Here is a 224,234-nt window from a genome sequence, read left to right as displayed (position 1 = left end):
GCCATCGGCCCCGGCGCGAATGCCTTTCACCACGCGGGCCATGTAGGCCAGCGAAAACTCCTGGTAGATGCCATCGGCCAGCGCCCCGCCCCAGGTATCGAACACCTGCACAGCTTGGGCACCGGCATCAATCTGCGCGTTCAGATAGTCGATCACGGCCTGCGCATTGATCTCCAGGATGCGGTGCATCAGGTCTGGGCGCGCGTAGAGCATCGACTTGACGGTGCGGAAGTCGTCCGAGCCACCGCCTTCGACCATGTAGCAGGCGAGCGTCCACGGGCTGCCCGAGAAGCCGATGAGCGGCACACGCTGGCGGCCGTCCTGCACGAGCGCGCGGCGGATTTCCGCCACGGCATCGAACACATATTGCAGCGACGACATGTCCGGCACCGACAGCGCCGCCACATCGGCTTCCGTGCGCACCGGCTTGGCAAAGCGCGGGCCCTCGCCCTGCGCGAACGACAGGCCCAAGCCCATGGCATCGGGCACGGTCAGGATGTCGGAGAACAGAATCGCCGCGTCCAGCGGATAGCGATCCAGCGGCTGCAGCGTCACTTCCGTCGCATACGCCGGCGACTTGGCCAGGCCGAGGAAGCTGCCGGCCCGCGCGCGCGTGGCGTTGTACTCCGGCAGATAGCGGCCCGCCTGGCGCATCAGCCACAGCGGCGTGTAGTCGGTGGGCTGGCGGCGCAGGGCGCGCAGGAAGGTGTCGTTGGCGAGCGGTGCGGACATGGCGATGGACTCTTTAGGAGGGCGCCATTGTAAGGGATGGTGTTTTCATCCCGCCCTGACCCAGGCCAACATGCCGCAGATCACGGCGCAGATGTCACGGCACCTTGTGCGTATCGCCCGCACGCTGCGGCGGCAGCTTGATCGCCATCGATTTGAAATCCGTGCTGGTGGTCAGCGTTCCGTGCACCACGCCGCGCGGAATCACGATCAGATCGCCCGCCCGGACCTCACGCGGCGCGTTGTCGAGCCAGACGGTGGCCGTGCCCGACATCACGTACTGGATCTCATCCGAGTACGTATGCGTGTGCTTGGCCACAGTGCCCACCTGGATGCCGACCGTGCCGTTGGCGGCCGTCACCAGCGTTTTCGTGCGCAGCGTACCCATCTCGGCGATGACGGGACCGATCTCGTCCGGGGTCATGCCGCCCATGTTGATGATCTGTGCCGAGATCTGTGGCGCTAAGACTGGAGCAGCCGCCGGTTCCGACGCTTGCGCAAACGCGCTGGCGCTGCCGGCAAAGATGGCGGCGGCAGAAACCGCCCGGATCACAGCAACAGGACGATGGCGATGCATGATGGCTCCTCATGACGCGGTCGCCGTCAAGGCGCGGCGATCCGTGGGGCGTTCGTGTGGTCGACTCGCGGCGATTGTCGCACCGCTGCATGGAGGCAGAGACCTAGGGCGATTCCCGAGAAAGCGGGCATCGTGCGCGGACCGGCTCGCCTATAGTGGACGGCGCCACATCCATCACAAACACGCCACAAGGAGACCGGCATGACACACAAGGGAAGCTGCCACTGCGGAAACGTCGCGTTCGAAGTTGAAGGTCATCCGGAAAGCGCGATGGCGTGCAACTGCTCGATCTGCCAGCGCAAAGGCTCGCTGCTGTGGTTTGTGGCGCCCGACAAGGTGCGGCTGCTCACGCCGGAAGACAACGCCAGCACCTATCTCTTCCGCAAGCATGTGATCAAGCACCGCTTCTGCCCGACTTGCGGCATCCATCCGTATGCCGAAGGCGTCATGCCCGACGGCACACCGATGATTGCCGTCAACGTCCGCTGCCTGGAAGACATCGATCTGGCCAGCGTGCCGGTCACCCACTTCGACGGACGGTCAATGTAACGGCGTGGTGCGCTACAGCCACATTTGCATCACCCGCTCGCCCGGCTCCACAGGCTTGCCGCTGGGCATCCACACGGCGTCCAGCATGGGCCGCACAAGATCGAGTTCGGTGGAAATGCCGTCCTGGCGGTTAAAGCGCGCGCTGTTGGCAGCCTGCGCCTCAACCACGCGGCGGTCTTGCTCAGCCACGCGATACAGGAACGGCCAGACGAACCAGCGCACGGCCCAGGCAGGCGCCCAGCGGTTTTCCACATGCAGCGTGGCGAACAGGCGCGTGCGCATGTCGTCTTCGGGCGTGAAGTGCAGCGTGAAATACAGCGCGCTGCCGTTGGCGTAGCGGTATTCGAGCTGGGCGGTCGCCGGGGCGGCAAGACCAAAATGCGCGCGCTCCATGGTGCGGGGTGATTCGAACAGGCGGTACAGCAAGCCGCTTTGCTGCGCCTGACCGGCGTAGTCCACCTGCAAGCCATCTGCCGACTGGGTGACGGTCACCGTCATCGGCTGGCGCGCGCCATGGCTGCGCACCAGGCCCGGGTGGACGAGATGCGTATGCAGCGGGTCGAGAAAATTCTCCAACGCGTCGGCCGGGCGGGCCTGCCACAACGTGCTCCACAGAAAGCGGCGGCTGCCGGCCGGCAAGCGATTCAGGAACGCCGGCAATGCGGCAGGGGCGGCCTCACCTGGTGCCCGTGCGCTCATCCAGATCAGCCCGTCGTGCTCGAACGCCTGCCACGCGTTCACTTGCACGGCGGGCACAGCGGCGCCCGGGCACATGCCCGGCATGGCAGTGCAGCGGCCGTCGGCACCGAACGTCCAGCCGTGGTACTTGCATTGCAGTGTCTCGCCGACGAGCTGTCCATCGGACAACGGCACATGCCGATGCGGGCAGCGGTCATCAAGCGCAAGCAGGCTTCCCGAAGGCAAACGCGCGAGCACCACCGCGCGGTTGAACAGGGTCACGCGCATCGGCTTGTCGCGCAGGCGGTGCGCTTCGGCGACGGGATACCAACCGCGCAGCAGCGTGGCGTTCCAGGCAGTCATAACTGAAAGCGTTGCATGATCGGCACGCCGATCCGGGTTGTGAGGGTGCGCAGCACAGCGATGGCGTGGCGTGTGGCGGGCGGCAGATGCCGGCAGTACACGGCGCTCATCTCAATGGCGGGCATGCCGCCGCGCAGGCGCTTGAAGTGGGCGGCACCGGCGCTCAGGTTCAGTTCGGCATCGCGCGTGATGGTCAGGCGCAGCACGTGCGCCATCAGCAGGCGATACAGCGCCGCCTGCTGCGGCCACGTCGTGTCGTATCCGACGATGGGCGCCGTCAGCAACGGCCCCTGCCCAAACACGCCGACAACGGCTCGCAACACGCCCTGCGCATCGCGAAATCCCGCACATTCGAGCAGCCCCGCCGCATGCCACGCTCGAAGGAACGCTGCGGTATAGCGCGGGTTCAAGGCGGAATATTTGTCGAGATAGAGCTGCGCATACAGCCGCTCGGCCTGCGCGAAATCGGCATTGGTAAAGGCATCGTGCGGCACGAACGTCAGCGGTGTCGAGCTGAGCAGCTTGAGATCCCGCCGCAGGTCGCGACGCACCTCCGATGCGCGCGAGGCACGCTGCAGGTGCTGGAACAGATAGACCTGCCGCGTGGGGATCAAATCGAAGCCGGCGACCGTGGCAGCGCGCAGCCAGTCGGCATGCTGGATCGTGTTGAGCGAACGCAGCCAGATCGCGCGGTCGGGCCACCGGTCGCGGCACGTACGCGCCAGCGCGCCCAGATCGAACGCCGCTGCCGATGGATACAGGTTCGTGCTGACGAGCCAGTTGTTGACGGCCACCGCCCGGTCCAGCTGCGCACGCCGCATCCACGCATCGGCCAGGCCGATCGCACCGCGCAGCAGCGGCCGCAGCACGCGCGGCATCAGACGCTCGGACTCTTCCGCCGCATAGCGGCCATACGTGGTGATGGGCGAGCAGACCCAGGCATTCTCGGCATGATTGGCGCGATCGTCACTGCCGTTGATCGTCACCGGCAGCGGCAAACCGCCGGCCTCCACCACGTCGACCTGCGTCACCAGATTGGCGACGAACGGCAGCGACGCCTGCCCGCGATGCACATGCAGGAACGCGCCCGCCTTGTCGGCAAAGCATGCATGCGGCACGGCGCCGGGCGCCGTCATACCTCGGGCAGCTCCTGGCCATCCCACTCGATGTCTTGCGTGGCCGCTTCGCGCATATTGCAACGCTGCGCGATCGCCATGCGCGCATAGGCGGCGAGATCGCACACGCCGCCCCACAGCGGGCCGCGGTCGCCCGGCGTGGCGATGACGTCGGTGGCGGCGCGCCAGTCCTGGCGCCATTGGCGCAGCCTGCCGTGGCGCACGGCATCGAACAGCCCCGCTGATGCCATCACCGCAGCCGCCATGCGCGGCACACCCGGCGACGGTTCGATGCAGCCGTCGAGCGTGCCGGCCAGCGCGGCGGGCAGTGGATCGTCAAGGCCGAACAAGTGGCAACCGCTGGTGGCGCGCGGGTTGCATTCGAGCGGGCTCACGCGGCCATCGGCCTGCTCGATCCAGTCGAACGAGAGCTGCCCCGTGAAGTCGAGCTTGCGCGCAAAGTTGGCGACGAAATTGCGGACCGCGTCGATGCGTGCGGGCGCGAAGTAGAAGCTCGCACTGGTCGACATGCGCCAGTCGGGCCGATACAGCGCGTGCGCCACCAGCCGACCGCGATCGGCCACGCTGTACGAGCAGAATTCCTGCCCCGCCACCAGGCGCTGCACCACCCACGCGCCCAGATCGGCCAGCGGCGGTGCATCGTCGGGAATGCCGGTGCGATACAGGCGCACATGCACGCCAAAGCGCGAGAACTCCGGCTTGAGCACGACGGGGCGCCCGCCTGCCCAGGCGCGCGCTTCATCCAGCGTGCGCACCCGCGCGGAGACCGGCACATCCGCGCCGCAATCCTGCGCGAGTTCCAGGAACTGCCATTTGCTGTGCACCGCGCGCAGCGTGTCGAAATCCTCGGCCAGGACCCGCACGTGGTTCGGCAAGTGATGCCGATAGCGCGATACAAAAAAGACTTCCTCGCACGTCGGCACCACCAGATCGATGGCGCGCTCCCGGACGATGCGTGCAAGGTCCGCCGCGAACTGCGCCGGCGCATGACGCGGCGATGCAATGCGAAAGGTGGCCGCGACCGCCCTGGAGGCCCCGCTGATCTGGCACGGAATACTGTCGGCAATGCAGACCGTCCACCCCTGGTGGGCAAAGCGGCGGGCGTGGTCGAGCGCCACCGGCGCGCGGCCACCGAGGATCAGCACATTGGGCATGCAGGCGGAGCGTTGAGGTCAGGCAACGTCCGCCGAAGGCAAGAGGCGCGGGGAAAGTTGCCGGGGCTCCATTCTAGGCAAAGGAGCACCCGGCCCGGGCGCGGTGAAGAGGGGTGCAGCGCTTCAGGCGCTGCGCAGCTTGAACAGCCCGACCGTGCGAGCCAGACCCTGGGCCTGCTCGTTGAGCATCGACGATGCGGCCGTCGACTGCTCGACCAGCGCAGCGTTCTGCTGCGTGGCCTGGTCCATCTCGGCGACGCTGCGATCGATCTGGCTGATACCGGTGCTCTGTTCGTGCATCGCACCATCAATCTCGCCGATGATGCGCGCGACACGCTCGATGCCCTGCACGATCTCCTGCATCGTTGCGCCGGCGGCCTGCACGCGTTGCGCACCGGTCTTCACGCTGGCTTCCGATGCCTGGATCAGATCTTTGATCTCGCGGGCGGCCGTGGCGCTGCGTTGCGCCAGCGTGCGCACCTCGCCGGCCACCACGGCAAAGCCGCGGCCGTTCTCGCCGGCACGGGCGGCTTCCACCGCGGCGTTCAGCGCGAGGATGTTGGTCTGGAACGCAATGCTGTCGATCACGCCGATGATCTCGGTAATGCGCGCCGACGATTTGGCAATCTCGTCCATCGTGCTGACCGCGCTCGAGACCACGTCGCCGCCGCGCGTGGCGGCATCGCTGGCGTCGCTGGCCAGGCGCGTGGCCTGCACGGCGGCATCGGCGGAGTTCTTCACGCTGGTCGTCAGTTCGGTCAGCGCGGCAGAGGTTTCCTGCAGGTTGCTGGCCGACACTTCGGTCCGATTGGACAGGTCACGGTTGCCCGCTTCGATCTCGCCGGTGGCGGACTTCATGCTGTCGACGCTGGCGCGCACTTCCAGCAGCACTTCGCCAATCTTGTCGATGAACGTGTTGAACGAGGCGCTGATCTGCGCGACTTCATCGTTGCCGACCACGGGCAGGCGGTGCGTGAGGTCACCGCCGCCGGAGCCGATGGTGTCCATCGCATCACGCACCTGCGACAGGCGGCGGAACGACTGCGAGGTGAAGAACGCGGCGATGCCCACGGCAGCCAGCGTCAGCAGCACCATGGCCACTGCCAGCGCACGCACGACGTTGCGCAAACCGGCGGTGGCTTCCGCCTTGTCCAGCGCGATCACCAGGTACCAATCGGTGCCTTGCACGGCCTGCGCCTTGAGCAGCTTAGGCGCGCCGGCCAGCTCGACCTCCAGCGGCGCGGTGGCCTTCGCCAGGTTGGTGAGCGTATCGACGGTGAGCGATGCCGCCACGTCGGTGGCCGGCTTGAGCATCAATTTTGCGTCAGGGTGGGCAATCACCTGGCCATCCTTGGCGACCACGAAGGCGAGGCTCGACGGTGTCGGGTGTACCGCTGCCACCACCTCGCGCACGCCGTCCAGCGGGACGGCGCCGGACAGCGCACCGGTGGTTTCGCCGTTCTTGATGAGCGGCGCAGCAAATGACACGTAGGGCACGCCGGTCGACACGTCGCCGTAAGGCTTCGTCACCAGCAGTTGGCCTGCGGCAATGGCCTGCTTGTACCAGGGGCGGATGGTCGGGTCGTAGTCCTTGGGCGTGGTGGCGCTGGTGGAGATGAAGCTCTTGTCGGTCCAGCCGATCGTGATGATCGGAAAGCCGTTGGCGTCACCCATGTGCTTGCCGAAGCCTTGAGGGTCTCCGTGCTCGATCACGCCGGCGGTGGCCTTGACGGCCTGCGCCTTCGCCGCGACCCATTTGTCGATGGCGAGCGTGTTGCCGCTGGCAATGGCAGCGAGGTTCTGATCGATCGATTCCATCGTGTTGGAGCGCACGATGGAATAGGTGGCGGCGCCGGACAGCGCCAGGGCACCGACCACGGTGGCCGATGAAATGAGGAGAATTCGGGTGCGGAGAGAGGAGATCATGATTCTTCTAGGCCAAACGTTTTCCATGAATCTGACTGCGTACGGTATTTGCCGTAGCGCCCTCCAGATCCGACTGCCGGCTGTCGGGGGCCACTCCAAGCTGCTACGGCACCGCGCAGGCGAACTTGAGGCGGCGAAACCCGCCCCCACGAAAGGATGGCTGCTATAAAAGGAAACGCCCCGCATGATTGCCCAGGCAGCTCATTCCCTTGAAACCCAAGCCCATGCACGACGCTCTCCACATCGACCCCGCCACGGGTGACCTCCGGTTCGCTGACATCCGCATCACGCCGCAGACAAAAGCCGATGCCCTGCCGGCACGCTTTACGGTCGGGCCTGTGCGGCCTGTAAGCGTCGAAGGGATGGACGTCCCCTGCCAATTCGCGACGGTGGCTGCACTGGACGACACAACGCCCATTACCGTCAGCCTGCGGTTTGAAGCCGAGGCGCTCGTCAGCGTATTCGTCGAGCTGGCACAGCCGGTTTCGTACGACGACATCGACGTCGTAGAACAACGCCACCGCCGCTGGATCGCCAGCAAACTCGGCAAGGACCCGGGCGGCCTGACGCGCTATCCCTGGGGCAGCGCCGGCGTGGCGCAAGACAAGAGCGGCGGCGTGCACATCTTTCTGCACAACCGCAACAACACCTTGGGGGCGCTGAATACGTTGTAAGACGCCCCGGCGTCGGCCCCAATTGCCGCCCCGGCATCGTTTGCAGTACCGTCGCTGGCATTCCTACGGAGCCGGGAGCCCCGCGCCATGGCCGTGCTGTTCACCATCCTGAAGATTGCCGTCGTGCTCGTGCTGGTGTCGTCACTGGCCGAGGCGATCGTGCTGTCATTGAGAAACGGCTGGGCCAACTACGACTGGAAGGCCGCCGGCGTGTCGGTGGTGGATTTCCTGGTACGCGAGTACCCACTGCGCTGGCTGCTGCCGCTGGCGTTCTGGATGCAAGGCCTGGAATGGGTCTACCAGCATCGTCTCTGGACGCTGCCGATGGACCACTGGACGGGCTGGGTTGCGTGCTTTCTCGGCCAGGAGTTCTGCTACTACTGGTACCACCGCGCCGCGCACCGCGTGCGCTGGTTCTGGTGTACGCACGCCATCCACCACTCACCAAATGATCTGAACCTGTCGGCGGCCTACCGCTTCGGCTGGACGGGCCGATTGACGGGCACGCTCGCCTTCTTTGCGCTGGCGCCGCTGCTGGGCATGCCGCCGCGCATCGTGCTGATGCTGCTGTCGCTCAATCTGCTGTACCAGTTCTGGATTCACGCCACGTGGATTCCCCGCCTCGGGCCCCTGGAATGGGTACTGAATACGCCCTCGGCACACCGCGTGCATCACGCGTCCAACCTCGAATACCTCGACGGCAACTACGGCGGCGTGCTGATCGTGTTCGACCGGCTGTTCGGCACGTACATCCCTGAGCGAAAGGACGTGCCCTGCCGCTACGGCCTCGTGCACCCGATGCGCACGTACAACCTGCTGGTGATCGAATTCGCGCACTGGCGCGCGCTGTGGCAAGACCTGAAGACGGCCCGCTCGGCGAGGGAAGTGCTTGGCTACCTGTTCCGCCCGCCAGGCTGGCGAGCCGACGGCAATGGCGACACGACCGAGGAGTTGCGCCGCCGCGCCGCGCTCATTCCCGAAGAGCAGCCGATCGCCCGGGCCGTTGCGGCCAACTGAACTACGGCAACCGCAACGTCTGCGCCAAGTGCCCATACACCACGGCAATCCGCCGCAAGTGCCGCGATTGTGGATGCGTCAGCAGCCATAGTTCCGATTGATTGGCATCTTCCAGATCCCGCAGCACCACCAGATCGCGACGGTCCTGTGCCATCACCACGGGCAGGATCCCAACGCCCATGCCCATCCCCACCATCTCGGCCGCGATCTGCAGGCTGTTGACGAAGTACGTGGGCATGACCTTGGGGAAATGCCGCTTGCGCCAACTCACCGATGGGTGATCCGGAATCGCGTCGTCAATCGCGAGCCACGGCGTGCGGCCGGCTTCGACATCGGCGTAGGTGGTGCCGCTCGTGCGCCCCGCGTACAACCCCACCCGAATCGAGCCGATGTGCTTGCCCACCAGATGCTGCGGCGGGCGCCGCGTGGCCCGCACGGCGATGTCGGCATCGCGCCGGGTCAGGCTGGCCAGTTCGTTGCTCACACGGAGGTCGTAGGTGAGGTTCGGATGCTCGGCTTGCAGCACCTTCAACGCAGGCGCGACCAAGCCGACGAGGATCGTGTCCGTGGTGGTGATGCGTACCGTGCCTGACACCTGATCGGGCACCGCATGCACCGCCGATCGCGCCGCCTCGAGCGCCGACTCCACCTGCTCGGCCTGCTCCGCCAGCGCGTGCGCCAAGTCCCCCGCGAGATAGCCGGTACGTGAGCGAGCAAACAACGTGGCGCCCAGCCCGCGCTCGATGCGCTGCAATGACCGGAACACGGTGGACGCATCCACGCCAAGCCGCTCGCCGGCCGCCGCGAGCGTGCCCGTGCGCGCCATCGCCAGTACGATCTCAAGGTCGGCCGCGCTCAGCCGGTATTGCGTCTGCGCAAGCATGATTTGCTTCCCCGCCTATTTCATTGGCAACGACGCAATCCTACAGTGTCGTCACCGCCGCCGTTGGCGGCATCCCCAACCCATCTGCGAGATGACAACCATGAAGCTCTACTACTCCGCCGGCGCCTGCTCGCTGGCCGTGCACATCGCCCTGCGCGAAGTGGGTGCGCAGTTTGACCTGACCGCCGTCGACCTTGCCAAGCACCTCACCGCCGACGGCACGGATTTCTACACGATCTCGCCGCGCGGTTACGTGCCGCTGCTGGAGCTCGCGGATGGTTCGCGCCACACCGAAGCCGCAGCGCTGCTGCAATACGTGGCCGACCTCGACCCGACGCAGGCACTCATCGGCAAGCCCGGCAGTGCGCATCGCCTCGCCGTGATCGAATGGCTCACCTTTGTCAGCACCGAGCTGCATAAAGGCTTCGGCCCGCTCTGGTACAAGGACACGCCGGAAGCCACACGCCAGGGCGCAAAGGACAAGCTCGCCAAGCGCTTTGCCGAACTCGATGCCCGCCTTGCCAAACAGCCGTACTTGGCCGACACCTACAGCGTGGCCGACGCCTATGCCTTTACGGTGCTGAACTGGACGAACTTCCTGGCGCTGCCGATGGGCGCATATCCGAACGTGCAGGCGTATATGGCGCGGGTGGGTGCGCGGCCGCAGGTGGTTGAAGCGTTGAAGACTGAGGGCTTGATCAAGGCCGACGCGGCCAGCACTGTCGCCTGACCGGTAGTCCGGGATCGGCGAGCCCTAAACAAAACCGCCGATCCCACCCCCTACTCCGCCCAACGTTTGCGGAACGTCTTACAACACATCTCCATGTTGTAGATGGGCTCTATCAGGGCTGCACACCGTGCTGTCACAGGCGCGTCGCTACAATCGCACGCTTCGCGTCTTCTGCAGTCCGCAGCTCTCCCCATGTTCAAGCACGTTGTTCTCGCCCTGGCCGTTGCGGCTGCGGGCTTGCCGGTTGTCGCGCGCGCCGATGTGCGCGGCGCAGGTTCGACCGCCGCTGCGCCGGTCTATCGCGTCTGGTCAGCGGGGTATGCCGCGTCGTCGGGCGTTGCGCTCAGCTATGACGCGGTAGGTTCAGGAGAGGGCCTGAAGCGCATTCGCGCGGGCGCCGTGGATTTTGGTGCGTCTGACGTGCCGCTCTCCAGCGCAGAGGCTGCCAAGGCGGGCCTCGTCTGCGTGCCGTCGGTGGTGACAGGTGCGGTGCCGTTTGTGAACGTGCCGGGCGTGCCGCGCGGTCAGCTCAAGCTGACGGGCGAACTGCTGGCGCAGATCTTCCTCGGCAAGGTCGAGAGCTGGGATGCGCCTGAGCTGCGCGCGCTGAACCCGGGCGTGACGCTGCCCAAGCTGAAGATCCATCCCGTCGTGCGCTCCGATGGCTCAGGCACGACGTACCACTTCACCGACTATCTGAGCGCCGTCAGCCCCGACTGGAAAAGCGCTTACGGCACCAAGTCGACCATCAACTGGCCGGCGGGCTTTACAGCCGCAAAGGGCAGTGGCGATGTGGTCAAAGCGGTGCAGGGCACGTCCGGCGCCATCGGCTATGTCGACTACAACTACATCCTCGACAACGACTTGAGCGGTGTGCAGCTACGCAACGTGGCGGGCCGCTTTGTCAGCGCGCAGGTGAGCGGCTTTCGCGAAGCGGTGATGCAGAGCGCGTGGAACCGCAAAGGCGATTTCACGGCGCCGCTAGTCAACCTGCCGGGTGCGGAGACGTGGCCGATCACCATGGGCACCTTCATCGTCGTGCCGGCAGTCAGCGCATCGGGCCCGCGCACGCTGGCCGCGCTGAAGTTCCTGACGTGGGGTTACTTCCACGGCGACGAGCTGGCCGCGCGTGCGAAGTTCGTGCCGCTGCCCGAGCGCGTGCAGGCCATTGCGTATCGTGAACTGGCACGCGTGACGGATGCGTCGGGCGCCGCCATCGGCCTGCAGAGCATGCCCGCAAACTGGGGCAAATGATCATTGCCGGCGCAGTGTCTGCACCGGCAACAGCACCGTTTTGATGCCGCGCAGGTGACCCGTTGAAAGCTTTGCAACAAGGCTGGATTGTTCCGACGCGTTTCCTATAGTGGTCACTCGCCGCGCAAGTCAGCCAGCGCGTCACCGCCAGAGCAACGACCGGAAAGCAAACATGGGTACCGCCATCGCAGACCAGGACGAGCAGATCCACCAGATCGCACAGGACACCGGCGCACCGGCTGATCTCGTCCGCGAGCAGTACATGCAGACAATGCGCACATTGGCGGCCGACGCCAGCGTGCACGACTATCTCTCGCTGTTTGTCACACGCCGGGTGCTCGCCGCGTTCCGCCCGCGCCGCACGCCCACGCGTTAGTCCCGCCCTGCTTATTCCTCGCTGATCATCCCGACGAATGCATGCGCTGCGCGGCGCATCCATTCGCGTGCGCGCTCGGCCTCGAACTGGATGCGCGCAAAGGCGTGCGTCATGCCGGAGGCTTCGATGGTGATGACCTGCGCGCCGTGCTGCACGAGGTAGTCGGCGTATTGCAGGCCGTCGTCGCGCAGCACGTCGTGCGCTGCCACGATGACGACGGTGTCTGGCGGCGTATATGCCGGCGCGCGCGCCATCAGGAAGATGCGCGCGTCGTGCTCGGCGAGTGGCTTGGCGAGGGCTTCTGCACCGATGTATTTCTCCCAGTACCAGCGCATTTCGTCACGCGTGAGGCCGGGGCCTTGTGCAAACGCGTTGTAGCTTTCGCTACCGAAAGCCGGCGTGGTAACGGGGTATAACAGGAACTGCGCGTTGACGAGGCCAGGACGCATGCCCTGCGCGGCCTGCACCGCAAGATGGCCGCCCGCGCTATCGCCACCCACGGCCAGAAACTCTGGATCGAAGTCGAGGTACGCGCGCTGCTCGGCTAGGTACGCGAGCGCGTCGCGTGCATCGTCCGCCGGCGTGGGAAACGCATGCTCGGGCGCGAGGCGGTAATCGACACTCACAACGGCGCAGCCCGTGTCTTGCGCGACCAATGCGGCCAGCATGCGATGCGTTGTGCGCGGCGCGCCGACCACCCAGCCACCACCGTGGAACCACACCAGCAAGCGCGGCGTGATCACGCCTTTTGGACGAAAGACGATGGCGTCGAGCGTGCGCCCCACGAGCGGCAGGCTGAGGTCTGAAACGTCAACGCCTTCGGGATCGGGCCGCTCGGATACCGCAGCAATCGCCTCAAAGCGCGCGCGCTGCGCGGGTGCGTCTTCAGGCGGGGGCAAGGCGCCGAACTGTTCGGCAAGGCGTTGGTAGAACTGCAGGATTTGCGGATCGACGGCCATGATGTAAGCAGGATGCAATGACCGCCAGAGTGTAGCGCGCCAGGTTGGCTGAACTCCCTTGATACGTCAGGAAGCGATCGTCAGCGAAACGTCTGCCCCCCCTGCGCCGTCGTGTTTGTCACAAGGCGTTGGGGCGGCATTCATTTTTGCTCGCCGACACCGAGTCGCCAGTGTTCGATCTTCGTGCAGCGGTCTTGCACGGCCGGAATGCCGGCGTTGCGCGCCACGGCCATCGCCTCGTCATTCACGATGCCGAGCTGCACCCAGATCCCACCCACGCCGAGCGTCACGGCTTCCTGTACGACGGGCAGAACCTGTTCTGAGCGCCGGAAGATATCGACCAGATCGATGCGCTGGCCGGCGGCGGCAAGCGTCGTCGCCGCTTCGGTGAGCGTGGCGTAGCAAGGCTCGCCGAGCACGTCTTCGCCTGCGTGCTGCGGGTTGACGGGCACGATGCGATAGCCGGCCTGCTGCAGATAGCGCGCCACGTCATAGCTGGGCCGCGTGAGACGCGGCGACAGCCCGACCACGGCGATGGTCTTGCCGGACAGCAGCCGGCGCATGGTGTCTTGCTCGTCGACGTAGGAAGGATTGGCGGACATGGTTGGCGATGCAGGTGCAATCAGGTTGTGGGCCGCTTGCATGCGGAGCCCAGGTCATCGAAGCGCACGGCGGCACGGAAGGCGCCCGACGAATACGGACCGACCTCATACGGCCCGTAGTGCACGACGATGCGGTCACCTTGCAGCGTAAACGGAAACGCGGCGTTACGCAGATCGCGCTCCTTGAGGGCGCCGCGCGGCGCATCGGGTGCGCCTTCGCGCTTGAGCGCATCGACAATCTGCGTATTGAAGCTCTGCAGGCAGGCGGATGTGGGGTTCAGCACATCGGCCAAGGCGATGGGCTGAAAGCCCTGCGCGCCGCGTCGCCAGTTGCCGGCTGTGAAGCTGTAGTTGCCGTGCGCGCCGCCGCTGTAGGCCCACACCATGCGCAGGAGGCTCACGGTGTCGCCCAGGCCGACGGCGCTGATGCGGATGACGCATTCGGTGTCGTATTGGTCGCACTTGCGCACGCGCAGCGATTGGATCAGCGCGTCGATGGCGGCATCGCCCGTCACCGGGTAGCGCTCGGTCAGCTTGGCTTGGCCGGAGGCGCCCGTGGCCTCCTGATAGCGCGCCACGCGCTTCAACGTGAAGGGCTGGCTGCGGCCACCGTCGCTCCAGGTGCCGGCGGCGGTGGTACCGTCGGCCGACAGCGCACCGGAGAGCGTGCCGCCCTCGCGCACGACAGACTGGCCGGCCGCATCAAGCGCTTCTGTGCGCTCGCGCCACACGAAGCGGCGCTCGGGCACATTGCGCCCTTCGATGGTCCAGAAGGCGCGGCCCTGGGGTCGGTCATCATAGGCTTCGCCGGTCAGCGTGTCGGCCACGGGGTCCTTGTCTTTGTCCTGCTCTTTGGGTGGCGGGTCGTACACGTTCAACCAGACGTTCCAGCCAGGGCTGTCGGCGCCCTTTCCTACTGCGCCCTGCCAGAAACTGCCCGCCGGGCGCTCGGGCTGCTCTTTCGTTTTTGCAAGAGGGACGGTTGGCACAGAAGCAACAGGTGCGGAGGCGGCTGGCGCACTCGCGGACGCACTAGGGGGAGCAGAAGCCCCTTCGATGCCGGCCTGTGCGGCGCCCGCCGCGCTGAGTGCCCCCATCAAGGTAACAAAAACGCCCACTGCTCTCGACTTCTGCAACACATGGTGCATCGCATGCCTGTGCATGCCTCCCTCCTATGAACCCGACACCCCAGACTAGGACACCCCCCGCTGGTTCGCCTTTTCCCAAGCCCCGTCTGCCTAAGCGGCAAAGCGATGGGACTGTGCAGGTGCAGCAGGCGTTCCCTGAGCAGCCCCTCCAGGCGCTTTTGAGCTCACACGAAGCGGCTTTTACCGCGCTTGCATTCGATTGCAATCCGACACACTTTGTTACGCCTCGGGGCCACCCCGTCACCCACAATGCCTTCGCACCCCAGCGTTTGTGTCCAATTGTTGTGCGCTATATCAGGCCCGCGACGGCGGCGACACAGTCCCCGGGTGCAAGGTTACCCCCTCCTTTCGAATTGACCCCTCGAAGGGATTTCCCGTCCGCGCGGTGCTCCCCGGCCCGCGCGCTTTTTTTTGTGCGCGCAATTCGCGCGCCTGCCCGCCTGCTTCCCGCCTTTCCCCAGCGCTCTGGGTGCGGCCGATCCGTCTATCGGCTTCCCGCGTTACGAAACACGCTCTTACAAAGGCAAGTCGACCCCTCGACGCCTGCCGCGTTAAATGGAGACATCCACGCGGCACAGGCCGCCATAAAAACGAGGGCTCATCATGTCCAATCTTTCCCGTCGTTCTCCGCTCTCCGGTGTACGGCTGCCGCATGTGTTGCGCGCGGTAGGTGTTGCCGCCGTGCTGCTCGTCTGCGGTGCGCAGGCTGCGATGGCCGCTGATCCGGCTTCGCGGGTGGCGCGGCTGTCGGATTTTTCCGGCACGGTGAGCTTCGCGCCCGCCGGCTCCGATGATTGGGCCGGCGCCTCGCTCAACCGCCCGCTCACCACTGGCGACCGCCTGTGGTCGGACCAGGGCAGCCACAGCGAGCTGCACGTCGGGTCCACGGCGTTGCGCCTGGGCCAGAACACCGGCGCCACACTCGTCGACCTGGACGACCGCAACACCCAGGTGAAACTCACCCAAGGCGCCCTGTCGGTTCGCGTGCGTTCGCTGCCCGCCGACCAAACCATCGAGATCGACACGCCCAACCTAGCCTTCACACCGCAGGCACCGGGCGAATACCGTCTCGACGTCGCACCCGATGGCTCCAGCACGACCGTCACCGTGTGGCATGGCCAGGGCACAGCCTACGGCGATGACCGCTCCGCACCGCTGGGCGCCGGTCAGCAAATCCGCTTTGGCGGCACCGACCTCGCCGAGGCCGGCGGCACCGACAACCCGGGCCGCGACGCCTTCGACCGCTGGGCGGAATCGCGCGATGCCCGCGAAGACGCTTCCATGTCCGCCCGCTACGTCGGCCGCGAAATGACCGGTTACGAAGCCCTCGACGACAACGGCACATGGCGTGAAGAAGACGGCTATGGCGCCGTGTGGGTACCGCGTGCCGTGCCCGCCGGCTGGGCCCCGTATCGCACAGGCCATTGGGCGTGGGTAGCGCCCTGGGGCTGGACGTGGGTCGATGACGCGCCGTGGGGTTTCGCGCCTTTCCACTACGGCCGTTGGGCGTATGTCGGCTCCACCTGGTGCTGGGTGCCCGGGCCGGTGGTGCCGCGTCCGGTCTATGCGCCGGCACTCGTCGGTTTCGTGGGCGGCGGAGGTGGCGGCGGCGTGAGCTGGGGGATCAACATCTCGATCGGCTCGCCGGGTGTGGCGTGGTTCCCGCTTGCGCCGGGCGAGGCATATCGCCCCGTGTACGCGGCCAGCCCGACGTACGTGACGAACATCAACCGCACGGTGGTGGTGAACAACGTTACGGTCAACAAGACCATCATCAACAACACCAACGTGACCAACGTTCGAAACGTGAACCGGGTCACGTACGTCAACGCGAACAACCCGGCCGCCCTGACTGCCGTGCCCGCCAAGACGTTCGTGAACGGCCAGCCGGTCGGCCCCGCCATGACGCATCTGCGGCCGGAACAACTGCGCGCGCAGATGGCGCACGCGCAGTTTGTGTCGACGCCGGCGTTGGCACCAGTGCGTGCCAGCCTGGTGGGCGCAGCGGCCAATGGCGGGCCGCATCAGTTGCCGCCGCCGCAGGCGTTTGCACGTCAGGCGATTGCGGTGCGCGCACCCGCCGTGCCGGCAGGCGGGCACGATGCGTTGGCAGAACGGTTCCGCTCCCAAGGTGGTGCGGTCCCGGGCGCTGGCCCGGCGTGGACGGGCGGCAACGTGGGAGCCCGCGTTGCGCCGGTGCGGGGTCACGCCAATATGGGAATTCCGACCCCACCCGCGGCTGCACAGGCCGCGGGTCTACGGCTGACTCGCGCCGCACCGAGTGGGTCGAACGGGCCGAATATGCCCGCACGCGCCGGTAACGAGCCAGGCCGACCGGCGGAACAACACGGCCCGAATGGTCCGCAAGGATTGATGGGCTCCCCGAACCCGCAGGGCACACCGGCGCAGCATGGCGGCCAGCCTGGACAGGCTCCGCGGGCCCTCATGGCCCCCGACGCGATCAACCGTCCACGCCCGTTGCCGGGTGCCGCCGCACCGCAGGAGCGGCCGGGGCAACCGCAGACTGCACCTGCTCCACAAGGCCCGGCCGGCATGACGACACGTCCCCCGCAGCGCGAAGGCGCACCCGGCACACCGCGTGACGAGCGCCGCGCCTTCGAGCCGCGTCCACAACCGCCGCAGACCGGACCACAAGCGCAGCGTCCTCAACCGCAACCGCAACGCGGTGGCCAGGAGCCGAATCGCTTCAACGGCAACCCGGCACCGGCCATGCAGGAGCGTCCGCACAACGAGCCGCCGCAGATGCGCGTACGCCCGGAGCCTGAACAGCGTCGGCCGGAACCGCACATGGAAGCCCCGCGTCCCGCACCGCAACCGCACGTTGAGATGCGCCCGCCGCAACCGCAGGCCCAGCCGCGTCCGCCTGAGGCCCGTCCGCCGCAACCTCAACCGCAGACCCAACCGCCTCGGCAGGAACACCACGAAGCCCAACCGCATCCGCAAGGCAATCGCGGTGAAGAAAAGCGCGAAAGGTGAGCACCGCTGACCAAGTGCCGCGCCAGTTCGCAGGCAAAAAAAAGCAGCCCTTCGGGGCTGCTTTTTCGTCTGCGCCGGCCGATGACACCGGCCAGCACACACTTGCCTTAGCGCTTGCGACGCAGGCGCGCGATCGCTGCAAGCTGCGCAGCGGCCACGGCCAGTTCACCTTGCGCACGGGCCAGATCCAGATCGCTGCTTTGATTCTGGAGCGCCTCTTCGGCCGCACGCTTGGCTTCGTTCGCCTTGGCTTCGTCCAGGTCGTGACCGCGGATTGCGGTATCGGCCAGCACGGTCACCTTCTTCGGCTGCACTTCGAGAATGCCACCGGCAACGAACACGAACTCTTCGCCGCCATCTTCCTTCTCGATGCGCACGGCGCCCGGCTTGATGCGCGTGATCAGCGGCGTGTGACCGGGCAGAATGCCCAGCTCGCCTGCTTCGCCGGGCAGCGCCACAAACTTGGCATTGCCGGAGAAGATCTCGTGCTCAGCGCTGACGACGTCTACATGAATGGTTGCCATCTCGATTCCTTTGCTCAGAAAAGCGGCTTCCTGAATGGGCCTCAGGAAGCCAGTACTGGCCCCGGCTTACGCGCGGCGCCAGACGTTGCTCTTACTGGAGCTTCTTGGCCTTCTCGAAGGCTTCGTCGATCGAGCCGACCATGTAGAACGCCTGTTCCGGCAGGTGATCGCACTCGCCGTCCACCAGCATCTTGAAGCCGCGGATGGTTTCCTTCAGCGGCACGTACTTGCCCGGCGAGCCCGTGAACACTTCGGCCACGTGGAACGGCTGCGACAGGAAACGCTGGATCTTACGAGCACGGCCCACGGCCAGCTTGTCTTCCGGCGACAGTTCGTCCATGCCCAGAATCGCGATGATGTCGCGCAGTTCCTTATAGCGCTGCAGCGTCTTCTTCACGCGGTCGGCGACTTCGTAGTGCTCCTGGCCAACCACTTGCGGGTCGAGCTGGCGCGAGGTCGAGTCCAGCGGATCCACTGCGGGGTAGATACCCAGTGCAGCGATGTCACGCGACAGCACGACGGTCGAGTCCAGGTGCAGGAAGGTCGTTGCCGGCGACGGGTCGGTCAAGTCATCGGCAGGCACGTACACGGCCTGGATCGACGTGATCGAGCCAGTCTTGGTCGACGTAATACGCTCCTGCAGCTTGCCCATTTCTTCAGCCAGCGTCGGCTGATAGCCCACGGCGGAAGGCATACGGCCCAGCAGTGCCGACACTTCAGTACCGGCCAGCGTGTAGCGGTAGATGTTGTCGACAAAGAACAGGATGTCACGGCCTTCGTCGCGGAAGCGCTCGGCCATCGTCAGGCCGGTCAGCGCCACGCGCAGACGGTTGCCCGGCGGCTCGTTCATCTGGCCGAACACCATGGCCACCTTGTCGAGCACGTTGGAGTCCTTCATTTCGTGGTAGAAGTCGTTGCCCTCACGGGTACGCTCGCCCACGCCAGCAAACACCGACAAGCCCGAGTGCTGCTTGGCGATGTTGTTGATCAGCTCCATCATGTTCACGGTCTTGCCGACGCCGGCGCCACCGAACAGACCCACCTTACCGCCCTTGGCGAACGGGCAGACCAGATCGATCACCTTGATGCCGGTTTCCAGCAGGTCCACCGACGGCGACAGCTCGTCGAACTTCGGGGCCTTCTGGTGAATCGCGCGCTTTTCGTCGCAGGCGATCGGGCCGGCTTCGTCAATCGGACGACCCAGCACATCCATGATGCGGCCCAGCGTGCCGTGACCGACCGGCACCGAGATCGGCGCACCAGTGGTCGCCACACGCATGCCGCGACGCAGACCGTCGGACGAACCCAGCGCAATGGTACGCACCACGCCGTCGCCCAGCTGTTGTTGCACTTCGAAGGTCAGGCCCTTCTCGGCGAACGAAGCGTCGTTGCTGTCATCCAGCACCAGCGCCTCGTAGACCTTCGGCATCGCGTCGCGCGGGAACTGAATGTCCACCACGGCGCCGATGCACTGCACGATATTTCCGTTTGCGATACTCATTTGTATCTCCAATAACTTGATTCTTTGCCGTGGCTATCAGACTGCCGCTGCGCCGCTGACGATTTCGGACAGTTCCTTCGTGATCGCTGCCTGACGGGTCTTGTTGTAGACCAGTTGCAGTTCGCCGATCACGTTCTTCGCATTGTCCGAAGCCGCCTTCATCGCAACCATCCGGGCCGATTGCTCGGACGCCATGTTCTCGGCCACCGCCTGGTACACCAGCGCCTCGACGTAGCGGATCAGCAGCTCGTCGACCACCGTTTGTGCGTCCGGCTCGTAGATGTAATCCCACGAGTAGGCCTGCTTCTCGGCATCGCTCTGTGCGAGCTTGTCGGCGGTCAGGGGCAGCAGCTGCTCGACCACCGGTTCCTGCTTCATCGTGTTGATGAAGCGGGTGTACGCGAGGTACACGGCATCGATCTGGCCTGCGTTGAACGCGTCCAGTTGCACCTTGATCGCGCCGATCAGCTTTTCCAGATGCGGCGTGTCGCCCAGATGCACGACGTTCGAGACCACCTTCGCACCGACGCGGCCCAGGAACTGCATACCCTTGGTACCGATGGCGGTGGTTTGCGTCTCAACGCCCTTGTTCTGCAGATCGCGCAGTTGGGTGGTGACGGCACGCAGCACGTTGGTGTTCAAGCCACCGCACAGGCCCTTGTCCGTCGTCACCACGATCAGGCCGGCACGCTTGACGTCGCGCGCAACCATGAACGGGTGCTTGTACTCCGGATTGGCCAGTGCCATGTGCGCAGCCACGTTGCGGATCTTCTCAGCGTACGGGCGGGCAGCGCGCATCCGTTCCTGCGCCTTGCGCATCTTGGATGCGGCGACCATTTCCATCGCCTTGGTGATCTTGCGCGTGTTTTGCACGCTCTTGATCTTGGTGCGGATTTCTTTTGTTCCGGCCATTTCTTCCTCTCCGTTCAAACCTGGTCACGCAGGCTACGCGCGACCAGTTTCGGGAATGACGCGGTTAGAACGCGGCGGACTTCTTGAAATCCTCGATCGCGGCACGCAGGGCAGCTTCATCTTCCTTCGAAAGATCTTTCGTATCTTCGATGCGGTTGATGAGGTCGGCGTACTTCGTCTTCAGCGTGTCGTGCAGGCCCTTTTCGAAAGCCAGGATGTCCTTCACGTCCACGTTGTCGAGGAAGCCGTTGTTGGCTGCGTACAGCGACGCGGCCAGCTGCCACACTTGCAGCGGCTGGTATTGCGGCTGCTTGAGCAGTTCGGTCACGCGGCGGCCGCGCTCGAGCTGCTTGCGGGTCGCTTCGTCCAAGTCCGAAGCAAACTGCGCGAACGCAGCCAGTTCACGGTACTGGGCCAAGTCGGTACGGATACCGCCGGACAGCTTCTTGATGACCTTGGTCTGAGCGGCACCACCCACACGCGACACCGAAATACCGGCGTTGATTGCGGGGCGCACACCTGCGTTGAACAGGTCGGTTTCCAGGAAGATCTGACCGTCGGTAATCGAGATCACGTTGGTCGGAACGAATGCCGACACGTCGCCTGCCTGCGTTTCGATCACGGGCAGTGCGGTCAGCGAACCGGTCTTGCCCTTGACTTCACCGTTGGTGATCTTCTCGATGTGCTCGGCGTTCACACGTGCAGCACGCTCCAGCAGACGCGAGTGCAGATAGAACACGTCGCCCGGGTAAGCTTCACGGCCAGGCGGACGGCGCAGCAGCAGCGAAACCTGGCGGTACGCCCAAGCTTGCTTGGTCAGATCGTCATACACGATCAGGGCGTCTTCGCCGCGGTCGCGGAAGTATTCGCCCATCGTGCAGCCGGCGTATGCCGACAGGTACTGCATGGCAGCCGAGTCGGAAGCGGCAGCAGCCACCACGATCGTGTAGTCCAGCGCGCCGTGCTCTTCGAGCTTGCGCACCACGTTGGCGATCGTCGAAGCCTTCTGGCCGATTGCCACGTACACGCAGAAGATGCCCTTGCCCTTCTGGTTGATGATGGCGTCGACTGCCACAGCGGTCTTGCCGGTCTGGCGGTCGCCAATGATCAGCTCACGCTGACCACGGCCGATCGGCACCATTGCGTCGATCGACTTCAGACCGGTCTGCACCGGCTGGCTCACCGATTGACGTGCGATCACGCCCGGAGCGACCTTTTCGATCACGTCCGTCTTCTTGGCGTTGATCGGGCCCTTGCCGTCGATCGGCTGACCCAGTGCGTTGACCACGCGGCCCAGCAGTTCCGGGCCAACCGGCACTTCCAGAATGCGGCCCGTGCACTTGACTTCGTCGCCTTCGGAAATGTGCTCGTATTCACCCAGCACCACAGCGCCGACAGAGTCGCGCTCGAGGTTCAGCGCGAGGCCGAACGTGTTGCCCGGAAATTCCAGCATTTCGCCTTGCATCACGCCCGACAGGCCATGAATGCGGCAGATACCGTCCGTCACGGAAATGACCGTGCCGGTGTTCTTTGCGTCAGCGCCAGCCTTCAAGCCCTCGATACGGGTCTTGATCAGGTCGCTGATCTCGGAGGGGTTCAGTTGCATCGAATGCTCCTAATTCTTCAATCTGTCTGCGGGCGCGATATCGTCGATTGCATCGGCGCCTCGCGAAACAGCATTACGCGGCGGTCAGCGCAGACTGCATCTGCGTCAGGCGCGCGCGCACCGAGGTGTCGAGCACTTCGTCGCCAATCTGCACACGCACGCCGCCGATCAACGAAGGATCGACGCTCACGTGAGCCTGCAGCTTCTTGCCGAACTTGCGTTCGAGCGTGGCGACCAGTTCGGTCAGGGGCGCGCCCTCAAGCGGGAACGCACTGGTGATCTCGACGTCGGCGGCGCCTTCGCTGGCATTCCGCAGCACATGGAATTGCGCGGCAATTTCCGGCAGCAGCGACAGACGCTTGTTGGCCACCAGCAGGCCAACCAGTTCCTTCGCCTCATGCGAAACCGGAGATTTCAGCGCCGACAGGAAGATCCCCGCCACATCGGCTTTGGAGAGCTTCGGATCATCGGCGACTGCCTTCATGTCGGGCACGGCGGCAATTTGCCCCATTTCCGACACGAGCTCAGACCATGCACCCAGATTGCCGGCCTTCGCCACGCGGAACAGCGCCTCTGCGTACGGACGGGCAACGGTTGCGAGTTCTGCCATGATTACAGCTCAGCCTTGAGTTGATTGAGCAGATCGGTGTGGACCTGCGCATTGACTTCACGCTTGAGGATCTGCTCGGCACCCTTGACGGCCAGCACAGCAACCTGGTCACGCAGCGATTCACGCGCGCGCACGGTTTGCTGCTCGGCTTCTGCCTTGGCTTGCGCGATGATGCGCGCGGCTTCGGCCTGGGCGTTTTGCTTGATCTCGTCGGCGCTCATCTGGGCGCGCTTTTCAGCGTCCGCGATGCGTTGCGCGCCTTCATTGCGCGCTTCGGTCAGTGCCTGGTCGACCCGCTTGTTGGCCAGCTCCAGCTCAGCCTTGCCCTTATCGGCAGCGGCCAGGCCATCGGCGATTTTCTTCGCGCGTTCGTCGAGCGCCTTCACCAGGGGCGGCCAAATGAATTTGGCAACAACCCACCACAGGATGAAGAACACGACCATCTGCGCGACGAGTGTGGCGTTCAGGTTCATGGTGTGTTCCTTTCGGTATTGAGACTACGGATCAATGCACGAAGCGGCGAGGGTCACGCGTAGCGTTCACCTAGGCCGCCTCCGGCATCATGCAGACCGAAAAGAATTACTTGATGACCGACAGCAGCGGGTTGGCGAACGCGAACAGCATGGCCACACCAACACCGATCAGGAATGCCGCGTCGATCAGGCCAGCCAGCAGGAACATCTTGGTTTGCAGCGGGTTCATCAGTTCAGGCTGACGTGCGCAGGCTTCGATGTACTTGCCGCCCATCAGTGCGATGCCGAGGCAGGCGCCGATAGCACCCAGGCCAATGATGATGCCGATACCGATGGCGGTCAGACCTTGGATGTTGGCGAGAAATGCTTGCATGATGACTCCCTTTTACGTGAAAGACTAAGAACTTGAGAACTTGGAAAAATCAAACGGAACCGGAGAACCTGAACCGCAACTACTTAGTGGTGTTCATGTGCCTGGCCGATATACACCAGCGTCAGCATCATGAAGATGAAGGCTTGCAGCAGCACGATCAGGATGTGGAAGATCGCCCACACTGCACCCGCCACCACGTGACCCACGAAACCCAGTGCCGACGTGTCAGCACCGAACGTCCAGATCGAGCCAAGCAGCGCGATCAGCAGGAACACCAGTTCGCCCGCGTACATGTTGCCGAACAACCGCATGCCCAGCGACACAGCCTTGGCGAGGAATTCAATGATGTTGAGGATCAGGTTGAACGGCGCGAGGTACCACTTGGCGCCGAACGGGGCTGACAGCAGCTCGTGCGCAAAGCCGCCAGCGCCCTTGATCTTGAAGCTGTAGTAGATCATCAGAATCAGCACGGCGAACGACATGCCGAACGTACCGTTCAGGTCAGCCGTGGCCACCGCGCGGTGGTGCGGCACGTGCACACCGAAGGTACCGAGGAGGTGGTTGACGCCCGTGACCCAGTCCACGGGGATCAAGTCGACTGCGTTCATCAGCGTGACCCACACGAAGACCATCAGCGCCAACGGAGCAATCCAGGAACGATCGCCGTGGATGATGCCCTTGGCCTGGTCATCGACCATCTCGACGACGAGTTCAACGAAAGCCTGGAAGCGGCCAGGGACGCCGGAGGTGACGCGGCGTGCGGCGATGCCCAGGAAGATGATGCCGATCAGGCCCATCAACACGGACCAGAACATCGTGTCCCAGTTGATGACAGAGAAGTCGACGACGGAGGCCTGCTTGCCACCGATGCTATTGAAATTCTGCAAATGCTCCGCGATATACGCGGAAGGCGTAAGAGCGTGCTCGGCGGCGTGGCCGGCGGCTTCTGCGACTTCAGTTGCCATGATGATTCAGTCCAATATTGCGAAACATTCTTCGTGACCCGTTCCGACTCGCGCCCGATTCAACCAGGTTCCTCCTGGAGATCGCGGACTGCACGCGGCCAGAACGCGCCACCTTATTCTTGCGGAGTGTCAGCGCAATGAACCTGGGCTTCTCCTGCCTCAGGTTCCCGCTACATGCCAACACGTCCAGTGTGCCCGCCGTGTCGTGGTGGGCTGGAGCCGACTCAACGCGCTATCGCAGCGCGAGACCGACCCAATACATCTTGAGTGCCAGGATCAGGGTGATCAGCAAGGGCGGCCAATGCAGGCCCTTGAAGACAACCACCACGATCACCAGCAGCGCGACCGTGCCAAGCACCTTGATCGCTTCGCCCACCACAAGACGGGCGATGGATTCGAACCCCTTGGCCGTCGACAGCCGCATCGCGAACCATGCCGAAGGCACCACGCACACGCCGCCACCCAGTAGAGCAGAAAGCGCAGCCTGGCCCGCTGACGCAGCGCCCATGCCCGTGAACCAACTGCCGACATACCAAGCGAGCGCACACAACAGTGTGATGGCCACCTGGCCGAGCACGATGGAAAAGGGCGTGATACGCGAGGCCTGCAGCGCCTGCTCACCGAACAGGGCGACCGCCTCGTCATGGGACAGCACATGCACCGGCGGCTCCGCCTTCTCCTCATCGTCCCAACTATCGAGCTTCGGATCCTGCACCGACGCAGGCCGGGCGGCGTTCAACGAAGCGTAAGAATTGGGCCGTTGCCGGTCGGCTGGCTGCATGGAAGAATGTGCTTTCATCATGCCGCACCGCTTTGGGTCAGGCGGATTTAAAACCGCACGATTTTACGGGACATGGCGTTCGCCAGTCAACGCGCAAGCGAACGCTCGTGCGGGCGCCTTCGACAGCACTCCGCGCTGGCGCGTTCCATGCGGTGCGCGCAATGCGGTGCTGTTGCCGGGGCACCGAATCCGCCTGATGGAGCGGCACCCCGTTGATTCCATGATGGTGCTGGCGACACTCAGCGTCGATGACGCGCGAGGTAATCGCACCAATTCCGTGCCAAATGGCTGCCCACAAATGGCGCAACGACGCCAGCTCCACGTACATGCGTCAAACTGCCGCAGGCGAAATTTAGGCAGCCTCTTCGTCGCCATCGGGACGCAGGCGCGCCAGCAACCCGTCGAACTCGTCGAGACTGCTGAACTGCACGGTCAACTGACCACGGCCCTTCGCTGCCAGCTTGATCTGTACACCCAGGCCCAGTTGATCAGCCAATTCCTCTTCCAGGCGCGCGACGTCACGGCCGCCTTGGTGGCCGCCCTTCTGCTTCAGTGACTTCAGCTCAAACGGCTTGAGCGTCAACGCCACCAGTTTTTCCGTCTCTCGGACCGACAGGCGCTTGTTGACGATCTGGTTGGCCAATGTGATTTGCGTAGCACCATCAACGGCGAGCAACGCACGGGCGTGGCCCATATCCAGGTCGCCGGCCATCAGCATGGTCTGTACGGGCTGGGCGAGATTCAGTAGGCGTAGCAGGTTCGACACCGCACTGCGCGAACGCCCCACCGATTCCGCCGCTTGCTCATGTGTGAACTGGAATTCACGCACCAGGCGCGCGATGCCTTGCGCCTCTTCCAGCGGGTTCAGATCTTCGCGCTGGATGTTTTCGATCAGCGCCATGGCGGCGGCCGATTCATCCGGCACGTCCTTCACGAGCACGGGCACTTCGGTCAGGCCCGCAAGGCGCGATGCGCGGAAGCGGCGTTCACCCGCGATGATTTCGTACTTGGGCTTGGTGCCGTCGGACTCCACCTTGCGCACCAGAATCGGCTGCATCAGGCCCTGCGCGCGGATGCTCGCGGCGAGTTCCTGCAGCGCGCCTTCATCCATGCGCGTGCGCGGCTGATATTTGCCGGGCTGCATCTGCTCCAGCTTCAGCACAGTGGGCGCGCCCTCTTGCTTGGCAGCTTCGACAATCTCGGCGGGACTGCCGAGCAGCGCTTCGAGGCCTCGGCCCAGTCCCTTTTTCTTCATCGTGCTCATGTTGTTCCTCTTACCGCTCAGGCCGGCATCTCGGCCGCCATCTGCCGCACGCGCGCGATCATCTCGGCGCCGAAATCCAGATAGGCCCTGGCACCTTTCGATGCCACGTCAAACGCCACGCCCGGCATGCCGTACGACGGCGCTTCGGCCAGACGCACGTTGCGCGGAATGACCGTCTTGAACACCTTGTCGCCGAAATGCGATTCGAGCTGCGCCGATACCTGCTGCTGCAACGTCACGCGCGGGTCGAACATCACACGCAACAGACCGATCACCTTGAGGTCGCGGTTCAGGTTGGCGTGCACCTGCTTGATGGTGTTCACCAGATCCGACAGGCCTTCGAGCGCAAAGTACTCGCACTGCATCGGCACGACGACGCCGTGCGCGGCACACAGGCCGTTGAGCGTGAGCAGCGATAGCGACGGCGGGCAATCGATAAGGACGAAGTCGTAGTCGGCTTCTACCTCGGTGAGCGCAAGCTTGAGGCGGTTTTCGCGATGCTCTAGATCGACCAGCTCGACTTCGGCGCCGGCCAGGTCGCGGTTTGCGGGCAACACGTCATAGCGCCCGGCCTCGGAGCGCTGGCGCGCCTGCGGAATCGTCGCCAGCCCAACAAGCACTTGGTAGACGCTGAATTCGAGCGTGTGCTTGTCAATGCCCGAGCCCATCGAGGCGTTGCCCTGCGGGTCGAGGTCGACCAGCAGCACGCGCTGCCCTTGCGCGGCTAACCCGGCCGCAAGATTCACCGTGGTGGTGGTCTTGCCGACCCCACCCTTCTGGTTGGCGATCACGAAAATATTCGACATGACTCCTCTGCGGTGAATGGCTCGCTACAACGTTCGCTCACGCCGACGGCGCAAGGATGACCAAGTGACGCTCGGCCGGCAGCCCCGGCACGGTCAGGCGTTCGATGGCTTCGACGGTCCAGCCGGCGGGCAGGCGCTCGATTTCGGCATCCGGGCGCACACCCTTCATGGCGACCATGCGGCCGCCCGGGGCCAGCAGATGGCCAGCCAGATTCACGAAATCCACCAGCTCGGCGAAGGCGCGCGAGGTGATGACGCCGTAGCCGGTGGCATCAGCCAGTTTTTCCACGTGGCCCCAATGCGACTGGGCATTGGCCAGCCCAAGCTCGGCACGGCACTGCGTCAGGAAGGCGGTCTTCTTTTGCACGATGTCGACCATCGTGACGCTCACGTCTGGAAAAGCGATGGCCAACGGAATACCGGGCAGGCCGCCACCCGAACCGACGTCCAGCACGCGCGGTGCGTCAGGTTGAGCACGGCGAGCCAGCTCAGCAATGCGCGACACGGCCGAGAGCGAATCCAGCAAGTGATGCGTCAGCATGTCGCCGGCGTCGCGAATGGCGGTCAGGTTATAGACGCGATTCCATTTGGCCAGCAGCCCTTGGTACGCCAGCAGGCGATCGACTTGCGCGCTGTCCAGCGACAAGCCAAGCGCGCGGGCGCCGGCTTCCAGCTCTGCCCGGGCGTCAGTCAGTGCATCCGGCATCAAGCTGCCTCGCCTTGGGAATCGGTGCGAGGGCCCACTTGGCCACGCAACACGCCCTTCTTCAAGTGTACGAGCAGCAGCGACACGGCGGCCGGCGTGACGCCGGAGATACGCGAAGCCTGCCCGATGGTCTCGGGCTTGTGTTTGGCCAGCTTCTGCTGCACCTCGATCGACAGACCGCGCACTTGTGAATAGTCGAAATCCGCAGGCAGACGAGTGTTCTCGTTCGCGCCCAGACGCTCGACTTCATCGGCTTGCCGGGCGATGTAGCCGTGGTATTTGATGCCGATTTCGACCTGCTCGCGAATCTGCTCGGCCAGCAACGGATCTTCAGCCAACGGGGCTTCAAGCGCGTACTTGCCGCCCTGCATTCCCATGAGCGTTTCGTACGTCACGTTCGGGCGGCGCAGCAAGTCGGCCAGCGCGTACTCACGCTCGATCCCCTTCCCAAGGACCGGCTCAGCGTCTTCCAACGGAAGCGTAGCCGGGTTCACCCAAGTCGACTTGAGTCGCTCTGTTTCACGTGAAACAGCGTCGCGCTTGCGGTTGAAGGCATCCCAGCGCACGTCGTCGACCACACCCAAGGTGCGGCCGACTTCGGTCAGGCGCATGTCGGCGTTGTCTTCGCGCAAGCTCAGGCGAAACTCAGCGCGGCTGGTGAACATGCGGTACGGCTCGGTCACGCCCCGGGTGATGAGGTCGTCGACGAGCACGCCCAGATAAGCCTGGTCGCGGCGCGGCGTCCAGGCGTCCTTGCCCTGCACCTGCAGGCCGGCGTTGATACCCGCCAGCAGACCTTGCGCTGCTGCCTCTTCGTAACCGGTCGTGCCGTTGATCTGGCCGGCGAAAAACAGGCCGGAAATCGCCTTGGATTCCAGCGAAGCCTTCAGCCCGCGCGGGTCAAAGTAGTCGTACTCGATGGCGTAACCGGGGCGCAGGATGTGGGCGTTCTCCAGCCCGCGCATAGAGTGGATCAAGTCGAGCTGAACATCAAACGGCAGGCTCGTCGACACGCCGTTCGGGTAAAACTCGTTGGTCGCCAGGCCCTCCGGCTCCAGAAAAATCTGATGGCTATCCTTGCTGGCGAAGCGGTGGATCTTGTCTTCGATGCTCGGGCAATAGCGCGGCCCCACCCCTTCGATCACGCCCGTGTACATCGGGGAGCGGTCCAGCCCGGCACGGATGATGTCGTGCGTGCGCTCGTTGGTATGCGTCACCCAGCACGGCACTTGGCGCGGATGCATGTCCGCGCGGCCCATGAACGAGAACACCGGCACCGGGTCAAGATCGCCCGGTTGCTCTTCCAGCACAGAAAAATTGATGGAGCGACCGTCAATACGCGGCGGCGTGCCGGTCTTGAGGCGCCCTTGCGGCAGCTTCAATTCCTTCAGACGCGCGGACAGTGACACCGCGGCGGGGTCCCCCGCGCGGCCGCCGGTGTAGTTGTTCAGCCCGACATGGATCTTGCCATCGAGGAACGTCCCCGCCGTCAGCACCACGGCACGTGCACGGAACTGCACGCCAACCTGCGTCACCGCCCCGACTACACGGTCGCCTTCCACCAGCAGATCTTCCACAGCCTGCTGGAACAGCATCAGGTTCGGCTGGTTTTCCAGCCGATGGCGGATGGCTGCCTTGTATAGCACGCGGTCCGCCTGGGCACGGGTCGCACGCACGGCCGGCCCCTTGCTGGAATTGAGGATACGGAATTGGATACCGCCCTCATCCGTTGCGATGGCCATGGCCCCGCCCAGCGCATCCACTTCCTTGACCAGATGGCCCTTGCCAATGCCTCCGATGGACGGATTGCAGCTCATCTGGCCCAGTGTCTCGATGTTGTGCGTCAGCAGCAGGGTCTGGCAACCCATGCGCGCCGCCGCCAAGGCGGCCTCGGTGCCGGCGTGTCCGCCGCCCACCACGATCACATCGAATTCAGTTGGATACAGCATGGCTTCCTCCTCGCATGGAGGCATCGGAAATTTGGAGAAGCGGAATTATAAGTCGCGCAGCTACACCGCAGTTCGACCATGCGGCAATCGAGACAAAATTCGCCCGCTTTTCGTGTTTCACGTGAAACATGCACCGCTTGTTGGCCACGTTTGTGTTTCACGTGAAACACATCAATCGGTTGACGTTCCGCCCTCGCTGCTCGAATGAGCACGAAGAAAATCGATGAAGACCCGAAGCCTGCCCGGCAAGCTGGGGCGGTGCGGGGGAAATAGAGATGAAGGCGATACATCGCCGGCGCGGCCGGTCTGAAGCTGACTGACGCGGGCCTCGCCGAAATCCGGGCTGCGTTGCCTAGACCACGGCATCGCCCGGTACCCCTCGCTAACGCTTGAGCCGCAAAAAACAAAACGCACGGCGCGAACCGTGCGTTTTGCGTGGAGCGATGACGTTGGCTACGCCGTCAGTTCTGCAGTTTCCACTTCCCGTCCTTGATCTCCACCATCACCCGCGCCCGCTGATCCAGCCCGAGGTGATCCTTCGCATTCATGTTCATCACGCCGTGCGAGATCGCCAGATTGGTCGTCGTCTCCATCGCATCGCGCAGCCCCTTGCGGAACGCCGGCGTGCCAGGTTGTCCCTTCTTCAGCGCCTCGGGCATCGCATGCGTGAACAACAACCCGGCATCCCACATGTGTCCGCCGAAGGTGGAGACCTGTCCGCCGTACGCCTTTTCATATGCCGTCTTGTACGCCAGCGCCGGCTTCTTCACCGGGTTGCTGTCGGGCAGTTGCTCGGCAACCAGGATCGGACCTGCCGGCAGGAACGTGCCGTCGCAGTCCTTCCCGCACACTCGCAGGAAGTCGGCGTTCGCCACGCCGTGCGTCTGATACAGCTTGCCCTTGTAGCCCCGCTCCTTGAGCGCCCGCTCCGGCAGCGCGGCCGGCGTACCAGAGCCTGCGATCAGCACTGCGTCTGGATTGGCCGACATGATCTTCAGCACCTGCCCCGTCACAGACGTATCGGTACGAGCAAAGCGCTCATTGGCGACGACCTTCAGCTTGCGCAGCCCCGCCACCTTGTCGAACTCCTGCGCCCACGAATCGCCATAGGCATCGGCAAAGCCGATCAGCGCGACAGTCTTCACGCCATGGTTGACCATGTGTTCGGCAATGGCGGTCGCCATGTGCGAATCGTTTTGCGGCGTCTTGAACACCCACGCCCGCTTGGCGTCCATCGGCTCGATGATTCGCGCCGAGGCGGCCAGGGTGATCATCGGCGTTTCGCTCTCGGCCACCACATCCACCATCGCCAGCGAGTTCGGCGTGACGGTCGAGCCGATCACCAGGTCGACCTTGTCTTCGGTGATCAGCTTGCGCGTGTTCTTGACGGCAGTCGTCGTGTCAGACGCATCGTCGAGCACGATGTACTCGATCTTCTTCCCTGCGATTTCCTTGGGCAGCAGCGCCACGGTGTTCTTTTCCGGAATGCCGAGCGAGGCGGCCGGCCCCGTGGCGGACACCGTGATGCCGACCTTCACCTGGGCGAATGCCGTGCCTGCCAACAGCGCCGTTGCGGCGAGTGCAATGCGGGATGCGCGCGAAACCTTCATGCCGTCTCCTGAGATGTGCCGAGCGGGTCTGCGCCCGCCCTGAATCTGCGATTGGCCGACCGCTGGGTCGGGGATGAACGAGTCTAGAAGGAGTCACGCCACGCGGGCAAGGGGGAGATACCCCGAACCTTAACGTGTTCACGACCTAGGCAGATTCAGCCTACGCGGTACACCCGCCCGCTCTGCACACCTTCCACGCTGCGCCGGTACGCCAGCGCCGCACGCGCTGCCGGCACGGGTTCGAAGCCGGGAAAGAACGGGCCGTATGCGCCCATCGATTCGGTCAGCACCGTCGGGCTCACTGCGTTGATGCGGATACTGCGCGGCAGCTCGCACGCGGCGGCGCGCACAAAGCCTTCCACACCCGCGTTCACGGCGGTCGCGTTGGCGCCCTGCGCAATCGGCTCCTGCCCGACGATGCCGGTGGTGAGCGTGATCGATCCACCATCGTTCAGATAATGCTGGCCGACCAGCGCCAGGCGCACCTGCCCGAGCAGCTTGTCCTGCAGGCCGACGTTGAAATCCGCTGCGGTCATCTTGGTGAGCGGCCCGAAGAACAGGTTGCCGGCGGTGGAGACGATCGCGTCCACACGGCCAAGCCTGTCGAACAGCGCGGCCACGCTGTCAGCGTTGGTGATGTCGACCTGGTGCTCGCCCTGCGTGCGCCCGACACGGATGATCTCGTGCGCACCGCCCTGCTCCAGTTCCGCAACCACGGCGCGGCCAAGCGTGCCGCTGGCACCAATCACGACGATTTTCATACTCTGCTCCTTTGCAGATCCGGTTGGAATGGCGCCCATTCTTGGCCGAACCTCCCATCCGATAAAGCCGTGATACCTTCGATCATTCCAAATCAATGGTTCGGAATATGGACAAGCTGCGCAGCATGGAAACCTTCGTCGCCGTGGTGGAAGGCGGCAACTTCACCGAGGCGGCGGCGCGGTTGGAAATGTCCGCGGTCATGGTCGGCAAATATGTGAGCGCGTTGGAAACGCAGTTGGGTGCGCGCCTGCTCCAGCGCAGCACACGACGCCAGAGCCTGACCGACGCCGGCCGCGTGTTCTATGAAGACGCCAAACGCGTGCTGGAACAGGTGCGCTGGGCGGAAACGTCCGTCGAACGGCTGCGCGCGTCGCCATCGGGCACGCTGCGCGTGAGCGCGCCCACCACGTTTGGCGCGTGCGTGATCGCGCCGTTGGCGGCGACGTTCCAGCAGGTGCATCCGCAGGTGCGCGTGGAGCTGAACCTGAGCAACAGCATGGTCGATCTCGTCGACGAGGGGTTCGACCTTGCCATCCGCATCGGGCCGTTGGGCGACGCCGACCTGGTCGCCAAACCGCTGTGCATGTATCGCATGGTCATCTGCGCGTCGCCGGATTACCTTGCGCGATACGGGCGGCCAGAAACACCGGCGGACCTATCGCAGCATCGCTGCCTCTCACACATGGTGTGGAACAACCGCAATGCGTGGCAGTTGCGTGACTGGAAAGGCGACACGCCGTGGCGCGACGACCCAGCCTTCACCTGCAACGACGGCCACGGCCTGCGCGCAGCAGCGGTTGCCGGCGCAGGCTTGCTGCTGCAGCCGGAAGTGCTCGTCGCTGAAGACTTGGCCAATGGCCGCCTCGTGCGCGTGCTGCAAGCGTACGCGCCCGAGCCGCGGCCGATTCATGTCGTGTATCGGCAGGATCGGCGGCCCTTGCCGAAGCTCTCTGGTTTTGTTGCGCATTTGCTGGAGCAGGTGCCCACGCTCGTCCCCACATCGACGGCACAATAGCGCCCATGCAACCCGAAGACCTCCAACGCCTCGTCACCACGCAAATGCCCTTTGGCAAATACAAGGGCCGCCTGATTGCCGACCTGCCGGGCCATTACCTCAACTGGTTCGCGCGCGAGGGCTTTCCGCCGGGGCAGATCGGCCGGTTGCTCGCGCTGATGCAGGAGTTGGATCACAACGGGTTGAAGAGTCTGCTCGACCCATTGCGCCAGAAGCGATAACAACGCGATCGATCAATCGCCGTTGATGTACCGCAGCAGTCCGTTCGCCAGCGCATCAAACACGACACGGCAGCGCGGGCTGTCACGCAGGTCTTCGTGCATCGCGAGCCAGGTGTCGAGCGTGATGGTGATCTGATCGCTGAACAGCCGAACCAGATCCGCGTTGTGCCGTACCAAGCCGACCTGGCAGAAGCCAACACCAAAGCCTGCACGCAGCGCGGCAATCGCGGCCAGGTCACTGTCGGTACGCAGCGCGAAGCGATTGCGTTGGATCCACGGGAACTGCGCTCGCACGCTGCGCAGGAATGCGTTTTCCTTGTCGTAGCCGATCAGGGTGTGGCCAGCGAGTTCTTCCACCGTGGTTGGCGTGCCGCGCTTTGCCAGATAGCGCCGGTGCGCAAACAGCCCCAATTCGATCTCGCCCAGACGCCGCGCGACGAGCACGCCCTGGCTCGGTGGCTGCATGCGCACGGCGATGTCGGCCTCGCGGCGTAGCAGGTCCTCCATGCGGTTGGACGGCACAAGTTCGAGCGTCAGTTCTGGATAGGCGGCATGCAGGTCGGCGAGGATGGGCGGCAACACCTCCACCGCCACGACCTCGCTGGCGGTGATGCGCACGGTGCCGCGTACGCCCTCGCCCTGGCTGGAGGCGGCGCGCAGCAAGGCAGCGCTGGTGGCTTCGAGCGATTCGGCAAACGGCCGCAGCAATAGCGCCGCTTCTGTGGGGCTCAATCCCTGCTGCGTGCGGATGAACAGCGACATGCCCAGCGCCCGTTCCAGAGCATCGACATGCCGCCCCGCCGTCGGCTGCGTCAGCCCAAGCGCGCGCGCAGCGCCCGACAGCGATCCTTCCCGCACGACAGCAATAAAGGTCCGATACAGCTCCCAACCCGGTTCAGATCCGATCATACAAATTCGTATAACTGCACGCTCATCATCAACAATTCCATTGAAGCACAGCTGCGCCCAGAATGCCTCCATCGCAACGCTCTCACACACAGCAGGAGCACGGTCATGGAACAGGCACAACGCATCGCATTGGTATTGGGCGCCACCGGCGGCATCGGCGGCGAAGTGGCACGTCGGCTGGTGGCACGCGGCTGGCATGTGCGGGCGCTGCAGCGCAATCCGGATGCGCTGCCGAACCGCAGCACCGTATTCGAATGGATTCGCGGCGACGCGATGGTGCGCGAAGACGTGGTTGGCGCGGCGCAAGGCGCGGAGTTGATCATCCACGCCGTCAACCCGCCGGGCTACAAGAACTGGGCTGGCCAGGTGCTGCCGATGATCGACAACACCATCGCCGCTGCCCGCGCTTCGGGTGCGCGCATCGTGCTGCCGGGCACGGTGTACAACTTCGGGCCGGACACGTTCCCTGTGCTGCGCGAAACGACAAAGCAGGCGCCGCTCACGCGCAAGGGCAAGATCCGCGCAGAACTGGAGCGCCGCATGCAGGCCGCCAGCGCCGAAGGCGTGCGCAGCCTGATCGTGCGCGCGGGCGACTTCTTCGGGCCGCAAACAAGCAATACGTGGTTCGCCGGCGCGCTGGTCAAGCCGGGCAAGCCTGTGCGCACCGTCACGTATCCGGGCGCGGCGGGCATCGGCCACCAATGGGCTTATTTGCCGGACGTGGCCGAAACCATGCTGCGCCTTGTCGAGCAAGGCGACCGTCTGCCGGACTTCGCCGTCTATCACATGCGCGGCCACTGGGATGCCGACGGCACGCAGATGCCCGCATCGATCGGTCGTGCGGTGGGTCACCCAGTCAAGACACGCGCGTTCCCGTGGTGGCTGATGCCCGTGCTGGCGCCGTTCTCGGAGATGCTGCGCGAGATGCGCGAGATGCGTTATCTGTGGCAGCAGCCGGTGCGCATGGACAACGCCAAGCTCGTGCAGGCGCTCGGCGCCGAACCGCACACACCGTGGGACGAAGCCGTGGGCACGACACTGCGCAGCCTAGGCTGCCACTGAAACCCGCGCGGCCGTCGCCAAGAAGTGGGCAAGATCAGGCGTGCGCTGCCCGGCTACCTTGGCGAGGTCATCCCAGCGGCGCAGTTGCAGTGCATCGGCAGCGTACGGACGCTGCATGAATGCCTCGGCCTCGTGCGCCGAAAACACACCGCCCTGCAATGCCAGGCTCCGTATGGAATCCGCCGACAGACGCGCGTAGTAATGCGCATCCATCGCACACAGGCAGCGCTTGGCATCCACATGCAGGCGGATCGGCTCCAGCACGGCATCGGGAAACGTCGCACGCAGAAACGGCAGCGCAAAGTACTGGTGCTGATCGTCGATGCCGTGGGCGGTGGGCGTTTCACCCTGCAGGTTCAGCAAATGGCCAAGGTCGTGCAGCAGCGCCGCGGTAACCAACGCATCCGACGCGCCGGCCGCCTCCGCCAGCGCCGCCGTCTGCAAGGCATGTTCGAGTTGGGTGACGGGCTCGCCGCTGTAGGCAATGTTGCCGTGGCGATCGAATAGCGTGCGGATGTCGTCGAGGCTCAGGGCCATGATGCTGCGCTGGAGAAAGCGGAACCTTGCAGCCTAGCCGGCCCATGCGGCAGCATAGTGACAACGCACGGTGCATTAGCCCGCGTGATCGGCGCGATTAGAAAGTTTGGTTGGGAATGCCCGGCGCCCGCCCTTATCTTCAGAGCCTTCCCACACACCGGAGCGCAACATGCTCGCAGGACACGCCGTACAGGTCACGCACGCGCTGGAACAGGTCACGGACTATTGGTCGCCGCGCATTGTCGGCCAGGTCAACGACCAATACATCAAGGTCGCCAAGCTCAAGGGCGAATTCGTCTGGCACGATCACCCGAATGAAGATGAGTTGTTCTTTGTGGTCTACGGCCACCTGAAAATCGCTTTCGAAGACCGCGCCGACGTGCACCTCGGCCCGGGTGAATTCTGTGTCGTGCCGCGCGGTGTGCGTCACTTTCCCGTCGCCGACGAGGAATGCGGAATCATGCTGATTGAGACCGTCACCACGCAGCACACGGGTGACGTCATCACCGAGCGCAGCGTGGCGCTTGAGAAGCAACTCAACGGATGAACGCGTCGTAAGCCGTCTTCAAAATCAGCGCCAACACCACCACGATGAACACCTTGCGCACGAAGCGGCTGCCGTGCCGCAGCGCGAGGTGACTGCCGACCTGATTGCCGGCGACGTTGGCGACAGCCATCACCACGCCGAGCTGCCACCAAACGTGGCCCTTGGCGGCCAACAGCAACAGCGCGGCCACGTTGGTCGCCAAGTTGACGATCTTGGTGGACGCCGACGCGTGCAGAAAGTCGTAACCGAACACGCGCACGAACACGATCATCAGAAAGCTGCCGGTGCCCGGGCCGAACACGCCGTCGTAGAAGCCGATGGCGGCGCCGGCCAGCAGGGCTGCCGCACGCTCGCGCCCGCCCTTTAGGCTCGGGGCATGATCGGCGCCGAGGTTCTTCTTGGCAACCGTGTAGACGAGCAGCACGGCCAGCACGAACGGCAGCGCGCGGCGCAGCGGCTCGGCCGGGATATGCATGAGCGCCCACGCGCCCAGCAGCGAAAAGGCAAACGCCGTGACCACGGCGGGCGCCGTCGCGCCCCAATAGATGCGCACTGTGCGGCCGTAACGCACCGCCGCCGTAGCGGTGCCCGACATCGACGCGACCTTGTTCGTGCCGATCAGCGTAGCGGGCGCGATGTTGGGATACGCCGAGAACAGCGCGGGAATCTGCACCAGGCCGCCGCCACCGGCCACGGCATCGATGAGGCCGGCCAGAAAGCCAGCCACGGCGAGCAAAGCGAATTCCATCAGGAGAAACGAAACGGGAAGGATTAGCCCAACGACTTTTGTGACGGGCGGGCGCTGCGCCGCCAGCAGCCGGATGTATCGGGCGCAAAGCCGAGCGCTGCGGCGGCGTCAGCAGAAAGCGCTGCGGGCGGCAGCAGGACGTGGAGTATGCCATGTGCTCTGGCGTACTCATTCACGGCGGCCAAGGCGGTATCGCGCGTGGCCATGTCACCGGAAAACACCATCACGCCCGCCGGCAACCACGCCACCAAACCGCCCAGCACCAGATGCGGCACGAGCGTGATCGGCGCCACGCCGGTCAACACCTCCCCCATTTCAACGAGGAAACAGGGATGCACGCTTGGATGGGCGAGCAGCGTATCAACGGCATGCGCCAACTGCAGCGGCGAGGCAGTCGATGCAATGGCGCCCAGCAGGCGCGGCCGGTCTTCGGGCGTGGCAAGGCGAGTGGAGAGGGTCATGGGCGGCTCTGGCGAAGGCGCCATTGTCATGCAGCGCGCGCATAGGCGTCGACACCGAATGCATTTCTCTTGTGAATGCGCGCGAACCAAAATGGATCGGTCGCCCCACGCGGAGCCGCCATGGCCGATCCGACCCATGCCCTCACCCTGCAATTGCTGCAGTCGCTGGCCGAGCGGCCCCGGCCTTATGCCGAAGTGCTGGAAACGTGGCGGACGTCGTGTCCGCGTTTGTCGATCTGGGAAGACGCGTGCATCGACGGGCTGGTGGACTGCGCGCCCGGATCTCCACCTGAGTTGCATCTCGTGACGGTCAGCGCCCGGGGCCGGGCGCTATTGGCGGCAAGCGCCACCGGTTGAACGCACAAACTAAAAGGCCCTGCCGGGGATCGCCTGGCAGGGCCTTCATTTATTTTGCATCTCCACCGTACATGCGGTGTGTGCTGTCGTCTCCTCGCTCCCGCCTCATTTATCTCGTGCGAAAACCGTAACGCGACTGTAAAAGATGCACCGCAATGCAGCAACTAGAGCAAACCCTTACGGTGCATGAGGCACCAAGTTCAGTCGCTTGGGTGAAATTCGCCGGCATCTTCGCGCATTGTGGCGTCAACGTCGCAACCAGGGCACGCGAGCCGCGATTTCGCCCATGATGCCCCGGCGGAAGGTCAGCACGCAAATCACGAAGATCGCGCCCGTGACCGTGGTGACCGATTCCCCGAGGATATTGAAGCCGTCGATGCCGGTGGCGCCCGCCAGGAAGCTGCCGATGTCGCCAAGCTTGTTTTCCAGCGCAATCACCAGCGCCGCGCCCAGCAGCGGGCCCGACAGGATACCCAGGCCGCCCACCAGCGTCATCAGGATGACCGAGCCGGACATCGACCAGTGCACGTCGGTGAGCGTCTCGAAGCCCAGCACCAACGTCTTGAGCGAGCCGGCCAGGCCCGTGAGCGCCGCCGACAGCACGAAGGCCAGCAGCTTGAAACGATCGGTGTCGTAGCCGAGGGACGTGGCGCGCGGCTCGTTCTCCTTGATGGCCTTGAGGATCTGCCCGAACGGCGAGTGGATCGTGCGCACGATCAGCAGAAACGCCAACGCCACGATGACGAGCACAACGTAATACAGCGTCAGATCGGACGACAGATCCAACACGCCGAACAGCTTGCCGCGCGGCACGCCTTGCAGGCCATCTTCACCGCCGGTGAACGGCACCTGCAGACAGAAGAAGTACAGCATCTGCGCCAGCGCCAGCGTGATCATCGCGAAATAGATGCCCTGGCGACGGATGGCCAGCAAGCCGACGATCAAACCAATGAACGCACCCGCCGCGGTGCCGGCCAGCAGCCCCACTTCAGGCGTGACATGCAGGTCGCGCATCATGTAGCCGGCCACGTAGCCGGCGCCGCCAAAGAACGCCGCATGCCCGAACGACAGCAGCCCCGTGTAGCCCAGCAACAGGTTGAATGCGGAGGCAAACAGCGCGAAGCACAGCAGCTTGGCGACGAACACCGGATACGCGCCCACCAGCGGTGCGGCAATCAGCGCAACCAGCAGCAGGCCGTACAGGACGTATTTGAGGGAAGAAGAGTTGGTCATGTTGGCCGCGCCGCTCATTTCTCTTTACCGAACAGGCCCGCCGGACGCACCAGCAGCACCAGCACCATGATCACGAACACCACGGTCGCCGACGCCTGTGGATAAAACACCTTGGTCAGGCCCTCGATCACGCCCAGGCCCAGGCCGGTGATGATCGAACCGAGAATCGACCCCATGCCGCCAATCACCACCACCGCAAACACGGTGATGATCATGCTCTGCCCCATCAGCGGCGAGATCTGGATGACGGGCGCAGCCAGCACGCCAGCAAACGCCGCCAGCGCCACGCCAAAACCGTAGGTGAGCGTGACCATCAGCGGCACGTTCACGCCAAAGGCTTCGACCAGCTTCGGGTTCTCCGTGCCGGCGCGCAGGTAGGCGCCCAGCTTGGTCTTTTCGATCATGAACCACGTGGCGAAGCACACCGCCAGCGACGCCACCACCACCCACGCGCGATAGTTGGGCAGCATCATGAAGCCGAGGTCGGTGGCACCCTGCAGCAATTCGGGGGTGTCGTACGGCAGGCCCGACACGCCGTAAATGGCGCGAAACACGCCCTCGATGACGAGCGTCACACCCAGCGTGAGCAGCAGGCCATAGAGATGGTCCAGCTTGTAGATGAAACGCAGCAGCGTACGTTCGATCACCATGCCCAGCAGACCGATCACCAGCGGCGAGAGCACCAGCATGGCCCAGTACGGCACGCCCAGGTACGAGAAGCCCATCCACGTGAGCACCGCGCCAAGCATGAACAACGCGCCGTGCGCAAAATTGATGACGTTGAGCAGCCCGAAGATGACCGCAAGGCCGAGGCTCAACATCGCATAGAAGGAACCGTTGACCAGACCCAGCAGCAATTGGCTGAGCATGGCCGGTAGCGGAACGCCGAAGATTTCCATCGCGGTCAGGAAGAGAACACCACACCAACAACGTTGATGACGCCGCCATCCACACGGACAGCGGCGCCGGATTGCCTACGCTTTTACTTCTTCATCAGCGAACACTTCGATTCGGCCGGGGTGGTGAAGGCCTGTTCGCCCGGGATCGTGGCCACGACCTTCAGGTAGTCCCACGGCTTCTTCGATTCGGCCGGCGTCTTCACCTGCAGCAGGTACATATCGTGGATGCCACGGCCGTCCTGGCGGATGTAGCCCTTCGTGTAGAAGTCGTCGATCTTGGTCTTCTTGAGCTGCGCGATGACCTTGTCCGGATCATCCGTGCCGGCAGCCGCCACGGCCTTGATGTAGTTCGACACCGCCGAATAGTCTGCGGCCTGCAAGCTGCTCGGCATCTTCTTCATCTTCATGAAGTAGCGGTTGGCGAACTTGCGCGTGGCGTCGTTCATGTCCCAGTACCAGCTGTCGGTCATCAGCAGGCCTTCGGCCGTCTGCAGGCCCAGGCTGTGCACGTCGTTGATGAACATCAGCAGGCCGGCGATCTTCATCGTCTTGGTGATGCCGAATTCCTTGGCCGCCTTGATCGAGTTGATCGTGTCGCCGCCAGCGTTGGCCAGGCCCAGGATCTGCGCCTTGGATGCCTGTGCCTGCAGCAGGTACGACGAGAAGTCCGACGCCGACAGCGGGTGCTTGACCGAACCCACCACCGTGCCGCCGTTGGCCTTGACCACGGCCGTCGTGTCGTTTTCCAGCGAGTGGCCGAAGGCGTAATCGGCGGTCAGGAAGAACCACGACTTGCCGCCCTGCTTGACCACCGCGCTGCCCGTGCCCTTGGCCAGGGCCACCGTGTCATACGCATAGTGGATCGTGTACGGCGTGCACTCTTCGTTGGTCAAGCGCGCCGTGCCGGCACCGATGTCGATGAACACGCGCTTCTTCTCGGAAGCCACCTTGTTCATGGCCAGGCCCGTGGCGGAGTTCGTGCCGCCCAGCAGCATGTCCAGGCCTTGCTGATCCATCCATTCGCGCGCCTTCGAAGCGGCAATGTCGGCCTTGTTCTGATGGTCCGCCGTCACCAGTTCGATCGGCTTGCCGAGCACCTTGCCGCCCGCATCCTCGATCGCCATCTTGACCGCCTCGACACCACCCTGCCCGTCGATGTCGGCATACAGACCCGAGAGATCGGTGATGTAGCCAATCTTCACCTTGTCGCCGCTCACCTGTGCGTGCGCGCCGAATGCCGCCGCGCCCAGCCCCACCGCCATCAATGCACCAGCCAGCTTCTTGAGTGTCATGGTCTTGTCTCCTGTGTCGTACGCGCCGCGGATCACGCTGGCGCAAGGGTCTTGCAAATCGATCGGGAAAACGCCTTAAACGCCGAGCAGCTCGTGCAGCACCGGCATCTTGTCCTGCAACTGCGCCGCTTCGAAGCGCTCGACGATGCGGCCGTGTTCCATCACATAGAAGCGGTCTGCCAGCGGCGCGGCAAAGCGGAAGTTCTGCTCCACCATCACCACCGTGTAGCCACGCTTCTTGAGCATCAGGATCATGCGGGCCAGCGCCTGCACGATCACCGGGGCCAGTCCTTCGGAAATCTCATCGAGCAGCAGCAGGTTCGCGCCGGTGCGCAAGATGCGCCCCACCGCCAGCATCTGCTGCTCGCCCCCCGACAGGCGCGTGCCCTGGCTCTGGCGGCGCTCGGCCAGGTTCGGGAACATCTCGTAGATCTCGTCGATGCTCATGCCGGCATTGCCGGTCTTGGCCACCTGGCCCTTCAATACCGGCGGCAGCATCAGGTTCTCTTCGCACGAGAGGCTCGAGAAAATGCCGCGCTCTTCGGGGCAGTAGCCGATGCCGCAATGGGCGATCTTGTGCGTGGGCAGGTCGATCGTTTCTACCCCCTGGCCGCTCGCGTCATGCACGACGATGGAGCCCTTGCGCGTGCCCACCAGGCCCATGATGGCGCGCAGCGTGGTGGTGCGGCCCGCGCCATTGCGGCCGAGCAGCGTGACGACCTCGCCGCGGTTCACGGTCAGGTCGACACCATGCAGGATGTGCGATTCGCCGTACCAGGCGTGCAGGTCCTTGATCTGGAGCGCGGGCGTGCTCATGCAGTGTTCTCGTGTGTTCGGGTCTAGCGTTCGCTTACGTTTGATACGCGGCATGCAGCCGCGTCGCGTGATCGATCAGCGTCGATCAGTGGCCTCAATGGGCTCAATGGCCTTCCAGCGCCGCATCGGCGGTGCCCATATAGGCTTCCATCACCTGCGGGTTCTTCGAGACGTCTTCGTACGGGCCTTCGGCCAGGATCTGGCCGCGCTGCAGCACCGTGATCTTGTCGGCGATGGACGAAACTACGTTCATGTTGTGTTCGACCATCAGGATCGTGCGGCCCCGCGCGACGCGCTTGATCAGCTCCGTTACACGGTCCACGTCTTCGTGGCCCATGCCCTGCGTGGGCTCGTCGAGCAGCATCAGCTCGGGCTCCATCGCCAGCGTGGTGGCAATTTCCAGCGCGCGCTTGCGACCGTAGGGCAGCTCCACCGTCACGGTGTGCGCGAACTGCGTCAGGCCCACCTGTTCGAGCAGCTCCATCGCCCGCGTATTCAACGTGTTGAGCGACTGCTCGCTGCGCCAGAATGCGTACGCCGTACCGAGCTGCCGCTGCAAACCAACGCGAACGTTTTCCATCACCGTCAGATGCGGAAACACGGCGGAGATCTGGAACGAGCGGATCACGCCGCGGCGTGCGATCTGCGCCGGCTTTTCCGAGGTGATATCGACGCCGTTGAACAGAATCGTGCCGCGCGTGGGCACCAGGAATTTGGTCAGCAGGTTGAAACAGGTCGTCTTGCCGGCACCGTTCGGGCCGATGAGCGCATGGATGGACCCACGCTGCACGCGCAGGTTGACGTCGGACACGGCGGTAAAGCCTTTGAAGCCCTTGGTCAGTCCACGCGTTTCGAGAATGATGTCCTGCGCCATGATTCCCTCTTGTCTCCCGCCCTTTTTATGGTGCGGATGATTGTCAACGGCTGTTGCGTTGCAAAACATCGGGGTTTTTACCGAGACGATTACACCCCGCTTACGCCCCGGAAACCCGCACCGGTATTGGCTTTCCGCCTCACAGGAGGGAGTTACGTAGAGTTACCTATCGGGGCAATGCGGATTGCGTATTCATATGACACGGGCGGTGTGTCACGCCCGTGTCATCGGTATCGGAACCGGCGTCAGGCTGGCAGGGCCTCGCCGCGGGCACGGGCCTTGCGCGCGGCACGGATCATCTCGCTCGCCTTCTCCGCAATCATGATCGTCGGTGAGTTGGTATTGCCCGACGTAATCGTCGGCATGACGGACGCGTCGACGACCCGCAGCCCTTCGATGCCGCGCACCCGCAGTTGGGCGTCGACCACCGCGTTTGCATCATCGGCGCGCCCCATGCGGCACGTGCCGACCGGGTGGAAGATGGTCGTGCCGATCTCGCCGGCGGCGCGGGCGAGATCCTCGTCGGTTTGAAACCTCGCGCCGGGCAGGTACTCCTCGGGCTTGTATTGCGCCAAGGCCGGCTGTGCAACGATGCGGCGCGTGAGGCGCAGCGAATCGGCCGCGACCTTGCGGTCTTCCTCTGTGGACAAGTAGTTCGGGGCGATGCTCGGCGCAGCAAACGGGTCGGCAGACGTGACATGCACCGTGCCGCGCGAGGTCGGCCGCAGGTTGCACACGCTCGCGGTAAACGCATTGAACGCGTGCAGCGGATCGCCAAACTTGTCGAGCGAAAGCGGCTGCACGTGATACTCCACGTCGGGCCGCGACACGTGCGGATTCGAGCGCGCGAACACGCCCAGCTGCGACGGCGCCATGCTCATCGGCCCGCTCTGGTTGAACGCGTATTGCATGCCGATAAGCGCCTTGCCCCACCATTTGGAAGCGCGCGTGTTGAGGGTGGGCACGCCGTTCACCTTGACCACGCTGCGCAATTGCAGATGGTCCTGCAGGTTTTCTCCCACACCCGGCAATGCCTGGCGCACCGGAATGCCAAGCGCTTGCAGACGCTCCGGCTGGCCGATGCCCGCCAGCTCCAGCAACTGCGGCGAGTTGATCGCGCCGGCCGAAAGGATCACCTCTTCGCGCGCGGCCACCGTGTAGTCCTGCCCGGCCCCGCGATACGTCACGCCGGTGCAGCGCTTGCCGTCAAACGTCAGCGCCCGCACTTGCGCACCCGTGACGATCGTCAGGTTCGGCCGCTGCGATGCCGGGCGCAGAAAACCCTTGGCGGTGTTCCAACGAATGCCGCGCTTCTGGTTGACCTCGAAGTAGCCGACGCCGAAGTTGTCGCCGCGGTTGAAGTCACTCGTGCGCGGAATGCCCGCCTGCACGGCCGCCTCGATGAAAGTCTCCAGCACCTGCCAGTGCAGGCGTTGCGGCTCGACCCGCCATTCGCCGTTCGCGCCGTGCCATGCGTTCGCGCCGCCGTGATGGTTCTCGCTGGCCTTGAACAGTGGCAGCACGGCATCCCACTTCCATGAATCGTCGCCGGTGATGGCGGCCCAGCCGTCGTAATCCTCGCGCTGGCCGCGCATGTAGATCATCCCGTTGATCGACGAGCACCCACCCAGCACACGGCCACGCGGGTAGCCGAGCGATCGGCCGTTCAGGCCGGGTTCTTCGCGCGTGCGATAGAGCCAATCAGTGCGCGGGTTGCCGATGCAATACAGATAGCCCACGGGGATGTGGATCCAGTGGTAATCGTCCTTGCCGCCCGCTTCCAGCAGCAGCACGGAGACGTCGGGGTCGCGGGTCAAACGGTTGGCGAGGACGCAGCCTGCGGACCCTGCGCCGATGATGATGTAGTCGTAGGTTTCCATGTCTCCGTGCTTCTTTTCCTTGGTGTTATTGGTTTTTATTGTTGTGGTGCAACCAACTCACTTCAAATCAAATCCGCGAAGCCAACCACTCCGTCATCTTCCCAAACACCTCACTACGCAGCGGTTCTGCTTCGTTGAAGATCTCGTGATAGCCCCTGTCGAACCACGCCAAGGTCCGCAGATCCTCAGGCGCATTCGCATAGAAATCCCGGCTGCCTGACGGATCGACAATCGAATCCGCGCCACCGGCCATCAGCAGCATCGGCGCTTCCAGGCGCGGCGCATCCTGCTGCGCCTGCGTGATCGCATTGAGCATGAACTCCAGCAATGATGCGCTGATTGTGCCCTGCACCAGCGGGTCCGCTCGATAGGCCGGCGCGACGCTCGGGTCATGCGAGAGCTTGGCCGGGTCCACGGGATTGGGCACCGCCAGCTTGGGCGCCAGCGCAGAAAGAACGCCACGCACGATGCCCGCCCCGGGCGGCAGTTTCACGCGCAGCGCGGGCGATGACAGCAGCACGCCACGCACGGGCCGGATGCGCGCAGTGGTGAAGCGCGCGACGATCAATCCGCCCATGCTGTGCCCGAGCACAAACGGCATCTCGTGCCATTCGGCGACGGCCGCGTCGATGATTTCTGCGAGATCGGTGAGGTAGTTGTCTTGCGCGTCGAGCGCCATGCGCGGGCCGCCGCTCTTGCCGTGGCCGCGCAGGTCGAAAGCCCGTACGCGCAGGCCCAGGTCGGTGAGCACCTTGGCCACATGCGGATAGCGGCCGCTGTGTTCCGCCATGCCGTGGACGAGGATGACGGTGCCACGCGGTGTGCCCATGTCGGGCTCGGGCAACCAGGTGCGGACCAGCAGTTCAGTGCCGTCCTTCATGCGCTGGCGCGTTTCTAGTGCTTGATGGGCGATGGCCTGAGCGGGGGCTTGCGTCATCGGCGTCTCCTCCTTGGGTTGCCAGATTGTGGCATAGACGCCGCCTGTCGCAATCCGCGTCAGTAGAGCGGCCCGTCAGTGACAGCAGGCGTTGGTGTCGCCGCCTTCGCCACCTTCGCCGGCCACGCCCTGGAGGATCGGGCAATCGGGGCGATCATCACCGTGGCACGCATTGGCGAGCGTCATGAGCGTATCGCGCATGCTCTGCAGCTCGCTGATGCGCGCGTCGAGATCCGCCACGTGGCGCAGGGTGACGGCCTTCACATCGGCGCTGGCGCGCTCGCGGTCGTTCCATAGCGAAAGCAGCGTGCGAATCTCTTCCAGCGAGAAGCCCAGCGAGCGCGACCTGTGGATAAAGCGCAGCACGTGCACCGCCCGCGCGTCGTACATGCGGTAGTTGCCTTCGGTGCGCGGGCTGGGCGGCAGCAGGCCAATGCTTTCGTAGTAGCGGATCATCTTGGCCGACACGCCACTGGCCTTTGCGGCCTCGCCAATGTTGACGGGGCCTTGGGTCTCGTTGAGGTCCGTGCGAGTCATGCGTTGTCTCCGGTGGCGCGCCAGCGGCGCAGCATCAGCGCATTGGTGACCACGCTCACGCTGGAGAACGCCATGGCTGCGCCGGCAAAGGTGGGGTTCAGCAAGCCGAATGCCGCCAGCGGAATGCCCACCACGTTATAGACGAAGGCCCAGAACAGGTTCTGCCGAATCTTGGCGACGGTGCGGCGCGACAGGTCCAGCGCGTCGCTCACCAGACGCGGCTCACCACGCATGAGGGTGATACCGGCGGCTTGCATCGCCACATCTGTGCCCGTGGCCATGGCGATGCCGACATCGGCCGCCGCCAGCGCAGGCGCATCGTTGATGCCATCGCCCACCATCGCAACCACATGGCCGCTCTGCTGCCACGCCGTCACGCGCGCGGCCTTGTCTTGCGGCAGCACTTGCGCGGCCACTTCGTCGATCCCCAATGCCTGGGCCACGCTGCGCGCGGCGCCTGCATTGTCGCCCGTCACGAGCGCGGTATGCACACCACGCGCCTGCAAGGCGGCCACGGCATCCCGGGCACCGGGCTTGAGTGCATCGCCAAACGCGATCAGGCCACGCAGTTGCACGCCGCCTTCATCACGCTGAGCGAGCCACGAGACGGTATTGCCTTGTGCTTCCAGCGCATCGGCACGCGCTTGCAATGCACTGCGATCCAGCCCCAGTTCATCCATCCACCGCGCATTGCCGAGTTGCAGCGATGCGCCATTCACGATGCCGCGCGTGCCGCGTCCGGCCAACACTTCCGGCGATTGCGCGGGCGTGATTGTGCGGCCCTGCTCCTCGGCATAGTCGCGCGTGGCCTGCGCAAGCGGATGCGTGTTCTCAGCCTGCAGCGCGGCAAGCTGATCGAGCAGCGTGTCGGCGCCGATGCCGGATGCCGCTTCGACCGCCGTCACGCGCGGCTTACCGACGGTGAGCGTGCCCGTCTTGTCGAAGACGACGAAATCCACCTGCTGTGCGCGCTCCAGCGCCTGCGCATCGGCAATCAGGATGCCGCGCCGCGCACCAGCACCGGTGCCCGCCATGATGGCGGACGGCGTGGCAAGACCCAGCGCACATGGGCAGGCAATCACCAGTACGGCCACGGCGTTGACGATGGCCGTCTCCCACCCTGCACCGGCGATGGTCCAACCGGCCAGCGTGAGCAACGCCGCCACCAGCACCGCCGGCACAAAGATCGCGCTTACGCGGTCGACCAGTTGCTGGATCGGCGGCTTGGCGGCCTGCGCGTCTTCCACGAGGCGGATGATGCGCGAGAGCATGGTGTCTGCGCCGATCGCCGTGGTGCGCACGAGCAGCACGCCATCCGTGGCGATGGCGCCGGCAGTCACGCGGTCGCCTTCGCGCTTGGGCACGGGCAGGCTTTCGCCGGTGAGCATGGATTCATCGACGTGGCTTGCGCCTTCCAGCACCACGGCATCCACGGGGATGCGTTCCCCGGCACGCACAGACACCACGTCGCCCACGCGCACCTGGGCCACGGGGATATCGCGCAGCGTGCCATCGGCGCCACGCACGCGAGCGGTGTCGGGGCGCAGTGCCTGCAGCGCCCGGATAGCCTGCGCGGTCTGGCGCTTGGCACGCACTTCCAGCCACTTGCCAAGCCGTACCAGCGTAATGACCACGGCTGCGCTTTCGAAGTACAAGTGCGGCTCATGGTGCATCCCGTCCGCACCGGCGCGCCACCACAGCCACAGCGACAACCCATACGCCGCCGACGTGCCGAGCGCGACCAGCAGATCCATATTGCCGGCACCCGCGCGCACCGCCTTCCAGCCCGCTTTATAGAAGCGCGCGCCAATCACGAACTGCACCGGCGTCGCCAAGAGCCATTGCGCCCAGGCGGGCAACATCCAGTCACCGCCGAACCACCCCGCGATCATCGGCAATACGAGCGGCACGGAGAGTGCGGCGGCAATCCACACGGGGCCGGCACCTTCCCAAAAGTCGGGTTGCGCAGCAGAGGGAGCGGCGGTTTCATCGGAAGCGACGCGCGCCTCATAGCCGGCGCCCATCACAGCGGCAATCAGTGCATCGCTGGCGGCACCGCCCTGCACGCGAGCGCGCTCGGTCGCGAGATTCACGCTGGCGTCGCTCACGCCAGGCACGGCGCGCAAGGCACGTTCGACACGGCCTGCACAGGCGGCACACGTCATCCCGCTGATATCGAGATCGGTGGAGGTCACGTCGGCAAGGCTGGCGGCGGTCATGGAAGCGTCCGTTCTAAAGAAGATGGCATCAGCCTAGACCTTCCCATCTTGGTAAGGTCAAGCCCGCATTTTACGCTTGCGTTTCCAACGATGGGAAGGTTCATACTCCTCTCGTGATTCTCTCTTCCCTCTTTCAGGAGCAAACCATGACGACGTCTTCCACGACCTTTTCCGTGAGTGGCATGAGCTGCGGCCATTGCGTGTCGGCCGTCACGCGTGCGGTGCAGCAGGTCGATGCCGGTGCCAATGTGAAGGTGGACCTGGATAAGCAGACCGTTGCCGTCACCAGCGGGGCCAGCACCGACGCGGTCAAGGCCGCCATCGAGCAAGCCGGCTATCCGGTCAAAGCCTCCGCCTGAAGCCTGTGCGGGCAACAAAAAAGGCGTGCCGCTGTGGCACGCCTTTTTGTTTGCGCGGAAACCGCTCAGAAGCGGTAGCCGACGTTCAGGAAGGTCACGACCGGATTGATCTTGATCTTCGCTTCGCTCACAACGTGGACACCAGTGGCCGTCGTGCTGTCGATCGTTGCCGTCGTCTTCAGCGGCAGATACGACACCGACAGGCCAACGAACCAGTCCTTGGTGATGGCGTAAGTAGCACCCACGTTCAGCACCGGGTTCAACGAACCGTCGGTCGACACGTTGCTCTTGCTGCCCGGGCCCGCCAGCTTCGTCTGGAAGGCGCTGTTCGTGATCTTCTCGTCGGAGAACCACGTGTAGTTCAGGCCCAGGCCGACATACGGGCGGAACTTGGTGTCGGCGTTGAAGAAGTACCACTTCGCCAGCACGGCCGGGCTCCATTGCTTGGCCGAGCCGATTTCGCCGTAACCCGACAGCGCGCCGGTGCCTTCGATCTTGTGGCGGGGCGGAATGCCGCCGACCAGTTCAACGGCAATGTTGTCGGTAAAGAAGTGCGTGAAGGCGAGACCAACGGTATCGGCTTCCTGGATCTTGGCGCCGGTGCCGGACTGCGATTGATTCACCGGCATCCCGCCGATGCTCTTCACCAATAGCGGGTCGCTCGAGCTGTTCGGCATCACGCGGAACCAGCCGAGGCTGACGATGTTGCTGCCGGCAGCCTGTGCGTGCGCGGCGGTGGCGAGGATCATCCCGGCGGCGGCCGCCAGTGCTTTTTTATAGGCCATCTCTGTATGTGCTCCTGTGTCAGACGCATCCGATGCAGACGGTTGAACCGTTTGCGGTGCGTTCTAAGTCTCCTCCCAGGCGGAAGGGATGGCCATTATCCCGTCTGATTGCCTTGGCTAGAACCCTTTTTCTAGAGGTTTCCTGTTACAGGCAACGCGCCAAATCAGCCTGCAGCGGGCGTCTTCAGCACATGCTCAGTTTTTAAACAGACTTGGACTTGGACAGGGCGAGCACGCACGCGGCCAGATCCCACAGGGCATTGCCAACGCTTTTGAAGACCACTGGCGACACCGGCGCGGGCTGCGCCAGCGTGTCCGGCGGCGTATCCACGCACTGTTGTAACGGCCGCACACGCGACCACGGTACGCCCGCCTGCAGCAGGTCGCCGGCTTCGGCTTCCAGGTCGACCAGGGTATCGGCGTACAGCCGGTCGACCGCAGCGGCATGCACACACAAGCGCGGCGGAAGCTCAGCCATGTCGGGCCGGAACGCGCCAACGGCGGCGATGAAGTGGTGGGCGCCCCACGCATAGCCGGCAGGGTGGCTCGGGTCGCCCAAATCCGGCAGCACCGGTTGCGATGACGGCGTGGCGGTAATGACCAGAGGCGTCTGCGGCAACACCACACGGGCAGCATCTGCCACGCCGGCCGCATCGCCACCCGCCAGCGCGGTGGCATCCATGCCGAGCGCGCGGGCGTACCCCGCCAGCCCATCCGCGCTGGCAGCCGTGCGCGCGATGATCGTGACGCGCCGTGTGCCCAGCCCGAAGCGGAAGGCTTCCAGATGCGCGCGTGCCTGGGCCCCGGCGCCGATCAGCAACAAATCCCCGGCCGGCTCAGGCGCCAGCAAGCGCGCCGCCAGCAATGACACAGCGGCTGTGCGGTGTGCGGTGACAGTCGGGCCATCCAGCATGAGCCGGCGCTCGCCGGTGCGGGCGTCCATCACCACCACCTCGCCGTGAATGGCAGCCAAGCCCCGGGCGGGGTTGTGCGGGTGCACGGTGATCATCTTGGTGACGGCGATGTCGGCATTGGACGCCGGCATCAGCAGCAAACTGCCACCATCAGCCACCGGCATCACAAGCCGTGCGGGCGCCTGGGCACGGCCCGCGCGCGCATCGCGCAACACTTGGGCGATGGCATCGGCCAACGCGGCATACGGCAAGCGGGCCGCCGTGGTGGCAGCGTCGAGGGTCTGCAGCATGGAGCTCCCGCAGCGGAGGAAACGTCGGACGGACCTTATGCCACGGCGCGGCGCGCGGGGGGCGTGCGGCGCGTAAGCAAGCCGGCGCTGATAAGGAGCTGAGCGGCAGCGTAGCTCCACCAGATCGCCAGCTCGTGATCAGTAAACGGGAAGACGAACACGCTGATGCCGATCATGGCGTCGGAAGCCGCAAAGGCGAGTGCGCCCCAAGCCGTCAGCGGCCCAGGCAGGCGCGCCAGCAATGCCGCGCACACCATCGCCGAGAGCACCAGCATGTAGACGATCACGGGCCCCTTCAACTCGCCCAGGCCCGGCCAGTACCACAGCAACATGCCGATGGCCACGCCGATCATCACGCCGACGCCAATCATGCGGATGGCCGACGACGCCCCACGCAACCCCACCAGCACCCGCAGGTAACACAAGTGCGCCAGCAGGAAACAGCCCAGCCCCGCCATGAACGAGAACGCCAGCCACGGTAGCGCAAGCCATAGATCGCCGAGTGCGGAGAACACCATCGCGCCGATCAGCCAGCGCCGCTCGCGCGGAATCTCGTGCTGCGAGGCGGCGCGCGCCAGCAGCAGCGCCATCAGCATTTTCCAAAGCGGCTGCGCAACGATGCGGCCCACCAGTGGCGTGCCGGGTGGCACTTCGACGGCCACCATGGTCAGCATGCCGCCATAGGTGACGCCTGCCACTGCAGCAGCCACCCACCACGCGCGAACCCGTGCCGGCATGCCGTAGCCGCCTGACAGATGCGCCGGCGCGTGCACCGGATGCGTGGTGTGTCCCTCAACCATCATGGTCTCCCGCCCAAGACAGGCGTTTCATATCAGCAAAGTGATGTCGGCTTGCAGCGTGACACGCCGTGCACCCTGGCGCAAGGCGCGAGTCTACCCACCAAGGTGGGATAGCGGCAACGCGCCATCCCGCTTCAAGGCCGTCAGAACGATATTGGAACGCACGTTGTCCACACCCGGCACGCGCATCAGCTTGCGCATGACGAATTCCGACAGCGCGGGCAGATCGGGCACCACCACACGCAGCATGTAGTCGGCGTCGCCGGCCACGGAATAGCACTCCTGCACTGCGTCGAGCAGGCTGATCTCTTCGTGAAAGCGTTCGACGATGGCGTCGCCGTGGTGCGCGAGCTTGACGCTGGCAAACACCGTCACGCCCAATCCCAGCCCCGTCGGCGAAAGCACCACCCGGTAGCCCTCGATCACGCCTTCCGATTCAAGCCGCGCGAGGCGCCGCCCGACCTGGCTGGCCGACAGGTGAACCTGCTCCGAGAGCTGCTGATGCGTCGCACGCCCATCGCGCTGAAGGGCCGCCAGCAGGGCCAGATCGAAGGTATCGAGCGAAATCATGCACATCTCCTGCATTGATAGACTGAATTCTGCACGATTTCCGCAAACAATGCGCAATGGGTGGTGGTTTTGCGGCCAACCCGCGTGGGCGCGCCCATACACTGGCCGGACTCTGATTGCACAAGATCGACATTACAAATGGCCATGGCAACCACCGCCCCCGACGCAGCCCAAAACGCCGCCCCGGCCGGCTTCAACGGCACCCTGACCGACAAGCTGCGCGAGCAATTCGCAGAAGGCCTCGATGGCCAGACGCTACGCGCCGACTTCACCATGCAACAACCGGTGCACCGCTACACCGCCGCCGATCATGCAACGTGGCGCACGCTGTACGATCGCCAGGAAGCGCTGCTGCCGGGCCGTGTGTGCGATGAATTCCTGCAAGGCCTGTCGACGCTGGGCATGAGCCGCGATGCCGTGCCGTCATTCGACCAGCTCAACGAGACGCTGATGCGCGCCACCGGCTGGCAGATCGTTGCTGTGCCGGGCCTGGTGCCCGACGAAGTGTTTTTCGATCACCTGGCCAACCGCCGTTTCCCCGCAAGCTGGTGGATGCGCCGCCCCGATCAGCTCGATTACCTGCAAGAGCCGGATTGCTTTCACGATATCTTCGGCCACGTGCCGCTGCTGATTAACCCGGTCTTTGCCGACTACATGGAAGCCTACGGCAAGGGTGGCCTGAAGGCCGCTCGCCTGGGCCAGCTCGACATGCTCGCGCGCCTGTACTGGTACACGGTGGAGTTCGGCCTGATCCGCACACCGGCTGGTCTGCGCATCTACGGTGCGGGCATCGTGTCGAGCAAGAGTGAATCGGTGTACGCACTGGATTCGGCCAGCCCGAACCGCATCGGCTTTGACGTGCGCCGCATCATGCGCACGCGCTACCGGATCGACACGTTCCAGAAGACCTACTTCACCATCGACAGCTTCGAACAGTTGTTCGATGCCACGCGCCCGGACTTCACGCCGCTGTATGAAGAACTCGCTGCGCTGCCGACCATTGGCGCGGGTGATGTGGTGGATGGCGATGTGGTGCTGAACGTCGGCAACCGCGAAGGTTGGGCAGACACTGCGGACATCTGATGGCAGATAGTCGAGCGCTGACTATACTGCGCGCATTCAAGACCGAACTCCGCACCCCATCATGATGCCGACCCTGAACGAAGACCAACGCAAGGCCCTCTTTGCCGAACTGCCCGGCTGGACGCTACAGAGCGAGCGCGACGCCATCCAGAAGACCTTCACCTTTGTCGACTTCAACGCCGCGTTCGGCTTCATGACGCGCGTGGCGATCAAGGCCGAGCAGATGAATCACCATCCGGAGTGGTTCAACGTGTGGAATCGGGTGGACATCACCTTGTCCACACATGACGCGAACGGGCTCACGCACCGTGATGCAGATCTCGCGCGCTTTATCGAGCAGGCCGCGAAAGGCACGAGCGCCACCGGCGCAAAGTAACGACCAGCAATGCTGGCGTTCAGCCCTGTGTGGCTGCGCGCCACGCCTCATAAGCTGCCCGCGCCTTGTCGCCCAATTGCTCAGGGGCGATGCGGGTGGCGCCTTGTACAATCATCAGCGCATACGGCTTGGCCAGCGCCGACGCCTCGGCACACAGCCGCAGTTCCTCGCCTTCGGCGGGCGAACGGGCACGCCAGAAATTGATGGCGGCCTCCAGATCGGTGATGGTGAGCAGGGCGGTCATCCGCGCATTGTAGCGCTGCCAAATCACGCCGATCGCCCCTTTTTGCCTTTTCCGCCCCGCACTCTGGATCGAGTCAATGCGCATCCTGCTGATTGAAGATGACCGTGCCATCGCCAGCGGCATCCATGCCGGACTCACACAAGCCGGGCATCGCGTACATGTCGTGCACGACGGCGTCTTTGCCACTGAACAACTCGCCAGGCAGACACACGATCTGGTGATCCTCGATCTTGGGCTGCCCGGTATCGATGGCATGACGTTGCTGTCGCAGTTTCGGGCACGCGATCGCGTGACGCCCGTGCTGATCCTGACGGCACGCGACGGTCTGCTCGACAAGGTGAACGGCCTGAACGCCGGTGCCGACGATTACCTGCTCAAGCCGTTCGAGATGCTCGAACTGGTGGCCCGCGTGGGCGCATTGCTGCGCCGTCGCAACGATTCAACCGAACCCGCCGCACGCCCTGACGTCCTTGTCGGACGGCTTCGCATGAGCGGCGTGGAACGGCGCATCTTTGTCGATGCCGCGCCGCTGGAACTGTCGCCGCGCGAATTTGCCGTGCTGGAGTTGCTGATGCTGCGCCAGGGGCGGGTCGTCAGCAAGGTGCAGTTGCAGGACCACCTTGCCAGCTTCGGGCACGCCATCGGCGAGGCCAGTCATGATGTGGTGGGCGATACGGCCATCGAAGTCTATGTGCACCGCGTACGCCGCAAGATCGAGCATTCCGAGGCGGAGATCGTCACGGTGCGCGGCTTCGGTTACCTGTTGCAGGCACGCGCCCCGGCGTAGTCCTGGCCCATGTTCAAGCGCCACCGCCCTGCCTCGTCGTCGGCTTCATCAGCTCCGGCCAAGGGTGCTGGCAACGGTGCCATCAGCCTGCGCCTGCATCTGTTGCGTGCGCTGGCAACACCGCTGTTTGGTTTGATCGTCGGTACCGGCGCGCTGTCGTATTGGCTGGCGGCTCACTACACCGCCCAGGTGTTCGATCGCGCATTGGTGGGCGTGGCCAACACGCTGGCCGAACAGTTGCGCATCGCTGGCCCGAACGTGCCGGCGGCCAAACTCTACGACATCGCCCTCACAGCACAGACGCTCGTACAGAACAGCGGCGAAGACCGCATCTACTGGCGCATTTCCGGTCCCACAGGCACGCTGGTCGGGCGCGACACGCCGCTGGGCTATGGTTCGGGCCAGGTCCGCATTGGCGAAGCACGCGTGTTCTATAGCTGGATCGACGGCAAACAGGTGCGCGCCGTGCATCTGCTCGTTCCGGGCGTGAGTGCTGAGGTGCCCAGACCTCGCTCGCCGCGCCAGCCTGTGCCGCCCGAACCTGAAGACGACGTCACGCGCCCAGCGCTTGCGCCAACGCAGGCGCAGACGGCACCGGCACTCAACCCATCGAATCCGCCCGACACCATGAAGGCCGAAGACGGCATCGTCGTGGAAGTCGCGGAGCTGCTGGACCATCGCGATACGGCCGCCAAGGAAGTGCTGCTGTCGGTATCGATTCCGTTGATCTTGCTGTTGGCAATCGGGGGGCTGATCCTCTCCCTCGTGCTCAAGGAAGAACTGCAGCCGTTGCAGACGCTGGCCGACACGCTCAACAAGCAGAGCGCACGATCGGTGACGCCGCTGCCCGCAGAATCGGCGGAACGCGTGCCCGCCGAACTGCAACCGCTCATCAATGCGATGAACGCGCTGCTGGCCCGGCTGCGCGACGCACTGGAAGCGCAGCGTACCTTTATCGCAGACGCTGCACATCAACTTCGCACGCCGCTTACCGCGTTGAAGCTGCATGCCGATCGCGCAGTCGATGCAAAGACGTTGGACGATGCCCGCCCTGCACTGCTGGAGCTGCAATCAGGTGCCAACCGCGCCGTGCGCCTGTCCAACCAGTTGTTGACGCTGGCGCGTGCCGAGCCAGGCATGACGCTCGATCAGCTGGGCCCGCCGATGCGGGTCGATCTCGTCGCGCTGGCGTTCGATACCGGCGCCGAGTGGGTGCCGCGCGCCCTCGCGCGGGGGCTGGATCTGGGCTTTGAGGCCTGGCCGCAAGAAGCCACGTCGCCGGGTTCCTTGCAGGCGCCGGTGCTGGCCAACGCGGTGCTGCTGCGCGAGGCCATCAACAACCTGCTCGACAACGCGATCAAATACGTGCCGGCCGGCGGACGCGTGACCTTGCGCGCAGGTATGGAGGCAGACGCTGCATCCCAGTGGTGGGGTGTGGTGAGTGTGGAAGACAATGGCCCGGGCATTCCACCCGAGCGGCGCGGTGAAGTTTTCCAGCGCTTCTTCCGTGGGGATGCGGACCACCGCCCCGGACAACCGCAAGGTAGCGGCCTGGGCCTGGCCATCGTGCACGACATCGTGCGTCTGCACGGCGGCACCGTCGCCATTGATGATGCGACTGCACGTGATGGCAGCCGGGTGATGCGCTTCGTGTTGCGCCTGCCGCTGGCAAGCGAATCCGTCTGAACGACCGACCTTCGGCTTACTTCTTCTTGCGCTTCTCGGGCGGTGCCAGCATCGTGCCGCGGCACTTCTTCGCGCCGCAGCGGCACGCAAACTGTTCCTTCAGTGCCTTGGTCTGGCGGCCTTCGATGACGAGGCCGTAGTCGTAGAACAGTTCTTCGCCGGGTTCGATGTCGCGCAGCGCGTGAATGAACACGTGGCCATCCTTTTCTCGCGCCTCGCAGTTCGGCTTGCAGGCGTGGTTGATCCAGCGCGCGCGGTTGCCACCAAACTTGGCGTCGATCACGCTGCCGTCTTCCAGGCTGAAGTAGAACGTGTGATTCGGGTCGGACGGGTCATGCGGATGGCGGCGCAGTGCCTCCTTCCACGTGATGTGCTCACCCTTGTATTCGATGATCTTCTTGCCGCGTGCAATGGCCACCACGGCATACACACCGCGCCCGTGCACGCCGGATTCGCGCACCTCGATGCGATCGCGGCGGCGCAGTTTGGCCGGAGCTTCCGGCGTGGGCGAGGACTCAGCCAGAGCCGGCGTGGCATCAGGAGACGTGCGTGTCATGAGGAAATGGCGCAGTAAAGCGAAACAAGAACGTCGATCAACGAAGCCGTGAGCCTACACCAAAAGCATGGCTTCTCGACACGTGCCGCAACCTCATGTCGTCCTGCCAATGTGGATAACCCGGCCTGCAACTGTGGATAACTACCGGCAAAGCCTGTTGGCTGTCTGTGGCTGCCCTGTCGACGGTGTGGGCACAACTGATGGGGTTCCCAGCCGGGGGGTCGGAAAAATCAGCAAGCTATCCACGCGAGGACACACACCCTACCCTCGGTTTTACTTGCAACAAGTGCTTGAACATAAAGCGCTTTTTCCACTTATCCACAGAAACTATCCACCGTTATCTACTACTACTATTTGTATACATAAGAAAAAAGGTAAACCAACCAATCGACTTGCGTCGAACCTATCAGCGAGCAGACAGCCAACCGCAAATCAGAACATCGCGCGTTAGCATTCATGTGACTGGATCGCCTCGCAACGTAGAGCCCATGCGGTTTTGCGGAACCCACATGCCATGCGCCGTTACAAAGCTCAAGTGCCGACGCTGTTCGCATGCCGGTATCATGTCGCCCTTGGAGCCATCCCCCGGACGCTCTGTTGTGTGTTTTATCTACTCTTGAAGGGAGTCAAGCAATGACGAAAACCGAACTGATCGACGCCATCGCCAGCGGCGTAGACGGTCTGACCAAGGCCAAGGCCGAGCAGGCACTGAACGTGACGCTGCAAGCCATCATGGAATCCGTTGGCAAGGGCGATGCGGTCAGCCTCATCGGCTTTGGTACCTTCAGCCAAGGCGAGCGTGCCGAGCGTATGGCCCGCAACCCGCGCACCGGCGAAGAAATCAAGGTCGAAGCGGCCAAGACGGTCAAGTTCAAGGCCGGCCAGAAGTTCAAGGACGCTGTCAACGCCTAAGGCAATGACAACCCTCGGCGTGACCAGCCGGTCTGGTTAGCGCCAACGGCGTGGCATGCCATTGCATGCGTGAATCGACCGCAGCATTGGCGTACCACGTCGGAAGGCCTGTCTCCCCGTCAGGCCATCCCTTCCCCCTCTTCCATGTCCCGCCCTTTCCTGCGCAATTCGCTCACTCTGCGCATTGCCCTACCAATCGTTCTGATCGCACCGGTCCTCTGGTTTGCCGGTTGCGCGACACCGCCTGCGCGTCCGCAAGCCGAACCGCTGCCTGACAACGAAGTCGTGCAGACCCGGCCAGGTGCCACGCCACGCGAAAAGATGATCGAGATTGCCCTGACCGAATGGGATCGGTGGGGGCGCCAGGTGGTGCGCGTGGGGCGTGACGATACGTATTGCGTGGCAGGCGGTGGGTTTCCCGACCAGCCGCAGGGCCGCTGGCTGACGGCCGACGACCCCACCCCTGCCCCGTCCGATGAAGAAAGCGGCACCGACATGCCGTTGCCCAACGCAGCTGCCACGTCTGCGGTACCGCCCCCTGCGCCTTGCCTGCGCTATCCGGACGGCACGGGCGGTGAAGCCACCGCACGGGGTTGCATGCTGGCCAAGCGCTATTGGGGCATCGTCGGCAAGACACCGACTTGTCAGCAGTTGACCACCGGCGGCTGGGCGTGGTCTGCGGTGTTCCTCTCTTGGATCATGCGCAAGGCTGGCTTGCAGAACGATCAATTCCTGACCGGCGCCACGCATGCGGAATATGTGACCGACGCGCGCGATCATCTGCTCAAGCATCCCGCCTTTGTTCTTGAACGCACACCCGCCGTGCCGCGTCCGGGCGACCTCATCTGCACCGCGCGCGGCGCCGATCGCTTCATGACGGATCCGGCAGAGATCCAAGCCGGCAGAACCCCCATGCACTGCGATCTCGTCGTCGAGGTGGACCCGGTGCGCCATGAGGTGAAATCGATTGGCGGCAACGTGCAGCAATCCGCGTCGATGAGCATCACCGAGTTGAACGACGCCAACCAGCTCGATCCGTACACCAATTCGGTCATGCAGTGGTTGGTGATCCTGCGCAACCAATTGCCCTAGCAGGCAGCGGATGTAACGTAGTTTGACGTCCGGCACAAATTCATTAACATGTGAATAAATTTGGCGCCGGCAACCCGACCGGCGCATGGCCCCTGCGATCAGGAGACAGGTCATGACGGTGCTTTCGCTTTCACCCGATTCCGGTTCGGACATCCAGGCCCATCGTCCGGCCTGGTGCGGCCCACGCGAATGGGCCGCGCGCGTGAAGCTGGCGGCGTGCTACCGCATCTTTGCGCAGCTCGGCTGGACCGAACTCATCTATAACCACATCACGCTGCGCCTGCAGCCGGAAGACGGTGTGAACGACGATGAAGGTCCGCACTTTCTCATCAATCCGTTTGGCCTGACCTATGCCGAGGTTTGCGCGTCAAACCTCGTGAAGATCGACCTGCAGGGCAACGTGCGGCGCGCGGCGGGTCAGCCGGACTGGCCGGTCAACCCGGCGGGCTTTACCGTGCATGCCGCTATTCATGCCGGCATCCCGGGGGCGCACTGTGTGATGCACACCCACACCACTGCCGGCATGGCCGTGGCATGCGCGCGCGATGGTCTGTCGATCAGCAACTTCTACGCGGCGCAACTGCACGGCAAGGTGGCGTATCACGACTTCGAAGGCATCACCGTGCATGCCGATGAAGGGCCGCGCCTGGTGAGGAACATCGGCGACAAGCCTGCGGTGATCTTGCGCAACCACGGGCTGCTGGCCTGGGGCGATTCGATTGCGCGGGCGTTTGCGGTGCTGTGGCTGCTCAACCGCGCATGCGAGATCCAGCTCGCTTCCACATCGATGGGCCCGGTGCTGGAGATTCCCGAAGCGGTGGCGCGCAACTGCACGCGCGATTCGCTGCAGTTCAACCCGAACTTTGGCGCAGGTGAAGACGTGTTCGCGGCACTGACCCGTACCATCGACCGCATCGATCCTTCCTACCGAACCTGATCACATGACACGTATTTGCATCGTGGGCGCCGGCGCTGTCGGCGGCTATCTTGGCGCGAAGCTCGCGCTGGCAGATCAACCGATCAATGTACTGACACGGGGGGCGACGCTTCAGGCATTGCATGCTGAAGGACTGCGCCTGACCGAAGACGGCAACACGCGATCTGCGTCCGTGCACGCGAGTGACGACGCGCACGCGTTCGGTGTGCAGGACGTCGTGATCGTTGCCGTGAAAGCCCCTGCCATGGAAAGCGTGGCACAAGGCATTGCCCCGCTCATCGGCCCCGAGACCTGTGTGGTGGTAGCGATGAACGGCGTGCCATGGTGGTTCTTTGATCGACACGGGCCGCTGGAAGGTCTGCGACTTCAATCGGTGGATCCACACGGTCGCATCGCGCAGGCGATTCCAACGAAGAACGTGCTGGGTTGCGTGGTGCATCTGACGTGTTCAATGTCGGCACCAGGACACGTGCGTCATGGTTTCGGCAAGCGATTGATTCTCGGCGAACCCGCAGGTGGTGCCACACCGCGTTTGGACACGGTCAGCAAGTTGTTCGAGTGCGCGGGCTTGCAGATCGAACGCAGCGAAGCCATCCAACGCGACATCTGGTTCAAGCTGTGGGGCAACATGACGATGAACCCGGTGTCGGTGCTCACGGGCGCGACGTGCGACCGCATTCTTGATGATCCGCTGGTCAGTGCGTTTTGCCTGGGCGTCATGGAAGAGGCCAAAGCAATCGGCGCACGCATCGGTTGTCCGATTGAGCAGAGCGGCGAAGAACGCAGCGCGGTGACGCGTCAACTCGGCGCGTTCAAGACGTCGATGCTGCAGGATGCCGAAGCCGGACGCGGCCCGCTGGAGATCGATGCGCTGGTGGCATCGGTGCGGGAGATCGGCCAGCACGTGGGTGTGCCGACGCCGCAGATTGACGCCCTGCTGGGTCTGGTGCGCCTGCACGCTCAGACCCGCGGGCTTTACTAAAGGAACTGCTGAATTACGGCGCGAGCGCTGGATGCTTCAGCGCATGTGCCGTTTCGATCCACTGCTGGTGATACGCCGCATCGTCGCGCTTGAGACCCAGTTCGCCGTTCTGATACGCCATCGCCAAGGCTTGCACGGCCTCGGGCAATTCGTGCTCGGCGGCGTCCTGGTACAACGCTAGCGCGCGGGCTTCATCGCGCGGCACGCCATCGCCTTCACGGTAGGCGTTGGCCAACATGAACATTGCTGCCGGAATCTCGTGGCGGGCAGCGCGATCAAACCAGTGCGCAGCCTGTGCGGTGTCGATGGCCGTGCCGTAGCCGCTGCGATACATCACGCCCAAGTAGTACGCGGCTGCCGCGTCGCCCTTGTCAGCGGATTGACGCAGCAGGCGCAGCGCGCGCGGATAGTCTCGTTCAACGCCGCTCGTGCCGAGCAGCAGCGCCTTACCCAGTGACAACTGCGCACGCGCATCGCTCGGTGCAGCGGTTTCGAGCCAGCGCATCCCTTCGTTACGCAAGGCACTGTCGTGCGCGCTGAGCAACGCTTGGCCCAATGCCGACTGCGCCGGCACCGAGCCGCTGCGTGCGAGCTGACGCAACTGCTGCAGCGCCTCGGGCTCCATCGCTTGCACGACCATCGCGCGCCACGATTCCAGCTGCGTGGCATCCACGGTAGGCGTCTGGCGTGCGTGCGACAGCCAGCCGCCAGCCATCACGATGATCGCCAGGGCCGCAGCCACCGTGAGCATCGGCACCGACTGGCGCGGAGATTCCATCGCCGGTGCACCCGCCCATGCGGAACGAAGAGATGGCATGGCTTGGCCCTCTTACTGCGTCAGGTCGATCTGGTACACCGCGAGGCCCTTGCCCGAGCCGTCATCCGCGGCCACCTGCGTGACGTTGGTGATGCCGGCGGCCGTAGCGCTGGCCAGCTTGTTGGGCGCAGACGTGAACTGCACCTGCGCCACCGAGCTGGCCAGCTTCGTAAAGCGCCAGCTACGCTGCGAACCGTTCGTCGCACGCTTCACGCTGCCGATCTTCTTGATGTAGCTGATCAGCACGTCGCGGTTGGCATCCGGCGAGGCATAGATCGTCTTGCTGCCGTCCAGGCCCGGGAAGTTGCCGCCACCGCTTGCACGGTAGTTGTTGGTCGCCACGATGAACTGCGCCGCCGGGTCGAGTGCCACGCCCTTGTACATGAGGTTCTTGATGCGGCTGCCCACGGGCTGCGTGACATCAATCTCATACGTCAGGTCCGGCGTGGTGAACATGTCGAAGTTGTAGCCAGGGAACGTGCTCACCAGCTTCTGCACCGTCGCTTGCGTCGGGTCGATGGTGTTGAAGCGCTTGGCGGCCGTCTCCAGCCAGTTCTTGATGTCGGAGCCGGCCACCTTCACTGCGTACACCGTGTTCGGATACAGGTACAGGTCAGCCGCGTTGTTGATCGCCAGCGGGCCAGCCGCCACGTCAGTGAAATCGGTACCGCCACCGAAACCGCTCTTGAACGGTGCGCTTACCGACAGCACCGGCAGCGACGCGTATTGCGGCAGGTTCGCCTGAACGTACGCCGACACGTAATCGGCCTGCGCCTGGTTGACGATCTCGATCGCGCCCGGGTCACCCACATCGGCAAAGTACGTGCTCATGTTGAAGTCGGTGCTGCCCACCGGCGTCTTCACGTAGTTGATCGTCGCCTGGTGTTCGGTGGCAATGGCTGCCGAGACCGTCGGGTCGGCAGCTACGTAGGTCTTGTCGGCGTTCTGGATCGAGCGCGCCTCCACCGTGGTCTGCGTCTTGTCGACGGCCCAGTTCGTGCCGTTGAACGTCAGCCCAAGCTTGATTACACCCAGGTGCTTGCCCCAGTAGTTCGCCATCACGGTCGGCACACCGTTCACAGTGCCGGCCACCTTGTCGACACCCGGCAGGTTGAACTGGCTGACCGTGCTCTTGGCATCGGGGAACAGCTGGTGCGAATGGCCGATCAGCATGGCATCAATGCCCGGCACGGTCGACAGCCACCAGCTGCCGTTCTCCATCGTCGGCGAATACGTCGAGTTGTCGAGCCCGCCGTGCGAAATCGCGACCACCAGGTCAGCACCCTTCGCGCGCATCTCGGGGATGTACTTGGCAGCAGTTTCCTTGATGCCGACCGTATAGACCTTGCCGTCGAGCCAGCGCTTGTCCCAGCTCGTGATCGTGGGCGGCGTAAAGCTGATGATGCCGACCTTGACCGGCGCGCTGACGGTGCTGCCGTCGGGCGCCGTGGCAGTCACCGTCTTGGTGATGATCGTGTACGGCTGGAACAGCGGCGCATTCGTCTTCGCACTCACGACGTTGGCCAGCACTTGCGGGAAGGTCGGGCCCGCGCATTTCTTCTGCGTGGCCGGATCGGGCAGGCCATCGACGTTGAACGTGTTGCCAGTCACCTGCGACAGATACGGCAGGCCGTAGTTGAACTCGTGGTTACCGATACCGCCGCCGTCGTACTTGGCCGCGTTCATCACCTTGTAGATCGCCAGCGTCTGGTCGCACGTGACCGGGCTCACCATGGCCTGGTAGTCCGACAGCGCGGTGCCCTGGATAGTGTCACCGTTGTCCAGCAGCAGCGTGTTCGGGAATTGCGTGCGCGCTTGGTTGATGAGCGTTGCCACGCGCTCGAAGCCGAGCGAGTTGTCGGCCGCGAGCTTGAAATAGTCGTACGACAGCACGTTGGTGTGCAGGTCGGTGGTTTCCAACACGGCCAGCGTGGCTTTGGTACCTGCGGGGGCAGTGCTGGCGGCAGGCGTGGCGTTGCCGTTGGAAGGCGTATCGCCGCCGCCGCCACAGGCAGCCAACGATATCGACAAGAAAACAGCAAGCGGCAACGCCGCAGAACACAACGGTCGGACTCGCATGAACTTCTCCCTGAAGTTTATTTTTTGGTATGCGAACTACGGACTGCGAACTGCTGATGAAGCGAATGACGCGGGCGCGCACGCAGAATCGGAGGGAACCGTTTGCGCAACGCGATAGGACAACGGACTGGACCGGGGGGCTCAGAAGCGGAGAAGTATCGAAAGCGTGCATGACGATGCTGACCATCGCATGACATTTGCGCGTGGCGCCGGCAGTGTTGAGAACGGCGCCGGCTGCGGGTCTCAACCGGATGGCGGAGCGGCGGGGCCAAAAAATCCAAGGCGTTTCGTCAACAACGTTAGAATGAGCCCATTTTTCCGCGTAGCCGTTCTATGTCCCAGAAGAAAGCGCCGCTGTTCGAGATCCGCAGCGGCACCGTCGATGCCCTGCTGCTGTCGCCGCGCACCGCCGACATGGACGCCTTGGCCGCCGAACTCACGCGACGCTTTGCCGACACGCCCGAGTTTTTCTCAAACGACGTGATCGCCATCGACGTGCGCCGTCTGGCTGAAGACGAGCGCCTGCCCATCGACCGTTTGGTGGAGACCCTGACCGCGCTGCGTGCCCGCGCGATCGGCGTGGTTGCCAGTCCCGAGCAGGCCGAGTGGGCGCAGGCCTTTGGCCTGCCGCTGCTCGACAGCCATGGCCGCCGTCCGCGCGGCGAGAAAGACGCCAAGGACAACGGCGAAGGCCAGGACGCCCCCGAGCACGCCCAGGCTGCCGAAGCGCCGGCCCCCGCCCCTGCTGTTCCCCCCGTCGATGCCGTGGCCATGCAGCCCGGCACGATGATCGTCGATCGCCCCTTGCGCTCCGGCCAGCGCATTTATGCGCGCGGCGACCTCGTCGTGCTCGACTTGGTGAGCGACGGCGCCGAGGTGATCGCCGAAGGCAACATCTATGTCTATGCCTCGCTGCGCGGTCGCGCGCTGGCGGGCGTGAAGGGCAACCTGGATGCGCGCATCTTCTGCACGTGTCTGGAGCCGCAACTGATTTCCATCGCCGGCATCTACCGCACCGGCGAAACCCCGTGGCCCGACGCCTACGCCAGCAAGCCTGCGCAGGTCCGGCTCGCGGACAACACGCTGGTTTTCGAACCGTTGCGGATGAAGTGACGCACCCCGTGCGCCGAGCGATTTAACTTTTCGATATACGAGCCATGACCAAGATCATCGTAGTCACCTCCGGCAAGGGCGGCGTCGGCAAGACGACCACCAGTGCGGCGTTCTCTGCCGGCCTTGCGCTGCGCGGTCACAAGACCGCCGTCATCGACTTCGACGTCGGCCTGCGCAACCTCGACCTCATCATGGGCTGCGAGCGCCGCGTTGTGTATGACCTGATCAACGTGATCCACGGTGAGGCCAACCTGAACCAGGCCCTCATCAAGGACAAGAAGTGCGAGAACCTGTTCATCCTCCCCGCCTCGCAAACGCGCGACAAGGATGCACTCACGCGTGAAGGCGTCGAGAAGGTGATCGAAGGCCTGAAGGAAATGGGCTTCGAATACATCGTCTGCGATTCGCCCGCCGGTATCGAATCGGGCGCCCTGATGGCGATGTACTTTGCCGATGAGGCCATCGTCGTGACGAACCCGGAAGTGTCTTCGGTGCGCGATTCGGATCGCATCCTGGGCATCTTGTCGTCCAAGTCGCGCCGCGCGGTGGAAGGCAAGGAACCGATCAAGGAGCACCTGCTGCTCACGCGCTACAACCCGAAGCGCGTGTCCGAAGGTGAAATGCTGTCGCTCACCGACATTCAGGAAATCCTGCGCATCAAGCTGATCGGCGTGATTCCGGAATCGGAAGCGGTGCTGCAGGCGTCCAACCAGGGCACACCCGCCATCCACATCGAAGGCTCCGACGTAGCGAACGCCTATCATGACGTGATCGACCGCTTCCTGGGCAAAGAGAAAGAACTGCGCTACGTCGAATACAACAAGCCGGGCTTCCTGCAGCGCCTGTTCGGCGGCAGCGGTAAATAAGGAGACGCACATTCATGTCGATTCTGTCTTTCCTGCTGGGCGAGAAGAAGAAGACTGCGACCGTCGCCAAGGAACGTCTGCAGATCATCCTCGCCCATGAACGTACCGCCAGCGGTGCGCCTGCCGACTACCTGCCCGCGCTGCAACGCGAGCTGGTGGCCGTGATTTCGAAGTACGTGAAGATCGGCAACGACGACATCAAGGTCAATCTCGAGCGCCAGGACAACCTGGAAGTGCTTGAGGTGAAGATCGAGATTCCGCAAGCCTGATCGCGCGTCAGCGCACACGAATGATGCGGCCCGCCGGTGCACCCGGCGCGGCCGGCATCGGCCCCACATAGGCGGCTCTCGGGCGGATCAACTGCCCCGCCGCGCGCTGCTCCAGCGCGTGCGCAATCCAGCCTGCCGTACGCCCCGCTGCAAACAGGCCAAAGCCTGAACCTTCTGGCAGCCCGAGCACACGCCGGGTGGCCACCAGCGCAAAATCCACCGATGGCCCATCGCCGGTCAGCCCGGCCACGGCATCAATCACCGATTGCAGCCGCTTGCGCGCTCTGCCGGCCTTCGGCAACTGCGCCAGGATTGCGTCGGCGCGCGGGTCGGCCTTGCGATACAGCGGGTGGCCAAAGCCGGGCAGCGCATCGCCGCGATCAAGCCGACGGCGCAATGCCGTTGCCACGGAGCGCTCCCCTTCCAGCTCGCTCAGCAATGCCTCCACGCGCGCCGTGGTGCCGCCATGCCTGCCACCGGTGAGCGCAGCCAGGCCCGCGCTGACCACGGCGCCCAGGCTGGCGCCGGTCGATGCAACAACGCGCGCCGCAAAGCTTGAGGCATTGAGTTCGTGATCTGCGCAGAGCACCAATGCGACGCGGATGGCCTCAGCAGCGTGCGCGTCAACGTTCCATGCCTGCTGACATTGCAGATGCACGGGCGCGGTGTCGGGCTTGCGGCCGAGCATGGCGGCAAACACCACGCGCAAGAGTGCGCCGGCATCGCGCGCCGTGCGTGCGGAATCCTGTCGCCACGCGGCCTCGTCCAGCGCCGGCAAGGCAAGCGCGCACAGCGCCATGCAGCGTTGGCGGATGTCCGCGTCTGCCAACGACGTGAGCGCTGCGTACCAGCGCTTCGGCAACACCGGCGCGGGCGTGTTGAAGGCCACCGCCTCTTCGCATTGCCACAGCCGCGCTGCAACGGTCTCCAGCGTGGCGCGTTCGGCCAATTCCAAAGCGGGCGTACCGCGATAGAACAACTGCCCGTGATCGATCAGCGTGATGGCCGATTCCATCACCGGCAGGCCCCAGTCCAGCGCGTGGCGGACCACCTGGCGCGGGCGCCGTCCGCCGGAACGCTGATCGGCCAGGCGGGTGACATCGGCTTCGCGGTAGCGGCTGCCGCGTCCATCGGGCGACGGGTATGCCGCCAGCAGCCCGCGGCTCACATAGGCGTACAGCGTGGGGCGCGAGATATGCAGGCGCGCGGCGGCTTCGGCGGCATTCAGGTAGGTCGTCATCGGGCCGGATGAAGTGGACGGCAATCGAGGTTGATCAGTCTAGTCAATGTTGACGCTATCGGCGGTGCGGGACTGTAATGGGCGCACCTTCCCTGCGGAGCCCCGCCATGCCGTCACCCGTTGCTGATGTGGTTGATCCTTCCATGCAGACTGTCAGCCCCGCCGGCGCACTCAGCCAGTTGTGGACGGTGCTCGGCCAGCCGGCGGATGCGCTGTCGCGTGCAACGCTCACGGGCGCGGAGCCGGCGCTGCCGTCGTCGTTTGCCGTGGGCACGCTCGCGCAGAGCACCATCGCTGCGGCTGCGCTCGCGGCGGCGCAGGTCGACACGTTGCGCAGCGGGCGGCAGCAGACCGTGTCGGTCGACATGCATCACGCCGCGCTGGAATTTCGCTCCGAGCGCTACTTCCGTCTCGATGGCCAGTTGCCGCCCGAACCGTGGGACAAGATCGCCGGGCTCTACCGCTGCGGCGATGGCCGCTGGGTGCGCCTGCACACCAACTTTGCGCATCACCGTGACGGCGTGCTGAAGTTGCTCGGCTGCGCGTATGACCGGGCGGCCGTGGCCGCTGCGCTGAACCAATGGAAGGCCGAAGCGTTTGAAGAAGCGGCAGCGCAGGCGGGCATGGTCGTGACCGCCGCGCGCACGTTTGAAGAATGGGACGCACACCCGCAAGGCATTGCCGTGGCGCGCCAACCGCTGATGACGATCGAACGCATTGGCGATGCGCCACCGCAGCCCCTGCCCGCGCATGCCGACGGCCGTCCGCTCTCGGGCGTGCGCGTGCTCGATCTCACGCGCGTGATTGCCGGACCTGTCTGTGGCCGCACGCTGGCCGCGCACGGGGCCGATGTGCTGCTTGTCACGGCGCCGCATCTGCCCGCCGTTCCGCCGCTGGTGATCGACACCGGGCGCGGCAAGCGCTCCGCGCAGCTCGACTTGCGCGAAGCGGCGAGTGCCGAGCAACTCCGCACGCTGCTGCGCGACGCCGATATCTTCGTCCAGGGCTATCGGCCCGGTGGCTTGGCGGCGTTGCAGTTTGGCCCCGAGCAGGTGGCAGCACTGCGCCCGGGCATCGTCTACGTGAGCCTGTGCGCATACGGCTATGACGGCCCCTGGGCCAATCGCCGAGGCTTCGATTCGCTTGTGCAGAGCGCCAGCGGCTTCAACTGGGCGGAAGCGCAGGCAGCCGGTGATGCCAAGCCGCGCCCGCTACCCGCACAGGCGCTGGACCACGGCGCGGGTTACCTGATGGCCGCCGGCGCCATGACCGCTCTTTCGCGCCGCATGATCGAGGGCGGAAGCTGGCACGTGCGTGTGTCGCTCGCGCAGACGGCGCAATGGCTGCGCAGCTTCGGCCGTATGGCCAACGGCTTTGATGCGGCCGACCCGCGCTATGAAGACATCGGCGCTTACCTGGAAACGTCGCCCTCCGGCTTCGGCACGCTCACCGCGCTGCGCCACGCGGGGCAGCTATCCGAGACGCCGCCGCACTGGACGCTCCCCAGCGTGCCGCTGGGGACGCATCCCGCGCGGTGGTAGCATTCGCGCCTACCGTTTTCTCCGCCCGCGCCTGATACTCCGGGCGCACATGGTCCGCCGATGCTCAGTTACCGTCACGCCTTCCACGCCGGCAATCACGCCGATGTCCTCAAGCACGCCGTGCTTGTGCAGATGCTCGATTACCTCACGCAGAAGGACAAGCCGTTCTGGTACATCGACACGCACGCCGGCGCCGGCCTCTACGCGCTGGACCACGAATGGGCGCAGAAGAAGGCCGAGTTCGACACCGGTATTGGCCCGCTGTGGCGCGCGGCCCAAGCCGGCGAAACACTGCCGCCGCTGCTCGACGCCTACCTCGACCAGGTGCGCGAACGGAATCCCAACGGTGAACTGAGGCACTACCCGGGCTCGCCGTGGCTGGCGTGGCAAATGCTGCGCGACGCCGATCGCCTGCGCCTGTTCGAGCTGCACAGCTCCGAGATCAAGGTGCTGTCGAACAACTTTCGCGGCGCGGGGCGCAAGGTCATGCTGTACGACGGCGATGGCTTTGCCGGCATCAAGGCGATCCTGCCTCCGCCGCCGCGCCGCGCGCTGGTGCTGATCGATCCGTCGTTCGAAGACAAGCATGATTACGCCCGCACCGTGCAATCGCTGCAGGACAGCCTGCAGCGTTTTGCGACCGGCATGTATGCGGTCTGGTATCCGTTGGTGCAGCGGCGCGAAGCCGCGCAATTTCCCTCGCGCCTGAAGCAGTTGCGACCGGCGGATTGGCTGCACGTCACGCTCACCGTCAGGCATCCGGTCGAGGGTGGCCTGGGCTTGCACGGCAGCGGCATGTTCATCGTCAACCCGCCGTGGACGCTGAAGGCGCAATTGCAGGAAGCCATGCCCACGCTGGTGCGCCTGCTCGGCCAGGACGACGGCGCCAAGTTCATGCTGGAAGGCGAATCGAGCTGAGGCCGCGGCCTCATCTAAGCCATACCCCTAAACATCGTTGGGAGCGGTCTGGGCCGGGTGCGATGCCAATGGGTAGCGCTGCAAATCGACCGCAACATGGGCGATACGTGCAGCTGCCTTCGAGACTTCTTTCACGCCGCTGGCACCCAAAGTCCGAGCGATTTGGGTTGCGTGAACCTCCTGACGCAACGGCGCCATCCGGCGTTCACCGATGTCTACCCGTTCGGCGGCCTGCTGGACTTGGTCTTCGTGTTCCGGCGCCAGCTTGGCCGGGTCGGGTTCTTGAATCATCTTGTCGACCACGCGCTCGGCAAACTCTTTCGAGATGACCGGGGTGGCCGACCAGACCGAGGATTCATCCGATGGATATCGGAAATCCGGCCCAAGCTTCGCCATCTCTTCGTGAACGTCGGCTTGTATTTGACTGTGCTCCTTGCGCTGGAGCTTTTGCATCTTGGCGTGCGCTTTCGCCCCGCTTCTGCGGTCATAGTGATGCTCGGTTTCTACCGCGTGCTTGTCTTTCGACAAGGCACCGTCAATGGCGAAGATGGCGGGGCCTTTAGCCCACGGGTCCATGACGACGTCATGCGCGCGGTCCGATGTCTTACCCCGCAACTCGGCCCAACCGTGGTCTTTCTTTGTGCTGCCCACGCAATAGACCCTCTCGCCTTTCTGCAATTTGCCGGCATGTAGAAAGGTGGCCACATAGGCGTGCTCACCGCAGTTGCCAGCCTGGGCCGCCAGGGTGCTGGCTGTTACCCTGAGTTTCTGTCCGTAGTGGCGCGGAATCTTCGGCCTTGCGTTACGGCCAGCCTCTGTTCTGATCGTGCTGAGACCGTTGCTGTCATTGATGTCGGCAGTTACATTGCCGCGACCATGCGCCAGCGCTTGGCGGGTCTCCATGACGGTTTCATTTCCACGCTTGAGCCGCTCGAGCGCCGTGCCTTCCACTGGGCGGCCGTCGACCTGGCGGGCGTGTACATAACCGCCCAGTTGGCACTCGCCGTCGGACAACGCCTTGCGCGTATCCGGCACCAGCGCCTGGATCTCGACCTGCCGTTGGCGAATGCGTTGGGCGTCAAAGTTGGCCAAGCCCTGCAACGTCACCGGTGCGCGGCGTGGCGGGTGCGGCGCTGAATCCACCGGCTGGCCGGTTGAAGTGGAAGCGCGCTCCTCTGCTGGGGGCGTCGGGCGGAAGCAGCTTAGGATCGATTGCAACGGACGCGGCATGGGCGGCTCCTGTGACCCGCCAGATACGCAGCGGCGCAGGCAGATTACGGCCGCTGTGGCGCGCGACGGCGCAGCCGGGCGAAAACCTGGCGCAATGGGCGAAGCAATGCCATGTCACTCCCCTGCCACATGCCCGTGCTACCTAGACGGGCTTAGACTTGCACTGCGCTGCCCATGCGCAGCGCCCCCTCTCGGCAATATCCGCAAGATCGGCAGGAGCAACACACCATGAGCGAACGCGACGCAGCCCGCCAGGCGCGCCTGCAGGAAGACCTTCTCGACACGCTTGACGAAGAGCTGGAGATGGAAATCGACGACCACCTGCTCGGCGGCGGCGAAGGCATCGACGACGAAGCCCGCGAAACGCGGCGCATGTACTTTCGCGAGCTATTCCGTCTGCAGGGCGAGCTCGTCAAGCTGCAGGACTGGGTGATCGAGACCGGCCACCGGCTGGTGGTGATCTTCGAAGGGCGTGATGCCGCCGGCAAGGGTGGCGCCATCAAGCGCATCACGCAGCGGCTGAACCCGCGGGTGTGCCGCGTGGCCGCGCTGCCCGCTCCTACCAACCGCGAACGTACGCAGTGGTACTTCCAGCGCTATGTGGCGCACCTGCCCGCCGCCGGCGAGATCGTCCTGTTCGACCGCAGCTGGTACAACCGCGCCGGCGTCGAACGCGTGATGGGTTTCTGCACCGACGAGGAATACGACGAATTCTTCCGTTCCGTGCCCGAGTTCGAAAAGATGCTCGCGCGCTCGGGCATCCAGATCGTCAAGTACTGGTTCTCGGTGACGGACGAAGAGCAGGAAGTGCGATTCCAGAGCCGTATCAACGATCCGCTCAAGCAGTGGAAGCTGAGCCCGATGGACCTGGAAAGCCGCCGCCGCTGGGAAGCCTATACGCGCGCCAAGGAAGCGATGCTCGAGCGCTCGCACATTCCCGAATCGCCCTGGTGGGTGGTGCTGGCGGACGACAAGAAGCGCGCGCGCCTGAATTGCATCCACCACTTGCTTGGCCAGGTGCCTTACCACCCGGTGCCGCATTCGCCGGTGTTGCTGCCGGAGCGGGTGCACCACGAGGAGTACATCCGCCACCCGGTGCCGGAAGACATGATCGTACCGAACGTGTATTGATCGGCCGACAACGCCATCCGCAAAAGACAGGGCGGCCTGCGCGGTCGCCCTTTTTGTTTTAATGCGCGCGTTCAGTTGCTTGGAAGACCGCTGCGCTGCGCATAGCGGTTTCGTGTCGAATCCGTGTCCGCTGATCGCCGAGAATTACACCGTCGGGCGGATCTCAAAGCCGGGGACGGGCGCCTCATGCTCGCCCGCGACCACGTCCAGCTGTGTGACTTGGGCGCTGTCGGGCCCCTCCCACATCCATTCGCGCATGCTCAGCACATTGGCCTCGGGACCGGCCAGGAACGCCTCGACCGCCCCATCCCGGCGATTGCGTACCCAGCCACGCAGACCGAGCAGGCGGGCACGGTCGGCACAGGCCGCGCGGTAGCCGACGCCCTGCACGCGGCCCTGTACGGTAACGATCACTTGCGCAATGGCGGACATGGCGACCTCCGAAGCGAACCCGCAGGTGATGTGTTGGATAAAACATGACAAACCGGCGCTGTCGTATCTCTGTCACATTTCTGGAATGTGACGTCGTCAGACTGACAACCGTGCAGCGGGCTCTGACGTTACGCAAGGTAAACTAGGCGGCTTGCCGCCGGGTGCCAAGCAACGCTTGCGCAAAGCACTGCGCTGCGCCCCGCACGCCATGTATCGCGCCTCGGCCCCAGGCCTTGAGGCGCCCGAATTTCGTCCGCGGTTTCCGTCCCGGTTATCCAAGATGCAGCAGAACGACAACGAAACCACCATCCGGGGCCGCTTGGGTACCACCTTCGGTACCAACTTTGGCGTCAACTTCGGCCACCTGCTGACTGCGCCGCCCAACCGGTTTGACCTGGCCCTGCTGCCGATCATCCTGGCCGCCATCCTGCTCTTGGCCTATGCAGCCAAGCAGATGAACGTGCCCTACACGCCTGGCGAACAGCTGGACGTGAGTCTGGACGTCATTGAGCTGCCGTATTACCTGCTGCGCACCAGCATCCGCATGCTGCTGGCGCTGGGCGCGTCGCTGGCGTTCTCGTTTGCGTTTGCCGCTATCGCTTCCAAGAACCGCACGGCCGAGAAGGTGATGGTGCCGGCGCTGGACATCCTGCAATCGATTCCGGTGCTGGGTTTCCTGTCGATCACGGTCACGGGTTTCATTGCGCTGTTTCCGGGCAACCTGGTGGGCGTGGAATGCGCGGCCATCTTCGCCATCTTCACGTCGCAGGCGTGGAACATGGCGTTCTCGTTGTACCAATCGTTTCGCACCATCCCGACCGATCTGGAAGAGGCCGCCACGGTGTTCCGGCTGTCCAAGTGGCAGCGCTTCTGGCGCCTGGAAGTGCCGTTCGCCATGCCGGGCCTGCTGTGGAACATGATGATGTCGATGTCGGGCGGCTGGTTCTTCGTGGTGGCATCGGAGGCCATCTCGGTGTCGGGCCACGACATCAAGCTGCCGGGCATCGGTTCGTACATCTCGCTGGCGATCCAGCAGCAGAACCTGCCGGCCATCGGCTGGGCCATCCTGGCCATGCTGATCGGCATCATTTTGTACGACCAGTTGCTGTTCCGCCCGCTGATTGCCTGGGCAGACCGCTTCCGCTTCGACACGATGTCGTCGGAACGCGAACCGCAATCGTGGCTGCTTGACCTGCTGCGCCGCTCCGAGTGGGTCAAGGCGCTGCTTGAGCGCACCGCAGCGATGGCCGAGCGCACGCTGTCCTGGGGTGCCGAGCGCACGCGGCCCACCGCTGCCGGCGGCAGCGGGTTTCTGCCGCGCTTCCCGTGGTCGCACCGCATCGCTGATGTCGTCATCATCCTGGCCGCGCTTGTGGCGGTGGCGCACGTGCTGCAATTCGTGCGCTCCGAGGTGGGCTGGGCCGAGGTCGGCCACGTCTTCTGGCTCGGCTTCCTGACCATGGTGCGCGTGATCCTGCTGATTGCCCTGGCCGCGCTGGTGTGGGTGCCGATCGGCATTCGCATCGGCCTGAACCCGAACGTGGCACGCATCGCCCAGCCGGTGGCGCAGTTCCTGGCGGCGTTCCCGGCCAACCTGATGTTCCCGCTGGCGGTCATGCTCATTGCGCGCTTCGCGCTCAACCCCGAAATCTGGTTGAGTCCGCTGATGATTTTCGGCACGCAGTGGTACATCCTCTTCAACGTGATTGCCGGCGCGTCGGCAATCCCGACCGAGCTGAAACTGGCCGCCCGCAACTTCGGCCTGCGCGGCTGGCTGCTGTGGAAGCGCTTCCTCATTCCCGCCGTGTTCCCCAACCTGCTGACGGGCCTGGTGACGGCCGCCGGCGGCTCGTGGAACGCCAGCATCGTCTCCGAATACGTGTCCTGGGGCGACCGCACGCTGGTGGCAACGGGCCTGGGCAGCTACATCGCCGAGATGACATCCAAGGGCGACTTCCCGCGCATTGCACTCGGGATTGCCGTGATGAGCCTGTTCGTGGTCGGCTTCAACCGGCTGCTGTGGAACCGCCTGTACGACATCGCGCAAGAGCGCACCCGCCTGTAAGAACATGCTCGTGATCCTGCTGCGCACCCCGATCTTGACCCTGCGATGCTCGCCGTACTCATGTACGGCTGCGCGTCTCGGGCCAACCTCTGGGCGCTCGCTACGGATCTTGAGCACGTTCTAAGACGACCTTATTTAGCAGAGAACACACATGGTTACCACCAGCACCCATAGCCAGAGCGCTGAAAGCGTCATGGAGCTGCGCGGCGTCTCGAAGATCTTCCGCACCGCAGACCACACCGACCGCGCCGTGCTCGAAGGCGTGGACCTCAACCTGCGCCAGGGCGAGATTGTCGCCATGCTGGGCAAATCGGGCTCGGGCAAGTCGACGTTGCTGCGCATCATGGCGGGCCTGGTGCGCGCCGATCGTGGCCAGGTGCTGTTCCGTGGGCGCGAGTACGCCGGCCCAGTACAGGGCATCGCGATGGTGTTCCAGTCGTTTGCGCTGTTTCCGTGGCTGACAGTGCAGCAGAACGTGGAGCTGGGCCTGGAAGCGCAAGGCGTGGCCAAGGCCGAGCGTGAAGAGCGCGCTGAACAGGCCATCGACCTGATCGGCCTGTCGGGTTTCAACAGCGCTCTGCCGCGCGAACTGTCCGGCGGCATGCGCCAGCGTGTAGGCATTGCGCGCGCACTGGTGACCGAGCCCGACCTGCTGCTGATGGACGAAGCGTTCTCCGCGCTCGACGTGCTGACCGGCGAGAACCTGCGCGACGAAATGCTCGACCTGTGGGAAGGCCGCCGCACCAACATCAAGAGCATCCTCATCGTCTCGCACAACATTGAAGAGGCAGTGATGATGGCCGACCGCATCGTCATCCTGTCGAGCGATCCGGGGCGCATCCGTGCCGAGGTGCGCGTGCCGTTCCCGCGCCCGCGCAATCGTGATTCCGCCGCCGTGCGCAACCTCATCGACGAGGTGTACGGCCTGATGACCTCGCCCGAGCGTGTGGGCGTGCATGTGGGCGTGGAGCCCGCGGCCGAGCAGCTTGCCTACCGCCTGCCCGATGCCGAAATCGGCCAGATGGAGGCCATTCTCGACCTGCTGGTCGAAGCGCCGTTCAACGGCCGTGCCGACCTGCCGCATCTGGCAGAAGAAGCCGGCGTGACCGACGACGACCTGCTGCCCGCGTGCGAAGCGCTAGCCCTGCTGCAACTGGCCACCATCGAGCGCGGCGACATCATCGTCACGCCGTTCGGCAAGACCTACATGGAAACCGAACCGCCCGAGCGCAAGGTGCTGTTCGGCCAGAAGCTGCTGGAGCGCGTGGCCCTGGCCGCGCACATCCGCGCCGAGCTGGACGCCAACGAAGACGGCGAGATCCGAGAAGAACATGTGCTGCGCGAACTGGAGGCGTACCTCAAGCCCGAAGAAGCCGAACGCGTGCTCAAGATCGGCATCGAATGGGGCCGCTACGGCGAGGTGTATGAGTACGTCTACAACACCGGCATGCTGACCCTGCCCCGTGAAGAGCGCGAGGAACGCGAAGAGCGTGAGGCGCAGGAAGGTGGGGATAACGCGGCGTAAGAGCGCGTTGCTGCTGACGTAAGAAGAGCCGCTTGATGCGGCTCTTTTTCATAGTCGCTACCGTTTGTAACCCCCCGTCAACGTTGCGGAACACCTCGGCGTTTTGCACGAGCGGACGCCGCGTTCATGTGAGCTACTCCGCATCCTCCCGGGGGTTCCAATGCGCCGTGCGTCCGTTCAAACGCTGTTCGCCATTTCGCTGGTCATTGGCACCGGCTTCGGTCTGGTGCATGCAGCCCGCGCGTGCGAGATCCCCGCACCGGTCAAGACGATCGATCCACCAGGCTTCTACGACGACGCGGCAGGCTATGCGCGCGACGTGAAACCGATGCGCAATTTCATCGCGCACCTCAACGCGTCGGCCGACAAGGGCGATTGGACCTGCGTACTGAGCCAGCTTCGAACGTGGGCCGAGGCAGATGCACTGATGGGCAAGATTTCCGGCTACCAGGGGTACTACGAGCGGTCATGGGCGGGAACGGATTTCGCCATGGTGCTTCTGCGCATGCCGAACGACATCCGCAAGCAAAACCAGCCGCAGTTGGATGCCATCGCACCTTGGCTCGAACGCATTGCCATCGCCACCCGCAACGCCGAAGCGATCAACCATCTGCATAACAACTTGGTGTATTGGGCCGGCCTCAATCTGATTGCCATCGGCACCGCGACGGACAACAGCGACCTGATCAACTCAGGGCTGCTGCGCGTTCGCGAGGGCATCCGCGATATCGGCCCGGACGGCGCGCTCGCACGGGAGGTCAAGCGAGGTAATCGTGCGTTGCACTACCACACGTTCGCGCTGATTCCGCTGGTGTTTGCCGCAGAACTGGCGCAGCGACGCAATATCGATCTGTACCGGGAGAACGGCCATGCAATTGGCCGCTTGGCGAACCTCGTGATCGAGGCGGTGATGGATCCGGCGAGCTTCGAAAAAATCACGCCCATCAAGCAAGAACTGTTTCCGTGGACCTTCCAGGATGAGCTGTGCTGGATGGAGCCTTACTACGCCCACGTGCGCGACCCACGCCTGCCTGTCCTGATTGCACCGCGCCGCCCGTTTGCCGAATGGCGGCTCGGCGGCAACGTCACGGCGGCATGGGGCGCGATGCTGCCCGGCCACTGAATGGGCCGAGCAGCGTCGCGCCGTATGGGCGCGCCTGGTTACGTGCGTTGCCTTACCACCCCCAGCGCACCCCTGCCTTGCCGTTCACCCCATGCAAGCGACGGTCCGCGCTGACCTGGTAGCCGAGGCTGGCATAGAACACGCCGTTCTTCGCCACCTGCGCCGTAAGGCCGCCCGTCAGCTCCAGCGTCGTGCTCGGCAGTTGCGACGTGAACGGCACGAAGCCACCATCCGGCGACGACATCTGCGTTCCCGTCTCACCGCGGAACTCGTGCCACACATTCGCACGCACCCACGCGGTGTGCTGACGTTCCGGCGATTCACCCCAGCGCTTGCTCACGCGCACGCCCAGGCGACCGAGCATCGAGTTCACCGAGTTGAAGCGCACGTCAGCGGCACCGTCGTTGGCATCGGCAAACGCGGCACGCTGAACCACGAGCTGCGCTTGCGGCTCGACACGCCATTGCGGTGACAGCGCGATCGGGTAGCCCGTCTCGAGCGATGCGGCGTAACCGAGCGCGTGCGTCTTCAGGCCGTTCACGCCGTGCGGCGAGGCATCGGCGTCGTAACGGGTGCCCTGCACCACGCCATCCAGATACCAGCCGGACGGGCCGAAGTGCGTCCAATACAGACCGACCGTGTTGGCGTTGACGGTGTCGCGGCCGGCGTCTGCGCCATCGGCGTGCGTCACGTCTGCCGCGATGCGGCCGGTGGCGAAGTAACCACCGGCATGGTCGTGGCTGCCGTCCTCGCGCTGGCGCTGGTAGACATCGGCACCGACCTGCACGCCGCCGAAGTCGTAGCTGAACGCGGGGCCCTGGTTACCGTAGATACCGTTGCCATCCGACATGCGGCTGCCCTTCTGGGCGATCACGCGTGCCCAGCCGGTGCGCAGCACGGGAGACGTGCCTGCCGGTGCGGTGGCCTGGTTGCTCTCTTCGCCCACGCGTTCGTGCAGCGTATCGAGCAGCGCGCGGCCGTATAGCAAGGTCAGCGACGGAATGGCGGTGTAGAGCGAGACTTCCGGACGCAGCGCAGGCTGCGTGGCGCTCGTGCCCGCGCCGATGCCCGTGCCTTGGGTCGCGGTCTGCAGGGTGCGCAAATACCAACTGTCTGCGCTGGCCGAGCCACCGCGCTGCAGCGTGTACTCATACGGGCCGGCGACGACTCGGTTGGCGAGTGCGAAGGCATTGGTCTGCGTGGTCGCGCCATTGATCGCACTGACGACTTCGATGCCATCACCCGTGGTTCGCGCACCGGCGCCGCCAGCATTGGTGACGCGCACCGCCGTATTGCCGCTCGCCGTGCCGCCCGAGATGACGAGCTTGTCGGTCGGCGAATTGTCGGTGCCCAGCTTGGTGTTGATGGCCAGCACGCCGCCATTGCCGACGTAGTTGCCGTTGACCGCCAGCTTGTTACCGACGCCTGCGCCACCAACCTGCACCGTGCCGGCGTTATTCAGCGACCCATTGATCGTCAGGCTGCCGCCGCCAGCATTGGCAAACGCCGCCAGCGCATCGGCCACGGCCACCGTACCGTTGTTGGTGACGGCGCCGTTCACGGTGCCGTAGCCGCCCAGCGTGGCGTTGGCTGCAATCTGAACATTGTTGCCGCTGCCGCCCGCCATCGGCCGCAAGCTCTGCGGCGCATTGGTGGCCGACACGCCGAGCGCGGCACTGGCGTGCGTCGCGTCGCCGATGGCCAGCGCCCCGCTGGCGACCAACGTGTCGCCCTGGATCGCGTTGTTGGCGGTGAGCACGGTCGTGCCCGTGCCGGCCTGCGTGATGCCGCCCGTGCCGGAGACGGCGCCGCCGAAGGTGAACACGTCCGATCGGTTGAACGTCAGCGTGCCGTTGTCCACCACATTGCCCAGGATCGAGCCCGACGTACCACCGTTACCGAGTTGCAACGTCCCCGCCGCGACAGTGGTGCCGCCCTGGTACGCGTTGTCGCCCGCGAGCACCAGCGTGCCGCTGCCGGTCTTGGTGAGCGCCCCGACGCCCGAAATGCCCTGGCTCACGGTCGACGTAAAGCCCTGCGTATCGATCGTGCCGTTGGCATTGGTGATGCCGATGGCGCGTGTGGCCGCCACATCCACATTGCCCGTCAGTTGCAGCGTGCCGCCGTTGAATGTCAGGCCGCCCGTGGTGCCGCCTAATGCGCTGTCCGCACCAATGGCAAGCGTGCCCTGCGTAATGGTCGTGCCGCCGCTGTACGTATTGCCTGCACCCAGCGTGAGCGTGCCCGTGCCGGTTTTCTCCAGCGCACCTGCGCCGACGATCTGACCGGCATAGCTGCCATCCACGTCCTGTTGGAAGCGCACCAGGCCGTTGTTCGTCACGGCCTTCGTCACGCTCAGCGCATCGCCTTGCAGCGTGCCGCCGGCGTCCACCTGCATCGTGCCGGTGTAGGTGCCGTTGTTGCCTTGCAGGATCAGCGTGCCTTGCTGCACCTCCGCATTGGTCACGCCCATGCTGGCGAGCGTCTTGGACAGCGTCCACGTGCCGCTGTCCTGCTTCTGTAGGGTCTGGAAGTTGGTGATGGTGCCCAGCGTCGCGCTGTCGGTGCCGTTGAGTGTGATGACGTTGGCACCGCCGCCGCCGCTGATGCTGCCGCTCACCGACGAGCCGGTATAGACGTGCAAGGCATCATTGCCGCCCGCAAAGATCAGGTTGCCGATCACCTTGCCGCGATTGGTGAAGTCGACCGACCCGTTGCCCGACGCGCCCATCACGTTGCCGTTGGCGACGTCCGTCTGGATCGTCCCCGTGGCGTTGTTGATGACCGTGTTGCCGCCCGAGGTGTTCTGGAACCAGATCGCCGCGCCGTGCGCCGATTTGATCAGGCCGTCATTGACGATGGTATTGCCCGTGCCTTCCGGGTTGACGGCCTCTCCGCTCAGCTGTGTGCCGTTGGCCAGCACCTGCGCGCCTTGCTGCACCGTCAGCGTGCTGTTGTTGCGGAAGTCGATCGCGTTGCCGCCCGTACCGTAAAAGCCGGAGTTCGACACCGCGTTTGCGCTGACCGAGCCGCCGGTTTGCACCGTGATGTTGGCGTTGTCTCGCACGGCAATGGCGCTGGTGTCACCCACCGCCAGCGTGCTGCCGTTCTGCACCGTCACCGTGCGATTGTCTTCTGCCGCCACGTTGCCGGTGCCGACGGTGGATGTGGTTGGGTTGGTTGCCGCCGCATCGCAGACGGTGGTCTGCCCGGTGGTGGTGCAGTCTGCATGCGCAAGCGCCCCAAACAAGGCGAATGGCGAAGCAACAAGCGCGATGGAGACAAACTGAAGCCGCCCGCGGCGGCGCTGGAACAATGGCGTAGACATACGTTTGCGTCCGCGCGCACGCGAAAAGAAGCCACTACGTCTGTCCCCCCGGACAGACGTAGCGCGATTTGCGCAGACTTCCCCTTCTTATCTTTTGATGGTTTGATGAAGTCCAACTTCCCCGGTGGGCCAATCATCTCGCTGAGGTTGTCTCCGACCCGGCCCCGTCTTTTGCCGTGGACATGCCAGAACAACGCATCGCTGCGAGCATCAGCCCTGTCCGCGCAACTTGATCCACTGCATTTATTTTTAAAGTGGTGCGGACGGCGTGATTCTAGGAATGCCGATCAATAGCGATGTACAAAGAATGTAAAAATCAACGGTATTTGAGAATGTGTTTCTTCCCAACATCGAATGAGCCGCGTTTTATTTCCATTCAATAAAGAAAGAAGCGAAGAACCGCTACCAACCTAGAATTCCAGCGATGACCCTTTCTCTACTATTGAAAGAACAAATGAGAAGCTGCACTGATTTGCGCGATGAAAAAGACGCCTGGTGCATATACGCGTGGCGGTGGAATGCAATCGGCGCGTTGATGTTCAGCATCCTCGTCATCGCGCTGATCTCCGTGCCTGCTTCAGCCCAGGAAATCGTCAGCGATCTCTCTGCAAAACCAACGGGCCGGATCCACTTCAACAGCGTCACCTCCAAAAGCAAATGGGAGCTGGTGCATCGCAAGTTCGACAAGACGCCCACGCCCATCTGGGGCACGTTGTATCTGCCCGAGACCCTGCAGGGTCGGGTGCCCGCGATGGTGATCTCTCACGGCTCGGCGGGACCGCAGCAGAAAGACGTCGACCGGTGGGTACGGCTGTTCAACCGGATGGGCATGGCCGCCTTTGTGGTGGACTCGTTTGGCCCACGCGGCATCACCAATACGATGGACAACCAGTCGCAGCTGAACCCGGCGGCCAACGACGCCGATGCGCTGTTCGCGCTCAAGCTGCTGAGCACCGACCCGCGCATCGACCCGAAGCGCATCGGGCAGATCGGTTTTTCACGCGGCGGCGGTGTGGCACTGGACATGACGCTCGAAGCGTTCCGCAAAGGTGTCATCGATGACGACACGCGGTTTGCGGCGCTCATCGGCTTCTACCCGGGGTGCTCCGCATTCTGGTGGGAAGTGCCGCCGCCACCGCTGGCAGGCGCCCCGCTGATGCTCGCGCTGGGCGAGAAAGATGACTACACGCCCGCGCAGCTCTGCCGCAATGCGGCGGAGATCATGCAGCGTGACGGGCAGACCGTCGAGGTGCATGTGTACCCCGGCGCGTATCACGACTTCGACAACACGCGGGCGTACTTCAAGTACTTCCCGGGTGCGACCACGGCGCGCGAGTGCCCGCAGACCATGATCGACGTGCAGCACGATGCGTACTACCACCTGCAGACCGGTGAGAAGTACGCCAGCCTCCAAGCGATGGAGGCTGACTACAAGCGCTGCACTGTCCGCGGTGTATCCACGGGCGCCAACCTGGAGCAAGCCCAGCGCGCAGAGGCCGACGTCAAGGCGTTTCTGACCAGAGCGATGGGTCTGTCTGTGCCGTGATGCGTGGGGCGGCAGGCACTTCTGTGTAGGCATCTCTACAACATTGCAGCGGTTATGACGCACGCCTATGCTGCCGTCATGACTGCCTCCCCCGATTCGTGGCTGCTGCTCATCGTCAGCCTGCCCACTGCCAGAGCAACCGCGCGCATGCGTATCTGGCGCGCCATCAAAGCCATCGGCTGTGCGGCCTTGCGCGATGGCGTTTACCTGCTGCCTGCGCGTGCCGAACACGCAGCGCAACTCAATGACCTGGCAGACGAGACCTTGCAGGAAGACGGCCAGGCGTGGGTACTGCGCGTGCAGGCCAGCGATGCGGCGGAAGACGCGGCCTACCGCGCCCTGTTCGACCGCACGCCCGACTACGCCGAGTGGCTGGCCGAGCTGTCTGAAGCGCGCAAGACACTCCCCGACCTGCCCAGCGCCGAGCGCAACCGGCTTCTGCGCCGCCATGCCCGCGCCTACGAGGCCATCCGCAAGATCGATTTCTTCTCCAACGAAGCGACCGTGCGCGCCGATGCGCAATGGCGCGACTTTGCTGCGGCGGCCGAAGCCACGCAATCGGCGGGCGAACCCCGCGCCGCTTCCGGCAGCATTCCGCGCCGTGATCCCACCCAATATCAGGGCCGCCTGTGGGCAACACGCCGGCACTTATGGGTGGACCGCGTTGCCAGCGCCTGGCTCATCCACCGCTTCATCGATCCGCACGCGCGGTTCCTGTGGCTCGACAGCCCGTCCGATTGCCCTGCCGACGCACTCGGCTTCGACTTTGATGGCGCAGCGTTCACGCATGTTGGCGAGCGCGTCTCGTTTGAGGTGCTCATCGCCAGCTTTGGGCTCGATGACGACGCCGGGCTCGCGCGCCTGGGCGCCATGGTGCATGCGCTCGACGTGGGCGGCGCGGCCACGCCGGAAGCCGGCGGGTTCGAGGCGATCCTGGCGGGCGCCCGCAAGCGGCTGACGGACGACGACGCGTTGCTCGCAGAGATCGGCACCGTGCTCGATTCGTTGTATGTGCATTTTTCCGGCAGCCGGAAAACATGACCGCAGTCACCCATCGCAGGTAGCCCATGAACATTGCCCCCGAACACCCCACCTACACGCTGCGGCAACTGGTCCTGTATTTCCTCCGGCTTGGCGCATTGGGCTTTGGTGGCCCCGTTGCGCTGGCTGGCTACATGCGCCGCGACCTGGTGGAAACACGCCACTGGATCACCGACGCCGACTACAAGGAGGGCCTCGCGCTCGCCCAGCTCGCGCCGGGGCCGCTGGCCGCGCAACTGGCCATCTACCTCGGCTACGTTCACTACCGCATCGTCGGCGCCACGCTGGTCGGCATTGCCTTCGTGCTGCCCTCGTTCCTGATGGTGGTGGCGCTGGGCTGGGCCTATGTCCGCTTTGGCGGCCTGACGTGGATGCAGTCGGTGTTCTACGGCGTGGGCGCGGCAGTGATCGGCATCATCGCCATCAGCGCGCACAAGCTCACCACCAAGAGCGTCGGCAAAGACAAGCTGCTGTGGGCCGTCTACCTGCTGCTGGCGGCAGTGACGGTGGTGACTGAATCCGAAGTGGCGTGGCTCTTCCTGGCGGCCGGCGTTCTGGTGTGGTTCTGGCGCGCGCCGCCCAAGTGGCTGCGCCAGGGCCGCATGAACGCGGTTGCCGTCACACCCGTGGCAGCGGCCAGCGGTTTGCTCGGCACGATCGATTGGCCCTTGCTTGCGCAGCTTGGCGCGTTCTTCGCCAAGGCCGGGGCGTTCGTATTTGGCTCGGGGCTCGCCATCGTGCCGTTCCTTTACGGCGGCGTGGTCACAGGGCACCACTGGCTCAACGACAAGCAGTTCGTCGACGCGGTGGCCGTGGCCATGATCACGCCCGGCCCGGTGGTCATCACCGTCGGCTTTATCGGCTACCTGGTGGCGGGCCTGCCCGGCGCGTGTGTGGCCGCGCTTGGCACGTTTCTGCCGTGCTACCTGTTCACCATCCTGCCGGCGCCGTACTTCAAGAAGTACGGCAAGCTGCCCGCCATCCTGGCCTTTGTCGATGGCGTAACAGCAGCGGCCGTGGGTGCCATTACCGGCGCGGTAATCGTCCTGGCCAAGCGCTCGATCGTGGATGTGCCGACGGCGCTCTTGGCCGTCGCCACAGTGTTGCTGCTGGTGAAGTTCAAGAAGCTGCCCGAGCCGGTGATCGTGGCGGGGGCTGCGTTGCTTGGCTTGGGGCTGTATCCGCTGCTGCATCGCTGACACACGATCGGCGGTGCCCGATCGCGCGCCGCAATATCTTCTGCGCACCGCAAGCGTTTGCAACCCAAATGGGTGAGACCGCACTCACCCCTGCGGCGTTACGATTGGTTTCAAATCGACCAAAGTGCGTGCCATGGCCAGGACTATGCTTCGGGCACCCCCCCAAACTGAGGAGACAACCATGAGAACAACTTATCGGAACATCCTGCTTGCATTGCCTCTGCCGTTCCTCATCGCAGCATGCGGCGGCGGGGATGGCGGTACGGATGCCGGCACGGGCACCCTCCATGTCTCGATGACGGACGCACCGTCCTGCGGCTTTGATCACGTCTACGTCACGGTCAACAAGGTGCGCGTGAACGCCAGCGCGTCGGCCGCCGACACCGACGCCGGCTGGACCGACATCGCGTTGGCCACACCGCAGAAGGTCGATCTGCTATCGCTCACCAACGGCGTGCTGACTGACCTCGGTACGGCTCCGCTGCCCGCCGGGCAATATCAACAGTTGCGCCTGGTGCTGTCTCCCAATCAGGGCAACACGCTGGCCAATTCCGTGGTGGTCACTGGCTCGTCGACCGAGCAGGCGCTGGCCACTCCCAGTGGCACGCAGAGCGGCTACAAGATCATCCAGCCCTTCACGGTGCAGCCCAACACGCTGGTCGATCTGGTGCTGGATTTCAACGCCTGCAAATCGATCGTGCAGCAAGGCAATGGCGGCTACAGCCTCAAGCCTGTCGTTACGGCAACGCCTACGGTCGTGAGCGGTTCGATTACCGGCTACGTGCCCGCCGCACAGGCCGGCGCTACGGTCTATGCCGAGCAGAACGGCCAGGTCATCCGCGGCACGGTGGCGGACTCCACGGGCAAGTTTGTGCTGTCGCCGCTGGTGCAGAGCAGCACCAATGGCGCTTATGACGTGGTGATCGTGGACAACGCACAGCCGACCGGCCACGCCACGGGCATCATCCGCACCGTGCCTGTCACGGCCAGCACGACGACCACGGTTTCCACCACCGGCGCGCCGATCACGCTGCCGGCCTCCACCACCAATACCGCCTCCGGCACGGCGACCGCATCGGCGCAGGCCACGCTGCGCGCGCTGCAGACGGTGAACTCGGTGTCGTACGAGATCACCTCGGCCAATGCCAACCTCGATACCGGCGCGTACTCGCTGGCGTTGCCCGCGGCCGCACCGTTGGTCGGCACGTACAGCGCGACGCTGCCGATCGCGCTGTCGGCGGTGTCGGCATCGGCGGGCCAGTATTCGGTCCAGGCCACCAGTGCATCGGGCACCACGCTGAGCAATCCGGTCAACGTTTCGGCCGGCAGCCAGACCGGGGTCAACTTCAGTTTCTAACCAGGGAAAAAGGGGGGCGGAGCCCGCCCCTCACCACACAATGAAGAACATCATCCTCATCCTGTCTTTGGGCGCATCGCTGCTGGGCGGTTGTGTCTATCTGCCCGACGATGGCCCCGTCATGCGCCCACAAGGCGGCCCGGGCAATGGCTTCTGCCCGCCGGGACAGGCGAAGAAGGGCAATTGCTGAGCCGTTGACTTCGTACTCGCGCAACAAAAAAGCCGGTCAGCGTGACCGGCTTTTTCTTTGCTGCGTTGCGGCGCTTACTTGCCCTTGCCCGCGCGCTTGTGCTGCGTGGATTTGCCATGTTGATGCGCACGGTCTGCCGCACGCGCCTTGCCTTTATCGCGGTCCATGCTGTCCGGGCCGTTGGTGTTGGACATGCCGTGGCTGCTCATATGTGCAGCAGAGCCGCCACCGGCGTTGCCGCCCTTGGCCTGCGCCGACAGCGAAACGGTGCACAGCGCGGCCATTGCGGCAGCCACCATCCATTGTGCTCGGGTCATCTGTTTCCTCCTTCTCGGTTTTGGTTCCACCGATTGTAGGGACGCGCAGATGAGAACGTGCGTTTGAGTGCAACCAAACGTAACGACAACCGCAGGTGCACCGCACAAGGGGATGGGCGGGGGATGAGCGCCGCGAGGCGTCACCTCACTTCCACTTGGCGCCGATCTCCGCCAACCCCGCTTTCTGCAGATCCTCCGCACTCATCACGATGCGGAACTCACAGTCTGCGTTGAACAGCAGAAACCACGGCTCCGCCAGCGCGGGAATGTGCGAGGCTGATTCCACATTGACGATGAGCACTGCGCCGCGATGGCCGTTCTGCTCCGTGAAGTAGACAACCTCGGGCTTGCTCTCGGCCATCACGCGCGGAATCAGCTCGGCGATGGAACCGTCGCGCACGTAGGTGTTGAAGGGTTCGTGCGGAATCCGCACGTTGACGAGCATGCGCATGATTTGCCTCCTGGGTGATGGCCAGGGCAAGCGCCGCGACAAAGCCGCCACGGCCATGCATGGCCGAACACCGTAGGTATAGGACGGGAGCCGCGTTTGCGTTATCAGCCGTTGGCTAGGCGAGATGGCGTAGACGCCAGGATGAGGGCGGAGCGATCCCGCCCACGCTTGCCTCTCAATCCAACGGCATCAGCGCCTTCGGCACGACGTATTGCTTGCCGTCATACGCAAGCCGGTAGGTTGTGCGCCGCGGCTTGGCGTCGTGCGTCTGGCATTCGCCGGCCTTGTCGACCGTGTTGGTGGACGAGGACTTGGTTTCCGACACCGCGATATCGGCGTACCCGTTGTGGGTGTCCGATGTCATGTTCAGCGTGCGCTTGATTTGCTCGAACGCGCCGGCGCAGTTGGTATCCCATTCACCGCCGCCGCTTTCCACGACAACGCCGTTCAACACCGGTTTCAATTGATTGTCCTGGACGGTGTAGAGCCACAGATCGGTCTCGTTGAACGGATTGGGCCGCGAACTGCCCTCTTTGACGATGCGCACCCCGAATGCCATCTGCCCTGGCGCGACCACGTAGCGCGCGGTATCGAACGTGACGGACTGGATGCGCACCGCATCGTCCGACATGCGCGCAGGCAGGCGCAGACGTTGCCGGATGTTGCCGTTGCCGGTGTCGAGCACGAACAGTTCAAGGTCGCCTTCATTGGTGCCCGCGTCTGCGTCCTCCTGCTGCATGAGCGGCACGGCCATGAGCGTGAGTTCCGGATGCGCGGGCCACGTGCGGCACACCACTGCATGCGGGTCGGACTCCTCCGGCAATTGGATGTGCGCGTCGCCGACCTTGTAACCACGGCCTGCACGTTTTGCAGCGGGGTAGGCCCGCTTGATTGCGCTGTCCACCTGGGCGGTGCAGGCGTCTTCAGCAGCGTGGAGGGTTTGCGCTGCAAGCAGCAGGCCGGCAGCGCACAGCAGAGGGGTCAGGCGAGCGTGTTTCATGTCTGTTGAGGTTGTTTGTGAGCGCGTTCACTTCGGCATCGGCTCGTAATGCACCTTGCTGCGCCATTTGCCGTTGACGAGTGTTTCCACGGTGACTTTCATCTTGTCGCCGCTGCCCTGCGCGTCATCAATGCGGCGTTCAACGGCGACCGGTACATCGTGTTCGACGGCGTACACCGTGCGCTCGTGATAGCAGCAACCGCTCTTCGCCCACGTGCGCAGACGCTTGTTCTTGGCATCCACTTCAAAGAACCCGAGTGTTTCCAGAATGAGCCCCGTCATCTCACTGTTGCGCACAAAGCGCTGGGTCTGCGCATTGAACAGATAGACGTCATAGCTGGGGCCACCGTAACTGCCCTCGTTGCCGGTCTGGATGCCGAAGTCCTCCTTGCCGTCGAAGTTGAAATCGCCAACGTTGATCACGCCCTGGTAGTCATAGAGACGCGTCGAATTGACCAGGGGCCCCATGCCCCCCTTGGGCAGCGTGACAAACACCTTCGGCAGGTTGATGACCTGACGCACGGCGCGTTGGCCCTTGTCATGAATGAGCAACTGGGCGGGCCCTTCGCAGGTGGTGTCCTCTTTGCTGCTTTCCGCCGGACAGGCTTCGAGCATGCGGAGCACGAAATCGTGCTGCTTGGCGATTGCCTTCAGGGGAAAGACCGGGCCATTGACCGGCTCGCCCGGATCGGGAAACACGGGTTGCGCTTCCAACTCGTCAATGCGCGTGCGGTACGCCTCTCTCAGCGCTGCCACGTCGATCTGGCCGGAAGGCGCACGCTGTTTCAGCCAATCGCGCTGTGCGACCTTCAATGCATCGGTGGCGACGCCGTGCTTGTTCAACGCAGCGCGGTATGCATCGGCCAGTTGGCTATCCAAGGCGGAGAGTTGTGCGTCATTGCAGATGGCGTGCTCGATCGGGCTGCGTGCGGCGTTGCAATCAAAGCTGGCAGCGTGCGCGGCCGCGGGCAACAAGATGATGGCAAATGCGATGGCGCAGATGCTGCGAAATGGCGTCATTGGATGAACCCTTGGGAACCAGCGGTGAGCGTGTGCGCGATTGTGCTGTGGAATTTGGCCGTGTGGTGTGCTTTCTCCGCACATGGCCGCACTCATGGCTCGCCCCGTGCGGCACGGCAAGACTTTTCCTACCATGGCAACCACCCGGCTGTGAAAACCATGAGGTACGCAATGGCCCTTCCGATGCACATCAATCAGCCCCGCCCGACACGCCGTTCTGCCAACCAGGCTGTGCGTCGCGCCGTGCGCGCGTTATCACTCGCGGCTCTGCTGCTGCCCTTGGCCGCATCGGCCGCCGACCCGGTCGACGACGCGCTCCAGCAATGCCTGAAGAGCCCGCGAGGCACCACGACGGCCGGCATGACCGAGTGCACGCACACCGCCTACCAAGCCTACGACCGCCAGATGAATACGCTGTATCAGGCGGTCATGAGCAAGACGGACCCGGCCTCTCGCCAGGCCATCCGCAACGCCCAACGTGCATGGCTGGCCTATCGAAACGCACAGCGGACCGCGGACAACGCACCGTGGCGCGCAGACAGCGGCTCAATGGCGAGCCCCGATATCGAAGGGCTGAACGTCGAGGCGATCCGGGCGCGCATTGCCGAGCTGGAGTATTACCCGCACTAGTCGGACTTGAAGAACCCCGCTGTGGATAACGCACCCTGCCCCTGTGAATAACTCCAGGGACAAGCGTGTTGGTTCTCCGGGGTCAGTGGGCAGATAGCACAGGAACAACTTCCCACTGGGTCGACAGGGTCAGACGCGATGCCCCGGACTCATCCACGCGACAGCACACGCTGTCCGATGGGTTGTCCGTTCTGCAAGCCTTTGATACCAAAGCGCTTTTGGTGCTTATCCACAGGACTTATCCACCGTTATCTACTACTACTATCTGTATACATAAAGAAGTAAACCTATAAACCCTCTGTCGGGCATCGAGCCCCTGGCTGGGTTGTGGGCAAAGCAGCATGCAGGCGTTGGCCATTGGTGATGCAGCCACCGAATGCCACCGCCCAATCTCTCGCGCAATAGCGTCAAGTGCTCCCCAAGTTGTTCCCGACATCGCAGGCTGATCGCCTTGCTGCCGTCAAACATTTCGAATATATTGGAAATATGGAAGAAAACGACGCTATCCGATCCCTCGCCGCGCTGGCCCATGGCATTCGCCTGCAAGTGTTCCGCATGCTGGTGGTTGCGGGGCCAACGGGCCTCACGCCAGGCGCGATTGCCGAACAGCTCGACGTGCCGGGTGCCACGCTGTCATTCCACCTCAAGGAACTGACAGCCGCGCGCCTGGTGACGCAGGAGCGCGACGGCCGCAACCTGATCTATCGCGCGGCGTATGACCACATGAACGCCCTGCTGGGCTTCCTGACCGCCAACTGCTGCCAGGGCGAAACCTGCCTGGAAGCAAACGCCGCCGCCTGCAAGTGCTGAAGGAGCATCCCATGAAACGATTTCACGTCCATCTCCACGTTGACGACCTGAGCAAGAGCATCGCCTTCTACTCGAAGCTGTTTGCAGCCGAGCCGACGCGTGTGGAGACCGATTACGCCAAGTGGATGCTGGACGACCCACGCATCAACTTCGCCATCTCGACGCGTGGCAGCGCCGCGGGCGTGGACCATCTTGGCTTCCAAGTCGATGACGCTGCCGAGCTGGCCGAGCTGAAAGCCCGCGCCGAAGCTGCAGACGTGGCCCTATTGGACGAAGGCGAAACCACCTGCTGCTATGCCCGCAGCGACAAGCACTGGATTACCGACCCGCAGGGCATCGCCTGGGAGCACTTCCATTCGCTGGGCAATATCCCGGTGTTCCGCGAAGACAAGAAGGAAGAAGCCACGACGGAAAGTTCTGCCTGCTGCGCACCCCGTGCCCCGAAAGGCAAGCCGATCGGTATCGCAGTGAAGTCCGACTCCGGCTCATCCTGCTGCTGACAGCGAACCCATGACCACCAACGTCCTCATCCTCTGCACCCACAACTCCGCACGCAGCGTGCTGAGCGAAGGCATGCTCAACCATTGGGCCCAACAACTCGGTAAAGACGTGCGCGCCTACAGCGCCGGCAGCGCACCGAGCGGCCGCCTCAACCCGTTTGCACTCGAAGCCCTCACCAACGCAGGCATCGACACCACCGGCTACCGCAGCAAGAGTTGGGACGAGTTCGTTGCAGACGGCGCACCGCAAATGCGCATCGTCATTACCGTGTGCGACAGCGCCGCAGCGGAGACCTGCCCGTATTGGCCCGGCAGTCCCGTGAAAGTGCATTGGGGCTATGCCGACCCTTCCAACGCGACGGGCGGTGACGAAAGCAAGCGCCAGGCCTTTGAGCTGACACGCCAGGCCATTGGCTACCGCATGCTGCAACTGCTGGCCCTGCCGCTCGACACGCTCAGCAACGCCGAGCTTCAGGCCGCGCTTGAACGCATTTCGCAAAACTGATCTGAAGCCTGTCCAATGACTGCATCGAACGTAGCGCCGCCAGCACAGGCCGCCACAAGGCCCGCCATCAACTTCTTCGAGCGCTACCTGACTGTCTGGGTGGCGCTCTGCATCGTTGCCGGCATCGTGCTCGGCCAAGTGCTGCCTGGCCTGTTCCAGCAGATTGGCCGGATGGAATACGCACAGGTCAACCTCCCGGTCGGGCTGTTGATCTGGGTGATGATCATCCCGATGCTGGTCAAGGTGGATTTTGGTGCGTTGCATGAGGTGCGTCAGCACGTCAAAGGTATTGGCGTCACGCTTGTCGTGAACTGGCTCGTCAAGCCGTTCTCGATGGCGTTTCTCGGCTGGTTTTTCATCCGCCACCTGTTTGCGCCGATGCTGCCTGCAGACCAGATCGACAGTTACATCGCGGGCCTCATCCTGCTGGCCGCCGCGCCGTGCACGGCGATGGTGTTCGTGTGGAGCCGGCTGACGGGCGGCGATCCGCTGTTCACGCTGTCGCAAGTCGCGTTGAACGACAGCATCATGGTCATCGCATTTGCGCCGTTGGTTGGGCTGCTGCTGGGCATGTCCGCCATTACGGTGCCGTGGGCGACGCTGCTGACCTCGGTCGTCCTCTACATCGTCATCCCTGTGATCCTTGCGCAGATCTGGCGCAAGGCGCTGCTCGCGAAAGGCCAATCGGCGTTCGATGCCGCAATGGCGAAGATCGGCCCGTGGTCAATCGCTGCGCTGTTGGCGACGCTGGTGTTGCTGTTCGCGTTCCAGGGTGAAGCGATCCTGAAACAGCCGCTGGTCATCGCCCTGCTGGCGGTGCCGATCCTGATTCAGGTGTTCTTCAACTCTGCGCTTGCGTACTGGCTTAACCGAGCAGTTGGCGAGAAGCACAACATTGCGTGCCCCTCGGCCCTGATTGGCGCATCCAACTTCTTCGAGCTGGCCGTTGCGGCGGCGATCAGCCTATTCGGTTTCCATTCCGGTGCGGCGCTGGCCACCGTCGTCGGCGTGCTGATCGAAGTGCCGGTCATGCTTCTGGTCGTGCGCATTGTTAACCGGACGAAGGGCTGGTACGAGTGCCGTACCTAGCAGTACACGTTTCGATCTAGCGCTCAGCGCGCTCCCGGTCGTTCGCGGCGAACCGCCAAAGTTCGCATTGCCGCGACCGGCCATCCCTCCCCCCTCCTTCTCGCTTGCGTCGCGCCGGGCGCGTACTACTCTTGACGAGGTCCTGCGTCGCGCGTTTGCCCGCAGCGTGTGTGGCTCGATCTGCAGGCTGCTTCCTCATCGGCCCGGCCAGCCACCCGCCCCCGGAGAGAAAGCCATGCGAAAACTGTTTGCCGCCGTCGCGCTCATGCTTGCCATGACGCCCTTTGCGCAAGCGCAGGTCAAGCCGTATCCGCCGGGCTTTCGGCACCAGAACATCCAGACCGACGGGACGACGCTGTTTGTGCGCGTCGGCGGCAGCGGCCCGGCCGTGGTGTTGCTGCACGGCTTTGGCGACACGGGCGACATGTGGGCGCCCCTGGCGGCCGAGCTGGCCCGCACGCATACCGTGGTGGTGCCGGATCTGCGCGGCATGGGGCTGTCGTCGCACCCCGAAGGCGGCTATGACAAGCGCACCCAGGCCGGCGACATCCGGGCTGTGCTGACGAAGCTGAACATCGACCAGGCCGATGTGGTTGGCCACGACATCGGCACCATGGTGGCGTTTGCCTATGCGGCGCGCTATCCGGACAAGACCACGCGGCTGGTCGTAATGGATGCGCCCGTGCCGGGCGTGCCGCCGTGGGAGCAGATCGTCCGCTCGCCCAAGCTCTGGCACTTCTCGTTCGGCGGCCCCGATGCCGAGCGGCTGGTCAAGGGCCGCGAGCGCATCTACCTCGACCGGTTCTGGAATGAATTTGCCGGCGACCCTTCAAAGATCGACGAAGCCACACGGGTCCACTACGCCCGCCTCTACGCCAAGCCGGGCGCCATGCATTCAGCGTTTGCGCAATTCCTGTCGATCCCGCAAGACGCGGAAGACAACCAGAAATCCATCGCCACCAAGCTGCCCATGCCGGTGCTCGCCATCGGCGGCGCAAAGTCCTTCGGCGAGAACGAGGCCATCGTCATGCGCAATGCCGCCACCAACGTGCAGGAGCTGGTGATTCCCGATGCGGGGCATTGGTTGATGGAGGAACAGACGCAGGCTACGGTGAATGCCGTTGTTAAATTTCTGGCGCAGTAGCGTCGGTCTTCTTCATTGGTGTTTCACGCAGCGCAACGAGAGAGGAGTCTCCAATGCAGCCAGTCGTCCGAGTTTCAATTCTGCGGTGCCCGCCAGACAAGTTTGCCGAGATGCGGCAGATGATGAACGATCTCGAAGCGGTGCTCCGGCCGGGCATCGAGGCCATGCGAGGGCTGGTCGCGTTCTATGTGGGCGAGGACGAGTCGACATCGTCGCTGTCGAACGTGAGCCTGTGGGCTGACCTGGACGCGGCCAAGCAACTGGATACGTTCCGCCCGATGCTGGATTCGGGCAAGCCCTTTATCGACAAGGGCGGCACGTTCGAGCGGCCGATCATGAATTACCTGCCGATGTGGGAGTTGAAGCCCGTGTCGACGGTTTGAGGCTTAGCAAATAGATTGCCCCTCCAGATACCGCACACCATGCAGTCAGTTGATGAAATGGCTCGGCAGCGCAATGTTTCGATTGCCCGCCTGCAAGGACTTGAAGTTGCGACGATTTCTGTCGATTGCGCCAAGCCTGTCGACATCGGGTTCTATGTAAAGGAGAAGATGCGCTTCGTGAACCCGCTGTCATGGCTTCCGAAAGCGGAAATCCGCCCCGGCCTTTTTGCGTATGGCAAACAAGCGCCCAACGTTGCTCACGCGGTTGCCGCTGACAGCGAACTATGCGCTGCGCTGGACGTCCTTTTGACACGCTACGCGGGCGCCGTCGAATGGTGCGATGCGTCCCTGCATGCCCGCGTGAACATCTGGACCGGGACGATCGATGGAGATTCCACAGGCGGTGAGCGCTTCTTGTCCCACCTTGAAACCACCGCCAGACGCCTTGGCGATATCGCGCAAGGGCGCAGCCAGGTCGAAGCCAACTTGTCGACACGAGCATTCGGCCCGACGTGGTTCCGCAATCGCGCCATGGTTGGGGGATTACTGACCGGGTTTCTTGGTGCCTTCCTGCTTTTGTTCGCCGTCATTGGGTTCAGTACGCTTCGGCGGATTGCACATTAAGCCGCTCGGCTGCCGCAAGAAATGCTCAACGCAACCGGTACGCACATGCACATGACATTGAAGCTCGCGGGCTGCTTCATCCTGCTGGCGGCCTCGCAGCACGCAAGCGCGCAGACCTCATCGCGCATCCCGGAGGAGGTCAGAGCGTTCATTGAGGAACGGAAAATCTGCGACCACTTTCGTGGTGAGCCAGCCGAGGGCGACAGCCCGGAACAGGTGGAGCGAAGAGAGTTCCTGCTCGACAGCTTCGACATTTATTGCGCTGGCACTGACAAGCGCCTTGCTGCGTTGAAGCGGCGCTACAAAGACAATCCCGCTGCTATGAGGCGGCTCAACGCGTTTGAAGAGCACGTTGAGTGATGGGGTGGCCTTGGCCACTGTGGTGAGGGAAGCGGCTACACGGCCATGGCATTCCCGCCCGTCACGGGAATGCATCAATCTGTTTTTATTGGCCGTAGCCCCGCCGCTCTATGGCGGCTAGTACGTCCCACGTCTGCGGATCGACATCGCGTCCCCCGAGCGACATCGATACGTAGGCGTCAATCGCATCCACAAAGCCTTTGATGAACGCCGGCGGGAATGCGTGTGCAGAGAGGTGTTGAAGCTGCTCGCGCAGCATGCCCGGCCGGCATTGGCCGTGCGTGCACATGGCGGTGCGAGTCCGCTTGAGGTACGCCTGTGCCGCGATGGCGCCGTTCAGGTAGGTGCGGTTCTTGGTGAGCCTGCCTGTGTCGGGTGACGTGGGCGCTGCGGGTGGAGATGTTGGTGGGGATGGATACGACGCGAGTCTCCGCGCCGTCTGCTCACTGCTAGACATAAGGACCTCTCGGAGATGGGTGAAAGGCCCGACTTTCGTCGCTAAACGAGGGAGGCGGGCCCGACGATGGGGTTAGCGATCCGGCTCTCCGAGAAAACCGGTAGACCCGAAGGTCTCCCCACCCGGCCCGCCATAGAAAGCGCGCGAGTGTGCTGAGGCCTGCCGCGTGTGACGGCGGCCTCTTCGGAGAGTTACGGATCGCTAAACCCGTGCTGCCGTTGGTGCGGCAGCGGGATGGATTATAGCGATGGGGGCTTCTTCCATCTTCCGATTCTGTGCACTGAGCCCCCGGGCTCCAACGGCCGAGCGCACCCTATGCAACTTGGTCCAATGCGAGCGACGTTTAACCGTGGGCCAAGCACATCCGCTTCTCTACCCTGCGCCGTTTCCCCGCAGAGGGTCGAGTGCCGCAGTTTTACGTACGGGTGTCGATCTCAAACATTCGATCTCGACAGTCCGAGAGCGACACGCTACCGGCAGACCGTGGCGCATGGCCCTCAGAGGCCCGAGCTTGGCCCCCAAACACTCGACGTTGCCCCGTTGAGGGTGACGTTCCACCGTCTGAGGGTCGAAGCCGGCTGTCAGAGGTCGAAATTTTCGAGCTCCGACAGCGGAAGCCGAGTGTTTGAGACTGGCACTCCGCCCGCAGAGGTTCGAGCTTGACTGCTGGAGGCTCACGTTCGAGCCGCGAAGGTTCGTGATCGAGCAACGCTGCGCGGTCACGAAGACGCGCGACAGGTCGGATGCGTTTTGCCGCAACGCCGTGGAGGTGCTGAATAACAACCCGAACGTGCAGCACGGCACTGTCGACCTTGCGGAACTGCGTCGGGATCTGGCTGCGTTGGACCTGTCGCCTAGCCGCCTGACGCACTGGACCGTATCCAAGAGCTGATGCGCGACGTTTGCCCTCGGCTGTATTTTCAGAAACGGCGTATGCATTTGCCGGTGTGCACCCTGTAGAAGAGAAATTCCTCCGCCAACCTTCTCAGGAGCACGCAATGTATGACGGCATCTCGGCTGCAAACTATGCAGCAAGCCAAATCGAACCGAATAGTGTGGGCCGCTGCGCAGAATATGTTCGCAAGCCCATTGAATGGGGCGGCATTTCTTTGCAGCGCACCCGCTCGGCAAAGGACTACGGTCCATCACTGCAAGCCGCCGGGTTTCATGAGGCGATAGGCTCGCCGGTGAAGGGAGACGTGATCGTGATTCAACCTGCCCCCGGTCATCCTGACGGGCACATGGCGATCTACGATGGTTCGCACTGGATTTCAGACTTCAAGCAGCTACACGGTTTCTATCCTGGCCCGGCTTACAGAAGCGCCCAACCGGCCTACAAAATGTATCGTTATCACTGAGGCAACCTCATGACCCGCTTTCTTTCCCTGCTCGTTGCGGTGGTTTGCGCCGTCGCGGTTTCCTCGGCGTCCGCTGCACAGGCGGCCGTCTCGAAAAATACGCCAGAAGCCGCAGTCATCTCGTTCTATACATGGTTCATTCAGCACGATTCGGATCAAACGTATCCGCTGCGCGAGCCGGACATTGAGCGCTATGTCGCCAAAGATACCGTTGCACGGTTGCGCAACGACTATGCACACGCCGGTCCGCCAAATGGCGTGGACTATTTTCTCAAGGTGCAGGACTACGATAGCCGTGACTGGCTTGCCCATATGCAAGTGCAACGCGCGCTGATGCTGGGCGATGTTGCGATTGTGCCGGTCTCTTTTGGCTCGCAAAACCCAGTGCATGTGCTGGTGTTCATGAAGCGACTGGATGCGCACTGGAAGATCATCAAGATCGACGACACCTGGGAGTACAGGTAAACGGCCTCAGCAGAGAAACCAGGGCGTCGCTGCATGGGGGCGCCTAGGTTTCAGCAGCGTCTTTACACTCCTCCCTATTTCCCGTTACCCCCTTTTCCCTATCAGGTACGGCAGGTTCTGGACACCATCGACAGACTCAAGGAGCAAAAGTCATGACGCAAGTCCACTTCACTTACCGGGTGACGTGGTCCCCTGAAGATGGGGAACACGTCGGCCTGTGCGCAGAATTTCCGTCCCTCTCGTGGCTCGATGAGACGCCAGAAGGCGCTCTTGCGGGCATTCGCCGCGTCGTTGCCGAGGTCGTGCACGACACATGGAGGCCAGCGGCGAGAAGGTGCCTGATCCGATTGCGGATCGCACGTACAGCGGCGAGTTCAAGGTGCGTATCACGCCGCAAGCGCACCGCGCCATCGTCATTCAGGCAGTTGAGCAGGGCGTCAGCTTGAATCGGCTTGCAAGCGCGAAGCTGTGTTCATAGAGGAACAGCAATGCTTGCCAACTAGGCAGGTCTGCCAAAAGCTGCAAACGTTGCGTCGATCATCAGCGCCTTTCTCGCTCTGTTCCAGTAGCGCCACCAAAGCTCGCACCAGCGGGCTTTTCTCTTACCTCCGCAGCCTGGCCAACCAATCCCTCGCTGGCGTCCGTGTCTTCGCCATTGGTCCGGCTCGATCCACCTCCCCAACCAGCTTGCGCAGCGCTAGGTGCATGTAGACCCAGGCATCTTCTATGCTGAACCAAAGTGCCCATCGCAACAGCGATCAGCAGGCTGGCGATCCACTCGCCACGTGACCCCAACGATCCAGCCGACCGGCAAGGGAGGCGCCATGCAAGGAATCAATCACAGCGTTTGTGCGGTCATGCTTGCCGTGATGACCTCGCTGCTTGCCGCATGCGGGGGTGGTGGGGGCTCGGGTAACGGCAGCGGCTCGGCAACCCCGCCGGGTGGCGTTCATCTGCAGGTCGTCTCGTTCGGCGACAGCCTGTCGGACGTCGGCACCTACGCGCCCATTGCGAGCGTGGTGAGAGGTGGGCGTTTCACGACCAACCCGGGGCCGGTGTGGACGCAAAACGTCGCGCAATACTACGGCGATACGCTCAGCGCGGCGTTCACGATCGACATCACGCATGCGTTGACCGCGCAAGGCGGGCTCGGCTACGCGGAGGGCGGCGCGACAGTGGCAACCCCGGCAAACCTGTACGACTTTCTGACCGACGTGATCGGCAACATCGAGATGCCCGTCAATGAGCAGGTTTCAAGCTATCTGGCCGCGCACGGGAGCTTCAACGCCAATCAACTGGTGCTGGTCTGGGCGGGCTCGAATGATGTGCTTCGCGCCGGGGCGTTGCCCGCCGCCGCGCCGATCGTGCAGACGGCGGCCGCCACCCTGGCGCAAATCGTTGCGCAGATCGTCCAGGGCGGCGCCACGCATGTGGTGGTCGTCAACGTGCCGAACGTCGGACTCTCGCCCAAAGGCTTCTCCTCGGGCGACGGCGGAGCAAACCTGACCCAGTTGTCGCAACTGTTCAACGACAGCCTGAACGCGGCCCTGCAGAGCAATGGCCTCCAGGGCAAGGTCATCCAGATCGATGCCTATACCTGGGTGAACCAGATTATCACGAGCTTTCAGGCTAACGGCTTTGTCGTGTCAAACACCGGCGTGGCCTGCGACCCAGCCAAAACGCCCGACGCAACGGCATTGTTCTGCTCGCCGGCGACCTACGTGACGGCCAACGCCGATCAGACATACATGTTTGCCGACAACCTGCACCCGACGACACGCATGCATGCCCTGTTCGCCCAATTCGTGGAACAGCAGATCGCCAAGAGCGGTCTTGGACATTGAGCGTGCGGATAACCGATCACTGACTGGCGGGCAGCCGGCTGCCAAGGCAGACGTTTACACGGCGTTTACACCCCTCCCCCCAACCTTTACCCCGTTTTTACCCCCCTTTCCCTACTGTTGCACTGCACGCAGGCCCTGTGACGGGAGCCTGCCTGCACGCCGCATCCGGCCCCAGTTGACGCGCATCTGCGCCGGGCCGTGCGGCACCCAAAACAACAAGGGAAAGGTCCATGCAAGCCAAGGTTTCTTTGCACGCCACCGTCATCGGTGGCGTTGTCTTCTGTGCCGCAGCACTGTCCAGCGCGGCCGCTTTTGCGCAGTCCACTGAGGCTGCGCCGGCGCCCGTTGCCACACCGGCCGCGCCCGTCAGCCCGCTCACGGCCAACGTCACGCTGGCCAGCCAGTACCGCTATCGCGGTCTCATGCAGACCAACAACAAGCCCGCCATTCAGGGCGGGGTGGATTACGCGCTGCCCAACGGCTTCTATGTGGGCAACTGGAACTCGTCGATCAGTTGGCTGGGGGATTCCAACCCCAACGTCTCCGCCCCCATCGAGATGGATTTCTACGGCGGCTACAAGACCGAGCTGATGAAGGACGTGCCCATTGATGTGGGCGTGCTGCAGTACTACTACCCGGGCAGCTACCCCGACGGCTACACCCGCCCGCACACCACCGAGGGTTATGCACAGATCGGCTACGGGCCGGTCTCGTTCAAGTACTCGCACGCGTTCTCCAACCTGTTCGGCTTTGCCGACAGCCACCACAGCCAGTACTTCGACTTGTCGGGCAACTTCGACACCGGCTTCTGGGGCCTCACGCTGAACCTGCACGTGGGCTATCAGCAGGTGCCGCATCAGGTGGTGCGCACCTCGTATGCCGACTGGAAGGTGGGCGTGACGAAAGACTTCGGCAGCGGCTGGACGGCCTCGCTTGCGTACATCGATACCAACGCTGCGCGCGCCGCCTACACCAACGCGCGCGGCAATTACATGGGCAAGGCCACCGCGCTGCTGGCCGTGACCAAGACGTTCTAACGACCACGACCTGAAGGAAAGGGGAGCGCATATGGACCTCGTTTATCTCGCCGGCCTTGCGGTGCTGGCCCTGGCAGTGGGCGGCTTGCTCGCCCTCTCCGGCCGGCTTGCTGCCAAAGACCAACCCACCACGCACGCGATGGAGAAACAGCAATGACATGGCTCTATGTGCTGTCCGGGGCCATCACGGTGGCCCTGTTGATCTATCTGTTCGTGGCCCTGCTGTGGCCCGAACGCTTCTAACAACACTGCGAGGCACACCATGAATGCGTTCCTCCTCCAGCTGGCGATCTATCTGGTCGTGCTGCTGGTTCTGGCCAAACCGCTGGGCGCGTATATGACCGGCGTGTTTGGTGACAAGCCATCGCGTGCGCACTGGCTCGGCCCCATCGAGCGGCTGTTCTATCGCGTGGCCGGCGTCAACCCGCAGGCCGAGATGGGCTGGAAGCGCTATGCGCTGGCCGTTATCGTCGTCAACGTGCTAGGTGCGCTGGCGGTGTATGCGCTGCAGCGCGCGCAGCAGTGGCTGCCGCTCAATCCGCAGGGCTTTGCTGCCATTACGCCGGATTCGTCGTTCAACACGGCCATCAGCTTTGTGAGCAACACCAACTGGCAAGGCTATTCGGGCGAAAGCACGATGAGCTATCTCACGCAGATGCTCGGCCTGGCGGTGCAGAACTTCCTGTCAGCCGCCACTGGCATTGCGGTGGTGATCGCGCTCATTCGCGGCTTTGCGCGCCACTCGGCCAACACCATCGGCAACTTCTGGGTCGACTTCACGCGCGCCACGGTCTACGTGCTGCTGCCGCTGTCGATTCTGGTGTCGGTGTTCTTCGTGAGCCAGGGCGTGATCCAGAACTTCGATGGCTACAAGGAGGTGACCACCGTCACCGCCACCACGTACGACAACCCGAAGATGGACGCGCAGGGCAATCCGCTCAAGGATGCGCAAGGCAACCCCGTCACCGAGAAAGCCACCACGCAAACGCAGACCTTGCCCATGGGCCCGGTCGCGTCGCAAGAGGCAATCAAGATGCTGGGCACCAATGGCGGCGGCTTCTTCAACGCCAACTCCGCACACCCGTACGAGAACCCCAACGCGCTGACCAACTTCGTGCAGATGCTGGCGATCTTCATCATCCCGGCGGCGCTGTGCTTTACGTTTGGCGGCATGGTGGGCGATGGTCGGCAAGGCTGGGCTGTGCTGGCGGCGATGACTGTGCTCTTTGTGGTGCTTGCCGTCTTCCTGGCATGGGCTGAGCTGCACGCCAATCCGATGCTCGCCAACCTCGGCATCGATCAGGCGGTGGGCAACATGGAAGGCAAGGAAACGCGCTTTGGCATCGTGGCCTCGTCGCTGTTTGCCACGATCACCACGGCGGCGTCGTGCGGTGCCGTCAATGCCATGCATGACTCGTTGACCGCGCTGGGCGGCTTCGTGCCGATGTTCCTGATGCAACTGGGCGAAGTGGTGTTTGGCGGTGTGGGCTCGGGCCTGTACGGCATGCTGGTGTACGCCATCCTGGCCGTGTTCATTGCGGGCCTGATGATCGGCCGCACGCCGGAATACCTCGGCAAGAAGATCGAGGTGTTCGAGATGAAGATGACCTCCATCGCCATCCTCGTTACGCCGCTGCTGGTGCTCGTGGGCACGGCCGTGGCCGTGGTGGTGACGCAGGGCAAGGCGGGCATCTTCAATCCCGGCACACACGGCTTCTCTGAAGTGCTGTACGCCTTCTCGTCTGCCGCCAACAACAACGGCAGCGCGTTTGCGGGCCTGTCTGCCAATACGCCGTTCTACAACGTGGCGCTGGGCATCTGCATGTGGCTGGGCCGCTTCTGGATCATCGTGCCGGTGCTGGCCATGGCAGGCACGTTTGCCGCCAAGAAGCGCCTGCCCGTGACGGCCGGCACGCTGCCCACGCATGGGCCGCTGTTTGTAGTGCTGCTGATCGGCTCGGTGCTGCTGGTGGGCGCGCTCACGTACATCCCGGCCCTCGCGCTCGGCCCCATCGCAGAACACCTTGCGCGCTAAGCGCAAGGCGAGTCGTCTACCCAATATCAACAGGTGCCTTATGGCTATCCGTTATCCCGAATCCGAACCTGCCGTGCGTACGGTCAAGCACAAGCTTGAGCCCAGCGCCGGTACTGGTACTGGTACTGCCGCAGCCGCCGAGCCGCAGGCGCGCAGCACGCACACGACGCTATCTGCCAAGGATGTGCGCAAGCTGTCGATGTTCTCGTCGGCACTGGTCAAGCCCGCCATTGTGGATAGCTTCCGCAAGCTGTCGCCGCGCGCGCAAGCCAAGAACCCGGTGATGTTTGTCGTCTATATCGGCAGCATTCTCACCACCATCCTGTGGGTGATGGCCCTGCGCGGCCAGGCGGAAGCGCCTGCGGGCTTCATCCTCGCTGTGTCGGTGTGGCTGTGGTTCACGGTGCTGTTTGCCAACTTTGCCGAGGCGCTGGCCGAGGGCCGCAGCAAGCAGCAGGCGGCATCGCTGCGCGGCATCAAGACCACCGTGCAGGCCAAGGTGCTGGCAGAGCCGCATCGCAGAGACCGCGTGGAAGCGCGCGCTGCCACCGCCCTGCGTCGTGGCGACATCGTGTTGATCGAAGCCGGCGACATGGTGCCCGGCGATGGCGAGGTGATCGAAGGCGTGGCGTCGGTAGACGAAAGCGCCATCACGGGCGAATCGGCGCCGGTCATTCGCGAATCGGGCGGGGATTTCTCGTCCGTGACGGGCGGCACGCGCGTGCTGTCGGACTGGATCATCGTCCGCATCACCGCCAACCCCGGCGAGAGCTTCCTTGATCGGATGATCTCGATGGTGGAAGGCGCCAAGCGCCAGAAGACGCCCAACGAGCTGGCGCTGACGATTCTGCTGGTGAGCCTGACCATCATCCTGATGCTGGCCACCGTCACGCTGCTGCCGTACTCGATCTTCTCGGTGGAGGCGATGAAGGCCGGCTCGCCCATCACCATTACCGTGCTGGTCGCGCTGCTGGTGTGTCTGATTCCGACCACCATCGGCGGGTTGCTGTCTGCGATTGGCGTGGCCGGCATGAGCCGCATGATGCAGGCCAACGTGATCGCCACGTCGGGCCGCGCTGTGGAGGCTGCCGGTGATGTGGATGTGCTGCTGCTCGACAAGACCGGCACGATCACGCACGGCAACCGTCAGGCTTCGCGCTTCATTCCCGCGCCGGGCGTGACGGCCAAGCAGTTGGCCGAGGCGGCATGGCTGTCGTCGCTGGCCGATGAAACGCCGGAAGGCCGCAGCATCGTCACGCTGGCACGCAACCTGGGCGAGGCGTCCATCGATGAAGCTGCCCTTGCGAAGACGCAGCCCGTGTACGTCGCCTTCTCTGCGCAAACGCGCATGAGCGGTATCAACGTCTCGCTTGCAGGCGACGCCCGTCAGATCCGCAAGGGGGCGGCAGATGCCATTCGCACGCACGTGACGCTGCTGGCCGGCAAGTTTCCCGATGCCGTGTCGACTGCCGTGGACGACGTCGCGCGCCAAGGCGGCACGCCGCTTGTGGTGTCCGACAACGACCGCGTGCTCGGCGTGGTAGAGCTGAAAGACATCGTGAAGGCCGGCATTCGTGAGCGATTTGCCGAGCTGCGCCAGATGGGCATCAAGACGGTGATGATCACCGGCGACAACCGCCTGACCGCCGCCTCCATCGCAGCAGAAGCGGGGGTTGACGACTTCATTGCTGAAGCCACGCCCGAGACCAAGCTCGCGCTCATCCGCGAGCAGCAGGCCCAGGGCCGCCTCGTTGCCATGACCGGTGACGGCACCAACGATGCGCCCGCGCTGGCGCAGGCCGACGTGGCCGTCGCCATGAACAGCGGCACGCAGGCCGCCAAGGAGGCCGGCAACATGGTCGACCTGGATTCCAGCCCCACCAAGCTGATCCAGATTGTCGAGATCGGCAAGCAGATGCTGATGACGCGCGGCTCGCTCACCACGTTCTCGATCGCCAATGACGTGGCGAAGTACTTCGCCATCATCCCCGCTGCATTTGCGACCACGTATCCGCAGCTTGCCGCGCTGAACGTGATGCACCTGGCCACGCCCGCATCGGCCGTGATGAGCGCGGTGATCTTCAACGCGCTGATCATCGTGTTCCTGATCCCGCTGGCGCTCAAGGGCGTGAAGTACCGCGCGCTGGGAGCGGCTGCGCTGCTGCGCCGGAACCTCTTGGTCTACGGCCTGGGCGGCCTGCTGCTGCCCTTCCCTGGCATCAAGATCATCGACATGTTCCTGGCCGCAATGGGCTGGGTCTAAGGAAGGAGTGCATTCATGGCAACCACAACACAAAACGCGCAGGCCGATGTGCCGCAACAAGGTGGGCTGCTGCGTGCGGCGCTGGCGGTCTTCATTGGGCTGTCGCTCATTACCGGGGTGCTGTATCCGGTGGTGGTGACGGGCATAGGCAAGGCGCTGTTTCCGGCGCAGGCCGGCGGCTCGATCATCGAGCGTGGCGGCAAGGCAGTCGGTTCATCGCTGATCGGGCAGAACTTTGAAACGCCCGAGTATTTCTGGGGGCGGATCTCGGCGACTGCGCCGAACGCGTATAACGCGCAGGCTTCTGGCGGCTCGAACTTAGGACCCAGCAACCCCGCGTTGACGGAGGCGGCCAAGGCGCGGATTGCGGCCCTCAAGGAAGCGGACCCGACGAACAGTGCGCCGATTCCTGCTGATCTTGTGACGGCTTCTGCGAGCGGGCTGGACCCGGAGATTAGTCCGGCTGCTGCGGCGTACCAGGTTGAGCGCGTGGCGCGTGCGCGGCACATGTCGCCGGACTTGGTGAGGAAGGTGGTTGGCGAGAACACCAAAGGGCCGATTTTTGGTGTGTTTGGGGAGGCGACTGTGAATGTGTTGGAGCTGAATTTGGCGTTGGATGATTTGAAGTGAGGGGTTGGGGTTTGTGGACTGCTGGGTTTGATGTTGGTGGTCCATCCCCCCTTCGTTCCCTGCCGGGACCGACTTACTTTTCTTTGTCTTCCAAAGAAAAGTAAGCAAAAGAAAGGCGCGCCCGAGATGGCGACTTCCCCTTGGATTTGTGTCGCGGGGAGGGAGGGGAGGCAAACTCGCTGCGCTCAGACAGGCCTCCCCTCTTTATCCTTCCCGCAACAAAAATCCAAGGCGCCATCTAGGACAGGAACGTCAAAGGCCAAACCGTTGGTTTGCGTGTTCTGTCGGTGTCTCGTTTGTTGCTGTGTGCTGCTTCGCTGCGCTCGCACTCCACCGATGATTTTGTTTTGTTTGCCTTGCTTCGCGGCTTGCCGCACACGCACCTACTGCGTTTGTTCTTCGATGGTGTGGCCGTACCCGGCCCTAGATGGCGCCTTGAATTTGCGTAAGCGGGCGGAAAAAAGACGGGAAACTGTCTGAGCGCAGCGAGTTTTTCCCGTCTCCGCACGGTTACGCAAATTCAAGGAATCTTTCGCCATCTCGGGCGCGCCTTTCTTTGCTTACTTTCTTTGGCAAGACAAAGAAAGTGAGTCAGCCCCGGCAGGGGGTGAAACCAGGGATGCACCAACAACAAAAAAACACCCAAAATACGCAACATGCCAGAAGCCGCGCGCCCCAACCCCGACCAACTCCTAGCCGAACTCAACTCCGGCAAGGAGCAGTCCGCCCGCGGCAAACTCCGCATCTACTTCGGCGCCTCAGCCGGTGTAGGCAAGACCTACGCGATGCTGGCAGCAGCAAAGGCCGCTCGCGCAACAGGCATTGACGCCATCATCGGCCTGGTCGAAACCCACGGCCGCGCTGAGACCGCCGCGCTGGTCGCCGACCTCGAACACCTCCCCACCCGCCAGATCGAATACAAGGGCCGCACGCTGCCCGAGTTCGACCTGGATGCTGCGCTGGCGCGAAAGCCCGCGCTCATCCTCGTCGATGAACTTGCGCACTCGAACGTGGCAGGCTCGCGCCACCCCAAGCGCTGGCAGGACATTGAAGACCTGCTTGCCGCCGGCATCGACGTCTGGACCACCGTCAACGTCCAGCATCTCGACAGCCTGAATGAGGCGGTGGGCAGCATCACCGGCATCCGCGTGTGGGAAACCGTGCCCGATGCGGTGTTCGATGCCGCCAACGAAGTCATCCTCGTCGACCTGCCGGCCGATGAACTGCTGCGCCGCCTGGCCGAGGGCAAGGTCTACATGCCCGAGCAGGCACAGCATGCGGCGCGCAATTTCTTCCGCAAGGGCAACCTCATCGCCCTGCGCGAACTCGCCCTGCGCCGCACCGCCGACCGCGTGGACGACGACGTGCAGGCCTACCGCCGCGCGCGCCGCATTGAAAACGTCTGGCGCACGCGCGAGACCGTCGTCGCCTGCCTGGACCCGCAGGGCGACGGCGAACAGGTGATCCGCAGCGCCGCGCGCCTGGCCGCGCAGCTTGAATGCGATTGGCACGCCGTGGCCGTGGTGATGCCGCATCTGCGTGCGGCCGATGCGCGCGCCGAACGCCTGCATGCGTTGCTCAAGCTGGCCGAAGATGCGGGCGCACGCGTGGAAACGCTGGCCGGCACCAATGCCGTCGAGGCCATCACCGGTTATATCCGCCGCCACAACATCACCAAGGCGGTGATCGGGCGGCCGCCCGAGAAGCGCTGGCGATCGGCGCGGGCTATCGTCGTTGCGTTGCGACTGACGATCGGGCTGGAGCGCCGGTTGCCCAGCGGCGACTTTGCCGAGGCACTGGCGCGGCATTGCCCCGAGGTTGACGTGATTCGCGCCGCGGCGGACCCGGCGCATATCCAGCTCACCCCGCGCGCAGCCGAGGTCGGCCGTGCTGACGTGCGCAGCGAAGCGCAGCGCGCTGCCGATGCACAGGCCGGTTGGCTCAAGCCGGCTTACGTGGCCGCGTGCGTGTACGTTGGGATTGCGACGGCGCTCTCCAGCCTGGTGCGCCCTGTCTTCGATCTGGCCAACATCGTCATGCTGTTCCTGGCCGCCGTGGTGGCGGTGGCGATGCGCCATGGGCGCGGACCGGCGGCGCTGGCGTCGGTGCTGTCGGTGGCGCTGTTCGATTTCTTTTTCGTGCCGCCACGTTATTCCTTCGCCGTGAGCGACGTGCAGTACCTGCTGACCTTTGCGGTGATGCTGGCCGTGGGCATGCTGGTGGGCCAGTTGACGGCGGGCCTGCGTGAACAGGCCGAGGTGGCGGTGCAACGCGAGGCCGCTGCGCATGCGCTGTATGAGGCCGCGCGTGAACTGTCCGCCGCGCTCACGCTGGATCAGATCGTCAGCATCGGCGGGCGCTTCGTCAACGCGACCTTTGGCGGGCGCTGCGCGTTCTTCTTCGTCGGGCTCGATGGGCGGCTCGGTGCGCCACAGGTCGCCAAGCCGCAAGGCTCCACCGATGCACCGTCAGGCATGCCGAATTTGGACCGCGTGCTGGCCGATTGGACATACCAGCACGGCCAGCCTGCCGGCACGGGCACGCACACGCTGCCGTCGGGCTCGGTGCTGTATCTGCCCCTGAAAGCCCCGATGGCCATTCGCGGCGTACTGGCCGTGGAGCCAGAAACCTTCCACGTGCTTGCGCAGCCCGACAACCGCCGCCAGATCGACGCCTGCGCCACGCTCATCGCCATTGCCATTGAACGCGTGCATTACGTGGAGGTTGCCCGCGACGCCTTGGTACGCATGGAGTCGGAGCGGCTGCGCAACTCACTGCTGGCCGCCGTGTCGCACGATTTGCGCACACCGCTCACGGGCCTGGTGGGGATGGCCGAGACGCTGCTGCGTGCGCAGCCGCCCCTGCCCGCGCTGCAGGCCGAGGCCGCCAGCGCCATCGGCCAGCAGGCGCAGCGCATGCGCACGATGGTCACCAACCTGCTCGACATGGCGCGCCTGCAGAACCAGGACGTCAAGTTGCGGCTGGAGTGGCAATCGATGGAAGAACTCGTCGGCGCAGCGCTCCAGGCGATTCCGCTGCCCGATCATCGTGTGGTTGTGGATAACCTCGCTGCCTTGCCGCTCATCCGCTGCGACGGGCCGCTGATGGAGCGCGTGCTGGCGAACCTGCTGGAGAACGCCGGCAAGTTTGCGCCGGCCGGCACCGAGGTGCGCATCTCCGGCGAGATCGTCCACGACGACGCGCGCGGCGATGAACTGCGCCTGCGTGTGCGCGACCACGGCCCCGGCGTGCCGGCGGGCTCGGTGCAGACCATCTTCGAGAAGTTCACGCGCGGTGAGAAGGAATCGGCCACCACCGGCGTCGGCCTGGGTCTGGCCGTGTGTGAGGGCATCGTGAGCGCGCATCACGGCCGTATCTGGGTGGAGGCGCCGGCCGATGGCGGCGCGTGCTTCGTCGTCGCCCTGCCCGCCGCCGAGCCCCCGCCCGTGGAAGACGGCGAGACCATCGCCTAGCTGCACCGTTCTTGGGCATATGGACATGCCGAAAATGTCGTTCTGCCGTGAGCGCATGCGTGACACGATTGCGTCACACCGCCCGCTACCCGCGGGCGATTTCATTCACGACAAGATCCACGAGGTTTCTCCATGTCTCTGTTCTCACGCCTTGCGCGCGTGGCCGTACCGGCCATCGCCTTTGCCATTGCCACTGCCGCCAGCGCCGACACCAAGCAAATCAAGCTCGGCACCATGAGCGGCCCCGACGCGCAAATCTGGGAAGTCGTGCAGAAGGTCGCCAAGAAGGACGGCCTGGACGTCAAGATCATCGAGTTCAACGACTACGCCCAGCCCAACCCCGCGCTGGATTCGGGCGACCTGGACGCCAACGGCTTCCAGCACCAGCCCTTCCTCGAGAGCCAGATCAAGGCGCGCGGCTACAAGATCGTCAACGTAGGCCTGACCTATGTGGCGCCGATGGGCTTTTACTCGAAGAAGATCAAGTCGCTCGCGCAGCTCAAAGAAGGTGCCAAGGTCGGTATTCAGAACGATCCGTCCAATGGCAACCGTGCGCTGCTTCTGCTGCAGAAGGCGGGCGTGATCAAGCTCAAGGCGGGCGCCGGCACGAACGGCAACAATGCGACACCGCGTGACGTGGTGGAGAACCCGAAGAAGATCAAGCTGATCGAGCTGGACTCGGCGCAACTGCCGCGCTCGCTGGATGATCTGGACGCCGCTTCGATCAACACCGATTACGCGGTCAAGAACGGCCTGACGCCGGCCAAGGACGCCATCGCACTGGAAGATCGCCAGGGGCCGTACGCCAACCTGATCGCCGTGCGCGAAAAAGACAAGAACCAACCGTGGGTGAAGACGCTGGTGCACGCCTATCAATCGGAAGACGTGCGCAAGTTCATCGACACGCAGTTCAAGGGCGCGATCCTGCCCGCGTTTTAAGCAGCGGGTGCTAAGTCAGCGGTTACTTTCGCGCATTGCCCTGAGAGTGAAGCGCGCGAGCCTGGGGCCGGAGGAGGTTTTTAGCGCGCCGCGTTGTTTTGCTGCGATGCGTCATCGTGTGACAGGTGCAATCGTTTTCGTCACACGTGGCGCTGCGGCAACGCTTGTAGCCTCTCGTTACATTAAGTAGTTCTACGTTATTGCAACGCAACAAACGATTCGCTATAGTAGGAACTGTCTCCTCCACCCTCCTTGGTGGATTGTGGCCCGAGCACCTGGTGCTCGGGCTTTTTTCTTTGGCGCGCGGCTTTTGCTTTTCTTCCGGCCGCCTTGCATCTCGGCCGGTTCCGGCTACCCTGAATTCTCAACTTTTCTGCGTGTTTTCCTTGGTGGCGTTGCCCGATAGCAACGAGCGAAGATTTTTCAAGCGTGCGCTTCGAGCCACCCTTCGAACACCGACATGCATGTCGGCGGGAAGGAGTCAAAGCGCTGCTTGAATCACGCCAACGCGGCGAATGTGGGCGCAACCGCCTGCTTTGTGCGGCTAACATCGCGAAATATCGTCAGTTTTTGTCCTACAAGCCTTTCGGCCAACCCCGGACAGTCTGACTTCACCCCCTCCACTAAACTTCACCTTGCTCTCTCTTTAGAGAGCACTCCCCCCCTTTTGAGCCCGCCCCTGTTGCGGGCTTCATTTTTTTCGGGCACGATTTCTTCCATCCCGACGCTGTCGACACCGGCGTCGGAAGCTCAAAAGGTTGGGGGAATCTCTCAAGGCCCGCGCAGTTGAAAAGCTGCGCGGGCTTTGTTTTTTCCGGCGCCGCACGCTAACTCCACCTGACAAGGCCCCCGGCCGGTGCTTCAATGGCGGCTGACGGTGGCGTCACACAGCGCAAACGGGATGCGCCTCGCGCCGATACTGACAACAACAAGGACTGGCCGATGGAAGGTTTCGCGCAACTCGCCGTGCTGGTGGTGGACGACCATCCCGTGCAACGGGCCGCCGCCCGGCAACTGCTCCATACGCTGGGCGTGCAGCAGATCCTGACCGCCTGCGACGGCCGCGAGGCGCTCTACCTCCTCCAGCTCTGTCACGTCGATCTCGTGCTGTGCGACATCGACATGCCCGGCATGAACGGCCCAGAGCTGATGGAGCAGATGCACTTGCGCGGCGGTCGCGTCTTTCCGCGACAGGCGCCCGTGTGGGCGTGGGTCAGCGCGATGGATGCGCCGATTGTCGAGTCGCATATCAGCCTGGCCGATGCGATCGGGTTGACGCGCACGCACGGCGTGCAGAAGCCGTTGCGCCCGGCGCACGTGCTGCCGCTACTCGAACAAGCCGCCGCGCGGGAGCGGGACGAGGCACCGGCTGCAGCCGCTGTCTTGCCGCAGTTTTCCGACGACGAGCTGGCCGCGCTCATCCAAGAAACGCCTGAACAGATCGAGGTCGTATTCCAACCCCAGCACGATCTGGCCACCAACCAGATCGCCGGCGCCGAGGCGCTCTGCCGCTGGATGCATCCGGTGCACGGGCGTGTGTCGCCCGCAGCGTTCGTGCCGCGCCTGGAGGCGCTCGGGCTGGCTGATGGCCTGTTCTTCCATGTGCTGGAGCATTGTGTGCGCGTACAGCACGCGCTGGCCGCGCATGCGTATCCCGTTTCGATTGGTGTGAATGCGTCTGCGCAGACGCTGAGCCGGGCCGGCACCGTAGACCGCATCGAAGCCATCGTGCGCGAGGCGCGTATTGCGCCGGCGGCCATCGCCATCGAGTTGACGGAGGATTCGCCCGTGCACGATGCCACGCAGCTCACCATCGCGCTCAACCGCCTGCGCCTGCTGGGCCATCCGCTGGCCATCGACGATTTTGGTGTGGGCATTGCCACGCTCAAGCTGCTGGCCGATCTGCCCTTCACCATTCTGAAGATCGATCGCTCGTTTACGGCTGCGGTGGACCAGACCAGCCAGCGTGGCGTGATCTGCCGCACGATGATCGAGCTGGCGCGCACGCTGCATCTGGAGTGCATTGCCGAGGGCGTGGAAACTGAAGCGCAGCGCCAGACGTTGCGCGCGCTGGGCTGTGCGACCGGGCAGGGCTATCTGTGGGCGGCACCGCTGTCAGTCACCGCGTTTCTTGCGCACGTGCAGGCGGCAGCGTAAGCAGCAAGACCTCAACGTCATTCAGTTTTCCTCAACCCAGATAGAAGCAGCTTCTGCCCCGAAAGGTTACGCAGAGCCAAAGTAAGAAAAGTCTGATCCCGCACGGCATATCTGGTGAGTAAGGTACCGGCTCCTTTCAGCGGCGCTCCTGACTCCCATGACGGCTCCGATCTCTCTCACCCTGCTGCTCGCCACGCCGGACGCGTCATCCCCGGCGACGCGCCTGACCTGACGGCTTGCACATGTGCGCTGTCCACTCGATCGTGATGGCAGACGATCATCCGGTGATCCTTATGGGGCTGGCGGCAGCCATTGCGCAGTTTCCACAGCAGCAGGTCGTGGCACAGGCACACGACGGGCGCGAGCTGATGCAGGTGCTTGCGCAAATCGACTGCAACGTCATCGTGACCGATTACAACCTGGGTGGTGAGGCTGCCTTCGATGGCATGCAGTTGCTGGCGCGCTTGCGCAATCAGCATCAGAAGCGCGCCATCGTTGTCTGCACGATGGTCCGCAACCCAGCCCTCTTGCGTGCCATGCGACAGATTGGTGTGGCTGGCATCGTCAGCAAGGACGATGACTTTGTTCATGTCGGGCACGCCGTCATGGCGGCCGCGCGCGGCGTGCGGTATGACAGCCCCTGCGTCCTGGAAGAGACGGGCCTCGGTTCCAATGAGCGGAACGTGTCCGAGCGACTGAGTGCGCGCGAGCGAGAAGTCCTGCGCCTGTATGCCGCCGGCACGGCTGTGTCGGACATTGCGCTCATGCTCGGTTCGAGCGTGAAGACCGTCAGCACGCAGAAGGCTGTGGCGCTGCGCAAACTTGGCCTGGCGCGCGAGATCGATCTCTTTCAGTACGCCCGCGCCAGCGGGCTGACAGCGCTCCGCTGAGCCTCCAGCGTCAGCCTGCCTGGCGGGGCATCGGCACGGCTTGAGCCGGCGCGATGGCGGTGCCGGATGCCTGCGCGGGCGGCGCTTCCACGCCCATCAGCCAACTGAACAACGGCGTTGCCAGCAGCGCGCCGGCGAGCTGCGCCAGCATGTAGCCTGGGACATCGCCGGGGCGGATGCCGGAGGGGCCGTCGGTCAGTGCGCAGGCAAAGGCCAACGCCGGGTTGGCCAGCGACGACGACGACGTGAACCAATAGCCCGCCGCGATATAAGCGGCTACCACCAGCGGCAATTGCTTCGGCGCATGACGCCTGCATGCGATGCCCACGCCGATCAGCCCGAACGTTGCCAGAGCTTCGCTCCACCACAGCGCGGAGCCGGTAGCGGCATGGGTGCCCGGCGCCCATGCCGGCATGCCAAACATGGCGTGCACGGCGGCCACGCCCAGCGCGGCGCCCACGGCCTGTGCGGCCAGATAGGCCAGCGCTTCATGCCCACGCAGGCCGCCCCGCAGCAACGTCGACAGCGTGACCGCCGGGTTCAGGTGGGCTCCAGACACCGGCGCGAACACCGTCAGCAGCGCCAGCAGACCGGCGCCACCAGCGAGCGATTGCGCCAGCAGCGTCCACGTGGCATCGCCACCGGAGAGCCGGGTTGCGTGGATGCCGGTGCCGATCACCACTGCAATCAATAAGGCCGTACCGAGCCCCTCCGCGACGATGCGGCGCGCCAGGGATGGTGCAGCGGACGTGGCTGAAGCCGCGGTACGAAGGTGGGACACAGTGGTCATGCGGGAAAGAGGCGAACGATGCCAAGCGCATCGCGCGGGAGTTTGGAACCTCCGCTGGGGCCGATCAATGCACAGGGGCGCGCTTGTGTCGCGCGCCCGAGTATCGAATGGTGGGATTGAGGCGGGGCGGCTCAGGCCGGGCTTGCCGCGCCGGCTGCGGCCAGTTGGCGCTGTTGTGCGCCCAGCCGCGCAAAGCCGACGGCCGCTGCACCGAGCGCTGCCAGCATTGCGATGCAGCCCGCCATCGTGCCGTGCGCCATGCCGTTGGCGCCGCCGGCAGCGGCAAAGGTGAAATACAGCCCGCCGATACAAGCGACGCCCAGCGCGCCTGCCAATTGCTGCGCGGTAATCAGCAACCCCGCTGCTGCCCCCGCTTGCGTACGCGCCACGCCGGTCAACACCAGGCCGATCAGCGGAACGACGACCAGCCCCTGCCCTGCCCCGTACAGCGCTACGGCAATGCCGATGCGCATCATGCTTGGCGTGGCGGGGTGCGCCCACTCCGTACCGAAACCCGACAGCAGCGCCAGCAAGCCCAGCGCCATCAGGCCGAGGCCCGCCAGCAGCGCGCGAACGCCATAGCGCCGCACCAGCAGATTGGCCACCCGCGACGTGATCAAAAAGGTGATGGCCAGCGGCAGGATGGCGACACCCATGCGCACCGCAGAAAGCTGCCGCCCGTTTTGCAGATACAACGTCAGCACTAGGAAGAACGCCATCATCCCGATGTAGTGCAGCGCCGACGCCGTCAGGCCCGTCATGAAGGCGCGATGCTGCAGCAAGGTGGGCGGCAGCAGCGGCGTACCGCCAGCGCGGTCGACCCGGGCTTCAAGTTGCTGGAACGTGGCCATGCCGAGCAAGCCCACGACAAGCAGCACAAGGGTCCATACCGGCCAGTGCAGTTCGCGGCCGAACAGCAGCGGCACCAGCACGGCCGCCACGCTCACGGCCATCCACACCACGCCAGTTGTATCGAGATGCACCTTCGCTGCGTTGGCACTCGGGTGCGGAATCCAGCGCCAGCCCAGCAGCGCGGCAATCAAACCGACCGGCACGTTGATCAGGAAGGCCGCGCGCCAGCCCAGCCCGGCGATGTCCGCGCTGGTGAGTGCGCCGCCCAACAACAACCCGGCCGCGCCGCCGGTGCCCATCACCAGGCCGAAGATCGACAGCGCGCGGTCACGCTCGGTGCCGGCAAAGAGCGCCTGCACGCTCGCCAGCACCTGCGGCACCATCATCGCGGCCGACAGGCCCTGCGCGAAACGCCATGCAATGAGCGCTGCCGCACTGCCCGCCAGCCCGCAACCGGCCGAGGTGGCGGTAAAGGCGACGAGGCCCAGCAGGAACACGCGTCGGCGCCCGAACAGATCACCCAGACGGCCACCAGTGATGAGCAGAATCGCGTAGCCAAGCTGGTACACCGCCAGCACCGCCTCCAGTTGCGCGGGCGTGGCGTGCAGGCTCGTGCGGATGCTCGGGATCGCCACATTGGCGATGAACGCGTCGACGATGAACATGAATTGCGCCGTCACCATCACACCGAAGGCGAGCCAGCGGCGAGGTTCCGATACTGAGGAAGCAGAAGAAATGTGAGTCACGATCGGCTCCGGAAAGAGGGATGAACGCAGCGTAGGTGCGCGAGCCGATTCGATGCAGAGCTAGGATTAACCTAGGATTGAGCTGTCCCTCCCACCTTCACGCGCTGTCGTGTGTAATGCCCTTCATGGACGATTTCACCGCCGACCTTGCCTCCTTCCCTGCCGCGCCCCGCAACGAGCTGGGCGAGTTCCTGCGCAGCCGCCGCAGCCACCTGCGTCCGCAGGACGTGGGACTGCCCGAGGGCAGCGGGCGCCGCCGCACCGCCGGCCTGCGCCGGGAAGAAGTCGCGCAGTTGGCCAACATCAGCATCGATTGGTATGTGCGTATCGAGCAGGGGCGCGACGTGCGGCCTTCCGTGGCGACGATCGAGGCGATCGGGCGCGCACTGAGGCTGTCTTCGGATGAGCGCGCGCACATGCGTGGCCTGGCGCGTGCCGAATCGGTTTTCACGGGGCCCGGAGTTGGGACCCCCGGGCGTTCGGCGGCCGAAGCGGTGCCCGATGTCTTGCGCCGGGCCGTCGCCGGCATGGTCTTGCCCGCCCACGTGCGCAGCTACCGCACCGAGCTGCTGTGCTGGAACGAGGCGACCTCGCAGCTCTTCATGGATTTCGGCACGATGCCGCCGGAAGATCGCAACTCGCTGGTCTACATGTTCCTGTACACCAATGCGCGCGAGCGTTTTGTCGAGTGGGAGAACGAGGCGCGACGCATGCTGGCGAAGTTTCGCGCGGTGTACGACCCGCACGCAGATGACCCGGTGCTCGTGGCGTTGGTCGACCGGCTGCGCACGAGCAGCCGCGAGTTCGATACCTGGTGGCGGCAGCACGAGGTGCGCGCCCAGCGCGCGGAACACAAGCTGATCCGCACGCCCGCCGGTAAGGTCGTCCGCTACGACTACATCGGCCTGCCGGTGATGGAAGACCCGCGCCTGCGCATGGTGCTATACGTGCCGGTCGAAGACGGCGCCTGAACGTTCAGGCCGCCAGCGCCGCGAGGATAGTGCCGGTATCGCGCACGCGGCCCAGTCGCGGAAACACGTTCTCCACCGACGATCGATGCATGGCCGCATCGTTCGAACTCATTGCATCTTCGGCCAGCACTAGCGCGTAGCCGTGCTCCCACGCGGCACGCGCGGTCGATTCCACCCCCACATGCGTCGAGATGCCGCCCAGCACGATGGTGGTGATGCCCCGACGGCGCAGTTGCAGATCGAGTTCGGTGCCGTAGAACGCGCCCCACTGGCGCTTGGTGATCTGGATGTCGGTAGGCGCCACTTCCAGCTCGGCGGGTTGTTCCCACCATTGCGGCGGCAGGCCGCCCGGCTGTGTGGGCGCGGGGCGGTCGACGGGCTGGCGCGGCGCATCGGCGTAATCCGGCGCCCACCCCACGCGCACCAGCACCACGGGCGCACCCAGCTCGCGAAAGCGCTTGGCGAGCTTGGCGGACGCGCCCAATACCTGCTCGGCCGAGTGCGGCCCCTGGGCAAACGGCAGGATGCCGCGTTGCAGGTCGATCAACACCAGCGCGGTGGTTTTCGCAGACAAGGCAGACAGGGTTTGCAGCGGTTCAGACATCAAGTGCTCCAGGTGAATCGGGGTTACGGACGGCGGATGACACACGTTGCCGTGGCGTGCGCCAGCAATGTGCCGTCCTGCGTTTTGAGCGTGCCCTCCGACACGCCGATCGTGCGCGAGACATGCAGCACGCGTCCTACCGCCACCAGTGGCGTATCCACCGGCACTGCCTTCACCATCTTCACGTTCAAGTCGACCGTGCCGTAGCCGACGCCGGCTTCGAGCATCGAATGCACGGCGCAGCCCGTCACGGAGTCGAGCACCGTCGCCGCAAAGCCGCCATGCACGCCGCCCAGCGGATTGAGGTGGCGTTTGTCGGCCTGGGCACCGAAGTGCACGGTGCCCGCTTCGATGAGGTCCATCGTCATTGGGATGGTCTCGCTGATGGACGCGCGTGGCAGATCGCCGTGCGACATGGCCTGCAGCAATTGCAGGCCGGTCATTTGGGACGGATGCATGGGAGGAGTCTGGCGGAGTTGAGATGAGGTGACTCGACACTCTACCGCGAGCCCGATTGCCCGGGCTGCAATGCGTTGCATTGGCCGACGCAACAACGCCCGCCTCTGCGCACGTCCCAATGCGGGTAGACCCTAGCGTTGCGCGCACGCCGACGCGAAAGGCTCCAGAAAGGTGCCCCCTTCTACGCTCGCCCAGCGATTGCATCGGGCGGTCTGACCCACTGCCGTTGCGCGTTTCCCGAAGCCGGCATCACGACCGGACACCATCACCCACAAAGGAAGGAGACTTCAATGTCCCGCATCAAGTTTGCCCTTGCGGCAACTGCAGCCGCCGCGGCCACGCTGGCCACCGGCGCCGCTCATGCCCAGTCGAACGTGACGCTCTACGGCCTGATCGACACCACCATCAGCACCGTCAACAACACCAACGCTTCAGGCGCGCGCACCACCGGCTTCCAGATTCCCTGGTTCTCGGGCAGCCGCTGGGGCCTGACCGGCAAGGAAGACCTGGGCGGCGGCACGTCGGCCATCTTCAAACTGGAATCGGAATACGAAACGCCGACCGGCAACATGGACACTCCGGGCGTGCTGTTCAATCGCGACGCTTGGGTGGGCCTGTCGAGCGAATCGCTGGGCAAGCTGACCTTCGGCCGCCAGAACGCGATTGCGCGCGACATCTCTGCCATCTACGGCGACCCGTACACCAGTGAGAAAGTCGGTCTGGAAGAAGGTGGCTACACCAACACCAACAACTTCAAGCAGCTGATTTTCTACGCAGGCAGCGCCACGGGCACGCGCATGAACAACGGCGTGGTGTGGAAGAAGATGTGGGGCGGCCGCTTCCTGACGGCACTGGGCTATCAGTTTGGCGAAGTGCCGGGCCAGTTCACGCAAGGCACCACCGAGTCGCTCGCACTGGGCTACAACGGCGACAACTTCCATCTGGCAGGCTTCGCGCAACAGGCCAAGGTGGGCGGCTTCATGGACCGTTCGTACTCGGTGGGCGGCAACGTGATTCTGGGCATGTTCCGTGTCAATGCGGGCTACTTCCACTACACCGGCGAGCAGCCGGCCGCGCTGGGCAACCGCAAGGATGACGCCTACACGCTGTCGCTGAAGATCGCTCCGCAAGGCGCGTTCGACTATGAAATCGGCTACCAGATCATGAAGGCCGACAACGCCGCCTTCAACGCAGATGGCAACACGCTCAATGCGTATGCCAGCGTGGTGGGTGCCACCGCAGCAGGCAGCGGTCGCAAGAACACGCTGTACGGCTCGGTGTTCTACCACGTGTCAAAGCGCACGGAGTTCTACGTGGCGGCGGACTACATGAAGCTCAAGGATCAGTACATCGTGGGCGGCACCAACGGCCACAACAGCCAGACGGAGTTTGGCGTCGGTATGCGCACGCGCTTCTAAGCGAGTGTTTGGTTTGAGCTAGCGGCGCTCGCGCACCTGATCGACAAACTTGTTGGTGTAGGTGCGCGAGAGGTCGATGTGCTTGTCGCGCGCGTTGGCATTGCTGGCGGCGAGGACGCGCAGGACGGTGGGTGGGCCGTCGTCCGGCATGCGTCCGTCGGTGCTGAAGGTGGGCAACGCGGCGGCAAGCGCTTTTGTGTACAGCTCGGGATGATCCCGCCGGAATTCAGGCGGCATGCGTCCGGCAATGTCTTCAGCACCGTGCGTGTGCATGTAACGCAGGGTGCGCACGAATGCGCGGGCCAGTTTGGCGGCGACGTCCGGATGCGCTTCCAGCCATTCGGTCTGCAAGTACAGACACGCGGCCGGATACGAACCGCCCAGCGCGGCACGCGTGCTCTCCAGCGTGCGCAAGTCGAGCAGCACGCGTGCTTCGCCGCTGTGCACGAGGCGCGAGACTGTCGGGTCGGTGGTCATGCCGGCATCGATGCGGCCGCTGCGCAGCGCGGTGACGAAGCTGCGTTCGGCGCCGACTGGCAGCATGGTGTAGTCGCCGGCCGACAGCCCCTGCTGCGTCATCAGGTAACGCGTGAGAAAGCTGGTGGATGCGCCCAGCCCCGTCACGCCCAGCGTGCGGCCGCGCAGGTCACGCATGGACTGCACCGTCGCCGGCAACCGTGTCGACACGACTTCCGCCTCGCCCGGCACCTGACTGAATACGACAATGGCGCGCACTTCCTTGCCCTTGGCCTGCAGGTCGATGGTGTGGTCATAAAAGCCGACTACGCCTTGCGCAAAGCCGGTGAGCAGTTCGCTTTCCGCATCGACGCCGGCGGGCTGCGAGAGCAGTTCCACGTCGAGCCCTTCGTCATGGAAATAGCCCAGGCGCTGCGCTAACGTAGCGGGCAGGTAGATCATCTTGGCGGTGCCGCTGACCATGAGCGTCAGGCGCGCCGGGTCTTGTGCAAGGGCATGCGAAGTTGCCACGGCCAGAAAGGCAGCGAGCCACGGCGTGACCCAGCCCCGGACGCCGCGTGCGCGGGCGGTCCTGCAGGTAAAAACACCCATTGAGTTGTCTCCGGCTCTTTTGTAGATATCAGTATCGCGCGGTCCGGATCTGGTGAGTGATGCCTCCGGCGCGCGTAGGCAGCCGCCACCATTCTAGGAAGCGGCAACCCACAAATCGCTTTCATTTTTCGGACGCGCTGTTTTCGCATGAAGCTGCTCCTGATCGAAGACAACGCCCCGCTGGCGCACTGGCTCTCTGAGGCCCTGCGCCGCGCCCATTTCACCGTGGATCACGCCACCGATGGCGAATCCGCCGACACGCTGTTGCTTACGCAACACTACGATGTGGTGCTGCTTGATCTGCAATTGCCCACCTTGTCGGGGCAAGGTGTATTGCAACGTTTGCGTGGCCGGCGCAACCCGGTGCCGGTGCTGATCCTCACGGCCAGCGGCGGGATCGACGACAAGGTTGCCTGCCTGGGTGCCGGCGCCGATGACTACCTCGTCAAGCCGTTCGAGATTCGCGAGCTGATTGCACGCATCCAGGTGCTGGTGCGGCGCAGCGCCCCCGATCAGTCCGTCGAACTGCAATGCGGCGACCTGACGTACCACACCGGCAGCCGCACCTTCAACCTGGCCGGTCAGCCACTGGTGCTGCCCGCGCGCGAGCACACCGTGCTGGAAATCCTGATGCTCAAGCTGGGGCGCACGGTGTCCAAACCGGCGCTGGTGAACGGCGTGTTCGGGATGGATGACGAAGCCAGCCCCGAGGCCATCGAGATCTACATCCACCGCCTGCGCAAGAAGCTGGAGCATTCCGCCGCCACCATCGTCACGCTGCGCGGCCTCGGTTACCTGCTGCGCGATGCCTCCGCCGCGCAGTCCTGATCAAGCACCAGCGCAGTCCGCCCCAACGCGGGCGCGCAGCCTGCGTGCGCGGCTGGTGTTGTGGCTGGCATTGCCGCTGGTCGTCTACGTGGCGGCCGATGGCTGGCTTGATCTGGCCGCCGCACGTCACAACGCCGATCTCGTGCACTTCCATGCGCTCGACACGGCCGCACAGATGATCAGCGGCCAGATTGAATGGGACGAAGGCCGCCTGCGTGTGTCGGTGCCGCCGGCTGCGCTGGCCGTATTTGCCGCGCCGGAAACACCGGTGCGCGATCAGGTGGCATACCAGGTCAGCACCGAGCACGGGCGCCTGCTGGCCGGACGGCTCGACTTTGGCACGCGCCCGGCGTTTGACGCGGCCGGCCTGGCCGACGCCGGCACCTACACCGATACCGTGGAAGGCCAGCCCGTGCATGTGGCCGCCGTGGTGCGCACCATGTACGACGCGGGCCGTACCGAGCGCGTCGTCACGCGCGTCGCGCAAACCATGAACGGTCGTGACGCGATGGTCCGCCAGTTGTGGTGGCCCGGCACCGTGCGCCAACTCGCGCTGGTGGGGCTGGCACTGGCAATGATCCTCATCGGCCTGACGCTTGAGCTGCGGCCGATCTTGCGATTGGCCGGCAATGTGTCGGCGCGCGCGCCTACCGATCTTGCACCGCTCGACCCCGATGGCTTGCAGCACGAGCTGCAGCCGATTGCGGGGGCGTTCAACCAATACCTGCAGCGCATTGCCGACAACGCGATCACGCAGAAGCGCTTCATTGCCGACGCTGCGCACCAGATGCGCACGCCGCTCGCGATTCTCGATACGCAGATGCAGGTGGCAGCGCAAACCAACGCAGATGCCGCGCTGCACGAAGTCCTGAAGGCCGCGCGAACCAGCACACGCAACCTGGCGGATCTCATCAACGACTTGCTGCTGCTGTCTCAGGCCGAAGCATCGGCCGCGACGAGCGAGGTGGTCGACCTCTCGCAAGTGGCGCGCACCGTGCTCGAAGACCTTGCGCTGCTGGCCGATGGCCGCCGGATCGATCTGGGCATCGAGCCTGCCGAGCTGCCCGTGTGGACGTCAGGCAATCGCACGCTGATCGCTGCCCTGCTGTTCAACCTGGTCGACAACGCCGTGCGTTACACGCAGGAAGGCGGCCACGTGACGGTGCAGGTGTCGGCGGACTACGGTTGGGCCATCCTGTCCGTGACCGACGACGGCCCCGGCATTCCGCCCGAGGCGTACACACGCGTGTTCGAGCGCTTCACGCGTCTGGAAGGCACGCAGACCCAGGGTAGCGGCCTGGGTCTGGCGATCGTGCGTCAGATCGTGGATCGCATGGGCGGCCAGATTGCGCTGGCGCCCGGGCCGGGTGGCGCCGGGCTGGCGGTGACGGTTTGGCTGCGGCGGACGAGTGGGCCCGCCGCCGCGTAAGTCACCGCCGCTGCCTTACTGCTTCGGCGTTTATTGCACCGACACAAACACTGGGTTCGAGTAGAACCACAGATCGTTGTAGTTGCGATCGTTGATGGCGTTGAAGCGCGCGGCGTTTTCCGTCACCACAGTCTTCTGATCCGGCAGCGGGTTGCCGTTGCTGGTTTCGCCCGACACGTTCATGCCGAGGTTGGTGCCGCGCAGGCGGAAGTACTGGTTCTTGGCCGCTGTGTAGGTGTACGTGATGCTGTTGTAGCCGTCGGCGTCGACCTTCCAGTCTGCCTTCGTGAACGTGGCGATGACTTTGGTGGAGTCGTTGGTGTCTTTCGCATAGGCTGGCGTGCCCGATGCAGCCTTGCCCGTCACGTCGCCCGCAATCAGATCAACGTGATCCACCACCGGACGCATGTTGACCTTGAAGCCGCTGCCCAGCGGGTACTCGTAGTTGTTATGGTCGGGGCTCTTGAAGCGGATGGTGATCGTCACCTTATCACCGGCCTTGGCCGTGAGCGTGCCGCCCATGTCGGTTGACGTGGTCGTGGTGCCCGCACTGAAGTCCAGCGCGTTGATGAGGTCGCCAAACACGGCGAACGATTTGCCCGAGCGCATGGCCGTCAGCAGTGTCTTCAGGTCGGTGCTGGTGCCCGGCAGCCAGATGTAGGTCTTGGCGTATTCGCCGGGGTAATAGCCGCTGCTGAACTGCTGCGTGGCGTCCACTTCAAAGTGGTGGTCGGAATCGGCAAAGTTCCAGACGCGGCGGCCCTCGCCGAGCAGCGCATCCCAGATGCCGCCGACTTGCGCGACCACGTAATCGACGCCGCCGTAGGTGCGGTTCTTCAGGTTGGCGTCGGTGTAGGCGCTGGTATAGCCGCCGCGGTCGGGTTCCATCTGGTTGCCGACCATGCCTTCGATGCCGAACATGATGTCGGGCGCGGTGTCGTTGAACTCGCGGAAGTCCGCCACCGTGTACTTGCCCGGGTTGCGCGACGGATGGTTGATCAGGCCGTAGCTCGAGTTCGGGTAATTCGTCTTGAGCCACTTGAAGGCATTGACCACATCGGCGTGCGTGGTGCCGGCGCGCGGGCCTTCCTGCTGCCACGCGGTCACATCGTTTGGGTCGAACAGCGACGCGGACTGCTGCGTGAAGAAGTATTCGAACTTGTTCAGGCCCTTGGCCGACGTCTGCAGCTTGTCGGAGCCATCAAAGATGCCGACGTTCAGGTGGTCGTGCGTGGGCATGTCCCACTCGGCAGCCGAGAAGATCAGCTTGCCGGCGTACTTGCCTGCCGCCTGCGCCTGCGCAATGGCGGGCATCTCGTACTTGGCGATCCCGGCGGACGCGGCAATGGAGCCGCCCGCAAGCGCGGCGCCCGTGGCATCGCGCGGCGACGGGCGCAGGTGGTTCGATACGGCCATCCAGTCCAAGCCGTTGAGGTCGAACGCGTGGTCGAGCACCGTGGACAGCGGCGTGACGGCATCGACGGACTCCGCCGTGTGCACGTGCAGGTCGCCCATCGTCCACATACCCTGCGGCTTGGCGGGCTGTGTCGGCGTGGTGGGCGTCGTCGGTGCCGGCGAGGTGCCTGCAGTGCTCGTGGGCGCGGGGTCGTCGCTGCCGCCGCACGCGTACAGGCCGAGGGTCATGCACGCCGGCACCGCAATCGCGAGCAGCGTTTTCTTGGTCGAAAGCATTGTGGTTTCCTGTCGATTCGATGAGGTCGGGCAAACGCTTCCGACCACCCATGCGTGTGGGCGGCTCATGCACAACTAAAACGTTTGCGCGGCCGAATCTTGGCGGGAAACCATGAAAATTTAGTGACGCAGCGGCATGAAAACAGGAAGCGGTGTGGCCCAAAACGAAGCGGTTGGGCACGCAAACAGCGCGCAAAGAAAACGGCCCCAAAAAGGGGCCGCGTGCATCGCGATTTGTCCCGGCGTCAGGGCAAGGCCTTGGCGGACGTAGCGAGGAATTATTTCACGGCGGGTTTTAACTGCTCCGCCATCTGTCGGACTTGCCCGCCGCTGCCTGCGCTATACCAAGCGCCCCGCCACAGCCCAGCGCGCCCCAACAGCCGACGCGGCAACACGGCGCGCGCCAATATGCTGTGTCGATCGGTTCATGAATCGTCCTCCTGCGCGGGTGCGCATCACATTTCGTGGCCGATGGCCTTGGAAACGGCCGCCGGCGTGTCGTACTCGTCGTCGGGCATATCGCGCAGCGTCCTGAGCGTGCTGTCGTCTGCGCCGTTGGCCTGCGCGGTCTTCACCAGCTCCTGCTTCTTCGCCGGGTAGGACGCGCCCTTCAGGGCCTTCTGAATGCCGATCGGCGAATGCGTTGCGTGTTCACGCCCGCTGCCGCCCTGTGTGCCGCGCTCGTGCGACTTGGCACCCGCACGTTCAGACGATTTGCCGGCGCTGCCGTGGCTGGCGTGTCCGCCACGCTCGTTGCCGGATGCGCTGCTGCGCTGGCTCTGGGACGTCGATTTCGAGTGCGATGCGTGCTTGCTCTTGTCGCGAGTTGGTTTCATGACACCTCCGCTGGTCGGTTGATTAGGCCCTCACCGGAAATGGCGCGGCCAACAACCGTCTTGCAGCAGCGAACATGCCTGCGGTGCGGCGGTACGGGACGAAGGGGTGCGAGCAACGGTCGAGTTACGTCGGCTCGACATCGTTCTTCAGTGCCCGCTGTTCCTTCTCGATCTGCTTGATGCTCTTGGCCGGCGTGGGCAACTTCTCAGGCATGGTGCCGCCAATCTCTGCAATGGTCTGGCGTACCTTGGCGCCAACCTCGCGGTGCGTCTCGTTGGCGTGGCGCTTGCCGCGCACGTTGTCGCGGCGCAGCTTGTCTTCCGTTTGGGTCGCGCGGAACAGGTTGGCGGCCAATTCTGTGCTGCCCATGTGGTCCAGAATCTTCTGGCTCTTCTTGAGGCGCTTCGTTGCGTGGATGTCCCTGGCGCCCAAGCCACCGTAGAGCCCCTTATAGCCATGGTCCTGGAAGATGGCGTAGTCCAGAGTGGATTCCACGCCGGCCTTCCTGGCAGCGCTCGTCAGTGCCTTGTTGTGTTCGGCAATCTCGCCGCGCAGCATGAGGCGGCGCGCATCTTCGGTGGGCTGACCAAGGCAGGCTTCGTCCGCCAACTCTTGGCGGCGTGTCTGCACAGCACAGTACGTTTGCCCGTTGGCGATGACCGGCTTGGACGGGTCGCCGTTCTGGACTATGAGGTAGCAGGCGTAGCGGCTGAGCCGGTAGTCGGCCACCCGACGTTCTGCGCCGGAGCCGAGTTCGACCAATTTAACGGTCTCGTAAAAATGGTCCGCGGGTAGTCCAACAGCGGTGCCAGCTCGCGTGCGAACCAGAATTCAGACCCGTCGTCGTCCAGCAGCTTGATCCCTTCGAACGTTTGGTGATGGTTGTGGGCAGGTACGCCAGCCATGTTGCTCCCAGATACTGAAAGTTTGCGGAGCAAACAATCTAGGTGCCGGCAGGAAAAGGCGCTGTCAAACGTTGTCAATTGCTCCGGATGTGGGGCGCGTCACGGCAGCTAGGACAGGTGCTTAAGCTTCAACGCCTTTGCGTCTGGCTGCACGCGGCATTGGAAGTGGCGCCTCTCCCAACGCCCGGCTGACCGCGTTCGGCTTGTCGACCAGATCCTCCAGCGTGTAGCCATTGAGGACCTCAAAGTACGCCCGCAACGCCGCGTGCAGCACGCCCCGCAAGCCGCACACGCGCGTGATGACGCAGTGGTTGTCGTCGCCATGGAAGCACTCGACCATGCGGAAGTCGGGCTCGGTGGCGCGCACTACATCGCCAAGGTTGATTTCGGCCGCTGGGCGGCCGAGCGTGATGCCGCCCGCGCGCCCGCGCACGGTGTGCAGGAAGCCGTCCTGCCCGAGCTGCTGGACGATCTTGATGAGGTGGTTCTTGGGAATGTCGAAGGCATCCGCAATGCGCTGGATCGTGACGAGTTCGTCCGGGTGCACGGCCACGTAGATCAGCGTGCGCAGGGCGTAGTCGGTGTAGTCGGTCAGTCGCATGGCGGGCGTGCGGGTTTGCCGCAGATAAAAACATTCATGAGAGGCACATCTTATCGGGAAGTTGCCTCCAAGATGCGCCGGTTTGCCGCAGGTCAATTTGTTGCATCACAAATATATGTTTAATAGAATCCAATGCAAGCGGTTGCCTGAGCACCAGGCCATCCAGAACAAAGCGTGACGGCGCCCCCCGTCTTATTTGTTGCATATTTCACGCATATTTGGAGTCCAGCATGCTGTCCGACAAGTCCAAGCCCTATATCGATGCCAGCGTTCCGGTGCTGCGCGAGCACGGCTTGACCATCACCCAGACCTTCTATCGCAACATGTTCGCCAGCCACCCCGAGCTGACCAACGTGTTCAACATGGGCAACCAGGCCAATGGGTCGCAGCAGCAGTCGCTGGCGTCGGCAGTGTTTGCGTACGCCGCCAACCATGGCAACAACGCGGCGCTGGCGCCCGTGGTCAACCGCATCGTGCACAAGCATGCCGCTGTGGGCATCAAGCCGAGCCACTACCCCATCGTCGCGCGCCACCTGCTGGGTGCGATTGCCGAAGTGCTGGGCGATGCCGCCACGCCCGACCTGCTTGCCGCCTGGGACGAGGCCTATTGGCTGCTCGCGGCCGAGCTGATTGCGGCTGAAGCACGCCTGTACCAGCACACCGGCAGCGGCCCCGACCATCGTCAGCCGGTGCGCATTGTCGAGCGCCGTCAGCAGGCCGAAGACGTGGTCTCGCTCACGCTCGAAGCCGTGGGTGATGCACCGCTGGCCGATTTCCTGCCGGGTCAATACATCTCGGTGCAAGTGGAGCTGGCGCCGGGCGCGCTGCAGCAGCGCCAGTACAGCCTGTCGGATGCGCCGAATGGCCGCACGTGGCGTATTTCGGTCAAGCGCGATGCGGGTGATGCCGATCGCCCGGCGGGCACCGTGTCGAGCTGGCTGCACGCCAATGCGCGCGAGGGCGATGTCCTGCTGGTCAGCCAACCCTACGGCGACTTCGTGCCGCAACTGGCAACCGACAACCCGATCGTGCTGATGTCGGCCGGTGTTGGCATCACACCCATGATCTCGGCGCTCAACACGCTCGCGCAGCAGAACAGCGCACGCAAGATCGTCTTCAGCCACGCCGGTCGTGCGGCCTCGCATGTCGCCCACGCCGATGATCTGGAGCGTGCCGCACAAGCGCTGCCGGCGTTTGAAGCGCACGTGTTCCTGGAGTCCGGCGAAGACGCGGAGTTCGCACAGCGCCCGGCCCAGCCCGGCCGCATGAAGGTCGACACGTTCGTGCGCGACAACGGCACGGAAGCGGACTTCTATCTCTGCGGCCCGCTGCCGTTCATGCAGGCGCAGCGCGCGGCGCTGCTCGCCAGCGGCGTGCCGTCGGAGCGCATCCACCGCGAAGTGTTCGGCCCCGATCTGCTGGACGACATCCTCTGACCTGAACCACGGAAATCACCATGCCCCGCCAAGCCCCGTTGCTCACCATCGGCAAGCCCGACCCGGCAAGCCGCGTGCCTTACACGGGGCGAGCGGTCTTCGCGCTCGGCTTCCGGCCGTTCTACCTGCTCGCAGCCGCGTTTGCCGCGCTGGGCATGGCGTTGTGGGCAGCGTTGCTGCTGGGGGTGCTGCCGTCGTCGCAGGGCCCGGCCACCATGGCGCCGCTGTTCTGGCATGCCCACGAGATGGTGTTCGGCTTTGCGGCAGCGGTGGTGGTGGGTTTCCTCTTCACCGCGGGCAAGAACTGGACGGGCCTGCAGACGCCACAAGGCGCGCAACTCGCTGCGCTGGCTGCGCTGTGGCTGGCGGCGCGTGTGCTGATGTGGACGGGCCCCGTGCCGCTGGCCGTGGCAGCGGATGTGGCGTTCCTGCCGGCGTGCGGCGTGGCGTTCCTGCGTGTCTTGCGGCGCGCAAAAAGCGCACGCAACTACGGCTTGGCGATCGCGTTGCTGGTGCTCGGTGCCATCAACGCCGCGTTCCATGCGGCGCTGGCACTGGAGGCGCCGTTGGCCGCATTGCGCTGCCTCGATGCGGCCGCCGGGCTGGTTTGCCTGTTCGTCACGGTCATTGGCGGGCGCGTCATCCCGATGTTCACGTCCAACGCCGTTCCTGGTGCACACGTGCGCCGCGTGGTGTGGGCCGAGCGCGCCATCGTACCGGCGACGGCGCTGGCCGTTGTCATGCTGGCGACGCCGCTTCAAGGCATTGTTCCGGCCATCGTGTTTGCGGCGGCGGCAGTCGTGCAGGCCGTCCGCTGGGCCGGCTGGGACACGCGCCGCACGCTGCGCACGCCCATCGTCTCCATCTTGCATGTGGCGTATGCCTTTCTGCCCATCGGCTTTGCCATGTTGGCCGCCGCAGCGCTCGGTTGGGGCGATCGTTCCACCGCGCTGCATGCGCTCACGGCGGGGGCAATCGGAGGTGCCATCATCGCCATGATCACGCGCACCGCGCTGGGCCACACCGGCCGGATGCTGCGCACGGGCCGGGCAGAGAATTTCGCCTACGCAGCCGTCGCGCTGGCTGCAGTCGTGCGCGTGGCGGGGCCCGCCTTCTTGCCGCGCGAAGTGTGGATCGGCGGGGCGAGTGTGCTGTGGGTGGCGGCGTTCGTGGCGTACCTGTGGCGCTACACGCCGTGGCTGATGGCGCCGCGCGCTGACGGCCGGGAAGGCTGAGCTTCACCCCTGCCCTTCCCGCCTCCGGCGGCTTCCGTAGAATGGCGCAGCCCCTTAGCACACTGCGCCCACGATGGATGTCCATTTGACGATCCATGGCCGGCACGACCTTGCCGGCCAGCTCTATCGACAACTCCGCACTGCCATCCTCGATGGCCGGCTCGTGCCGGGTGAGCGTCTGCCCTCCACGCGCGACCTTGCGCTGCAGATTGGTGTGTCGCGCAAGACTACGCTCGACGTATTCGAACGCCTCATCGCCGAGGGCTATCTGCAGCCGCGCGCCGGCTCTGGCACCTTCGTGGCCGAAGCCACCGAAGGGTTGCGCACCCGCACGCCGGCCGCTTCGCCTGCGGCGCAACTTGCGTCGCCCACGCCGGCCGTACGCACCTTCGACACGCCCTGGAACAACATGCCTGCGGTGCTGCCCCTCCCGCGCGCGAACCTCGTCTACGACTTTGTGGGCGGCGTGACGGAGAAGCGCCTGTTCCCGTTCGACGTGTGGCGGCGTTGTGTTGCGCATGCGCTGCGCCAGCAGGCCCGCGGGCGCGGCGGCTATCACGACCCGGCGGGCGACCAGGCGCTGCGCCTGGCCATCTCGCGCTATCTCGCATTCAGTCGCGCGGTGGTGTGTGCGTGGGGCGATATTGTCGTCACGCAGGGCGCGCAGCAGGCCATCGACCTGATCGCTCGCGTGCTCGTGCGCCCCGGCGATACGGTGGCGATCGAAGACCCCGGTTACCCGCCCGCACGCATTGCGCTGCAGGCGCTGGGTGCCAAGGTCGTGCCGGTGCCGGTAGACGCTGAAGGCCTGGTCGTCGATGCGCTGCCGAAGCACGCGAAGCTCGTCTACGTAACGCCGTCGCACCAGTTTCCGTTGGGCATGCCGATGAGCTTGGCGCGCCGAGCGCAACTGCTCGATTGGGCGCAGCGCCATGACGCGCTGGTCATCGAAGACGATTACGACAGTGAATTCCGCTTCGACGGCCGCCCCATGGAATCGCTCAAGAGTCTGGACGCCGCCGGTTGCGTGGCTTACGTGGGCACGTTCTCCAAAACGATCTTTCCGGAGCTGCGCATCGGCTACGTGGTGCCACCCGCTTCGTTGGTGGCGCCGCTGCGGCACGCCAAGCAGGTGGCCGACTGGCACAGTGAATCGCTCATGCAGGCGGCGCTGGCCAAGTTCATGCTCGACGGCGATTTCGGCAAGTACCTGCGCCGCATGCACAAGGAGTACGCGGCACGCCGCAATGCGCTGCTGCAGCATCTGCGTGGCCCGCTGGCGCCGTGGCTGGCGCCCGTGCCGTCTGCGGCGGGCATTCACATGGCAGCGCAGTTGCAAACGCCGTTGGCGGAAGCCGAGCTGGTCAAGTTGGCGGAGAGCGTGGGCGTCGGGCTATACGGCACAGCCAGGATGCATGTGGCGCGGCCGCCGCAGCCCGGGTTGCTGATCGGCTACGGCCATGTGAACGTTGCGGAGATCGACGCGGGCCTCGGCAAGCTGGCGGAAGTGTTGGCTACAGTGGCTACCTGATATTCGCTGGGATTGGCAATTTCAAGGTGCCACTGCGGCGCCTAGACTGGCTCCAGTTCTCAAGCACAGGAGCCATCTCATGAAACCCCGCCTCGACTTCTATCAAAGCAATCCCGCCGCTATCCAGGCGGTCATGGGCCTCGAAAAAGCGCTGACCAAAAGCACGCTGGAAAAACCGCTGACTGAACTCGTGCGTCTGCGCGCCTCGCAAATCAACGGCTGCGCCTATTGCGTCGACCTGCACACCGCCGATGCCCGCAAGGGCGGTGAAGACAACCGCCGCCTGGCTACCGTGTCCGTCTGGCATGAAACGCCGTTCTTTACCGACCGCGAGCGCGCCGCGCTGGCGTGGACGGAAGCCGTCACCCTCGTCGCACAAACGCGCGTGCCGGATGACGTCTGGCAGTCCGTGCGGGCGCAGTTCTCCGATGCCGAGCTGGTCGATCTCACGCTGCTGGTCAGCACCATCAACACGTGGAACCGCCTGGCCATCAGCTTTCGCAAGCTGCCCGCCTGAGCGCCGCATATACTGCCTCGCACGGCGCGCGCCGCCCACGGAGGCCACATGCTGCACAACGTCCGCACCCTAAGCGTGAATGTCGAGCGTCACTTCGATGATGTGGCCATGTTCCTGGCCGAGCCGCTGAACTTCCCGATCTGGGCGACAGGCCTGTCGGAAGGGCTTGCGCCCGGCACACAGGGTTCGGGCGCGGCACCCGACGAGTGGATTGCCAAGGCCGCACCCAACAGCGACGAAGGCAGCGTGTTCATCCGCTTCAGCCCGCCCAATGAATTTGGCATTGCCGACCACTGGGTCCGCCTGCCGGACGGATCGATCGTCTACGTGCCGCTGCGCGTGGTGCGCAACGGCGCGGGCACTACCGTCTCGCTCACGCTGTTTCAGCAACCGAACATGGACGACGCACAATTCAACGCCGATGCCGAATGGGTGCAGCGTGACCTGGTGAAGCTGAAGATGGTACTGGAAGCCGAATAGCCCCTCAGGCCTTTTCGGCTCGCGGCGCTTGCGGCGCCGTTTGCGGACCGGACGCTCCGGCGGATGCCGGAGAGGCACCCAGCGACGGGTCGCCGTGTGTATCGGATCCCTTCACCTGGCTCACCCAGAACACGCAGAACAACCCCGCCGCCACGGCCAGCCAGCCGTTGAGGCCATAGCCTTCGATGCGTCCACCCGCGCCACTGGACAGCAGAAGCCCGCCCAGCCACGCACCTACGCCGGTACCCACCGACATCACAGCGCTGTTGGCCGACAGAAACGCACCGCGCACCTGCGGGGCGGGCACCGTCGTCATCAGCGCTTGCATCGGCACCATACGGCTGGAGAGGATCACCATGAAGAACGGGAAGAACAGCAGCATGCCGATGAAGGGCCAGTCGGGCAGATGCGTCATCACCAGCACCGGGATGAACGCCAGCAGTGCGGCGCCCACGAACACGCGGCGGCGGCCGTAACGGTCGGCCAGCTTGCCCACGGCGCGCGAGCTGAAGAACGACGCCGCGCCGCCGGCCACATACAGCCATGACAGGTTTTCTGGCGACACCCCGTGGTTGGCCACCAGCACCGGCGAGATGAACGGAATCACCATCATGTGCGAGCCCATCATCACGAAAGTCAGCACAAAGGCGCGCAGGTGGCGCGGGTTGGTGAGCAATTGCCACAGGCCGGAAAGGATCTCGCCCAGCGTCTGGCTGCGCTTGCCTGCCAGATGTTCGGCCAGCGGCGGAATGGTCTGCCGTGCGCCCAGCCAGATCAGCACCGTGAGCGCTGTCAGCAGGAAGAACGGCGCCGACCAGCCGAAGTGCGCGCCAATGGCAATGCCCACGGGCACGCCCGCCATGGCCGCCAGCGCAAACGACGACATCACCACACCAGTGGCGGCGCCGCGCCGTGCGGGTGGCACCACGTCTGACAGCACGGCCATGATGATCGACCCGAGCACGCCGCCGGTGACGCCCGCAAAGGCGCGGGCAAACAGCAGCATGCCGTAGCTGCCCGACAGCGCACAGGCCAGGTTGGCCAGCGTGAAGAGGCCGTAGACGGTCAGCAGCAGGCGGCGCCGGTCAAAGCGGTCGACATAGGTGGCGGCCAGCAGGCCGGAAGCACCCGAGCACAGCGAATACACCGACACCGCCGTGGCGAACGCCGCCGGACCGATGCCAAACGTATGCATGATCTGCGGACCAAGCGGCATCATCACCATGAAGTCCATGATGACGGTGAACTGCGTGAGCGCGAGCAGCCAGAGCAACCGGCGCTCGCGCGAAGAATCAAGTAAGGGCATGAGGGCGAGCGAAGAAAGGGAGGAGGCGGCGCGCGCAGGCTGGAGCCGGAATCGGCCGGCAGGCACGCCGCGTTGTGTCATAAAACATATCTTACGATAGTTGTCGCGACACAAGAAGTCAAACTTTATTCAAGCGGGATTCTGCGCCTCGTCACGATTTCGAGGCGTGCAATGCGCTATTTCGCCCGGAGCATCCAAAGCACGTCGAGCACGTGCTGTGTCGATCGCTCTACATGACCGGCCCGGTGGGCGATACCAAGCTCTCGCCACAAGGCCGGCCGCAGCGGGCGCATGGTGATGCGCGTATCCGATGGCGCGTCCGATGCCTCATGCGGCAGCAGCGTTGCACCATAACCGGCCGCGACCAGGCTCTTGATGGCGTCGTTGTAGTTGAGCTGGATGCGCGGCGCGGGGTGATGGCCGCCCGCCGCGAACCATTCGGTCGTCTGGCGCGAGAGTCGTGTGGTGGCGTCGTTCAGAATCAGCGATTGTGCAGACAGCCACGCGGGCGTGATGCGCGCCGGGCTCGTCCAGTGCGCCGGCAGGAACGCCATGACGGGGTCGCGCCGCCACGGTTTGATGGCGAGGCCGGCCACCTGCGATTGCGGCAGCGCCACCAGGCCAATATCCAAGGCCCCATCGGCGAGCCCCACCAGCGTTTCCTGCGAGGTGAGCACCGCCACCTGCACGTCGATGGCGGGGTGGTCTTGCCGCAGCACGTCCAACGCCTGTGGCAGCAGATGTGCGATCGCCCCGGTGGAAGCGCCCAGCCGCACGCGCCCGCTCAGGCCCTGCACTTGCCGTTGGATATCGTCCAGCGCCTGTTCGGCATCGGCGAGCAGCTTGCGGGCGCGGTCCACCATCACCTCGCCAATGGCGGTGGGCTGCACCTGCCCGCGCTTGCGTGAGAGAAGTTGCGCGCCCACGCGGTCTTCCAGCTCGGCGATGTGCAGGCTGACCGTGGGCGCCGCGAGATGCAGGGCCCGAGCTGCGTCGGCAAACGAGCCGCGGCCGGCCACTTCCACGAGGGTGCGCAGGCGGTCCAGACTGATTTCTCGCATGATTCAGAAAAGCTGAATGTGATGGTTGGGAAATTCAACTTTTCATATTCTAGGTGCCGCTCGAAGATGGGGGTTCGCATTTGCCACTACTCTCTTTCCACTGGAGCGCCCCGTCATGTCCACTCCCCTCGTCTTCATTGATGGCGACCAAGGCACCACCGGCCTGCAGATTCACGAGCGGCTGCGCGGCCGTGTGGAGCGGCAGGACCTGAAACTGCTGACGCTACCCGCCGCCGCGCGCAAAGATGCGCAACGCCGCGCCGAGGCCATCAACGCCTGCGATATCGCCATCCTGTGCCTGCCCGATGCGGCTGCGCGCGAGGCGGTGGCGGCCATCGTCAACCCGGGCGTGCGTGTGATCGACGCCAGCTCCGCGCATCGCACCACGCCGGGCTGGGTGTATGGCTTTCCGGAGATGAACGAAGCGCAAGCCGATCGCGTTGCCGCAGCGTCGCGCGTGACCAACCCGGGCTGCTACCCGACCGGCGCGATTGGGCTGCTGCGCCCGCTCGTGCAGGCGGGCCTCGTGCCGGCGGATTACCCGATCAGCATTCATGCCGTGTCCGGCTATTCGGGGGGTGGCCGCGCCGCGGTGGAAACCTACGAAGGGCCGGAAGCAGCGCATGCATTGCCGTTCCAGGTGTATGGGCTGGGCCTGGCACACAAGCACACGCCGGAGATCCAGTTGCATGCGGGGCTCACGCAGCGGCCAATGTTCGTCCCGGCCTACGGCGCATATCGCCAGGGCATCGTGTTGACGGTGCCGCTGGAACTGCGCCTGCTCAATGCCGGCGTTGATGCGGCCGCGCTGCACGCGTGTCTGGCCGATCACTACGCTGGCGCGCGGCATGTGGCGGTGATGCCGCTGCAGGTGTCTTCGGCCTTGCCGCATCTGGATCCCCAGGCGCTCAACGGCACCAACGACATGCGTCTGGGTGTGTTCGCCAATGGCCACGGTCAGGTCTTGCTCACGGCGGTGTTCGACAACCTCGGCAAAGGCGCCTCAGGCGCGGCGGTCCAGAACTTGGACCTGATGCTGGCGCGCTGATCTGCGCACCGCAGGGGCCAGTGGGTAGTGGCAAATCGAATGGAAGTCATCGCAACATTTAATTGGTCGATTGTGAGTGACTTCGCTATCGTCAACGCCGCCCGTGTACGAACCGCCCGATGCTGTTTGCGCCCGGGGCCGGACCAACCCATTGCCTGAATGCAATATGTCTAAGACCACGTATTACGCGCCGCATGGCGGCCATCCGCCGCAGACGGATCTGCTGACCGATCGCGCGATGTTCACCGAGGCGTACGCGGTGATCCCCAAAGGGGTGATGCGCGACATCGTCACGAGCTGGCTGCCGTTCTGGACCAACACGCGCCTGTGGGTGATCGCCCGCCCGCTCTCGGGCTTTGCCGAGACCTTCTCGCAGTACATCGTCGAAGTGAACCCGGGCGGCGGCAGCGACAAGCCCGAGCAGGACAAGAACGCCGAAGCCGTGCTGTTCGTTGTTGAAGGCCAAGCCGAGCTGACGCTGCAGGGCAAGAAGCACACGCTCACGCCGGGCGGGTACGCGTTCATTCCCCCGGGCGCCGACTGGACGCTGCACAACCTCAGCGATGCCGCGGTGCGCTTCCACTGGATCCGCAAGCACTACCAGGTCGTGGATGGCATTCCCTTGCCGGAAGCCTTCGTCACCAACGAACAGGACATCGAGCCGACCCCGATGCCGGGCACCAACGGTGCCTGGGTGACGACGCGCTTTGTCGACATGAGCGACATGCGCCACGACATGCACGTGAACATCGTGACGTTCGAGCCGGGCGGCGTGATTCCGTTTGCCGAAACGCACGTGATGGAACATGGCCTGTATGTGCTCGAAGGCAAGGCTGTCTATCGCCTGAACCAGGACTGGGTCGAGGTCGAAGCCGGCGACTTCATGTGGCTGCGCGCGTTCTGCCCGCAGGCCTGCTATTCGGGTGGGCCGGGCCGCTTCCGTTACCTGCTGTACAAGGATGTGAACCGTCACATGAACCTGACGCTGAACCCGTCGCGCTAAGCGCCGCAGAGGTCAAACAAAAAGCCACCGACTTCGGTGGCTTTTTTCATGGCGAGCGTTTCTGTTTCGGGAATTTCGCTTACTTGCGCGTGGCCACGATGAACAGGCGCGGAAATGGCAGCAGCACCGTGCCGTCGTCGAGGGCCGGATAGGCCTGGGCGATTGCGTCTCGATAGCGCGCGAGGAACGCAGGGCGTTCGTCTTCGCTCAACGCTGCCAGGAACGGGCGCAACGCGCTGCCCTTGAACCATTCGACCACCGCATCCGCCCCGCCTTGCAGCGGGTGCATGTACGTGGTGCGCCATACGTCGACGCGCGAGCACAGAGGCGAGAGCAGCGCGTAATAGCGGCGCGCATCGAAGCGCTCCGTGCGCTCGACACCCTTGAGCTTGCCGGCCCACGGCCCCGTAGCTGCCACTTCGCGCATCAGGCGGTGCGCCGGTTCATCGAGGTTGTCCGGCATCTGCACGGCCAGGTGGCCACCGGCCGCAAGTTTGCCGATGAGCTTCGGAAACAGCATTTCATGCGACGGCAGCCATTGCAGCACCGCATTGGCGAGGATCAGGTCGTACGCGCCGGGCTCATCCCACGCAGCAATGTCGGCGACATCGAAGCGCACGTCGGGCAGGCGCTTGCGTGCGGCTTGGATCATGTCGGGCGAGGCGTCGGTGCCGCGAATGGCTGCGGCGGGCGCACGCGCCATCAGCGCTTCCGTCGAATTGCCCGGACCGCAGCCGATGTCGATGGCGACATGGATGGGCGTAGGCGGCACTGCGGCCAGCAGGTCCCGGACGGGTCGCGTGCGCTCGTCCTCAAATTGCACGTACTGTTTCGCGTACCAATCGTGTGGGGTCGTCACGATGCGCTCCTTCGTTTGCCGATGCGCGAAGTGTCCGGTTTCCTGCTCGATCAGTAAAATGAATTCAATTTCCGGATTGATTCACTACGCTGATGAAAATCGATACGCTGGGCGTGCAGGCATTTGTGGCGATTGCGGAGTGCGGCAGCTTCACGCAAGCTGCTGACACGCTGCACGTGACGCAGACTGCGATCACGCAGCGCCTGCGCAAGTTGGAGGCGTTCCTGGGCGTCGCGCTGGTGGAGCGCACCACGCGCCGGACCGAGCTGACGGAAATCGGTGAACGCTTCCTGCCGCAGGCGCGGCGTCTGCTCAACGAGCTGTCCGATGCGCTCACGGAGATTCGCGAGACCGGCCTGAGCCAGCGCGGCGACATCACGATCGCGTGCGTGCCGACGGTGGGTGTGCAATATCTGCCGCGCATCTTGCGCGCGTTCTCCGAGCACCGCCCGCACGATCGCGTGAAGATTCTCGACCATGCATCGGCGTCTGTGCTGCAAGCGGTGCTGCGGCGTGAGGCCGAGTTCGGCATCAGCATTGCGGGCGACCAGCATCCGGAGTTGGTGAGCGTGCCGCTGACGAGCGATCCGTATGTCCTTGTCTGCCGCGACGATCATCCGTTGGCCAAGCGCCGCCGCATCCGATGGCAAGCCTTGCAGCCCCACCCGCTCATCTTTGCCGGCGAGGTCAGCGGCAACCGCAGCCTGCTCGACGGCGCGCTCAAGGCGAGTGGCGTGATGCTGCATTCGTTCTACGAAGTGCAGCGCAGTTCAACAGCACTCGGCTTGGTGGCGGAAGGGTTGGGCGCGGCGGTGGTGCCGCGGCTCGCCATTCAGAAGAATGCGTATCCAATGATCCGCACGGTGGAACTGGTCGAGCCGGAAGTGTCGCGCACGCTGGTGCTCGTCACGCGCAAGGCGGCGCAGTTGTCGCCAGCGGCACGTGCGCTATATGACCGGATCGTCGAGGGGGCAACGCCGTCGACGTGATGCCGGCGCAGAGGGGGCCGTGTCTCTTAGCGGCCCCTCTCATGCCATACGCAGCCGATCATGCGCTTGCGCCGTCCGTGCCGCCGGGGTAGCTCGTATCGCCGCGCCATGCGAGCGCATCATGTGCGCTGGCTTGCCGATCCGCGCCTTGCGCATACGGATCGAAGCGATCGTACTTCCACGACAGATAGCCGTAGGTATCAGCCTGACGGTCTGCACCTTGCGTGAACGGGTCCGTCTTGTCGACGGCGCCTTGCGTGTACGGATCGTACTTGGCCTGCGCGGCCGAAGCCGGTTGCGCGATGAACAGTGCGGCAGAAGCGGAAAGCGTGGCAAGCAAGGCCAGGGTAATGCGGCGGGTATGCATGGTGAACTCCTCGAGCGGTGAACGTGCCGCCGGAGGCGGCATCCCATCGGATCGCTGGCGGAGCGTGGCCGCCCGGATCCCACAGGTTGGTCGCGGTGCGCATGCAAACCTGACACTGCATCGACGAAAAACATGCCGCACCAACCTGTACCTGCAGATACGCAGGCCGCGCGGCAGTGGATGCAGCCTTGCAGAAAAAAACGTGGACGTTGCTACGGCAGTTGCATCAGCCCGTGCATGCCCTGCCAGCCCACGTACAGCCCCACTAGGGCAATCAGCGCGCCCGAGAGGTACGGCGCCTTGCGCGCAAACTCACCAAAGCCACCCCAGCGGCGGGAGACGTGTTTCACGCTCAGCGCCGCCAGCGCGCCAGACGCCACCAGCGTGAGCGCCAGCCCAATGCTGAAGCACAGCACCAGCGCTGCGCCCAAGGTGATCTTCTTGAGTTGCAGGCACAACAGCAGCACGGTGATCGACGCCGGGCACGGAATCAGCCCGCCGGTGAGCCCGAACACGATGATCTGGCCCGTGGTCACTTCACGGTTGGCAAAGCGGTGGCGGATGTCGTTGGCGTGCGCGCGTTCGTGGGCGTCCTGGTATTCGGCAGAGGACACATCGAGCCCGCCATGGTCGTGGTCGTGCTCGGTGAACGTGACGTCATAGTCATGCCGATGGTGTTCGTGCCCAAGCGACAGGCGCGCCACAAAGGCGTGCGGCTCGGGAATGGATTGCTCCGATTCCAGAAAGCCATCGCGCTGGACGAAGCGGAAGGTTTGCAGGCTGCCGTCGGGCCGCTCGGTCACAACCTGCACCTGCTCGGCCGACCAAGCGGTGCCGCGCGTGCCCTCGCGCGTCAGCCGGAAGCGCGGCGGAACGCCGTCTTCAAAGATCGCCAACTTCACGACGCCATGGCCGGTGTCGATGCGCTGAACCTCGTCATGGCCGTGATCGTGATCATGGTGATGATGGTCGTGGTCGTGGTCGTGCGCCGCGTGGGTACTGCGCCAGGTGCGCCACATCATCCACGCTGCCACGGCCACGATCAGCACGGCAGACACCACCTGAAAATACGGTTCGGTGGTTTCGGCGTTCCAGTTGCGGCCGAAGTACAGGCCTGCCATGGCTACTGCCCACACCACCGCCGTGTGCGACACCGTGGCCGACAGCCCCAGCAACACCGCCTGCGTGAGCGTGCCGCGGATCGCAACAATGAACGCCGCCATCATCGTCTTGGAATGCCCAGGCTCCAGGCCATGAAGCGCACCCAGCAGGATCGCACTGGGAACGAACAGCCAGGCGTTGCCTTGCTGTAGCAGGGTGGTGAAGGCGGTCATGGATGGCAGTCAATAAATTCGGGTAGGCGAAATATACTCCCCCCTAGTATAGTGATGCTACCCTCCCGCATCATTTACACCACCTCGATACCTGATCCATGGCCCATACCATCCGCGATAAAGCCAAGCTGCTGGCGCGCGTGCGGCGTATCCAGGGGCAAGCCGCAGCGTTGGAAAAACAACTCGCTGAAGAGGGCGATTGCACGGCCATCCTGCAGCAGATTGCGGCCATTCGCGGCGCGGTCAACGGGCTGATGGCGGCGGTCATCGAGGGCCACCTGACGGATCACGTCGTGAAGGAACCCGCCGAGGCGCAGCGCCAGGAAGATCTCGACACGGTGATGCAAGTGATCAAGTCGTACCTGAAGTAGCGCCAACCTTGCGCTATGCGCGCGACCCCGATAGGCTGCTCCAACGCCATCGGCCAATTCTGATTCTTCGATTCTCCGAATCTTCGTCTTCATGTCCCGACTTCACGCCACCCTCCTCGCCGCCGGCCCTCGCGCCCGCGTGGATGACGTGTGCGTGCGGCCCGGCCCCTTCCCTCCTCCTGTCGTCTGTTCGGGCTACGACGTCGGCGCGCCGCCGCCGCCACATCTGCCCGCACTCGGCTGACGTCCAGCCGCTTCGTTTCCGGTTGACCTGAACCAGGCTCGGGCACACGCCCGAGGCAGGCGCTCGCCTGCGCGCCGGAACCCGACATCCTTTTTCGACAGGTGAGTGGTATGCGTTCCATGCAAGCCGCGCTGGCAGGGTCCGGCGCGACGGTTCTATTCGTGCTGCTGTGGAGCAGCGGCGCAATCTTTGCGGAGATCGGGGTGCAGCATGTCCCGGCGTTCGCGTTTCTGGTCGGGCGCTTTGCGCTCGCGTCTTTGGTGCTGGCGGGGCTCGGGTTCCGGCGGGGGCAATGGTGGCCGGCGCGGGGGTCACGCCTGAAGGTGGCCGCCACCGGTGCGTTGCTCACCGGCGGCTACTCGATCTGCTACCTGCTCGCGCTGGACCGCGGCCTCACGCCCGGGCTGCTGGCAACGGTGCTCGGCGTGCAGCCGCTGCTCACGCTGCTGGTGACCGAGCGCACGTGGTCTGCGCGGCGGATGGCCGGGCTCGTGCTGGCACTGGGCGGCCTATCGCTCGTGGTGGGCGGAGCCGATGCGCACCAGGTGCCGATGGTCGGTCTCGGCTATGCGCTGGCCGCCCTCCTTGGCATGACGGTGGGCGCCATCTGCCAGAAGCGGCTGAACCAGTTGCCCATCGATACGCTGCCGCTGCAGAACGCGGTGAGCCTCGTTCTGTGTGCGGGGTTTGCATTGGCGCTGCCCGCGCAAACACCGACTTTCACGCTCAGCCTGCCCGGCATCGCCGCCTTGCTGTGGATGGGCGTGGTGATGTCGGTGGGGGCGCAGTTGCTCTTCTACCGGCTCATGCAGCGCGGCAACCTCGTCAACGTGACGAGCCTGTTCTACCTTGTGCCGGTGGTCACGGCGCTGCTGGATGATAGGGTGCTGGGGCATCGCCTTGCGCCGGTTGCAATGGCGGGCATGGCGATGATTCTGCTGGGGTTGGCGGTGGTGTTTCCGGCGGCCTGCTGATTGAAGCCGGGGGCGAGCCATCCGGTCTTGGTGGCTCGCTCAACCATCGCCGCCCGGTGGCCGATGCCTTACGGCGCCAGCGGCCGCAACTTCCATTCCTCGCTCGGTTGCTTGCACAGCCATGCCGTCCACTGTTCCTTGCTGCTGCCGCGTGCCAGCTCGCTCTGCAGGCGGCGGCACGATTGCCCTGCGTCTGTCTTGGATTCCAGCGGCGTGATGGTCGCGTCGATGGCGGGTTGCTTGCCTCTGGCCGGCGCGGTCCATTGCGCGGGCGTGTTGTCGGCGGTGCTCTTGAGCGTATCGCCGATGGCCTTGGTGAACGACTTCAGCTCCGTCGGGCTCATCGAGCCGATGATGGTGCTGGCCAGCACGTTACGGAAATAGGCGAACGAAGGCGTGGCGGCAGCAAAAAGCGCGGCGCCCGCGAAGGCGAGCGCAAGACGGCGGCGATGCGACATGGGGTCCCCCAGGATGTGACGAAAAGAAGCCTTCATCCTAGACCATGCCGCGTCAGCCTGTGCGCCAATGCGCGCTCAGCTGCTCCCATCGTCAGCAGTAACGACTGACTACAGGGGTAGCGCTGCGCGCGGCGGAGCTGAACTGCTCCGCGCTCCCCGCCACCATCAAGCCTTGGGCGCCTTCACCAGCACCACCGGGCATTCGGCATGGGCCAGCACCCGGCCTGCCACCGAGCCCATCAGGGCTTCGACGAACACGCCGCGCCCATGCGAGCCCATGACGATGGCCGCGGCCCCCGCGCTTTGCGCGTGATGCACGATGCGGTCGGGCGGAAAACCCACCAGTGCATGCTGCTCGAACGGCACGCCAGCCGCACCCAGGACCGCGCAGACCGATGCCATGGCGCCGGTGCTTTCCTCCGCGTACCAAGCGTCGACCTCTGCCTTGCCGACGAGCGACTTGATATCGCCCGAAAGGTCCGGCATGCAGTGCACGACGTGCACCGTCACATCGCTGCCGAAGAGGGTCTTGTCGGCAATGCAGCGCGCTGCCGCATCGGAATAGGCCGATCCGTCCGTCGCCAGTACCAGGGTTTTCATGTGGCCTCCTTGCCATGTCCGCGGCCGCGCCCGTGCGCGGTCGGTGTCTGCTTCCAACTTAAGCGCTGCTGAAAGCAACGCGTTGATACGAGTCAACGGAAGCGCTGTGGAGCAGTCACGCTGTCAGCGTTTGCACAGGAAGGCAGGCAGAATGCGCAGGTTGCCCCAGACTTCGCGCCCCCCCACATGACGACCACGCCATCCCTTTCCGATTACCCGCTGCACTCGACCGACAAGCTCCGCTACGGCGACACCGACCGCCAGGGCCACGTCAACAACGCCGTCTTCGCCACGTACCTGGAGACGGGCCGCGTAGAGATGCTGTTCTCCCCCGACAACCCGCTGGCCGCGCCCGGCTGCGAGTTCGTCATCGCGCAGCTCGTGCTCGACTTCCGCAGCGAGATTCTCTGGCCCGGCTCCGTGCAGATCGGCACGCGCGTGGCAAGCGTCGGCCGCAGCTCGGTCAAGCTGGAACAGGCCATCTTTCAGAATGGCCGCTGCGCCGCCACCTCGCAATCGGTGATTGTGCAGATCGACGTTGCCACCCGCCAATCGAGCCCGATTACCGACAGCGCCCGACAGCGCCTTGCCGCGCTCACTGCCACCCCTGCCGGCGCAGAAGCGGAGTGACGCGCGCTGTACGCAAACGACCGCCCGCCAGAAATTTTTAACTTTGATTGCACTTCCGCCGCTTGCCGGTGGGAAGATTGCTCTCCCGTTCAATCACGCGGAGGTGACCATGGGACTGTTGGATGAAGTGGGCAAGATCGCCGGCGCCGTCGCCGCCGTTGAAGCCGCCGAGAAAGTCGATCCGGATGCCGGCCTGCTGACCAAGGCGGTTGCCGCCGTCGCCGGTTTCAAGGGTGCGGGCGCGCTGGAAGAGATGATCGAAAAGAAGGATGAAGCCAAGGCCGAAGGCGCCGAGGCAGCTCCGGAAGAAGGGGCTGCACCGCAAGCCTGATTTGCTTGCAGGCGCTCAAAAGGATTTGGGGACCCCGCCGGTTGGCGGGGTTTTTGTTTTGCTACTACTACGCCGATGGCCACGTGCCCGTCACCGTGTATTGGTACGCGTCGGAGAACTCGGGTATCTCCAAAAGCTCTTCCAGAACGCCACTGAGCGTTGTGTCCTGCTGCCCGAGCCTGCGCAGCGGACCTGCGGCATAAATCAACGCCTCCTCGCGCATCGACGGAATCGTTTCCTTCAGCAATTCAAACGCTGATGCCGGTGCGACTCCCTTTGCATATAGCCTGCACAGTATTTCGATGGCGTTGCCTTGCGTCCAGTCGTACTCCCCGCGGATAAAACTCAGCAAGGTAGGAACGGCAGGTGCACCGAAGTGGTAGAAAACTTCGAAGATGGCGAACTGACGTGCGGTTAGCCAAGCACCAAGCCCAGCGAATTGAGGTGCCAGTGCGTCAGCGGGCGTATGTTCACTGCGCAATAGACCAACGAGCGTGTCGATCGTATTGCTGCCAAGTACCAATGCGGCCGCCGCAGCCCGTCGCTGGAATTCCTCGCGGTTATGGAAGGCCGCTGCCACGTGCCGAACATGGTTGTTCTCCGGTGCTTCGGCCGTTGTCGTAACCCGCTTGCGGGGCAGCATTGTCCAGATTGCTTTCAGCATCGTGCCGCTTTTGGTGGGGCGAACTCTATTGAAACGCCAAAGAGAGATCGCACACATTCTCCGAGGCTGGGTTTGCAAAATCAATCGCCCTTAGCGGGGGCTTCGCAGTCCGGCGGCGACGAATCATCCGGTTTGTCAGCGGGCTTCTGTACGGGCACGACACACAGCTCGTGGTATTCACGCAGCGTCTTTGCATTGATGAGACCGGCGCGATGTAAATCGGATACCGCGCTGTAAATTGCTGCTGATGCATCGCTCTTGAAGCGGGTTTTTGCCATTCCAAATCTCCATAGGCCAGCCGAGCAGAAATCGGACACGAACTTAGCCGCCGATGTAGACGGCCACTATAGGAATTGGCCTCAACCGGACGCTTTGGGGCGCCACAGTTGAATTTCGGCACATATAATCCTCACCGTCACCGCACCAACGGTGACTGGGTTTAGCAGCCCACCCCTTTTTCCCAGACGGACAGCCGCCTCCGCGCGGCATTTTTGTGTCCGGTGCTTGTGCACGCCTATGTGTTTTATGGCGGGCCGGGCGGTGAGACCTTCGGGTCTGCCGGTAGCTGGGATAGGGCCGGTCTGCTAACGCCGTCGTCAGGCCCGCCACCCTCGTTTAGCAGCGAGCGGCGAGCCTCCATCAACCTATCCCCGGAGGCCACATGGCTACCGCACTCAGCGGGCATCGCCCCGCGTCTTACCCTTCTCCACCTTGGCGCTGCAGGCTTCCCACGCAACCGGGAGGTGCCGCATGTCTCTGACCCAAAACCGCATCTACCTTGACGGTGCGGTCTCGGCACGCGCGTTTCTGTGCCGCACGCACAGCGTCATGCGCGACCCCGGTCATTGCCGGCCCGGCAGGCTGCGCGAGCAGCTCACGTACTTCTCGGAACACGCGTATCCGCAGGCATTCGTGAAAGGCTTTATCGATGCCATCGACGCGTATCTGTCGATGTCGCTCGGGGGGAGCGACGTGGACCCGCACACGTGGGAGGTGTTGGCCGCCATTGAGCGCCGGCGGGTCTCCGCCGCATAAGAACAGATAGACACGTCCCCGAGACGGGCGGGGATGCCGGCACGAGGCTGCAACGCCCTGAAAGGCGCTGTGGCATGCTGGGCTCTCCGGTTTCAGACCGATACAGCGGGAGCCATTTTGAAGCTCGATCACATTGCGTTCGTCGCGCAATCCCTCGACCAGGCGCAGGCGTATGCCTCGCAGTTGTTTGGCGTCGCGCTGCCTGCAGGCGGCAAGCATCCCTTGATGGGCACGCACAACCTGGTCACACGCGTCGCGCCCGGCGTCTTTCTGGAGTTCATCGCCATCGACCCCGAGGCGCCGCCGCCTAATAGGACGCGCTGGTTTGCACTGGACCGCCTGATGCAGGAAGGCAAGCTGAAAGATGCGCCCCAACTGTTCGGCTGGGTTGCCAGCGTTCCCGATCTGGCGCGCAACGTTAAGGCTGCCCCGCAGCACGAATTGCTTGAGGTGTCCCGTGGCGATTTGCGTTGGCACTTCTTCCACCGCAAGGATGGTCAAGCGGAGGCCGGCGGATGCTTGCCGGCGCTCATCGACTGGGCAGGCGGCCAAAGCCCAGTCGACCGGATGCAGGAGGTTGGGTTGCGCCTGAACCAATTCCAACTCGCACATCCGGAGATGGCGGCCATCCGCACAAAGCTTCAGGGGCTGGGTTGGGATGCTTCCGAACCGGAGAACCGATACGTGGAATTGACCGAGGCGGCGCGGCCGGCTTTGACGCTTGTGCTCGATACGCCGAATGGGCGCGTGCAGATCGAAGGCGGCGGGCTGTAACCGCCGGCCACGGGTCAGGCGGCGCGCCGCTCCCCCACCCGCTGCCGCGTAGAGAACCCATCGCGCACGCACTGGGCCAACGCCAGCGCCGCCGCGCTCGCACCTTGCGCGGGCAACAGCAGGCTGATCGCAAACATCGGCAGTTCAGGCAGGCCAGCTTCAGGCCCGAGGATGTCCAGGTCCGCCGGCACCGTCGGCGTCAGCCATGCCGTGACGGCCAGCCCGGTGCGCACCGTGGCGGTGGTCGCTTCAATGTTGCCGCTCTCGAACACCGTGCGCCATTCGATGCCGTGCTCGCCCAGGGCTTTCAGCACGCGGGCGCGGAAGGCGCAGCTCTCATCCACCATCGACAGCGGCAGCGGCCGCTTTGCGTGCACGTTGCCGCCGCGCGGGCCGACCCACACCAGACGCTCCACGCACAGGCATTCGCCCGTGGCTTCATCCACCGGGGCTTCGACCACGGCGACGTCCAGCTCGCCGCGCGCAATGCCCTCCGCCAGCTCGGGCGAGGTGCCGCACACGATGGTCAACTCCACCGACGGCCACGCCTCGGTAAACGCCTTGAAGATCGGCGGGAAAACGGTGCCTACCAGGTCGTAAGGCACGCCCAGACGCACCGGGCCCTGCAGCGGGCGGGCGGCCATGTCGGCCCAGATTTCATCGTTGAGCGCGAGCAGGCGTTTGGCGCGGCCGAGGAAGCGTTCACCCGCGTGGGTGAGTTCCAGCCGCCGGCCGTCGCGCTCGAACAGGCGGCATTCGAAGGCATCTTCGAGCCGCTTGATCTGTTGGCTGACGGCGCCCTGCGTGAGGTGCAGCGCGTTGGCGGCCACCGTCATGCTGGCGTTTTCCGCCACGGCAATGAAGGTGCGCACGAGGGTGATGTCGAGGTTCTTGGCCATCGAAGCATTCTAGATGCTAATGGACCGCATCAAAAACCTTCGATTTGCTAATGGTTTTGCGCGCTCTACAGTGGGCCATCCGTCACCACCCAAGAGTGCCGACTATGGCCGTCGAAGCGTTTTCCTCCATCGCGCCGCTGGTGTTGTTTGCCGTGGTGTCTACCGTGTCGCCGGGCGGGGCGACGACGCTGGCGACAGCCTCCGGGTCGCAATTCGGGTTTCGGCGCTCGATTCCGCTCATGGTGGGCATTGCCGTCGGGCTGGCTTCGTTGGCCGCGGGTGCGGCAGCGGGCTTGGCCGGGTTGCTGATGGCTGCGCCGGGGCTGCTGCTGGTGATGAAGGGGGCGGGTTCGGCCTATCTGCTGTGGCTGGCGTGGAAAGTGGCGCGCAGCGGTCCGCCCAATCTCAATGCCGCCGCCACGGTGCCGACCACGCTGTTTGGCGGCGCCTGCCTGCTGTGGCTGAACCCCAAGGGCTGGGCAATGGCGCTGGGCGCGGCGGCTTCATTTGCGATGCTGGCCAGCGGCCCGCTGCAGTTGGCGGCGCTGCTGGGCGCGACCTTTGGGTTGGCCGCGCTGGCGTCGCTGTCGCTGTGGTGCGCGGCCGGGATCGTGCTGGCGCGGCTGTTGAAGACGCCGCGCCAGTGGCGTGTGCTCAATGCGGTGCTGGGCATGCTGCTGGCCGTCTCGATCGTGCCGATGTGGCAGCCGTGATCGGGTGCCCGTCGATCAGCGCACCAAGAGCTTCATCATCGCCTCAAACGTCTTGCCGTACGGGGCACGGAACAGGCCCAGCCCGTTGATGGCCGATTGCCGAAACACCGGCTTCATCTTCGAGAACCGCTCGAACCCGTGGATGCCGTGGTACGCGCCCATGCCGCTGGCGCCCACGCCGCCAAAGGGCAGGTCGTCCTGCGCCACGTGCAGCAGCGTCTCGTTGATGCACACGCCGCCGGCAATCGTGCCGGCCATCACGCGGTCGACCGTGGCGCCGTTGCGCTCGAAGAGGTACAGCGCGAGGGGCCGTGGGCGGGCGTTGATGTAGTCCAGCGCTTCGTCCAGCGTGCGATACGGCACCAGCGGCAGCAGCGGGCCGAAGATTTCTTCCTGCATCACACGCATTGCCTCGGTGCCGCCCGTGATGAGCGCGGGCGGAAACTGGCGCGTGCCTTCGTCGGGCATGGCGTTGGTCAGCGGCAGGATCTGCGCGCCCTGCTCGCGAGCCTCGTCGGCCAGGCTGGCCATGCGCTGGAAGTGGCGTGGGCTGATGAGCGTGGTGTAGTCGCGGTTGCGCGCCATGTCGGGGTACATCTTGCCGACCAGCTTGCGTGCCGCATCGATAAAACGCTGCTCGGTGCCGGCGGGCAGCAATACGTAGTCGGGCGCCACGCAGGTCTGCCCGGCGTTGAGCAGCTTGCCCACCAGCGTGCGCTCTACCGCGCGGTCGAAATCCGCATCGGGCCCGATGATCGTGGGTGATTTGCCGCTCAGCTCCAGCGTGACCGGCGTGAGGTTGTCTGCCGCGGCGCGCATGACGTGGTGGCCGACGTTGGTCGAGCCCGTGAACAACAGGTGGTCGAACGGCAGTCGCGAGAACGCCTCGGCCACGGTGGCATCGCCATTGACGACGCCCACTTCATCAGCGGCAAAGGTGCGCTCGACCAGATCGGCAAACAGGGCGGAAAAGCGCGGCGTGTATTCCGACAGCTTGACCATGGCGCGGTTGCCCGCCGCCAGCGCAGACACCAGCGGCCCGATGGTCAGGTAGATCGGGTAGTTCCACGGCACGACGATGCCGGCCACGCCCAGCGGTTGCGGAATCAGCCGCGTGCTGGCGGGCCGGAACCACAGGCTCACGCCCCGGCGCTGCACGCGCATCCAGCGCTTGCCGTGCGAGAGCGCATGCTTGATGCCGTCCACGCTCGGGAAGATCTCCAGCAGGTCCGTCTCCTGCCGCGAGCGGTTGCCGAAGTCTGCGCTGACGGCCTGCGCGATGGCGTCGCGGTTGTCCATGACGACGCGCTTCAGACGCATCAGGCGATCGCGGCGCACAGGCCAGGCAGGCAGCATGTCGGCCTGGTGGGCAGCGCGCATGGCTTCAAAGGTCTGCTGCATGCGAAGCAGGTGCGGGGCGGGCAGATCGGCAGGTTGCATGGGGGGCTCCTGGCAAGGTTGGCGGATCGGCGCAATTGCAAAGCAGTATGGTCGGCAGACGCCTTGGCGACGGTCTGATACAGCCGCCCGGTGTGCGGCATGCCCGGCCTGCGTGAGCGCGCGCAACCGTGTGCCAGCCCTGAATTGCTGCAATGCAATGTCCCGCTGTTGGCGTCAGCTAAAGGGTTTGGGTGCGGCCTCCCGCCGCTTTGTTGCATGACATCGAACGATGCCTCTAATGCGGGTAAGCCCGGTCGTTTGAAACAACCCGGCACGCCTAGGATGTGAACTCGTGACCGGCAATAAGCCGGCGGCGTCGCTCGCCCATTAGAAAACCATCCGGAGACACCCATGGCCACCGAATCGCAGACATCCGCGCTCACTTTCGACTACGTCATCGTCGGCGCAGGTTCAGCCGGTTGCGCGCTTGCCAGCCGGCTGACCGAAGACCCCGACGTGACCGTCGCGCTGCTGGAGGCCGGGCCGCACGACCATCACCTCTCGGTATGGGTGCCAGCCGGATGCGCGGCGTCGCTGCCGTTCAAGAACAAACGCAACTATGGATTTCAGACCGTGCCGCAAGCGGGGCTGGGCGGGCGTCAGGGCTATCAGCCGCGCGGGCGGGGGCTGGGCGGCAGCTCGTCGCTCAACGCGATGATCTACATCCGTGGCACGCCCAGCGACTACAACCACTGGGCGACGCTTGGCTGCACCGGCTGGAGTTGGAGCGATGTGCTGCCCTACTTCAAGCGCTCCGAAGGCAACGAACGCTTTGCTGGCCGCGATGACGACGCGCTGCACGGCGGCACCGGCCCGCTGCACGTAAGCGACCTGCGCACCGGCAACCCCATCGCACAACGCTTTGTCGATGCCGGCGTGGCAGCAGGCTACCGCCGCAACAACGATTTCAACGGTCCCGACCAGGAAGGCGTCGGCTCATACCAGGTCACGCAATACAACGGCGAGCGCTGGAACGCCGCGCGCGCCTATCTGCATGGCGGGAACAAGGCAGACGCCACCTTCAGCCGCAACCGCCGCCAACTCACGGTGATGCCCGACACACAGGCGCTGCGCATCGTCTTCGAGGGCAAGCGCGCGGCAGGCGTGACGGTGGAGCGCGGCGGGCGCACTGAAACGCTGCGCGCACGTCGCGAGGTGATCGTCTCATCAGGGGCGTTCGGGTCGCCGCAGTTGCTGATGGCCTCGGGTGTGGGCCCGGCGGAGCATCTGCGCTCGCTCGGCATTCCCGTCGTGCACGACCTGCCCGGCGTCGGCCAGAACCTGCAGGACCACCTCGACATCATCCTGCACAAGAAAGTCTTCAACCTGGATTTGATCGGCTATTCCGCGCGCGGCAGCGCCCACATGCTGGGCCAGATACTGCGCTACCGGCGCGAGCGTCGCGGCATGTTGACGACCAACTTTGCCGAAGCCGGCGGCTTCATCAAGAGCCGGCCCGATCTGGCCGATCCCGATCTGCAACTGCACTTCGTGGTGGCCATGGCCGACAACCATAACCGCACGTTCAACTACGGCCACGGCTATTCATGCCACGTGTGCGTGCTGCGCCCAAAGAGCCGTGGTGAAGTGCGCCTAGCCACCGCCGACACGCGCGACGCACCGCTGATCGATCCGCGTTTCCTATCCGACCCGGACGATATGAACGGCATGCTTGCCGGCTTCCGCGCCGTGAAGAGCATCTTCGCGCAACGGCCGCTGGCCGATCTAGGCGGGCGTGAGTTGTATTCCGGAAATATTCGCGGCGATGGCTCCGACGACGAAGCCGTGCGTGCGCTGATCCGCCAGCACGCCGACACCATCTACCACCCCGTCGGCACCTGCAAGATGGGCAGCGCGGACGACGCCATGGCCGTGGTCGACCCGGAACTGCGCGTGCGCGGCCTCACGGGCCTGCGCGTGATCGACGGCTCGGTCATGCCCACGCTGATCGGCGGCAACACCAACGCCCCCATCATCATGATCGCCGAGCGCGCAGCCGACCTGATCCGCCAGGGCGGCCGCCCCACGCTGAACGTGGTGAGCAGCACCTCCGCACAAGCCGCACCCGCCGAAGTGCACTGAGCAACAAGACATCAAGACGTTAGGCGCCAACCCAAGCACACCAACGGTGTGGCCGTTGGAGCCCTAGATGGCGCCTTGAATTTCTGTGAGCGGGCGGAAAAAGGAAGGAGGCCTGTTTGAGCGAAGCGAGTTTGCCTCCTTCCCCGCACGGTCATGGAAATTCAAGGAGAAGTCGCCATCTCGGGCGCGCCTTTCTTTGCTTACTTTCTTTGGCAAGACAAAGAAAGTGAGTCAGCCCCGGCAGGGGATGAAACCAGGGATGGACCACAAACACCCACCCCGGGGGGACAAAACAGCCGCCAGCATTAGTTGCCCGCACTATCCGTAGGCGTATTAAACGAATCCCGCAGCAAATAACTCATCGGCACCTCTAGATTCACCCCATTCGGCGGAATCGGCTGCTGAAACCACTTCTTGTACAGCTTCGGCACCTCGCCATCGACAATCAGCCGCGTCATCGACTGGTCGATCAGCTTCTTGAACTCCGGGTCCTGCTTGCTCAGCATGATCGCGTACGACGACACAAGCTGCGTCTTGCCCGTCAGGCGGTAGTCAGCCGGGTTCTTCGCGGTGGCGCGCATGCCCGAGAGCAAGATGTCGTCACCGGCAAATGCATTGGCGCGGCCATCGGCCAGCATGGCGAAGGCGCTGCGCAGGTCGTTGGCGTCCACCACGTGCATCGTCATGCCCGTCTCGTTGAGCTTGCGTGCGAGGTCGGCATTGGTCGATCCGCGCGCGGCCACCACCGTCTTGCCGTTCAGATCTTCCCATTGCTGGATCGGCGAGCCAGCCTTTACCAGCATGCGGCCCTTGGTGATGTAGTGCGGAATGGTGAAGGCGACCTTCTCACGGCGCTCGCGCGAGTTGTTGGTCGAGCCGCATTCCAGGTCGGCCTTGCCCGAAGCGACCACGTCCATACGCGTGGCGGCGGTCACCGGCACGTATTGCACCTTCAGGTCCGGGCGCTTGAGCGAGGTCTTGATCGTATCGATCAGGCGCGAGCAGATATCGATCGTGTAGCCGACAGGCTTGGTGCCATCGAGGTACGAAAACGGAATCGAGTCTTCCCGATACGCCACGTGCACCGTGCCCGAATCGCGGATGCGATCGAGCGTCGGGGTGGCGGCAACGGCGTTGGACGGGAAGACAGCGGTGGAAACAGCAGCAGGAATGGCAAGCGCGGCCAGCAGCCACGTGCGCGCAGCGAACGGCATCGTCAAAGGTCCTAGGAGAGGTTCGGGCTTCTAGTGGCCAGCCGACCGCATCGGGGCCCTATCGACGCGGCCGTGCGCGCAATCGATTGCCGGGCGATATCCGCCCGGCTGCGCAGCATTGGCTGGGGCGCGCCGTCACTCCCCCCGGGAATGCCAAAACGTGAAGCAATGTCACGCGCCGCCATGGGCGCGCATTATGCGCTGAATGCGGGTATACCCTCAAGCACCTTCTCGGTGCATGGTTGATAAGCGTTGCGCTAGTCCGCCACCTTGTCGGTGGGGAACTTGAACGAGTCGCGCAGCAGGAAGCTCATCGGGATCTCCAGCTTCACGCCATTTGGCGGAATGGGCTGCTGGAACCACTTCTTGTAGAGCTTTTCCGCCTCGCCATCGAGGATCGTGCGTGACATCGCCAGGTCGATCACCTTCTTGAACTCGGCGTCGTCCTTGCCGAGCATGATCGCGTACGGCGCCACAGCCAGGTTGCTGCCGACGACCGCGTAGTCCGCCGGGTTGGGCGACGTCGCCCGGAAGCCATAGAGCAGCACATCGTCCATCGCAAACGCATCGGCCTTGCCGGCCGCCACCATGCCGAAGGCTTCAGCGTGGTCGCGGGCCTCCACCACGTTGACCTTGAGCACGCGCGCGTCGGCCATCGCGCGGATCTGCCCGCCGTTCGTGCTGCCGCGCGTGGAGACCACCGTTTTGTTGTTGAGATCTTCCCAGCGGTGGATGCCCGAACTGGTCTTCACCAGCATGCGGCTGCTGGCAATGTAATGCGGGATAGTGAACGCTACCTTCTCGCGGCGCTCGCGCGTGTTGTTGGTCGAACCGCATTCGAGGTCTGCGCGGCCCTCGGTGATGGCGGCGATGCGCGTGGCTGGCGTCACGGGCACGTACTGCACCTTCAGGTCCGGCCGCTTGACCGCCACCTTGATCGCGTCGACCAGCCGCGCGCAGAGGTCGATCGAATACCCCACCGGCTTGCCGCCATCGACATAGGAGAACGGTACGGAGTTCTCGCGATACGCCAGCCGGACGGCGCCGGTATCGCGGATGCGGTCAAGCACGGGGGATGCAGCCAACGCCTGGAAAGCGCACAACGCCAGGCCGGCCGCGAGCAATGCGCGGGTCGGGTGCGGCACGGAATGTCTCCTGTCTGGTTATTTTTCTGGTGCCAGCGCGCTCGCGCGGCTCCCCTACCCTAGGCGATGTGGTCTTTCATCCCGCTTTCACGCCGGACTTCCCGCGTTTCTCTTCACAGAATCTTCATACGGGCCACGCCCGTTGCAGCACCGCACCCAACTCCTGCGCATGTCCGTCGAGCGTGCCGAACACGCGGCCATGCTGATGATGGAAGCGGCTGGCGATGAAGCGCTCGGCGTCGTCGGGGTGGGCATGGGCCAGCATCAGGGCGGCCTGTGCGGTGAGCGCCAGCCCCTGCGCGATGCGGCGGGCAGACGTCTCCTGAATGTCGCCGGGCTGGTGCAGCATCGCCTGCAGCGCCGCCAGCTCCGCGCGCACGGCACGGTGGCCCTGCGCGCGCTCGCCAATGTCGTGCATCAGGCGCAGTGCGTCGTCCGGCGTGCGGGCGATGGCGCGCAGCACGTCCAGGCACATCACGTTGCCCGAGCCCTCCCAGATGGAATTGACCGGCGCTTCACGGTACAGGCGCGCCATCGGGCCTTCTTCCACATAGCCGTTGCCGCCCCAGACTTCCATCGCCTCGCCGGTCGCCTCAATGGCGCGCTTGCAGACCCAGAACTTGGCGGCGGGCGTGACGATGCGCTTCCATGCCGCGGCCAGCGGATCGACGTCTGCGCGCTCGAACGCGCTGCCCAGTTCCATCATCAGCAAGGTCGCGGCTTGCGATTCGAGCGCGAGGTCGGCCAGCACGTTGCGCATGAGCGGTTGATCAGCCAGCAGGCGGCCGAAGGCCATGCGATGCCGTGCGTGGTGCAGCGCCTGCATCAGCGCGTGGCGCAGGATGGCCGCGCTGCCGATCACGCAATCCAGCCGCGTATGCGTGGCCATCTCGATGATGGTTGGAATGCCGCGCCCTTCCTCGCCGATCAGGATGCCCTCTGCGCCGCGGAACTCCACTTCGCAGCTGGCGTTGGAACGGTTGCCGAGCTTGTCTTTCAGGCGCTGGATCTGGATTGGGTTCTTGCTGCCATCGTCGCGAAAGCGCGGCACGAAGAAGCACGACAGCGGCCCGTCTTCCGCGCCCATGCGCGCGACCACCAGGTGTGCATCGCACATCGGCGCAGAGAAGAACCACTTGTGCCCCGTGATCGCGTATGTGGCGCCACGGCCCTCGCCGCGCAGGGGCGTTGCCACCGTGGTGTTGCTGCGCACATCGGAGCCGCCCTGCTTTTCGGTCATCCCCATGCCGACAAGGATGGAGGTCTTCTGGCGCCACGGCAGATCGCGTGCATCGTGTTCGCGGGCGTAGAGGCGGGGGCCCAGTTCGGCAAACAGCGCGGTCTCTTTCTGCAGCACAGGGATGCTCGCGAACGTCATCGTCGCCGGGCACAGCGTGCCGGATTCGATCTGCGCCTGCATGTAATAGCCCGCCGTGCGGGCGGCCCATGCGCCCGCGCGCGGCTCGGCAAAGGGCAGCGCCTGCAGCCCCTGGCTGCGCATCAAACCGAGCAGCGCATGCCAGGCGGGGTCGAAGCGGATGGCGTCGATGCGCTCGCCGGTGCGGCTGTGGGTGTGGAGTTCGGGGTGGTATGTGTTGGCCTCGGCAGCCCACCGCAGCGTCTCGGGGGCGCCGAGCTGATCACCGAAGGCTTGCAGCGCGCTGGCGTTCCAGCCGCCGCCCAGGCGTTCGAGTGCGCTTTGCAACGTGGTGTCGGACGTCAAGGGGTTGAAGCCGGTCAGGTCCGAGACCTGGTTGAAGACGCGGTGGGTGGCCTCGGTGGGCATTGGGAGTCTCCTGGCGTGGTGCTTTTGGTTGTGTGGGCCATGGTAGACCACTGGTGCTGGGGGTGGGTGGAGGGTGATTTCTATACGGTTGCCGCTTGCCTGGCGGCGCCATCCCACTCGAGAAACAGATACACGCCCTTGTCCTCCACCAGCCGAAACCCCATTCGCTGATACAAACGCTGAGCGGGGTTGAAGCGCTCCACATGGATCTGCACGCGTTTTCCTGAAGCGCAGGCCTGCGCAAACACAGCAGAAATCACCGCGCTGCCGATGCCCGAACCGCACTGCTCCGGCACCAGCGAGATATCGATGATCAGCAGGGCTTCCCGGCGGTGCTGCAGATAGATCCGCCCGGCGGGTATGCCGTCCTGCTCGATCACGAAGAACTCCGCGTCGGGATAGGCAAAGTACGCCCGTTGCTGCGCATCGAACTGCATCCGGACGAACTGCGCTTTCTGTTCATCGGTCCAGCCGGTCGCCTGAAGTTCGGCCTCGCGGGTGGTGCCGTAGAGGTGCAGGAGGAAGGGCTGGTCTGCGTCGGTCAGGGGGCGCAGCGTGGTGCCGGGCCGGTCAATGCGGAAGACGGGCATGCGGTGCCTCAGCTGAGGTTGAAGCAGGCTTGGTAGCGGAAGCCTTCTGCGGTGCGGGCGATCGGTACCAGAAACATCGGCTGTTCGGCCAGCGTGTCGTGCTGCAGGAAGTACGTGCCCTGCCGCAGCGTGAACGAGGTATCGCCTGTAAAGAACAGCGAGAACGCCTGCTGGCCCGGGCGTGCCGCGGGTGTGGTCACTTCGTTCAGTCGCAGAGTGAACTGCGGATTGGGGATCTGGCCAGGCTCCTGGAGCACAGAGAAGGCGGTGCCGACATGCGGCTGGAACAGTTCGGCGGAAAGGGTCATGGGGGCAACGAAAAGACGGATGCGGAAATCGAGGAGCCGAAAGGCGGACCGGTGCGACATGCGCGACCGGTCCGCCACGAGGGCTCGGCTTACGGACGCGTCGGCCAAGCACCCTGCAGGGCGATGCAGTAGTTCATCACCAGGTATGGCTGCATGTTTTCGTGCGGCTGACTGCCGCCGGCTATGCCGACCGCCTGCGGGGACAGGGTCGTGAGGGCCGGGGACGAATCCGTCGCGATGAACGCCTGGTTGAATGTCACCTGGAAGCGCGACGGCAGACGGCCTGCTGCCGTTTGTGAAGCTGCACGGCTGTTGTCACCGTATGCGGTGTGCGTGTGAGCGGGCATCTCCGCGCTCAACAGCGTGACCGTCGACGAGCCTTGCAACTCGTTCGGCACGCCGTTCTGCTCCGTGCCTACTACTGCCCGCCCCCGCAGGTCGGGCAAGCCGAACGTGCTCGTGCCGTTGCCGCCATACATGGTGCCCAGGATCGAGAACAGCGGGGTGTTCTGTGAGATCGGCATGATCGCGCCGTCGCAGGCTGCCCAATCCACCGGGGCAAAGTTGAAGCCGAAGACCCGGATCTCTCCGAGGAATTGATCAGACATGGGGTTCCCTTTTTCGACTCAGCCTTGCGACGGGTAGATGCCCGCGGTGGCAATGATGTAGTTGATGGAGGCCGTCGGCATTTGATTGGTATGTGGCTGATTGCCACCGGTCTGCCCGATCGTCTGGGGGGCCAGTGCGGCCTTGCCCGGGGGATTTGCCGTGCCGGCGTCGTAGAAGCCCTGTGCGTTCGGTACGGTCGCCAGCAGTGTGCTGGGGCCGGGCGTAATGGTGGTGGCCGCCGCACTGGTGCAGTTGATGGCGTGGTTGTGGCCCGGAATCTGATCAGTCGTCAACGTCACGCTGTCGACGCCGAACTGCTGACCGATCAGGCGATTGGTGAGCCCTGGGCCCTGCCCTTGTCCCACGGGAAGCTTCCCTTGCAGGTCCGGCAAGCCGAAGTTGCTCTGGCCATCGCCACCGTAAGTGGTGCCAAGCAGGGTGAAAAGGGCCTCGTTCTCGGATATTCCAATGATCTGGCCCTGGCAAAGCAGCCAGCCCACCGGGGCATAGTTACCAGCGAACAGGCGGATTTCGCCAACGTATGGTTCTGCCATGAGTGATCTCCTAGCCGCGTGACGGGTACACGCCGGTCAGCGCGATGATGTAGTTCAGCGCCAGCGAAGGCTGCATGTTTTCGTGCGGTTGGTTGCCGCTGCTAGAGCCGCAGGCTTCGCTCGAAAGCGGCGTCAACGTGTCCGGAGCGCCATAAAGCAGGGTGCCCGCGCTTGGGGGCCCCGGATTCGTCGCGTTGTAAATGTTGCTGGTGGCTAGAAGATGGTTCTGCGTGATGCCTGTGTTCGGCAATGTGGCAGGCGTCGTCGATGCGGTGAACGCGTGGCTGTGCGCCGGCAGTTGCGGGGTCGACAGCGTGACGGTCTCGGTGCCACCTACCTCGCCCTGCACGTAGTCCTGGAGGTCGCGGTGCAGCGGCGTGCGGCCGCGCAGGTCCGGCAACGCGAAGTTGGTCGTGCCATTGCCGCCATACTGGGTGCCCAGCAGCGAAAACAGCGCGGTGTTCGTCTGGATGGGCAGCAGTGCGCCATTGCACAAGGCCCATCCTTTTGGTGGAAAAGGAAATCCACAGAGGCGAATCTCGCCCAGGTATTGATCCACGACCCCTCCTCGTAATGTGGCATCGCCACGATCTTGAATTCTTCGCTTCGAAGCAGAAAATCTTCTATTAATGGTTTCTGCGTCTCAATTTGATTGCCAGTCTGGTCATGGCGTATCACCAAACATAATGGACGGGATTTTCGCGTTGTCCGTATGAAAATCCAGTGTCAAGGCAGCAGAGCGTGCCAAAAGCGACACATCATGCCAATTCATCCGAAAGTTGGTATTGACGACACGGGACACCTTTCATAGCATCGCGTCGGGATCATTGCGCCTGCTCATTTTAAAAGAAACAAAGGGGCATTGATCTGTCGGGGGGTATTTGTGAGGGTTAACGCTTAATCATTGCATGGTTAGACGCTATGCAATGGATTGTAAGTGTTCAAATCTGCGCGCTATTTCCCCTCATTACCGGGGAGTGCCTGATCGGGATCGGGCACTGAATTTCCCATGACGCCACAAAGAGAAAAGCCCGCGACAGAGCGGGCAGAGCGAGGGAGAAATGCGCGTGCTGAAACAAAGCAGCCCGTATGGCCGGCGTGGGGTCGCCGGATGGTCAATGTTCAGGTGCCTGAAGGCGCAGGGGCGGGAATGGATGCGCCGGGGCCAGCTGGCTTTTCTGGCGATCGGGTTGATGTTGTTATCGCAGGGCGCGCTTGCAAACATCTCGTGCTCCGTCTCGTTTTCGATGCAGCAGAACACGACGAAAACCTACACGCTGACGTCCAGTGAAAATACGGCATGTGACCCGCTCAACGCGGGGTTGGCGTTCGACACCATCGGGGACCAGAACTTCAACTCCACCTCGGGTGCCGTTACTACGCCGACCACGCAAGGCGGCACGTTCTATATCTTCGCGAACGTTCCCGGCGGCGGCGGTGCCGCCAACGGTTTTGTCTACACACCACCAAGCCCCTCTTTCAGCGGCACTGATACGGCGACGTTCTTCATCACGGATAACGGTGGCGCTTGGACTGCGACAGGTTTCTTGACGATTACCGTCATCCCGACCTCGCCCACGGTAACCAGCATTTCCCCCACCGCAGGCACAACAGCCGGCGGCACCTCCGTCACCATTACCGGCACCAATTTCACCGGCGCTACGGCCGTCAAATTTGGTGCAACCAACGCAACCGGCTTCACTGTTGATAGCGCCACGCAGATCACGGCCACCTCGCCGGCAGGGGCGGCTGGCATTGTTGACGTCACCGTGACCAACACTGGCGGAACCAGCACCACCGGCGCCGCCGACCGATACACCTTTGTGGCGCCTCCTGTTGCGAACGCGGTCAGCACCACCGTTGCGCACGGCAGTACAAGCAACCCCGTCACGCTGAACATTACCGGCGGCGCGCCGACCGGCGTGGCCGTTGCAACGCAGGCAGCGCACGGCACAGCCACCGCGTCGGGCACGTCGATCACCTACACGCCCAGCGCGTCCTACTCAGGCTCGGACTCATTCACGTACACGGCGACCAACGCGGGTGGCACGTCCGCGCCGGCCACCGTGACTGTCACAGTGTCGAATCCGACCGTCACGTATGGGCCCTCCTCGCCTGCAGCCGGCACGGTGGGTACGGCTTATAGCCAAACACTGGCTTCCGCCAGCGGCGGTACGGCGCCCTATACCTACACGATCGCGTCGGGCGCGCTGCCCACCGGCATCTCGCTGGCCAGCGACGGCACGCTGTCGGGCACGCCCACGGCGGGCGGTACGTTCAACTTCACCGTCACGGCCACCGACAGCAGCACAGGCACCGGTCCGTTTACCGCGACCAGCGGCACGCTCACGCTGACCGTCGCCGCACCGACGATTACGCTTTCGCCGTCCGCGCTGACCAATGCCACCGTTGCCACGGCATATAGCCAGACGATAACGGCCAGCGGCGGTACGGCGGCCTACACCTACGCCATCACTTCCGGAGCATTGCCGACTGGCCTCACGCTCAGTTCTGGCGGCGTGCTGTCGGGGACGCCCACGGCGGGCGGCACGTTCAACTTCACCGTGACCACCACCGACAGCAGTACCGGCAGCGGCCCGTATACCGGCAGCCGTGCCTATTCGCTGCTCGTCAATGCGCCCACGTTGGCGATCACACCGGCATCGGGCAGTCTCAGCGCTTCGGCCGGCGTGGCCTACAGCCAGACCTTCACAGGCAGTGGCGGCCTGGCGCCATACACGTATAGCCTTGCCGTCAATAGCGGCACGATGCCGACCGGTCTCTCGTTCAACACCGGCACCGGCGTGTTGTCCGGTACGCCCACCACCACGGGCGTGGTCAATTTCACGGTGACTGCCACCGACCACGCAACGGGCACGGGGCCGTACAGCACGTCTGGCACCTACACGCTGACCACCTCGGCACCCACCATTACTGTGTCGCCCACCACACTGAGCGCGGCAACTGTCGGCGCCGCCTACAGCCAGACTGCCACGGCCAGCGGGGGTGCCGCGCCTTATAGCTACGCGCTGACGGCCGGTGCCCTGCCAGCGGGCCTGAGCATGAACAGCAGCACCGGGGCGATCACTGGTACGCCCACGGCGGGCGGCACCTTCAACTTCACCGTCACGGCCACCGATGCGAACAGCTATACCGGCTCGCGTGCGTACAGCCTGACGGTCAACGCTGCCACCGTCACGGTGAGCCCGAGCACGTTGCCGGGCGCTACCGTCGCTACGGCTTACAGCCAGACCATCTTGGCCAGCGGCGGCACAGGTTCCTACACATATGCCGTCACGGCGGGTTCGCTGCCGGCGGGGCTGACGCTGTCCAGTAACGGCACGCTGTCGGGTACGTCCACGTCGGGTGGGGTGTTCAACTTCACCGTCACCGCGACTGACAGCAGTACCGGAACTGGCCCCTACTCGGGTAGCCGTGCCTACTCGCTGACGATTGGGTCGCCCACCTTGACCATCACGCCGGCCTCGGGTTCTCTCAGCGGTGTGGCAGGCACGGCGTACAGCCGCAACTTCACGGCAAGTGGTGGTACGAGCCCGTACACCTATGGCCTCGTAGTCAACAGCGGCACCATGCCCGCGGGCCTGACGTGGAACGGCGCCACCGGCACGCTGGCAGGTACCCCAACAACGGCCGGCACGGTCAGCTTCACCGTCACCGCTACCGACAGTTCGACGGGGACGGGCGCTCCGTTTGCGGTAGGCGGTGTCTATACGCTCACCATCGCCGCGCCTAGCGTGACGGTATCGCCGGCCACGCTGCCCAACCCGGCGATTGCATCGGCGTACAGCCAAACCATCACGGCAGCCAACGGCACCGCGCCGTACACCTATGCTGTGACGGCGGGCGCCTTACCGGCTGGCCTGAGCCTGAGTACCACCGGCGTCCTGTCGGGTACGCCCACCGCAGGCGGAACCTTCAACTTCACCATCACGGCGATGGATGCCAATAGCTTCACGGCCAGCCGTGCCTACAGCGTCACCATCGGTGCGCCCACGGTAACAGTGAATCCGGCGGCCGCCGCGTCGGCCCAGGTCACCACGGCCTACAGCCAGACCTTCAGCGCTACCGGCGGCACCGCGCCCTACACGTACGCCGTCACCACCGGTACGTTGCCTGCGGGCCTGAGTCTGAACGCCAGCACAGGCGTTCTGTCAGGCACGCCCACTACGCTGGGCAGCAGCACATTCACTGTGAGGGCAACTGACAGCAGTACCGGCACCGGCGCTCCGTACAGCGGTACACGCAGCTATACGATCACGGTGGGCCAGGTGATTGGCACCGCGCCGGCAATCACGGCCACCACCATGTCGACGGCACCGATTACGCTGCATGCGACGGCCAATGCAACGGGTGGTCCGTTCTCGTCCATCGCGATTGTCAGTCCGCCTGCCAGCGGCACTGCCGTCGTCAACGGTCTGGACATCGTCTACACGCCGACCCCGACCACCTCCGGCGCAGTCAATTTCACTTATGCGCTGATCAACACGGCCGGCACGTCGGCGCCGATTCCCGTGACGGTCAACGTGAACGCGGTGCCGATTGCCGTGGCGCAGAAACAGGCCACCACGTCGTCGGGCCAGGCGGTGAGTGTGGATTTGACCGAAGGCGCCACGGGTGGCCCCTTCACGGCGGCGACGCTGGTGTCGGTAGTGCCGGCCAACGCCGGCACGGCCACGATCGTGCAGAAGGCTGTGCAGACGCCGGCGGGCGTGAGGAGCCCGGCTGCGGCGGCATCGACCTATGTGCTGAACTTCACCCCGTCGGGCACTTACAGCGGCCAGGCCGTGCTGACGTACACGCTGTCCAATGCGTTTGCCACCTCGACGCCCGCAACGGTGCAGGTGAGCGTGGCGCCGCGCAAGGACCCCTCGGCCGACCCGGATGTGGCAGGTCTGATCAACGCGCAAGTGCAGGCCGCGCGCCGCTTTGCCACCACGCAGATCGACAACTACAACCGTCGCCTGGAAGCGCTGCATGGCACTGGCCGTGCACCGTCAGGCAACGGTTTGACGGTCGCCATGCCGGGCCAGCGCGTGGACATGCAAGCGCGTTGCCAGGATGTGGCCGGCATTGCCGCGCACGATGCCTGCATGCGCGGTGACGGTCAGGGCGTGCGGCCATTCGCGCGCGGCAAGCGCAACACCGATGCGACGAACGGCAACACCGATAAGTCGAACGCCGATGCGGGTCCCGATCTGCCCGGTGCTGATGCAGCCGGCGCGGGCCCGGACAACACCGATCCGAATCTCGCATTCTGGAGCGCCGGTACGCTGGACTTTGGTTTCGCCAACGCGGGCACGCAACGCTCCGGTTTCCGCTTCACCACAGGCGGCGTGACGGCCGGCGCGGATTACCGTGTGTCCGATCAGCTCTCGATCGGGGGCGGCTTCGGCTATGGGCGTGACTCCACCGACATCGGCAACGCGGGCACCAAGAGCACGGGCGACAGCTATAGCCTTGCGCTCTACGGCAGCTATCGCCCGCTGCCTTCGTTGTTCGTCGATGGTGTGGCCGGCTTCGGCACGCTCAGTTTCGACTCGCGCCGCTGGGTGACGGACTCCAACGACTTCGCCACCGGCAAGCGCAACGGCAAGCAAGTGTTCGCCTCCGTGTCGGCCGGCTATGAGCATCGCGATCGCACCTGGCTGATCTCGCCTTACGGGCGCCTGTCGGTCTCGCAATCGACGCTGGATCAGTTCACCGAATCGGGCGCCGGCATCAATGCGCTGACGTATTTCGACCAGACGGTGACAACGGTATCCGGCACGCTCGGCCTGCGTGCGGAATACACGCAGAAGACCAAGTGGGGCACGTTCCTGCCGTTCGCACGGGTGGAATACCAGCACGACTTCAACGGGCAGAGCAATGCAGGGTTGGCGTATGCCGATCTGGCATCGGCGGGCCCGGCTTACTACGTGCCGGGTACGCCGTTTGGGCGCGATCGCATGCAGATCGGGTTGGGAACGAAGTTCCGCACCGGGCCGCTCACGTTTGGGCTGGATTACAGCGTGATGGCGGGGATGGGCGGTTTGCAGCAGGGGATTCGATTGACGTTTGCTGCGCCGTTCTGAGTCAATAGGCGGTAAGCGCCCAACAAAAAGCCAGCCTTCGGGCTGGCTTTTTTTTCGGACGAGATGTCAGCGCATCAGGTAGCCGTCGAAGATTCCACCGGCTTTTCCCCAGTCAGCAGGTAATGCATCAACTCCCGCACCGGCCGAATCGCTTGCCCAAACGGGAGCTTGCCCGCACCGCGGAAAAACAGCCCGCGCTCCACATCCCCACGCAGCGCCTGCGCAAGCTTCAGGTCAATGCAGAACTGCCCGACCTTCCCAATCCCATCCCGCAGCCCGCACGTCTGCAAACAATCGAACCCTTGCAGGCAATCCCGCACCTTGGCTTTGGCTTGCAGCGCGCTTTCACGCGACAGATAACGCGACAGCCACGGCGTCATCACTGCCCGCGCCGGCAACCCAGCCACGCTGACAAACTCGCCGATATCGCCTTGCTCCGCGCCCGTCAGCACCCGCTTGAAGCGCACGTGCGCATCGCCCTCTTCCGTCACGGCAAACGCAGTGCCCAACTGCACCGCGGCGGCACCCTTGTCGAGCCAGTGCTTTACCTTGACGTGTGAATCAATACCGCCCGCGAGGATGATCGGAATCTGTTCCGCAGCCAGCCCCAGCTTGATGAACAGTTCGCGGCATTCGTCCAGCACGCGCGCAAACGAAAAGCGTTCGTCGCGCAGGTCTTCGATGCGGGCCGCACCCAAGTGGCCACCGGCGTGCGTCGGATGCTCGATGACCACCGCATCGGGCAAGCGCGACTTCTTCATCCACCGCTTGAGCACCACGCCCACGCCGCGCGAGTCGGAAAGAATCGGGATCAGCGCGACCTTCGGGTGCTCGGCGGTCATCTCGGGCAGGTCGAGCGGAAGCCCCGCGCCCATGACGATGGCATCCGCGCCGCTCTCGCACGCCTGGCGCACGAGCGCCTGATGCGATTCCACCGCCTTCATCACATTCACGGCGATCATGCCGTTGCCCTGGCTGCCTTCACGCGCGGCGCGAATTTCGCGGTCCAGCGCGACGAGGTTGGCGGCGTTGATGGCGTCCTTGTCACGCGATTTCTCGGTCGCGGCGATGAGGTCCGGATGGTGATGCCGCAAGTCGATGCTGGCGATGGTGCCGACGCCGCCTTCGCGCGCCACGGCGCCGGCCAGCCGGTGCGCCGAAATACCCACGCCCATCCCGCCCTGCACGATGGGTACGAGGCTGCGCCCCGCGAGTGTGAACCGACGCTCCAGCATGACAACTCCCAGCGGCAGTGCCGCAATGCAATAGAAAAGGGATTGAGCGTCGCATAGGTGAAACGCAGCGGGGTTGCGCAAGATCAAGGCGGGATGCGCCGGTGCGCGCCGCCGCACATTGCGTGGCGGTTTGGACTGAAATGACCCGTCGACTGTCACCTCATTGGTTTTCGTGCTGGCAACGCCGGCAGCCCTGTGCTTAAATTCAGCCTCGTTGGATGAAACAGGGGTGCCGTACGGATGGGCCGTGCGGCTGAGAGAGTCCCTTCGCACCCGATCCGGTTCGTACCGGCGTGGGAAGTTTCAGAACACCGCGTAGTCTCTGGCAGCCACCCCCTCAGTTCTTCGGGTCACGCCACCTCTCCCGGTTTCGTCCACTGCCTGCTCCACCAGGCCACAGAATCTAGGACGAGACCATGCCCCAAGCCAAAAACGCCCCCGCCGCATCGTTCGACTCGCTGCAGTCCGAGCTCGATCAGAAGTTCGCCTATCCGGCCTCCAGCAAGACCTACATCGTCGGCACCCGCCCGGATATCCGTGTGCCGATGCGCACCATCAAGCAGACCGCCACGCGCACCGACAAGGGCGAGATGCTGAACCCGCCGGTGCCGGTGTACGACACCTCGGGCCCGTACTCCGATCCGGACGTGCACATTGATCTGAAGGCCGGTCTGGCCCCGCTGCGCGCCAAGTGGATCGAGGAGCGCGGTGATACGGAAATCCTCTCGGGCCTGTCGTCCGAATACGGTCAGACGCGTGCCAACGACCCGGCCACGGCGCACCTGCGCTTCTCGCACATCTCCAAGCCGCGCCGCGCCAAGGCCGGCGCCAACGTGAGCCAGATGCACTATGCGCGTCGCGGCATCATCACGCCCGAGATGGAATACGTCGCGCTGCGCGAGTCGCTGAACCTGCAAGCGCTGCAAGACAAGCCCGAGTACCGCCAACTGCTCAAGCAACATCCGGGCTTCTCGTACGGCGCCAACCTGCCGCAGCGCCCGGAAGACATCACGCCGGAATTCGTGCGCGCAGAAATCGCTGCCGGCCGCGCGATCATCCCCGCCAACATCAACCACACCGAGCTGGAGCCGATGGCCATCGGCCGCAACTTCCGCGTGAAGATCAACGGCAACCTCGGCAACTCGGCAGTGACGTCGTCGCTGGCTGAGGAAGTGGAAAAGATGGTGTGGGCGATCCGCTGGGGTGCCGACACGATCATGGACTTGTCCACCGGCAAGCACATTCATGAGACGCGCGAATGGATCCTGCGCAACTCGCCGGTGCCCATCGGCACGGTGCCGATCTACCAGGCGCTGGACAAGACCGGCGGCGTGGCTGAAGACCTGACGTGGGAGATGTTCCGCGACACGTTGATCGAACAGGCCGAGCAAGGCGTGGACTACTTCACCATCCACGCGGGCGTGCTGCTGCGCTATGTGCCGCTGACGGCCGACCGCATCACGGGCATCGTCTCGCGCGGCGGCTCGATCATGGCCAAGTGGTGCCTGGCGCATCACAAGGAAAACTTCCTGTACACGCACTTCGACGAGATCTGCGAAATCATGAAGGCGTACGACGTGTCGTTCAGCCTGGGCGATGGTCTGCGCCCCGGTTGCATTGCTGACTCGAACGACGCCGCGCAGTTCGGCGAGCTGCACACGCTGGGCGAACTCACCAAGAAGGCGTGGGAGCACGACGTGCAAGTCATGATCGAGGGCCCGGGCCACGTGCCGCTGCAACGCGTGCAGGCCAACATGGACGAAGAGCTGAAGCACTGCTTCGAAGCCCCGTTCTACACGCTGGGCCCGTTGGTGACCGACATTGCTCCGGGCTATGACCACATCACCAGCGGCATCGGCGCAGCCAACATCGGCTGGTACGGCACCGCCATGCTCTGCTACGTCACGCCCAAGGAGCACCTGGGCCTGCCGGACAAGGAAGACGTGCGCGAAGGCATCATCACCTACAAGATCGCCGCGCACGCGGCTGACCTCGCCAAGGGCTGGCCGGGCGCGCAGCTGCGTGACAACGCGCTGTCAAAGGCACGCTTCGAATTCCGCTGGGAAGACCAGTTCAACCTCGGCCTCGATCCGGAGAAGGCACGCGCCTTCCACGATGAAACGCTGCCGGCCGAGGGCGCCAAGATCGCGCATTTCTGTTCGATGTGCGGTCCGAAGTTCTGCTCGATGAAGATCACGCAGGAAGTGCGCGACTACGCGGCAACGCTCGACGCCAACGCCACTGCCGCAGCAGTTAACCCAACTGCGGGCATGGAAGAAAAGTCGATCGAGTTCCGCAAGAGCGGCAGCAAGATCTACAGCTAACCAACCGGTGCAATGCCAACCTCGACTTCATTCGACGTAACGATCCTCGGTGGCGGCCTCGCTGGCCGCCTGTGTGCCTGGCAACTCGCGCAAACGGGGGTGCCCCCCGCGCGCATTGCCGTGGTGGAGCGCGGCCCGCGTGACGGCAGCGGTGCCGCGGCGTATGTTGCTGCCGCCATGCTGGCGCCACTGGCCGAGGCCGCCGTGGCCGATCGTTTTGTCGTCGATTTGGGGTTGGCGAGCCTGGCGCTGTGGCGCGATTGGTTGCCCAAGCTGCGCACGCCGGTCTTCTTCCAGGAGGCGGGCACGCTGGTGGTTTGGCATGCGGCAGACCGTGGAGAGGCATCGCTGTTTGCCAACCACGTGCGCAATGCCGCGCCGCCCGAGCGCGTGGCCGCCGATCTGCGTGCCGTAGACGCAGCAGGCATTGCCCAGCTCGAGCCGCTTCTTGCGCAACGCTTTACGCAAGGGCTGTATCTCGCGGGCGAAGGTCAGCTTGACCCGCGCGGCGTGTTGGATGCGCTGGCGACCGAGCTCGAAGCGCTGGGCGTGCAACTGCGCTGGAACACGGAAGTTGCTGATCCGAGCCCCGACGCGCTGGCCGCTGCAGGGCTTGGCGCGCGCCTCGTGCTCGATTGCCGTGGCCTGGGTGCCAAGCCGCAATGGTCGCGCCTGCGTGGCCTGCGCGGCGAGGTGGCGCGCATCCATGCGCCCGACGTGTCGCTCACGCGGCCGGTGCGCATGCTGCATCCGCGCTATCCGCTGTACATCGCGCCCAAGCCGGGGAATGTCTACGTGATCGGTGCGACCGAGCTTGAATCCGACGACATGTCGCCGGCAAGCGTGCGCTCTACGCTGGAATTGCTGTCTGCGGCCTACGCCGTGCACCCCGCGTTTGGCGAGGCGCGCGTGCTGGAACTGAACACGCAGTGCCGTCCGACGCTGCCGGACCACCGCCCCGCGCTGCGCTGGGACGGCGCTGGCACGCTCTCGGTCAACGGCCTGTACCGGCACGGCTACATGATCGCGCCCGCCGTCACCCAAGCCGCGGTGGCAGCGGCGTGCGACGTGCTGGACGGCTGTGCCTTCGATACGGACGACTGCGAATGGCCTGCGCTGTTCGCTGGCGCCGCATCCCCCGAACCTGTTTTGTCATGACGCTGAACGTCACCCTCAACGACCTGTCGCTGGCGCTGCCTGTCGGCAGCACGCTGGCCGACGCCATTGGTGCGGCCACGCCGCAACTGCAGATCGCCCCGCCGTTTGCCGCATCGGTGAATGGCGACTTCGTGCCCAAGGCGCGCCATGCGCAGCACGCGCTCAACTCGGGCGACCGCATTGCGCTCGTGCAGCCCGTCGTGGGCGGCTAGGAGTCTTTGATGACCACTACGAATCTTTCCACCGTGGCTGACCCGCTGCGCCTGTACGACGAAACCTTCGCCTCGCGCCTGCTGCTCGGCACGGCGCGGTATCCCTCGCCGCAAGCGCTGGAAGACGCGGTGCGCGTGTCCAACCCGGCCATGCTGACGGTGGCGCTGCGCCGCCAGAGCGCCGGCTCGCCCGAAGGGGGCGCCGGCTTCTGGAAGATGTTGCGTGAACTCGGCGTGCCCGTGCTGCCGAACACCGCCGGCTGCTATTCCGCCGACGAGGCTTACACGCTCGCGCAGATGTCGCGCGAAGTGTTCGAGACCGACTGGATCAAGCTCGAAGTCATCGGGGATGACTACACGCTGCAGCCCGATACGCTCGCCCTGCCCGCCGCGGCCGAACGCCTCATCCGCGATGGCTTCAAGGTGCTGCCGTATTGCACCGAAGACCTCGTGCTGTGCCGCCGCCTGCTCGACGTTGGCTGCCAAGCACTGATGCCGTGGGCCGCGCCCATCGGCACCGGCCGCGGGCCCACCAACCCGTACGGCTTGCGCCTGCTGCGCGAGCGCCTGACCAACGTGCCGCTCATCGTCGATGCGGGCCTGGGGGTGCCGTCGCACGCCACGCAAGTCATGGAATGGGGCTATGACGCCGTGCTGCTGAACACCGCTGTCGCGCAAGCGGGCGACCCCGTGGCGATGGCGCAGGCGTTTGCGATGGCCACGCAGGCCGGTCGGCTCGCGCGCCTGTCTGGCCCGATGCCTGAGCGTGATGTTGCGCAGGCCAGCACGCCGGTTGTCGGGTTGCCGTTCTGGCATGCGGAAGAGAAGCAGGCATGAGTGCATCCGCTTTGCGTTTTTCGGCCGCGTGGCCGGAGGCGGCCGCACTGGCTGCGCAGATCATCGATCGCCATGTGGAAGCCTTTGGTCGCGCGCCGCATGCCTGGAGCGTGACCGACCGTGCTGAAGAGGCGACGACCGCCGCAACGGTTCTGCTGACCACCAACGCCGCACAGGCCGAACGCGCCCGCGCTGCCGGCGCAGCTGTCGTACTCAGCGAGACGGACGGCGCGGAGCGCATCGACACCGTGCACGACCGCCTCGGTATGTACCGCTTCGCATCGGCGGCACAAGGCGATGCATTCGATACGCGCTTTGCCGCCATCTTTGGCGCGGCACTCGCGCTGGCATTCGAACCGCGCGATGCGCTGTGCGTGGCGCGCGCGTGGATCGCCGAAGGCAACGCCGACGCGCTGGCTTGGCCGACTCGCTTCAACGCCCTGCCCCGCGTGCTCGAACCGGCGTTGCCATGCCCGACTGCGGCGGACCTCGCGTTTGCGCCGTGTCCCACACAGCTCGGCGTCTACGCTGTCGTGCCGGACGCTGAATGGGTCGAGCGCCTCGTCGCGCTCAAGGTGCCGACGGTGCAACTGCGCTTCAAGTCGGACGATGCGCAGGCGGTGGTTGACCAAGTGCGCCGCGCGGAAGCAGCGGCGCGCGGCAGCGCCACGCGCTTGTTCATCAACGACCACTGGCAAGTCTCGCTGGATGTTCACGCTGAGGTGCCCAACAGTGGCATCTACGGCATCCACCTGGGCCAGGAAGACATCGACGATGCTGACCTAGTGGCGATCCGCTCGGTCGGTCTGCGTCTTGGTATCAGCACGCACGGCTTTGCCGAGATGCTCCGCGTCGCGCCGCTGAACCCGAGCTACCTTGCACTCGGCGCCGTGTTTGCCACGCCCACCAAGACCATGCCGACCGTGCCGCAGGGCCTCGGCCGCTTGTTCGCCTACGCGGCCGCCATGCGCACGCGCGTGCCGGCCCCGCCGCTGGTGGCCATCGGCGGCATTGATCTGGCAGCGATGCCGCGCGTGCTGGAATCCGGCGTGGGCAGCGTGGCGGTGGTGCGTGCCATCACCCAGGCGGCCGATGTGCCGGCTGCAGTCGATGCGCTGCAAGCGACGTTCGCGGCGCACGTGCGCCCCTGAGCATCGCGGGCAGGACGTCCTACGAGTTTCGACACGCAAGCGCTTTTCCGCTGACCTATCCTGTTCGTGCGCCGCTGCGGTCGTTGCCGCAGCGGCTTTCCAAAACACGCTGCAGGAGACAAGACATGGCGGTCAAGCCCATCCCCGAGGGTTACCACAGCGTCACCCCGTACCTGAGCATCAAAGGCGCCGCAAAGGCGATCGATTTCTACAAGCAGGCCTTCGGCGCCACCGAAATCATGCGTATGAACGGCCCCAACGGCACCATCGCGCACGCTGAGATTCGCATCGGCAATTCCCCCATCATGATGGCCGATGAATTCCCCAACATGGCCTGCGCCAGCCCCGACACGCTGCAGAGCACGTCGGTCGGAATGATGATCTACGTGCCCAACGTCGACGCCGTATTTGCCAATGCCCTGAAGGCCGGCGGCACGGAAGTGCGCCCGGTGGTGGACCAGTTCTACGGCGACCGCTCCGGCACGCTGAAGGATCCGTTTGGCCATGTGTGGACGGTGGCCACACATGTGGAAGACGTGGCGCCCGATGAGATGGCCAAGCGCATGGAGAAGTGGACGAAGGAGCAGGCAGCGGCATCGGCCTGACATCGGGAGCAGTCAAGAAAAAAGCGCGGACGTGAGCCGCGCTTTTTCTTTGCCCAGGTTGATGGCCTAGCGGGGCTGGCACGTCACCTGAACGTTGTTCACATCGCCATTGACCGTGCCGCTGCCATTGGTCACCACGCAGTTGGCCGATGCGGGCTGCACACTGATCGTCACCACGTAGCTGCCGTCGAACGGTATCAGTCCGCCAAACACGAACGGGCCGTTGGCGGCCAGCGTGAGCGAATCGCGGCCGTTGTTGAGCAATACGATCGACTGGCCACCGGGCAACCCGCTCAACGTGCCGCCGATCGAGAAGGCGCTGCCGATGCCCGAGCCCAGGCTGATGTAGCCATTGCAGGCACCAAGCAGTGCGCACAGTGCAGCCACCGGAAGGTGGCGAACCAGCATGATCGGCAGGCGTTTCATGGCAGCTCCCCTGATCAGTCTTCCTCGACATCCACTTCAAGCGAACGCGGTGCGGCGAGCGGCCGCGGCGCGAACCCGTGGTTCAACGGACCCGCGCCGCGCCCGAGCGCCAGATGCCGGCCCGCGCCGATGGCATGCAGCAGGTAGTCGAGTGACGCTTCGATGGCGACTTCCAGCGCGTCGCCGCGCGCCAGGTGCGCGGCAATGGCGGCGGACAGCGTGCAGCCCGTGCCGTGCGTGTGCGGCGTGTCGATGTAGGTGTGGGCGTAGATGCGCTCGGTGCCGTCGGCGGTAACGAGCACGTCTTGCAGCACGCCGTCTTCGCCGGCGGTTGATGCGCCGGCCAGATGCCCGCCCTTGAGCAGCACGGCGCGGGGCCCAAGCGCCAGCAGATCGCGCGCGGCGGGCAGCATGTCGTCGGCGGTGCGCACCTCGCGGCCGAGCAGTGCGCTGGCCTCGGGCAGGTTCGGCGTGACGAGCAGCGCGCGGGGGAACAGCCATTTCGCCATCGCCTGCGCCGTGGCATCGCTGCCGAGCTGCGCGCCGCTGGTGCTGACCATGACCGGATCGACGACGAGGTTGGCGATCGGGTGACGGTCCAACGCGGAGAGGATGGCCTCCACCACCTGTGGCGTGCCCAGCATGCCGGTCTTGGCGGCGTCCACGCCAATGTCGGTTGTCACGGCATCGATCTGTGCGGCGACGATGTCGGGTGTGAGCGATTCCACCGCCGTCACACCCAGCGTGTTCTGCGCGGTGATGGCCGTGATGGCCGACATGCCGTAGCAGCCGAGCGCGGCAAATGTCTTCAGGTCAGCCTGGATGCCCGCACCGCCGCCACTGTCCGAACCGGCGATGGTGAGCACGCGCGGCACGTGCGAGGCGGGAGCGGCAAACGCAGCGAGGGTCGGGTCGGTGATCGTCATGTCGTGCGAATGTTTGGGGGGTGTTTCGCACTATAGCGCTATCGAGACCGGACCGACGTGGGGAGGCCGGGCCGGCATTTCGGGCTGCCGGGCCCGGTGGGTCATCAGTCCGATGCCGCTGGCACATGCACGCCGCGTGGCGAGTGCCGGGTGTCAGTCCATCAGGTCGGTGTAATCGGCGGCAGCGTAGCGCTGGGCGCGTTCCCACGGCGCTGCGGCCGGCGCCGGTAATGCCGTCACGCGTGTGAGCTTGCGTTGCGTGCCGGTGGCGTTGCGCGATTCCACGCGGCGCGGATATTGGCCGGCCACGTCCCAATCGACGGTGACAGTGCGCTCATCCTGCGTTGAGCGGTAAGTCTGCACGCCATTGCGCGCGGGGCCGTCGGCGCGCATGCCTTTGAGCGCGGCGGGGTCGAGCAGGTGATAGGCCGTCGCCCATGAGCCGTCGAAGCCGATGTTGGAATATTCGGCCGGTTCCACGGCGTAGTTCTTCTGCTGCGATTCGCTTACCACGCGCACGGTCAACGCGCCCTTGGCGTCGCGTTCGATCCAGCGCGGGGCGGTGTCGGTGTCGGCGTGTTTGTGGCCGGCGTGGGTGTTGGCGTGGTCATGTTCGGCGTGCGCCGATGCGGGCGGGAGTTCGCGCGCGATCCAGACGCGGTCGCCCTGGCGATAGACGCGCTCGGCAAAGCGGACGTCGCGCTGGATGCCGTCGGTGCCGAGCGACGACATCTGGTGTTCGACGCGCAGGGCGGTGAGCGAGTTGGACGAAGCGGGGCCGGCAGCCTGTGCCGTGCCGGCAAGCGCGGCGAGCGCGAACGAAAGTAGGAAACGAGCGGATCGGTTCATGCGGATTCGGGATCGGAAAAGCGGGAAAGCGGAAACGAAAAAAGCGCATGCCGATTGCCTCGGCATGCGCATCAATGGAAACGCAGGAATCAGAGGCCCATGGCCGTCTTGACCACGCCGAACACTTTCGTGTTGTCCAGCGTGCCCTTCAGCGGTGTGCTGCCCGGACCAGAGGAGAACAGCATCACATCTCCGCCGCCGTGCGTTTCCGAACCAGGCGTGCCGAGCTGCACGCCCACTTCCTGCAGGTAATCGTCTGCAGCCGTGTCGACCGAGGCCACGTTGTCGCGGGTCGCCTTGCGCGTCGTGCCGCCGTTGCCGAACACCAGCGTGGTGTACGGCAGGCCGTCCGCAGCCAATTGCGGTTGGCCGGTCTTGATGTCGTTCGACACGCCCAGGATCGGGTTGCCCTTGCGGGGGTAGCCGTTGATCGTCATCGTGTGGTCGTGGTCGGCCGTGACGACGATCAGCGTGTTCGACAGATCCGCAATCGACAGCGCACGCTTGATGGCTTCGTCAAACGCACCCGCGTCTTCGAGTGCGCGCTTGGCGTTGGTGCCGTGCAGCGCGTGGTCGATGCGGCCGCCTTCCACCATCAGGAAATAGCCCTTGCCGTTCTTCTGCAGCACGCGCATGGCCTTCTCGGTCATGTCGGCCAGGCTGGGCTCGTCCACATTGTTCTTCTTGCGGTCCAGCTCGTAGTTCATGTGGTCCAGGTTGAACAGGCCGAGCAGCTTGGTCGTCGTGGCCGGGTTGACGGCGGTGAGTGCCGTGCCGGTGGTCACATAGGTGTAGCCGGCGGTCTGGAACTGCGCGGTCAGGTCGGTCGTGTCGGTGCGCTTGCTGCCAGTCGTGCCTTGCGGCAGGTAGTGGCGGCGGCCGCCGCCCAGCAGCACGTCCAGGCCATCCTTGAGCGCGGCGTTGTAGAGCGCGTTGCCCGGTGCACCTTGCGCGGCGATCTGGTTTTCGCCGTCGCGGTGGCAGATGTGCGAGTACGTGGCGGCCGGCGTGGCATGCGTCACGCGCGTGGTCGTGACCGCGCCCACCGACTTGCCGGCAGCCTTGGCAAGTTCCAGCAGCGTCACGGCCGGCGTGCCGTTGTTGGCGGGGCACGTGCTGTCTGCACCGCTCACGTAGCCCTTGCCCGTGGCATCGCTGGCCTTGGTGTCGGCCGACATGGAGATGACCTCGTTGTTCATCTTCACGCCGGTCATGTACGCCGACATCGACGGTGCGCTGTCGGTGGTCTGCGCATCGTTCGAGTACGTCTTGATGCGCGCCGTGCGCTTGAGCGATTCCATCGTCAGGCGGCCGGCCTCGCCCACCTTGTAGATGCGCGTGGCGGTGACGGTGGTCGGGCCCATGCCGTCGCCCAGGAAGAAGATCACGTTCTTGGCTTCACCGGCGGCGTGTGCTTGGACACAGGCACCGGCTGCCAGCGCCAGCAGGCCGGCTTGAATGACGCGATTCGGGATGCGGTTCGATTGTTTGTTCATGATTGCCCTCTCCCTCTTACAGACCCACGGCCTGCTTGATGAGGCCGAAGACCTCGGTGTTGTCCATCGTGCCGGTAAAGCGCTCGGCACCCAGGCCGCGTGCGCCGATGAAGACATCGGTGCCGCCGTGCGTTTCGCCGCCCGGCGCAACCGGAATCACGGCTTCCTGGTGATACGTCTTGTCGTACACGGCCGCATCCGTCAGCGCACCGCGCGTGGCCGGGCGGTTCTCGCCGGTGCCGAAGCCGATGATGGTGAACGGGTTGCCGCCCGTGTCGGTAGCGTTGGCGCCCGTCACGTAGTTCTTCAGCAGGCCCAGCACGCCGGGGTTGCTGTCGCTGGTCGGGCCCGTGCGCTTGGCGTAGCCGTTGAGCACCAGCGTGTGGTCGTGGTCGGCCGTCACGACAATCAGCGTGTTCTTCAGGCCCGGGTCGATCGTGTTGAGTTTGTCGATCGCACCGCGAATGGCGGAGTCGAACGCCACCGTGTCCTGCAGTGCCTTGCGTGCGGTGGTCTCGTGCAGCGCGTGGTCGATACGGCCGCCTTCCACCATCAGGAAGAAGCCCTTCTTCTTGGCGGCGAGTACGTCGATGGCCTTGTTGGTCATCTCGCCCAGGCTCGGTTCCTTGCTCGGATCACGATCCAGGTCGTAGGACATGTGGCTGCTGGTGAACAGGCCCACGACCTTCTTGTCGGTGGCTTGCAGCGTGTCGAACTCGGCCTTGTTGCTGGCATAGCGATAGCCGCCTGCCTTGAGTTCGGCGATCAGGTCGCGGCCGTCGGTGCGCGCGCCGCCAGCGGTGCTCGGCAGGAAGTGCTTGCGGCCGCCGCCGAAGACGACGTCCACGCCATCGCCCAGCGTGGCGTTGAAACCCTTGCCGGCCGGCGTGAGTTGCGCGGCGATGGTGTTCTCGCCGTCGCGGTGGCAGATGTGCGAATACGTGGCGGCCGGCGTGGCGTGCGTGATGCGCGTGGTGGTGACCACGCCCGTGCCATAGCCTGCCGCCTTCATCAGTTCGAGCAGCGTCGTGACGGGCTTGCCGTTGCCGCTCGGGCAGGTGCTGTCGGCGCCCGAGAGGTAATCCTTGCCGCCCGCGTCGTAGGCCATCGTGTCCGCAGACATGGAGATGACCTCGTTGTTCATCTTTACGCCGGTCATGTAGGCCGACATCGACGGCGCCGAGTCGGTCACCTGCGCGTTGTTCGAGAAGGTGCGCACGAAGCCGGTTTCCGCCAGCGTGTCCATGGTCAGTTCGCCGTCTTCGCCCACCTTGTAGATGCGCGCGGCGGTCATGGTGGTCATGCCCATGCCGTCGCCGAGGAAGAACACGACGTTCTTGGTTGGTCCGGTTGACGGTGTGTTGGCGTCCGGTGCGGCGCTGCCGGCGTTGCTGGACGTGCCATCGCTGCCGCACGCAGCCATGGCCAGTGCAGCAGCCGCAGCGGCGGCGTACTTCGTGAATTTATGGTTGTGCATCGTTGGCTCCCTGAACGATGCCCGGCACTTTGGTGGCCGCGTGTTGCATGTCCGTGATGCGGGTGCGCCACTTCCTAACCGGATCGCAAGGTTTGCCTGTGACAGCGCATTGACACTGCGGCGTGATGCGCGCTACGGAGGCTCGGTTGCCTGAGCAGGCAACGGGTCCCGAGCCAGCATGCGGCGCGATACGATGCGGCATCTGCGATGTGCTCCACGCCCCCCCATGCTCACCCGCCAATTCGTCAGCCACGTCACGCTGCGGCGCGACACCGTTGCCGCGTTCGACGCGTATCCGTTCAGCCTGCCCGCCGTGCGCGCGCTCGATACGCTGGAGCTGCATCCCAAGGTCACGTTCCTCGTCGGAGAGAACGGTTCAGGCAAATCCACGCTCATGGAGGCGATTGCCGTGGCGCTTGGCTTCAACGCCGAGGGTGGGTCGCGCAACTTCAATTTCAGCACCCACGTATCGCACTCCGAGTTGCACGCGCATCTGCGCATTGCCAGGGGCTTTCGCAAGCCGCGCACCGAGTTCTTCCTGCGCGCCGAGAGTTTCTTCAACGTGGCCACGAATATCCAGCAGATGGATGGGGAGCCGGGCCTTGGCGGGCGCGTGATCGATTCCTACGGCGGCCGATCGCTGCATGCGCAATCGCATGGGGAATCGTTTCTCGCGCTGCTGATGAACCGGTTCGGCCCGAATGGCCTGTATCTGCTCGATGAACCAGAGGCGGCGCTGTCGCCCCAACGGCAACTGGCCGTGCTCACGCGCCTGCATGATCTGGTGCAGACGGAAAGCCAGTTCGTGATCGCCACGCACTCGCCCATCCTGATGGCGTATCCGGACGCGTGGATCTACCAGTGTGACGGAGACGGCATTCGGCGCGTCGCCTATGAAGAGACCGAGCACTTTCAGGTCACGCGTGACTTTCTGGCCAATCCGCAGCGGATGCTGAACATGCTGCTGGAGCAATGAACGGCCGTGGTGGCGGACGGCCGAATCCGCTACAATCCAGCCCATTCCGAGGAGCGTTGCAACGACCGGCCCAAGTTCAGACGGGGCGGCCGCCAGGCTCGGAAGTTCAAACGGCGCTCGCAGTATCGTGGCTGACACGATGGCGAGAACGCATCTATCCGGGGTCCCAGCATGGGCCCCGTCTCAGTGGTTATCTCCCTGCGTGCGGTCACCCATCTTTTCCGGAGTGATCCAATGAACGCTGTCACCGAACTGAAACACGATTACCTCGTCGCCGACATCAAGCTGGCTGACTGGGGCCGCAAGGAAATCGCCATCGCCGAGACCGAAATGCCCGGCCTGATGGCGATTCGCGACGAGTTTGCCGCGAGCCAGCCGCTTAAGGGCGCGCGCATTGCCGGCTCGCTGCACATGACCATCCAGACCGCCGTGCTGATCGAGACGCTCAAGGCGCTGGGCGCCGACGTGCGCTGGGCCTCTTGCAACATCTTCTCCACGCAGGACCATGCTGCCGCGGCGATCGCCGTATCGGGCACGCCGGTGTTTGCGTTCAAGGGCGAGTCGCTCAAGGAATACTGGGACTTCACCCACCGCATCTTCGAATGGGCCGACGGCGGCACGCCGAACATGATCCTGGACGACGGCGGCGACGCAACGATCCTGCTGCACCTGGGCGCCAAGGCTGAAAAGGACGCTTCCGTCATTTCGAAGCCCACCAGCGAAGAAGAAACCTTCCTGTTCGCGGCCATCAAGGAAAAGCTGGCCAAGGACGCGACCTTCTACAGCCGCAACCTCGACGCCATCAAGGGCGTGACCGAAGAAACCACCACGGGCGTGCACCGCCTGTACCAGATGGCCCAGCGCGGTGAACTGCGCTTCCCGGCCATCAACGTGAACGACTCGGTCACCAAGAGCAAGTTCGACAACCTGTACGGCTGCCGTGAGTCGTTGGTCGACGGCATCAAGCGCGCGACCGACGTGATGATCGCCGGCAAGGTGGCGATCGTGGCCGGCTACGGCGACGTGGGCAAGGGCTCGGCACAGGCACTGCGCGCGCTGTCGGCGCAGGTGTGGGTGACCGAGATCGACCCGATCTGCGCACTGCAGGCCGCCATGGAAGGCTATCGCGTGGTCACGATGGACTACGCCGCCGAGCACGGCGACATTTTCGTCACCTGCACGGGCAACTACCACGTCATCACGCACGACCACATGGCCAAGATGAAGGACCAGGCCATCGTCTGCAACATCGGCCACTTCGACAACGAGATCGACATCGCCTCCGTTGAGAAGTACCAGTGGGAAGAGATCAAGCCGCAGGTCGATCACGTGATCTTCCCCGACGGCAAGAAGATCATCATCCTGGCCAAGGGCCGCCTGGTGAACCTGGGCTGCGCCACGGGCCACCCGTCGTACGTGATGAGCAGCTCGTTCGCCAACCAGACCATCGCGCAGATCGAGCTGTGGACGGAAGCGCAGAAGGGCTCGAACAAGTATCCGGTGGGCGTCTACACGTTGCCCAAGCATCTGGACGAGAAGGTCGCGCGCCTGCAGCTCAAGAAGCTGAATGCGCAACTGACCGAACTGACCGACCAGCAAGCCGCATACATTGGCGTGAGCAAGGAAGGCCCGTACAAGGCTGACCACTACCGCTACTAAGCCGTACCTGCCGGCGGCATTCCCAGCCGCCGGCTCTCCAACCGAGGACTCCTCCATGAGACTGCTCGCTGTCTGGGTCATCAACGCGCTGGCGTTGCTTCTTGTCGCCTATCTGCTCAAAGGCATCCATGTCAACGGCTTCGGCTCCGCGCTGATCGCGGCGCTCGTGCTGGGTCTGGTCAACACGCTGATCCGCCCGATCCTGGTGATCCTCACATTGCCGGTGACGCTGCTCACGCTTGGGCTGTTCATCTTCATCATCAACGCGCTGCTGTTCCTGTTTGTCGGCAACCTGCTGGCAGGCTTCCAGGTGGCAAGCTTTGGCGCGGCGCTGCTGGGCTCCATCCTGTACAGCGTGATCTCGTGGCTGCTCTCGAGCCTGCTGCTGCGCGAGGCTTAAGGTTTCTGTCATGCAAGATCGTCAATTCAGTTTCGAATTCTTCCCGCCCAAGACGGCGGAAGGCGCCGAGAAGCTGCGCAACACACGCGCGCAGCTTTCGCCGCTCAAGCCCCGCTTCATCTCCGTGACGTTCGGTGCGGGTGGCACCACGCAGCAGGGCACGCTCGACGCCGTGGTGGAAATCCAGCGCGAAGGCATCGAAGCGGCGCCGCACCTGTCGTGTGTCGGCTCGTCACGCGAGAGCATTCGCGGCATCCTCAACACGTATCGCGAGCACGGCATCCGCCGCATCGTTGCGCTGCGCGGTGACATGCCCTCGGGCATGGGCGAGATCGGTGAATTCCGCTTCGCCAACGAGCTGGTCGAATTCATCCGCCAGGAAACCGGCGAGGCATTCCACATCGAAGTGGCGGCCTATCCGGAATACCACCCGCAGTCGCGCTCGGCGCGGCACGATCTGGAGAACTTCGCCCGCAAGGTGAAGGCCGGTGCCGACTCCGCCATCACGCAGTACTTTTTCAACGCGGACGCGTACTTCCAGTTCGTGGACGACGCACGCAAGCTCGGCGTGGAGGTGCCCATCGTGCCCGGCATCATGCCGATCACGAACTCGTCGCAGCTCATGCGTTTTTCCGAGATGTGCGGCGCGGAAGTGCCGCGCTGGATCGCCAAGCGCCTCGAGGGCTTCGGCGACGACCGTGAATCGATCCGCGCCTTCGGCCTGGACGTGGTGACGGCCATGTGCGACCGCCTGCTGCAAGGCGGCGCGCCGGGCCTGCACTTCTACACGCTCAACGCCGCCGGTTCCACGCGCGCCATCTGGCAGCGTCTGGGCCTGTAAGCAGAAAGCAGCAAAGCAAAGGAGATCGTCATGGCAGCCGCACCCGATCCGCTGATCGCCTGGTTGCTTGACGAACTCCGGCCGCTCGCCGCGCAAATCGGCGAGATCCGCGCGCGCCGGATGTTCAGCGGTGCGGCGCTGTATTACGACGACATCGTCTTTGCGCTGGTGCTGCGCGGCACGTCTTACCTGCGCGTGGACGACCTCACGCGCGAACGTTTTCTCGCTGAAAAATGCACGCCGTTCAGTTACGAGCGCAACGGCCGCACCATCAGCATGACCGGCTATCTGAGCACGCCGGCAGAGGCGCTCGACGGCGGGCAGCCGTTGCGCGACTGGGCACGGCTGGCGATTGAAGCCGCGTTGCGTGACGCGAATGCGAAGGCGGCGAAGCCGAAGCGCGCCGCAGCAAAGACTGCCAAGGCCCAGAAGATCACAAAGACAACGGCGGCCAAAAAGGTCGCAGTCAAGAAAGTGCCTGCCAAAAAGGTTGCCGCAAAAAAGACAGCCAAGCGCTGAACGCTCAGTACAGCGTTGTCTTCAGGCGCTCGGGCAATTCCCGATCGTAGGCGTCGCCATCAAATGCGCCACCGCTGATGTGCTGCAGGATCTTGCCTGCGGTGGGCACGGCGAGCTTGGTGTCGCGCGCGCCGCGCTCCCAAAGCTTTGAGCGCACCAGCGCCTTCGAACAGTGGAAATACACCGTCTGCACCTGCACGAGGATTACGCTGCGCGGCAGCTTGCCCTGCACGACAAATAATGCAAGCAATTCCGGGTCAGCCGAAATAGTGGCCGTGCCATTGACGCGCAACGTTTCACCCACGCCCGGCACGATAAAGAGCACCGACACGCGCCCGTCTTCGACGATGTTGCGCAGGTTGTCGATGCGGTTGTTGCCGGGCCGATCGGGAATCGCCAGCAGGCGTTCGTTGAGGATGCGCACGAAGCCCGGCGCATCGCCCTTCGGCGAAGCATCCGTGCCTTGCGCGCCCACCGACGACAGCACGATGAACGGCGACGCCTCTACGAACGCGCGGTAGTCGGCGTTCAGGTGGTCGATCTCCTTGAGCAGCGAGCGTGGGTTCGGAGCGCCATACACGGCTTCCAGGTCGGCAACGGTTTTCAGCGTGTGGGGCATGGGCTTCCTGTGCGGGGTTAAAACGTGCCGCGCTCGGTGACGATGCAGTCCAGCGCGATGTCGTGCGGTTGCGGTGCGATGGATTCCACGCGGTTCACTTCATATGCCACGCCAATCGTGCGCGGGCGATGCCCGGCGGCATGCAGCGCAGCCAGCGTGCGGTCGTAGAAGCCGCCGCCGTAGCCGATGCGATAGCGTTGCCAATCAAAGCCCACGCACGGAATCAGCAAGGCATCGGGCGTTTCCATCTCGCCCGAGCGGGGGATGGGAATGTTGTAAGCGCCCGGGATCATTTCACAATCGGGCGTCCATCGCCGAAACTGCAGGGGAGAAAACTTGTCAGTCACCACAGGCAGCAGTGCATGGCGCGTAGCGTCAGCCGCCAACCAGTGGCCCAGCACAGTCAACGCATCGAACTCTCCCTGCGTTGGCCAGTAGGCGGCCAGGCGTTTGATGGGCAGTGCGTTTAGCAACCCAGCCAGGTGATGCGCCAGCGCGGCATTGTGTGCGACACGGTCTGGCAGCGCAGCGCGTGCATCGAGCAACATGGTGCGCAGCGTGCGGCGCGATTCGATTGGCGTGGTGGGATTGGCCGGATCGTGCGTACTCATTGGATGTGGCCTCTCGCCGGTTCACGATCCGTAGCGAGCGGCCCGAGGTTGGTGCGAGAAGCGCAGTCGTACACGTGTACGGCGAGCATCGCAGTGCCAAGATCGGGCCGCGCAGTCGGATCGTGAATTGGCGCTAAGGCTGACATGGGATAATTCGGCAGACCTAACAGTGATTGGATGGGGCAGGAGATGACATTGAAGGCCAAGGCAGTATATCGCGCGGTAGCGCTGGCTTTTGCAGGCATGGTCGGCATGAGCGTGGTCGGCCCGACGCCGCTGGCGATGGCCGCCAAGCGCCAGGCGCCGCAAGGCATTCCGGCCAATCCGGACGATGCGTTTGTCGAGTTGCGCAACGCTGCGCGTCGCAACGATGTGTCGCGCAGCTGGGAGCTGGCCGACAGCCTCTCCGATTACCCGATCCAGTCGTACGTGCAGTATTTCCGCATCAAGCCGCAATTGTTCGATGCCAGCGGCTATGCCCGCACCGATGCGCCGGAAGACGAAATCCGTTCGTTCCTGCAGCGCTACAAGGGCGAGGCGATTGCCGACCGGCTGCGCAACGATTGGCTGCTCGTGCTCGGCAAGAAGCGCGACTGGGCGACCTTCGATGCCGAGTACCCCAATTTCGTGCTGAAGGACGACACGCAGGTCGAGTGCTATGCGCTGCTCTCGCGCGCCATGAAGGGTCAGAACGTGGCCGCCGATGCGCGCAGCACGCTGTCGGATCCCAAAGGCTATGGCGAAGGCTGTGTCGACCTGATCGGCTATCTGGCGCAGTCCAAGCAGTTCACCCGTGCGGATGTGGCCTTTGCGGCGCGGCTGTCGCTGGAGCAGAACCTCGTCACGCAGGCATCGCGCATTGCGGCGGTGCTGCCGGAGGGCGATCGCGTAGACAACGACACGCTGGCCAACGTGACGCGCATGGCGCGCAATGATCCGTCCCAGGCGACGGCGTATCTGCTGGCGCAAAGCGGCGGCCTGTCGCGTGAAGAGCAAGGCGCGGGCTGGGGCGTGATCGGCCAGTACGCCGCCAAGAAGCAGACACCCGATGCGCTGGATGCCTACCGCCGCCAGATGACGCTCGGCGGCGATGCTTACCTGTCGGACGATTCGCAGGAGTGGCGTGTGCGCACCGCCCTGCGCGCGGGTGACTGGAAGATGGTGCGCCAGGCCATTGAAAAAATGCGCCCCAGCCTGCGCGATCGTGATCCCGCCTGGACGTATTGGTACGGCCGTGCACTCAAGGCCGACAACCGCAACGATGAGGCCCGCCAGCAGTTCCAGGCGATCGCAGGCCAGTTCAATTTCTATGGCCAGCTGGCGCAGGAAGAACTCGGCCAGCGCATCACCGTGCCGCCGCGCACGACCGTGACCGACGCCGAGATCGACGTGATGGGCCGCAACCACCCGGGCTTTGGGCGGGCCAAGAAGCTGTACGACCTGAATCTGCGCTTCGAGGGCAACCGTGAGTGGAACTGGGAGCTGCGCAACATGAGCGACCGCGAGTTGCTCGCCGCAGCCGAATATGGCCGCAAGCTGGGCTTGCTCGATCGCACCGTCAACTCGGCGGACAAGACCAAGACCGAGCACGACTTCTCGCTGCGCTTCCCGACGCCGTACCTCAGCGTGGTGCAGCGCAACGCCGATGCCGTGGGCTTGGACATTGCCTGGGCCTACGGCCTGATCCGCCAGGAGTCGCGCTTCATCATGGATGCGCGGTCGTCGGTGGGCGCCTCGGGCCTGATGCAGGTGATGCCGGAAACCGCCAAGCACATTGCCAAGAAGATCGGCCTGCCGGGGTTCCGCGTTTCGCAGATGAGCGACATCGATACCAACGTGCTGCTGGGTACGGCCTACCTGTCGATGATCCTGACCAACCTGGACAGTTCGATCACCCTGGCTACCGCCGGCTACAACGCGGGCCCCGGCCGTCCGAAGCGCTGGCGCTCGACGCTCGCGCGGCCGGTGGAGGGCGCGATCTTCGCCGAGACGATTCCATTCAACGAGACCCGCACGTATGTGAAAAACGTGCTGTCGAACGCGACGTACTACGGCGCGTTGCTGACGGGCCGCCCGCAGTCGCTGAAGGATCGCCTTGGCAAGGTGGCGCCCGAATCCGTGACGCCCGACGACCTGCCATAAGCGCCCCGATCGTCATCCCGCCGTCACATCAAACGCCCGCCGCAACGCGGGCGTTTTTTCTCGGGTGTGTGCGCTGGCTGGCGCACAGAAGTGTGGGTCGCAGCACGCCGCATCGACATATCTTGGGGGCGATCGCCTTCGGGATGTATTGTGGTGTTGCCCCCCTCCCGTCTTGGAGATGCCTCTATGCAGCCCTCCAATCTGCTCGTCTTTGGCGGTACCGGTTTTATCGGTTCGCAGTTGCTCTCACGGCTGGTGACGGAGACGTTTTCCGCGCCCGGCCTACCCGAGGGCCGGATCATCGTGCCCACGCGCGATCCTGAGTCTGCCCGCGCACACAACCTCACGCTGCTGCCGCGTGTGGACGTGATGGACGCCGACATCTACGCCGACGATGCCCTCGACGCGCTGTTTCTGGCGCTAACCGAGCGCGGCGGCGAGCACTGTGCCGTCATCAACCTCGTCGGGGTGCTGCAGGATGCGCGCGAGATGCCGTACGGGCCGAATTTCCAGCGCGTGCATGTCGATCTGCCTCGCCGCATCGTCGCCGCATGCCGACGCCATGGCGTGAACCGGCTGCTGCACATGAGCGCGCTGGGCGCCGACCCCGCCGGCCCGTCGATGTACCTGCGCAGCAAGGGCGACGGCGAACGCGTGGTCATGAACAGCGAGCTTGACTGGACGGTGTTCCGTCCGTCGGTGGTGTTCGGCCCGCGAGATCATTTCCTGAATCTGTTCGCGAGCATGCAGCGCATGGCGCCGTTTGTGCCGCTGGCTTGTGCCGACGCGCGCTTCCAGCCTGTATACGTGGATGACGTGGCCGCCGCGTTCATCAATGCGCTCAAGAAGCCCGCGACGATCCGGCATGCTTATCCGCTGGTCGGGCCGCGCGTCTACACCCTGGCGGAGCTGATGCGCTTTGCCGGACGTGCCAGCGGCCACCCGCGCTGGATCGTGCCACTTCCCGAAGGCTTGGGCCGTATGCAGGCCGCGTTGCTTGAGCATCTGCCAGGCGCGCCCATCTCGCGGGACAACCTCGACTCCATGCGCGTGGACAACGTCAGCATGGAACCAGTCGCCCCGGAACTCGGCATCCACCCGCTCGGCATGGAAGCGGTAATGCTGCCTGCGCTGGCCGGTTTTGGGCCGGACCGCGGATTGCGTGCTGCACGCACAAGGGTCCATCGCTAGGCGCTACGGAAACCCGGAGTATTGGCGCGTTTGTGAATCCGCTTCACAACCGTGGCCAATCCGTTTCATTTTGTGGCGGTGCAGCGCAAGGCTAGAATGGTTTGTTCGCCTTCGCGCTGCCGCTCGCCGCTTTCGATACAACAAGACTAGAGCGCCCCGGCATTCCCGCGCGATGCTGGCGGGCTCCCACAACAATTGCTGTGCACTCTCCAAGGACGGGAATCATGAAACTGGTCATCGGCAACAAGAACTATTCGTCGTGGTCGCTACGCCCGTGGCTGCTCGCCAAGCAGGCCGGCATTCCGTTCGAAGAGATCCGCGTGCGCCTGCTGAGCGAGACCTTTGCCGCCGACGTGGCACGTCATTCGCCGGCCGGCCGCGTGCCGGTGCTGGTGGACGGCGACATGAACGTGTGGGATTCGCTCGCCATCTGCGAGACGCTGGCCGAGCGCTTTCCGCGCGCGCAACTGTGGCCGCAAGACCCGAAAGCCCGCGCGCACGCCCGCTCGATCTGCGCTGAAATGCACAGCGGCTTCACCAACCTGCGCAACAACATGCCGATGAACGTGACGGCCGTGCTGCCCGGCATGGGCTGGAACGTGGCCGTGCAGCGCGACATCGACCGCATTGCAGCCATGTGGACCGAGCTGCGCCAGAAGTACGCAGCGGAAGGTCCGTTCCTGTTCGGACACTTCACGGTGGCCGATGCGTTCTACGCGCCGGTGGTCAGCCGCTTCGCCACGTACGGCGTGCGTCTGCCGGAGGCCGCAAAGACCTACGCCGATTACATCCTCAACCTGCCCGCCATGCAGGAGTGGATTGATGGCGCACGCGCCGAGCATGACTTCCTCGCCGACGACGAGCCGTATCGCACCGCGCCGGACGAAGACACGCTGGTTGCCGCCAATCAATGACGGAACGCGCAGCACAGACCGAGGCCATCGTCGATCCGGCCACGCACGGACTGGATGTCTATGCCGTGGGCGGCGCCATTCGTGACGCGCTGCTCGGGCTGCCGGTGCAGGACCGGGACTACGTTGTGGTCGGGGCGACGCCCGAAGACATGGAAGCGCGTGGCTTTCGTGCCGTCGGCAAGGATTTCCCGGTGTTCCTGCACCCGGCCACGCATGCCGAATACGCGCTCGCCCGCACCGAGCGCAAGACGGCTGCCGGCTACAAAGGTTTCTCGGTCTACTGCGCGCCGGACGTCACGCTCGAAGACGACCTCATCCGCCGCGATCTGACCATCAACGCGATGGCGCAGCGCGTGGCGGAAGACGGCGCGCTGGTTGGCCCCGTCGTCGATCCATATGGGGGGCAGGCTGACCTGGCCTCGCGCACGTTCCGGCATGTATCCGATGCGTTCATGGAAGACCCGGTGCGCATCCTGCGCCTGGCGCGGTTTGCTGCGCGCTTTGCCGACTTTCATGTCGCGCCCGAAACCAACGCGCTCATGCAGCGCATGGTGCAGGCCGGCGAAGTCGATGCGCTGGTGCCTGAGCGTGTGTGGCAGGAAATTGCCCGCGGCCTGATGGAGGCTCATCCGCAGCGCATGTTTGCCGTGCTGCGGGATTGCGGTGCGCTGGCGCGCCTGCTGCCAGAGCTTGACCGGCTGTGGGGCGTGCCGCAGCGCGCCGACTATCACCCCGAAGTCGATACCGGCGTGCACACCATGATGGTGATCGAAACGGCCGCAGCGATGGCGACGTCGCTGCCGGTACGCTTTGCCGCGCTGGTGCATGACCTCGGCAAGGGCACGACGCCTGAGGACATCCTGCCGCGCCACATCGGCCACGAAGAGCGCAGCGTGCCCCTTATCGACGCGGTGTGCCAGCGCCTGCGCGTGCCGACCGAGTGCCGTGAACTGGCGCTGGTGGTCGCGCGCGAGCACGGCAACATCCATCGCTGTGACGGCTTTGATGCAGCGGCGCTGGTACGCCTGCTGGAACGCTGCGATGCGCTGCGCAAGCCCGATCGTTTCCGTCAGGCCCTGCAGGCGTGCGAGGCAGACGCACGCGGCCGTCTCGGGTTTGAAGACCGCAGCTATCCGCAGACAGCGCGTCTGCTGCGCGCACTCCAAGCCGCGGCATCCATCGACGCGGGCGCTGTCGCCAAGCGCTATGCCGACAACCCGGCGCACATCAAACAAGCCGTGCATCAGGCCCGCATCGAGGCCGTTGCGCAGGCCGGCGTCTGAGTTGGCACCCAGAGCCGGCCGTGCGGCCGCTTACTCGAATGGCGTGTCGCTCGGATTGGCGTACAGCGCCTTCAACTGATCGTTCATCGGGAAGTTGAAGTTCAGGTTCTTGGGCGGCACCGGCTTTTCGAACCACTTGGCGTAGAGCGTCTTGATCTCGCCGCTCTTCATCACGCCGATCATCGTGTCGTCCACGAGTTTCTTGAACTGCGGATCGTCCTTGCGCAGCATGAAGCCGTAGGCCTCGAACGATTGCGGCGTGCCGGTCACGACCCAGTCGTCAGGCTTTTGTGCCAGCGTGCGTGCGCCGGCCAGCAGCACGTCATCCATCATGAACGCCGCCACGCGGCCGCTTTGCAGCGTGAGGAACGATTCACCGTAATCCTTGCCGCTGATCACGTTCATGTTCATCTTCTTCTCGTCGTTCATCTTACGTAGGATGCGTTCTGACGTCGTGCCCGCGTTGGTGATGACGGACTTGCCCGCCAGGTCAGGGAAGTCTTTCACGCCCGATTTCACGTTGGTCAGCAGGCGCGTGCCGGCGATGAAAAAGGTGGTCGAAAACGCCGTCTGCTGCTCGCGCGATTTCAGGTGCGTAGTCACGCCGCACTCCAGATCCACCGAACCGTTCTGCACCAGCGATGTCCGGTTCTGCGACGTCACCGGAATCTGCTTGATGTCCAGATTGGGCTTGCCCGTCTTCTTCTTGACGGCGTCGATCACGCGCGAGCAGAGGTCAGCCGAGAAACCGACGATCTCGTTCTTGCTGTCGCGGTAAGAAAACGGAATCGACGACTCGCGCACGCCGATCAGGATCGTGTTGCTGTCCTGGATCTTCTTGAGCGTGCCGTCCAGGGCCTGCGCGTGCGCGCTGATCGCGAGCAGGCTGGCCAGCGCTAGCGGGATGGATCGGATACAGCGGGTGGTCAAACGCATACTTCCTCCAGTGGTTGTGGTGCGCGGCCTGTTGTGTTGCGGCCGTCTGTGCTTTGGCTTCGTGGTGATGAGTGCGGAGCGTCTAGCGGCCGAACCAGCTGCGCAGCTCTGCGGCGCTGGCCACCGGCCGATGCAGCGCGTCGAGATGCCGTCGCAGGTTGGTGACGAGTGCCGCGTTGTCGGGCGCCGTGCTGCCGTCGGGCAGCGCCATGTTGTTTTCGAACCCCAGGCGCGCGTGGCCGCCCAGCAGCGCTGCGCTGAGCGCGCATTCGGCTTCGCGCGGGCCGAATGCGCACATCGCCCATGGCACGTCGGCGGTGATGTCACCGCCGTCAGCCCACGCCTGCAGGAAGGGCAGCAGATCCGACGGATCGGAGCGCTGGCCTGCGCTGTAGCGGCCGAGTACGAACAGCACCCAATGCGGTGTGTCGGGCAGCACGCCGCGCGCACGCAGGTCGCGGTAGCGCACCACGTCGTCGGCGGAATAGAGGATGTACTGGATGGCCGTGCGTGCGGCGGCAAGCTCGCCAAAGAAACGCGCGGCTTGCGCTTCGTGCGCGGCATCGGGCGCCAGCTCCCGCAGCGCGGCGGAAATCGCTTCGGGCTGCAGCGCACATACCGAGGCCATCTGTTGTTCGGGCGTGTAGATGCCAACGGCCTCGGTGGTGATCTGAATCACCAGCGCATCGCCCACGGCGCGTTGCACGGCGGCGATGGCCGGGCGGTAGTCGTCAGGCGCCAGGCTATGCGTGCCGTCGGGACGGCGCACATGCAGATGCAGCATCGCGGCGCCGGCATCCACACATTGGCGCGCGCAGGCGGCCAGTTCGTCGGGCGTGATGGGCAGTGCGGGATGATCGGCGTGCGTCTTGCGCGCGCCGTTGGGCGCCACGGCGATGGCGATGGGTTTGGTCACCATGCGGCCTCCTGCGCCTTGACGGTGGCGGCGTCAACCGCATCGCCCAGCCGCTCGACGATGGCGTCGATGTCCTGCGCGCTGGCAATGAACGGCGGTGCCAGCAGGATGTGGTCGCCGCGCCGGCCGTCAATCGTCCCGCCCATCGGATACACCATCAGGCCGCGCTGCATGGCTTCAGCCTTCACGCGTGCGTGCGTCTTGCATGCTGGCGCCAGCGGCGCCTTGGTCGCGCGATCCGCCACCAGCTCCACGCCGACGAACAGCCCTCGCCCGCGTATGTCGCCCACATGTGCGTGGTCGGCAAAGCGCGCGCGCAGCGCCGCACGCAGTTGTTCGCCACGCGCCTGCACGTTGGCGAGGAGGTTGTCTTCCTCGATCACCTTCTGCACTTCCAGTGCCGCCGCGCACGCCGTGGCGTGGCCAATGTAAGTGTGGCCGTGCTGGAAGAAGCCGCTGCCGTTCGTGATCGCGTCGTAAATGCGGCGATTCACCAGCGTCGCGCCGATCGGCTGATACCCGCCGCCCAGCCCCTTGGCAATGGCGACCATGTCTGGCACCACGCCATCTTCCTCGTATGCGAACAGATATCCCGTGCGGCCCATACCGGACATCACTTCATCGAGCAACAGCAGCACACCGTGACGGTCGCACACCGTGCGGATCTTGCGGAAGTAGTCGGCCACGGGCGGCACCGCGCCGGCCGTGGCGCCCACCACCGTCTCGGCGACGAAGGCCGCGACATTTTCCGTGCCGAGTTCGACGATCTTCGCGTCCAGTTCATCGGCTAGACGCTGCACGTATTGCGCGTCGCTTTCGCCATCCAGGCGCTCGCGATACGCATAGCACGGCGAGACATGGTGTGCCGGCACCAGCAGGGGCAGGAACGGTTCGCGGCGCCACGCGTTGCCGCCGATCGCCAGCGCGCCCAGCGTGTTGCCGTGATAGCTCTGACGCCGCGCGATGAAGTACTGGCGCTGCGGTTGTCCAATCTCGACAAAGTACTGGCGTGCCAGCTTGAGCGCCGCCTCGATCGCTTCGGAACCGCCAGAGACGAAGTACACGTGATCCAGATCACCCGGCGCAGCCGCGGTCAGGCGCGCAGCCAGTTCTTCGGCCACGTCTGTCGTGAAGAACGAAGTGTGCGCATAGGCCAGCGCGCGCACCTGCTTGCAGATGGCGTCCACCACGCGCGGATGGCCGTGGCCCAGACACGAGACGGCGGCACCGCCGCACGCGTCGAGGTAGCGCTTGCCGTCGGAGTCGATGAGGGTCATGCCCTCGCCGCCGACAGCGATGGGCAGCGTCTTGCGCGGGTCGCGGTGGAAGACGGAGGTGGTGGACGGTGTCATGGACGGTCGGGATGGTTCAACGTTGGGTGGGCGGCACGGCGACTGCCGCTTCACTGCGGCGGGCGCTGCGCACGTAGGCGGCTTGTTGTTTAAGCTGGGCGTCGCTGTCGGCAAGGTGCGTGAGCGCGGTTGGGCCGGCGTGGCGGAACCACGTCATCAGCAGCGCATCGAGCAGCGCCATGGGCGCGGCCAGCGAATGGAAGAACGACGGAATGGCGACGGGCGCGACGAGCTGTTGCCACGCCAACTCGGCACCGGGGGCAATGGCACTGTCGGTCACATACACGAGGCGCGCACCGCGCGCATGCGCGTACTGCATCGCCTCGATGACTTCGCGTGTGTACGGATCAAAGGTGACGGCCACGACGATGTCGCCGTCGCCGCAAAAGCGCAGCGGGTCGGCCAGCGTGTTGCCGCTGCCGGCGCACAGCGTGACCTTGTCGTCGAACAGTTGAGCGGCGTAACCGAACGCATGCGTTAGCGCCAGGCAACTGCGCGCGCCCAGCAGATAGACCCGGCGCGCCTTGCAGAGGGCAGCGGCCACGGTATCCAGCGCCGCCAGGTTGGCTGGTGAAAACGCCGACTGCACATGCGCGCCGATGGCCATGCCGATGCGTTCGGCCTCCGAAGCGCCTGCCGCATCGTCGCCCTGCAGCGCGTTGGCGCGGCCGGCAAAGCCGTCGGCCTGCTGGCGCAGGTGGTTCACGCAGATATCGCGCAGCGCGGCAAAGTCATCAAAGCCCAGCGCGCGCGCCAGACGCGAGAACGTGGCCGGCGGCAGGTCGCAGCGGCGCGCCAGGTCCCGCATCGAAAGCAGGGCGATGTCGTGCTGGTGCGTCTCAAGCAACATGGCGGCGCGCTGCAGTTGCGGAGAGAGATCGCCGGCGCGGTCGCGCAGCGTTTTCATGAGCCCATCGAACGTCATAAGGTGGTCGTCTTGATTCAACTGTTTCGTAAACTACGCAACTGAAACAGTTGAGTCAATATCGGATTCACCCTTGGGATCGCGCACGAAAACAAAACGGCCGCACCTCAAGGCGTGCGGCCGTAATGGGCAAACAAAAACGGAGGCCGAAGCCTCCGTCAGGGATGTGTGATGCGCGCGGCTCAGGTTGCCGGGGCGTCGAGCTGTTCCATGCGGAACTGGAAGAAGCCTGCGCCGATCAGTCCAAGCAAGCTCAGCGCCATGCACGTGCAGGCCAGAATCATTACCGCGCCCAGCGACGAAACCCCGCTCATGAGCGGCGTATGCATCAACGCCGACAGATTGCCGCCAACCCACATGGCCGCGACGAGGGCCATCAAACACGTCAGCGCTGCGGCATTGCGCAACCACGTCAACCGCGTCTTGCGGCTGATGCCGTCGAAAGCGTGGAAATGGAAGTGGTGGTGACCGGTGCCAACGAGTGCCATGGAGAATCTCCTTGTGCTTGCCGTTTGATAGCGTTGAGTCACTATACCGAGACCTGCGACAGTTTGGCGCAGTTTACGCCGCTAGGTATACCCTGAGCTGCGCTGCGTCAAGAGATGCGGGTACATTTTTTGTGGGTGCGACACTGCGCCGCAGATCGGCGACTGGCGCGGCAAATCGGGAGATGGCGGGTGCGGGCGAATTGCACCGCAGAAATGAAAAAAGACCTCGCGAGGAGGTCTTTTTTGTTGCCCTGCAAAATCGATCGATCTTGAAGTGCGAAGAATTTTGGTGGCCTGGGGCGGAATCGAACCACCGACACGCGGATTTTCAATCCGCTGCTCTACCAACTGAGCTACCGGGCCAAGCAAAGAAAGGCAAGTATGACAGGGTTGGTGCCCAGTCGTCAAGCATCTCTGGGCACTTTGATGATCAGGCGGCGGGCTCGCCCTTGTTGCGAGAGAGTTCGACGCCCAGTTGTTTGAGCTTGCGGTACAGGTGGGTCCGCTCCAGGCCGGTTTTTTCGGCCACGCGGGTCATGCTGCCGCCTTCGCGCTGCAGGTGGTATTCGAAGTAGGCGCGCTCAAACAGGTCGCGCGCTTCGCGCAGCGGCATGTCGAACGAGAACTGCATGCCGCCGCCCTCGGCTGCGCGAGTCGGTACGCCATTGATATCGGCGCGATCGAGCGCGGCAGGCGTACCTCCTGCTGCGGCGTTGGGCATGGCACCTGCGAGTCCCGCCGCCGGTGTGGCAGCCGGCGTTGCCGAGCGCGGCTTTTCCTTGCTGCGCGACAAGCCCTGCTCCACCGCCGTCAGCAGCTTCTGCAGTGCGATGGGCTTCTCCAGGAAATTCAGCGCGCCGATCTTGGTCGCCTCGACGGCGGTGTCGATGGTGGCGTGGCCCGACATCATGATGACGGGCATGGTCAGCAGACCTTGTGACGCCCATTCCTTGAGCAACGTCACGCCGTCGGTATCCGGCATCCAGATATCGAGCAGGACGAGGTCGGGCGTTGCGTTCGCGCGGTATTCGCGCGCGCGCTGAGCGTTCTCGGCGACTTCAACAACGTGCCCTTCGTCTCCGAGGATTTCGGAGAGCAACTCCCGGATACCCATTTCGTCGTCGACAACGAGGATGGTGGCCATGCTTTTCCTCTATGTGCGGCGGGATTGCCGTCCGCGCTACGCGAGTTTTACGAACAGTATGGAAACCTGGGCGCCGACGATGTCGGTACCCGATGTGCCCGATGTTGTGCTGGATTGGCGGTTGCGCAATTCGATACGCGCTCCGTGCTCGTCCATGATTTTCTTCACCATGGCCAAGCCCAATCCTGTGCCCTTGGCTTTGGTCGTGACGTACGGCTCGAAGGCGCGGTTGAGGATGCGGGAAGAGAACCCGCCGCCATTGTCCGCGATCGCAAGCCGCACGGCTTGCCGCCGCGCGCCCGAGGCGTCGTCGTATTCTACCGTGTCAGTTTGCAACATGACATGCGGAGCGGGTCGCCCGGCTGCTTCATTCTCGGCCACGGCGTCCTGCGCATTCTGCAGCAGGTTGTGGATGACCTGGCGCAGTTGCGTCGGGTCACCCTTGATGAGCGGCAGATTGGCGCCCAGCTTGGCCTCGATGATGGGATGATCGCGGCGGTCAGGGTGATCGATGCCGTACAGGTGCAGCACTTCGGCGGCAAGCGCGTTGAGGTCCAACTCCTGCAGCATGGCCGGCGGCGTGCGGGCGTAGTCTCGGAAGTCATCGACCATGCGCTTCATCGCCGACACTTGGTTGACGATGGTGGTGGCGCCGCGTCGCAACACCTCGGCGTCGGCATCCGACAGCTTGGGTGAGAGCTTCATCTCCAGGCGCTCGGCCGAGAGCTGGATGGGCGTGAGCGGATTCTTGATTTCGTGTGCGAGGCGCCGCGCAACCTCGCCCCACGCCACCGAGCGCTGCGCCGAGATCACGTCGGAAATATCGTCGAACACCACCACATAGCCGCGTTCGGTGCCGTGCGAGCCCACTGACGGGCCGGGCAGGCGCGTGCCACGCACCAGCAGCGTGAGGGGTTCGTCTTCGTCTTCGAGCGGAATTTCGACCTGCTTCTGCCAGTGGGCCACTGCGCCGCCGGCGGCTGTGCTTGCGTCTTGTTCAGCGAAGGCCTGTTCGACCACCGGCGCGAAGGCTGCCACCGGCGTGATGCTGGTCAGCGCCTGGCCGACCCACGCGCCGAAGGGCTGTTTGAAGATGCGTTCGGCACCCGGGTTGGCAGTCAGCAGTACAAAGCGATGGTCGAACACGAAGACGCCCGCGGTCAGGTTGGTCAGTACGCTCTCAAGATAGGCTTTCGATTGCTCGAGTGCCGCGCGATTCTGCTCCACGGCGCGGCGCGCGTCGGCAAGCTGCCGCGTCATCTGGTTGAACTGTTGGGTGAGTACACCCAGTTCGTCACGCGTATGCAGTTCCCGCTTGGGCGAGAGATCGCCTTCGGCCACTTCGCGCGTGCCCTGGAGCAGCATTAGCAGCGGTCGTGCCAACTGCGCGCCCAGCAGCAGCGCCAACATCACCGCGATGAACACCGCCAGGAACAGCGTGAGCGTGAGCGTGCCGATGTACATCTTGCGCAGACCCGTGCGGCCGAGCGCTTTCTCCTGGTATTCCTGATAGGCGCGCTGGACGGCGTCAGCATTGCGGGCGAGCGCCTGCGGCACCGGCTGCACGAGCTGCAGGAAGCGTTCGTCGCGGCCGCTTTCGCCGATCAGGCCAAAGCCGCGCGACGTGCTGCTGCCATCTTCCGGCCGGCGATCTGCCAGCAAACCGGTGCCGGCCCATTTGCGCGCCGGCGTGTTCAGCCCCAGGGCGGGCTCGTCGCGGGACGACGTGCCCAGTGCCACCACCACATGCAACTGATACAGATCGCTGCGGCGGCTGTTGTTGCGTGCCGCAGGTGCCGAGGCGGCCGGCGCGGAGGCGCTATCGGTTTCGCTATCGCTGCCGCCTTCCAGGCTGGCATAGCCGCCCGGCGCGCGAGCCTGTTCGAGCACCGCCTGATCGGGCAGGTTCGGGACGAGCGTGTCGTAGGTGTTCGACGCGGTGGCGATCACGCGACCACTGGCGGTGAAGATGGTCGCCTCCTGCACGCCGAACTGCTCGCGCAATCGATTGAGCGTGATGGCCGTGGCCGAGGCGGACCCATCGCCCACTTGCTCCGCGATCAGGCGCCCCTTGTTCTGCAGATCGGCCAGCGCCGTGTCCATGGTCGAGCGGCCGAGGTTGAGGCCCGCCTCCAGCGCCGATTCGACCTTCACATCGAACCACGACTCGATACTGCGCGACACGAACTGCAGCGACACCAGATAGATCAGCACCCCCGGCAGCACGCCCACCACGCCGAAGAACACCGCCAGCTTGGTCATCAGCCGCGTGCCGAACTTGCCGCGCCGCGCGCGCAGTGCCAGCGCCAGCATCAGCCCGCCGATAATCACCACCAGCAGCACCCCGATGACGAGGTTGACCTTGTAGAGCAGCGTGAAATACCGGTCGAAGAACTCGGTGTTGGCCGATGCGGCAGCCAGCAGGCCCACCAACACGATCGCAAGGAAGACGATGGTGCCCGCCACCACCTGATAGAGCAGCCGCTTGTAGCTGCGATCGAAGATCATTTGGCGGGCGCCAGCAGCGGGCCTGCGCTGGACGGGCCGGCGCTCATGCCCCAGCCCGGATTGGGCGACAGGCCCGCCGAGCCGGAAGCCGGCGGGGAAGATGCCGGTGCGCTGGCCGGTGGCGCCGCAGGTGCGGGCGCGGGGGCTGGCGGCGGCTCATTCGGCACCAGCAGGCTGAAGCGCTTCCATTCGGAGCTGAGATTCCAGTCGCGCGTGTTGACGGCGTTGATCTGGAACGGCTTGGGCAACTGCGTCACGTCCAGGCGCATGCGCACTTCGGCCTGCACGGTCTCGCCGGACTTGACGGCGCGTTGCTCGAACACGCGCCAGCCGCGCACGTGCTGCATGAAGTCGACAGCATCTTTCAGCCGCGAGAACGGCACCTGCAGGCCGCCGGTCGACACGCGGTACTGGCGCGTAAGCGGGTGATACGACAGCCGCACCACGCGCGTGGCGCTGATGGCGTGGTCATCGAACCAATACCAGCGCGGGCGGATCAGCTCGAATTCGACGAGGAAGTAGAGCGCGATGCCCTTGTTCACCGCATCTTCGAGGTTGCTGGGCAGATCGAAATCGAAATCGGCGGAGAGGTTCCAGCCGCCGTCGGCGTATTCGAGCTGGGCTCGGTTGATTTCGATGGATTGTGCGGATGCCGTGACCGGGCACCACAGGAACAGCATGCCCAATGCGACTAGCGTGACCAGTCGTTGCAGAATCTGCCGGAACCGGGATTGCAGCAGCCGGATCGATGGGCGAAGGATGACAGTCACAACGGTCGGTGCATCAGGGCCGTTTCTGGAAAACCGCGTAAAAGAAGCCGTCATGATCGAGCGGCAAGGGCGCCGCGCCGGGGGCGAACCTGCTGGCCTGCGCCGCATCGGGCGAGACCGGCAGCAACTGGCCGGGCGCGTGCAATCGTATCGCATCTTCCAGATGGCGTTCAAACCATTGGGCCTGGTCTTCGCCTTCCGTCGGAAAAATCGAACACGTGACATAAACCAACTTGCCACCCGGCTTCAGGCATGCCCAGAGGGCGCGCACGATGTCTCGCTGCAGGCCGGCCAGCGCCTTGAGGTCGGCCGGGCGACGCAGCCAGCGGATATCCGGATGGCGCCGCACGATGCCGGCGGCCGAGCACGGCACATCGGCCAGGATACGGTCGAATGGTCGGCCGTCCCACCAAGTGGAGGGCTTGGCCGCATCGCCGATGCAGAGGGTGGCGGTCTGGTCCAAGCGCGCGAGGTTTTCGCTGATGCGCACGGCGCGCGCGGCATCCGACTCAAGCGCCGTCACGTCCAGGCGGTCAGCCAGCTCAAGCAGATGGCCCGTCTTGCCACCGGGTGCGGCGCAGGCATCGAGCACGCGCTGGCCGGGTGCCACGTCGAGCAGCGTTGCCGCCAGTTGCGCACCGGCGTCCTGCACGGAGACATCGCCGTCTGCAAAACCCGGCAGTTCGGAAACGGGGACGGCGCGGGCAAGGCGTACGGCCTGTTCGCCGATGCGCTCGGCCTCGATGCCAGCTTCGGCCAGGCGTGCGAGATACGCGTCGATGGCAACGCGGCGCGGGTTCACGCGCAGCACCATCGGCGGTCGGCGATTGCCGGCGGCCAGGATGGCTTGCCACGCGTCGGGATACGCGCTGCGCACGGCGTCGATCCACCACATCGGGTAGTTGGTGGCGGCCGACGGGTCTGCCTGCATGTCTGCGACCAGCGTATTTTGCTCGCGCAGGAAGCGGCGCAGCACACCGTTGACCATGCCCTTGCCGTGCGAAAGCTTCGGGTCGGCCGAGGCGGCCGTGACGGTTTGGTCCACCACAGTGAACGGCGCGTACGGCAGCGGATCGTCCAGTAATTGCGCGAGCGCCACGTGCAGCAGGTTGGCGGCGCCTTCGGCAGGTGGGCGCGGGATCAGCGTGCGGATCAGCCAGTCGGTGCTGCCGAGCCAGCGCGTGGCGCGGTATGCGAGATCCTGGACGGCACCCCGCACCGGTGCGGGCTGGCCCTGGCACACGGCGTCAATGGCCTGGGGCAATGCCATGCCCTGCCGCAGCTTGCCCAGTGCAACAGCGGCAAGCGACAAGGCGTGGGCGAGGGAATCGGGCGGCAGGCGCATCGGGCAGCAGGAAATCAGGCGAACAAAAATGCAACGAGCCCGCGATGGGCGGGCTCGTGCGGACTGCGGAAGTATAAAGGAAGCGCCCGGCCGGGCAGCCGCTTTTACGCCGGATATTGCCCCGTCTGCGCCATCTGCATCAGGCGCGCGATGCGTTCTTCCGTGGCCGGGTGCGTGCTGAACAGGTTGGCCAGGCCGCCGCCGTGCAGGGGGTTCATGATCATCATCTGCGCGGTGGCGGGGTGGGCTTCAGCGGCGGCAAACGGAATGCCGGCGGCATAGCGGTGGATCTTGTCCAGCGCCGAAGCCAGCGCCTGCGGGTCGCCGCTGATGGTGGCGCCCCCACGGTCGGCTTCGAACTCACGGGCGCGGGAAATCGCCATCTGGATCATCGCTGCCGCCAGCGGCGCCAGGATCGCCACCGCAATCCCGGCGATCGGGTTGGCCGGGCGGCCTTCGCTGTCGCGGCCGCCGAAGAACACGGCAAAGTTGGCCAGCGCCGAGATCGCACCGGCCATCGTGGCCGAGATGGTCGAGATCAGGATGTCGCGGTGCTGCACGTGCGCCAACTCGTGCGCCATCACGCCGCGCAGCTCCCGTTCCGACAGGATATTGAGGATGCCGGTGGTCGCGGCTACGGCGGCGTGCTCCGGGTTGCGGCCGGTGGCGAAGGCGTTGGGCTGGGCCTCGTCGATGAGATAGACGCGCGGCATGGGCAGGCCGGCGCGGCCGGCAAGCTCCTGCACCAGCCGATAGAACTGCGGCGCGCTGGTCTCGTTGACTTCCTGCGCGTTGTACATGCGCAGGACCATCTTGTCGGAGAACCAGTACGAGAAGAAATTCATGCCCAGCGCGAACAGCAGCGCCAGCATCATCCCGCTGCGTCCGCCGATCATGCCGCCGATGACGATGAACAGCGCGGTGATCGCTGCCATCAGCATGAAGGTCTTGATCCAGTTGAACATGGGGGCGTGGCTCCTGTGGGTCTCGGGTTTTACGACTTTGTTAGATCGCGATAATCGCTGAAAATTCAAGGGTTTGCGCGGGATTTGCGCGATATTTCGCCGCAGATGACGCTTGACCCATCAACGGGTGGTGAACGCCAGCCGTGCGCCAAGCCCAATGAATGCCGTGCCGACAACGCGATCGAGCCAGCGCTTGATGCCCGGCTTGCCCGCCACGCGGCGCGTGACGCTGGCGGCCACCCACGCCACCAGGCTATTCCAGATCGTCGACATGACAATGAACACCGCACCCAACGCCAGGAACGCCAGCGCCTTGTGCGCGGCGTGTGGGTCGACGAATTGTGGGAAGAACGACAGGAAGAACAGCACGACCTTCGGATTCAGCACATTGGTGAGAAAACCCTGCATGAACAGAGACTTGAGCGGACGCGGGCGCTTGGCGGCGGAAGCTTCCCCTTCTTCGACGGGGGCGTCGTCGCGCTCGGGCGGCGCCAGCAGCATGCGGCCGCCCAGGTAGATCAGGTACGCCGCGCCCACCACCTTGATGACCGTGAAGGCCACGGTGGATGCCGCCAGCAGCGCCGTCAGCCCGAACGCCACTGCCAGCACGTGCACGCAGCAGCCCGCCGATACGCCTAGCGCCGACAGCAGCCCCGCTGCCCGTCCTTGCGAAACGCTGCGCCCGACGATGTAGGCCGTGTCGGGCCCAGGCGTCACATTCAGCAGAAACACGGTCAGCATGAAGAGCGGCAGATTGACGATGCCCAGCGCGGTCATGGCGAAATCCTCTTCTCTATATATAGATGGGTCGGTTAACCGCGCGATGCGAAGCGCTGGCCAGGCTCGATTGCCAAGCCTTGCAGGAATTCGCGTGCGGGCAGGCGTTTGCCGCCAGGCTTCTGCAACTGGGTCACGCGGAGCGCGCCGGCGCCGCAGGCGATGGTGATGCCCTCGGCGTTGGCGGCCAGGACCGTGCCGGGTTCGGCATCCGCCGGGCGGTCGGCCAGCGCTTGCGCTTGCCAGAACTTGATCGTCACGCCATCGAGCGCGGCCGATGCGCCGGGAAACGGATTGAACGCATGCACCTGGCGCAGCAGCGCGGCGGCATGGCGCGACCAGTCCAGCGTGGCTTCGTCCTTGGCGATTTTTTCCGCGTAGGTGATGCCTTCGGCGGGCTGCGGCGTGGCGTCCAGCTTGCCGTCTTGCGCCAGTCTGGCGAGCGCCTCCACCACCATGCGTCCGCCGAGCGCGGCCAGCGTGTCGTGCAGCGTGGCCGTCGTGTCGGTCAGGCCGATGGGCACGCGTTCCATGGCGATCATGTCACCGGTGTCCAGGCCCGCATCCATCTGCATGAGGGTGATGCCCGATTCGGCGTCGCCCGCTTCGATCGCGCGATGGATGGGCGCGGCGCCACGCCAGCGTGGCAGCAGCGACGCATGGATATTGACGCAGCCAAAGCGCGGCAGGTCGAGCACTTCCTGCGGCAGGATCAGCCCGTAAGCGGCAACGACCATCACGTCAGGACGCTGGGCGGCCAGGGCGTCGATGGCTTCGGCGGCTTCCTGTGGATACTTGCCCGTGCGACGCAGCGACGGCGGCTGGAGGATGGGCGTGAACCCATGCGTTACGGCGTACTGCTTGACGGGACTCGCCTGCAATTGCATGCCTCGCCCGGCCGGCCGATCCGGCTGGCTCAGCACGGCAACGACGGGAAAGCCGGCCTGATGGATCGCCGCCAGGGCAATCTGCGCAAATTCAGGCGTGCCGGCAAACGCTACACGAAGGGTGGACGTCATAGATGGAGAACCGAAAACGAGGGGAAGCGGGCTACACGACAGCGTAGCGCATTGCGCTTAGCGACGGCCGCGATGCGGCGTGTCGGTCAGCGGCACGATGGGCTCGGGCGACGGCAGCGCCTCGGACACGCCATTACTGCGCCGCTGGAACAGCGAGAAGGTTTCGTTGGTGTCGCCCGGGCGGCTGCCGCGCCACACCATTTCCCAGTTATTGCCGTGGGGGCGGCGGCGGGCATGTTCCGGGCGTTTTTCGAGCACGAGGATCAGGTCGCAGGTGCGTGCGGTCGGGTTGGGGTGGTGAGCGTCGCCGGCACCGCTGTGACCCAGGAGCCATTTGACGGGTCGCACGCCGGTTTCGTAGTGCATCAGGGCGCGTTCGCTTTCGCCCATGCCGCGCGTGGCCACGCAGATCTGCGCAGATTCGAGCACCGGTTTGATCGCCTGGAACAGCGGGCGGTAGCTGCGGGCATCGTCCACCCACGGCATCAGCAGGGTGCCGAGCAGGCCCCACACCATGCCCAGGCCCGCCGCCCACGCCACCACGCCGGAGCGCGCCGGCCGCAGCCACACGCAGGCAGCCCACAGCGCCGTAATGCCCCCCGCCGCCAATACGGCGACCGGATGGATCAGCATGTCATACGGCAACGGCAGCACGCGGCCCAGCATTTTGGCCAGCCAGCTCGGCAACAGTTGCCCGCCGCTGGTCACGAGGGCGCCCCACACGGCCCAGACTACCAGCCCGAGCGCGCCAAACAACGTCACCGCCGCACCCCATGCACGCGCGCGCCACGCGGGCGCAATCAGGAGAAGCATCGGCGCACCTAACAAAGCCAAGGCGGGTTGCAGCGGCATCAGGTACACATCGCGCAGTACGGCCGAGCGCAGCACCACGGCAATCGTGGCCAGCACGAACAACGCAACGACCAAGTGCCCCTGGTACGGCAGTAGCCACGCCGTGCGCGCGCCGTGCCCACGTTGCCGCACGAGCTTGTACAGCGACACGCCCAACACGGCCACCGCTGGCCACACCGCGGGCGTGCCGGTCAGGAAGATCGATCGGACGGTCGTCGCTAGCGACCCTTTCTCGCCACCCAGATGCGAGAAGCCGAAGAAGCGGCCGAGGTTGTTGACCCAGAACCATTCAATGAACAAGTCCGGCGATTCGCGCCAGAAGATGGCCGGCCAGATCACCAGCCACGGCAACGCCACCAGCAGCGAGAGGCCATAGAAGCGCCATGCCTGGCGGTTGCGGAAATCCGGCAGCAGTGCGATCGCCGCCAGCAGGGTGATGGCGAACAGCCCAGGCACGAGCACGCCCTTGCCCAGGAACGCCACACCGATGCCCGTGCCGAACCACAATGCCGGATGCAGCACGTCGACGCCCTTTGCGCCCCCGGCTTCGCTCTCTTTGACGAAGCGCACGAGGCCATACAGGGCGATCGCGGTGCCGGCCAGTTGCGGGACATCGGCAATGAACTTGTGGACGTGCTCAACCAACCCGACGCAGCCGGCAAATAGCAGCAGCGCGCCCAACGCATAGTCGCGCAGCGCAGCGCCGCCGGCGTCGAGCCCGGCTTCGCGGCGTGCGGCCAGGGTCAGCCCCGGCCGTCCGCGCGCGAGGTCTGCGCCGACGCGCAAGCGCCAGTCGCGCGCTTCGCTGCGCAGCAGGCGCGCCGTGCGCCAGACCGCCCAGCATGTCAGCGCCATCCAGAACAGCACCGCCACGCGCACCGCTTCGTGCGGCGGCATGTCGGGCAGCGCCAGCGCGGCCAGCGCGCCCGTCCAGTACATCAGCGGGGGCTTTTCGACGAACGGCTCGAAGGCGACGTTGGGAACGACCCAGTCGCCACGCTCGATGATGTTGATGACGATGCCGAAGGAATACGGCTCGTCGGCCTTCCAGGGTGCGCGCCAGAACGTGCCCGCAACGAAATACGCGCACAACATCAGCAGGACGACAGCACGCCAATGCCGCACCAGCAGTGCCGACAGGCGGCGCGGGCTGGCGTGCGTGCCTGCGTCAGCGGGAGCGATCGGCATCAGCGGGAGGGAGCGAGGGCGCGCGCCGACGTCGGCAGGCATGGGAACGCGTTCAACGCTGCGGTACCGCGTCGCGTTGATGCTTCTTGAGCTTGGAGCGGATGCGCGTTTGCTTGAGCGGCGAGAGGTATTCGACGAATACCTTGCCCATCAGGTGATCCATCTCGTGCTGAATGCACACCGCCAGCAGGTCGTCTGCCTCCAGCTCGAAGGTTTCGCCCTTCTCGTTCAGTGCGCGCACGCGCACGCGGGCCGGGCGGTCAACCTTGTCATAGATATCGGGCACCGACAGGCAACCTTCGTCCCAGACCTTGTGCTCATCACTTACCCAGATGATCTCGGGGTTGATGAACACGCGCAGTTCGTCGCGCGATTCCGACACGTCGATGGTGATCACGCGCTCATGCACGTCGACCTGCGTGGCGGCCAGGCCAACGCCGGGCGCCTCGTACATGGTCTCGGCCATGTCCGCCACGAGTTTGCGGATGCGGTCATCGACAACGGCAACCGGCTTGGCGACTTTGTGCAGCCGCGGATCAGGGTATTGCAGGATATTCAGTAGGGCCATGATGCTTGGCAACAACGGTTGCAGAAGGCCACGCTAACGAGGGGTTGCCTTCAATTGCGATCGCTTGGAATGTCATGCAGAATCGGGGGCGCTATCCGCCACATGGCTTAGGAAAAAGCCTGACGAATGTTGGATGCCATACCCCTCTTGCTGCGACGCAGAACTGCGTACAGCTGCGGCGGTGAGGCGTCGAACAGGCACGCGGACCACTCGCCGATTCTTCATAGAATAATGCGCCATCGTAACACACCGATGCTCTCTCAGCCCGCCATGCAAACCGCCACGAAAGCGCGCCAGCCTTACGTTTGCGCCCTCTCGGCGGTTGCCGCGGCAGCGCTTTTCTGCATGGGCGCCGCCCACGCCGCCGAGCGCACTGTGACGCCGGCGCAACAGGCGCAGGCCGCGACGGCTGCCCAAGCGGGCATCCCGGAATCCGAACTGTCTGCCACCGCGCCCGCGCAGTACACCGTGCGCCGTGGCGACACGCTGTGGGCAATCTCGGGTAAATACCTCAAGCGGCCCTATCGCTGGCCCGAGCTGTGGGGCATGAACCGCGAGCAGATTCGCAACCCGCATCTGATCTATCCGGGCCAGATCCTGTATCTGCATCACGCCAATGGCCGTGCTTGGCTGTCGAGTTCGCCGGCATCGGCGGATGGCAGCACGGTGCGCCTGTCGCCGCATACCCGCGTGTCGGGACAAGATGGCGACGCCATCTCCAGCATTCCCTCCGCCGCCATCGAGCCCTTCCTGACCCAGCCGATCGTGGTGGATGAAGAAACGCTGGCCACGCCGGCGCGCATCTTCTCGCTGCCCGAGGGCCGCGTTTATCTGGGCAAGGGCGAAAACGCCTACGCCCGCGGTTTGCCCGCAGGTGAAGGCGGCCAGGCCGGCGCCGAATGGCAGGCGTATCGCCCGGTCCGGCCGCTCAAGGACCCCGTGACGGGCAACGTGCTCGGCTACGAAGCCGACTTCCTCGGTACGCTGCGCGTGGTGCGTGCGGCGACCGGCCCGCAGGCCGTGACCAAGATGGAGGTGCTGTCGTCCAAGGAAGAAATGGGCGTCGGCTCGCAACTGATGCCACTGCCGCCGCGCGTGCCGGTGCGCTATGTGCCGCATGCGCCGGAAGGCGACGTGCACGGCGCGGTCGCCAAGGTAACGGGTGGTGTGCGCTTTGGCGGCACCGACCAGGTGGTTGTGCTGAACATCGGCAGCCAGCAGGGGCTTGAGCCGGGCCACGTGCTGTCGCTGGCGCGCGCTGGCGCCGTCGTGAAGGACGCGACGGCCGGCAATGAGGCCGTGCAATTGCCCGCAGAGCGCTACGGCTTGGCCTTCGTGTTCCGTGTGTTCCCGCACGTAGCCTATGCGCTGGTGACGGACGCATCGAACGCCGTGGAAGTGGGCGACAGCGTCAGCAACCCGATGTCGCCGCAACCTTGAACTACGCGCTAACGCAGTCCTTGATTTGACCGATGCATCCCAGGTCGCGGCGCCCGCCGCGGCCGATTCCACAGCTTCCCTTTCCTGTACGCGCGATCCTGCTGAACTGGCCGCGTGGCTGCGTCTGACTGAAACCCCCGGCGTTGGGCCCGTCGCCGCGCGGCAGTTGCTGGCGGCCTTCGGGTTGCCGCAAGACATCTTTGCCCAGCCGTATGCCACGCTCGCGAAGGTGCTGCCCGAGCGGCAAGCGCGCGCGGTACTCGCCGAGCCCGACGACACGCTTGCGGCGCTGATCGAGCGCACCGTCGCCTGGGTGAACGAGCCCGGCAATGCCATCTTCACGCTGGCCGATCGCGGCTATCCGCCCCGCTTGCTCGAACTGCCGGACCCGCCGACCTTGCTTTACACGAAGGGCGATGCCTCGCTGCTGCGTGCAGCGGCGGTGGGCGTGGTGGGCGCGCGCAGCGCCACGGCAGCCGGCATCGACAACGCGCGCGCGTTTTCCCAGGCGCTGTCGATGGCGAGCGTGACGGTTGTGTCAGGCCTTGCGCTCGGCATTGATGCGGCGGCGCATGAGGGCGCGCTCGCGGGCCCAGGGAGCACCATCGCAGTCGTGGGTACGGGGCTCGATATTGTTTACCCGGCCCGTAACCGGGCGCTGGCGCATCGCATTGCCGAGGCTGGCGTGATCATCTCTGAATACCCGCTGGGGATGGGCGCACGTGCCGAGAACTTCCCGCGCCGCAATCGCCTGATCTCGGGTTTGGCGCGGGGGCTTCTGGTTGTAGAAGCCGCGGCGCAGTCTGGCTCGCTCATCACCGCGCGGCTGGCGGCCGAGCAGGGGCGCGATGTGTTTGCGATTCCGGGGTCGATCCATTCGCCGCTGGCCAAGGGCTGCCACCTGCTGATCAAGCAAGGTGCCAAGCTTGTGGAAACCGCTGCCGATATCCTCGATGAACTTGGCTGGGGGCGTGCTGCTGCGCCGGCCAAACGTGCGACGCGCGCGGCCTCGGCCGAGGCGTCCCCGGCCGCGCCGGGCCCAGCCGCGCGCCCGGCGCCAAGTGCTTCCGAAACCGCATTGCTCGACGCGCTCGGTTTTGATCCCGTCGATCTGGATACCTTGTGTGAGCGCACCGGCGAAGCTGCTGCTGCGCTCTCTGCACAGCTTCTGGCGCTGGAGCTGGATGGCCGCGTGGAGCGTCAGCCCGGCGGGCGCTTCCTGCGGCTTCCGTGAAAGCGTGCCTACAATAAGCGCGACCCCACCGTCACTCCGCTGGTCGCCTAGCGCCTTTTTTCATGCCACTGCTCTCGCCTGACACCGACGCCGCCACGCTGCACGCGCGCATTCGCTCGGGGCAACTGCTGGTGGCGTGCCTGTGCGCCGAGTGGTGCGGCACGTGCCGCAGCTATCGCAAGACCTTCACCGAGATGGCGGAACGGCATCCGGAGTACTGCTTCGTCTGGGTCGATGTCGAAGACCATGCCGACGCGCTGGGCGATTACGACGTTGAAAACTTCCCAACCCTGCTAGTGCAGCGTGGGAGCGATGTGTTGTTTTTCGGCCCAGTCTTGCCTCACCCGGGAGTTGTTGAGGGATTGCTTTCGCGTGATCTGGGCGTTGCTCCCGTAGTGCCATCGGCCCCGGACTTGCGAGGCTGGCTGCTGGAATCGGCGTGATCGCCGGTCTTGACAACACTAAGCGATGCATGCGCCACTCTATTGCGCCTGAAAAGGAACCGCGCTTATGATTGGCGGCCAAATTTGGGACCGACCGGTGATTGATGGCGTCCCACCGGGCGCGCTGACAAGCGCCCGGGGCACTTGAAGTCGGCAGGCGTTGCCATAAGACTCTAAAAAAAACACGCGAACGGTCGCTATAGAAAAGCGACTTCTTCTTTACCCGATTACTTGCGATCGCCAGGATCCGCTCACATGTCCAAGGCTCTCATCATTGCCGAAAAACCGTCGGTCGCCGCTGATATCGCGCGCGCGCTGGGTGGCTTCACCAAGCACGACGAGTACTTTGAGAGCGACCACTACGTCCTCTCGTCGGCTGTTGGCCACCTGGTCGAGATTGCCGCGCCGGATGAATACGAAGTCAAGCGCGGCAAATGGAGCTTCGCTCATCTGCCGGTGATCCCGCCGCACTTTGATCTGCGACCGATCGCCAAGTCGGAATCGCGCCTGAAGGTGCTGACGCGGCTGATCAAGCGCAAGGACGTGACCGGCCTGATCAATGCCTGTGACGCGGGGCGCGAAGGTGAACTGATCTTCCGCCTGATCGCGCAACACGCGAACACCAAGCTGCCGGTGAAACGGCTGTGGCTGCAGTCGATGACGCCGCAATCCATCCGTGATGGCTTTGGCAAGCTGCGCAGCAACGAAGACATGATGCCGCTGGCCGATGCTGCCCGCTGCCGTTCCGAGGCCGACTGGCTGGTCGGTATCAACGGCACGCGCGCCATGACTGCGTTCAACAGCAAGGGTGGCGGCTTCTTCCTGACCACCGTGGGCCGCGTGCAAACGCCCACGCTGTCGATCGTGGTAGAGCGCGAAGAGAAGATCAAACGCTTCGTCCCGCGCGATTACTGGGAAGTGCGCGCTGAATTCATCGCCGCGGCCGGCTTGTACGAAGGCCGTTGGTTCGACCCGAAGTTCAAGAGGAACGAGTTCGACCCCGAGCAGCGCGATTCGCGCCTCTGGAGCGAGGCCGAGGCCAAAAGCATCGTGGCTGCGTGCCGCGACAAGCCGGGCACCGTGACGGAAGAATCGAAGCCGTCGACGCAGATGTCGCCGGCGCTGTTCGACCTGACGAGCCTGCAGCGCGAGGCCAACGGCCGCTTCGGCTTCTCGGCCAAAAACACGCTGGGCCTGGCGCAGGCGCTGTACGAAAAGCACAAGGTGCTGACCTATCCGCGTACCGATTCGCGCGCGCTGCCCGAAGACTACTTGGGCACGGTCAAGCAGACGCTGGACATGCTGGGCGAAAGCTCGCCCAACTATCTGACGCACGCGAAGAAGATCCTCGCCAACCAGTGGGTCAAGCCGAACAAGCGGATCTTCGACAACAGCAAGATCAGCGATCACTTCGCCATCATCCCGACGCTGCAGGCACCGAAGAATTTGTCGGAGCCGGAGCAGAAGCTGTACGACCTGGTGGTGCGCCGCTTCCTGGCGGTGTTCTTCCCGGCGGCCGAATACCAGGTCACCACGCGCGTGACCGAGGTGGCCGGGCATCACTTCAAGACCGAAGGCAAGGTGCTGGTGAACCCGGGTTGGCTGGTCGTGTACGGCCGCGAGGCGCAGGGCGAAGATGCGAACCTCGTGCCGGTCGCCAAGGACGAGAAGGTCAAGACGGACAAGATCGAGCCGGTTGGCCTCACCACCAAGCCGCCCGCACGCTATAACGAAGCGACGCTGCTCTCCGCCATGGAAGGCGCCGGCAAGCTCGTCGACGACGATGCGTTGCGCGAAGCCATGGCAGGCAAGGGCCTGGGCACGCCAGCCACCCGCGCGGCCATCATCGAAGGATTGCTGACGGAAAAGTACCTTGTGCGCGAAGGCCGCGAACTGATCCCGACCGCCAAGGCGTTCCAGCTGATGACGCTGCTGCGTGGCCTGGGCGTGGAGGAACTGACGCAAGCGGAGTTGACCGGCGGCTGGGAGCACAAGCTTTCCCTCATCGAGCGTGGTCAGCTGGAGCGCGACGAATTCATGCGCGAGATCGCGCAGATGACGCAGCAGATCGTCAAACGCGCCAAGGAATACGACAGCGACACCATCCCCGGCGACTACGCAACGCTTTCCACGCCGTGCCCGCAATGCGGCCACGTGGTCAAGGAAAACTACCGCCGCTTCGCCTGCAGCCACTGCGACTTCTCGATCAGCAAGATTCCGGGTGGCCGCCAGTTCGAGCTGGACGAGGTGGAGGAGTTGCTGACCAACAAGACCATCGGCCCGTTGCAGGGCTTCCGCAGCAAGATGGGCCGTCCGTTTGCGGCCATCCTCAAGCTGGCGCAGGAAGATGGTCATTGGAAGATGGAGTTCGACTTCGGCCAGAACGACGAAGACGATGGCGAGCCGGTCGATTTCTCGGGTCAGGAAAGCGTCGGCCACTGCCCCAAGTGCAACGGCAACGTCTACGAGCACGGCCTGAAGTACGTGTGCGAAAACGCTGTGGCGCAGCCCAAGACCTGCGACTTCACCACCGGCAAGATCATCCTGCAGCAGGAGATCAGCCGCGAGCAGTTGGCCAAGCTGCTGGCCGAGGGCAAGACCGACTTGCTGACCGGCTTCAAGTCGGCGCGCACGGGCCGCAACTTCAAGGCGTTCCTGGTCAAGCAACCGGACGGCAAGATCGGCTTCGAATTCGAGCCGCGCGGCGAAGGCAAGGGCAAGCCCGGCGCCAAGACCGCGGCGAAGAAGACGACCGCTGCGGCTAAAACGCCTGCCGCCAAGAAGGCGCCGGCCAAGACCGCAGGCAAGACGGCAGCCAAGAAGGCGCCGGCACGCAAGAAAGCCGCTGAAACCGAGGCCGACGAGGAAAGCACCAGCGAGACCTGAACGCGGTTTCGCAGGGACCAACGCAAACGGGAGGACGCTGTCCTCCCGTTTTGCTTTGGCGATAGGGCGTGGCTTATGCGGCTTCGCTCAGGCCTCGGCCGGCGCGCGCCTCGCTGTGCTTGACCTCCATCGCCTGGGCCAGCATGTAATCGATGAACGTGCGTACCTTTGTCGGCAGGAACTTGCGGCTCGGATACACCAGCGACAGCGACCGATGCGGCAGCTTGTATTGCGGCAGGACGCGCACCAGGCGTCCAGACTCCAGGTCCGGCCGGGCCATGTACGACGACAGAATCGCGATGCCCATGTCGGCGAGCACCGCGCGGTGCATGAGTTCGGCGTTGCTGGTGACGAGCGAGGGCTGCACCGGCACCGAAATCGACTGGCCGTCGGCGGTGCTCATCTCCCACTCGTGGCGCAATTGCGGGTGCCACATCGCAATGACTCGGTGCTCGGCAATGTCTTCGGCGCGCTGCGGCGTGGAATGCTGGCGGAGATAAGCGGGAGTGGCTGCCATGACCATCTCGGCGGAAATCATGCGGCGCGCCACCAGGTGCGAGCCGAGGCCGAGTTCCGAGACCATGATGCCGACGTCGCGGCCGTCCTCGACGATGTCGATCGGGCGGTCGGACAGCGCCACGTCAAACGTCACCTCGGGATAAAGCTGTTGGAAGCGCGCGAGCAACATCGGGAGCACATGCAGCCCGAACATGACAGGGGCAACGATGCGCAGGCCACCGACCAGTGCCTGGCTGCGCGACGTGGCGAGCGATTCCGCCTCGTCAATGTCGAGCAGGATCTGCGCACAGCGCTGCAGGTAGGTTTCGCCCACGTCGGTCAGCGACAGGCTGCGCGTGGTGCGGTTGAGCAGGCGCGTGCCGAGATGCGCCTCAAGGTCGGCCACGTAACGTGTGACCACGGCATTGCTCATCGACAGATGCTGGGCCGCCCGGGCGAAGCTGCCAAGCTCCACCACCTTGGAAAACACCCGCATCGACTGCAAACGATCCATTCCAGCCTCTCACATAATTTGTTGTCAAAAATAGAACAAATCTGTCGTGACAGCAAATGTTTAATATTGACACAAGCAATTCACTGCCTAGGGGCGTTCCTTGAATGTGAGTGCACGCTCATGTGAGAATGCCGCCCCAGTTACGTTTACGATGTTTCGTTGCCAGGGCTGCGTATCCGACTTCTCACCGATTGACGCAACAGCAGATTTGCGCAGAGACTCTATACCGAGCGGTAGATTTTTTGGGATTCGTCTTGCGCGAGGTCATGTTTGACCCGAATCGTGGGTGGAACGCGGTCTTGCGCAAATCGGTGCGGCGGTGGCCATATGGCTTCGCCATACTCGACCAATGGATGCCGCGAACCCTGACCCGCATGAGCGCCCCGCAACGAGGGCAGCCATCACGGCCGATGTGTCGCCCCGCGATGCCGGCGGCCGAGGAGACACCACATGACCATCCAGAACCGCGAACCGGTCAATTATCTGGCGGGCGAGATGCCCCTGCACCGGTATTGCGCCCATCATGCGCAGCAGACGCCCGAGCGCATCGCGCTGCTGTGGTACGGCCGCACGATCTGCTGGCGGGAGCTGGACCAGGCCTCGACGCGGCTGGCGGTGCAGTTGCAGCGGTTGGGCGTGACACGCGGCGATCGCGTTGCGCTGTTTCTGCACAACTGTCCGCAAGCCATCGTGGCCCATCTGGCCACGGCCAAGCTGGGCGGCATCGTCGTGCCGTGCGGGCCGCTGTCGCGTCAGCACGAACTGCGCGACCAACTGGCCGATTGCGGCGCCAAGATTCTGGTGGCGGCGGCTGACCTGATGCCCATTGTCGAGGCCGCGCGGCCGGGTACGTCTGTCACGACTGTCATTACCACGCGCTATGCCGATCTGCAGCCTTCGCAGCCCGCGTGCCGCAAGGCGCTGGCCGTGCCGCCCGAGTTGATTGCCGCCGATGCCTCGTCTGCTCCGCCGCTCAGGAACAAGCCGGGTGCCGCGCAGCTCGACCTGATGCAACTAATGGCTGAACCCGTGGATGTGGCCGAGCGCGATGCCGTGGCTGCCATCACCGTTGACCTCGACGAAGTGGCGCTGATGGTCTACACCTCGGGCACCACAGGCCGCCCGAAGGGCGCCATGCTTACGCACCGCAACGCGCTGTACAAGACCGCTGTCACGGTGCAGGTCAGCGGCATCCATGCTTCGGACGTGATGCTGGCGGTGGCGCCGCTGTCCCATATCGCCGGCATGCTGATGGGCATGAACGTGATGCTGTATTCCGGCGCGACGACCATCCTGCTCTATCGGTTCGATCCCCTGGCCGTGCTGCAGGCCATCGACCGCTACCGCGTGACACGCTGGTACAGCATGACGCCAATGAACCTGGCCGTCATGGCGCATCCGGACGCCGCGCAGTACCGTATGGAATCCTTGGTGGCCAACCCATGCACCAGCTTCGGCGTCACGCTGACCGAAGCCATTGCCGAGCAGTGGCGTGCTTTTGCCGGCCCGCAGTGCCGCATCTATGAAGCGGCCTATGGCCTGTCGGAAACCCACACCTGCGATGCCATCACGCCTGCCGATGCGCCACGCTGGGGGTGGCACGGCAAGATCGTCCCGCAGACCGAGGTACGCATCGTCGACCCGCATACCGGCGCCGAACTGCCCCCCGGCCAAGCGGGCGAAATCACCATCCGCAGCCCGGGCGTGTTCCGTGGCTACTGGCAGCGCGACGAGGCCACGCGCGCCGTCCTGCACAACGGCTTTCTGCGCACTGGGGATATCGGCCAGGTCTCGCCCGACGGCTGGCTGCAATGGCAGGGCCGCATCAAGGAGATGATCAAGGTGTCGGGCTACAGCGTGTTTCCGGAAGAGGTCGAGGCGCTCCTCTCGCGCCACCCGGGCATCCGCCAAGTGGCCGTGACGCCCATCCCCGATCCCGACAAAGGTGAAGTCGTCTGCGCGCACGTGGTGCCGATGAACGGCGTGACGCTCTCGGAAGCCGAGCTGATTGCCTGGTCGCGCGACAACATGGCGCCGTACAAGGTGCCGCGGCGCGTGAAGTTCCATGATGCGCTGCCCGCTACCGCAACGGGCAAGGTGCTGCGAAGGTTGCTGCGCGAAGAAGCCATCGCCGCCTGAAAACGAAACGGCCGCCAAATTCTGGCGGCCGTTTTGTCAGGTCTGCACGAAGCGTTTCTGCCGGGCGATGCTCATCAGGATGCCGATGCCCATGCCCAGCGTGACAAGCGCTGTCCCCCCGTAACTGATGAGCGGCAGCGGCACACCCACGACAGGCAGGATGCCGCTCACCATGCCCATGTTGACGAAGGCGTAAGTAAAGAAGATCAGCGTGATCGACCCAGCCAGCAGGCGCCCGAACAGCGTCCCGGCATTGGCTGCAATAAAGAGCCCACGCAAGATCAGCAGCAGATACAGGAACAGCAGCACGCCGTTGCCCACCAGCCCGAACTCCTCCGAATACACCGCGAAGATGAAGTCGGTGTGCTTCTCGGGGATGAACTCCAGGTGGGTTTGCGTACCCTTCAGCCATCCCTTGCCTGTCACACCGCCCGAGCCGATGGCAATGATCGACTGGATGGTGTGGAAGCCCTTGCCGAGCGGGTCGGTGGTCGGGTCGAGCAGCGTACACACGCGGTGTTGCTGGTAGTCGTGCAGGATCGGCCAGTTCACGCCAGGAGCGCAGATGCGCGATTCGAACGACACCACCAGCGTGATCGCCGTGACAGCAATTACCAGCACCGGCACGATCAGCCGCCACGACAGCCCGGCAAAGTAGATCACGTAGATGCCTGCCGCCAGCACCAGAAGCGCGGTGCCCAGGTCCGGCTGCTTGGCGATCAGTCCCACGGGAATCAGAAGCAGCAAGGCTGCCGCCAGATAGTCATACCAGTGGATCACGCCCTCGCGCTTCTGGAAGTACCACGCCAGCATGAGCGGCATGGCGATCTTCATGATCTCGGAAGGCTGTACCACCACGCCGATATTGAGCCACCGCCGCGCGCCCTTGCGGATCAGCCCGAACGCCGCCACGCCGATCAACAGCGCCACGCCGACGGTGTAGAGCGGCACCGCAAAGCGCATCAGCGTTTGCTGCGGCAGGTTGGCGATGATCCACATCAGCACGAACGACAGCAGGATGTTGCGGACCTGGTCTTCCACCCGGCCCGGCATGTCGATGGCGGCCGAATACAGCGCGACCAATCCCGTGCCGAGCAGCAGGAAGACGATCAGCGCCAGCGGGCCATCGAAGCCGGTGAAGAGCGACTTGATGATGTTGAATATGCGGCGCTTGTCCAGTTTGTCCATGGCGAGATCCTCAAGCGCAAATATCAGGGTGCGGCCGGCTTGGAGGCCGGTTTCTGCGCGGGCTTCGGCGCCGGCTTGTTACCCGGCTTGGCGTCCTTCGCGCCCTTTGGCGTGGCCGCCGGGGCCGCCGCCGGTGCGGCAGCGTTGCCACGTCCGCGCGGTGGCAGTTCGGGTGCCGGTTGTGCATGCGACAGCGCTTGCAGCACCTGGGCGTCCAGCGTGGCCGGGGCGATAGCTTCGGCGCTGGTGCCGGCTTCGCGCAGGGCCGGTGCCACCAGGTCGGGCGACAGCGGCGGCGCGCTGCGGGTGGCGCCTGATGCCACCGACGATGCGGCCGGCGCCGAAGCGGCGACCACGGCACTGGCGGCGGGGGCTGACACGCCTGAAGCGGCAGCCACCCCGGACGCCGCCTCTGCAGCCACTTGGGGCGCAGCCGTCGCGCTGGCAATGGTGGCCGTCTTGCCGGTCGAGAACACACTCGGCGTATCCACCGGCGGTTGCTGCTGCGGCTTGGGCGCGGTGGCGGCCAGCTCCGCGGGCCATTTGCCTGTCAGGTAATAGTCCATGACCGCACGTGCAATTGGCGCGGCCGACGCGGCACCAAAGCCGGCGTTTTCCACGATGAGTGCCAGCGCGATCTTCGGATGGTCCGCCGGCGCGAACGCCTCGAACAGCGCGTGGTCGCGCTTGTTTTCGGGAATGGCGTGGTGGTTGTACTTCTCGTTCTTGCCCAGCGAGTACACCTGCGCCGTCCCCGTCTTGCCCGCCGACACGTATTGCGCACCGATGAACGCCTTGGCTGCCGTACCGGCCTGGTTCACGCCCACCATGGCTCGCTTGATCACGTCGATGTTCGCCTGCTTGAGCGGGATCCGGTAGCTCTCTGTCGGCACCGTCAGCGCGCGCGACTTGGACAGCGAATCTTCGACCGCCTTCACCAGGTGAGGCTTCATCACCACGCCGTTGTTTGCCAGCGTCGATATCGCATGCGCGAGCTGCAGGATGGTGAAGTTGTTGTAGCCCTGGCCGATGCCCAGCGAGATGGTTTCGCCGTCGTACCACTTCTGCTGTTCGGGCCGCTTGTAGGCTTTGCGCTTCCAGTCGGTGGACGGCAGGATGCCGGTGCGCTCGCCCTCGATGTCGATGCCCGTGACCTGCCCGAAGCCGAAGGGCTTCATGAAATCGTGAATGGCATTGACGCCCATGTCGTTGGCGAGCCGGTAGTAATACGTGTCGCACGACATCACGATGGACCGGTACATGTCGACCCAGCCGTGGCCGCCCGGAACGTCGTCGCGGAACGTGTGGTTACCCAGCGTGAACGAGCCGGGATCGGCCATGCCCCACTGCGGCGTGCGCTTGCCCAGTTCGAGCGCGCCCAGCGCCATGAACGGCTTGTACGTCGAGCCGGGCGGATACGTGCCGCGCAGCGGGCGGTTCAGCAGCGGCTTGTCCGGCGAGTTGTTCAGCTCGCCCCAGGTCGCGCTGTCGATGCCTTCAATGAACAGGTTCGGATCGAACGTCGGCTTGGAGACGAAGGCGAGGATGTCACCCGTTTCGGGTTCGATCGCCACCAGTGCGCCGCGGCGGTTGCCGAAGAGCTGCTCGGCCAGCCGCTGCAGGTTGATATCGAGCGACAGGATCAGGTTGTTGCCCGGCGTTGCCTGCGAGGTCGACAGCGTGCGGATCGGCCGCCCGCCCGCGCTCACTTCCACCTCTTCGTAGCCGGTCAGGCCGTGCAGCTCAGTCTCGTAGCTCTGTTCGATGCCGACTTTGCCGATGTATTCCGTGCCGCTGTAGTTGTTGGAATCCTTGCGCGGGTCATACGCCACGCCGGGCTGGCTGTTGGCATCGCTCATGTTGTCGATGCGGTCCAGGTCGCGCTCGGAAATCCGGCCGATGTAGCCGATCACGTGCGATGCCGATTCGCCCAGCGGGTATTGGCGGAATAGCCGCGCATGCACGTCCACGCCCGGAAAGCGGAAGCGCTGCGCCGAGAAGCGTGCCACTTCCTGATCGGTCAGCTGACTGCGGATCGGCAGGCTTTCGAAGCTGCGCGCATCTTCCATCAGGCGCTTGAAGCGGCGGCGGTCGCGCGGCTGGATATCGACCACCTGGGCGAGCTGGTCGATGGTGTTGTCCAGCGTGTCCTGCAGCTTGGACGGCGTGATCTCCAGCGTGTACGCCGAATAGTTGCGCGCCAGCACCACGCCGTTGCGGTCCATGATGATGCCGCGATTGGGCTCGATTGGCGCCACCGAGATGCGGTTGTCCTCCGCCTTGGCCGAATACTGCTCGTGCTTGACCTCCTGCAGCCAGAAGAAACGCGCCAGCAGCAGCCCGAAGCAGACGAGCACGAACAGGGCGGCTGCCGCCAGCCGCAGGCGGAAGCGCGACAGCTCCTGCTCGACGTTGCGGATTTCGGTCATGCCAGGTGAGGGCGAATAGCGGGGTGCATCAGATCGGCCGCCTTAGATGGGCCGAGTTTCATCGACGCTCTCCGGGCGCCGCTGCGGCGCCAGCAGGAACGCGTTTGCGAATGGCCACAAGGCGGCTTCGATCAGCGGTGGCAGGATGACCTGCCAGTCCGGCAGGTGCGCGCCCATCAGCAGGCGGATGACGATCGGTACGGCGTGCGCCAGCACCAGCAGCGGCAGCACATGCAGCGCCTGCGACAGCACCGAGAACCACAGCACGCGCCGGTGAATCGTGATCGCGAAGTACGACAGCATCGTGTACGCCATCGCGTGTTCGCCAAGCAGGCGCGCTTCGTGCACGTCCATCAACAGACCCAGCAGGAAGGCCACCACCATGCCCACGCGGCGCGGCTGATGGATGTTCCAGAACACCAGCACGAGTGCCACCAGATCGGGAATCCACTGCATGTGGCCCCACGGCATCAGGTTGAACAGGAACGCCAGCACGAAGCTGAAAGCGATGAAGCCCGGGTTGACCGGGCGCAGCAGATATTGGGGCGAGTTCATGATCGATGGCCTCGCTTCAGCGTTTTTGCGCTGAATCGGTGTCCAGCGGATTGCCGTCGGCGTCGGTCGGGCGCGGCGGCGGAGCGTTTTCTTCAGCTGCGGGCGCGGGGCCCGGCACATTGGCCTCGGCGGCGGCGCGTGCAGCGCGGTCCTTCTCTTCGCGCGCGTTGCGTGCAGCGTTCTTGCCCTTGGGCACTGGCGCCGGCGACAGATCCGTCGGCGGCGGGAAGCCCGATTCGTACTTCACGATCAGCAGGTGCCGGTTGCTGCGGATACCGGCCACCGGTTCGCAGACCACCCGCGAGAAAGCGGTGTCGGCCTTGCGCTCGATTTGCGAAATACGAGCCACCGGCAGGCCCGCAGGATAGACGCCATCCAGCCCGGACGTGACCAGCAGGTCGCCCTGCTGCAGATCGGCCGAGGCAGCCATGAAGCGCAGGTCCAGCGCACCCGGTCGGGCACCGCCAAAGGCTACGCTGCGCAGGCCGTTGCGCACGACCTCCACGGGAATCGCCTGGTCCTTGTCGGTCAGCAGCGTGACTTGCGATTCAAACAGCGACACGCGCGTCACCTGACCAACCACGCCGCGATCATCGATGACCGGGTAGCCCGCGCGCACACCGTCCTTGGAGCCGCGATCGATCACGATGCGCTGCGTATAAGGGTCACGCGCCTCGTAGAGGACTTCCGCCGCCACCGTGGGCACCGCCGCGTGCTGTTTCAGATTGAGCAGCGTACGCAGATTGCGGTTTTCGGCTTCGAGCTGCGAGGCGCGCAGCGATTGCTGCGCCTGGGCAACGGCCGATTCGCGCAGGCTGCGGTTATCAACAGCCAGCTTGGTGGACGATTGCGTGTATTCGAGTGCGGCGCGTGCCGTATCGCGCGGGATCAGCACCAGGCGCTCGACGGGGTACAGGATGACCGACACGACTTGCCGGACCACGCCCAGCACGGACATGCGGGCATCGATCACCAGCAGCGCAAGCGCGAGCGCGAGCAAAGCGACCAGCCGCGCGGTGGCGGACGGGCCCTGCTTGAAGAGGGGCGGCGGGGAGTAATCCATGACCCGGACGCTTCAAATGGGCACGGCAGACGCGTGACGGTCAACGTCAAGGTCAACGGCCTGCCGGCAACAGATTGGGTGTGGCGCTGGTGCGGTGCCCAAGCCCTTGGCGGGCGGAGCACGGCGCACCGGCGCAAGACGCATCTCAGCGGTCCGCGAAGGCGGCTGGCGTGACCACAATCGTAGTCACGAAATCGGTCACAACAGCGGAACGCGGATCGGCGTGGCGCATGGTCCCGTTATTCGTACGAGAAGATGCTGCCGAGCTTGTCCATGCGTTCGAGCGCCATGCCTGAGCCACGCACCACGCAGGTCAGCGGGTCTTCGGCCACCAGCACGGGCAGGCCGGTTTCTTCGGCCAGCAGGCGGTCGAGGTCGCGCAGCAGCGCGCCGCCGCCGGTGAGCATCATGCCGCGCTCGGCAATGTCGGCGCCCAGTTCCGGCGGGGTTTGTTCCAGGGCGATCTTCACCGAGGAGACGATCTGGTTCAGCGGGTCTGTCAGCGCTTCCAGGATTTCGTTGGACGACACCGTGAAGGCGCGCGGAATGCCTTCCGACAGGTTGCGGCCCTTCACTTCCATTTCGCGCACTTCCGAACCCGGGAAGGCCGAGCCGATTTCCTTCTTGATGGCTTCGGCGGTCTGTTCGCCGATCAGCATGCCGTAGTTGCGGCGGATGTAGTTGACGATGGCCTCGTCGAACTTGTCGCCGCCCACGCGCACGCTGCCCTTGTAGACCATGCCGCCCAGCGAGATGATGCCCACCTCGGTGGTGCCGCCGCCAATGTCCACCACCATCGAACCCGACGGCTCCGACACCGGCAGGCCGGCGCCAATGGCAGCGGCCATCGGCTCTTCAATCAGGTACACCTGCGACGCCCCGGCGCCGAGCGCCGATTCACGGATGGCGCGGCGCTCGACCTGGGTCGACCCGCACGGCACGCAGATGATGATGCGCGGGCTCGGGCGCAGCAGCTTGGTGTCGTGCACCATCTTGATGAACTGCTTGAGCATCTGCTCGGTGACGGTGAAGTCGGCGATCACGCCGTCTTTCATCGGGCGGATCGCCTCGATATTGCCCGGCACCTTGCCCAGCATCTGCTTGGCTTCCTTACCGACGGCCTGGATGGTTTTCTTGGCGTTCGGGCCACCTTCCTGGCGAATGGCCACCACCGACGGCTCGTCAAGGACGATGCCCTTGTCGCGGACGTAGATCAGGGTGTTGGCGGTGCCGAGGTCGATCGCGAGATCGTTGGAGAAATAGCTGCGCAAAAAGCCGAACATCGAATGAATCCTGTTTTTCGAGTCATGGGCGGCCCAGCAGCAGGACTGCGGCGCAACGGCTGCACCAACGCGCAGACCTCGCACGGGCATGCCATGCGGTCCGATCCTGCTACTGCGCTCCCGGGAATGTCGCGGGCTCCGTGGTGATCGACGGTGGGGTGCCGTGGCACTGGCCATCCTGCCGAGGCTGGGCCGCCCGGAGAGGGGGCCCCCAAGGAACCTTTGATTAAGTGTCGCCTGATGCTGACGGTGCGACTGCCGGGAGGTTCCCGGGGTACTTAATCAGAGGGTCCGTGACTGCACGAAGTCGCCTGCTGACTTAGAAATTTAGTCGGCAATCATACCTTATAATTCGGGCACTCTGCGGGTATTCGGCGGGCGTTTGGCGCCAAAATTGCGGCAAATCGGCGCTGCCAGGGCCCAACCTGGGCGCCCCTTGCGCGCAGTAGCCGTCGCTTGTCGTACGTTGCCCGCCCGCCGCTGCACTCACTGACCCATTCCGATGGCACTCGAACTCTCCGACGTCAAACGCATCGCCCACCTCGCCCGTATCGAAATCTCCGAAGGCGAGGCCACGCAGACCCTCACCCAGCTCAACCAGTTTTTCTCGCTGGTCGAGCAGATGCAGGCCGTGGACACCACCGGCATTGAGCCGATGGCCCACCCGATCGAGCAGGTTCAGGCGCAAGCACAGCGCTTGCGCGACGATGCCGTCACCGAGGCCGACCGCCGCGCGGACTACCAGCAATGCGCGCCGGCCACCGAAGCAGGCCTGTACCTCGTGCCCAAGGTGATCGAGTAATTCGCGTAAACGGCGCTCCCGCGCCTGCCTTGAGCCCACTCCATTCGACGTCGCCGGCGCTTGCCGGCAGCCCATCCGAACGTATTCGATGACCGCATCCACGATCAAAGCCCTGTCCGCCCAACTCGCCGCCAAGGAGGTTTCGGCGGAGGAACTGGCGCGCCATTACCTGTCGCGCATCGAGGCCGGGGCGCACCTCAACGCCTTTACCCACGTCGACGCCGAGGCAACGCTTGCCCAGGCCCGGGCCGCCGACGCGCGCATCGCAGCCGGTAACGGGGCGCCGCTGACCGGCGTGCCGATTGCGCACAAGGACGTGTTCGTCACGCGCGGCTGGCGCGCCACGGCGGGCTCCAAGATGCTCGGCAATTACACCAGCCCGTTTGACGCCACCGTCGTCGAGCGCCTGGGCGCGGCCGGCATGGTGACGTTGGGCAAGACCAACATGGACGAGTTTGCGATGGGCTCGTCCAATGAGAACTCGGCCTTCGGCGCGGTCAAAAACCCCTGGAACGTCGAGCACGTGCCGGGCGGCTCGTCGGGTGGCTCGGCGGCGGCGGTGGCGGCCGATCTGGCGCCCGCTGCAACGGGAACGGACACGGGCGGCTCGATCCGCCAGCCGGCATCGTTCTCGGGCATCACGGGCATCAAGCCGACGTACGGCCGTGTGTCGCGCTACGGCATGATCGCCTTTGCCTCGTCGCTGGATCAGGGAGGCCCGATGGCGCGCACGGCCGAAGATTGTGCGCTGCTGCTGTCTGCCATGGCTGGCTTCGACCCGCGCGATTCCACCAGTCTGGAACCCGGCCGCGGTGGCGACGTGGAAGACTTCGGCCGCCTGCTCGGCCAGCCGCTGCAAGGCGCCGATGCTGCGCGCCCGCTGGCCGGCCTGCGCATTGGTCTGCCCAAGGAGTATTTTGGCGAAGGCTTGGCCGAGGACGTGCGCACCACGGTGCGCGCCGCGCTGGCCGAGCTGGAAAAGCTCGGCGCCACGCTGGTCGACATCAGCCTGCCGAAGACCGAACTGTCGATCCCGACGTACTACGTGATCGCCCCGGCCGAGGCGTCGTCCAACCTGTCGCGCTTTGACGGTGTGCGTTACGGCCACCGCGCGGCGGAATACCGCGATCTGGCCGACATGTATCGCAAGTCCCGCGCCGAAGGGTTTGGCTGGGAGGTCAAGCGCCGCATCCTGGTGGGCGCCTATGTGCTGTCCCACGGGTATTACGACGCCTATTACCTCCAGGCGCAGAAGATCCGCCGCATCATCGCGCAGGATTTCCAGAACGTGCTGGCCGGTGCCAATCGCCAATGCGACGTGATCATGGGTCCGGTTGCCCCGACTGTCGCCTGGAAACTGGGCGAGAAGACGAGCGACCCCGTGCAGATGTACCTGGCCGACATCTTCACGCTGTCGACCAGCCTGGCTGGCCTGCCGGGCATGAGCGTGCCGGCCGGTTTCGGCGTCAACGGTTTGCCGGTTGGCTTGCAGATCATCGGCAACTATTTTGAAGAGGCACGCATGCTGCAGATTGCGCATGCGTTCCAGCAGGCGACCGACTGGCACAACCGCCAGCCGGCGGCCTGAGGCCCGTTCCGACGTACCCGCTCCGCGCAGGAGGCACGCATGAACCACCGCATCCGCACTGCACTCGGGCTGGCGCTTGCCGCCGGCCTGCTGGCGGCGTGCGTGCCGATTCCGCTGCCGTCCATTCCGGGCATCAGCCGCCCGTCGAAGCCGCCGCCGATCTCCGACCGCCGCATCGACATCAACGGCTACTGCAACCAGACCGAGGAAGACGGCTTCCGCGAGCAGGCGACGCTCACCGTGGCCGACAACAACGTCAGCGCCATGCAATGGCAGTTGTGGGTCGGCCGGCGCGGTTCGTGTCAGTTCGACCTGTCGACGTTCCAGCAGACCAAGCGCCGCCCCAGCATCGAGCTGCGCGAGCGCTACGGCAAGTGCACGCTGATGGTTTGGCAGGACCCACGCCGCGTCACGCTGGCACACGCCAACTGCGAAGCGCATTGCACGCCCGGCATCTATGACGAAGCCTGGCCGGTGATGTTCGACCCGCAAACGGGCCAATGCGCCCGGAATGCCCGGTGATGCGTACATCGCTCCGTGTGCTGGCGGCGCTGGCAAGCGCCCTGGCGCTGCACGCCGCTGCACAACCGACGCCGGACGCCGAAGGCGCCTTGCCTGACATGCCGGCTGCGCGTGCGCCATCATCAGCAGAATTGGGCGTGCAGACGGTGGAGATTCCGCGCGCGTCGATGAAGGACGCCGAGGATGCACCGCAAACGCTGACCGCCTACTGGGTCGCATCGCCCGTCAAGGCACCTGCGACCGGCGCACCGGTGGTGATCGCGCTGCACGGCTGCAGCGGCCTCTATACGCAGGCCGGGGCGGATGCCAAGGCGCTGGGCTCGCGGTATCGCGGGTATGCGCAGTGGCTGGGCGCGCGGGGCTATGCGGTGGTGTTTCCCGACAGCTTCGGCCCGCGCGGTAAGCCGCATGGCATCTGCACCGAACGTACTGCCACGCGCGATATCAATGGCGCGGTGCGCCGCGCCGACGTGCTGGCGACGATCCGCTGGGTAGCCGGGCAGCCGGGCGTGGATGCGCGCCGCATTGTTCTGCTGGGTTGGTCCAACGGCGCGCAGGCCGTGCTGGAGGCCGTGGATGCCAGCCGCGCCTGGCCCGTCGATACGCCTGGGGTCAATCGCGCGGTGGCGTTTTACCCGGGCTGTGCGTCGGCGCAGAAACGGCTCGACTATCGGCTGAATGCGCCGTTGCTGCTGCTGGCCGGCGGCAACGACGACTGGACGCAGGCCGACCACTGCCAGGCGCTGCAGACTGCCGTCCTGGCCCGCCAGCCGCAGGCCCGTTTCGAGCTGGACATGTTTGGCGGCGCGTACCACGGCTTTGATGGCACGGCGCCGGTCAAGGAGCGCAACGGCATCCCGAAGGGGCGTCGCTATGGAACGGTCACGGTCGGTGGCGATCCGGCGGCGCGCGAAGCGGCGTTTGGGAAGCTCGCGGCGTGGCTCGATGCGCCGCACCCCTGATCGCAGCAACGCAAGAACACCTGAATACTGAGTACCTAGACATTCACACCACAACAATCGACAGGACACACGCAACATGCAATGGGAAGTGGTGATCGGCCTCGAGACGCACACGCAGCTCTCGACGGTCTCGAAGATTTTCTCTGGCGCCTCCACCGCCTTCGGCGCGGCGCCCAACACGCAGGCGGCGCCGGTTGACCTGGCGCTGCCGGGCGTGCTGCCGGTGCTGAATAAGGGCGCCGTCGAGCGTGCCATCGTGTTCGGTCTGGCCATCGGCGCCAAGATCGCGCCCAAGAGCATCTTTGCGCGCAAGAATTACTTCTACCCCGATCTGCCCAAGGGCTACCAGATCAGCCAGTACGAGATTCCGGTGGTGCAGGGCGGCACGCTGACCATCCAGGTGGAAGGCAAGAACGGTCAGCCCGGCTATGAGAAGACCGTGCAACTCACGCGTGCGCACCTGGAAGAAGATGCGGGCAAATCGCTGCACGAAGACTTTGCCGGCATGACTGGCATCGACTTGAACCGTGCCGGCACGCCGCTGCTGGAAATCGTGACCGAGCCCGACATGCGCAGCGCCGCCGAGGCCGTGGCCTATGCCAAGGCACTGCACGCGCTGGTGATGTGGCTGGGCATCTGCGACGGCAACATGCAGGAAGGCAGCTTCCGCTGCGACGCGAACGTGTCGGTGCGCCGGGGCCCGGACGCACCGTTCGGCACGCGCTGCGAAATCAAGAACCTCAACTCGTTCCGCTTCCTGGAAGAGGCGATCAACTACGAAGTGCGCCGCCAGATCGAGCTGATCGAAGACGGCGGCACCGTGGTGCAGGAAACGCGCCTGTACGATCCGGACCGCAAGGAAACGCGCTCGATGCGCAGCAAGGAAGACGCGCAGGATTACCGCTACTTCCCCGATCCCGACCTGCTGCCGCTCGTGATCGGCGACGACTGGGTCGAGCGCGTGCGCGCCACGTTGCCCGAACTGCCGGCCGCCATGGCTGCGCGCTTTGAATCCGCCTACGGCCTGCCGAAGTACGACGCCAGTATCCTGACCGCCACCAAGTCGACCGCTGCTTACTTCGAAGCCGTGGTGACTGATGCCGGTGCCGCGAACGCCAAGGCTGCCGCCAACTGGATCATGGGCGAGGTCGCCTCGAACCTGAACCGCGCCGATCTGGACATCGATGCTGCGCCGGTGTCGCCTGCGCAACTGGCCAAGCTGCTTGCGCGCATTGCCGACGGCACGATCAGCAACAACACCGCCAAGAAAGACGTCTTCCCCGCCATGTGGGCCGGCGAACACGGTGGCGATGCCGACGCGATCATCGCCGAGAAGGGCCTGAAGCAGATGTCGGACTCGGGCGAGCTGGAGAAGATCATCGACGACGTGCTGGCGGCCAACGCCAAGTCGGTCGAGGAATTCCGCGCCGGCAAGGAGAAGGCATTCAACGCGCTGGTCGGCCAGGCCATGAAGGCCACGCGCGGCAAGGCCAACCCTGCACAAGTCAACGAACTGCTGAAGAAAAAACTGGGCGCAGCCTGATGAGCACCATGAACGCACAAGACGTCGCCAACTACCTGCAGGCGCATCCGGCCTTCTTTGAAGAGCATGCGGAGCTGCTGGCTGCCATCCAGCTCACCAGCCCGCACAGCCACCGTGCCGTGTCGCTGCAGGAGCGCCAGATGGAAATCCTGCGCGACAAGAACAAGCACCTCGAGCTCAAGCTGTCGGACCTGATGCGCCACGGCAACGAGAACGACCGCACGCAGCAGCGCGTGCACGCGTGGACGACGCGCCTGCTGGGCGAGGCCGACACGCATGCGTTGCCGTATGCCGTGCAGGATGGCCTGCGTGAGATTTTCGATGTGCCGGCCGTGGCGCTGCGCGTGTGGCAGGTGGGCGAAGAATTCGCGCACCTGGAAGTCGCGCAGGGCGTCAGCGAGGAAGTGCGCCTGTTTGCGGCCGGCCTGCGTGCGCCGTATTGCGGCGCCAACGCGGGCTTTGAGGCCGCCGGCTGGCTCGATACGTCGGACACTGGCGAGCCCATCGAATCGCTCGCGATTGTGACGCTGCGCGTGCCTGTGCGTGGGGACGCCGATGCCAGCGCTGCGCCGGCATTCGGACTGCTGGTGCTCGGCTCGCCGGACGCCCGCCGCTTCCATGACGGCATGGGCACGACCTACCTCGCGCAGATCGGCGAACTGGCCGCTGCCACGCTCAACCGCCTGCGTGACTGAGCGCAGACCGCCGCATGCCGCAATCTGCACCCGCTGAGGAACATGGCGCTCAGGCGCCGCATCCG

General features: G+C 64.6%; 216 protein-coding genes, 1 tRNA gene, 2 pseudogenes and 2 riboswitches (2 of these 221 running past the window's edge). Of the genes and pseudogenes, 107 read left to right on the top strand and 112 right to left on the bottom strand.

All coding sequences use genetic code 11. The features are described from left to right. Positions 1–732, bottom strand: the 5' portion of a protein-coding gene (gene hemE, locus M1D44_RS15665) for a uroporphyrinogen decarboxylase (protein WP_024977251.1). The gene continues 363 nt to the left of window position 1, outside the view; 732 of the gene's 1,095 nt are visible here — the first part of the coding sequence; its start codon is at positions 730–732; its stop codon lies off the left edge, out of view. Positions 733–826: 94 nt separating this feature from the next. Next, complete coding sequence (locus M1D44_RS15660; protein ID WP_112186557.1) at positions 827–1,306, bottom strand: cupin domain-containing protein; 480 nt, start codon at positions 1,304–1,306, stop codon at positions 827–829. 201 nt (positions 1,307–1,507) lie between these two features. Here M1D44_RS15660 and M1D44_RS15655 point away from each other — a divergent pair, with 201 nt between their 5' ends. After that, positions 1,508–1,855 carry a GFA family protein gene (locus tag M1D44_RS15655; RefSeq protein WP_045205317.1) on the top strand — a complete coding sequence of 116 codons (348 nt, stop codon included), beginning with the start codon at positions 1,508–1,510 and terminating at the stop codon, positions 1,853–1,855. Positions 1,856–1,867: 12 nt separating this feature from the next. Here the strand turns inward: M1D44_RS15655 and M1D44_RS15650 are convergent, their stop codons facing one another. From M1D44_RS15650 to M1D44_RS15635, 4 genes are all read right to left on the bottom strand, one after another. After that, positions 1,868–2,896, bottom strand: a complete 1,029-nt coding sequence (locus tag M1D44_RS15650) for a Rieske 2Fe-2S domain-containing protein (protein ID WP_316684840.1) — start codon at positions 2,894–2,896, stop codon at positions 1,868–1,870. Continuing rightward, positions 2,893–4,032, bottom strand: coding sequence for a hypothetical protein (locus tag M1D44_RS15645; RefSeq protein ID WP_316684838.1), 1,140 nt, complete (start codon positions 4,030–4,032; stop codon positions 2,893–2,895). Before M1D44_RS15645 ends, M1D44_RS15650 begins: the two co-directional genes overlap by 4 nt. Continuing rightward, the gene (locus M1D44_RS15640) at positions 4,029–5,186 is read right to left on the bottom strand and encodes an ATP-grasp domain-containing protein (RefSeq protein ID WP_316853017.1); all 1,158 of its coding nucleotides are present in this window, start codon (positions 5,184–5,186) and stop codon (positions 4,029–4,031) included. Before M1D44_RS15640 ends, M1D44_RS15645 begins: the two co-directional genes overlap by 4 nt. 123 nt (positions 5,187–5,309) lie before the next feature. Further along, the gene (locus M1D44_RS15635; protein WP_316853016.1) at positions 5,310–7,112 is read right to left on the bottom strand and encodes a methyl-accepting chemotaxis protein; all 1,803 of its coding nucleotides are present in this window, start codon (positions 7,110–7,112) and stop codon (positions 5,310–5,312) included. A gap of 224 nt (positions 7,113–7,336) precedes the next feature. On the opposite strand from M1D44_RS15635, the gene M1D44_RS15630 reads away from it, so the two are divergent. Both M1D44_RS15630 and M1D44_RS15625 read left to right on the top strand, forming a co-directional pair. Then, complete coding sequence (locus tag M1D44_RS15630; protein WP_316853015.1) at positions 7,337–7,786, top strand: hypothetical protein; 450 nt, start codon at positions 7,337–7,339, stop codon at positions 7,784–7,786. Positions 7,787–7,873: 87 nt separating this feature from the next. Further along, positions 7,874–8,803, top strand: a complete 930-nt coding sequence (locus tag M1D44_RS15625; protein WP_024977243.1) for a sterol desaturase family protein — start codon at positions 7,874–7,876, stop codon at positions 8,801–8,803. Between the two features lies 1 nt (position 8,804). Here M1D44_RS15625 and M1D44_RS15620 read toward each other — a convergent pair whose 3' ends face one another. Then, entirely contained in the window at positions 8,805–9,686 is an 882-nt protein-coding gene (locus M1D44_RS15620) for a LysR family transcriptional regulator (protein ID WP_316853014.1), read from the bottom strand. A 100-nt stretch (positions 9,687–9,786) separates the two neighbouring features. On the opposite strand from M1D44_RS15620, the gene gstA reads away from it, so the two are divergent. The 3 genes from gstA (at position 9,787) to M1D44_RS15605 (ending at position 12,046) form a co-directional block, all read left to right on the top strand. After that, positions 9,787–10,416 (top strand): glutathione transferase GstA, encoded by a 630-nt coding sequence (gene gstA / locus M1D44_RS15615; RefSeq protein ID WP_024977241.1) that lies wholly within the window; start codon positions 9,787–9,789, stop codon positions 10,414–10,416. Positions 10,417–10,608: 192 nt separating this feature from the next. Then, positions 10,609–11,670 (top strand): phosphate ABC transporter substrate-binding protein PstS, encoded by a 1,062-nt coding sequence (gene pstS / locus M1D44_RS15610; RefSeq protein WP_316853013.1) that lies wholly within the window; start codon positions 10,609–10,611, stop codon positions 11,668–11,670. Between the two features lie 172 nt (positions 11,671–11,842). Continuing rightward, positions 11,843–12,046 carry a DUF3562 domain-containing protein gene (locus tag M1D44_RS15605; RefSeq protein WP_024977239.1) on the top strand — a complete coding sequence of 68 codons (204 nt, stop codon included), beginning with the start codon at positions 11,843–11,845 and terminating at the stop codon, positions 12,044–12,046. Positions 12,047–12,057: 11 nt separating this feature from the next. On the opposite strand, the gene M1D44_RS15600 is transcribed toward M1D44_RS15605, so the two are convergent. The 3 genes from M1D44_RS15600 to M1D44_RS15590 all read right to left on the bottom strand — a co-directional run bounded on the left by M1D44_RS15600 (position 12,058) and on the right by M1D44_RS15590 (position 14,770). Next, positions 12,058–13,005 (bottom strand): alpha/beta hydrolase, encoded by a 948-nt coding sequence (locus M1D44_RS15600; RefSeq protein ID WP_316853012.1) that lies wholly within the window; start codon positions 13,003–13,005, stop codon positions 12,058–12,060. Between the two features lie 140 nt (positions 13,006–13,145). Next, positions 13,146–13,607, bottom strand: a complete 462-nt coding sequence (locus M1D44_RS15595) for a CoA-binding protein (RefSeq protein WP_024977237.1) — start codon at positions 13,605–13,607, stop codon at positions 13,146–13,148. A gap of 20 nt (positions 13,608–13,627) precedes the next feature. Beyond that, complete coding sequence (locus M1D44_RS15590; protein ID WP_316853011.1) at positions 13,628–14,770, bottom strand: RsiV family protein; 1,143 nt, start codon at positions 14,768–14,770, stop codon at positions 13,628–13,630. A 588-nt stretch (positions 14,771–15,358) separates the two neighbouring features. Between M1D44_RS15590 and M1D44_RS15585 the strand changes: the two genes are divergently transcribed. Next, positions 15,359–17,752 (top strand): DUF6600 domain-containing protein, encoded by a 2,394-nt coding sequence (locus M1D44_RS15585; protein WP_316853010.1) that lies wholly within the window; start codon positions 15,359–15,361, stop codon positions 17,750–17,752. 107 nt (positions 17,753–17,859) lie between these two features. On the opposite strand, the gene M1D44_RS15580 is transcribed toward M1D44_RS15585, so the two are convergent. From M1D44_RS15580 to M1D44_RS15510, 15 genes are all read right to left on the bottom strand, one after another. Further along, a complete protein-coding gene (locus M1D44_RS15580; protein WP_009239559.1) occupies positions 17,860–18,276 on the bottom strand; it encodes a F0F1 ATP synthase subunit epsilon in 417 nt (138 codons plus the stop codon). 91 nt (positions 18,277–18,367) lie between these two features. Next, entirely contained in the window at positions 18,368–19,771 is a 1,404-nt protein-coding gene (gene atpD, locus M1D44_RS15575; protein ID WP_024977234.1) for a F0F1 ATP synthase subunit beta, read from the bottom strand. A gap of 42 nt (positions 19,772–19,813) precedes the next feature. Beyond that, complete coding sequence (atpG, locus tag M1D44_RS15570) at positions 19,814–20,689, bottom strand: F0F1 ATP synthase subunit gamma (RefSeq protein ID WP_024977233.1); 876 nt, start codon at positions 20,687–20,689, stop codon at positions 19,814–19,816. A 64-nt stretch (positions 20,690–20,753) separates the two neighbouring features. Further along, positions 20,754–22,295 carry a F0F1 ATP synthase subunit alpha gene (atpA, locus tag M1D44_RS15565; RefSeq protein WP_024977232.1) on the bottom strand — a complete coding sequence of 514 codons (1,542 nt, stop codon included), beginning with the start codon at positions 22,293–22,295 and terminating at the stop codon, positions 20,754–20,756. A gap of 73 nt (positions 22,296–22,368) precedes the next feature. Further along, a complete protein-coding gene (locus M1D44_RS15560) occupies positions 22,369–22,905 on the bottom strand; it encodes a F0F1 ATP synthase subunit delta (protein WP_009239555.1) in 537 nt (178 codons plus the stop codon). A 2-nt stretch (positions 22,906–22,907) separates the two neighbouring features. Beyond that, complete coding sequence (locus M1D44_RS15555; RefSeq protein WP_024977231.1) at positions 22,908–23,378, bottom strand: F0F1 ATP synthase subunit B; 471 nt, start codon at positions 23,376–23,378, stop codon at positions 22,908–22,910. Positions 23,379–23,484: 106 nt separating this feature from the next. Continuing rightward, positions 23,485–23,751 (bottom strand): F0F1 ATP synthase subunit C, encoded by a 267-nt coding sequence (gene atpE, locus M1D44_RS15550; RefSeq protein WP_003262709.1) that lies wholly within the window; start codon positions 23,749–23,751, stop codon positions 23,485–23,487. 83 nt (positions 23,752–23,834) lie between these two features. Continuing rightward, positions 23,835–24,716, bottom strand: coding sequence for a F0F1 ATP synthase subunit A (atpB, locus tag M1D44_RS15545; protein WP_024977230.1), 882 nt, complete (start codon positions 24,714–24,716; stop codon positions 23,835–23,837). A gap of 232 nt (positions 24,717–24,948) precedes the next feature. Further along, entirely contained in the window at positions 24,949–25,497 is a 549-nt protein-coding gene (locus M1D44_RS15540; protein ID WP_316853009.1) for an ATP synthase subunit I, read from the bottom strand. 352 nt (positions 25,498–25,849) lie between these two features. Next, a complete protein-coding gene (locus M1D44_RS15535; protein ID WP_024977228.1) occupies positions 25,850–26,761 on the bottom strand; it encodes a ParB/RepB/Spo0J family partition protein in 912 nt (303 codons plus the stop codon). 17 nt (positions 26,762–26,778) lie between these two features. After that, positions 26,779–27,567, bottom strand: coding sequence for a ParA family protein (locus M1D44_RS15530; RefSeq protein ID WP_112186536.1), 789 nt, complete (start codon positions 27,565–27,567; stop codon positions 26,779–26,781). A gap of 37 nt (positions 27,568–27,604) precedes the next feature. Beyond that, positions 27,605–28,273, bottom strand: coding sequence for a 16S rRNA (guanine(527)-N(7))-methyltransferase RsmG (rsmG, locus tag M1D44_RS15525; protein WP_316853008.1), 669 nt, complete (start codon positions 28,271–28,273; stop codon positions 27,605–27,607). After that, positions 28,273–30,222, bottom strand: coding sequence for a tRNA uridine-5-carboxymethylaminomethyl(34) synthesis enzyme MnmG (mnmG, locus tag M1D44_RS15520; protein ID WP_316853007.1), 1,950 nt, complete (start codon positions 30,220–30,222; stop codon positions 28,273–28,275). Before mnmG ends, rsmG begins: the two co-directional genes overlap by 1 nt. Positions 30,223–30,683: 461 nt before the next feature. Continuing rightward, entirely contained in the window at positions 30,684–31,832 is a 1,149-nt protein-coding gene (locus tag M1D44_RS15515; protein ID WP_112186531.1) for an ABC transporter substrate-binding protein, read from the bottom strand. Positions 31,833–31,987: 155 nt separating this feature from the next. Then, positions 31,988–32,593 carry a short chain dehydrogenase gene (locus M1D44_RS15510; protein WP_316853005.1) on the bottom strand — a complete coding sequence of 202 codons (606 nt, stop codon included), beginning with the start codon at positions 32,591–32,593 and terminating at the stop codon, positions 31,988–31,990. A gap of 107 nt (positions 32,594–32,700) precedes the next feature. On the opposite strand from M1D44_RS15510, the gene crgA reads away from it, so the two are divergent. Continuing rightward, entirely contained in the window at positions 32,701–33,609 is a 909-nt protein-coding gene (crgA, locus tag M1D44_RS15505) for a LysR family transcriptional regulator CrgA (protein WP_316853004.1), read from the top strand. Between the two features lie 5 nt (positions 33,610–33,614). Beyond that, positions 33,615–33,830 (top strand): DUF3820 family protein, encoded by a 216-nt coding sequence (locus tag M1D44_RS15500; protein ID WP_112186525.1) that lies wholly within the window; start codon positions 33,615–33,617, stop codon positions 33,828–33,830. Positions 33,831–33,842: 12 nt separating this feature from the next. On the opposite strand, the gene M1D44_RS15495 is transcribed toward M1D44_RS15500, so the two are convergent. Beyond that, positions 33,843–34,739: a LysR family transcriptional regulator gene (locus tag M1D44_RS15495; RefSeq protein WP_316853003.1), complete on the bottom strand. Its 897-nt coding sequence runs from the start codon at positions 34,737–34,739 to the stop codon at positions 33,843–33,845. 105 nt (positions 34,740–34,844) lie between these two features. On the opposite strand from M1D44_RS15495, the gene M1D44_RS15490 reads away from it, so the two are divergent. After that, a complete protein-coding gene (locus tag M1D44_RS15490; RefSeq protein WP_316853002.1) occupies positions 34,845–35,801 on the top strand; it encodes an SDR family oxidoreductase in 957 nt (318 codons plus the stop codon). Here M1D44_RS15490 and M1D44_RS15485 read toward each other — a convergent pair. Next, the gene (locus M1D44_RS15485; protein ID WP_024977218.1) at positions 35,787–36,338 is read right to left on the bottom strand and encodes a phosphonate degradation HD-domain oxygenase; all 552 of its coding nucleotides are present in this window, start codon (positions 36,336–36,338) and stop codon (positions 35,787–35,789) included. The two genes, M1D44_RS15490 and M1D44_RS15485, sit on opposite strands and share 15 nt — an antisense overlap. A 169-nt stretch (positions 36,339–36,507) precedes the next feature. On the opposite strand from M1D44_RS15485, the gene M1D44_RS15480 reads away from it, so the two are divergent. After that, positions 36,508–36,885 (top strand): cupin domain-containing protein, encoded by a 378-nt coding sequence (locus M1D44_RS15480; protein ID WP_024977217.1) that lies wholly within the window; start codon positions 36,508–36,510, stop codon positions 36,883–36,885. Here the strand turns inward: M1D44_RS15480 and M1D44_RS15475 are convergent. Next, positions 36,875–37,633 carry a sulfite exporter TauE/SafE family protein gene (locus M1D44_RS15475; protein WP_112186517.1) on the bottom strand — a complete coding sequence of 253 codons (759 nt, stop codon included), beginning with the start codon at positions 37,631–37,633 and terminating at the stop codon, positions 36,875–36,877. The genes M1D44_RS15480 and M1D44_RS15475 overlap by 11 nt on opposite strands. A 23-nt stretch (positions 37,634–37,656) precedes the next feature. Continuing rightward, a complete protein-coding gene (locus tag M1D44_RS15470) occupies positions 37,657–38,094 on the bottom strand; it encodes a hypothetical protein (RefSeq protein WP_316853001.1) in 438 nt (145 codons plus the stop codon). Positions 38,095–38,214: 120 nt separating this feature from the next. Here M1D44_RS15470 and M1D44_RS15465 point away from each other — a divergent pair, with 120 nt between their 5' ends. Next, positions 38,215–38,451, top strand: a complete 237-nt coding sequence (locus tag M1D44_RS15465) for a hypothetical protein (protein ID WP_092976212.1) — start codon at positions 38,215–38,217, stop codon at positions 38,449–38,451. 246 nt (positions 38,452–38,697) lie between these two features. Here the strand turns inward: M1D44_RS15465 and M1D44_RS15460 are convergent, their stop codons facing one another. The 9 genes from M1D44_RS15460 to M1D44_RS15420 all read right to left on the bottom strand — a co-directional run bounded on the left by M1D44_RS15460 (position 38,698) and on the right by M1D44_RS15420 (position 49,138). After that, positions 38,698–39,684 carry a branched-chain amino acid ABC transporter permease gene (locus M1D44_RS15460; RefSeq protein ID WP_024977213.1) on the bottom strand — a complete coding sequence of 329 codons (987 nt, stop codon included), beginning with the start codon at positions 39,682–39,684 and terminating at the stop codon, positions 38,698–38,700. Positions 39,685–39,698: 14 nt separating this feature from the next. Further along, positions 39,699–40,583 (bottom strand): branched-chain amino acid ABC transporter permease, encoded by an 885-nt coding sequence (locus M1D44_RS15455; RefSeq protein WP_024977212.1) that lies wholly within the window; start codon positions 40,581–40,583, stop codon positions 39,699–39,701. 83 nt (positions 40,584–40,666) lie between these two features. Further along, positions 40,667–41,875, bottom strand: coding sequence for an ABC transporter substrate-binding protein (locus M1D44_RS15450; protein WP_024977211.1), 1,209 nt, complete (start codon positions 41,873–41,875; stop codon positions 40,667–40,669). A 75-nt stretch (positions 41,876–41,950) separates the two neighbouring features. Then, a complete protein-coding gene (locus M1D44_RS15445; RefSeq protein ID WP_015855954.1) occupies positions 41,951–42,691 on the bottom strand; it encodes an ABC transporter ATP-binding protein in 741 nt (246 codons plus the stop codon). A 103-nt stretch (positions 42,692–42,794) separates the two neighbouring features. Further along, the gene (locus M1D44_RS15440; protein ID WP_316853000.1) at positions 42,795–43,565 is read right to left on the bottom strand and encodes an ABC transporter ATP-binding protein; all 771 of its coding nucleotides are present in this window, start codon (positions 43,563–43,565) and stop codon (positions 42,795–42,797) included. Between the two features lie 245 nt (positions 43,566–43,810). After that, entirely contained in the window at positions 43,811–45,445 is a 1,635-nt protein-coding gene (locus M1D44_RS15435) for a GMC family oxidoreductase (RefSeq protein WP_024977208.1), read from the bottom strand. A 67-nt stretch (positions 45,446–45,512) separates the two neighbouring features. Beyond that, positions 45,513–46,382 (bottom strand): alpha/beta hydrolase, encoded by an 870-nt coding sequence (locus tag M1D44_RS15430; RefSeq protein WP_316852999.1) that lies wholly within the window; start codon positions 46,380–46,382, stop codon positions 45,513–45,515. 75 nt (positions 46,383–46,457) lie between these two features. After that, positions 46,458–46,919 carry a Cu(I)-responsive transcriptional regulator gene (cueR, locus tag M1D44_RS15425; RefSeq protein WP_316852998.1) on the bottom strand — a complete coding sequence of 154 codons (462 nt, stop codon included), beginning with the start codon at positions 46,917–46,919 and terminating at the stop codon, positions 46,458–46,460. After that, positions 46,916–49,138 (bottom strand): heavy metal translocating P-type ATPase, encoded by a 2,223-nt coding sequence (locus tag M1D44_RS15420; protein WP_316852997.1) that lies wholly within the window; start codon positions 49,136–49,138, stop codon positions 46,916–46,918. The genes cueR and M1D44_RS15420 overlap by 4 nt, the downstream gene beginning before the upstream one ends. A 146-nt stretch (positions 49,139–49,284) precedes the next feature. Between M1D44_RS15420 and M1D44_RS15415 the strand changes: the two genes are divergently transcribed. Then, on the top strand, positions 49,285–49,497 hold the full coding sequence (locus M1D44_RS15415) for a heavy-metal-associated domain-containing protein (protein WP_024977204.1): 213 nt from the start codon (positions 49,285–49,287) through the stop codon (positions 49,495–49,497). Between the two features lie 65 nt (positions 49,498–49,562). On the opposite strand, the gene M1D44_RS15410 is transcribed toward M1D44_RS15415, so the two are convergent. From M1D44_RS15410 to M1D44_RS15395, 4 genes are all read right to left on the bottom strand, one after another. Then, on the bottom strand, positions 49,563–50,282 hold the full coding sequence (locus tag M1D44_RS15410) for an OmpW/AlkL family protein (RefSeq protein ID WP_024977203.1): 720 nt from the start codon (positions 50,280–50,282) through the stop codon (positions 49,563–49,565). A 202-nt stretch (positions 50,283–50,484) separates the two neighbouring features. Next, the gene (locus M1D44_RS15405) at positions 50,485–51,486 is read right to left on the bottom strand and encodes a delta(1)-pyrroline-2-carboxylate reductase family protein (RefSeq protein ID WP_316852996.1); all 1,002 of its coding nucleotides are present in this window, start codon (positions 51,484–51,486) and stop codon (positions 50,485–50,487) included. A gap of 35 nt (positions 51,487–51,521) precedes the next feature. Then, positions 51,522–52,286, bottom strand: a complete 765-nt coding sequence (locus M1D44_RS15400) for a lysoplasmalogenase (protein ID WP_316684477.1) — start codon at positions 52,284–52,286, stop codon at positions 51,522–51,524. A 93-nt stretch (positions 52,287–52,379) separates the two neighbouring features. Next, on the bottom strand, positions 52,380–52,856 hold the full coding sequence (locus tag M1D44_RS15395) for an Lrp/AsnC family transcriptional regulator (RefSeq protein ID WP_004628561.1): 477 nt from the start codon (positions 52,854–52,856) through the stop codon (positions 52,380–52,382). Positions 52,857–52,994: 138 nt separating this feature from the next. Between M1D44_RS15395 and phhA the strand changes: the two genes are divergently transcribed. Together phhA and M1D44_RS15385 are read left to right on the top strand one after the other, a co-directional pair. After that, positions 52,995–53,939, top strand: a complete 945-nt coding sequence (phhA, locus tag M1D44_RS15390; protein ID WP_024977200.1) for a phenylalanine 4-monooxygenase — start codon at positions 52,995–52,997, stop codon at positions 53,937–53,939. A gap of 61 nt (positions 53,940–54,000) precedes the next feature. After that, a complete protein-coding gene (locus M1D44_RS15385; RefSeq protein ID WP_112186502.1) occupies positions 54,001–54,315 on the top strand; it encodes a 4a-hydroxytetrahydrobiopterin dehydratase in 315 nt (104 codons plus the stop codon). 19 nt (positions 54,316–54,334) lie between these two features. Here M1D44_RS15385 and M1D44_RS15380 read toward each other — a convergent pair whose 3' ends face one another. Then, positions 54,335–54,559, bottom strand: coding sequence for a DUF3717 domain-containing protein (locus M1D44_RS15380; protein WP_439004612.1), 225 nt, complete (start codon positions 54,557–54,559; stop codon positions 54,335–54,337). 76 nt (positions 54,560–54,635) lie between these two features. Between M1D44_RS15380 and M1D44_RS15375 the strand changes: the two genes are divergently transcribed. Both M1D44_RS15375 and M1D44_RS15370 read left to right on the top strand, forming a co-directional pair. Beyond that, positions 54,636–55,346 carry a response regulator transcription factor gene (locus tag M1D44_RS15375; protein ID WP_024977198.1) on the top strand — a complete coding sequence of 237 codons (711 nt, stop codon included), beginning with the start codon at positions 54,636–54,638 and terminating at the stop codon, positions 55,344–55,346. Positions 55,347–55,355: 9 nt separating this feature from the next. Next, a complete protein-coding gene (locus M1D44_RS15370) occupies positions 55,356–57,032 on the top strand; it encodes a sensor histidine kinase (protein WP_024977197.1) in 1,677 nt (558 codons plus the stop codon). Positions 57,033–57,048: 16 nt separating this feature from the next. Here M1D44_RS15370 and M1D44_RS15365 read toward each other — a convergent pair whose 3' ends face one another. Next, positions 57,049–57,588 (bottom strand): SET domain-containing protein, encoded by a 540-nt coding sequence (locus tag M1D44_RS15365; RefSeq protein ID WP_024977196.1) that lies wholly within the window; start codon positions 57,586–57,588, stop codon positions 57,049–57,051. A 633-nt stretch (positions 57,589–58,221) separates the two neighbouring features. Between M1D44_RS15365 and M1D44_RS15360 the strand changes: the two genes are divergently transcribed. From M1D44_RS15360 to M1D44_RS15345, 4 genes are all read left to right on the top strand, one after another. Beyond that, positions 58,222–58,500: an HU family DNA-binding protein gene (locus M1D44_RS15360; protein ID WP_004628548.1), complete on the top strand. Its 279-nt coding sequence runs from the start codon at positions 58,222–58,224 to the stop codon at positions 58,498–58,500. 144 nt (positions 58,501–58,644) lie between these two features. Next, positions 58,645–59,592 (top strand): DUF2272 domain-containing protein, encoded by a 948-nt coding sequence (locus M1D44_RS15355; protein ID WP_316852995.1) that lies wholly within the window; start codon positions 58,645–58,647, stop codon positions 59,590–59,592. Between the two features lie 112 nt (positions 59,593–59,704). Then, positions 59,705–60,529: a class II aldolase/adducin family protein gene (locus tag M1D44_RS15350; protein WP_316852994.1), complete on the top strand. Its 825-nt coding sequence runs from the start codon at positions 59,705–59,707 to the stop codon at positions 60,527–60,529. Between the two features lie 4 nt (positions 60,530–60,533). Next, positions 60,534–61,511, top strand: a complete 978-nt coding sequence (locus M1D44_RS15345; RefSeq protein WP_316852993.1) for a 2-dehydropantoate 2-reductase — start codon at positions 60,534–60,536, stop codon at positions 61,509–61,511. A 13-nt stretch (positions 61,512–61,524) separates the two neighbouring features. Here M1D44_RS15345 and M1D44_RS15340 read toward each other — a convergent pair whose 3' ends face one another. After that, on the bottom strand, positions 61,525–62,328 hold the full coding sequence (locus tag M1D44_RS15340) for a tetratricopeptide repeat protein (protein WP_316852992.1): 804 nt from the start codon (positions 62,326–62,328) through the stop codon (positions 61,525–61,527). Positions 62,329–62,340: 12 nt separating this feature from the next. After that, complete coding sequence (locus tag M1D44_RS15335) at positions 62,341–64,407, bottom strand: bifunctional 2',3'-cyclic-nucleotide 2'-phosphodiesterase/3'-nucleotidase (protein WP_316852991.1); 2,067 nt, start codon at positions 64,405–64,407, stop codon at positions 62,341–62,343. Between the two features lie 333 nt (positions 64,408–64,740). Between M1D44_RS15335 and minC the strand changes: the two genes are divergently transcribed. The 3 genes from minC to minE are packed head-to-tail and all read left to right on the top strand — an operon-like array spanning position 64,741 to position 66,655. Then, entirely contained in the window at positions 64,741–65,520 is a 780-nt protein-coding gene (gene minC, locus M1D44_RS15330; RefSeq protein ID WP_024977190.1) for a septum site-determining protein MinC, read from the top strand. Between the two features lie 44 nt (positions 65,521–65,564). Continuing rightward, positions 65,565–66,386 (top strand): septum site-determining protein MinD, encoded by an 822-nt coding sequence (gene minD / locus M1D44_RS15325; RefSeq protein ID WP_012436754.1) that lies wholly within the window; start codon positions 65,565–65,567, stop codon positions 66,384–66,386. A 14-nt stretch (positions 66,387–66,400) separates the two neighbouring features. Beyond that, positions 66,401–66,655, top strand: a complete 255-nt coding sequence (gene minE, locus M1D44_RS15320; protein ID WP_024977189.1) for a cell division topological specificity factor MinE — start codon at positions 66,401–66,403, stop codon at positions 66,653–66,655. Positions 66,656–66,662: 7 nt separating this feature from the next. On the opposite strand, the gene M1D44_RS15315 is transcribed toward minE, so the two are convergent. Beyond that, the gene (locus M1D44_RS15315) at positions 66,663–67,895 is read right to left on the bottom strand and encodes a citrate synthase family protein (RefSeq protein ID WP_316852990.1); all 1,233 of its coding nucleotides are present in this window, start codon (positions 67,893–67,895) and stop codon (positions 66,663–66,665) included. 107 nt (positions 67,896–68,002) lie between these two features. Between M1D44_RS15315 and M1D44_RS15310 the strand changes: the two genes are divergently transcribed. Both M1D44_RS15310 and M1D44_RS15305 read left to right on the top strand, forming a co-directional pair. Continuing rightward, the gene (locus tag M1D44_RS15310; protein ID WP_316852989.1) at positions 68,003–69,436 is read left to right on the top strand and encodes a CoA transferase; all 1,434 of its coding nucleotides are present in this window, start codon (positions 68,003–68,005) and stop codon (positions 69,434–69,436) included. Between the two features lie 60 nt (positions 69,437–69,496). Continuing rightward, positions 69,497–70,354 (top strand): 23S rRNA (adenine(2030)-N(6))-methyltransferase RlmJ, encoded by an 858-nt coding sequence (locus tag M1D44_RS15305; RefSeq protein WP_024977186.1) that lies wholly within the window; start codon positions 69,497–69,499, stop codon positions 70,352–70,354. A 27-nt stretch (positions 70,355–70,381) separates the two neighbouring features. On the opposite strand, the gene M1D44_RS15300 is transcribed toward M1D44_RS15305, so the two are convergent. After that, positions 70,382–71,446 carry an AVRPPHE avirulence protein gene (locus tag M1D44_RS15300; protein ID WP_316852988.1) on the bottom strand — a complete coding sequence of 355 codons (1,065 nt, stop codon included), beginning with the start codon at positions 71,444–71,446 and terminating at the stop codon, positions 70,382–70,384. Positions 71,447–71,812: 366 nt separating this feature from the next. Between M1D44_RS15300 and ppk2 the strand changes: the two genes are divergently transcribed. Beyond that, positions 71,813–72,715: a polyphosphate kinase 2 gene (gene ppk2, locus M1D44_RS15295; protein WP_037031853.1), complete on the top strand. Its 903-nt coding sequence runs from the start codon at positions 71,813–71,815 to the stop codon at positions 72,713–72,715. A gap of 144 nt (positions 72,716–72,859) precedes the next feature. Here the strand turns inward: ppk2 and M1D44_RS15290 are convergent, their stop codons facing one another. Further along, entirely contained in the window at positions 72,860–73,147 is a 288-nt protein-coding gene (locus M1D44_RS15290) for an acylphosphatase (protein ID WP_024977184.1), read from the bottom strand. A 280-nt stretch (positions 73,148–73,427) separates the two neighbouring features. Here M1D44_RS15290 and M1D44_RS15285 point away from each other — a divergent pair, with 280 nt between their 5' ends. The 3 genes from M1D44_RS15285 to M1D44_RS15275 all read left to right on the top strand — a co-directional run bounded on the left by M1D44_RS15285 (position 73,428) and on the right by M1D44_RS15275 (position 77,860). Next, positions 73,428–75,212, top strand: coding sequence for an ABC transporter permease (locus M1D44_RS15285; protein ID WP_024977183.1), 1,785 nt, complete (start codon positions 73,428–73,430; stop codon positions 75,210–75,212). A 151-nt stretch (positions 75,213–75,363) separates the two neighbouring features. Then, positions 75,364–76,737: an ABC transporter ATP-binding protein gene (locus M1D44_RS15280; protein WP_024977182.1), complete on the top strand. Its 1,374-nt coding sequence runs from the start codon at positions 75,364–75,366 to the stop codon at positions 76,735–76,737. Between the two features lie 160 nt (positions 76,738–76,897). Beyond that, positions 76,898–77,860, top strand: coding sequence for a mannuronate-specific alginate lyase (locus M1D44_RS15275; RefSeq protein WP_316852987.1), 963 nt, complete (start codon positions 76,898–76,900; stop codon positions 77,858–77,860). Between the two features lie 52 nt (positions 77,861–77,912). Here M1D44_RS15275 and M1D44_RS15270 read toward each other — a convergent pair whose 3' ends face one another. Continuing rightward, positions 77,913–81,188 (bottom strand): autotransporter family protein, encoded by a 3,276-nt coding sequence (locus tag M1D44_RS15270; protein WP_316852986.1) that lies wholly within the window; start codon positions 81,186–81,188, stop codon positions 77,913–77,915. Between the two features lie 535 nt (positions 81,189–81,723). Between M1D44_RS15270 and M1D44_RS15265 the strand changes: the two genes are divergently transcribed. From M1D44_RS15265 to M1D44_RS15245, 5 genes are all read left to right on the top strand, one after another. Continuing rightward, a complete protein-coding gene (locus tag M1D44_RS15265; RefSeq protein ID WP_316852985.1) occupies positions 81,724–82,734 on the top strand; it encodes a dienelactone hydrolase family protein in 1,011 nt (336 codons plus the stop codon). A 78-nt stretch (positions 82,735–82,812) separates the two neighbouring features. Further along, positions 82,813–83,775 carry a chromate resistance protein ChrB domain-containing protein gene (locus M1D44_RS15260; RefSeq protein ID WP_316852984.1) on the top strand — a complete coding sequence of 321 codons (963 nt, stop codon included), beginning with the start codon at positions 82,813–82,815 and terminating at the stop codon, positions 83,773–83,775. 26 nt (positions 83,776–83,801) lie between these two features. Beyond that, positions 83,802–84,974, top strand: coding sequence for a chromate transporter (locus M1D44_RS15255; RefSeq protein WP_112186475.1), 1,173 nt, complete (start codon positions 83,802–83,804; stop codon positions 84,972–84,974). A gap of 181 nt (positions 84,975–85,155) precedes the next feature. Further along, entirely contained in the window at positions 85,156–86,331 is a 1,176-nt protein-coding gene (locus tag M1D44_RS15250) for a DUF4382 domain-containing protein (RefSeq protein ID WP_024977176.1), read from the top strand. A 40-nt stretch (positions 86,332–86,371) separates the two neighbouring features. Next, positions 86,372–86,521, top strand: coding sequence for a hypothetical protein (locus tag M1D44_RS15245; RefSeq protein WP_037031851.1), 150 nt, complete (start codon positions 86,372–86,374; stop codon positions 86,519–86,521). Positions 86,522–86,595: 74 nt separating this feature from the next. On the opposite strand, the gene M1D44_RS15240 is transcribed toward M1D44_RS15245, so the two are convergent. The 4 genes from M1D44_RS15240 to M1D44_RS15225 form a co-directional block, all read right to left on the bottom strand. Further along, positions 86,596–86,838, bottom strand: coding sequence for a hypothetical protein (locus M1D44_RS15240; RefSeq protein ID WP_024977175.1), 243 nt, complete (start codon positions 86,836–86,838; stop codon positions 86,596–86,598). A gap of 145 nt (positions 86,839–86,983) precedes the next feature. Beyond that, positions 86,984–87,289: a hypothetical protein gene (locus M1D44_RS15235; protein ID WP_024977174.1), complete on the bottom strand. Its 306-nt coding sequence runs from the start codon at positions 87,287–87,289 to the stop codon at positions 86,984–86,986. Between the two features lie 175 nt (positions 87,290–87,464). Then, entirely contained in the window at positions 87,465–88,289 is an 825-nt protein-coding gene (locus tag M1D44_RS15230) for a PA3715 family protein (protein WP_316852983.1), read from the bottom strand. A gap of 27 nt (positions 88,290–88,316) precedes the next feature. Beyond that, on the bottom strand, positions 88,317–89,309 hold the full coding sequence (locus M1D44_RS15225) for a lysozyme inhibitor LprI family protein (protein WP_316852982.1): 993 nt from the start codon (positions 89,307–89,309) through the stop codon (positions 88,317–88,319). 171 nt (positions 89,310–89,480) lie between these two features. On the opposite strand from M1D44_RS15225, the gene M1D44_RS15220 reads away from it, so the two are divergent. The 9 genes from M1D44_RS15220 to M1D44_RS15180 all read left to right on the top strand — a co-directional run bounded on the left by M1D44_RS15220 (position 89,481) and on the right by M1D44_RS15180 (position 95,354). Continuing rightward, positions 89,481–89,939, top strand: a complete 459-nt coding sequence (locus M1D44_RS15220) for a lysozyme inhibitor LprI family protein (RefSeq protein WP_316684458.1) — start codon at positions 89,481–89,483, stop codon at positions 89,937–89,939. Between the two features lie 486 nt (positions 89,940–90,425). Continuing rightward, on the top strand, positions 90,426–90,749 hold the full coding sequence (locus tag M1D44_RS15215) for an ArsR/SmtB family transcription factor (RefSeq protein ID WP_024977171.1): 324 nt from the start codon (positions 90,426–90,428) through the stop codon (positions 90,747–90,749). An 11-nt stretch (positions 90,750–90,760) separates the two neighbouring features. Further along, entirely contained in the window at positions 90,761–91,249 is a 489-nt protein-coding gene (locus tag M1D44_RS15210; protein WP_316852981.1) for an ArsI/CadI family heavy metal resistance metalloenzyme, read from the top strand. Positions 91,250–91,259: 10 nt separating this feature from the next. Continuing rightward, positions 91,260–91,754: an arsenate reductase ArsC gene (locus tag M1D44_RS15205; RefSeq protein WP_316852980.1), complete on the top strand. Its 495-nt coding sequence runs from the start codon at positions 91,260–91,262 to the stop codon at positions 91,752–91,754. Positions 91,755–91,769: 15 nt separating this feature from the next. Beyond that, positions 91,770–92,843 carry an ACR3 family arsenite efflux transporter gene (gene arsB, locus M1D44_RS15200; protein WP_316684455.1) on the top strand — a complete coding sequence of 358 codons (1,074 nt, stop codon included), beginning with the start codon at positions 91,770–91,772 and terminating at the stop codon, positions 92,841–92,843. Between the two features lie 235 nt (positions 92,844–93,078). Beyond that, positions 93,079–93,987, top strand: a complete 909-nt coding sequence (locus tag M1D44_RS15195) for an alpha/beta fold hydrolase (RefSeq protein WP_316852979.1) — start codon at positions 93,079–93,081, stop codon at positions 93,985–93,987. 119 nt (positions 93,988–94,106) lie between these two features. Next, positions 94,107–94,370 carry a BTB/POZ domain-containing protein gene (locus tag M1D44_RS15190; protein ID WP_316684453.1) on the top strand — a complete coding sequence of 88 codons (264 nt, stop codon included), beginning with the start codon at positions 94,107–94,109 and terminating at the stop codon, positions 94,368–94,370. 39 nt (positions 94,371–94,409) lie between these two features. After that, positions 94,410–94,994, top strand: a complete 585-nt coding sequence (locus M1D44_RS15185) for a hypothetical protein (protein WP_316684451.1) — start codon at positions 94,410–94,412, stop codon at positions 94,992–94,994. Between the two features lie 51 nt (positions 94,995–95,045). Then, positions 95,046–95,354: a hypothetical protein gene (locus M1D44_RS15180; protein ID WP_316684450.1), complete on the top strand. Its 309-nt coding sequence runs from the start codon at positions 95,046–95,048 to the stop codon at positions 95,352–95,354. Between the two features lie 85 nt (positions 95,355–95,439). Here M1D44_RS15180 and M1D44_RS15175 read toward each other — a convergent pair whose 3' ends face one another. After that, entirely contained in the window at positions 95,440–95,811 is a 372-nt protein-coding gene (locus M1D44_RS15175; protein ID WP_316684448.1) for a hypothetical protein, read from the bottom strand. 697 nt (positions 95,812–96,508) lie between these two features. Here M1D44_RS15175 and M1D44_RS15170 point away from each other — a divergent pair. The 15 genes and pseudogenes from M1D44_RS15170 (at position 96,509) to M1D44_RS15100 (ending at position 112,902) form a co-directional block, all read left to right on the top strand. Then, positions 96,509–96,703, top strand: coding sequence for a hypothetical protein (locus M1D44_RS15170; protein ID WP_316684447.1), 195 nt, complete (start codon positions 96,509–96,511; stop codon positions 96,701–96,703). Positions 96,704–96,809: 106 nt separating this feature from the next. After that, positions 96,810–97,169: a CHAP domain-containing protein gene (locus M1D44_RS15165; protein WP_316852978.1), complete on the top strand. Its 360-nt coding sequence runs from the start codon at positions 96,810–96,812 to the stop codon at positions 97,167–97,169. A gap of 9 nt (positions 97,170–97,178) precedes the next feature. Beyond that, entirely contained in the window at positions 97,179–97,634 is a 456-nt protein-coding gene (locus tag M1D44_RS15160) for a DUF3828 domain-containing protein (RefSeq protein ID WP_316852977.1), read from the top strand. A gap of 152 nt (positions 97,635–97,786) precedes the next feature. Next, positions 97,787–98,112, top strand: a pseudogene (locus M1D44_RS15155) (type II toxin-antitoxin system HicB family antitoxin). Between the two features lie 346 nt (positions 98,113–98,458). Further along, entirely contained in the window at positions 98,459–99,478 is a 1,020-nt protein-coding gene (locus tag M1D44_RS15150) for an SGNH/GDSL hydrolase family protein (RefSeq protein WP_316852976.1), read from the top strand. 230 nt (positions 99,479–99,708) lie between these two features. After that, positions 99,709–100,515: a TorF family putative porin gene (locus tag M1D44_RS15145; RefSeq protein ID WP_316852975.1), complete on the top strand. Its 807-nt coding sequence runs from the start codon at positions 99,709–99,711 to the stop codon at positions 100,513–100,515. A 31-nt stretch (positions 100,516–100,546) separates the two neighbouring features. After that, entirely contained in the window at positions 100,547–100,672 is a 126-nt protein-coding gene (locus M1D44_RS15140; protein ID WP_024977160.1) for a hypothetical protein, read from the top strand. Next, positions 100,669–100,758 carry a K(+)-transporting ATPase subunit F gene (kdpF, locus tag M1D44_RS15135; protein ID WP_102064073.1) on the top strand — a complete coding sequence of 30 codons (90 nt, stop codon included), beginning with the start codon at positions 100,669–100,671 and terminating at the stop codon, positions 100,756–100,758. Before M1D44_RS15140 ends, kdpF begins: the two co-directional genes overlap by 4 nt. Positions 100,759–100,777: 19 nt before the next feature. Next, entirely contained in the window at positions 100,778–102,550 is a 1,773-nt protein-coding gene (kdpA, locus tag M1D44_RS15130) for a potassium-transporting ATPase subunit KdpA (RefSeq protein ID WP_316684441.1), read from the top strand. 199 nt (positions 102,551–102,749) lie between these two features. Further along, positions 102,750–104,813, top strand: a complete 2,064-nt coding sequence (kdpB, locus tag M1D44_RS15125; protein ID WP_428984646.1) for a potassium-transporting ATPase subunit KdpB — start codon at positions 102,750–102,752, stop codon at positions 104,811–104,813. A gap of 15 nt (positions 104,814–104,828) precedes the next feature. Then, positions 104,829–105,443 carry a potassium-transporting ATPase subunit KdpC gene (gene kdpC, locus M1D44_RS15120; RefSeq protein WP_112186440.1) on the top strand — a complete coding sequence of 205 codons (615 nt, stop codon included), beginning with the start codon at positions 104,829–104,831 and terminating at the stop codon, positions 105,441–105,443. A 656-nt stretch (positions 105,444–106,099) separates the two neighbouring features. Next, positions 106,100–108,916, top strand: a complete 2,817-nt coding sequence (locus tag M1D44_RS15115) for a sensor histidine kinase KdpD (RefSeq protein WP_316852973.1) — start codon at positions 106,100–106,102, stop codon at positions 108,914–108,916. Positions 108,917–109,048: 132 nt separating this feature from the next. Then, positions 109,049–109,855: a MetQ/NlpA family ABC transporter substrate-binding protein gene (locus M1D44_RS15110; protein ID WP_316852972.1), complete on the top strand. Its 807-nt coding sequence runs from the start codon at positions 109,049–109,051 to the stop codon at positions 109,853–109,855. Positions 109,856–110,797: 942 nt separating this feature from the next. Further along, the gene (locus M1D44_RS15105; protein WP_024977154.1) at positions 110,798–112,012 is read left to right on the top strand and encodes an EAL domain-containing response regulator; all 1,215 of its coding nucleotides are present in this window, start codon (positions 110,798–110,800) and stop codon (positions 112,010–112,012) included. A 242-nt stretch (positions 112,013–112,254) separates the two neighbouring features. Next, the gene (locus tag M1D44_RS15100; protein ID WP_316852971.1) at positions 112,255–112,902 is read left to right on the top strand and encodes a response regulator transcription factor; all 648 of its coding nucleotides are present in this window, start codon (positions 112,255–112,257) and stop codon (positions 112,900–112,902) included. Between the two features lie 10 nt (positions 112,903–112,912). On the opposite strand, the gene M1D44_RS15095 is transcribed toward M1D44_RS15100, so the two are convergent. After that, positions 112,913–113,692 (bottom strand): aquaporin, encoded by a 780-nt coding sequence (locus M1D44_RS15095; RefSeq protein WP_316852970.1) that lies wholly within the window; start codon positions 113,690–113,692, stop codon positions 112,913–112,915. 131 nt (positions 113,693–113,823) lie between these two features. Next, on the bottom strand, positions 113,824–115,290 hold the full coding sequence (locus M1D44_RS15090; RefSeq protein WP_024977151.1) for an MFS transporter: 1,467 nt from the start codon (positions 115,288–115,290) through the stop codon (positions 113,824–113,826). A 125-nt stretch (positions 115,291–115,415) separates the two neighbouring features. Here M1D44_RS15090 and M1D44_RS15085 point away from each other — a divergent pair, with 125 nt between their 5' ends. After that, entirely contained in the window at positions 115,416–116,261 is an 846-nt protein-coding gene (locus M1D44_RS15085) for a helix-turn-helix transcriptional regulator (RefSeq protein WP_439004609.1), read from the top strand. A 4-nt stretch (positions 116,262–116,265) separates the two neighbouring features. Here M1D44_RS15085 and M1D44_RS15080 read toward each other — a convergent pair whose 3' ends face one another. Next, the gene (locus M1D44_RS15080) at positions 116,266–116,865 is read right to left on the bottom strand and encodes a hydrolase (protein ID WP_024977149.1); all 600 of its coding nucleotides are present in this window, start codon (positions 116,863–116,865) and stop codon (positions 116,266–116,268) included. A 23-nt stretch (positions 116,866–116,888) separates the two neighbouring features. Further along, positions 116,889–117,323 carry a PaaI family thioesterase gene (locus M1D44_RS15075; RefSeq protein ID WP_024977148.1) on the bottom strand — a complete coding sequence of 145 codons (435 nt, stop codon included), beginning with the start codon at positions 117,321–117,323 and terminating at the stop codon, positions 116,889–116,891. Positions 117,324–117,614: 291 nt separating this feature from the next. Between M1D44_RS15075 and M1D44_RS15070 the strand changes: the two genes are divergently transcribed. Then, positions 117,615–118,742: a porin gene (locus M1D44_RS15070; protein WP_024977147.1), complete on the top strand. Its 1,128-nt coding sequence runs from the start codon at positions 117,615–117,617 to the stop codon at positions 118,740–118,742. 18 nt (positions 118,743–118,760) lie between these two features. Here M1D44_RS15070 and M1D44_RS15065 read toward each other — a convergent pair whose 3' ends face one another. Next, positions 118,761–119,810, bottom strand: a complete 1,050-nt coding sequence (locus M1D44_RS15065; RefSeq protein WP_112186430.1) for an ABC transporter substrate-binding protein — start codon at positions 119,808–119,810, stop codon at positions 118,761–118,763. 147 nt (positions 119,811–119,957) lie between these two features. On the opposite strand from M1D44_RS15065, the gene M1D44_RS15060 reads away from it, so the two are divergent. Both M1D44_RS15060 and M1D44_RS15055 read left to right on the top strand, forming a co-directional pair. Beyond that, the gene (locus M1D44_RS15060) at positions 119,958–120,638 is read left to right on the top strand and encodes a response regulator (protein WP_024977145.1); all 681 of its coding nucleotides are present in this window, start codon (positions 119,958–119,960) and stop codon (positions 120,636–120,638) included. Further along, positions 120,616–122,067 (top strand): sensor histidine kinase, encoded by a 1,452-nt coding sequence (locus M1D44_RS15055; RefSeq protein WP_112186428.1) that lies wholly within the window; start codon positions 120,616–120,618, stop codon positions 122,065–122,067. Before M1D44_RS15060 ends, M1D44_RS15055 begins: the two co-directional genes overlap by 23 nt. 30 nt (positions 122,068–122,097) lie before the next feature. On the opposite strand, the gene M1D44_RS15050 is transcribed toward M1D44_RS15055, so the two are convergent. The 4 genes from M1D44_RS15050 to M1D44_RS15035 all read right to left on the bottom strand — a co-directional run bounded on the left by M1D44_RS15050 (position 122,098) and on the right by M1D44_RS15035 (position 126,102). After that, complete coding sequence (locus tag M1D44_RS15050) at positions 122,098–123,759, bottom strand: S-layer protein (RefSeq protein WP_024977143.1); 1,662 nt, start codon at positions 123,757–123,759, stop codon at positions 122,098–122,100. A 455-nt stretch (positions 123,760–124,214) separates the two neighbouring features. Continuing rightward, complete coding sequence (locus M1D44_RS15045; RefSeq protein WP_316852968.1) at positions 124,215–124,595, bottom strand: DUF2795 domain-containing protein; 381 nt, start codon at positions 124,593–124,595, stop codon at positions 124,215–124,217. A gap of 124 nt (positions 124,596–124,719) precedes the next feature. After that, positions 124,720–125,358, bottom strand: a complete 639-nt coding sequence (dinD, locus tag M1D44_RS15040; protein WP_316852967.1) for a DNA damage-inducible protein D — start codon at positions 125,356–125,358, stop codon at positions 124,720–124,722. Between the two features lie 264 nt (positions 125,359–125,622). Then, the gene (locus M1D44_RS15035) at positions 125,623–126,102 is read right to left on the bottom strand and encodes an RrF2 family transcriptional regulator (RefSeq protein WP_316852966.1); all 480 of its coding nucleotides are present in this window, start codon (positions 126,100–126,102) and stop codon (positions 125,623–125,625) included. Between the two features lie 230 nt (positions 126,103–126,332). On the opposite strand from M1D44_RS15035, the gene M1D44_RS15030 reads away from it, so the two are divergent. From M1D44_RS15030 to M1D44_RS15010, 5 genes are all read left to right on the top strand, one after another. Further along, positions 126,333–127,538 carry a globin domain-containing protein gene (locus M1D44_RS15030; protein WP_316852965.1) on the top strand — a complete coding sequence of 402 codons (1,206 nt, stop codon included), beginning with the start codon at positions 126,333–126,335 and terminating at the stop codon, positions 127,536–127,538. Between the two features lie 20 nt (positions 127,539–127,558). Then, positions 127,559–128,773, top strand: a complete 1,215-nt coding sequence (locus M1D44_RS15025; RefSeq protein WP_316852964.1) for an NnrS family protein — start codon at positions 127,559–127,561, stop codon at positions 128,771–128,773. Positions 128,774–128,846: 73 nt separating this feature from the next. Next, positions 128,847–130,304 carry a MocR-like pyridoxine biosynthesis transcription factor PdxR gene (gene pdxR / locus M1D44_RS15020; RefSeq protein ID WP_316852963.1) on the top strand — a complete coding sequence of 486 codons (1,458 nt, stop codon included), beginning with the start codon at positions 128,847–128,849 and terminating at the stop codon, positions 130,302–130,304. A gap of 79 nt (positions 130,305–130,383) precedes the next feature. Beyond that, the gene (locus M1D44_RS15015; RefSeq protein ID WP_316852962.1) at positions 130,384–130,821 is read left to right on the top strand and encodes a carboxymuconolactone decarboxylase family protein; all 438 of its coding nucleotides are present in this window, start codon (positions 130,384–130,386) and stop codon (positions 130,819–130,821) included. A 48-nt stretch (positions 130,822–130,869) separates the two neighbouring features. Then, entirely contained in the window at positions 130,870–131,301 is a 432-nt protein-coding gene (locus M1D44_RS15010) for an SRPBCC family protein (RefSeq protein ID WP_112186420.1), read from the top strand. Between the two features lie 4 nt (positions 131,302–131,305). On the opposite strand, the gene M1D44_RS15005 is transcribed toward M1D44_RS15010, so the two are convergent. Next, complete coding sequence (locus M1D44_RS15005; RefSeq protein WP_316684423.1) at positions 131,306–132,607, bottom strand: MFS transporter; 1,302 nt, start codon at positions 132,605–132,607, stop codon at positions 131,306–131,308. Between the two features lie 176 nt (positions 132,608–132,783). Next, entirely contained in the window at positions 132,784–133,668 is an 885-nt protein-coding gene (locus M1D44_RS15000) for a LysR family transcriptional regulator (RefSeq protein WP_316852961.1), read from the bottom strand. A 115-nt stretch (positions 133,669–133,783) separates the two neighbouring features. Between M1D44_RS15000 and argC the strand changes: the two genes are divergently transcribed. Together argC and M1D44_RS14990 are read left to right on the top strand one after the other, a co-directional pair. Further along, positions 133,784–134,716 (top strand): N-acetyl-gamma-glutamyl-phosphate reductase, encoded by a 933-nt coding sequence (gene argC / locus M1D44_RS14995; protein WP_439004608.1) that lies wholly within the window; start codon positions 133,784–133,786, stop codon positions 134,714–134,716. 166 nt (positions 134,717–134,882) lie between these two features. Next, positions 134,883–135,719: a bifunctional allantoicase/(S)-ureidoglycine aminohydrolase gene (locus tag M1D44_RS14990; protein ID WP_316852959.1), complete on the top strand. Its 837-nt coding sequence runs from the start codon at positions 134,883–134,885 to the stop codon at positions 135,717–135,719. A gap of 79 nt (positions 135,720–135,798) precedes the next feature. On the opposite strand, the gene tam is transcribed toward M1D44_RS14990, so the two are convergent. Beyond that, positions 135,799–136,578, bottom strand: a complete 780-nt coding sequence (tam, locus tag M1D44_RS14985; RefSeq protein ID WP_316852958.1) for a trans-aconitate 2-methyltransferase — start codon at positions 136,576–136,578, stop codon at positions 135,799–135,801. Positions 136,579–136,670: 92 nt separating this feature from the next. Between tam and M1D44_RS14980 the strand changes: the two genes are divergently transcribed. Then, positions 136,671–137,567: a LysR family transcriptional regulator gene (locus M1D44_RS14980; protein ID WP_316852957.1), complete on the top strand. Its 897-nt coding sequence runs from the start codon at positions 136,671–136,673 to the stop codon at positions 137,565–137,567. Between the two features lie 58 nt (positions 137,568–137,625). Here the strand turns inward: M1D44_RS14980 and M1D44_RS14975 are convergent, their stop codons facing one another. After that, the gene (locus tag M1D44_RS14975; RefSeq protein ID WP_316852956.1) at positions 137,626–137,934 is read right to left on the bottom strand and encodes a hypothetical protein; all 309 of its coding nucleotides are present in this window, start codon (positions 137,932–137,934) and stop codon (positions 137,626–137,628) included. Between the two features lie 212 nt (positions 137,935–138,146). After that, complete coding sequence (locus M1D44_RS14970; RefSeq protein WP_316852955.1) at positions 138,147–139,268, bottom strand: nickel/cobalt efflux protein RcnA; 1,122 nt, start codon at positions 139,266–139,268, stop codon at positions 138,147–138,149. Positions 139,269–139,366: 98 nt separating this feature from the next. On the opposite strand from M1D44_RS14970, the gene M1D44_RS14965 reads away from it, so the two are divergent. Next, complete coding sequence (locus M1D44_RS14965; RefSeq protein WP_024977127.1) at positions 139,367–139,639, top strand: metal/formaldehyde-sensitive transcriptional repressor; 273 nt, start codon at positions 139,367–139,369, stop codon at positions 139,637–139,639. A gap of 354 nt (positions 139,640–139,993) precedes the next feature. Beyond that, complete coding sequence (locus M1D44_RS14960; RefSeq protein WP_316852954.1) at positions 139,994–140,857, top strand: DMT family transporter; 864 nt, start codon at positions 139,994–139,996, stop codon at positions 140,855–140,857. A 68-nt stretch (positions 140,858–140,925) separates the two neighbouring features. Here the strand turns inward: M1D44_RS14960 and M1D44_RS14955 are convergent, their stop codons facing one another. After that, positions 140,926–141,315, bottom strand: a complete 390-nt coding sequence (locus M1D44_RS14955) for a hypothetical protein (RefSeq protein WP_316852953.1) — start codon at positions 141,313–141,315, stop codon at positions 140,926–140,928. 165 nt (positions 141,316–141,480) lie between these two features. Further along, positions 141,481–141,915: a universal stress protein gene (locus tag M1D44_RS14950; RefSeq protein ID WP_024977124.1), complete on the bottom strand. Its 435-nt coding sequence runs from the start codon at positions 141,913–141,915 to the stop codon at positions 141,481–141,483. 186 nt (positions 141,916–142,101) lie between these two features. Here M1D44_RS14950 and M1D44_RS14945 point away from each other — a divergent pair, with 186 nt between their 5' ends. Then, positions 142,102–142,545 (top strand): acyl-CoA thioesterase, encoded by a 444-nt coding sequence (locus tag M1D44_RS14945; protein WP_024977123.1) that lies wholly within the window; start codon positions 142,102–142,104, stop codon positions 142,543–142,545. A gap of 109 nt (positions 142,546–142,654) precedes the next feature. Further along, a complete protein-coding gene (locus M1D44_RS14940; protein WP_316852952.1) occupies positions 142,655–142,876 on the top strand; it encodes a hypothetical protein in 222 nt (73 codons plus the stop codon). A gap of 67 nt (positions 142,877–142,943) precedes the next feature. Here M1D44_RS14940 and M1D44_RS14935 read toward each other — a convergent pair whose 3' ends face one another. Both M1D44_RS14935 and M1D44_RS14930 read right to left on the bottom strand, forming a co-directional pair. After that, complete coding sequence (locus M1D44_RS14935) at positions 142,944–143,540, bottom strand: hypothetical protein (RefSeq protein ID WP_316852951.1); 597 nt, start codon at positions 143,538–143,540, stop codon at positions 142,944–142,946. Positions 143,541–143,698: 158 nt separating this feature from the next. After that, positions 143,699–143,818 (bottom strand): annotated as a pseudogene (locus M1D44_RS14930) (helix-turn-helix domain-containing protein); the annotation flags it as partial. A gap of 472 nt (positions 143,819–144,290) precedes the next feature. Between M1D44_RS14930 and M1D44_RS14925 the strand changes: the two are divergent. Both M1D44_RS14925 and M1D44_RS14920 read left to right on the top strand, forming a co-directional pair. After that, positions 144,291–144,575 carry a hypothetical protein gene (locus M1D44_RS14925; protein WP_112186392.1) on the top strand — a complete coding sequence of 95 codons (285 nt, stop codon included), beginning with the start codon at positions 144,291–144,293 and terminating at the stop codon, positions 144,573–144,575. Between the two features lie 117 nt (positions 144,576–144,692). Beyond that, a complete protein-coding gene (locus M1D44_RS14920) occupies positions 144,693–145,349 on the top strand; it encodes a VOC family protein (protein ID WP_316852950.1) in 657 nt (218 codons plus the stop codon). A 14-nt stretch (positions 145,350–145,363) separates the two neighbouring features. Here M1D44_RS14920 and M1D44_RS14915 read toward each other — a convergent pair whose 3' ends face one another. Further along, positions 145,364–146,248: a LysR family transcriptional regulator gene (locus M1D44_RS14915; RefSeq protein ID WP_316684413.1), complete on the bottom strand. Its 885-nt coding sequence runs from the start codon at positions 146,246–146,248 to the stop codon at positions 145,364–145,366. Positions 146,249–146,352: 104 nt separating this feature from the next. Between M1D44_RS14915 and M1D44_RS14910 the strand changes: the two genes are divergently transcribed. After that, positions 146,353–146,961: a LysE family translocator gene (locus M1D44_RS14910; RefSeq protein ID WP_024977116.1), complete on the top strand. Its 609-nt coding sequence runs from the start codon at positions 146,353–146,355 to the stop codon at positions 146,959–146,961. Positions 146,962–146,976: 15 nt separating this feature from the next. Here M1D44_RS14910 and M1D44_RS14905 read toward each other — a convergent pair whose 3' ends face one another. After that, positions 146,977–148,401: a coniferyl aldehyde dehydrogenase gene (locus M1D44_RS14905; RefSeq protein ID WP_316852949.1), complete on the bottom strand. Its 1,425-nt coding sequence runs from the start codon at positions 148,399–148,401 to the stop codon at positions 146,977–146,979. A gap of 351 nt (positions 148,402–148,752) precedes the next feature. Between M1D44_RS14905 and M1D44_RS14900 the strand changes: the two genes are divergently transcribed. After that, positions 148,753–150,483, top strand: coding sequence for a GMC family oxidoreductase (locus tag M1D44_RS14900; RefSeq protein ID WP_316852948.1), 1,731 nt, complete (start codon positions 148,753–148,755; stop codon positions 150,481–150,483). A gap of 305 nt (positions 150,484–150,788) precedes the next feature. Here M1D44_RS14900 and M1D44_RS14895 read toward each other — a convergent pair whose 3' ends face one another. From M1D44_RS14895 to M1D44_RS14860, 8 genes are all read right to left on the bottom strand, one after another. Continuing rightward, complete coding sequence (locus M1D44_RS14895) at positions 150,789–151,697, bottom strand: amino acid ABC transporter substrate-binding protein (RefSeq protein ID WP_024977113.1); 909 nt, start codon at positions 151,695–151,697, stop codon at positions 150,789–150,791. A 257-nt stretch (positions 151,698–151,954) separates the two neighbouring features. Beyond that, positions 151,955–152,842, bottom strand: a complete 888-nt coding sequence (locus M1D44_RS14890; RefSeq protein ID WP_024977112.1) for an amino acid ABC transporter substrate-binding protein — start codon at positions 152,840–152,842, stop codon at positions 151,955–151,957. Between the two features lie 124 nt (positions 152,843–152,966). Then, complete coding sequence (locus tag M1D44_RS14885) at positions 152,967–154,628, bottom strand: acyl-CoA dehydrogenase family protein (protein ID WP_316852947.1); 1,662 nt, start codon at positions 154,626–154,628, stop codon at positions 152,967–152,969. Positions 154,629–154,708: 80 nt separating this feature from the next. Next, the gene (locus M1D44_RS14880) at positions 154,709–155,218 is read right to left on the bottom strand and encodes a GNAT family N-acetyltransferase (protein WP_024977110.1); all 510 of its coding nucleotides are present in this window, start codon (positions 155,216–155,218) and stop codon (positions 154,709–154,711) included. 8 nt (positions 155,219–155,226) lie between these two features. Continuing rightward, entirely contained in the window at positions 155,227–155,526 is a 300-nt protein-coding gene (locus M1D44_RS14875) for a DUF6916 family protein (RefSeq protein WP_316852946.1), read from the bottom strand. Between the two features lie 89 nt (positions 155,527–155,615). Further along, a complete protein-coding gene (locus M1D44_RS14870) occupies positions 155,616–156,134 on the bottom strand; it encodes a phage tail protein (RefSeq protein ID WP_316852945.1) in 519 nt (172 codons plus the stop codon). An 18-nt stretch (positions 156,135–156,152) separates the two neighbouring features. Further along, entirely contained in the window at positions 156,153–156,689 is a 537-nt protein-coding gene (locus M1D44_RS14865) for a phage tail protein (RefSeq protein ID WP_316852944.1), read from the bottom strand. A gap of 10 nt (positions 156,690–156,699) precedes the next feature. Then, entirely contained in the window at positions 156,700–157,248 is a 549-nt protein-coding gene (locus M1D44_RS14860; RefSeq protein ID WP_316852943.1) for a phage tail protein, read from the bottom strand. A gap of 502 nt (positions 157,249–157,750) precedes the next feature. Between M1D44_RS14860 and M1D44_RS14855 the strand changes: the two genes are divergently transcribed. Then, a complete protein-coding gene (locus M1D44_RS14855) occupies positions 157,751–162,781 on the top strand; it encodes a putative Ig domain-containing protein (RefSeq protein ID WP_316852942.1) in 5,031 nt (1,676 codons plus the stop codon). 74 nt (positions 162,782–162,855) lie between these two features. Here M1D44_RS14855 and M1D44_RS14850 read toward each other — a convergent pair whose 3' ends face one another. Further along, positions 162,856–164,016, bottom strand: coding sequence for an NAD(P)H-dependent flavin oxidoreductase (locus tag M1D44_RS14850; protein WP_024977104.1), 1,161 nt, complete (start codon positions 164,014–164,016; stop codon positions 162,856–162,858). A 215-nt stretch (positions 164,017–164,231) separates the two neighbouring features. Beyond that, a riboswitch (TPP riboswitch) is annotated at positions 164,232–164,333 on the top strand. 99 nt (positions 164,334–164,432) lie between these two features. On the opposite strand from M1D44_RS14850, the gene thiC reads away from it, so the two are divergent. From thiC to M1D44_RS14820, 6 genes are all read left to right on the top strand, one after another. Continuing rightward, a complete protein-coding gene (gene thiC, locus M1D44_RS14845) occupies positions 164,433–166,340 on the top strand; it encodes a phosphomethylpyrimidine synthase ThiC (protein ID WP_439004607.1) in 1,908 nt (635 codons plus the stop codon). A 12-nt stretch (positions 166,341–166,352) separates the two neighbouring features. Then, a complete protein-coding gene (locus M1D44_RS14840) occupies positions 166,353–167,498 on the top strand; it encodes an FAD-dependent oxidoreductase (RefSeq protein ID WP_316852940.1) in 1,146 nt (381 codons plus the stop codon). Then, positions 167,495–167,710, top strand: a complete 216-nt coding sequence (thiS, locus tag M1D44_RS14835) for a sulfur carrier protein ThiS (protein WP_316852939.1) — start codon at positions 167,495–167,497, stop codon at positions 167,708–167,710. The genes M1D44_RS14840 and thiS overlap by 4 nt, the downstream gene beginning before the upstream one ends. 9 nt (positions 167,711–167,719) lie before the next feature. Further along, a complete protein-coding gene (locus M1D44_RS14830) occupies positions 167,720–168,547 on the top strand; it encodes a thiazole synthase (protein WP_024977100.1) in 828 nt (275 codons plus the stop codon). Next, positions 168,544–169,698 (top strand): thiamine phosphate synthase, encoded by a 1,155-nt coding sequence (locus M1D44_RS14825; RefSeq protein WP_316852938.1) that lies wholly within the window; start codon positions 168,544–168,546, stop codon positions 169,696–169,698. Before M1D44_RS14830 ends, M1D44_RS14825 begins: the two co-directional genes overlap by 4 nt. Before the next feature lie 125 nt (positions 169,699–169,823). Then, positions 169,824–170,303 (top strand): VOC family protein, encoded by a 480-nt coding sequence (locus M1D44_RS14820; protein WP_316852937.1) that lies wholly within the window; start codon positions 169,824–169,826, stop codon positions 170,301–170,303. A gap of 66 nt (positions 170,304–170,369) precedes the next feature. Here the strand turns inward: M1D44_RS14820 and M1D44_RS14815 are convergent, their stop codons facing one another. The 5 genes from M1D44_RS14815 to M1D44_RS14795 all read right to left on the bottom strand — a co-directional run bounded on the left by M1D44_RS14815 (position 170,370) and on the right by M1D44_RS14795 (position 175,477). Further along, positions 170,370–170,729 carry a DUF4369 domain-containing protein gene (locus M1D44_RS14815; RefSeq protein ID WP_112186365.1) on the bottom strand — a complete coding sequence of 120 codons (360 nt, stop codon included), beginning with the start codon at positions 170,727–170,729 and terminating at the stop codon, positions 170,370–170,372. 14 nt (positions 170,730–170,743) lie between these two features. Further along, the gene (gene thiD, locus M1D44_RS14810) at positions 170,744–171,655 is read right to left on the bottom strand and encodes a bifunctional hydroxymethylpyrimidine kinase/phosphomethylpyrimidine kinase (RefSeq protein WP_024977094.1); all 912 of its coding nucleotides are present in this window, start codon (positions 171,653–171,655) and stop codon (positions 170,744–170,746) included. A gap of 153 nt (positions 171,656–171,808) precedes the next feature. After that, the gene (locus tag M1D44_RS14805; RefSeq protein WP_316684403.1) at positions 171,809–172,504 is read right to left on the bottom strand and encodes a hypothetical protein; all 696 of its coding nucleotides are present in this window, start codon (positions 172,502–172,504) and stop codon (positions 171,809–171,811) included. 89 nt (positions 172,505–172,593) lie between these two features. Further along, on the bottom strand, positions 172,594–174,000 hold the full coding sequence (locus M1D44_RS14800; protein WP_316852936.1) for an alkaline phosphatase: 1,407 nt from the start codon (positions 173,998–174,000) through the stop codon (positions 172,594–172,596). 16 nt (positions 174,001–174,016) lie between these two features. Then, positions 174,017–175,477, bottom strand: coding sequence for an alkaline phosphatase (locus M1D44_RS14795; protein ID WP_316852935.1), 1,461 nt, complete (start codon positions 175,475–175,477; stop codon positions 174,017–174,019). A gap of 226 nt (positions 175,478–175,703) precedes the next feature. Between M1D44_RS14795 and M1D44_RS14790 the strand changes: the two genes are divergently transcribed. The 5 genes from M1D44_RS14790 (at position 175,704) to M1D44_RS14770 (ending at position 179,872) form a co-directional block, all read left to right on the top strand. After that, a complete protein-coding gene (locus M1D44_RS14790) occupies positions 175,704–176,453 on the top strand; it encodes an AAA family ATPase (protein ID WP_316852934.1) in 750 nt (249 codons plus the stop codon). A gap of 42 nt (positions 176,454–176,495) precedes the next feature. Continuing rightward, a riboswitch (S-adenosyl-L-homocysteine riboswitch) is annotated at positions 176,496–176,579 on the top strand. A gap of 108 nt (positions 176,580–176,687) precedes the next feature. Next, entirely contained in the window at positions 176,688–178,112 is a 1,425-nt protein-coding gene (gene ahcY / locus M1D44_RS14785; protein ID WP_024977089.1) for an adenosylhomocysteinase, read from the top strand. A 55-nt stretch (positions 178,113–178,167) separates the two neighbouring features. Continuing rightward, a complete protein-coding gene (locus M1D44_RS14780; RefSeq protein WP_004628357.1) occupies positions 178,168–178,512 on the top strand; it encodes a phage holin family protein in 345 nt (114 codons plus the stop codon). A 10-nt stretch (positions 178,513–178,522) separates the two neighbouring features. Beyond that, positions 178,523–179,353, top strand: a complete 831-nt coding sequence (gene metF, locus M1D44_RS14775; protein WP_027678710.1) for a methylenetetrahydrofolate reductase [NAD(P)H] — start codon at positions 178,523–178,525, stop codon at positions 179,351–179,353. Between the two features lie 30 nt (positions 179,354–179,383). Then, the gene (locus M1D44_RS14770) at positions 179,384–179,872 is read left to right on the top strand and encodes a TfoX/Sxy family protein (RefSeq protein WP_316852933.1); all 489 of its coding nucleotides are present in this window, start codon (positions 179,384–179,386) and stop codon (positions 179,870–179,872) included. 4 nt (positions 179,873–179,876) lie between these two features. Here M1D44_RS14770 and M1D44_RS14765 read toward each other — a convergent pair whose 3' ends face one another. Both M1D44_RS14765 and M1D44_RS14760 read right to left on the bottom strand, forming a co-directional pair. After that, entirely contained in the window at positions 179,877–180,491 is a 615-nt protein-coding gene (locus tag M1D44_RS14765; protein ID WP_024977086.1) for a pyridoxamine 5'-phosphate oxidase family protein, read from the bottom strand. A gap of 17 nt (positions 180,492–180,508) precedes the next feature. Then, on the bottom strand, positions 180,509–181,102 hold the full coding sequence (locus M1D44_RS14760) for a 5-formyltetrahydrofolate cyclo-ligase (protein ID WP_024977085.1): 594 nt from the start codon (positions 181,100–181,102) through the stop codon (positions 180,509–180,511). 189 nt (positions 181,103–181,291) lie between these two features. Here M1D44_RS14760 and M1D44_RS14755 point away from each other — a divergent pair, with 189 nt between their 5' ends. From M1D44_RS14755 to M1D44_RS14740, 4 genes are all read left to right on the top strand, one after another. Further along, entirely contained in the window at positions 181,292–183,244 is a 1,953-nt protein-coding gene (locus tag M1D44_RS14755) for a lytic transglycosylase domain-containing protein (RefSeq protein ID WP_316852932.1), read from the top strand. Positions 183,245–183,430: 186 nt separating this feature from the next. Further along, a complete protein-coding gene (locus M1D44_RS14750; RefSeq protein ID WP_024977083.1) occupies positions 183,431–184,435 on the top strand; it encodes a complex I NDUFA9 subunit family protein in 1,005 nt (334 codons plus the stop codon). A 224-nt stretch (positions 184,436–184,659) separates the two neighbouring features. Further along, positions 184,660–185,349, top strand: a complete 690-nt coding sequence (locus tag M1D44_RS14745) for a glutathione S-transferase family protein (protein WP_024977082.1) — start codon at positions 184,660–184,662, stop codon at positions 185,347–185,349. A 50-nt stretch (positions 185,350–185,399) separates the two neighbouring features. Beyond that, positions 185,400–186,632, top strand: a complete 1,233-nt coding sequence (locus M1D44_RS14740) for a multifunctional CCA addition/repair protein (RefSeq protein ID WP_428984645.1) — start codon at positions 185,400–185,402, stop codon at positions 186,630–186,632. A gap of 30 nt (positions 186,633–186,662) precedes the next feature. Here M1D44_RS14740 and M1D44_RS14735 read toward each other — a convergent pair whose 3' ends face one another. The 15 genes from M1D44_RS14735 to def form a co-directional block, all read right to left on the bottom strand. Continuing rightward, a complete protein-coding gene (locus tag M1D44_RS14735; RefSeq protein ID WP_024977080.1) occupies positions 186,663–187,568 on the bottom strand; it encodes a glutamate/aspartate ABC transporter substrate-binding protein in 906 nt (301 codons plus the stop codon). 82 nt (positions 187,569–187,650) lie between these two features. Beyond that, the gene (locus M1D44_RS14730) at positions 187,651–188,487 is read right to left on the bottom strand and encodes a beta-keto acid cleavage family enzyme (RefSeq protein WP_316852930.1); all 837 of its coding nucleotides are present in this window, start codon (positions 188,485–188,487) and stop codon (positions 187,651–187,653) included. Next, positions 188,481–189,836, bottom strand: coding sequence for an aspartate aminotransferase family protein (locus M1D44_RS14725; protein WP_112186344.1), 1,356 nt, complete (start codon positions 189,834–189,836; stop codon positions 188,481–188,483). Before M1D44_RS14725 ends, M1D44_RS14730 begins: the two co-directional genes overlap by 7 nt. 16 nt (positions 189,837–189,852) lie before the next feature. Beyond that, a complete protein-coding gene (locus M1D44_RS14720; RefSeq protein WP_316852929.1) occupies positions 189,853–190,761 on the bottom strand; it encodes a MurR/RpiR family transcriptional regulator in 909 nt (302 codons plus the stop codon). A 182-nt stretch (positions 190,762–190,943) separates the two neighbouring features. Further along, on the bottom strand, positions 190,944–191,249 hold the full coding sequence (locus M1D44_RS14715) for a hypothetical protein (protein ID WP_024977076.1): 306 nt from the start codon (positions 191,247–191,249) through the stop codon (positions 190,944–190,946). 287 nt (positions 191,250–191,536) lie between these two features. After that, positions 191,537–191,612 (bottom strand) — tRNA-Phe (locus M1D44_RS14710). Between the two features lie 67 nt (positions 191,613–191,679). After that, entirely contained in the window at positions 191,680–192,393 is a 714-nt protein-coding gene (locus M1D44_RS14705; RefSeq protein WP_024977075.1) for a response regulator, read from the bottom strand. A gap of 36 nt (positions 192,394–192,429) precedes the next feature. Then, positions 192,430–194,901 carry a sensor histidine kinase gene (locus M1D44_RS14700; RefSeq protein WP_316852928.1) on the bottom strand — a complete coding sequence of 824 codons (2,472 nt, stop codon included), beginning with the start codon at positions 194,899–194,901 and terminating at the stop codon, positions 192,430–192,432. Beyond that, positions 194,898–195,671: a DUF4390 domain-containing protein gene (locus M1D44_RS14695; protein WP_112186337.1), complete on the bottom strand. Its 774-nt coding sequence runs from the start codon at positions 195,669–195,671 to the stop codon at positions 194,898–194,900. Before M1D44_RS14695 ends, M1D44_RS14700 begins: the two co-directional genes overlap by 4 nt. A gap of 13 nt (positions 195,672–195,684) precedes the next feature. Beyond that, complete coding sequence (gene rsmB, locus M1D44_RS14690) at positions 195,685–197,016, bottom strand: 16S rRNA (cytosine(967)-C(5))-methyltransferase RsmB (RefSeq protein ID WP_316852927.1); 1,332 nt, start codon at positions 197,014–197,016, stop codon at positions 195,685–195,687. 104 nt (positions 197,017–197,120) lie between these two features. Next, positions 197,121–197,981, bottom strand: a complete 861-nt coding sequence (gene htpX / locus M1D44_RS14685) for a zinc metalloprotease HtpX (RefSeq protein WP_024977071.1) — start codon at positions 197,979–197,981, stop codon at positions 197,121–197,123. Between the two features lie 120 nt (positions 197,982–198,101). Next, positions 198,102–198,758 carry a LysE family translocator gene (locus M1D44_RS14680; protein WP_316852926.1) on the bottom strand — a complete coding sequence of 219 codons (657 nt, stop codon included), beginning with the start codon at positions 198,756–198,758 and terminating at the stop codon, positions 198,102–198,104. A gap of 35 nt (positions 198,759–198,793) precedes the next feature. Further along, on the bottom strand, positions 198,794–199,777 hold the full coding sequence (gene fmt, locus M1D44_RS14675) for a methionyl-tRNA formyltransferase (RefSeq protein WP_024977069.1): 984 nt from the start codon (positions 199,775–199,777) through the stop codon (positions 198,794–198,796). A 57-nt stretch (positions 199,778–199,834) separates the two neighbouring features. After that, a complete protein-coding gene (locus M1D44_RS14670) occupies positions 199,835–201,859 on the bottom strand; it encodes an ArnT family glycosyltransferase (RefSeq protein ID WP_316684394.1) in 2,025 nt (674 codons plus the stop codon). A gap of 10 nt (positions 201,860–201,869) precedes the next feature. Next, positions 201,870–202,385, bottom strand: coding sequence for a peptide deformylase (gene def, locus M1D44_RS14665; protein ID WP_024977067.1), 516 nt, complete (start codon positions 202,383–202,385; stop codon positions 201,870–201,872). A 252-nt stretch (positions 202,386–202,637) separates the two neighbouring features. Between def and M1D44_RS14660 the strand changes: the two genes are divergently transcribed. The 4 genes from M1D44_RS14660 (at position 202,638) to M1D44_RS14645 (ending at position 208,388) form a co-directional block, all read left to right on the top strand. After that, positions 202,638–203,825 (top strand): LysM peptidoglycan-binding domain-containing protein, encoded by a 1,188-nt coding sequence (locus M1D44_RS14660; RefSeq protein WP_024977066.1) that lies wholly within the window; start codon positions 202,638–202,640, stop codon positions 203,823–203,825. Between the two features lie 25 nt (positions 203,826–203,850). Further along, positions 203,851–205,059 carry a DNA-processing protein DprA gene (gene dprA / locus M1D44_RS14655; protein WP_316852925.1) on the top strand — a complete coding sequence of 403 codons (1,209 nt, stop codon included), beginning with the start codon at positions 203,851–203,853 and terminating at the stop codon, positions 205,057–205,059. 62 nt (positions 205,060–205,121) lie between these two features. Continuing rightward, on the top strand, positions 205,122–205,502 hold the full coding sequence (locus M1D44_RS14650) for a thioredoxin family protein (RefSeq protein WP_024977064.1): 381 nt from the start codon (positions 205,122–205,124) through the stop codon (positions 205,500–205,502). Positions 205,503–205,757: 255 nt separating this feature from the next. Beyond that, complete coding sequence (locus tag M1D44_RS14645) at positions 205,758–208,388, top strand: DNA topoisomerase III (RefSeq protein WP_316852924.1); 2,631 nt, start codon at positions 205,758–205,760, stop codon at positions 208,386–208,388. 73 nt (positions 208,389–208,461) lie between these two features. On the opposite strand, the gene M1D44_RS14640 is transcribed toward M1D44_RS14645, so the two are convergent. Then, entirely contained in the window at positions 208,462–209,400 is a 939-nt protein-coding gene (locus M1D44_RS14640) for a LysR family transcriptional regulator (protein ID WP_024977062.1), read from the bottom strand. Between the two features lie 450 nt (positions 209,401–209,850). On the opposite strand from M1D44_RS14640, the gene M1D44_RS14635 reads away from it, so the two are divergent. Next, positions 209,851–211,539 (top strand): AMP-binding protein, encoded by a 1,689-nt coding sequence (locus M1D44_RS14635; RefSeq protein WP_316852923.1) that lies wholly within the window; start codon positions 209,851–209,853, stop codon positions 211,537–211,539. Between the two features lie 36 nt (positions 211,540–211,575). Here the strand turns inward: M1D44_RS14635 and rodA are convergent, their stop codons facing one another. The 5 genes from rodA to M1D44_RS14610 form a co-directional block, all read right to left on the bottom strand. Beyond that, positions 211,576–212,727, bottom strand: coding sequence for a rod shape-determining protein RodA (rodA, locus tag M1D44_RS14630; RefSeq protein ID WP_037031841.1), 1,152 nt, complete (start codon positions 212,725–212,727; stop codon positions 211,576–211,578). A 23-nt stretch (positions 212,728–212,750) separates the two neighbouring features. After that, positions 212,751–215,156: a penicillin-binding protein 2 gene (gene mrdA / locus M1D44_RS14625; RefSeq protein WP_316852922.1), complete on the bottom strand. Its 2,406-nt coding sequence runs from the start codon at positions 215,154–215,156 to the stop codon at positions 212,751–212,753. Positions 215,157–215,198: 42 nt separating this feature from the next. Then, positions 215,199–215,711: a rod shape-determining protein MreD gene (gene mreD / locus M1D44_RS14620; protein ID WP_015856079.1), complete on the bottom strand. Its 513-nt coding sequence runs from the start codon at positions 215,709–215,711 to the stop codon at positions 215,199–215,201. Between the two features lie 16 nt (positions 215,712–215,727). After that, complete coding sequence (mreC, locus tag M1D44_RS14615; protein WP_024977058.1) at positions 215,728–216,774, bottom strand: rod shape-determining protein MreC; 1,047 nt, start codon at positions 216,772–216,774, stop codon at positions 215,728–215,730. Between the two features lie 239 nt (positions 216,775–217,013). Then, positions 217,014–218,057, bottom strand: coding sequence for a rod shape-determining protein (locus M1D44_RS14610; protein WP_004628293.1), 1,044 nt, complete (start codon positions 218,055–218,057; stop codon positions 217,014–217,016). 502 nt (positions 218,058–218,559) lie between these two features. Here M1D44_RS14610 and gatC point away from each other — a divergent pair. From gatC to xerC, 7 genes are all read left to right on the top strand, one after another. After that, the gene (gene gatC, locus M1D44_RS14605) at positions 218,560–218,859 is read left to right on the top strand and encodes an Asp-tRNA(Asn)/Glu-tRNA(Gln) amidotransferase subunit GatC (RefSeq protein WP_316852921.1); all 300 of its coding nucleotides are present in this window, start codon (positions 218,560–218,562) and stop codon (positions 218,857–218,859) included. An 88-nt stretch (positions 218,860–218,947) separates the two neighbouring features. Next, entirely contained in the window at positions 218,948–220,447 is a 1,500-nt protein-coding gene (gene gatA, locus M1D44_RS14600) for an Asp-tRNA(Asn)/Glu-tRNA(Gln) amidotransferase subunit GatA (protein WP_316852920.1), read from the top strand. A gap of 39 nt (positions 220,448–220,486) precedes the next feature. Next, positions 220,487–220,969, top strand: a complete 483-nt coding sequence (locus tag M1D44_RS14595) for a hypothetical protein (protein WP_024977055.1) — start codon at positions 220,487–220,489, stop codon at positions 220,967–220,969. Further along, positions 220,969–221,931: a dienelactone hydrolase family protein gene (locus tag M1D44_RS14590; RefSeq protein WP_316852919.1), complete on the top strand. Its 963-nt coding sequence runs from the start codon at positions 220,969–220,971 to the stop codon at positions 221,929–221,931. Before M1D44_RS14595 ends, M1D44_RS14590 begins: the two co-directional genes overlap by 1 nt. A 76-nt stretch (positions 221,932–222,007) precedes the next feature. After that, positions 222,008–223,474 (top strand): Asp-tRNA(Asn)/Glu-tRNA(Gln) amidotransferase subunit GatB, encoded by a 1,467-nt coding sequence (gatB, locus tag M1D44_RS14585; protein ID WP_112186321.1) that lies wholly within the window; start codon positions 222,008–222,010, stop codon positions 223,472–223,474. A gap of 8 nt (positions 223,475–223,482) precedes the next feature. Then, a complete protein-coding gene (locus tag M1D44_RS14580) occupies positions 223,483–224,169 on the top strand; it encodes a DUF484 family protein (protein WP_024977052.1) in 687 nt (228 codons plus the stop codon). 14 nt (positions 224,170–224,183) lie between these two features. Continuing rightward, positions 224,184–224,234 carry the 5' end (the start) of a tyrosine recombinase XerC gene (gene xerC, locus M1D44_RS14575; RefSeq protein ID WP_024977051.1) on the top strand. 936 nt of this gene lie beyond the right edge of the window, so only the first 51 of its 987 coding nucleotides appear in the window; its start codon is at positions 224,184–224,186; its stop codon lies off the right edge, out of view.

This window comes from Ralstonia sp. SA306, from assembly GCF_054792405.1.
Note: the sequence above shows the minus strand (reverse complement) of the source record. Positions and strands in the feature narration are given on the sequence as shown.

What these genes read in the sequence shown, in the direction of transcription:
- M1D44_RS15210 (WP_316852981.1), top strand. Translation starts at nt 90,761, where the DNA reads ATGAAACGATTTCACGTCCATCTCCACGTTGACGACCTGAGCAAGAGC.
- M1D44_RS14815 (WP_112186365.1), bottom strand. Translation starts at nt 170,729, where the DNA reads ATGAAACGCCTGCCGATCATGCTGGTTCGCCACCTTCCGGTGGCTGCA.
- M1D44_RS15025 (WP_316852964.1), top strand. Translation starts at nt 127,559, where the DNA reads ATGCCCCGCCAAGCCCCGTTGCTCACCATCGGCAAGCCCGACCCGGCA.
- M1D44_RS15440 (WP_316853000.1), bottom strand. Translation starts at nt 43,565, where the DNA reads ATGGCGCAGGACATCATTCTCGAAACGCGTGGACTGACCAAGGGCTTC.
- M1D44_RS14935 (WP_316852951.1), bottom strand. Translation starts at nt 143,540, where the DNA reads ATGCTGAAAGCAATCTGGACAATGCTGCCCCGCAAGCGGGTTACGACA.
- M1D44_RS14945 (WP_024977123.1), top strand. Translation starts at nt 142,102, where the DNA reads ATGACGACCACGCCATCCCTTTCCGATTACCCGCTGCACTCGACCGAC.
- M1D44_RS15600 (WP_316853012.1), bottom strand. Translation starts at nt 13,005, where the DNA reads ATGGCCGTCGATCCGCAAATCCTGCAGTTCTACCAACGCCTTGCCGAA.
- M1D44_RS14705 (WP_024977075.1), bottom strand. Translation starts at nt 192,393, where the DNA reads ATGGCCACCATCCTCGTTGTCGACGACGAAATGGGTATCCGGGAGTTG.
- M1D44_RS14915 (WP_316684413.1), bottom strand. Translation starts at nt 146,248, where the DNA reads ATGGCCAAGAACCTCGACATCACCCTCGTGCGCACCTTCATTGCCGTG.
- minE (WP_024977189.1), top strand. Translation starts at nt 66,401, where the DNA reads ATGTCGATTCTGTCTTTCCTGCTGGGCGAGAAGAAGAAGACTGCGACC.
- gatA (WP_316852920.1), top strand. Translation starts at nt 218,948, where the DNA reads ATGACCGCATCCACGATCAAAGCCCTGTCCGCCCAACTCGCCGCCAAG.
- M1D44_RS15620 (WP_316853014.1), bottom strand. Translation starts at nt 9,686, where the DNA reads ATGCTTGCGCAGACGCAATACCGGCTGAGCGCGGCCGACCTTGAGATC.
- M1D44_RS15380 (WP_439004612.1), bottom strand. Translation starts at nt 54,559, where the DNA reads ATGACCGCCCTGCTCACCATCACCGATCTGGAGGCCGCCATCAATTTC.
- M1D44_RS15080 (WP_024977149.1), bottom strand. Translation starts at nt 116,865, where the DNA reads ATGTCTGAACCGCTGCAAACCCTGTCTGCCTTGTCTGCGAAAACCACC.
- M1D44_RS15285 (WP_024977183.1), top strand. Translation starts at nt 73,428, where the DNA reads ATGCAGCAGAACGACAACGAAACCACCATCCGGGGCCGCTTGGGTACC.
- M1D44_RS15250 (WP_024977176.1), top strand. Translation starts at nt 85,156, where the DNA reads ATGAGAACAACTTATCGGAACATCCTGCTTGCATTGCCTCTGCCGTTC.
- M1D44_RS14610 (WP_004628293.1), bottom strand. Translation starts at nt 218,057, where the DNA reads ATGTTCGGCTTTTTGCGCAGCTATTTCTCCAACGATCTCGCGATCGAC.
- M1D44_RS15350 (WP_316852994.1), top strand. Translation starts at nt 59,705, where the DNA reads ATGACGGTGCTTTCGCTTTCACCCGATTCCGGTTCGGACATCCAGGCC.
- M1D44_RS15420 (WP_316852997.1), bottom strand. Translation starts at nt 49,138, where the DNA reads ATGACCGCCGCCAGCCTTGCCGACGTGACCTCCACCGATCTCGATATC.
- M1D44_RS15495 (WP_316853003.1), bottom strand. Translation starts at nt 34,739, where the DNA reads ATGATCGGATCTGAACCGGGTTGGGAGCTGTATCGGACCTTTATTGCT.
- M1D44_RS14645 (WP_316852924.1), top strand. Translation starts at nt 205,758, where the DNA reads ATGTCCAAGGCTCTCATCATTGCCGAAAAACCGTCGGTCGCCGCTGAT.
- M1D44_RS15075 (WP_024977148.1), bottom strand. Translation starts at nt 117,323, where the DNA reads ATGCATCCGTCCCAAATGACCGGCCTGCAATTGCTGCAGGCCATGTCG.
- arsB (WP_316684455.1), top strand. Translation starts at nt 91,770, where the DNA reads ATGACTGCATCGAACGTAGCGCCGCCAGCACAGGCCGCCACAAGGCCC.
- rsmB (WP_316852927.1), bottom strand. Translation starts at nt 197,016, where the DNA reads ATGCGCCTGCCGCCCGATTCCCTCGCCCACGCCTTGTCGCTTGCCGCT.
- M1D44_RS15070 (WP_024977147.1), top strand. Translation starts at nt 117,615, where the DNA reads ATGTCCCGCATCAAGTTTGCCCTTGCGGCAACTGCAGCCGCCGCGGCC.
- phhA (WP_024977200.1), top strand. Translation starts at nt 52,995, where the DNA reads ATGGCCATGGCAACCACCGCCCCCGACGCAGCCCAAAACGCCGCCCCG.
- M1D44_RS15255 (WP_112186475.1), top strand. Translation starts at nt 83,802, where the DNA reads ATGAACATTGCCCCCGAACACCCCACCTACACGCTGCGGCAACTGGTC.
- M1D44_RS15045 (WP_316852968.1), bottom strand. Translation starts at nt 124,595, where the DNA reads ATGAAACCAACTCGCGACAAGAGCAAGCACGCATCGCACTCGAAATCG.
- M1D44_RS14980 (WP_316852957.1), top strand. Translation starts at nt 136,671, where the DNA reads ATGAAAATCGATACGCTGGGCGTGCAGGCATTTGTGGCGATTGCGGAG.
- M1D44_RS15010 (WP_112186420.1), top strand. Translation starts at nt 130,870, where the DNA reads ATGCTGCACAACGTCCGCACCCTAAGCGTGAATGTCGAGCGTCACTTC.
- M1D44_RS15580 (WP_009239559.1), bottom strand. Translation starts at nt 18,276, where the DNA reads ATGGCAACCATTCATGTAGACGTCGTCAGCGCTGAGCACGAGATCTTC.
- M1D44_RS14955 (WP_316852953.1), bottom strand. Translation starts at nt 141,315, where the DNA reads ATGTCGCATCGCCGCCGTCTTGCGCTCGCCTTCGCGGGCGCCGCGCTT.
- M1D44_RS15225 (WP_316852982.1), bottom strand. Translation starts at nt 89,309, where the DNA reads ATGACGCCATTTCGCAGCATCTGCGCCATCGCATTTGCCATCATCTTG.
- mnmG (WP_316853007.1), bottom strand. Translation starts at nt 30,222, where the DNA reads ATGCTGTATCCAACTGAATTCGATGTGATCGTGGTGGGCGGCGGACAC.
- M1D44_RS14865 (WP_316852944.1), bottom strand. Translation starts at nt 156,689, where the DNA reads ATGGCAGAACCATACGTTGGCGAAATCCGCCTGTTCGCTGGTAACTAT.
- M1D44_RS15660 (WP_112186557.1), bottom strand. Translation starts at nt 1,306, where the DNA reads ATGCATCGCCATCGTCCTGTTGCTGTGATCCGGGCGGTTTCTGCCGCC.
- M1D44_RS14700 (WP_316852928.1), bottom strand. Translation starts at nt 194,901, where the DNA reads ATGATCTTCGATCGCAGCTACAAGCGGCTGCTCTATCAGGTGGTGGCG.
- mreC (WP_024977058.1), bottom strand. Translation starts at nt 216,774, where the DNA reads ATGGATTACTCCCCGCCGCCCCTCTTCAAGCAGGGCCCGTCCGCCACC.
- M1D44_RS15110 (WP_316852972.1), top strand. Translation starts at nt 109,049, where the DNA reads ATGTCTCTGTTCTCACGCCTTGCGCGCGTGGCCGTACCGGCCATCGCC.
- M1D44_RS14870 (WP_316852945.1), bottom strand. Translation starts at nt 156,134, where the DNA reads ATGTCTGATCAATTCCTCGGAGAGATCCGGGTCTTCGGCTTCAACTTT.
- M1D44_RS14720 (WP_316852929.1), bottom strand. Translation starts at nt 190,761, where the DNA reads ATGACGTTCGATGGGCTCATGAAAACGCTGCGCGACCGCGCCGGCGAT.
- M1D44_RS14975 (WP_316852956.1), bottom strand. Translation starts at nt 137,934, where the DNA reads ATGCATACCCGCCGCATTACCCTGGCCTTGCTTGCCACGCTTTCCGCT.
- M1D44_RS15180 (WP_316684450.1), top strand. Translation starts at nt 95,046, where the DNA reads ATGACATTGAAGCTCGCGGGCTGCTTCATCCTGCTGGCGGCCTCGCAG.
- M1D44_RS15240 (WP_024977175.1), bottom strand. Translation starts at nt 86,838, where the DNA reads ATGACCCGAGCACAATGGATGGTGGCTGCCGCAATGGCCGCGCTGTGC.
- M1D44_RS15005 (WP_316684423.1), bottom strand. Translation starts at nt 132,607, where the DNA reads ATGCCCTTACTTGATTCTTCGCGCGAGCGCCGGTTGCTCTGGCTGCTC.
- atpG (WP_024977233.1), bottom strand. Translation starts at nt 20,689, where the DNA reads ATGGCCGGAACAAAAGAAATCCGCACCAAGATCAAGAGCGTGCAAAAC.
- M1D44_RS15395 (WP_004628561.1), bottom strand. Translation starts at nt 52,856, where the DNA reads ATGATTTCGCTCGATACCTTCGATCTGGCCCTGCTGGCGGCCCTTCAG.
- M1D44_RS15415 (WP_024977204.1), top strand. Translation starts at nt 49,285, where the DNA reads ATGACGACGTCTTCCACGACCTTTTCCGTGAGTGGCATGAGCTGCGGC.
- M1D44_RS15100 (WP_316852971.1), top strand. Translation starts at nt 112,255, where the DNA reads ATGTGCGCTGTCCACTCGATCGTGATGGCAGACGATCATCCGGTGATC.
- M1D44_RS15220 (WP_316684458.1), top strand. Translation starts at nt 89,481, where the DNA reads ATGGCCCTTCCGATGCACATCAATCAGCCCCGCCCGACACGCCGTTCT.
- M1D44_RS14795 (WP_316852935.1), bottom strand. Translation starts at nt 175,477, where the DNA reads ATGCACAACCATAAATTCACGAAGTACGCCGCCGCTGCGGCTGCTGCA.
- M1D44_RS14660 (WP_024977066.1), top strand. Translation starts at nt 202,638, where the DNA reads ATGCTCTCTCAGCCCGCCATGCAAACCGCCACGAAAGCGCGCCAGCCT.
- rodA (WP_037031841.1), bottom strand. Translation starts at nt 212,727, where the DNA reads ATGGACAAACTGGACAAGCGCCGCATATTCAACATCATCAAGTCGCTC.
- M1D44_RS14940 (WP_316852952.1), top strand. Translation starts at nt 142,655, where the DNA reads ATGGGACTGTTGGATGAAGTGGGCAAGATCGCCGGCGCCGTCGCCGCC.
- M1D44_RS15635 (WP_316853016.1), bottom strand. Translation starts at nt 7,112, where the DNA reads ATGATCTCCTCTCTCCGCACCCGAATTCTCCTCATTTCATCGGCCACC.
- M1D44_RS14830 (WP_024977100.1), top strand. Translation starts at nt 167,720, where the DNA reads ATGACCACTACGAATCTTTCCACCGTGGCTGACCCGCTGCGCCTGTAC.
- M1D44_RS14770 (WP_316852933.1), top strand. Translation starts at nt 179,384, where the DNA reads ATGGCAGCCGCACCCGATCCGCTGATCGCCTGGTTGCTTGACGAACTC.
- M1D44_RS15055 (WP_112186428.1), top strand. Translation starts at nt 120,616, where the DNA reads ATGCCTCCGCCGCGCAGTCCTGATCAAGCACCAGCGCAGTCCGCCCCA.
- kdpF (WP_102064073.1), top strand. Translation starts at nt 100,669, where the DNA reads ATGACATGGCTCTATGTGCTGTCCGGGGCCATCACGGTGGCCCTGTTG.
- M1D44_RS15480 (WP_024977217.1), top strand. Translation starts at nt 36,508, where the DNA reads ATGCTCGCAGGACACGCCGTACAGGTCACGCACGCGCTGGAACAGGTC.
- M1D44_RS14900 (WP_316852948.1), top strand. Translation starts at nt 148,753, where the DNA reads ATGGCCACCGAATCGCAGACATCCGCGCTCACTTTCGACTACGTCATC.
- M1D44_RS15445 (WP_015855954.1), bottom strand. Translation starts at nt 42,691, where the DNA reads ATGAGCACGCCCGCGCTCCAGATCAAGGACCTGCACGCCTGGTACGGC.
- M1D44_RS14635 (WP_316852923.1), top strand. Translation starts at nt 209,851, where the DNA reads ATGACCATCCAGAACCGCGAACCGGTCAATTATCTGGCGGGCGAGATG.
- M1D44_RS15625 (WP_024977243.1), top strand. Translation starts at nt 7,874, where the DNA reads ATGGCCGTGCTGTTCACCATCCTGAAGATTGCCGTCGTGCTCGTGCTG.
- atpB (WP_024977230.1), bottom strand. Translation starts at nt 24,716, where the DNA reads ATGGCAACTGAAGTCGCAGAAGCCGCCGGCCACGCCGCCGAGCACGCT.
- kdpB (WP_428984646.1), top strand. Translation starts at nt 102,750, where the DNA reads ATGTTCTCGTCGGCACTGGTCAAGCCCGCCATTGTGGATAGCTTCCGC.
- M1D44_RS14755 (WP_316852932.1), top strand. Translation starts at nt 181,292, where the DNA reads ATGACATTGAAGGCCAAGGCAGTATATCGCGCGGTAGCGCTGGCTTTT.
- metF (WP_027678710.1), top strand. Translation starts at nt 178,523, where the DNA reads ATGCAAGATCGTCAATTCAGTTTCGAATTCTTCCCGCCCAAGACGGCG.
- M1D44_RS15590 (WP_316853011.1), bottom strand. Translation starts at nt 14,770, where the DNA reads ATGCACAGGCATGCGATGCACCATGTGTTGCAGAAGTCGAGAGCAGTG.
- rsmG (WP_316853008.1), bottom strand. Translation starts at nt 28,273, where the DNA reads ATGCCGGATGCACTGACTGACGCCCGGGCAGAGCTGGAAGCCGGCGCC.
- M1D44_RS15275 (WP_316852987.1), top strand. Translation starts at nt 76,898, where the DNA reads ATGCGCCGTGCGTCCGTTCAAACGCTGTTCGCCATTTCGCTGGTCATT.
- M1D44_RS15265 (WP_316852985.1), top strand. Translation starts at nt 81,724, where the DNA reads ATGTTCAGCATCCTCGTCATCGCGCTGATCTCCGTGCCTGCTTCAGCC.
- M1D44_RS14925 (WP_112186392.1), top strand. Translation starts at nt 144,291, where the DNA reads ATGTCTCTGACCCAAAACCGCATCTACCTTGACGGTGCGGTCTCGGCA.
- M1D44_RS15540 (WP_316853009.1), bottom strand. Translation starts at nt 25,497, where the DNA reads ATGCAGCCAGCCGACCGGCAACGGCCCAATTCTTACGCTTCGTTGAAC.
- M1D44_RS15140 (WP_024977160.1), top strand. Translation starts at nt 100,547, where the DNA reads ATGGACCTCGTTTATCTCGCCGGCCTTGCGGTGCTGGCCCTGGCAGTG.
- M1D44_RS14960 (WP_316852954.1), top strand. Translation starts at nt 139,994, where the DNA reads ATGCGTTCCATGCAAGCCGCGCTGGCAGGGTCCGGCGCGACGGTTCTA.
- M1D44_RS14820 (WP_316852937.1), top strand. Translation starts at nt 169,824, where the DNA reads ATGGCGGTCAAGCCCATCCCCGAGGGTTACCACAGCGTCACCCCGTAC.
- M1D44_RS15410 (WP_024977203.1), bottom strand. Translation starts at nt 50,282, where the DNA reads ATGGCCTATAAAAAAGCACTGGCGGCCGCCGCCGGGATGATCCTCGCC.
- M1D44_RS14780 (WP_004628357.1), top strand. Translation starts at nt 178,168, where the DNA reads ATGAGACTGCTCGCTGTCTGGGTCATCAACGCGCTGGCGTTGCTTCTT.
- M1D44_RS15555 (WP_024977231.1), bottom strand. Translation starts at nt 23,378, where the DNA reads ATGAACCTGAACGCCACACTCGTCGCGCAGATGGTCGTGTTCTTCATC.
- cueR (WP_316852998.1), bottom strand. Translation starts at nt 46,919, where the DNA reads ATGACTCGCACGGACCTCAACGAGACCCAAGGCCCCGTCAACATTGGC.
- atpA (WP_024977232.1), bottom strand. Translation starts at nt 22,295, where the DNA reads ATGCAACTGAACCCCTCCGAGATCAGCGACCTGATCAAGACCCGTATC.
- M1D44_RS14895 (WP_024977113.1), bottom strand. Translation starts at nt 151,697, where the DNA reads ATGCCGTTCGCTGCGCGCACGTGGCTGCTGGCCGCGCTTGCCATTCCT.
- M1D44_RS15315 (WP_316852990.1), bottom strand. Translation starts at nt 67,895, where the DNA reads ATGACGACCTACCTGAATGCCGCCGAAGCCGCCGCGCGCCTGCATATC.
- M1D44_RS15430 (WP_316852999.1), bottom strand. Translation starts at nt 46,382, where the DNA reads ATGACGCAAGCCCCCGCTCAGGCCATCGCCCATCAAGCACTAGAAACG.
- pdxR (WP_316852963.1), top strand. Translation starts at nt 128,847, where the DNA reads ATGGATGTCCATTTGACGATCCATGGCCGGCACGACCTTGCCGGCCAG.
- M1D44_RS15655 (WP_045205317.1), top strand. Translation starts at nt 1,508, where the DNA reads ATGACACACAAGGGAAGCTGCCACTGCGGAAACGTCGCGTTCGAAGTT.
- M1D44_RS15290 (WP_024977184.1), bottom strand. Translation starts at nt 73,147, where the DNA reads ATGTCCGCCATTGCGCAAGTGATCGTTACCGTACAGGGCCGCGTGCAG.
- M1D44_RS14910 (WP_024977116.1), top strand. Translation starts at nt 146,353, where the DNA reads ATGGCCGTCGAAGCGTTTTCCTCCATCGCGCCGCTGGTGTTGTTTGCC.
- M1D44_RS15085 (WP_439004609.1), top strand. Translation starts at nt 115,416, where the DNA reads ATGGACGATTTCACCGCCGACCTTGCCTCCTTCCCTGCCGCGCCCCGC.
- M1D44_RS15510 (WP_316853005.1), bottom strand. Translation starts at nt 32,593, where the DNA reads ATGAAAATCGTCGTGATTGGTGCCAGCGGCACGCTTGGCCGCGCCGTG.
- M1D44_RS15310 (WP_316852989.1), top strand. Translation starts at nt 68,003, where the DNA reads ATGCCGTCACCCGTTGCTGATGTGGTTGATCCTTCCATGCAGACTGTC.
- M1D44_RS15215 (WP_024977171.1), top strand. Translation starts at nt 90,426, where the DNA reads ATGGAAGAAAACGACGCTATCCGATCCCTCGCCGCGCTGGCCCATGGC.
- M1D44_RS15450 (WP_024977211.1), bottom strand. Translation starts at nt 41,875, where the DNA reads ATGACACTCAAGAAGCTGGCTGGTGCATTGATGGCGGTGGGGCTGGGC.
- thiC (WP_439004607.1), top strand. Translation starts at nt 164,433, where the DNA reads ATGCCCCAAGCCAAAAACGCCCCCGCCGCATCGTTCGACTCGCTGCAG.
- M1D44_RS15360 (WP_004628548.1), top strand. Translation starts at nt 58,222, where the DNA reads ATGACGAAAACCGAACTGATCGACGCCATCGCCAGCGGCGTAGACGGT.
- M1D44_RS15280 (WP_024977182.1), top strand. Translation starts at nt 75,364, where the DNA reads ATGGTTACCACCAGCACCCATAGCCAGAGCGCTGAAAGCGTCATGGAG.
- fmt (WP_024977069.1), bottom strand. Translation starts at nt 199,777, where the DNA reads ATGACGTCCACCCTTCGTGTAGCGTTTGCCGGCACGCCTGAATTTGCG.
- M1D44_RS14760 (WP_024977085.1), bottom strand. Translation starts at nt 181,102, where the DNA reads ATGAGTACGCACGATCCGGCCAATCCCACCACGCCAATCGAATCGCGC.
- M1D44_RS15340 (WP_316852992.1), bottom strand. Translation starts at nt 62,328, where the DNA reads ATGCCATCTCTTCGTTCCGCATGGGCGGGTGCACCGGCGATGGAATCT.
- M1D44_RS15245 (WP_037031851.1), top strand. Translation starts at nt 86,372, where the DNA reads ATGAAGAACATCATCCTCATCCTGTCTTTGGGCGCATCGCTGCTGGGC.
- M1D44_RS15175 (WP_316684448.1), bottom strand. Translation starts at nt 95,811, where the DNA reads ATGTCTAGCAGTGAGCAGACGGCGCGGAGACTCGCGTCGTATCCATCC.
- M1D44_RS15650 (WP_316684840.1), bottom strand. Translation starts at nt 2,896, where the DNA reads ATGACTGCCTGGAACGCCACGCTGCTGCGCGGTTGGTATCCCGTCGCC.
- kdpA (WP_316684441.1), top strand. Translation starts at nt 100,778, where the DNA reads ATGAATGCGTTCCTCCTCCAGCTGGCGATCTATCTGGTCGTGCTGCTG.
- M1D44_RS15560 (WP_009239555.1), bottom strand. Translation starts at nt 22,905, where the DNA reads ATGGCAGAACTCGCAACCGTTGCCCGTCCGTACGCAGAGGCGCTGTTC.
- M1D44_RS14880 (WP_024977110.1), bottom strand. Translation starts at nt 155,218, where the DNA reads ATGCCCGTCTTCCGCATTGACCGGCCCGGCACCACGCTGCGCCCCCTG.
- M1D44_RS14840 (WP_316852940.1), top strand. Translation starts at nt 166,353, where the DNA reads ATGCCAACCTCGACTTCATTCGACGTAACGATCCTCGGTGGCGGCCTC.
- M1D44_RS15000 (WP_316852961.1), bottom strand. Translation starts at nt 133,668, where the DNA reads ATGCGAGAAATCAGTCTGGACCGCCTGCGCACCCTCGTGGAAGTGGCC.
- M1D44_RS14580 (WP_024977052.1), top strand. Translation starts at nt 223,483, where the DNA reads ATGAACGCACAAGACGTCGCCAACTACCTGCAGGCGCATCCGGCCTTC.
- M1D44_RS14885 (WP_316852947.1), bottom strand. Translation starts at nt 154,628, where the DNA reads ATGCCCACCGAGGCCACCCACCGCGTCTTCAACCAGGTCTCGGACCTG.
- gatC (WP_316852921.1), top strand. Translation starts at nt 218,560, where the DNA reads ATGGCACTCGAACTCTCCGACGTCAAACGCATCGCCCACCTCGCCCGT.
- M1D44_RS14715 (WP_024977076.1), bottom strand. Translation starts at nt 191,249, where the DNA reads ATGGCACTCGTTGGCACCGGTCACCACCACTTCCATTTCCACGCTTTC.
- M1D44_RS14680 (WP_316852926.1), bottom strand. Translation starts at nt 198,758, where the DNA reads ATGACCGCGCTGGGCATCGTCAATCTGCCGCTCTTCATGCTGACCGTG.
- M1D44_RS15365 (WP_024977196.1), bottom strand. Translation starts at nt 57,588, where the DNA reads ATGACACGCACGTCTCCTGATGCCACGCCGGCTCTGGCTGAGTCCTCG.
- M1D44_RS15465 (WP_092976212.1), top strand. Translation starts at nt 38,215, where the DNA reads ATGGCCGATCCGACCCATGCCCTCACCCTGCAATTGCTGCAGTCGCTG.
- M1D44_RS15015 (WP_316852962.1), top strand. Translation starts at nt 130,384, where the DNA reads ATGAAACCCCGCCTCGACTTCTATCAAAGCAATCCCGCCGCTATCCAG.
- M1D44_RS15640 (WP_316853017.1), bottom strand. Translation starts at nt 5,186, where the DNA reads ATGCCCAATGTGCTGATCCTCGGTGGCCGCGCGCCGGTGGCGCTCGAC.
- M1D44_RS15515 (WP_112186531.1), bottom strand. Translation starts at nt 31,832, where the DNA reads ATGAAGGTTTCGCGCGCATCCCGCATTGCACTCGCCGCAACGGCGCTG.
- M1D44_RS14875 (WP_316852946.1), bottom strand. Translation starts at nt 155,526, where the DNA reads ATGACCCTTTCCGCCGAACTGTTCCAGCCGCATGTCGGCACCGCCTTC.
- M1D44_RS14590 (WP_316852919.1), top strand. Translation starts at nt 220,969, where the DNA reads ATGCGTACATCGCTCCGTGTGCTGGCGGCGCTGGCAAGCGCCCTGGCG.
- M1D44_RS15500 (WP_112186525.1), top strand. Translation starts at nt 33,615, where the DNA reads ATGCAACCCGAAGACCTCCAACGCCTCGTCACCACGCAAATGCCCTTT.
- M1D44_RS14790 (WP_316852934.1), top strand. Translation starts at nt 175,704, where the DNA reads ATGCTCACCCGCCAATTCGTCAGCCACGTCACGCTGCGGCGCGACACC.
- M1D44_RS15165 (WP_316852978.1), top strand. Translation starts at nt 96,810, where the DNA reads ATGTATGACGGCATCTCGGCTGCAAACTATGCAGCAAGCCAAATCGAA.
- M1D44_RS15405 (WP_316852996.1), bottom strand. Translation starts at nt 51,486, where the DNA reads ATGCTGCAGACCCTCGACGCTGCCACCACGGCGGCCCGCTTGCCGTAT.
- M1D44_RS15355 (WP_316852995.1), top strand. Translation starts at nt 58,645, where the DNA reads ATGTCCCGCCCTTTCCTGCGCAATTCGCTCACTCTGCGCATTGCCCTA.
- M1D44_RS14650 (WP_024977064.1), top strand. Translation starts at nt 205,122, where the DNA reads ATGCCACTGCTCTCGCCTGACACCGACGCCGCCACGCTGCACGCGCGC.
- gstA (WP_024977241.1), top strand. Translation starts at nt 9,787, where the DNA reads ATGAAGCTCTACTACTCCGCCGGCGCCTGCTCGCTGGCCGTGCACATC.
- minC (WP_024977190.1), top strand. Translation starts at nt 64,741, where the DNA reads ATGTCCCAGAAGAAAGCGCCGCTGTTCGAGATCCGCAGCGGCACCGTC.
- M1D44_RS15065 (WP_112186430.1), bottom strand. Translation starts at nt 119,810, where the DNA reads ATGGGTGTTTTTACCTGCAGGACCGCCCGCGCACGCGGCGTCCGGGGC.
- M1D44_RS15460 (WP_024977213.1), bottom strand. Translation starts at nt 39,684, where the DNA reads ATGACCAACTCTTCTTCCCTCAAATACGTCCTGTACGGCCTGCTGCTG.
- M1D44_RS14970 (WP_316852955.1), bottom strand. Translation starts at nt 139,268, where the DNA reads ATGACCGCCTTCACCACCCTGCTACAGCAAGGCAACGCCTGGCTGTTC.
- M1D44_RS14670 (WP_316684394.1), bottom strand. Translation starts at nt 201,859, where the DNA reads ATGCCTGCCGACGTCGGCGCGCGCCCTCGCTCCCTCCCGCTGATGCCG.
- M1D44_RS15485 (WP_024977218.1), bottom strand. Translation starts at nt 36,338, where the DNA reads ATGGCCCTGAGCCTCGACGACATCCGCACGCTATTCGATCGCCACGGC.
- M1D44_RS15535 (WP_024977228.1), bottom strand. Translation starts at nt 26,761, where the DNA reads ATGAGCACGATGAAGAAAAAGGGACTGGGCCGAGGCCTCGAAGCGCTG.
- M1D44_RS15260 (WP_316852984.1), top strand. Translation starts at nt 82,813, where the DNA reads ATGACTGCCTCCCCCGATTCGTGGCTGCTGCTCATCGTCAGCCTGCCC.
- M1D44_RS14825 (WP_316852938.1), top strand. Translation starts at nt 168,544, where the DNA reads ATGAGTGCATCCGCTTTGCGTTTTTCGGCCGCGTGGCCGGAGGCGGCC.
- M1D44_RS15645 (WP_316684838.1), bottom strand. Translation starts at nt 4,032, where the DNA reads ATGACGGCGCCCGGCGCCGTGCCGCATGCATGCTTTGCCGACAAGGCG.
- M1D44_RS15375 (WP_024977198.1), top strand. Translation starts at nt 54,636, where the DNA reads ATGCGCATCCTGCTGATTGAAGATGACCGTGCCATCGCCAGCGGCATC.
- M1D44_RS14850 (WP_024977104.1), bottom strand. Translation starts at nt 164,016, where the DNA reads ATGCTGGAGCGTCGGTTCACACTCGCGGGGCGCAGCCTCGTACCCATC.
- ppk2 (WP_037031853.1), top strand. Translation starts at nt 71,813, where the DNA reads ATGAGCGAACGCGACGCAGCCCGCCAGGCGCGCCTGCAGGAAGACCTT.
- M1D44_RS15115 (WP_316852973.1), top strand. Translation starts at nt 106,100, where the DNA reads ATGCCAGAAGCCGCGCGCCCCAACCCCGACCAACTCCTAGCCGAACTC.
- M1D44_RS14765 (WP_024977086.1), bottom strand. Translation starts at nt 180,491, where the DNA reads ATGCCCCACACGCTGAAAACCGTTGCCGACCTGGAAGCCGTGTATGGC.
- M1D44_RS15475 (WP_112186517.1), bottom strand. Translation starts at nt 37,633, where the DNA reads ATGGAATTCGCTTTGCTCGCCGTGGCTGGCTTTCTGGCCGGCCTCATC.
- M1D44_RS15235 (WP_024977174.1), bottom strand. Translation starts at nt 87,289, where the DNA reads ATGCGCATGCTCGTCAACGTGCGGATTCCGCACGAACCCTTCAACACC.
- M1D44_RS15205 (WP_316852980.1), top strand. Translation starts at nt 91,260, where the DNA reads ATGACCACCAACGTCCTCATCCTCTGCACCCACAACTCCGCACGCAGC.
- M1D44_RS15185 (WP_316684451.1), top strand. Translation starts at nt 94,410, where the DNA reads ATGCAGTCAGTTGATGAAATGGCTCGGCAGCGCAATGTTTCGATTGCC.
- ahcY (WP_024977089.1), top strand. Translation starts at nt 176,688, where the DNA reads ATGAACGCTGTCACCGAACTGAAACACGATTACCTCGTCGCCGACATC.
- M1D44_RS15370 (WP_024977197.1), top strand. Translation starts at nt 55,356, where the DNA reads ATGTTCAAGCGCCACCGCCCTGCCTCGTCGTCGGCTTCATCAGCTCCG.
- M1D44_RS14745 (WP_024977082.1), top strand. Translation starts at nt 184,660, where the DNA reads ATGAAACTGGTCATCGGCAACAAGAACTATTCGTCGTGGTCGCTACGC.
- M1D44_RS15470 (WP_316853001.1), bottom strand. Translation starts at nt 38,094, where the DNA reads ATGACCCTCTCCACTCGCCTTGCCACGCCCGAAGACCGGCCGCGCCTG.
- kdpC (WP_112186440.1), top strand. Translation starts at nt 104,829, where the DNA reads ATGGCAACCACAACACAAAACGCGCAGGCCGATGTGCCGCAACAAGGT.
- M1D44_RS15230 (WP_316852983.1), bottom strand. Translation starts at nt 88,289, where the DNA reads ATGAAACACGCTCGCCTGACCCCTCTGCTGTGCGCTGCCGGCCTGCTG.
- gatB (WP_112186321.1), top strand. Translation starts at nt 222,008, where the DNA reads ATGCAATGGGAAGTGGTGATCGGCCTCGAGACGCACACGCAGCTCTCG.
- pstS (WP_316853013.1), top strand. Translation starts at nt 10,609, where the DNA reads ATGTTCAAGCACGTTGTTCTCGCCCTGGCCGTTGCGGCTGCGGGCTTG.
- M1D44_RS15385 (WP_112186502.1), top strand. Translation starts at nt 54,001, where the DNA reads ATGATGCCGACCCTGAACGAAGACCAACGCAAGGCCCTCTTTGCCGAA.
- M1D44_RS15095 (WP_316852970.1), bottom strand. Translation starts at nt 113,692, where the DNA reads ATGACCACTGTGTCCCACCTTCGTACCGCGGCTTCAGCCACGTCCGCT.
- M1D44_RS15595 (WP_024977237.1), bottom strand. Translation starts at nt 13,607, where the DNA reads ATGTCCGCCAATCCTTCCTACGTCGACGAGCAAGACACCATGCGCCGG.
- M1D44_RS15195 (WP_316852979.1), top strand. Translation starts at nt 93,079, where the DNA reads ATGCGAAAACTGTTTGCCGCCGTCGCGCTCATGCTTGCCATGACGCCC.
- M1D44_RS15145 (WP_316852975.1), top strand. Translation starts at nt 99,709, where the DNA reads ATGCAAGCCAAGGTTTCTTTGCACGCCACCGTCATCGGTGGCGTTGTC.
- M1D44_RS15105 (WP_024977154.1), top strand. Translation starts at nt 110,798, where the DNA reads ATGGAAGGTTTCGCGCAACTCGCCGTGCTGGTGGTGGACGACCATCCC.
- M1D44_RS14965 (WP_024977127.1), top strand. Translation starts at nt 139,367, where the DNA reads ATGGCCCATACCATCCGCGATAAAGCCAAGCTGCTGGCGCGCGTGCGG.
- M1D44_RS15160 (WP_316852977.1), top strand. Translation starts at nt 97,179, where the DNA reads ATGACCCGCTTTCTTTCCCTGCTCGTTGCGGTGGTTTGCGCCGTCGCG.
- M1D44_RS15335 (WP_316852991.1), bottom strand. Translation starts at nt 64,407, where the DNA reads ATGCGAGTCCGACCGTTGTGTTCTGCGGCGTTGCCGCTTGCTGTTTTC.
- M1D44_RS15190 (WP_316684453.1), top strand. Translation starts at nt 94,107, where the DNA reads ATGATGAACGATCTCGAAGCGGTGCTCCGGCCGGGCATCGAGGCCATG.
- M1D44_RS15490 (WP_316853002.1), top strand. Translation starts at nt 34,845, where the DNA reads ATGGAACAGGCACAACGCATCGCATTGGTATTGGGCGCCACCGGCGGC.
- M1D44_RS15455 (WP_024977212.1), bottom strand. Translation starts at nt 40,583, where the DNA reads ATGGAAATCTTCGGCGTTCCGCTACCGGCCATGCTCAGCCAATTGCTG.
- M1D44_RS15305 (WP_024977186.1), top strand. Translation starts at nt 69,497, where the DNA reads ATGCTCAGTTACCGTCACGCCTTCCACGCCGGCAATCACGCCGATGTC.
- mrdA (WP_316852922.1), bottom strand. Translation starts at nt 215,156, where the DNA reads ATGACCGAAATCCGCAACGTCGAGCAGGAGCTGTCGCGCTTCCGCCTG.
- M1D44_RS15345 (WP_316852993.1), top strand. Translation starts at nt 60,534, where the DNA reads ATGACACGTATTTGCATCGTGGGCGCCGGCGCTGTCGGCGGCTATCTT.
- M1D44_RS14990 (WP_316852959.1), top strand. Translation starts at nt 134,883, where the DNA reads ATGTCTAAGACCACGTATTACGCGCCGCATGGCGGCCATCCGCCGCAG.
- thiD (WP_024977094.1), bottom strand. Translation starts at nt 171,655, where the DNA reads ATGACGATCACCGACCCGACCCTCGCTGCGTTTGCCGCTCCCGCCTCG.
- M1D44_RS15270 (WP_316852986.1), bottom strand. Translation starts at nt 81,188, where the DNA reads ATGTCTACGCCATTGTTCCAGCGCCGCCGCGGGCGGCTTCAGTTTGTC.
- thiS (WP_316852939.1), top strand. Translation starts at nt 167,495, where the DNA reads ATGACGCTGAACGTCACCCTCAACGACCTGTCGCTGGCGCTGCCTGTC.
- M1D44_RS15050 (WP_024977143.1), bottom strand. Translation starts at nt 123,759, where the DNA reads ATGCTTTCGACCAAGAAAACGCTGCTCGCGATTGCGGTGCCGGCGTGC.
- M1D44_RS15435 (WP_024977208.1), bottom strand. Translation starts at nt 45,445, where the DNA reads ATGGAAACCTACGACTACATCATCATCGGCGCAGGGTCCGCAGGCTGC.
- M1D44_RS14750 (WP_024977083.1), top strand. Translation starts at nt 183,431, where the DNA reads ATGCAGCCCTCCAATCTGCTCGTCTTTGGCGGTACCGGTTTTATCGGT.
- crgA (WP_316853004.1), top strand. Translation starts at nt 32,701, where the DNA reads ATGGACAAGCTGCGCAGCATGGAAACCTTCGTCGCCGTGGTGGAAGGC.
- M1D44_RS15630 (WP_316853015.1), top strand. Translation starts at nt 7,337, where the DNA reads ATGCACGACGCTCTCCACATCGACCCCGCCACGGGTGACCTCCGGTTC.
- M1D44_RS14735 (WP_024977080.1), bottom strand. Translation starts at nt 187,568, where the DNA reads ATGCGTTTGACCACCCGCTGTATCCGATCCATCCCGCTAGCGCTGGCC.
- M1D44_RS14855 (WP_316852942.1), top strand. Translation starts at nt 157,751, where the DNA reads ATGCGCGTGCTGAAACAAAGCAGCCCGTATGGCCGGCGTGGGGTCGCC.
- M1D44_RS14640 (WP_024977062.1), bottom strand. Translation starts at nt 209,400, where the DNA reads ATGGATCGTTTGCAGTCGATGCGGGTGTTTTCCAAGGTGGTGGAGCTT.
- M1D44_RS14730 (WP_316852930.1), bottom strand. Translation starts at nt 188,487, where the DNA reads ATGGTGACCAAACCCATCGCCATCGCCGTGGCGCCCAACGGCGCGCGC.
- argC (WP_439004608.1), top strand. Translation starts at nt 133,784, where the DNA reads ATGTCCACTCCCCTCGTCTTCATTGATGGCGACCAAGGCACCACCGGC.
- M1D44_RS14950 (WP_024977124.1), bottom strand. Translation starts at nt 141,915, where the DNA reads ATGAAAACCCTGGTACTGGCGACGGACGGATCGGCCTATTCCGATGCG.
- htpX (WP_024977071.1), bottom strand. Translation starts at nt 197,981, where the DNA reads ATGTTCAACTGGATCAAGACCTTCATGCTGATGGCAGCGATCACCGCG.
- M1D44_RS15150 (WP_316852976.1), top strand. Translation starts at nt 98,459, where the DNA reads ATGCAAGGAATCAATCACAGCGTTTGTGCGGTCATGCTTGCCGTGATG.
- minD (WP_012436754.1), top strand. Translation starts at nt 65,565, where the DNA reads ATGACCAAGATCATCGTAGTCACCTCCGGCAAGGGCGGCGTCGGCAAG.
- M1D44_RS15030 (WP_316852965.1), top strand. Translation starts at nt 126,333, where the DNA reads ATGCTGTCCGACAAGTCCAAGCCCTATATCGATGCCAGCGTTCCGGTG.
- mreD (WP_015856079.1), bottom strand. Translation starts at nt 215,711, where the DNA reads ATGAACTCGCCCCAATATCTGCTGCGCCCGGTCAACCCGGGCTTCATC.
- M1D44_RS15585 (WP_316853010.1), top strand. Translation starts at nt 15,359, where the DNA reads ATGTCCAATCTTTCCCGTCGTTCTCCGCTCTCCGGTGTACGGCTGCCG.
- M1D44_RS14595 (WP_024977055.1), top strand. Translation starts at nt 220,487, where the DNA reads ATGAACCACCGCATCCGCACTGCACTCGGGCTGGCGCTTGCCGCCGGC.
- M1D44_RS14805 (WP_316684403.1), bottom strand. Translation starts at nt 172,504, where the DNA reads ATGAACCGATCCGCTCGTTTCCTACTTTCGTTCGCGCTCGCCGCGCTT.
- M1D44_RS14905 (WP_316852949.1), bottom strand. Translation starts at nt 148,401, where the DNA reads ATGCAACCTGCCGATCTGCCCGCCCCGCACCTGCTTCGCATGCAGCAG.
- M1D44_RS15530 (WP_112186536.1), bottom strand. Translation starts at nt 27,567, where the DNA reads ATGTCGAATATTTTCGTGATCGCCAACCAGAAGGGTGGGGTCGGCAAG.
- M1D44_RS15605 (WP_024977239.1), top strand. Translation starts at nt 11,843, where the DNA reads ATGGGTACCGCCATCGCAGACCAGGACGAGCAGATCCACCAGATCGCA.
- def (WP_024977067.1), bottom strand. Translation starts at nt 202,385, where the DNA reads ATGGCCCTACTGAATATCCTGCAATACCCTGATCCGCGGCTGCACAAA.
- M1D44_RS15035 (WP_316852966.1), bottom strand. Translation starts at nt 126,102, where the DNA reads ATGCGACTGACCGACTACACCGACTACGCCCTGCGCACGCTGATCTAC.
- M1D44_RS15060 (WP_024977145.1), top strand. Translation starts at nt 119,958, where the DNA reads ATGAAGCTGCTCCTGATCGAAGACAACGCCCCGCTGGCGCACTGGCTC.
- M1D44_RS14725 (WP_112186344.1), bottom strand. Translation starts at nt 189,836, where the DNA reads ATGACACCGTCCACCACCTCCGTCTTCCACCGCGACCCGCGCAAGACG.
- M1D44_RS15400 (WP_316684477.1), bottom strand. Translation starts at nt 52,286, where the DNA reads ATGGTTGAGGGACACACCACGCATCCGGTGCACGCGCCGGCGCATCTG.
- M1D44_RS14800 (WP_316852936.1), bottom strand. Translation starts at nt 174,000, where the DNA reads ATGAACAAACAATCGAACCGCATCCCGAATCGCGTCATTCAAGCCGGC.
- atpE (WP_003262709.1), bottom strand. Translation starts at nt 23,751, where the DNA reads ATGCAAGCATTTCTCGCCAACATCCAAGGTCTGACCGCCATCGGTATC.